Consider the following 230686-nt stretch of genomic DNA (forward strand, 5'->3'; position numbering starts at 1 on the left):
GCCTGGTGCGATAAATGTACGTGGATCGTAAGCATCAGGTTTAGCAGCAAGAACTTCGCGAACTACTTTAGCAAATGCGATTTGGTTCTCAGTGTTTACGTTGATTTTGGAAGTACCCAGGGAGATCGATTTCTTGATATCGTGCTCAGGGATACCTGTACCACCGTGCAGAACCAGTGGAAGTTTAACCGCGTTGCGGATTTCTTCCATTTCTTTGAATCCGAGGTTAGGCTCGCCATGGTAAGGACCGTGTACGGAACCAAGTGCTGGAGCCAAAGTGTCGATGCCGGTTTCTTTAACGATGCTTACGCATTCGTTCAGGTCAGCATATTGAATGCCGCCGATAACGTCATCTTCTTGTCCGCCAACTGTACCTACTTCGGCTTCTACCGAAACACCTTTAGCGTGTGCATAGTCAACGACTTTTTTAGTCATTTCAATGTTTTCGCTGATTGGGTGGTGGGAACCGTCGATCATTACGGAAGTAAATCCGGCATCAATGGCTTCCTTACATTTGTCAAAGCTAGAACCGTGATCCAGGTGAATCGCTACAGGAACGGTGATTTTCATGTCATGAACAAGACCTTCAACCATCTTTACAACAGTGTAGAATCCGCCCATGTGACGAGCTGCGCCTTCGGATACACCAAGGATAACCGGTGATTTCTCTTCTTCTGCGGCACCAAGAATCGCTTGAGTCCACTCCAGGTTGTTGATGTTGAACTGGCCTACTGCATATTTTCCTTCAAGTGCTTTGTTTAACATGTCTGTCATAGATACTAATGGCATGGTTTCAATCCTCCTAAGAATGTTGGTTGCTTATATATAAGCCGACATCACATACAGGCTTATTATAGCACATCCTGTGTTAAATACTAAATAGGGTACACAAAAAAATGTCCCGGTGGGACGATATTCATCCAGCCCATATCCCAGCGGAACTCATCCTTTTTAGATTGTCCATTTCAGGAGCATCCCAAACTGCCTATTCCAACACTAGCTGCACTGGTCTATCGACTTGCTGTTAAGATGCATGTTCACGGCTACCCGCATCTCATCAATGTCAAAAGGTTTGGTAAAGTGCATCAGTGCTCCGAGTTTCGTCGCTTCCTTAATCATATCCAGCTCTCCGTAGGCAGTCATCATAATCACCTTTATGGCCGGATTGATTTCCTTCAAATGCTTCAGGATTTCGAGTCCGTCCATTCCCGGAATCTTCATATCAAGCAGAACCAAGTCTGGGGATTCACTACGAACAATGTCCAGTGCCAATTTTCCGTTAGCTGCTTGAAAAGTGGTATACCCTTCGCTATTAAAGACTTCCATGAGAAGAATCCGGATTCCGTTCTGATCGTCGACAATTAATACTTTCTTCTTTTCCATATCATACCCTCCCAGATTTAAGGCAGATTGACTATACCGCGCTCCGCACAGCTAACGGCCCACTACAACTTAGTCTATACGAAACCTATAATTCGTGCTTTACAGCCAAAATCCTGCTAATTGGATAAAATGGGTAAATACAATCCATATAATGGTTAAACACTGACTATCCGGGAATGGTAAATTCAAAACTATAAAAATTAAATTTCTCAACAGCAGAAAAGGTATACAAACCCTTGTAACCAAAAAAAACGGCTTTGCCGTCCTTAACGAAGGACGACATCCGTTTTTGCAGAAATGAAGGAAAAAGTATAGTGCACAACCTATAACTGTCCTATATTTCAAGCGGAAACGGCTTCACCGTCCTCAAAAGGACGGTATCCGTTTCAGCGAGAAATAGAAGGATAATTTATAGCGTGAAACATATAAATTCTTATATTTTGAAGAAAGCCTCCAGATGGAGGCTTTCAAAGGCCCGTGAAGGCCGGTTTGACATATGAACTACAGCTGTTCGGAATGAGTCAGCGAAGCTTTGACAAATTCACGGAAGAGCGGCTGCGGACGGTTCGGACGGGAAGTGAATTCCGGATGGAATTGTACCGACAGGAACCAAGGATGACCCGGAAGCTCCACAATTTCCACCAGACGTCCATCAGGTGAAGTCCCGGAGATCACGAGACCCGCTTTTTCAATTTCGTCGCGGTAGGCGTTATTGAACTCATACCGATGACGGTGGCGTTCATAGACCAGTTCATCATCATAGCAGGACATAGCCAGTGAATCCGGCAAAAGCTTGCAAGGATACAGTCCAAGACGCATGGTGCCGCCCATATCTTCGATATCCTTCTGCTCAGGGAGCAGATCAATCAGCGGATGCGATGTAGTCGGATCAATCTCCGAACTGTTCGCCCCTGCCAGTCCCAACACGGAACGGCCGTATTCGATAACGGAAACCTGCATTCCCAGGCAAATCCCGAAGAACGGGATCAATTGCTCACGGGCATAACGGATTGCGGAGATTTTACCTTCAATCCCCCGGTCGCCGAAGCCGCCTGGCACCAGAATGCCGCCTACTCCGCCAAGCAGTTCGTCCACATTCTCGTCGGTCACCATCTCGGCATCCACCCAGCGGAGCTTCACTTCCGCATTGGCTGCGAAACCTGCATGCGAAAGCGACTCCACCACACTCAGATATGCATCATGCAAAGCAACGTACTTGCCGACAATAGCGATCTCCACGGTGTGTTCCAGCTTCTGGATCCGCTCCAGCATGCTTTCCCATTCACGCATATCCGGCGCAGGTGTAGTCAGCTTCAAATGATTAACCACAATCTCATCCAGACCTTCATCACGCAGGTTAAGCGGAACCTCATACAGCGTGGAAGCATCACGGCACTCAACTACTGCATTGGCGTCGATGTCACAGAACAAGGCAATTTTGGCCTTCATGTCTTCAGAAAGCGGATATTCCGTACGGCATACGATCACATTCGGCTGAATCCCAATGCTGCGCAGCTCCTTGACACTATGTTGTGTCGGCTTTGTCTTTACTTCACCCGCAGCCTTAATATAAGGAATCAAGGTTACGTGGATATACATTACATTTTCCCGGCCAATATCACCCTTAATCTGACGGATAGCTTCCAGGAACGGCAGGCTCTCAATGTCGCCCACAGTACCGCCGATTTCGGTAATAACTACATCAGAACCAGTCTCGCGGCCGGCGCGGTATACCCGTTCCTTGATTTCATTCGTGATGTGAGGAATAACCTGAACCGTGCCGCCCAAATATTCCCCGCGCCGTTCTTTGCTGATTACGGAGGAATAAATTTTACCTGTCGTCACATTGCTGTTCTTTGACAGATTGATATCAATAAACCGTTCGTAGTGTCCAAGATCGAGGTCAGTCTCCGCACCATCATCGGTGACAAATACTTCCCCGTGCTGATAAGGACTCATAGTTCCAGGGTCTACATTGATATAAGGATCAAATTTCTGGATCGTCACCTTCAGACCTCTGTTCTTGAGCAGCCTGCCCAGCGAAGCAGCGGTGATGCCCTTGCCCAGGGAAGACACAACGCCACCCGTTACAAAAATATACTTTGTCACTGTAAAACCCTCCTAAATAAAGTCCAGAAATTCAGGCGACGCTTTTGTTTATCGTAACCCTTTTTTCCATCATCAAAACGGGGAACTTAAAAGTTACTTCCACCACCCCCAAAAAACAGGGATGCAATCATCCAATCACGGAAAAACCATCTAAAAAAACAAAAAAGTGACACCCGTAGAGCCGGGGCACTTTTTATTTTAGAAAATAATATTAACGTTCATTATAAGCCCATGCAATAGTTTACTCTGACGGTCCTACCCATGTCAAGGGAGGAATTCTGCCCTAGCGTACTATTCTAAAATCCGTCGTTCTCGTCCTCGTCGGCATCTTCGCCTTCGCCGTCTTCGGAATCATCTTCATCCACTTCGTCTTCGTCAATGTCATCTTCATCAATGACAACATCCTCGTCAACTTCTTCTTCGCTGTCGTCGTCTGAATAGAGGTCGTCGCGATCTTCGTCGATAACGTCGAAGTCCTCTTCCTCAGCAGCATAGTTCTCTTCTTCTTCGGCAAAATCATCATCTTCCAAATCGTCGTCTTCATCGTTGATGATACGAACGCGTTTGGTATTACCGACAGGATCATCGGAGCGTTCCAGAGGGTACCAGCGTTTCAGCCCCCACAGGTTGGTTCCGACACAGGCAAAACGCCCGTCAATGTTAATCTCGGTATATAACTGGGCAATAGTATCTTGGCTTTCTTGCTCGGTCATACCGCGCAGCTTGGCTACTTCAACCATCAGGTCACGGTAATAAAAAGGTGTGTTGGCTGCTTTAAGCACCAGGAAAGCCAGGTCCACCATCGGTATTTCTTTAACTTTCTCAGGGTCCAGCTTTAAATTGAGTGGCGTACTCACTAAAGGACACTTCCTCTCACGCATTGTTCACATTACAAATCATGCTTAATTTATCATATCCATTAACAAACCTAAGTAAAACCTATTTGCCAGCAAATTGCAAGTCAATTGCGGTGAGAGGCCGGAAGATTCGCTTTGCGGTCCTGGTGTGGAGATTTGTTTCTGGCGTTCCGGAAGGTTTGAAGCGCTTTCGGATGTCTCAGCCACTGCTGCACGGGCACGAACAAAGCAATTCGATCTGATCATATGTACCCGGCTGTCCCAACGCCAGGAAACCTGTGCTAAGCCGTCTTTGTTGAAAAGTACGCAAAGCCGCTTTTGTACAGCAGATATGGAGAAAGTACAGCACCAAGCTTATACTTCTAATTTGCTAAAAAGGCGGAGGAAATTCCTCCGCGCATGACTGTATCCACGCCAAGGATCGGCTCCTTACGGGATGTTGCAAAGAGAGGTTTAGATCTCTTCCGTTTATTTTATGTGAAGCGCCGCCTTTTGACACGATGGGCAGCCCATTTCGCTAAAAAAGGGCAAGTTCCCATTCGGACGTCCGCCTTCTTTCATACAATATGGCAGCACGGCACCGAGGAGGGGACGGCGTATAACTTATGGACTATTACGGATTTTGGCAGATGCTGCTTGATGAGATATCGGCTGCCCCCAAAAATACTACTGAGCGGCGAATTGTTACCTTCAACGATGCCCGCCAGTATGCCGGAGCGCTGTCACAGTGGAAGGCGCTGAAGAAAAAGCGGCCCGGGCTGCGGCAGGTTCAGGTTTCCCCGCTGATTCGGGCCTTCTTTCTGCCTGCTGCGGGTGCAGAAAGACTGATGGATAAATTCTCCGATTTGCTGCGTATTGAAAATGACCTGCGGATACAGGTCCACTCCGTGTCCCCGGACAAGAGCGGAACCGCCGTCATGCCATGGGGGGTGAAGGCGATACATGCTCCCCAGGCCTGGTCCAAATCAACCGGAGTGCATGTAAAAATAGGCGTTATTGACACGGGGGCCGATTACCGCCATCCCGATTTGAAGCATTCCCTGGCCTCCGGTGTGAATCTGCTGCACCGCGGCATGCTGCCGCTCGATGATAACGGGCATGGCACTCATATTGCCGGTACACTGGCCGCAGCGGGCGGCACGCGCGGAATGATGGGCGTAGCCCCGCGCGCACTGGTGTATCCGGTCAAAGCCTTTGACCACAGCGGCTCCGCCTATGTATCGGATATTGTCCTTGGGATCGACTGGTGTGTACAGAACAAGATCGACATTATCAATATGAGCTTCGGGATGAAAACAAGAAGCAAAGCACTTCATGATGTGGTAATCAAGGCCTATCGGGCCGGGATCGCCATCATCGCTTCCTCCGGCAATGACGGCAAACGGGGCGGGGACTATCCCGCCCGCTACCCCGAGACGATCGCCGTCGGCGCCCTGGACAGAAGGCACCGCGTAGCGGCCTTCAGCAACCGCGGTCCGTACATCGATGTGTACGGACCAGGCGAAAGCGTGCCCTCCTGCTGGCTGAGGGAGGGCTACAAAGAGATGAGCGGCACCTCCATGGCGACCTCGCATGTCACCGGTGCCGCTGCACTGCTGCTCGCGCTGCGGCCGTCGCTTACGCCGCGCGAGCTGAAGCTGCTGCTGCGCCGCACGGCTTCGCCGGTGCGGCTGCGCAAGGGCCAGCGCCGCGCTTCCCTGGGCGGCGGCGCGGCCGATGCCCTGCGCCTGCTGCGGGCGGGCGCACGGGCTAAGCCCGTTGCCGCCGCCGCGAAGGCGTAGGCAACGGGCGGCAGCTGCCGCCGCGGCGCTCTGCGGCGGCGCGCAGCAGCAGGCCCCTCCGGCACGGGGGCCTGCAACCAGCCCGGACCGGGGGCCGCCCAGATTGCGGGCGGTTCCCGGTCCGGGGTTATTCAAGGCAGGACCCGGCGGCGCCGGTACTGCCTCACGCAAAAAGCTCCGCCTTCCTTTCACCGGAAGGCGGAGCTTTTAAGTTTGCTGGCGCAAGCTGCAGCTACATGCGGTCAGGCGCAGTGACACCCACAAGGCGCAGCACGTTGGCAATCGTCGTGCGCGCAGCGCCCAGCAGGGCGAGACGGGCCACGGTCTGTGCGGCATCCTCGGTGATCACGCGCTCGGCTTTGTAATAGCTGTGGAACAGCGCAGCCAGATCGTAGACATAGCGGATCAGGCGGTGCGGTGCATAACCTTCGGCAGCAATGGCAATCTCCGCCGGTAATTCGCCGATTTTGCGGAGCAGGTCATATTCATGAGCTGCCGTCAGCTTCGTATAATCGATATCGGCGTAATCCGGCAATGTGATGCCCTGCTCTTCCGCCTGGCGGAAAATGCTGCAGATCCGCGCATGCGCGTATTGGACGTAGAATACAGGATTTTCATTGGACGTGGAAATTGCCAGGTCCATATCGAAGTCCAGATGCGAATCCATGCTGCGCATCGTGAAGAAATAACGGATCGCGTCGAGGCCGACTTCTTCCATCAAGTCTTCCATCGTAACCGCTTTGCCGGTACGTTTCGACATTTTGACCTTTTCGCCGTTCTGGAACAGACTGACCATTTGGGCAATCAGCACCACAAGCTTCTCCGAATCGTTGCCAAGGGCCGACATCGCCGCCTTCATCCGCGGAATGTAGCCGTGATGGTCAGCGCCCCAGATATTGATCATTTTATCGTAGCCGCGGCTATATTTATCGCTGTGGTAAGCAATATCAGGCGTGAGATAGGTATAGGTTCCATCGTTCTTGATCAGTACGCGGTCCTTGTCGTCGCCGTATTTGGTCGTCTGCAGCCAGGTTGCCCCGTCCAGCTCATATACCTCTCCGCGGTCGCGCAGCTCATCGAGTGAACGCAGGACCTGTCCATTCTCATACAGCGAGGTTTCGCTGAACCAGATGTCGAAGTTGACGCGGAAGCGGCCGAGGTCGCGTTTGATTTTGTCCAGCTCCTTGGTCAGGCCGTAAGTGCGGAAGAAAGCGGCACGGTCCCCCGGAGTCATCGCAAGCAGGGAATCCCCCTTCTCAGCCACAAGCTCTTTGGCAAATCCCTTGATGTCTTCGCCATGATAGCCGTCCTCCGGCATTTCGGCCGGCTGACCCAGTTCCTGCAGGTAGCGGGTCTCAATCGACTTGCACAGATTGGCCACCTGGTTGCCGGCGTCGTTGATATAGTACTCACGGGTTACTTTGTAGCCGGCATAATCCAGCACGTTGCAGAGCGCGTCGCCGACAGCAGCACCGCGGGCATGCCCCAGGTGCAGGCTGCCGGTAGGATTCGCGCTGACGAATTCCACTTCAACCTTCTGCCCTTGGCCAACATCTATGCGGCCGTAGTTGTCACCCTGCTCGTGGGCAAGAGCGATTACCGGATAAAGGTAGCTCTTGGACAAAGTAAAGTTGATGAATCCCGGTCCGGCAATTTCTGCTTTTTCAATAGAAGCACGACCTGTGTCCAGGTGCTCAATAATCGCCTCAGCGATCTGGCGCGGATTGCGCTTCGCAATCTTGGTAAGCTGCATCGCGGCGTTGGTTGCCAGATCGCCATGCGCTTTGTCCTTCGGCACTTCCAGCACGATAGCGGGAAGCTCTTCTCTGGTCACCAGGCCTGCGGCAACAACTGCATCGGCGATGGCTTCTTTCACCCGTTCATTGGCAAGCTGAAGCGGATTTGAACTTTGTGTCATGATTGTGGTTCCTCCTGTATATGCAAACTGATCGCGAACTGTCCTGATAACTCCTCGTAAACGTACAGATCATATTCCCATGAAGCCGTCAGCGACCGCCCGTTCCGGACCATATCCAGCTTCCGCGTTTCTGTAGAGAGATTGAACTGTGTGTAAGGGGAACGGTAGAATCCCGGCAGGCGGCGCCCCGGCGCAAAAGACTGCTCGGACTGGATTCCGCCGTGACGGATCAGCTTCAGCTCGCTGTCTGAAATCTTTATGGTGGTGCGGACGGAAACAGCCTCGCCCTGCGGGCCCTGACTGGACTCTTCATAACGGATATATAGCTGCGGCCCTCTGGCAGTAACTTCTCCGGCTGCTTTTACAACATTTCGCTGCCCGTCCTGCAGGCTTTCCAGTGTCACAGAAACACCGTATTTGTCGGACTGTACTTCAGCCATCACGTGTTCCTCGCTTATTCTTTCTTATATTTAATCAAAGTCATATTCGCTTTCCCATTGTACACTATATCCAGTTCAAGAGAGCAATTCAATGGCTAATTCGCCATGAAGAATAATTAAAGCGGACGCAATTCAAGCTTATCCTGGGCACGCAGAACTTCCACCATGGATAGCCAGGCCTCAGGCTTATCCTCCAGCACAGCATAATAGCGGGTCAGGAAATCGGCAACCAAAGATGCATCCAGCCGGTCCTGCTCCTCATCTGCGGGCATGAAACAAAGATCCAGTCCGGTTACCGCTTCCCCGTTGCCCATCCATGAGGGATGTACATAAGGAAAATCAAGACGTTTATAGCCTAAGTGCGACAGCACCTCCCGGCGTACAAACGGATCCATTGGCTTAACGCCTCCAAACTCATGATGCCTGGCCCGGTAAGGATCGTAGATTTCTGCGAACATACCATACAGCATTTTGCCGCTATCCGCAGCAAGCTTGTTCAGGTCTTTCAGCCGGTTCCGGGCCAGAAAACGCCCGATCCCCAGACCCTCCCGGCCAATGATGGTGAAGTCGGTCATTGCCACATTCCAGTCCGGATAATAACGGTATTCCGTTGTGCCCACCACAGCTCCATCATGGACGGCGGCAAATACGCGAATCCCGGGCTCTTCAAGCGGCGCTTTCCACAAGCTGTACTCCAGCACTTCCTCCGGCGGGAACACCTCTGCCAGCAATTGATGCACTTGTCTGAACAACGGGTCCCCAATATCGGTGATTCTTATATATTCCATATTCCATTTCCTCCTCCATCCGGTTATGAATTCACTACGACTTCATACACGTGAAACAAAGGGGTTGCGCCATTCCATCAGTGCAGCGAAATTGCCCGATTCTTCATCATCCAGATAATCGGCTACGACCCCGACCGGCGTCCGCCCGCAGCGCAGCAGGAAGGTAATCACAGGATCAGTTAGTGTGCCGGCGACCACTTCGGCCAGATACTTCTCCGCCGGCATCCGGGAAGCCTGCAGATGATAGCCGGGCATTCTTCCCGCTCCCAGTAGCCGCTCCAGCTTCTGCTCCACCACAACGTGATACAGCGACTGCACCAGTTCCTTGCCGAGACCCAGCTTGCGGTATTTGGGACGTACGCATAAATCGGCGATATACAGCGTATTTCCATCCGGCTGATGCGTGGTAATATAACCGTCTGCTGTAACCTCCGACCACGTATGATGAAGCCCTTCACCCTCCGGCTCAAAATTGATTTTCAGCCCTGTCACTGAGCCAGCCAGTTCCCCGTTCACTTCCACAGCGAGCGCGCCTTCCGGAAAAAGCGTCACATGATTCAGCAGCTGCTCCCGGTTCCACCATAATTCAGCAGGATAAGGCGGCGGAAATGCTTCGGACTGAATGGTGATCAGCTCGGCAAAATCGTCTTCGGTATACTGGCGGATAACCGCAGGCACCGGGATTTTTCCGTCAAAAGCATAAAAGGTTTTGTAGTACATACCGTGCTCCACTCCTTACTTCCAATCTGTGTAGAGATCTGTCCTGCGGTCCCGCCACGTCGTTACAGAACCTTTCTCGCGCACACTGTACAGCAGCTCCAGATCCAGATCGGCGGTAATGATCATATCGTCATTAATTTCACCTTCGGCAAGCAGACCTTGCGGCGGAAAAGGAATATCATTCGGCGTAATGACCGCTGCCTGGCCGAAATTGGCGCGCATCAGGTCGACAGTGGGCAAGGAGCCTACGGTCCCCGTCAGCACCACATAGATCTGATTCTCAATCGCGCGGGCGTGGCTCGTATATCTTACCCGGTGGAATCCATGGCGGTCATCCGTACAGGATGGACAGAAAATCACGTCTGCACCTTTGGCTCTGGCCATGCGCACAATTTCCGGAAATTCAATGTCATAGCAGGTCAGCATAGCGATGGTGCCTTTGTCGGTCTGGAATACCTCCAGCCCTTCTCCCGCCCCCATATTCCAGCCTTCGACTTCCGCAGGTGTAATGTGCAGCTTGGCCTGCTCGGCAATTCTTCCGTCCGGATAAAAGAGATGCGCCACATTGTACAGCTTGCCATTTCTGCGCAGTACGTGGGTTCCGCCAATAATATGTACACCGTACTTCCGGGCATAACCAGAGAACATTTCCCGGTAGCGGCCGGTAAACTGCGGCAGGTCGTTAATTCCCAGGGCCTTACCCTGTTCATCACCTATGGACATTAGCTGCGTCGTCAAAAATTCGGGAAACAGGATGAAGTCGGCGCTATACTCCTCCGCTGTCTTTAGGTAGTGCTCGCATTGAGCGGAAAACTCCTCAAATGAAGAGATCGTATGCAGATGGTATTGCACAGCAGATACGCGAAAAGCCATATTGGAAGTCCTCCTAATGGTTATTCAAGATTGTTTGGATAAGCAACCCTTTCACACGCCGGGCGCCTTCCTTAGAAAGTACATAAAATTTTACCATACCGGCGAAAAAAACACACTTTCCCGGGGTAGTAACTAGATGTCCGCAATGCAAAAAGCGGCCCCAGAGGAGCCGCCATCCGTGCAGGACCATGCGGTCCCCTGCCGGATAATTATTCTGTTCCTTTAAAAGTCAATTTCAGCTTCCAGGTGGTACCGCCGTCTTCCGTAGCGTACAGGGAGGAACTATTGACGCCTTTCATGGCCATCCAGCCCGCTTTGCTGCCGCTAAAGGATATCATTCCGTCAACTCCAGGAATGGCCGGCTGATTTGACCACTGCTTGCCGCTGTTATAGGTCCTGCCAACGGCTACCTTCTCTCCCGCCGGAGAGAAGCCGAACAGAAAAGCGGTGCTGTTGCCGATCAGCTGCATGTTGCCCGGTTTGCCGGAAGCAGGTCCAGTCTTGAGCGGCTCGGCGCCGCTGCCCGGCGCAGGTCCGCCCCCAGCCGAATCCTCGGCAATTACTCTGCGCCAGCTGTTGCCCTTATTACCGCTGGCATACAGTGAATAAGAGGTCTGCGACATACCGCTCCCCCCGTATAGCAAGGCGTATACTTGATCACCCTTCGCATAGATTCGTCCTGATTCAGGATAGTCAAAAGCGGACTTCAGGCTAAGCTTCCAAGTGGAGCCGCCATCCGTAGTCTTCATGATCCGGTAGCCGGAACCCGGTGCAGTTACAACTGCCCAACCGTTACTGCGGCTGCTGAACTCTGCACCGCTCGTGTTGGCCGGTGTTGAGATCTTGCTCCAGCTAAGGCCGCCGTCCGCAGTGTAGTAGGTAGAAGTCCGGTTGTACCCAAAGCCGTGCATCCTGTCTGTAAAATCGATTCGCTCAAAAGTTACCGCCTTGTCCGAAAGTCTCTTCCAGGTAGAGCCTCCGTCAGAGGTTGTAATCAGATAGACCGCTGATCCATCTTGAACTGATGCCAGCGCCCAACCTTTGACGTTGTCCGGGAAATCCATTTGGCGGAAGTTCCATTGTCCCTTGTAGATCTCCTGAAAGTGACAGCCGCCATCCGACGTACCGATCATAAAGCCGTTTCCTGCCGCCCGGCCTGTATCTGCGCTCAGAAACTGGAGATCGTTAAAGCTGGGCGGTGCGCTTTGGGTGCTGCTCAGTTTCGCCTGCAGTTCCTGCAATAACCCTTGATCGCCGCTGCCGCAGGCAGGTGCCGGTGCTGCCGCTGCCTGCGCCGGTGAAGCGGATGCTCCCCAGCCGGAAACCGCCAAAAGGCCCGCCGAGAGGAGCGTTAAAGCCGTGTGGTGTATTTTATGGGTCCAATTCATGAGAACACCTCCTGTAAGATATATACCCATTTCAGTAAACACTACTCTGTTATACTCCCCCGCCGCTGCTCGATCCACCAGAGAAAATCACAAAAAGAAGACAATTTGGTCACCGTTCTTCAAACGGCCCCCTCTTGTCTCTTTTGAGGCAAAGTACAGGTCTTCTGAATATCTGATCCCATCCTTCCCCATAATGAAAATTAATGAGGAAAAAAGAATACAGCTGTCGCTTCCTATAATTTAGATATTTATAAAGAAGGAGCCTGATGCCATGCCGCGCGATTCTGATAAACCCAAGGCAAAGAAACACCGCTTCCGCGGGCTGTTCCGGCTGCTGGCCGTCATGACCGTACTGTTGCTGCTCGCTTCCGGGGCATTGATCGGCTATCTATATCAGAAAGACCTTCCTCCGATCGGAGATGATATCCGCTCCAAGCTGCTCGATTCCCGGGGCAATGTGCTGGCCACCTTCACCAACGATGGGCGCAGCCGGGACCCTGTAAAGCTGGAAGAGATTTCTCCGCTGCTCATACAGGCAACACTGGCCGTGGAGGACCGTAAGTTCTACGACCACTCCGGCTTTGATCTAAAAGGTATGGCCCGGGCTGTACTCGTCAATCTGGAGGCGGGCAAACGCACGCAGGGGGCCAGCACCTTGACCCAGCAGCTTGCGCGCAATCTTTACCTGACCCATGAGAAGACCTGGACCCGTAAGGCGAAGGAAGCTTTATATACGATGCAGCTTGAGATGAAGTTTAGTAAAGACGAAATCCTGAACATGTATTTAAATGAAATCTATTACGGACATGGAGCCTACGGCATTGAAGCGGCTGCACGAATGTATTTTGGCAAAGCTGCGGCGGATTTGGATCTGGCCGAGAGCGCCATGCTTGCCGGGATTCCCAAAGGCCCGACCTACTATTCGCCGTATACGCATATGGAGAATGCCAAGAAGCGGCAAGGCATCATTTTGTCCGCGATGGCCAATTTAGGCGATATTACCGATGCGGAAGCCCAGACGGCAGCCCGGGAAGGCTTGAAATTCAAACCTCAGGGTCAGAAGGACACCACTGTAGCCGCACCTTATTTTCGCGATTATGTGCGCAGTCTTGTCATCGACACCCTCCATATCAGCAGCGATGAGCTGGACCAGGGCGGGCTGAAAGTCTATACCACCCTTGATTCCGATATGCAGCAGGCGGCAGAGGATGCTGTCGATAAAGGAATGGACGGCAGCAGTGAGCTGGAGACCGCCCTTGTCTCCATCGACCCCCGCACCGGTTATATCAAAGCGATGGTCGGAGGCACAAATTACCGCACCAACCCGTTCAACCATGCCTTGGCCACAACGCGCCAGCCGGGATCTTCCTTTAAGCCAATTATGTATTTGACCGCACTCTCGTCCAAGACGATGACCGGACTGTCTGTCTTTAACAGCCAGCCGACGCTGTTCCATTACGACAATAACCGCAAAACCTATCAGCCCCGTAACTTTGGCGACAAATATCTTGGAGAGATCAATATGCGTCAGGCAATTGCTGCCTCTGACAACATTTATGCCGTGAATACCATTATGAAGGTAGGGGCGGATAAAGTCGCCGAAATGGCCGCTAATATGGGTATCGATAGCCCGCTGCAAAGCGTGCCCTCACTAGCGCTCGGCACCTCGCCGGTCAGTCCGCTGGAGATGGCCTCAGCCTTCGCGGTGATTGGCGGCGGAGGGGTTAAGCTGCCTGTGACGGCTATCCTCAAGATTACCGACTCCAAAGGCAATCTGCTCTATGAGGCTCCGCAGGGCCAGGGGCAAAAGGTTGTCGAGCCGGCAGCTGCCTATGTGCTGACCCGTCTGATGGAAGGTGTATTTGAGAGCGGCGGAACGGGAAATCGTGTTGCCTCCGTTATCAAACGTCCCGTGGCCGGCAAGACCGGCACCACTGATACCGACGGCTGGATGGTCGGCTTCACCCCCGAGCTGTCTACCGCAGTCTGGGTGGGCTATGATAAAGGACGTGAAATCGCCACGTCTGACGGAAGGCGGGCTGCGCCAATTTTTGCGGAGTTCACGGAAAAAGCGCTGGCAAACGTCCCGCCAAAAACTTTTCCGATTCCCGACGGCGTAGTCAGCGTGTACATTAACCCGCAATCCGGCAAGCTGGCCACAGCCGCCTGCCCCGAGAAGGAGCTGGAAACCTTCATCAGCGGTACAGAACCTACAGAATATTGTGACCAGCATGGTGCAGGCGAAGACACCGCTCCATCCGGCGGATCAAAGGACAACGCAGTGCCTGCCAAGGATGAACATTCCTTGTGGAGCGACATTAAACGCTGGTGGATGAACTGATCCTTGTTGCAGCCATTGCCCCGTCTGCGCTACGATGGGACCAATGAACGGCAGAAGCACAGGCTTTAAGCCCTGCTTCGCCAGGGAGAGGTGCCAACAATCTATGAATGCGAATAACGCTGCCAGCGGCAGGGAAGCGTTCCCTTCTTCTCCACTTCTGTCCCCGGAGATCTATGCGCATACAGCGCTTAGGGCCGCGCCGCTTCTTCTTGGCCAGCATCTGGTGCGGCGCACGGAAGACGGGGACATACGCTGCCGCATCGTGGAAACGGAAAGCTACGGAGGCGCCGAAGACAAAGGCAGCCATGCTTATGGCGGGCGCCGCACCGCCAGAACCGAAGTGATGTTCAGCTCCGGAGGCACCGCCTATGTATATCTCATATATGGTATGTACCACTGCCTCAATGTGGTTACCGCCGCGCAAGATGATCCGCATGCGGTATTGATCCGCGCGGTGGAGCCGCTCACTCCCGCCGATGCGGAGCGGATGGTATCTTACCGGGGCATAACCGTCAAGAAGCCAGCCGACCTGTCGGGCGGGCCGGGCAAGCTCTGCCGGGCGCTGCGGATCGACAAAATCCTGAATGAAATCCGCCTGGACGTACCGGGCGGGCCGCTCTGGCTGGAGCAGGGCGCAAGCCCCGAAACTCTTGATATTGTACAGGCTCCCCGCATCAATATTCCCTATGCTGAAGAATATGCGGAGCTGCCCTGGCGTTTCTATCTCAGGAACAATCCTTACGTTTCGGTAAATGATAAGCAGGCCAGCTCTTTCAGAGTTTAAAGATCTCCCTGCCTGTTTCGGTAACCCGGAATTGGGTAAAAAATAATGAACCCTAATCAGCCTCTGCTAGCGGACCTCCGCAGGCAGAGGCTTTTCATCTCTTTATTCGCCAAATTCCTATAAATGTATGCGCTTCCCCCGTTCTCTTAACTTACAATTACTGTTATAATCATAGATATCCACACAAAAATATAAAGATGCAAATGAGGGACATGAGATGAAAGATACAGGCATGATCCGGAGTTTAGACAGTCTTGGTAGAATTGTGGTTCCCGTAGAAATCCGCATGACACGTAATATTGACATTGGAGATCCTATCGAGTTTTTCATTCTGAATGAAGAGATTATTGTGCTCAGAAAGTACACCTCTACAGAATGCACTTTTTGCAGAAGTCTTGATCATGTAACTTACTTTAAAGATCAGTTTATTTGCAACAGCTGCCTCAAAGAGCTGGGGGATCCCGGGCTTGTTTCCGATGCGGCAGAGCAACCGGTAAGTCCTGTTGAAGACAACACTGCATTACTGCGTGGCGGCCGGAGAACAAAGACAGAGGAAATGAGCCAGCGTCTCGAGAAGGCCATCGCGGACCATCCGTATGCCAACCAGAAGGAGCTTGCCGAGGTTCTTGGCATCAGCCAGGCCAGAGTCAGCCAGCTAAAGCGCAAGATCAATGCAGCAGGCAGATAAATGAACACAAACATCTTGATTCATCCCTCATGAGCATTCAAAAGGCTTGGCCTTTCCCGTTTCGGGAGGGCCAAGCCTTTTAGCTTGAAACAAAGTATGTTGCGGGGGACATCTCCTATTCCGACAGTGCCGCTTTCAGCTCTTCCGGAGAGGCATTCCACCAAGCTTCATTATGAGAAATCAGCAGTGATTTAAGCGCCGCTCTCTCCACTGTACCGAGCCCCTCCAGAATAATCTTCCGCTTCAGAGCAGCATCCAGCTTGTTCACATGATCGGCAAGAATTTTCCAGCCGCGCCGTGCTTCTGTATCAATCCACATCTCGCAAGCGGTAATTCCCCCGTAGAACTGGCCCTCCGCCGTACGGTCTACAGCTACCCAGACAACCCAGACCTGTCTGCCTGCCGGCACATCCTCGCGGTTCATGGAGAACTTAATCCCCTTCTCTACCTTACTCTTGGCATGCATGGCACCGATATCGATAACTGCTTCACCGCCGTCAATAATAACGGGCGATACATTGTTCAAATCAATGGAGCCTGCGCCGAAGCCTTTATGTTTGCTCTTGGCATTCACAATATTTAAGGCAATCTGTTTCTTGCCCTCCGGTTGTATGTTATCCACAAGTGCACATCCTTTCCTTTCACTAATAATTTAATTTTAGCTAATAATGCGGCGAATGCAAACATATACATCCCGTAGATGCTTGTCACGGGAGGAATCACAGTATGAAGCCACTGTCATTAAGGTACATTATCGTCTTTGCGGCCCTGTCCGCCCTCACTCTGCTGGGAGGGGGAATAGGGGTCCTTTCAGGGTATGGTGCAGAGCACAGCTCTGCCGTTCTAACTGCTGCTGTTCAAAAAGAGGCCAAGTCCCCCGCTGCCCTGCCTAAGCCCAAAGCTGTGCAGCCCGTTCTTCCCGAGAGCACTCCCCTTCCGGTCTCGAAGGCGTTAAGCCAGCGGGTAGTGGAGTATCATATCGACGTGCAGCTGCTGCCGGACACCACCTCTCTAAGAGCCTCAGAGACGGTGACCTGGACTCACCCCGGCCTAAAACCGGTACAAGAACTCTACTTTCATCTTTATCCAAACGCATTTGCTTCTGAAGATACTACGTTTATGAAAGAATCTGGAGGCGAACTCCGGGGTGATGCCATGCCAGCGAACGGATTTGGCAGCATGACCCTGACCGATCTCCGGACTACGGAGGGAGTCTCGCTTATGCAGCGGCTGCAATACGTGCAGCCTGATGATGGCAATGTCAATGACAAGACACTCGTAAAGGTGCATCTCCCGCAGCCGGTTAACGGAGGGGAAAGCGTAACGCTTAAGGTCCAGTTTGAAGTTAAGCTGCCCAAAATATTCGCCCGCATGGGTTCCGCCGGCAATTTCGTGATGGCCGGGCAATGGTTTCCCAAACTGAGCGTCTATGAACCTGCCGGTACCCGGGGTGTACAAGAGGAAGGCTGGAATCTGCACCAATATCACGGAACATCCGAATTTTACAGCGATTTCGGTATCTACAATGTAACCATCTCCGTCCCCCCTAATTATATCGTTGGCGCAAGCGGGTTCCCGGTCAAGAGCGCCAAGCTGAAGCAGGATCAGAAGGTGTACCAATTTTATGCGGATGATGTGCATGACTTCGCCTGGGCCGCTTCCCCGGACTTTGTGGTAGCCGAGGAGGCTTTCTCTACAGACCATGTACCGGGCGTGAGAATCAAGCTTTATCTGGACCCGCTGCATAAACATCTGCAGGAGCGTTATTTCCAGGCAGCGAAGGCCGCCCTGACCAACTTCAGCAAATGGTACGGACCTTATCCTTACTCTACATTATCCATCGTCGTACCTCCCAAAGAGGGCAATGGCGCCGGCGGGATGGAATATCCCACGCTGGTTACTGCTTTTGGCGCAGCCGAGGCTTCTCCGGGGACCTCTCTGGAGCGCACGGTCATTCATGAGATCGGCCATCAATATTTCTACGGGATGTTAGCCAGCAATGAATTCGAGGAGGCCTGGCTGGACGAAAGCTTCACTTCCTACGCCGAAGACAGGCTGATGGAGCAGGAGTATGGGGTATCATCCAATCATGTCCTGCAGGCCAGCCTGGTGACATCCTCCCAGCCGCTTGACCTGGAAACTTGGAAATACACTCCTGCTGATTCCTATGCCCGAAATGTGTACATCCGCGGCAAGCTGGTGCTGAAGGATATCGAACAGCAGGTCGGAACCAAGACGATGGATACCATAATGGCGGCCTATACCCGTAAGTTCCGCTTCCGGCATCCTTCTACCGCTGACTTCCAGAAAATCGTGGAGAAGGTGACCAAAAAATCCTGGCAAGCCTACTTCGACCAATATGTATACAGCGGCGGTTCTCCGGATTTTTCGATTGATCATATTAAAATCTCTGACCCTAAAAAAGAGGGCGGCGATGACAATGCCCGTTACGAAAGCTCAGTAGCGGTCAGCAATAAAGGAAATCAGTATGGTGACGTCCCTATAAAGTTCACCTTCCTGGATGGCTATACTGTCCAGCAGTTTTGGAATGGGACAGAGAAGGAAACCACCTTTCAGCTAGCCTACAAAGCGCCTCTTTTGTCCGCAGAGATTGATCCGGAGCACTCCATTCTGCTGGAGAGTAAGCATCTCAACAATTTTAGACTGGCGGAGCTGGAGCGAAAGACGCTCTCCCGCTGGACGCTTAGTGCAACGAAGCTGCTTGAAACCCTGCTCGGAACTCTTGTCTGGTGAGGTGAAGGATTGTGAAAAGATCGATAACCCGCGGCTGGGACAGCATGAAAGAGCAATTTTATATTCTGATTCTGCTTTTTATCTATCGGCTGCTTTGGGGCTATTTCCTGTACAGATTCGTCAGGTCAGCCCTCATCCCGGTGCTGCTCCGTTACCCCGATACACACGCCGGCGGCAGCGGAATAGGCAGATTGCTGTATTATATCGAAGGACAGACTGCACTGGGCACAGACCCCGGGGTGCTGCGCTGGCTCTGGCTGCTGCTGGCCCTCTCAGCGCTACGGCTGCTATGCTCCCCCTTTATCCGTGCAGGGCTGCTGCATGAGCTGCACCAGGAGCGCAAAGGGGAGCGGGGAATGTTCTTTTTTCCCGGAATGAAGCTTTACGGGCTCCCCGTACTGTTGTTCAGTCTAGCGGAATGGCTTCTGGCTGCAGCGCCGCTGTATTGGCTTCTCCCCAAAATGTACGGGCTTCTCCTCAGCGGTATTCTCGATTATACCCTGCTGCTGCGACTGGTTCCTTATGTTCTGGCCTGGCTCCTGTACTCCTACCTGATCCGCATTCTGCTGCTGTACATGCAGTTTGGCTACACCGGAGGAACAGGCATGTTCTCTTCCTTGCTGGTTGGCCTGAGGGTAATCCTCCCTTCCACCTGTATATCTGCACTGTTCGGCGCTGGCGGAATGCTTCTGCTGCTGCTCTCCGGAGTGACCGCACTCTTCTGTCCAGGCCTGCCCGCACTGCTGTTCCGGCAATTTTCACCGCTTCCCTCAACGCTGTTCAAAATGTGGAGCATAGCGGGGCAGTATCACCTTTGGTGCAGCAAAACATTTCCACAATAATTACGCCAGTCCCTTGGCATAATAGAAGAGTCACTGCCCCAGATAAAGGGCGGGACTCTTCTTTTGGTTACAACGTGATTTAGGGTATTTGCAAAACTGTAAATCCTCTGGTACAATGATGCCTGTACCAGTAGTAACAACTTTGTAATCTTTTGAAACTAATTTGAAGTAAATGAATGTGCCTTTAAGCATTTAACCTTGTCGATACGTCACTGTTTCGGTGCATAAAACGCCAAATTCCCGGCACCGGGAAGTGGGGGAACCATATTTTGGGTGAATTGATCTCGCTTTAGAGGGGTCATAGGGGAACCTTCTACCGAATCCTTAAGCTAACCTCGCAGGCCTTGGAAGGAGTACATCTTTTGAAAAGTCATAATTTTAAGAAGAAATGCACCGCAGCAGCATTAGGGCTGGTGATGGTGTTCACGCTTGGAGCAGGGAGCGCTTTCGCCGACTCCAGAATGGATACTGTTATTACAAAAACACTGGGAACGACGTATAAAACCGGAGGCATAAGCACTGCCGGCTTTGATTGTTCTGGATTCACCAAATATGTATTTAAGAATGTTGGCCTTACCTTGCCCCGCACTTCCAAAGCACAATTCAGCGTTGGAACCGCCGTATCACGGAATAACCTCCGTTCCGGCGACCTGGTATTCTTCAATACCCTTGGCAATGGAGTCTCCCATGTCGGCATTTATGTCGGCAACGGAAAATTCGCCCAATCCTCTTCATCCCGTGGTGTAACTATCAGTTCAATGAGTCAATCCTACTGGGCCAACCGCTACGTTGGAGCCAAACGAGTAATGAGCACAACAGCTTACAAAGCTATCGCTTACGATTGACATCCCTCAGGAATTTCATCCTCCAATAAATAATTGTAACTTATAGAGATCCGGAAACTGATTATTGCCGTAATCATTTCCGGGTTTTTCCTTTTTGTCTTCCTTATTCTACCTTTTACACGTATTTGAGGCCTGTGAAACACCTTTTTACTAAAAATCCCAACAAATCTAAGATAAAGCTTACTCAGCGCGTAAAGATAAGACCTTAAAAGCAAAAATAACTCTTAAAAAGTGCAAATATTATGCATTAATATGTTTTAAGTGATTGCCAAGTGGCGAAGTCTTTGTTACAATTATCGCAGTGAGTTTTTAGTAACATTTTTGTAATTATTCAATCGGGTTTTACAAAGGTTTTGTCATGTATTGGTTAACAAGCTAATCCTAATCAACAGTCGTGCCGAGTTCCCTAACCATTAGGGAAACGGGGGAACCGATTTTGGGTGAATTGACCTCCTATTCACAGAGGGGTCATAGGGGACCTTCAACCGAACCCTTAAGCTAACCTCGTAGGCATTTGGAAGGGGTATTCACTTTTGAAGAAGAAGCTAGCAGCAGCAGTACTAAGCTTTTCCATTATGCTTACCATCGGAGCAGGAAGCGCTTTCGCGGATTCCAAAATGGATAAAGTCATCGACAAGGCCATCGGAAGTAAATACGTATCCGGCGGTGTATCGACCAACGGCTTTGATTGCTCCGGATTTACAATGTACGTTTTTGATAAGATCGGTATCAATCTGCCACACCAATCCGGTTCCCAATACCAAATGGGTACTGCCATTTCCCGGGACGATCTGAGAGCGGGAGATCTTGTATTTTATAATACAAGCGGTAAAGGTGTATCCCATGTCGGCGTTTATGTCGGTGAGGGCAAATTCGCACATGCTTCATCCTCCCGTGGTGTAACCATCAGCACGATGAGTGACAGCTACTACGTCAACCGCTACGTTGGCGCCAAACGGATCATGAGTACAGATGCTTACCAATCCGTTACTTCTGATTCCCAAGACAATGATGACGTACAATAAGTTGTCGTAAAACGGGCACTCTTCCATGATTTTTGCCGAAATCTGGAGGGGGCCTGTTTTTTTTGTCTATAAAATAACTTACCCCTCTCAATATCCGCAAAACATAAATCTCCTCAAATTTTCTCCATTTTATAAAATATTTTTACCACTTTGTCAAGTTTCCGCCTTTCAGAAAATTTCTGAGTCGAATCAGGCCAGTTATGGATATAATTAGGTATAGCTAGTGCTGTTGCTCCCCATGAAAGGAGGCCGGTGGCCTTATGATTAGCTCCCCCGTTACATTCCATGTGGTTCCCATGGAGATCAGCCATGCCGAAGACATCGCCGCATGGAATTACAAAGCGCCTTATAATATTTATGAATGGATGCCTTGGTCCCAAATGGAGGCGCTTGGCATTGAATTTGGCGATCCAGAGCTACGCAGAGACCAGTATGTTTCCGTGGTCAACGAGCAAGGCATCCTTTGCGGCTTTGCACAGTTGTTTCCGCTGGAGGGTGTCGTCAGGCTGGGTATTGGAATGCGCCCCGAACTTTGCGGACACGGTCTTGGCCACATTTTCATGGAAGCCATCGTTCAGGCCGCGCTGAAGCGTTATCCCGAGCGGGAGATTGATTTGGAAGTATTGACCTGGAACCAGCGGGCGATCCGAACATACCAAAAATGCGGCTTCACGATCACGGATACTTATGAACGCCTTACTCCAACCGGAAATAAGCCATTTTATTGCATGGTCTATGATAAACAACATAACGTTCCATTAAATTGAAAATTTTAGTGTTGAAATCGTCCACTTTTTTGACACAAATGCTATGATAACGCTTCACCATCCTATATAATGTAGGAAGCAGCTTACATGGAGGGGACGGATGAAGATGCAGAAATGGATCATGGGCGGTTTGTTTTTCGCAGCCTGTGCCTTTGCGGTAGTGCTCTTGTTCACATTGCCCGGCAAAGCAGAGGTCGCCGAAGAAAATAACCCGACGATGCCGCAAGTCACACTGGATACCGCAAGCGCCGAAGCGATTGTACAGGCAAGCTGCATTACCTGCCACGGTGATCAGCTACAGGGCGGTCTAGGCCCTAGTCTGCAGCAGGAAGGCGCCCAGCATAACGCAGAAGAAATCTACACCATTGTTACGAAAGGACGCGGCCAAATGCCGTCTTTCAAGGATAAGCTTGCTCCCGAAGAGATTGCGAATGTCGCCATGTGGCTTGCAGAGAAGAAATAAACCTGACCTTAAAAATACAGAATGCCCGTACAAAGGATATTCAGAGTATCCTTGCACGGGCATTTTTATATCCATTCCTATGATAGGTCGGTTTCTCCTGCGCCTAACGCGTTTTATCGAAAGCTTCGTTAAATTCATGCGCCTGGCGGAACTCTAGCGCGGCAAGCCCGCTCTCTTCTTTTGCGGACAAGCGCAGAATCACCGTTTTGTAATCAATTGTAATATGCGGATGATGATCGAAGGCTTCCGAGATCGCGGCCACCTCATCCACAAAGGCGATACCCTTCATATATTCATTAAACATATATTTGCGCACCATCATATTCGGCTCCAGCTTCCAGCCCTCCAGCTTACTTACCTGCTCACGCAGCTCTTCCTCCGTAAAATGCAATTTGTTTCCTCCCTTACTAAGTTAGCCGTAAAGTCCGTACAGCCCAGCTCCTCATATCCTTTAAACAAAACATCCCTCAGCTTCGGTAAAGTCCAAGGGATGCGCCAGGATGAAGGCTTTTTTTCGGTTTAATGTATTCTAAGATCCCGGCAAATAGTACTCGGCATCTTCAATTTTACCACGGGCCGCAGACAGGGGGCAAACCGGCCTCCCGTTACTCTGCTGTTCTGCTGCTCTAAACGAGTACAACCGAGGCCAAATCCTCTTCACCCAGCAAAATATTGATACGGTGCGTCTCCTTGTCATAGATAACCACACCACTGCCTACCTGAATAACAGGCTCGTTGCCCAGCGCGTAGAACAGATCCTCTGCGAGCGCTTCCCATACCTCCAGCTTGGACTCCTGCGGCAGTTCCTGCCATTCATCCGGCTCCATCTCAAAAAACACATACCCATCAGAAATACGTCCGACTGCTTCCGTCAAATCACTAAGAATCTCGCTGTAATCTCTGCCATGTTTCACACCCACGTGTATCACTCCGTTTTCTTCACAGATGAATAATAACTTACCTTATCATTATAGCCGAAAAAATGACTTCACAAAAAACGGAATGCTGACGATAAATAAGAATATACGTGATTTGGTTACGTGCAGGGTGTCCCGCCGCTGTTCAAGGATGAAATATGCGGTCTGAACGGATCACTTCTTAATTCTCATGGACGAGGTGCATAAATGGAAATTTCAACATTACTAGGCTTAGTATTTGGTCTCATCGCAGTTGTCTGGGGAATGATGCTCAAACATGCCCCGCTTACCAGCTTGGAAAATCCGGCAGCTTATGTCATTATCTTTCTTGGTACGACTGCCTCAATCTTTGTGGCCTTTCCCATGTCGGAGGTCAAGAATGTACCCAAGCTGTTCAAGATCCTCTTTATTAAGAAAAAGATGGTCAGCAAAGCTGAACTGATTACAATGTTCATGGAATGGGCTTCCATTACCCGGCGCGAAGGTCTGTTGGCGCTGGAGTCCAAGGTCGATGAGATCGAAGATAACTTCCTCCGTAACGGTATGCGGATGATTATCGACGGCAACGACCAGGAATTTGTCCGCGATGTGTTAATGGAAGATATTCATGCTACAGAAGATCGGCATAAAGCCGGAGCCCTGATCTTCTCACAAGCGGGGATGTACGCTCCTACCCTAGGGGTATTGGGTGCCGTTATCGGGCTGATTGCCGCTCTGGCGGATATGAGTGATATGGACGTTCTGGCCCACGCAATTGCCGGAGCCTTTATTGCTACATTGCTCGGTATTTTCACCGGTTATGTAATGTGGCATCCTATGTCCAACAAGCTCAAAAGAATTTCCAAGCGTGAAATTGAAATCCGGCTAATGATGGTAGAAGGTCTGCTCTCTATTCAATCCGGAGTATCGACAATCGCTATCAATCAGAAGCTTTCCGTCTTCCTAACACCTTCTGAACGCGTTAAGCTAATCGAAAAGGGAGGCGGCTCAAGTGAGCAAAAAGACTAGACATGAAGAACACGAAGAGCATGCCGATGAGTCCTGGCTATTACCCTATTCCGACCTGATGACGCTTCTGGTGGCGCTGTTCCTCGTTATGTATGCCATGAGTGCTACAGACGCCAAGAAATTTGAAGACATGGCTGACGCCTTCAGCTCTGCGCTCAGCGGTGGTGGCGGTGTTCTGGAATATCGTTCCGATGCCCCGACAAATACCCAGCTTGATCAGGGTAAGCAAGATAAAATGAACAGTGTTATTGATAAGAATACCGGCGAATCCGACATGGCCAAGCTGCGGGCGAAAGAGCAAGAGGATCTGGAGAAACTAAAAAAGCAGTTTGATCAATATATTGAAAAGAACGGGCTGACCGATTTGCTCAGCACAAAGCTGAATCAATCGCAATTGATGATTACCATCAGCGACAACGCCCTGTTTGCTTCAGGACAGGCTGACGTAAAGGATGATTCCCGCCAGCTTGCCAAATCAATCTCGAACATGCTGCAGCAATTTCCTGATTATGACGTCCTTGTACAGGGGCATACGGATAATATTCCAATTTCCAATAGCAGCTACTCATCTAACTGGGACCTCAGCGTAGACCGTGCACTGCATTTCATGAAAATCCTGCTGCTGAATCCGAATCTGAATCCCGTTAAATTCAGTCCTATCGGATACGGGGAATACCATCCAATCGCTCCCAATGACACATCTGCCGGACGGGCCAAGAACCGCCGCGTGGAAGTTTCTATTCTGCGCAAATATCAAGAAGTCACTGAACCAAAGGGCGTCACCCTCCCTAACCAATAATAGGCAGATAAAAGAGCTGTTCCAAAGATCCCGCGGGAGATCTTCTGGAACAGCTCTTTGCTTTCTTCGGCAGCACTTTTTTAATGGCTACTGCAGCTCATAGTTTAGCATTTCCCCGAGCTCTTGCTTCTCCTGAGGCGACAGCTCGCGCCACTCTCCGGTTTGCAGCGTCCCAAGGCGGATATTCATGACCCGGATGCGCTGCAGCTTTCTGACCTCATAACCAAAGGCGCTGCACATACGGCGTATTTGCCGGTTCTTGCCTTCAGTCAGGATAATGCGGAATACCCGCTCTGTCATTCTTGTCACTTCACAGGGCAGCGTTCTGCCGCCCAGGATCTTCACTCCACTCGACATCCCGGTAATGAAGGAAGGCGTGACAGGCCGGTCTACAGTGACTACGTACTCCTTCTCATGCTTGCCTTCGGCCCGCAATATCTTGTTCACGATGTCTCCATCATTGGTAAGCAGAATTAACCCCTCTGAGTCCTTGTCCAATCGGCCGATCGGAAAGATGCGCTCCTGATGCCCGACAAAGTCAACAATATTCCCTTGAATGTGGCTTTCCGTGGTCGATGTGATGCCTACCGGCTTATTAAGCGCAATATAGACGATTTGGCTTCCCGTTTCCAGCGACTTGCCATCAATCCGTACTTCATCGCCCGGAACAGCCTGGCTGCCGAGTACGGCCGGCTCACCGTTAATGGTAACCCTACCGCTTTCCACCAGTTTGTCTGCTTCACGGCGTGAACAATAGCCTGTCTCACTGATGAATTTATTAATTCTCATGATTGTCTTCACTCCGTTCTCTATTCATGCCCTGCTCTGCAGCAGGTTCACCTGGTGCGGGCAGTTTAATAATAACTTCCGTCCCGCAACCGTATTCACTACGGATTTCCAAACTGCCTTTGTGAGCCTGGATAATCCGCTGGCTGACCATCAGCCCAAGTCCTGTACCCGACTCTTTATTAGTATAGAACGGCTCACCCAGCTTGGGCAGCATATAATCGGGAATGCCGCCTCCCTCGTCAGAGATCACAATAACAACGGAGTCTTCATCCATATACTGCTCCAGCGTGATGCTTCCACCGTCCGGCATCGCTTCAATGGCATTCTTGACGATATTAATAAACACCTGCTTAAGCTGGTTCTCCTCGCAATGCACCGTTGCCGGCAGCTCTGCGAACCGTGACTCAAACTCTATGCCAAAGAGATGCGCCTGGCTGCTCAGAAGGGAAATTACATCATTTAGAATGTGCCGGACATCCTTTTGCTGAAAGTGAACTGCCTGCGGCTTGGCCAAAATCAGAAATTCACTCACAATAAGATTAATTCGCTCCAGTTCGGAGAGCATTAAGTCAATGTGCAGCGGGACCAGCACCTGCTTTTCTTGTTGAAGCTGCAGGAATCCCCTAAGTGTTGTCAGCGGATTGCGGATTTCATGGGCAACCCCGGCGGCAAGCTGTCCCACCGTAGTCAGCTTCTCTGAGCGCCTCAGCAGCTCTTCGATCCGGTTGCGCTCTGTCATGTCACGGGATACGTGGACAAAGGCCTGTGGCCGTCCCTCTTCGTCGCGAATGATCGAGGTGCTGACACTGACTTCGACCATCGAGCCGTCTCGCTTCAGCCGTACAGTCTCTACCGGAAGCAGAACAGCGCCATTCTTCAGCTCCCTCAGCCTTTCTTCTTCCTGTTTCTGCACCGTAGCCGGCACCAGATAAGGCGGCTTAACCAGGGCATCTGCGGCACTCCAGCCGTACAGATCCTCAAATGCTCTGTTCGTACTGATGATCCGTCCATCCATATCTACAGTATGAATCGCATCAGAGGTACCGTTGATCACCGATTCCAAATGTTCTTTAACCGCCCGGTTCTCTTCCAGCGTCTGCCCTAGCCGGTTCGTATGCTGGGAAAGGTGGGAGGTCATCGCATTAATCCTGTGGGCCAGCTGTCCCAGCTCATCGCGGCTGTCCACCTTTAACGGCGGCTCAAATTTGCCTTTTGCCACATCATTGACCTTGGCCAGAATATCCTGGATCGGACGGGTTACCACACCGGCAAGCACATAGCTGCACACGAAAAAAATGATAAGCAGCAACAATGAAGTAGTGATATTATTGAACAATTGGTCTTTGATGACCGAAGAAATGACCGAATAGTCCATGACTACAGAGACGACATAATCATCAGCACCCGGTTGGTTGATCGGGATGAAGCTTTTGAGCACTCTTTTGCCAAGAGCCTCCGTATCCAGCGTGACCGGCTGCCCTTTGCCGAGGGCTGCCATCATCGCCGACTTATCCTCTTCCACATTGCCATAGATATAGGTGCCGAATTTAATAGGACGGCTGCGCAGCTTCTCATTCACGCGGTCTTCACCATTAGGCATCATGCTTGCAGAGGCAAAGGTTTTGGGATTGATTCCTGTGACCTCCAGAAGTCCCGGATTGACCTCTTTGGACTGCTGAACGATCTCGTCGGGATTCATAATTTTGACGTAATCACTCACTGCTGTACTGCGGATGTAAGGATCTATGATGTAGTTAGTCGAGGCATCGTGATAATATCCCCACTTTTCAATGAACTTAGGATTGGAAGTCGAATATTCAAAAGGTCCGGACCAGAAATTCTCAAGGCTCTGCCCCTGCTGAACGGATACTTTCTGACCGGCAAACAGCTCGAGAAATGCGACGTACCAATACCCCATTCCTTTGGTAGGCAGTCCAATCTCACCAGGATCAGACGATTTGGCAACCACTATATCATCATTAGTCTTGACCAGAAGTGAAATATTAGACACACCGAGCTTATCCGCCAGGTACACCAGCTGTTCATTCTTCACATTCTTGATATCCGGGTCAAGCTCTTCAGAGGCTAAAATGGCAGCCATCCGCAGGTTCTGGGCCAGCTGATACTGCACATAGTTCGAGCTATAGCTGCTCTGTTCGACTGAAACGGCAATCTGCATGGCGGTCATCTTCATATTGTTTTCACTTTCATTACGCAGATTATCCCGGGCCGCGTAAAGATTCAGTGTAAGATTGAGCGCCAGGATCAGCAGTACCGAACCAAAAATAATAGCCGATAATTTTGTTTTTATGGACAAGCTGCTTTTTCACCTCTTATCCGCTGGTAAATCCTAGCGGAGTGTTCATGAATATCATACCTTTTGCCTATCCATTTGAAAAGACATTTCAGAGACGGGGCATATTTTGCGAAGCATTGAATTTTATAGGGAGTTTCTCTACAATGGATAAGAAAAACATAAGGTTAATCCACAGGCTATACACATATAAACAATTTATTAAATTCTGATGTGTACAATATTGTGTATAAGTCGGCGGTTATCCACAGAGTTATACACAATTTGTTCAGAACGAATATTTGTTCGTTGCACAAGGTACAGAATACGAAGGGAAGATGCACTTGAATATATTACTTAATGAACTGCCGCCCGAAGAGCGGGAGGCTCATGAATATTGGATGCGGGAGGCGATTGCGGAAGCCCGCAAAGCAGAGGCACTCGGCGAGGTACCCATCGGAGCAGTAATTGTCCGCCATGGCGAAATCATCGGGCGGGGCTACAATCTGCGTGAGACCACAATGGACTCTACGGCTCATGCTGAAATGGTGGCCATTCGTGAGGCCAGTATAGCTTTGAACTCCTGGAGGCTGCTTGATTGCCGGCTCTACGTTACCCTTGAGCCCTGCCCGATGTGTGCGGGGGCCATGGTTCAATCTAGAGTCCCTCTCACGGTATATGGCACAACAGACCCTAAAGCCGGCTGTGCAGGCACCCTCATGAATCTCCTGGAGGAACCGCGGTTCAATCACCGGACCGAAGTCATTCAAGGTATCTTGCAGGAGGAGTGTGCAGATCTGCTGACTTCCTTTTTCCGCCGCTTGCGCCAGAAGCCGTCCAAGCTATAGTTATTGCAGAAATGACCAAGGAGGATCATATGTCTCTTAAACTGTACAATACGTCTCAAGGTATCTATCTCTCCCTGCTGCAGCTCCAGGATGCAGATGAGCTGCTTCAGCTGCGCCTGCGCAACAAGGTACAGCATCAGCCGTTTGAACCACTGCGCGAGGATGATTATTTTACCCTTGAAAGCCAGAAGCAGCTCGTTAGCCAGCGTTTGGAGGATGCCCGTCAGGATAGAGCCTATATGTTTGGCATCTTCCTGCTGGACGGACAATTAATTGGGCAGGTTACCATTTCCAATGTGGTACGTGGCGTCGGACAATATGCCGATATCGGGTATTTTATTGACCATGAGGTACAAGGAAAAGGGTATACCAGCGCCGCTGTAGGCCTAATCCTGGAGTATGCCTTCCATGCTCTTGGGCTGCATCGGGTACAGGCTTGTATCCTGCTGCATAACGAAGGCTCCCGCCGTGTATTGGAGAAGAACGGGTTTCAGGCAGAAGGAATTGCCCGGCGTTTCATTAAAATCAACGGTCAGTGGCAGGACCACCGCACCTACGCTATTCTGGCCGATGATACTATCCGTTTCAGCGAGAAATAGAAGGATAATTTATAGCGTGAAGCATATAAATTCTTATTTTTGGACAAAAAAATCCCGCATGAGCGCGAACAATACGCACGCATGCGGGATTTCTATGTTGCTTAGATTAATAAGTGCCCATTCCACCGAACTGCTGTTGCAGCTCTTCCATTGTAACTACATCATCGCCCTGCGGGATGCCAATCGTGAAGGTTTGCTTCTCATTAACTTTGCTGTATTGGTTGCTTCCGGTTAATGACAGGCTGACGTTCGTTCCTTGCTCAGGATCTTTGACGATGATATCCATCAGCAGGTTCTGGTATACAGGGAAGCTATCTTTGTCGATCGCGGTATCGAGTTTGAATTGGTTGATCGTAAGATACTTGTTCAAATCAGCCAATCCTTTGTCGACCTCAGCACGGGTCTCGCTGGACTGCAGCTCTTCTTTGGCTTTGGCTAAATCAGCCTCGTCAATTTGCAGCATAGTCTTGTATTCTTCCTTACCCACAATATCAATAATCTTCGGCAGTGCATTATTCACGAGGATTGTAAGTGCTTCTTTGACATTGTCATTGGTCACCTGGAACTGAACCACTTGTTTAGCCTTGACGTCCTCCGGCAATGCTGCATCTTTAGGTTTGATTTCGGTAAAATATTTCTCTTCATCATACTCGGCCAACAGTGTGCTTACCACTTCATTGGAGAGCTTTTGCATTTTTTGCGTGTCCACTGAAGCCGGGCTCCATTCGGTGCCGCCCTGCTCTGCCAGTTCCTTCAGGTCAAGCTCTACGTACTTCCCTACAATTGTCTCCGGAAGCGGCAAGAACGGAATCGACGGTACTTTGACGTACATCTTCTCTGCGGTCATTACCATAGGGATGTTAAAGGACATCGCCATATCACCCTTCAGGTTCAGCACCATAGTCATTTCTGTCTGCATCGGATCCGCCTGGTATACCCCATTCACGGAAATATCAGCGTTCTTCAGCATACTGAGCACCATACCTGTCGTAGCATCCGTTGTACCTTCACCGGCTTCCACAGTCAGGTTGTTAATGACTAGCTTGCTCTTCATTTCATATGAAGTCAATGCAGTCGCTTTAGCGGCGGCCGATTTCAGGGCCTCTTTTGGTGCCTCTTGTTTGTTCGCGCATCCCGGCAAAATAATTGCAGCTGCAAGCAGCAATGCGGAAGCGGATAACCCCCATTTTTTGTTCATTGTTGTTCTCCTCTCCCATGTAAAAAAATTGTTTCCCCTTCCTAATGATAAACCATTTGGCAAAAAGGGGAAACAGTTCATTTCTCCTTTCTTTTCCGAAAGTGTTATCCCTGCGGATTATGATGATCTACATGGTTAGCCTGTTTGACCTTTTTGGAGCCGGAAAGCGGCTTGGGCGCTGAAGAATGGTGTTCTCCTCTAGGCTCATGATTGGTGTCTACCCCGGGAACCGGCATACTTTTAGGCTTGCTCATTTCTTATTCCCCTCCTATGGATTAGTTAAATCTTGTAGCGCTTGTGCACATTCATGAATCTGTCTTGTATACTGCTGGGCCAGTAATTGTACGGCATCGGTACGCTCATCGGTATGCCTTCCGCTCTGCTCGGCATCAATCAGATTCACAGCCACTTCACGGCTATCGACATAAGTACAGCGAAAATCAAGAGAATAATCCTGCCGCCCTGCCGCATTGAAATGAATCAGCAGACTGTTCTGGTCAGCTGCATCTCCTTGCACACTAAAGCTGTCTCCATCCTCCATCAGTGCAGGCAGACGCTCCTGCCATGCGGTAACCAGACTTTGCTGGTCCAGTTGCAATTGTCGGTTCATTGTTCTTATCAGCCTCCCTTCTTTAATACATTGCGGAGAAAAGAGGATTTTTATTCCCTCTGGAACAGGTTCCATAAATAAGAATAAAAAAAGATCACTCCTTCTAAGAGGAATGACCTTCGTATATGCAGGACTTTTATCCTTTAACCGATCTTCGGGATCGAGTCCAAATGCTCAACCAGTCTGTCCCAGGTATCCGTGATGCCCTGCAGCATACCCATATCCAGCACCTGCTGCAGTGCTTCTGCTGTCGCATATTCCGCGCGATTAATGACTTTAGTCCCATCTTCTGTTTCGACGAAGATTAGGGTAACGAGCGTCTCAGGCATATTATCTGCAATGTTACCCTCCGCATCGGAGAAATAATCTACATACACGATCTTCTCTGGTGCAACGATCTCACGATACACACCCTTGCCCCATGATTCCATACCATAGAAATCACCCTGGTTCTTGTCCTCGCACTTCATACAATAATGCCAGACGCCGCCCACGCGGAAATCCATATGACATACCGGCAGCGTCCAGCCTCTCGGCCCCCACCAATGCTTCAGATGCTCTGCTTGCGAAAACGCCTGAAATACCAGCTCCCGAGGGGCATTGAACTCACGTTCCAGAATAAGTACCTTATCCTCTACCTTGGATACCATTTCATTTGCCATTTTTAAATTCCTCCTCGATCTTCCTAGTGGGTTAAGACAGTTCTACCACAGCGTTCGCAAAGCTTAGCCATCATTCACTTATTCAATCTTGCTGCTCTTCTACTGCTTGCTTTCCTTGTACTTTCTGTAAATAGTCATCCAGCCGGTCGAACCGTTCCTCCCCAGATGTGGCGATAGCTCCTCAGCCAATCCTCCAGCTCCTGAAAAGGTTCCGGCAGCAGGCTATAGATTCGGCGGTTAGCGTCCACCCGGGCCTCCACGATGCCAGCCTCACTTAGAACACGCAAATGTTTGGATGCTTGAGGCTGGCGCAGTTGCAGCCTTTCAGCGATTTCCCCTACAGTTAGCGGGCGTTCGCGCAAAAGCTCAACAATCTGCAGGCGGTTAGGCTCTGCCAAGGCACTCATGACATTCGAATTCATAGTCATCATCCATTCTTAGCTGTGAGGGTACGTACCCTTCATTAAGTGTCTGGCTTTTGTATTCCCTTGCTCGATAAAAATATACCATTATGGGAATATTCCTGTAATGGTATATTTAAAAATTAAATTCCACAACCTTATTTTTCTCAACCTGCTGTACAAAAAAGCCGCCTTCCAAGGAAGGCGGCTTCTATCTGTAAATTCATTCAATTAAAAGGAATGGCGGAGAGGATGGGATTCGAACCCATGTGGGCTTGCACCCTAACGGTTTTCAAGACCGCCCCGTTATGACCGCTTCGGTACCTCTCCAATGCATCTAAATTTCACATGCATTAGGAATTGTACCACACTATACAAACATTAAGCAACTGTTTTATTAAGAAACTTTAGGACTAATACATTTTACATTACGCATATACGGCTGAAGGGCCTCTGGAATCTGGATGCTGCCATCTTCTTGCTGGTAGTTCTCCAGAATAGCGGCGACCGTCCGGCCGACAGCCAGTGCAGAGCCATTCAGCGTATGAACAAACTCCGGCTTGGATTTGGGTTCCTTGCGGAAACGGATATTCGCCCGGCGCGCCTGGAAGTCCTCCGTATTGGAGCAAGAGGAGATTTCACGGTACATGCCGCTCTCCGGCAGCCAAACCTCCAAATCGTAAGTCTTAGCCGATGTAAAGCCCATATCTCCGGTGCATAGGCCCAGGACACGGTATGGCAGCCCCAGAAGCTGCAGTACACGCTCCGCATCCGCTGTCATCTTCTCAAGCTCCTCATACGAGGTCTCAGGGGTGGTGAGCTTCACCAGCTCCACCTTATTGAACTGGTGCTGGCGGATAAGTCCGCGGGTATCACGTCCTGCCGACCCTGCTTCAGAACGGAAACAGGAGCTGTAAGCGACATGATATTTGGGTAGGTCTGCCGCTGTCAAAATCTCCTCACGATAGTAATTCGTCACTGGGACTTCAGCCGTAGGAATTAAGTAGTACTCGGTATCCCGCAGCTTGAACAGATCCTCTTCAAACTTCGGAAGCTGGCCTGTACCATATAAGCTATCCTTGTTGACGATATACGGCGGCAGCATCTCTTCATAATTATGCTCTCCACTGTGAAGGTCCATCATAAAGTTAATCAGGGCACGTTCAAGACGAGCTCCAAGTCCCTTATAGAAAACAAATCTGGAGCCGGTTACCTTAGCAGCAGCTTCAAAATCAATGATATCCAGCTGCTGTGCCAGCTCCCAATGTGATTTTGGAGTGAATCCGAATTCTCTTGGCTGCGACCAGCGGCGCAATTCAACATTCTCTTCCTCGGATTTGCCTACTGGTACAGATTCATGCGGAATGTTCGGGATACTCATCGTCAGTTCGTCAATCTGAGTCTCCAGAACACGCACTTCATCATCGAGTTCTTTAATGCGGTCAGAAACGGTCCGCATCTCTGCAATTAAATCATCAGCCGGCTCGCCGTTTTTCTTCTTCTTGGCAACATCACCGGAAACAATGTTCCGGCGGTTCTTCAAACCCTCTGTCTCTTGCAGCAGCTCACGGCGGCGCAGATCCAGCTGCGGAAATCCGGCGATCAAATCGAGCGATTTACCGCGTTTGTTAAGCGCATCTTCTACCTTTGCGTAATCACTGCGCAATACTTTTACATCTAGCACAAAGTTTCCCTCCTGAAAACAGCCTAAACTCTTTCAAATTGCTGTTTTGCAGCACTGAAAGAGTCAGAATGTTCTTATATGCAGTTCTATTGTTTGGCTGCCAGACTTGCCTCTACCATATCGGCAAAATACTGGTGCAGCCGGTAATCTTCTGTCAGTTCCGGATGAAAGGAGGAGACCAGCAGATTGCCTTCACGCGCAGTTACAATCTCATCATTGTAAACCGTGAGCACATCCACATTCGGACCCGTTTCATTAATAAGAGGAGCGCGGATAAAGACGGCACGCACCGGCTCATTTATCCCTTTAACCTCCAGATCACATTCAAAACTTTCCCGCTGGCGGCCAAAGGCATTCCGGGCAACGGTAATGTCCATCAGTTCGAGATGTCCGGGCTCACCGCCGGCGATTCTCTTCGCCAGTACAATCATGCCGGCACATGTTCCAAAAATAGGCTTGCCCAAGCCTGCAAAATCGCGTATCGCTTCAATGAAGCCATACTTGCGCATCAGCTTGCCTATCGTGGTGCTCTCTCCACCAGGTATAATGAGCCCCTGGACCTCAGCCAGCTGCTCTACACGCTTGATGGGCAGGCCCTCAGCCCCGGCTTTTTCTATACTGACAATATGTTCTGTTACGGCGCCTTGAAGCGCCAGCACTCCTATTTTCATCCGGACAACCTTCTCTCTATTAACGGCCGCGCTCCGACATACGTTCAGCCGGGGTCAGAGTTGCGATATCAATCCCCTTCATTGGCGTGCCAAGGTTTTTGGATACTTCAGCGATCAGTTTATAGTCAGTGAAGTGAGTAGTTGCCTCTACAATCGCCCGGGCGAATTTCTCGGGGTTGTCCGATTTGAATATACCGGAACCGACGAATACGCCATCCGCACCCAGATGCATCATCAAGGCTGCATCAGCCGGAGTAGCTACACCGCCTGCGGCAAAGTTAACAACCGGCAGCTTGCCGAGCTCGTGAACTTCAAGCAGCAGCTCGTAAGGAACACCTAAAGTCTTAGCTTCGTGAAAAAGCTCGTCTTTGGACAAGTTGGTTACCTTGCGGATCTGGCTGTTGATAACACGCATATGGCGCACGGCTTCAACAATGTTGCCCGTTCCCGGTTCACCCTTGGTGCGGATCATCGAAGCTCCTTCATTAATACGTCGCAGCGCTTCACCCAGATCTTTCGCTCCGCAGACAAAAGGAACTGTAAACTCACGTTTGTTGATATGGAATACTTCATCGGCAGGCGTGAGCACTTCGCTTTCATCCAAATAATCTACGCCCAGAGATTCAAGAACCTTCGCTTCTACATAATGACCGATACGGGCTTTGGCCATAACGGGAATGCTCACCACTTTGATAACCTCTTCTACGATTGTAGGATCAGCCATCCGGGCTACACCGCCTGCTGCGCGGATATCAGAAGGTACGCGTTCCAGAGCCATTACAGCTACTGCACCCGCAGCCTCGGCAATTTTCGCTTGCTCTGCATTCATGACGTCCATAATGACGCCGCCTTTTTGCATTTCTGCCATGCCTCTTTTAACTCGCGATGTTCCAGTTTCCATGATTCAAGCCTCCCGATTGATCTTATCTAACTTGCCACTTTACCGCAAGGCGGCTATATATACAACCTATTTACTCGGATTATCCACTGCACCAGACATTACCGCCCTAGAACAGGTTCTTAATTCCTGTAAACAAATCGCTGAAAAATTCGCCTATTGCTCTCATCAGCAGCTTGAACCAGCCAGCCTTCTCCGCTTCCTCTGCGGTAATTAGATTGACCGTCTTCTCCTGAACCTGAGACATTCCTTCAACCTTGTAGGAGTAAGTAACCTTGCCCACTTTGGAAGCATTGGTAATCGGGGCTACCAGTGTTGCTGCATCATTAACGGTAACCGTTGTGTTAATCTGTGGTGCAACCGTTCCTTTAGGCACGATAAAAGTAACTCCGGCATCGGTAACGATGGACACATCTTTGTTTTTGCCTTTTTGCACGGGCACTGTTTCATTGCCGGCAATGACGGCTTTAGGGGCCACTACCTGTTTGATTTCGAAATTATTGAAGCCAAAATCAAGTACTTTTTTGGTTTCTGTGAAACGGTGTGCTTCCGAGTTGGCGCCCATAACGACACTGATCAACCGCATACCGTCGCGAACAGCCGTACCGGTGAAACAGTTGCCGGCATTGTTGGTATGTCCGGTCTTCAGCCCGTCAAGGCCGGGATAAGCGTATGCCTTAAAGTTGGCGATATCCTTGTTCGCTTCCAGCATCCAGTTGTAGTTAACCATCGGTTTGTCATCCCGTTGACGGAACTTGTAAGACTGAATGGTTGTGAATTCTGTGAAATCAGGGTGGTCCGTGACGATATATTTGGCAAGAATCGCTGCGTCCATGGCTGACATTACGGTTTCACGATCGACTTTGGGCTGAAACTTAGCCGGCATATCGGCACGGTCAAGACCGGTAGAATTGATAAAGTAAGCCGTCTTCATTCCCATCTTCTTTGCAGTTTCATTCATTAGAGCTACAAATTCCTGCTCGGATGACGAAACAAGCTCAGCCAACGCTACGGTGGCATCATTAGCAGAACCAACGGCCATTGCTATGTATAGCTCTCTTACCGTATGTTCATCGCCTTCAGCCAAAAAAATACGCGAGCCGATCTGCTTGGAGGCATTTTCCTGAACAACTACTTTCTGATCCCAGGAAATCTGGCCATTCTTCACGGCATCTGCAACCAGATATTCGGTCATCATCTTTGTCATGCTTGCCGGAGGTAGAGGCTTATCGGCATTCAGGGACAAAAGCACCTCGCCTGTAGTGGGTTCGATCAACACTGCCGAATCCACTTCGAGCTTCAGTGATTCTATATTTGGAATCTTGACTGCAGCTTTCGCCGCAGTAGTACCGGCGGCAGTACCCTTTTCTGTCGTTGCCGGTGTCTTCACTTCATCAGCGAACACCGAATGTACTGGAGAAGCTAACATATTTAAAAGCAGACCTACTGTCGCTGTCTTAATCACAAATTGTTTACTGCTAAATTTTCGCTTGTGCTTCAATGATTACTACTCTCCTTTTGATCCTCATATCCATTGCTTGTTCTATTCTAACACAGGGGTACCTGCAAAAAAAGACAGACAGGACGAATTTAGTCCTGTCTGTCCGTAATTTATCGAAACCGCCTAATTATAGGGAATAGTTGGGAGCTTCCTTGGTGATTTGTACATCATGAGGGTGACTTTCGCGCAATCCGGCTCCTGTAATCCGGATGAAAGATGTATCATTGCGCAGTTCCTCCAGTGTCTTCGTTCCACAATACCCCATGCCAGAACGAAGCCCGCCGATCAGCTGATGAACCGTATCAGAGAGCGAACCTTTGAAAGCGACTCTACCTTCAATACCTTCTGGAACAAGCTTCTTGTCATCATCCTGGAAGTATCGGTCTTTACTGCCCTGCTTCATGGCGCTCATACTGCCCATGCCGCGGTATACCTTGAATTTACGTCCTTGATAAATCTCAGATTCGCCCGGGCTCTCTTCTGTTCCGGCGAACAGGCTTCCCATCATAACGGCAGATGCCCCCGCAGCAATCGCTTTGGTAACCTCACCGGAATATTTGATACCCCCATCAGCAATAATCGGAATGCCGTACTCACGGGCAACCGTTGCACAGTCGTAAATGGCCGTAATTTGCGGAACACCGATACCGGCAATTACGCGTGTGGTACAAATTGATCCCGGTCCAATACCCACTTTGACTACAGAAGCGCCAGCTTCAATCAATTCACGGGTTGCGTCTCCGGTTGCCACGTTACCGGCAACAATCGTAAGATCCGGGTACAGTTCACGCAATTTGCGGACAGCATCAATAATATTAATATGATGCCCGTGTGCGGAATCTACCGTAATCAGATCCACACCGGCTTTCACCAACGCCTCTGTACGTTCAAAAGTATCTTTGGAAATACCAATTGCCGCACCCACCAGCAGACGGCCGTGAGCATCTTTTGCTCCGTTCGGGAATTGAATTGCTTTTTCTATATCTTTAATCGTGATCAGACCTTTAAGAATGTTGTTCTCATCTACAAGCGGCAGTTTCTCGATCTTATGGCGTTGAAGGATACCTTCTGCTTCCTGGAGAGTAGTGCCAACCGCAGCAGTGACCAGATTCTCATGAGTCATCACTTCTTTAATTTGAATATTAAAATCATGTATGAAACGCAAATCTCTATTGGTCAGAATCCCAACCAGCTTGTTACTTTCATCAACGATAGGTACTCCGGAAATACGGTATTTCCCCATCAGGACTTCAGCGTCGGAAACCCAGTGTTCTGGCGTTAGAGAAAAGGGATTAGTAATAACACCGCTCTCGGAGCGCTTTACGCGGTCTACTTCTTCAGCCTGCTGCTCCACTGACATATTCTTATGAATAATGCCAATGCCTCCCTCACGGGCAATTGCAATCGCCATAGCTGCTTCTGTGACTGTATCCATGCCTGCACTCATCAGAGGGATATTCAGCTTCACATTTTTGCTCAGTACCGTGGCCAGATCCACTTCCTTCGGCAGTACCTCGGATTTGCGCGGCACCAACAGCACATCGTCAAACGTCAAACCTTCTTTACCAAACTTATCTTCCCACACCTGGGTCATTCCTCCTCGATTATCTTTATTCTAACCGCCCACAAACTTTATAAATGAAGAAACTCCGGTTTGAAGTCCATATCCGATAGACACCGAACTAAACAGCGAAGTTATACATATCCGTATCTTCAATTAACGTTTGAGATGCTTGTCCAAAAATATATTATTGCCATCTTAGCAAAGGGTTTTTGGCCTGTCAAGAATATTACATCATCGGAGGAGGGAATCGGAAAACGGTCACCGGGTAAGCGAATTCTTGGACGAAAGTCCGTATGCAGTGGACATTATCACCGCGGGATTCCATTTATTGTAAATTTACATACGTAGTTTCAGGGTGCTGGATTAGCCTATATATTGCTTTAACTACCACCATTTGCACTTTAACCCAACAAAAAAGCCACTGTTGAGAAACTCAACAATGGCTTTATGTGCTTGGCGGCGTCCTACTCTCCCAGGACCCTTCGGTCCAAGTACCATCGGCGCTGGAGGGCTTAACGGTCGTGTTCGGGATGGGTACGCGTGGGACCCCTCCGCTATCGCCACCAAACGGGCATTTACAGCGTAAATGCTTCAGGAACCTTAATTCCTGAAAACTGAATCCGAAACGAATCTGCGTCTTACTTGTTGGATAAGCCCTCGACCGATTAGTATTGGTCAGCTCCATGCATTGCTGCACTTCCACCTCCAACCTATCTACCTCGTCGTCTTCAAGGGGTCTTACTAATTGGGAAATCTCATCTTGAGGGGGGCTTCACGCTTAGATGCTTTCAGCGCTTATCCCGTCCGTACGTAGCTACTCAGCCATGCTCCTGGCGGAACAACTGATGCACCAGCGGTACGTCCATCCCGGTCCTCTCGTACTAAGGACAGCTCCTCTCAAATTTCCTGCGCCCACGACAGATAGGGACCGAACTGTCTCACGACGTTCTGAACCCAGCTCGCGTACCGCTTTAATGGGCGAACAGCCCAACCCTTGGGACCTACTTCAGCCCCAGGATGCGATGAGCCGACATCGAGGTGCCAAACCTCCCCGTCGATGTGGACTCTTGGGGGAGATAAGCCTGTTATCCCCAGGGTAGCTTTTATCCGTTGAGCGATGGCCCTTCCATGCGGTACCACCGGATCACTAAGTCCGACTTTCGTCCCTGCTCGACTTGTTGGTCTCGCAGTCAAGCTCCCTTATGCCTTTGCACTCTTCGAATGATTTCCAACCATTCTGAGGGAACCTTTGAACGCCTCCGTTACTCTTTAGGAGGCGACCGCCCCAGTCAAACTGCCCGCCTGACACGGTCCCCGTACCCGATTAGGGCACTAGGTTAGAACCTAGATACGATCAGGGTGGTATCCCAACGGCGCCTCCGCAGAAGCTTGCGCTCCTGCCTCTACGGCTCCCACCTATCCTGTACAGATCGTACCCAAATTCAATATCAAGCTGCAGTAAAGCTCCATGGGGTCTTTCCGTCTTGTCGCGGGTAACCTGCATCTTCACAGGTATTAAAATTTCACCGGATCTCTCGTTGAGACAGCGCCCAAGTCGTTACGCCATTCGTGCGGGTCAGAATTTACCTGACAAGGAATTTCGCTACCTTAGGACCGTTATAGTTACGGCCGCCGTTTACTGGGGCTTCGGTTCACAGCTTCGGATTGCTCCTAACCGCTCCCCTTAACCTTCCAGCACCGGGCAGGCGTCAGCCCGTATACTTCGCCTTGCGGCTTCGCACAGACCTGTGTTTTTGCTAAACAGTCGCTTGGGCCTTTTCACTGCGGCCCCCTCGGGCTATTCACCCTACCGAGGCACCCCTTCTCCCGAAGTTACGGGGTCATTTTGCCGAGTTCCTTAACGAGAGTTCTTCCGCGCGCCTTAGAATTCTCTTCTCGCCTACCTGTGTCGGTTTGCGGTACGGGCACCTTCTCCTGGCTAGAGGCTTTTCTTGGCAGTGTGAGATCATGACCTTCGCTACTATAATTTTCGCTCCCCATCACAGCCCAGCCTTAATGGTGTGCGGATTTGCCTACACACCAGCCTCACTGCTTAGACGGACATCCATCAGTCCGCGTCACTACCCTCCTGCGTCACCCCATCGCTCATAGCGGATTACGGTGGTACAGTAATTTCAAACTGTTGTCCTTCGACTACGCCTTTCGGCCTCGCCTTAGGTCCCGACTTACCCTGAGCGGACGAGCCTTCCTCAGGAAACCTTGGGCTTTCGGCGGATCAGATTCTCACTGATCTTTTCGTTACTCATACCGGCATTCTCACTTGTATGCTGTCCAGCGCTCCTTACGGTACACCTTCAACCTGCATACAACGCTCCCCTACCCCAGATGCAAAGCATCTAGCCATAGCTTCGGTGGTGTGTTTAGCCCCGTTACATTTTCGGCGCAGAGTCACTCGACCAGTGAGCTATTACGCACTCTTTCAATGGTGGCTGCTTCTAAGCCAACATCCTGGTTGTCTGTGCAACTCCACATCCTTTCCCACTTAACACACACTTGGGGACCTTAGCTGATGGTCTGGGCTGTTTCCCTTTTGACAATGGATCTTAGCACTCACTGTCTGACTCCCGGCAAGAAGTTAATGGCATTCGGAGTTTGACTGAGCTTGGTAACCCTTGCGGGCCCCGCACCCAATCAGTGCTCTACCTCCACCACTCCATTCACCGAGGCTAGCCCTAAAGCTATTTCGGGGAGAACCAGCTATCTCCGAGTTCGATTGGAATTTCTCCGCTACCCCCACCTCATCCCCGCATTTTTCAACATACGTGGGTTCGGGCCTCCAGTGCGTGTTACCGCACCTTCACCCTGGACAGGGGTAGATCACACGGTTTCGGGTCTACGTCCACATACTCAGTCGCCCTATTCAGACTCGCTTTCGCTGCGGCTCCGGCTTCTCACCTTAACCTTGCATGTTAAACGTAACTCGCCGGTTCATTCTACAAAAGGCACGCCATCACCCATAGATCGGGCTCTGACTTTTTGTAAGCACACGGTTTCAGGTTCTATTTCACTCCCCTTCCGGGGTGCTTTTCACCTTTCCCTCACGGTACTGTTTCACTATCGGTCGCCAGGTAGTATTTAGCCTTAGCAGATGGTCCTGCTGGATTCATACGGGGTTTCACGTGCCCCGCACTACTCGGGATCCGTCTCGGAGAGAACACAGTTTAGGCTACAGGGCTTTTACCTCTATCGCGGGCCTTTCCAGACCTCTTCGCCTACCATATTCCTTTGTAACTCCATGTGAGACGTCCCACAACCCCAAGGGGCAAGCCCCTTGGTTTAGGCTGTTCCGCGTTCGCTCGCCGCTACTGACGGAATCACTATTGTTTTCTCTTCCTCAGGGTACTTAGATGTTTCAGTTCCCCTGGTCTGCCTCTATCTCCCCTATGTATTCAGAGAGAAGTAACTGCGAATTACCACAGCTGGGTTTCCCCATTCGGACACCCCCGGATCAAAGCTTGCTTACAGCTCCCCGAGGCAGTTTCGTTGTTCGCCACGTCCTTCGTCGGCTCCTGGCGCCTAGGCATCCTCCGTGTGCTCTTATTAGCTTAACCAATGCGTTTTTCCAGAAGGAAAATCGCTAGCATCGCTATAATATGAACTTGTTTACACAAGTTCAGCTTAAAGGAATGTTCTAAAACGCAAATTCGTTTCGGTATCCAGTTTTCAAGGATCAAGGTGTTACTGAGAGCTTAAACTCTCAAAACTGACCAACGAGTGAGTAACAGGCCTAAACCTGAGTTTTGGAAGTAATATTTCCGATTTGAATGTCACCGTTGCAGGTGACGATTCTCCATAGAAAGGAGGTGATCCAGCCGCACCTTCCGATACGGCTACCTTGTTACGACTTCACCCCAATCATCTACCCCACCTTCGGCGGCTGGCTCCCTTGCGGGTTACCCCACCGACTTCGGGTGTTGTAAACTCTCGTGGTGTGACGGGCGGTGTGTACAAGACCCGGGAACGTATTCACCGCGGCATGCTGATCCGCGATTACTAGCAATTCCGACTTCATGCAGGCGAGTTGCAGCCTGCAATCCGAACTGAGACCGGCTTTGCTGGGATTGGCTCCACCTCGCGGCTTCGCTTCCCGTTGTACCGGCCATTGTAGTACGTGTGTAGCCCAGGTCATAAGGGGCATGATGATTTGACGTCATCCCCACCTTCCTCCGGTTTGTCACCGGCAGTCACTCTAGAGTGCCCAGCACTACCTGCTGGCAACTAAAGTCAAGGGTTGCGCTCGTTGCGGGACTTAACCCAACATCTCACGACACGAGCTGACGACAACCATGCACCACCTGTCTCCTCTGTCCCGAAGGCCGCCACTATCTCTAATGGATTCAGAGGGATGTCAAGACCTGGTAAGGTTCTTCGCGTTGCTTCGAATTAAACCACATACTCCACTGCTTGTGCGGGTCCCCGTCAATTCCTTTGAGTTTCAGTCTTGCGACCGTACTCCCCAGGCGGAGTGCTTACTGTGTTAACTTCGGCACCAAGGGTATCGAAACCCCTAACACCTAGCACTCATCGTTTACGGCGTGGACTACCAGGGTATCTAATCCTGTTTGCTCCCCACGCTTTCGCGCCTCAGCGTCAGTTACAGCCCAGAAAGTCGCCTTCGCCACTGGTGTTCCTCCACATATCTACGCATTTCACCGCTACACGTGGAATTCCACTTTCCTCTTCTGTACTCAAGCCACCCAGTTTCCAGTGCGACCTCAGGTTGAGCCCAAGGTTTAAACACCAGACTTAAATAGCCGCCTGCGCGCGCTTTACGCCCAATAATTCCGGACAACGCTTGCCCCCTACGTATTACCGCGGCTGCTGGCACGTAGTTAGCCGGGGCTTTCTTCTCAGGTACCGTCACTCCGGTAGCAGTTACTCTACCGGACGTTCTTCCCTGGCAACAGAGCTTTACGATCCGAAAACCTTCATCACTCACGCGGCGTTGCTCCGTCAGGCTTTCGCCCATTGCGGAAGATTCCCTACTGCTGCCTCCCGTAGGAGTCTGGGCCGTGTCTCAGTCCCAGTGTGGCCGTTCACCCTCTCAGGTCGGCTACGCATCGTCGCCTTGGTGGGCCGTTACCCCACCAACTAGCTAATGCGCCGCAGGCCCATCTCCTTGTAGCAGATTGCTCCGCCTTTCATCCTTCGTCCATGTGAACAAAGGAATTATCCGGTATTAGCTACCGTTTCCGGTAGTTATCCCAGTCAAAGAGGTAGGTTGCCTACGTGTTACTCACCCGTCCGCCGCTAAGTTAATCCAGAGCAAGCTCCTTCATAACTCCGCTCGACTTGCATGTATTAGGCACGCCGCCAGCGTTCGTCCTGAGCCAGGATCAAACTCTCCAAATTGGTATTTAGAAAGAGCGATTGCTCATTTTGAAACATCTGACGAGAATTTTCATTCTCACGATGAAATTTCTAAAGCGTATAAATACGCTGTGAAACTCATCAGTTTTGGATCTCACTTGCGTGATTTCCCACTCACTCGTTGTTCAGTTTTCAAAGATCAAGCTCGTTGTCAGTGTCGATTATCTCGTCACCAGCAACTCTTATAATATATCACATCCAACCGATCAATGCAAGCTCTTTTTTTAACTTCTTTTTCGAGCCCGGCGTTGATGTTTCGCGGCCAGAAATAGAATATATCATGTATGGTTCTGTATTGCAAGCATTATTTTAAATTAGGTTGGATACACCGCTTCCCGCATACCCCGTAATCCATTACACCACTTCTAAGCCATCATTCTAAACCCACAGTGCCCAAGGAACTGCTGTACAATACAGCGCCCCTTGGCTCTGTGAAATAGAACAATTGAAATTATTCAGTCTTGTTGCGCATATGCGGGAACAGCAGAACATCACGAATTGAGGCAGCATTGGTCAGCAGCATGATCAGACGGTCTACACCGATTCCCAGTCCGCCTGTAGGAGGCATACCATATTCCAGAGCACGGATGAAGTCATCGTCCATCTCATGGGCTTCATCATTGCCCTGCTCCTTCTCCTGAATCTGCGCTTCAAAGCGCTGACGCTGGTCAATCGGGTCGTTCAGCTCACTAAAGGCATTCGCGTGCTCGCGTGCGACGATAAACAGCTCAAAGCGGTCGGTAAACCGCGGGTCTTGATCGTTCTTTTTGGCCAGCGGCGAGATTTCAACCGGATGACCCATTACAAATGTAGGCTGAATCAATGTTTCCTCAACAAACTGCTCAAAGAAGGCATTCAGGATATGGCCGAAGGTCATATGCTTTTCAACCGGTACACGGTGCTCCTTGGCCAAACGCTGTGCTTCTTCATCCGTCATCTGAACGCCAAAGTCGACACCCGTCACTTCTTTGACGGCATCAACCATGGTCACACGGCGCCATCCTGGCGAGAGGTCTACTTCCTGGCCTTGATAGTTGATCTTCTGGCTGCCAAGAACCTCCTGGGCGATATGGGCGATCATGCTCTCGGTCAAATGCATAATGTCCTTGTAGTCGGCATAAGCCTCATACAGCTCGATCATGGTGAACTCCGGATTATGACGCGTCGAAATGCCCTCATTGCGGTATACACGGCCGATTTCATAAACTTTTTCCAGTCCGCCGACAATCAGACGTTTCAGATGCAGTTCAATCGCAATCCGCATATACAGCTGCATATCCAGCGTATTGTGGTATGTGATGAACGGACGTGCAGCGGCTCCGCCGGCAATCGCATGAAGTGTTGGGGTTTCAACCTCAAGGTAGCCAAGGGAATCCAGGTAACGGCGCATCGACTGGATGATCCGTGAACGGGCAATAAAGGTCTGCTGTACTTCAGGGTTAATGATCAGATCTACATAACGCTGGCGGTAGCGCAGCTCAACATCCTTCAGGCCATGGTACTTCTCAGGCAGCGGCAGCAGAGATTTGGACAAAACCTCAAGATTGGACACTTTAATAGAGGTTTCGCCAGTCTTGGTTTTGAACACGATACCGCGCACTCCGATAATATCGCCCAAATCGAGAACATTAAAGGCTGCGTATTGTGCCTCAGGGATGCTGTCCTGGCGCACATAAATTTGGATTTTTCCGCTAAGATCCTGGATGTGGGCAAAACTTGCCTTACCCATGACACGTTTAGCCATAATCCGACCGGCAATGCTGACTTCCAGAGCCAGCTCGTCCAATTCCTCTTTTGTTTGTCCGTCATACTTAGCCAGAAGGTCCCCGGCACCTGCTGTGCGGTCATATTTTTTGCCAAACGGGTCAATTCCCAGTGCCCGCAGCTCGTCCAATTTAGCACGGCGAATCTGCAACAGCTCACTAAGCTCTTTTTCCGTGGTTTCCACGGTATTCATTTCCTCAGTCATGTTCCTCATCCTCTCTAATGCCTCATGTCATATACACAAGAAGAAACGGCTCCACCCTCATAATTGAGGGCAGTCCGTTCCAGTACAAAATATAAGCTATATGTGTTCAGCCATATTTTTCGGGCGGTATCTCTTCTTTATTTAGAAAAAAGCTTCCCTAAGGAAGCTTTCCGGGCCCTGTTCCTTCTTCTGCCAGTGCAGTGCAGTTCTCTGTGCGAGGGCAGCATGTCTATTCACAGGCGCAAAGCGCCTGTAGATTACTTCATTCGGATATCAAGAATTTTATATTGAATGACTCCTGCAGGTACACTAACATCTACAACAGTGCCGATTTTCTTACCGATAATAGCTCTGCCTACCGGGCTTTCATTGGAGATTTTATTGTTAAGCGGATCGGATTCGGCTGTACCAACGATTGTGTATTCCATCACATCGCCATATTCCATATCTTCAACGCTTACAGTAACCCCGATACTTACCACATCGGTAACGATCTCATCGCTATTGATGATGCGCGCGTTGCGGAGCATTTTTTCCAAAGTGATAATACGCCCTTCGATAAAGGCCTGTTCATTCTTCGCGTCCTCATATTCGGAGTTCTCGCTGATATCTCCGTAGCCAATCGCCACTTTAATCCGTTCGGCCACTTCGCGGCGTTTCACGGATTTGAGGGTCTCCAGTTCTTCTTCCAGACGCTTAAGTCCGTCCGGCGTAAGGATGACTTCTTTATCGCTCATCTCAACCGATTCTCCTGTCGTATACATTTATTGAAAACACCATACTATATGCGAATCCAGAGGGATAAGAACCCTCCATGCTGCATTGCCCTTGCTGTAACGGCGATTTTATACTGTGAAATTATATTGGAACCGCTACAAAATGTCAATGACGCCCCATATAATGTTCCGGTGTTATCTCTTAAAGCCAGTGGAGACGGTGATCAAACTGCCGAGAGAGACGGATTACGGTCCTCTTGTTCTTCTTCATCTTTAAGCTGTACGACAAAATCATTCAAGATCCGCACCATTTCATCGCGTTTGGTTTCTTCCATGATGACATCCTTTACGCGGGCAGCAGCCTTAAGACCTTTCAAATACCAGGCTAGATGCTTACGCATTTCACGAACCGCTACCGCCTCGCCTTTAAGGGCAACCAAACGGTCCATATGAAGAATCGCTACTTTAATCTTCTCTTCCGCTCCGGGTTCAGGCGTCAGCTCACCTGTGCTCAAATATTGAATGGTCCGGTAAAGCATCCATGGATTGCCCAGCGCGCCGCGTCCAATCATAACCCCGTCGCAGCCGGTCTGATCCAGCATCGCCCGGGCATCCTCAGGTGTGTTAACGTCGCCGTTGCCGATGACAGGAATCGAAACAGCCTCTTTAGCCATTTTAATATACTTCCAGTCGGCATGGCCGGTGTAGAGCTGCTCACGGGTACGTCCATGCACACTGACAGCCTGGCCTCCGGCACGTTCCACTGCGCGGGCATTCTCTTCTACAAAGATATGCTCGCTGTCCCAGCCGATCCGCATTTTTACGGTAACCGGCTTGTCAACGGCTTCTACAACCGCCGAGACCATCTCGTAGATTTTGTCCGGATTCAGCAGCCAGCGGGCCCCGGCATCACATTTTGTTACTTTCGGTACGGGACACCCCATATTAATGTCGATAATATCGGCATTGGTCTCCTTATCCACAACTTTGGCCGCCTCAACGAGCGACTTACGGTCTCCGCCAAAAATCTGCAGGCTAAGCGGCTTCTCCCGTTCATCCACGAACAGCATCTCACGTGTACGCGAATTGCCGTGCAGAATAGCTTTGTCACTGACCATTTCCGCACATACCAAGCCGGTGCCGAATTCTTTTGCAATCAGGCGGAACGCCGGATTACATACACCGGCCATAGGGGCCAGAACGACCTGGTTCTTCATCTCAATGCCGCCAATTTTCAGCACATTTCTTCACTTCCTTTAATTTTATTTTTAATGAATGGACGTCTTCCTAAGTAGAGGGATTGGCCAGCTCCTCGACTGAAACCTCAAGAACATCCGCAATTTTATTTAAAATTTTATCTTCCAAATGCCGGTTTCCCCTCTCGACTGCGCCTAGCACAGCCAGTGAAATTCCGACAGAATCCGCCAACTCTTGCTGGGTGTATCCTTTCAGCTTTCGGAATGCTCTGACCCGCGTTCCCATACGTTTGATGTCCACAAGCGCATTCCTTCCTTTCCGTCTATATCCTGCAGCGCTGCTGTAATGATCCCCCGGAGTCCGGAAGAATCCTCATCCGGCAGTACGATGTCACTGAGCGGAACCAGCACAAACGCCCGTTCCAGCATCCGGGGATGCGGAAGCGTTAAATCTGCCGTATCATAGCTCTGTCCTTCTACCCACAATAAATCAAGATCCACTGTTCTCGGGCCATAACGGATATCACGAACCCGGCCTAGCTGTGCTTCAATGTCGAGCATCACATGAAGCAAGTTCTCCGGCGCAAGCGTGGTGCGGAGGGCGGCTGCCATGTTCAAAAACTGCGGCTGGTCGAGATAGCCGACAGGCTCTGTCTCATATACATTGGAGCAGCGTACAACTTCGATCCCGTCATAATGATCCAGCCTGTTCAAAGCTTCCTTCAAGGTGCCTTCGCGGTCACCCAAATTGGCCCCTAAAGCAATATAAGCCTCTGATACCTCAGAGGTGGAGTGTATAGTCATGGGCCCTGTCTCACTTTCTCGTTCTATGCAGTTCTACAGTCACTCCCTGAAAATGAATGTCGAACGGCGGATGCGGCTTGGTTACTTTGACCGTTACTGCATTGATAATAGTATAAGTGTCCAGTACTGAGGATGCAATATGTTCCGCCAAAGCTTCAATCAGCTTAAAGGACTTTGTTTCGACAATTTTTTTGACGAGCACATGCACTTCGGCGTAATTTACAGTTTGGTCCAGATCATCCTGAAGGCCAGCCCCCCGCAGATCAAGCTCCAGCTCAAGGTCAATATAGTAACGTTGTCCAAGCTTGCGTTCCTCTTCAAACACACCATGATATCCATAATACTCCATGCGGTGCAGCTTCATTTTATCCATCCTGATACCTGCTTTCTAATACAAAATAGTTCGTTCAGCAATAGCCATCTATTCATGCACCCGCGGAGAGGCGGCATAGAGCATCGCATCACACATAAGTACGGTACGTTTCATCGTGGCCACATCATGCACCCGCACAATCTGGCAGCCTTGAACAATGCCGAATGCAACGGTAGCGGCGGTTCCCTCCATCACATCATCAGACGGGAGGTCCAGCACGGTACGGATGAATTTTTTGCGGGAAGTGGCAAGCAGCATGGGATAACCCAGCATCGCCAGTTCATCCAGTACCATCATCGCCTGCAAATTCTCCGCATAATCCTTGGCAAAGCCAATGCCTGGATCAAGGATGATATTATGCGGCTTCACCCCGGCTTCGAGCGCCAGGTTGATGCTGCCATTGAGGTCAGCCGCCATATCCGTGGCCAAATTCTGATAATTCCGGTCGTGGCGGTTGTGCATCAAAATAATCGGGCAGTCCGCCTCAGCCGCCACAGCCGCCATATCGGGATCGGCTTTGCACCCCCAAATATCGTTGATGATATGCGCTCCTGCCCCAATCGCCTGACGTGCCACCTCCGCCTTATAGGTATCTATGGATAATATCAACTGAGGTGCAGCGCGGTGGATACTCTCAATAACAGGCAGTACACGGGCCAGCTCCTCTTCCTGGCTTACCGGTTGATGGCCGGGACGGGTTGACTCTCCGCCTATGTCGATAATATCGGCACCTTCAGCAGCCATTTGCAGCGCATGCTCTACCGCTTGATCCGGTTCATTCCATAGTCCGCCATCGGAGAAGGAATCCGGGGTTACATTTAAAATGCCCATAATTAACGTTCGGTCACCAAGGATCAGCTCGCTGTTGTTCCAGCGGTAGGTCCGCTTATAGATTACGGGTCTCATACCGGCTCTCCCGTCCTTTCCCTGTATAAAGTAATCAATTGCGCCGTGTGTGCCCCGCAGCGCCCTGTGCCTACAGTCAGCGCCTCATCACCGTGCCACAGTGTGGTAACCGGGACAATCTCCTGCACCGAATTGGTGAGAAACACCTCATCGGCAGCCTGAAGCTGTTCCCAGCGGTACAATCCCTCTTCCACGCGGAGTCCGGCGGCAGGAGCCAGCTTCAGGACCATTTCCCGGGTAATTCCCGGAAGGATGCCTGTGGCCAGGTCAGGCGTGTGCAGCACCTTATTGCTGATGAAAAAAATATTGCTCACAATTCCCTCAGCAATGTTCCCTTCTGCAGTCAGCATAAGCCCTTCCGTGCCGCCAGCCGCAGAGGCATATCCGGCAAGCTCCCGCTTGGCCAGTATATTATTCATATAGTGGAGTGACTTCAGCCGCACTGGTCCTTCGGGGGTATTACGCCGCAGCTGCAGCAGTTGCAGCCCTTTGCCTTCACTGTAGAGAGCGGCTGGATGGCGCGGCAATTCTTTGATATAGAGCAAATGATTCGGGCGGCTATAGTCACCAGCCGGAAGACCAAGAATGTCTTCCCCGGCTGTAACTGTGTACCGTATATAGGCATCCTTCAGTTCGTTTTTGTCCATCACCCGTGTGATCCAGTCCTGCAAGGACGCTTCATCCGGTTCAAACGGAATGCCTAGCTGCCTGCAGCCATCAGCCAGTCTGTCCAAATGACGGCGCAGCAGGAAGGGGATGCCGTTGTAGGTGCGAAAGGTTTCAAACAAGCCCATACCGTATAAAAAACCGTGATCCAAGGTGGAGACCACGGCGTCTTTAGCCTCAACTACGCTATTGTTGAGCCCTATATATTTCATGCCGTTTCCCCGGCTCTCCGTTTCAGGAAGTTACGAAGCATGATGTGCCCATGATCCGTAATGATCGATTCAGGGTGGAACTGCACGCCTTCAATCGGGTACTCTTTATGGCGCAGCGCCATAATCTCGCCTTCCGCAGTCTCGGCTGTAATCTCCAGGCAATCCGGCAGACTCTCACGCTCTACAATCAGGGAATGATAGCGGGTTGCGGTAAAGGGAGATGCCAGTCCTTCAAATACGGATGTGCCGTGATGGTGAATCGGCGATGTTTTGCCATGCATCAGACGCTCCGCACGGATAACATTGCCGCCAAAAGCCTGTCCGATAGCCTGATGTCCGAGACAGACTCCAAAGATCGGTATGATCCCCTTGAAATGCTGCAGCACTTCCAGACTGATGCCGGCTTCGTTCGGCGTACAAGGTCCGGGAGAGATCAAAATATGGTCCGGAGCCAGCGCCTCTATCTCCTGAATGCTGATTTCATCGTTGCGGAATACTTTCACTTCTTCCCCCAGCTCACCCAGGTATTGCACCAGATTGTACGTAAAGGAATCATAATTATCGATGACCAAGATCATTGTATTGCTCCCCCTTCGGCGCCGCCGGTCGTCCGCAATTCCTGCTGATGCTCACTGCAGAGAACCGCCTTCACGACCGCTTTGGCTTTATTATGGCATTCCCGGTATTCGCGGTACGGATCGGAATCAATCACAATGCCCGCGCCCGTCTGAATATACCCGACTCCGTCCTTCACTGCCAGTGTTCTTATAATAATATTTAATTCCATATTGCCGTTATAGTCAATCCAGCCCAGTGATCCAGTATATGGACCACGCCGTACCGGCTCCAGCTCCTCGATGATTTCCATTGTCCGCACCTTGGGAGCGCCGGTAATGGTACCGCCGGGGAACAAGGCGGCCATGACATCATAAGCATCCTTGCCGGGGGCGATGCTGCCCTCGACCTGCGAGACGAGATGCATGACATGCGAGTATCGCTCCACGGTCAGCAGCTCCGGCACGCTGACCGATCCATAGGCCGCGACCCGGCCGATGTCGTTTCTCTCCAGATCGACAAGCATAATATGCTCGGCGATCTCCTTCTCGCTCCCGCGCAGCTCCGCCTCCATGGCGGCATCCTCCGCGGGAGTCAGGCCCCTGCGCCGGGTACCGGCAATGGGGCGGGCGCTGACCTTGTCCCCGTGCAGCTTGACCAGCAGCTCCGGCGAAGCGCTGGAGAGCGCGAAGCCGGGCGAGCGCAGCAGCCCCATGTACGGGGACGGGTTGAGCTTGCGCAGCCATTCATACACATCCTCCGGCGAGGAATTCAGCTGCGCCTCCTGGCGCAGCGACAGGTTGACCTGGAATACATCCCCCTGGCGGATGTATTCCTGAACGTCAAGCACAGCCTGCTGGAATTGCCCGGGCGAGAAAGCAGAGGTCATGCCTGGCCATTCACCGGACAGGTCGGTGCTTGATTCAACAGCAGCGATAATTCCACCTTCCTCTTCGCGGTCTTCCTCCAGGCCGGGAGCAGAGCAGATCCCATGCCACTGTTCCACCATGCCTTCCGCCCGGACGGTTGCGTCTTGATACAGTGACTTCAGAGCGCCCAGCTCAGACGAGCTGGCCGCAGCAACCGGCACGTGCACGATGGAATAGAGCGTGTTCTCAAGATGATCATAGATCCACAGCTCTTCCAGCCGCATGAAGAGATAGTCCGGAAATCCGGGGTCATCCTGGGCAAGCACAGGGAGCTGCTCCAGAGAGCGGACTACATCATAGCTGAGGAACCCCGCACAGCCTCCACGGAACGGGGGCAGGCCGGCAACCTGCAGTTTGGGCGAGGTGAAGCCGCTCATCCAGTTTTGCAGCACTTTCAGCGGCTCTCCCTGCAGCTCCACAGCTTGCGGCACAGGTTCATTCGTTCCCGCTGCCTCCGGGGACAAGCTGAGCACCTCGGCATCCCCGCCTTTTCCTCTTAGTACTGAAACGGGCTGCAACCCCAAGTATGTGTATCGTCCGCCTTTGCCGCTCTCCAGCACCACTGAATAGGGGGAGGCCAGCTGCCAGGCCTTCATCCAGGAAGAGGGCAAGCCCTCCTTTTCCTGCGTTGATTTTATGATTAAAGGGAGGAGGCTCCAGTCCTCTTGTGCCCACTGCTCCCAATCCTGCCAAGCCGTTATGATTTCCAAAGCCATCCTCCTAAAAGTTTTGTGAAGCCTGCGCTTCTTGAAATTGCTTCGTAACAAAACTTGCTTCGTAAGCATTCGCTTAAGTTTTGTGAAGCCTGCGCTTCTTAGCATTAAGCAATCTAAAGTTTATTGCCTGTCAGTATACTGTACTTCGTGCTGCTTTGAAAAGCCTGAACCATGGATTTTCTGAAAAAACCCGTTTCAACTGACTCCAGCCTCATCTGCTGTGGAAGCACAGGAAAGATTATATCTTTCATCATGCACAAAAAAGAGCCTTCGTTATCCCTGTCTTAGCGGATGCGAGGACTCTTAGTCATTTGCTTTGTCAGCAATTATGCTTCGAAGTTATACAGCGGTGTGCTCAAGTAGCGTTCGCCGTTACTTGGGATGATCACAACTACTTTTTTGCCTGCGCCCAGTTCCTTAGCTACTTTAAGAGCCGCGAATACAGCTGCACCGGAAGAAATACCGGACAACACGCCTTCCTCTTTAGCCACGCGACGGGCAGTTTCAAATGCTTCATCGTTCTCTACGTGAATGATCTCATCGTAAATGTCCTGGTTGAGGATTTCAGGAATGAAATTTGCGCCAATCCCCTGAATTTTGTGAGGTCCCGGTTTGCCGCCGGCCAGAATTGGCGAAGCAGCTGGTTCTACCGCATAAATCTTCACATCAGGATATTGACCCTTCAACACTTCACCTGCCCCGGAGATAGTTCCCCCTGTACCCACACCAGCGATGAAAGCATCCAGCGGTCCACCAATGGATTCAATGGCTTCCACGATTTCCGGGCCGGTTGTTTCAAGGTGGATTTTCAAGTTGGCTTTGTTCTTGAATTGTTCAGCCAGGAAGAAGCTTGGGTTCTCGCTTAAGATCTGCTCCGCTTTCTTAACCGCACCGTTCATACCTTCCGATCCTGGAGTCAGCACCAGCTCTGCGCCGTAAGCACGCAGCAGATTGCGGCGCTCAAGGCTCATCGTTTCCGGCATAACAATAATAGCCTTATAACCTTTGGCTGCAGCTACAAGCGCAAGGCCAATACCTGTATTGCCGCTGGTTGCTTCTACAATCGTGCCGCCTGGTTTCAGAAGACCTTCCTTCTCAGCCTCTTCTACAATACTGAGGGCAATGCGGTCTTTAACGCTGGAGCCCGGGTTTTGGTATTCCAGCTTCAAATAAATTTCCGCTGATCCTTCAGGAACAATACGATTGAGACGAACGAGCGGTGTGCCTCCGATCAAATCTGTTACACTGTTGACGACTTTAGCCATGAGTAAAAACCTCCTTGGAATGATAAATGATATATATGGGTGCATAACTTGTGACATACATAAGTCTTCAGCTTGTAATTCCGGGTGTGCACCAGGAGATTCAACACCGCAGCGCCAAGTTATAGCGCTGTTCCGCAGCCAATATGATCTGCCGCCATCTATTTCCGACTAAAACAGTAGGTTTTCCATTTAATTTCATATTATCAATCTTGCAGGCTGTTGTCAATATATATCGCTGTATCATATTTAGCGCGCAAATCACTCTCCACCTGCTGTAATGGAGCCGCCTGCTCCAGTGCCAGCTCCCGGCGAACCTGCTCACGGATTTCCGTCTGATCCTGGCTTTTGGGATCAACCATTTTCTCCAGCCGGATAATGGCATAATCATCGCCCGTCTGCAGGGGACCTGCGATATCCCCTTCGTCCAGCTGCGCTGCCGTCTTCAGCAGATCCTCCGGCCAAAAGGGATCCTCCTCCTCCACCGTTCCGATGCTGCCGCCGCGCCCCCTGCTTTCCTCATCTATGGATAATTCCTTGGCAAGTGCAGCAAAGTCCTCTCCTTGCTCCAGCCGGTCCATTACACGCTCAGCTTCGCTGTAGGTGGCCACTTTAATTATTGAGAGCTGCATTTCTTTCCTCGGTGTGAACCGCTCGGAATTCTCCGCTAAATATTTGTCAATTTCCGCATCAGTAATTGTAATGCCTGCAGTTGCGACTGCCTGAAGAGTCAGACGATACACCGCTTCTTCACGTACTTCCTGACGGGAAAGCCCCAGCTCCGACTGCATCTGGGTATAGTATTGCTCTTCCGAACCGTAACCGGTCATGCTGCGCTTCAATTCCTGCTCAATCTCCTCATCTGTCACAGCAACACCAAGAGCCTTGGCCTCTTTGTCGACTACAATATGATTAAGCATGCCCAGCAGCACATCATTACCGTACTTTTTTTTGAGTTCATCCACCCAGGCTTGATCCGTTACCGGTTGGCCTCCCGCAGAGGCGATGTCCGAGGACTCGCCGTCCGCCGGCTCTCCTTTAAGAATGGACATCGCCCGCAAACTCCAGAATAAAAGACCTCCGAGCATCAAAGTCGCGACAGCCAGTAGAATAACGGCATTGCGCAGCGCGCGCTCCTGTCTTGTCATCATCCTCAGCCCTACGATTTCGCTTGATCCAGGATAACCTGCAATTCATCCTTATTAAAAACATAGGCTTCGTTGCAAAAATGGCAGACAACCTCAGCCTGATCATCTTCTTCAATCAAACGTTCCAGCTCTTTCTCACCCAAGCTGACCAGTGTCTGCTCCACCCGTTCACGCGAGCATTGGCAGACAAAATTGATATCCAGCTCATCCATAATCACTGCATCCGGTAAAAGATAACGGAGCATCTCTTCGGGTTCCAGCCCCTCCTCCAGTAAAGCGGTTACTGAAGGCAGCGACCCTACCGCCCGCTCAATCTCAGTGATCTCTTCATCCGTAAGCCCTGGAAGCAGTTGTACAATAAATCCTCCGGCTACGCGCACGGAGTTATCGGTTTCAACCAGCACACCAAGACCCACCGCAGCCGGTGTTTGTTCGGAAACTGCAAAATAATACGTGAAATCATCGCCGAGCTCACCGGAAATAATCGGCACACTTCCCCGGTAGGGCTCCTTCATGCCTAAATCCTTACTGATATCAATAAACCCTTCCGTACCCACGGCGCCTGCGACATCCAGCTTGCCAAGACTATTGCTCGGCAGATGAACATGCGGGTTGGTCACATAACCGCGTACCTCTCCAAAAGCATTTGATTCTGCAGTAATCTGTCCGATCGGTCCATTGCCTTTGACCATCACGGCGAGTTTCTCCTGACCTTTGAGCATTGCGCCCATCATGGCTGCAGCGGTAACTGTACGGCCCAATGCGGCTGTAGCCGTTGGATACGTATCATGTCTGCGCCGCAATTCATCAACCAGCGCTGTCGTGCGCACAGCAAAAGCTCTGACTCTGCCATCCAGCGCCGTTCCCCGGACCAGCCGGTCCTTTTTGTTATCCATCGGGTGCATACTCCTCCTATCTCTTGCCCTTTTAAGGCTTCTTTATTTTATTTGTTGCGGTCATAAATAATACGCAGACCTTCCAGCGTCAGCATTGGATTCACTTCATCAATACAATCCGTTTCACCGGCAATGAGCGGGGCAAGTCCACCCGTAGCGATGACCTTCAGCACCGGCGCATTCATTTCCAGCTTAATGCGCCTTACAATCCCTTCAACCTGCCCGGCATAGCCGAAAATAATCCCTGCCTGCATAGCGTGGACCGTGTTCCGTCCGATTACCTTCTTCGGCTTCTCCAGCTCAATCCGCGGCAGTTTGGAAGCCCGCTGATATAAAGCCTCCGTAGAAATGCCGAGTCCCGGCACAATCGCCCCGCCAAGATAATTGGCACCTGCGTCAATGCAATCGAAGGTAGTCGCAGTTCCGAAATCAACAACAACGAGCGGACATTTATATTGCTCAATGGCAGCAACCGCATTAACAATCCGGTCAGCGCCTACCTCACGCGGATTCTCATAGCGCAGGTTAAGCCCAGTCTTGATTCCTGGACCTACCAGCAGCGGATCCTTGCCAATATATTTCACACACATCTCCACGATGACCTGAACAAGCGGCGGCACTACCGAGGAGATAATAACCCCTTCGATGTCCTTCACCGAAAGTCCCGACATGCTGAATAGATTATGGATCAGAACTCCATACTCATCCACAGTGGACTGGCGTGCAGTATTAAGCCTGAAGTGGTGCAGCAGCTCACGCTGCCGGTACACACCGAGAACAATATTGGTATTGCCGATATCGACGGCGAGCATCATGACAGCGGGCCCTCCTTCTTCGCATTCAGATCCAGACTGATGTCCAGACTGGAGAAAGAATAGGTGAGACGGCCCACTGAAATTACATCAACGCCGGACTCCGCGATAAGGCGAACCGTTTCCAAAGATACATTACCCGATGCTTCAGTCTTGACATGAGGCGATTTCGCCTTAATTCTTCTCACAGCTTCCTTCATCAGTTCAGGAGACATATTATCAAGCATGATGATATCGGCTCCGGCAATAAGTGCTTCCTCCACCTGCTCAAGGTTTTCCGTCTCTACTTCAATCGTCATTGTATGCGGAATATTAGCCCGTGCACGTCCTACAGCCTGACGGATTCCGCCAGCGCCTTTGATATGATTATCCTTAATCATTACCGCATCATATAATCCGAATCGGTGATTCGCTCCACCACCGACCCGTACAGCGTATTTCTCCAGCATCCGGTGACCGGGTGTTGTCTTGCGCGTATCCACCAGACGCGTTGGCAAGCCCTGCAGCTCCTGAACAAAGGAGGCAGTACGTGAAGCCACGCCGGACAACCGCTGCATCAAATTAAGTGCCAGCCGTTCCCCGGTGAGGATCGCATGCGTGCTGCCTTCAACTTCTGCGATGACCGTTCCCTTGGACACACTCTGGCCTTCTTGCACCAGTCCCGTGAACACAAGCGACGGATCTACAATCTCAAACACAAGCTCCGCTACAGGGATTCCGCAGATAATGCCGTCCTCTTTGGCATGAATAATACCCTTGGACTCATGGCCTGCAGGTATCGTCGTACGGGTCGTTATATCCCCGGAGCCCACATCCTCCTGCAGCCAGCCTTTAATTGCCTGTACCAGCTCTTCATTATATCCATTAAACATCATCACTTAATTCCTCCACTATTCCCAGTTCGCGAATCTGTAGCAGATGTTTCTGCCACTCTGCATCATTCCGCAGCGGATAGTCTTCACGGTAATGTGCTCCGCGGCTCTCCTCCCGTGCCAAAGCCGATTCCGTAATCAGCAGGCAGCAGGTCAGCATATTGGCGAACTCGTACTCCTCACGTTTGGTCAGCGCCGAAGCAAAAATCGGCAGCTGCCGTTTCAATTCCTCCAGTCCCTTGGACAACATCTCCTCATTCCGCCGCAATCCGGCGTAACGGACCATTACCTTCTGCAGCTTAAGCCGCCGCTCCACAATAGCTTGTGTAGGAGACTCAACACGGCCTTGCTGACTGACTGCCGAAATCGTCTCCCGCCGGAGCGGAGGAAGCTGGCGAATGCGTTCAATAATCCGCCGCCCGAACACAATGGCCTCGGACAAAGAATTGCTCGCCAAGCGGTTGGCTCCATGCACCCCGGTGGAAGACACCTCACCGCAGGCGAATAAACGGGAGATATTGCTCTCTCCGTTGAGATCGGTCTTAATGCCCCCCATCATATAATGCGCAGCAGGAGCCACGGGAATCCAGTCCGTTGTAATATCCAGTCCGTAGCCCATACATGTCTCATATATCGTGGGAAAACGATGTTTGACCATATCGGCCGATTCATGCGTAATATCCAAATAGACAAAGGTCGACTTGGTCAGCTCCATCTCACTGACAATGGCCCGGGCCACGATATCGCGGGGTGCCAGTTCCAGCAGCTCGTGATAACGTTCCATGAACCGCTCTCCATTGATATTACGCAGCACGGCTCCCTCGCCGCGTACCGCTTCCGAGATCAGAAACCTCGGGGCTCCCGGATAACTAAGCGCCGTCGGATGGAATTGGATAAATTCCATGTCGCGCACATGGGCTCCGGCCCGGTAAGCGATGGCTACGCCGTCTCCGGTCGCAACTTCCGGATTAGTAGTATAGCGGTACAATTGTCCCGCCCCCCCGGAGCATAGAATCGTTGCATCGGCCTGCAGGAACAATCTGCCTCCGCCCGGCCGCTGTACCAGCGCCCCAAGGCATTCGCCGCCTTCGGTAACGAGATCAATGACATAATGATCATCCCATACCTCTATATTGTCATGTTCAGTAACCTGTTCAGAGAGTGCACGCACAATTTCAAAGCCCGTAGCATCCCCGTTGGCATGCAGAATCCGGCGGTGGCTGTGAGCTCCTTCTTGAGTCAAAGCCAATATGCCATCTTCCTTGTCAAATACGGTGCCGAGCCGGATCAGCTCATGCACCCCGCCCGGTCCTTCATTCACCAATACATCAACAGCAGCCGAAGAGCAGAGCCCTGCACCAGCCATTAGTGTATCCTGCCGGTGATATGCCGGAGAGTCATCTTCGGCTATTACCGCGGCAATTCCTCCCTGAGCATATCTAGTATTGCTCTCCATCAGCGATTTCTTAGTAATCATAATGACATGCCGGTCTTCACTCGCTTTAATAGCCGTGAACAATCCGGCGATACCTGAACCGATAACAATGCAATCCGTCTTTACTGTAGGAAGCTCGCGAAGGTCGAAATCAACCAAATACTGTGGAATCATGACCGCTTTTCACCTGTTTCAACGAAAGAGTAGCGCATGCTACCGGACTTGTAGCATGCGCTCTAGGGAAGTTCTGGCTTTGTCGGCGACAGCGGGCGGTACGTAAATCTGCGGCTTCATCGTCTCCAGGCATTTGACCAGTTTCTTTAAATTATTGACTTTCATATTAGGGCATACAAGAAATTTTGTTGCAAAATGGAATTCCTTATCCGGACTATCCAAGCGGAGCTGGTATCCGGTACCGTCTTCTGTCCCAACAATGAACTGCCGGCGGTCCGATTTCCGGCAATATTCAAGAATCGAGGTGGTGCTGCCTACATAATCGCCCATGGCAACCACTTCAGGACGGCATTCCGGATGCACCACAAACTCGGCTTCCGGATATTTTGCTTTCATTTCCACTACATCTTTAACGGTAAGCATATCATGAGTGTTGCAATAGCCTTCCCAGATAATCAGCTTCTTGCCCGTCTGATCCTGGACATATTGGCCCAGATTCTTATCCGGCACCCAGATAATTTCTTCCGCATCGAGTGATTCGATGACCTTCACAGCGTTGGCAGAGGTACAACAAATATCAGTCTCTGCTTTAATTTCAGCCGACGAGTTGATATAAGTCACCACTTTAGCATTCGGATGCTGTGCTTTCAGCTTGCGCAAGCCATCCACATTGACCATATCAGCCATCGGACAACCGGCGCGTTCATCAGGAATAAGCACAGTTTTGTTAGGCGCCAGAATCTTAGCGCTTTCCCCCATGAAATGAACACCGCAGAAGACAATCACTTCCGCGTCCGTCTCCGCTGCTTTTTGAGCGAGTAAAAAAGAGTCGCCCCGAAAATCGGCAACCTCCTGAATTTCATCACGCTGATAATAATGAGCCAAAATGATTGCATTCCGTTCTTTTTTCAGCTGTTCGAGACGCACACGAAGTTCGCGATTTTGTTCCTGCTTGCGCTCAAGCGCCAGAGCTTCCACGGTTAGTTCTCCCCCTTATTTCTTCACGGCGTAAGCCGGCTCTACATTCGAATAGATTATATGTTCCTTGCGGATCTGCACAGCCACTCAGCTCTGCTATAGATAGTTATCCATTAATTAATATTTAATCACTAATGTACACAAGGTTCCACCCTCTGTCAATGTAACCGGGAGTCAATCAAGCTGTACGGTATGAAGCCTAAAGGCGAAAAAAATCCGGAGAACTTTAAGGTTCTCCGGACGAGCTTGCGTAGCTTCATTCAGTTAAGCGGCTCTTTATACGAGGCCTCCGCCGCCGTCTTTATTGCCGTCGTTAGAATCATTTCCATCCCCGGACTCCGGATTATTCGGAATATCCTTGGTCAGATCAGGAATTGTGGAAGAGGTGTCGTCCTTGCCTTGAATGCGGACACGCACATCACCGATAGAATCAATAACTGGTTCGCCGGCTTCGTGTGTCACACCCGGAGTCTCTTCCGGTTTACCGTCTTCAGTCAGATAGCCTTGCTCGATCAATTCTCTAATCTGATCCAGTTCCAGCGTTTCTTTCTCAAGCAAGGTGTTAGCAATGAGGTGCATTTCCTTAGAGTGCTTGGTAAGCAGCTCCCGGCAGCGTTCATAGCTGCTGCGGATAAAGTTCTGCATCTCCTGGTCGATTTCATAAGCGATGGAATCACTGTAGTTCTGCTCATGCCCGATATCGCGGCCCAGGAAGACCTGGCCTTGGGATGTACCGAACTGCATAGGTCCCAGCTTATCACTCATACCGTATTCCATAATCATGCTGCGGACAATACGCGTAGCCTGTTGGAAGTCGCTGTATGCGCCTGTGCCAATTTCACCGATGAACATCTCTTCGGCAACACGTCCACCGAGGAGTCCGGTTACTTTATCAAGCAATTCCTGCTTCGTAACAAGCATGCGATCTTCTTTAGGAAGCATAATGACGTATCCGCCTGCGCGCCCGCGCGGGATGATCGTAACTTTGTGAACCATGTCTGCATGTTCCAGGAAGTAACCGACAATCGTATGACCGGCTTCGTGGTAAGCTACAATACGCTTCTCACGGTCGCTGATCACGCGGCTGCGCTTCTCGGTACCTACAATTACACGGTCAATCGCTTCATCAACCTCACGCATGGTAATATCCTTGCGGTTGCGGCGTGCAGCGAGCAGAGCCGCTTCATTCAGCAGGTTCTCCAGATCGGCACCGGTAAATCCGGTAGTGCGTTTGGCGATAACATCAAGTCTTACGTCTTTCGTAAGCGGCTTGTTGCGGGAGTGAACTTTAAGTACAGCTTCACGGCCTTTAACATCTGGGCGGTCAACCGTAATTTGACGGTCGAAACGTCCCGGACGAAGCAATGCCGGGTCAAGTATATCTGCACGGTTGGTAGCTGCGACAATAATAATACCTTCGTTGCCGCCGAAACCGTCCATTTCTACAAGCAATTGGTTAAGTGTCTGTTCGCGTTCATCATGTCCGCCACCAAGTCCGGCGCCGCGCTGACGACCCACTGCATCGATCTCATCAATAAAGATGATACATGGTGCATTCTTCTTGGCATTTTCGAACAAGTCACGTACACGGGAAGCACCGACACCTACGAACATTTCCACAAAGTCGGAACCGGAAATACTGAAGAACGGAACTCCTGCTTCACCGGCAACTGCACGGGCCAGCAAGGTTTTACCGGTCCCTGGAGGACCTACAAGGAGAACCCCTTTAGGAATACGTGCGCCTACAGCTGCGAATTTACGCGGATCCTTGAGGAATTCCACAACTTCCACCAGCTCTTGCTTCTCTTCATCAGCGCCTGCAACATCCTCAAAGCTGATTTTCTTCTTCTCTTCATTATATAACCGGGCCTTGCTCTTGCCGAAATTCATTACTTTGCCGCCGCCACCCTGTGCCTGATTGAACAGGAAGAAGAACAGGATGAACATAATAACCAGCGGAATGATGGAAGAAAGGAATGTCAGCCAAATGCTGTCACCTTCCATTTTTTTGGTAACCAGCTCTACACCGTTGACTTCGCTGGCTCCAATAAGCTCATCAAGGGCCTTGTCTGTAGGAGGAACAAATGTGGAGAAATTTTTCGATTTGGCATCTGACGGCTGCTCTCTATATTCACCAGTAACGGCAAAAGCATTGCCTTCAAACTGAACCGTCATACTCTTCACATTATTGTCTTTCAATTCCTGCCTTAATTCATCGTATCTAGGGAAATCGGCGGATTCATTTCCATTGCTCACAAACTGGACAATGCCCACCACGACTAAAAATAAAATCAAATAAAAACCAGAATTCCGGATGAACCGATTCATCCCCTACCTCCTCTCACAACGCTCAAGTTATTGTACCATAGCCTGCCCAGAGTCCTCAAATGCTCAGAGGTCCGGAAATCTGATCCGTGGATCTAAGGCTGTCGATTAGCTCATTTGGAATAAATTTCAGGCTTAAGTACACCGACGTAAGGGAGGTTCCGATACAGTTCGGCATAGTCGAGTCCATAGCCGACTACGAAAGCGTCAGGAATCACAAAGCCAGTATAGGCAGCTTCGAGATTAACGGTGCGTCCTGTCGGTTTATCAAACAGGGTAACCACAGAAATGGAAGCAGCATTGCGTCCTTGAAGCATTTCAATTAAATAACTGAGTGTAAGACCGCTGTCGATGATGTCTTCGACGATCAGAACATCGCGTCCTTCAACTGACGCATCCAAATCTTTGATGATTTTGACCACACCGGAAGATTTGGTGGATGCCCCATAGCTGGATACAGCCATGAAATCCATCTCAACAGGTACTGTAATGACTTTAACCAAATCTGCCATAAAGATAAACGCGCCTTTCAGCACACAAATTACCAATGGCGTACGTCCTGCATATTCTGCGCTCAGCTGGGCGCCGAGCTCCCTGATTCTTTGTTGGATTTCTTCTTCGCTGATCAAGATTTCTTGAATATCGTTCTGCAACTTGCGAACCTCCTAAGTTATACTATGAAAGACTTACTTCGACCATTACGCTTCTTCGTGCTGCTCCATGTCCTCCAGAGACAAGAGAAGAACCGAGGCCGTGTGCCGCCCTACTGCGGCATGCATCGAGCGCCTTACGCCCGGAATCCAGACGATATTGCCCAAACCATCACAAACGAGGGGAATCTCAGAGCGTTCGGAAGAAGGTATTTTATCATCAATGTAAATATCTTTTACCTTTTTGCTTCCGTTTAATCCCATAACCCTTATGGTATCTCCAGGCAATCGGGAACGAATGGTCAGCGGCAGGACCAGCTCATCGCTGTCAAACCAAGCCGACATCTTCCCATAGTCCTCCCCCTGTACTAAAAAAGTTTCTTTCTCCAGCACCGTCATCGTCATTACTTTTCCTATTTCCGTCAGCAAAAGCCGGGAATGAGGTAAAGACAGCCGATATGTATAACTTACCTTCCGCTGCGGAGGCTTGGACGAGAACAAAATTGTATCATATTGCCGCACACAGATCAGACCTCCACCCAAATCCAAACTCCATACGGTGGGGTGTTCCTGCAGCGTCCCCCGGCGTACAGCCTCGATCTTGGAAAAATCCAGGGTCGATGAATCCGCCGACAGATAATTTAATATTAGTTTAATCAAACGCCGTTGTAAAGCGGAGGGTATGGCCGCGAACAAAGCTCTCTTAAAGGTGTATTTTCCATGCTTCATCAAAACCAGCTCATCGAAGCATTTTGCTGCGTTCGCCTCCATAAATTCATCTTCGGCTCCGACAATTTCGGACAATTGCAGAAGCGACTGTTTGACTTTCGGGTTGTACTTTTCCAGTGAAGGTAGCACCTCCAGCCGGATGACATTCCGCTTATATTTGGTCAGCAGATTGCTGGCATCTTCGGCGTAGGGAAACCCTTCATCCCGGCATAACCCGACAAGAGCCGTTTTGTTAATACGCAGGAAGGGGCGGATGAGTTCCACCTTTTTTTCAGTCCTCTTCCAGCGCATTCCGGCCAGACCGGAAGGTCCGCTGCCCCGCAACAGTCGCATAAGCACCGTCTCCGCCTGATCATCGGCATGATGTGCCAGTGCAACGGAGCGTGCGCCATAGCGGTGCGCGGTCTCGATCAGAAACTGATAGCGTTTCTCGCGTGCCGTCCCCTCGGGGCCAAGCCCGCTGCCTTTGGCGAGGGAAGGGATATCAAATTCGGCCAGCTCAAAAGGCACCCCCAGCTCCCCGGCCATTTTCCGGACGAACTCCGCCTCCTCAACCGACTCGGCTCTGAACCCGTGGTTCACGTGGGCGCATACCAGGTTTAGCGGTATCCGGTTCACGGATATTTCATGCAGAATACGCAAAAGAGCCACAGAGTCCGGCCCTCCGGAAACTGCGACTACTATGGTGTCATGGGGCGCCCACAGCCCGTGCTCGTCTGCAGACTCCAATACGGATTCCACAAGCTCATTCATTTGCTCCATACGGTGCTCCCTTTCTTGCCCTATCATTTACACAATCTTTGACCGGCATGACCAGCATTCCGGTATATGTATGAGATCAAAAACGCAATACCCAATAAATCGTAAAAGCCAGCACAAATAACGATAACCCAAACGCACTTTTTAGCCAGCGCGGGGTCGCCATGGCATCCTTCGGCTGTTTGCGCGTTCCGTATATATGAATCTTCCAGATCTCAGCAGCCTGCGCGGAACCGGGAAATCCGCCTTTTAGTGCAAGACACAGCCAAGAGGAGAGCTTCCTGTCGGGCAAACTTTTGGCCAGCTTAATCAGTTCATCGACGCTTCTTGTCTGCGGGAGCTGCTGGGCAGCGGCTTTCAGCCCGTCTTCATTAAGTAAACGAAGGCAGAGAACGGCAAAAGCAAACAGATCATAATTCTCGTCGCCGGTACGGCTGCCTGCATTCCAGAATCCGCGGTCATGCCATTCGGTAAATTGCTTCACACTGCGTCCCATGGGACTTGCGCCGCCATAGTCGATCAGTTCGGCTTCGCCGTAATCGGATACCATTACATTCTCGGGCTTGAGATCACCAAACACAAAACCGCATTCATGCAGCGTCTGCAGCTTCTCTAACAGCTTCAGTCCCACCAGACCCAGCCAGGAGATCCCGTTTTTGGCCAAAAAATGGTGCAGCTGTTTACCTTCAACGTAGCGCATCACATAAAAAGGGGTATGCTCTCCATCTTTGAAATCATCGGACTCCAGCAGGTAGGAGGACAGCGCGGATTCGCGGCGGGCGCGAAACTCACTTCGCTTCCGGCAGGATTGCAGCGAGGTCAGTACGTTGATTTCCGACTGCAGCTCAAGCGTATCGTTTCCGATCTTGAGCGCATACCGCTCCCGTCTGCCTTCTCTTTGCACGAGATATACGGTTCCATTGGCCCCTCTTCCCAGCATCCGTTCAATGACATAACGGTTTCCCCGCCATTTGCCGCTAATAACGGTGCCGACAGGGTAGGGCGGATTAGACGACATACCCACCAATCATCCCTTCTCTTTCATCGTGATCCCTGCCCGGAAGGCGGTCACGGTGTTCATCCAGTGTATCACAACGGTAATGTTCGAGCACCTTGAAAATAGCCGGTCCTGTAGGCGTGGCTCCCCTCATTTTCAGCTTGGAGAACAGCGAGCGGACCTCCGACACATTGCTCGTCCAGTCCATATCCAGCATGGCCTCCTCACTGCTCGAGCGCCCGGGAAAATGGAACACGGAAATCTCACTGCTTCCTTCTCGCGCTTCCAGGCTGAGGGCCAAATCACGGATGGCATCCTCTACGGCACCCAGTTTAGGCTTCATACTTGCGCTTGCGTCAATCAGCAGTGCGATGCGCAGCGGCGAGGTTTCTGTCAGCTCATCTACGACGGTAACGACCTGCGAACGTTTCAATGGCGGTAGCTCTTCCAGCGAGCCTTCGCCGAGTATTTTTTTTACCTCTTTATTAACCGCCTGCTGAATGGTCTGAACCACAGTTTTGCGGGTCATCATCTGGATGGTCTGCGCCAGCTGCGGCGTTCCGACAATCCGGCTCAGTCCGCCCCCTGCTTTGGCAATATCAGAAATCTCCCGGCTTCCCAGCTCGCCAATGGTTCCGTAATCGACCACGCCAACTACGTTAACGGTGATTCCCTCCTGCCGGGCATGCGCCGCAGCCATCACCGGACTCTCCCCCACATTGGAACATCCGTCCGTAATGAGCAGAATTTGCTTCATGACCGTTCACTCCCCTTTGCCTTGTTATCTGTTTCTAGCATATCCAAGGTTGAGAGATTTCAAACGCCGCTTAGCGGAGATATTCAGATAAAAACAATAGTGAACTCGGGGAACTGCGAGGAACTTTTGGGCTTCCGATCGCTGTTGTCCCCGGATTTATTGAATTGGCCACATGGTGCAAATCCGGGGACAAAGGCGAACGCTGACGCTTCTCCAGCTCCAAAATTCCTCTCCGTCCCATAGATTCACGTTATGTTTGAAACCTGAAAAAGAACGCCGCCGAGCCAGCGGCTTTTGAAACGGGGCGGCGCAAAGGGCGGCGGGGTAGATGAGGCCCCGCCGAATTAGGATACTCCATTGCTTCCATATATAGCTCACGAAAGAATAACGTGAGTTAGATGATAGATTACCTTACTAGCTGACCGTCCGCGGCCGCTCCATCCGGCCGATACCTGGCATATGCAGGCTGGACCACTCCGGATGATAATGATCAACCCGGCTGATGACAATGGTCATGTCATCATGGATTTCATTGCCTTGATAACGGATAACCTTTTCCAGCAGACTGTCGGCCATATCCTGAGGATCATCTCCCTCCAGCTCCTGGATTAACCGCTTCATCCATATTTCTTTATTAACGGCATATCCGGGCGCATCATAAATACCATCGGTCATCATAATGAGAATATCGCCCGGACGCAGCTGCATGCTGATCAGATCCACCTCAATGTCTTTTATGATTCCGATCGGAAGATTACTCGAAGTAATCGGGATGACTTCGCTGCCCCGGCGGATAAAGGAGGGCGCAGACGCGATTTTCATAAAAGTGGTGTGCGCCGAATACTGGTCGATCAGTGCCATATCTACCGTCGCATAAAACTCATCCGGAGAACGCAGCAGCAGAATGGAATTGACGGACTTTACCGCCAGCTTCTCGTCCATGCCGGACTGCAGCAGCTTCTCCAGCATGGACAACGCGGCACTGCTCTCCATTCGGGCCCGCTCTCCGTTACCCATCCCGTCGCTGATGGACACAGCAAATGTGCCATTTCCAAGCTCTACGGTACTGAAGCTATCACCGGAGAACATATCGCCTCCTTTGGCCGCCCCTGCCACCCCGGTATTCACCTCATAAGCTTTGGCAGATCCAAAGGTGACCATCGACAGTCCCTCGCGGGGATGCACCGCGGTTTCACTTACAACTGCAATATTCTCCTCCAGAATATCGGATAACAGCGGCGCAACCATCTTGCGGCACTCATCAAAGCCGCGGGTATAAGCATGAACCACTTCTATTTCCACCCGGCCGGGATCGAGGCTTAAAATCTCAATCGAATGAATGGACAACCCCAGTTTTTCCAGCGCCTCACGGATCTGGGCCTCCTGCCGGTACATTGCCTGGCCTTCACGTTTGATCTCCTTCGCCAGGTCCTCCATCACCTGTGAGACGCCCGAAAGCTGCTCGGCAACAAATTGGCGGCTGTCGTATATTTGTCTTTTCCAGCGCATATCATGCTGGTATAGCTCATATTGGCCCTTCATTACTTCCAGTACCTCCCCTGTCTTGCCGCAGATCCGGCTCCACTCGGGCGGTAGCTGGGCTGCGGTGACATCCGGGCATTCTTCTACGGTCGTCATCATATCTGTCATATACCTGTACGTCTGATAAAACTTCGTGTCCCAGCAGTGCGAACGCCGGATACAGCCGGCGCAGGCGCCCTCAGTTACAGTACTCATGAAGTCTTCCATTTCACGTTCACTTTTACCGGCTTCTCCAGCCCGGGGAATCTGCCCAAAGCTGCTCGACAGCTGCTGGAACACCTGCGAGAACTGGGTTACCCGGTCTGCTGTAATATCTCTCACTCTTCGGGCATATTCATGCTGTGACCGGCTGTGATCCGGTGTGCCCGGCACATATTTGGCGATGGCAGAAATAATCCCCTTTGGTGTTAGAAGAAACAACAGCACTGCAGCGCAAGTCTCCCAAGTTGAGGTCATCACATCACCCGGGCCCAGAAAGTAGACTGAAAGTATAGTCGAGCCCAGCAGCATTCCGATCGAGACTGCCCCTTTGCGCCCGGACTGCATCATCCCGGCCAGCATTCCGGAGAAAGCCAGGAGACTCATCTGATAAATGGCTCCGATATCAGCTAGGCTGAGGATCAGCCCAGTGACTACCCCGACGGCAGCACCGAGCGGAGCTCCCCCGGCGAGAGCAAACAACAGAATAAGAAAGCGTGACAGAATATGTTCCAGCGACAAGCCGTTTATGGTCCAGCCCACAAGGCCGGTCATGACGGAAGCCAGCAGAATAATCAAGCACAGAACTTCTTCATTCCGCAGCGCCCGGCTCCTTTGCTTGTAAGTAAACAAAGGAAGCGCCTGCAAAAATACCAGTGTAAGCACAAAACCAAGCAGCGCATCGAGTGTCGCCATCATCAGCGGGTACCAGGTAAGGGAGGGACCCATGATAATCCGGAACAGTCCGACCATAAATGAGGATACAAATACCATCAGCGGCGCGTAGGATAGATCAATCCGCTGGAAGCTCTCAAAACCTTTGTACAGCAGGTAAAAGATAATTAGCTCTGCGGCAATCACTATAGCTCCGGGGAACGGGGTGAACAGACTGCCGAGGATCGTGGCTGCAGCCACCGGAAGTATGGAGTCTTTACGCATAAACACAATGACAGCAAAGTAAGCTACAGCAAAGGGTGACAGCTCGTCCAAAATCATTGCCCGGCCCAGCATAAAGCCCATTAAGCTCAACAACAGCATCCATTTCTTCACTGTTAAAAACTGAAGCAGCGGTTGATTCATTCCCCAGCTCTTTACACGCATGCCCCAGGCTTCCTTCTGCTCCTTGTCTTTGCTTCCCGCTTTTGTCCACTCCGGCAAATTGACCACATTGCTTTTATTCATTCCTCTGCACCACCCGTTTAAGAATTTATGGTTCTCATTATATAGCGGGGGTCTTAAGAAAGTTTGTCAGAAACAGAGAGCGAACTGTAAAAAATTTCCGACAAAAAAGCCTGTCCCGACAAAGCACCCGCGAAGCCTCTCTATCCCATGCGGGGCATTGGATTGATAGACTCGATCAGCGGATTGCCGCAAGACTGTGCAGAGGCCAGCAGCAGATTTTCGTCAGCGATTGCTCTGGTGTTATGTGAGAATGAGATAGATGCTGTCGGCAATTTGCCGGGCACCGACAAAAAAACCGCAAGGGCGAAAGCCCCTGCGGTTATTTATGATGTGCAAGTAGATTATACGCGTTTGGCTCCACGGCCTCCGCGCTTTCCTTCTGTGTTCTTCTTGATCGAAGATATCCGTTCTTCGCTGTCTTTCAGGAAGCGTGACATTTTATCCTCGAATGAAGGTTTACCGGCTGCAGGCTTGAATGGACGCCCTCCCCGTTCACGATTGAAACCACCACCGCCGCCGCCTCCACCACTGCCGCCACCGCCGCCGAAACGGTCTCCACCGCTTGGACGTTCTGGTCTTGGAGCTCTAGGGGGACGTACTTCCGATGCCGGCTTATCTACAGCCTGCTTGATGGAAAGCCCGATCTTGCCGTCCTTGTCAACGTTGATCACCTTGACAGTTACTACATCACCAATCTTTAAATGATCGTTAACATCCTTGACGTAGTTATCGGCGATTTCCGAAATGTGAACGAGACCTGTGACACCTCCTGACAGATCCACAAATGCTCCGAAATGCGTGATGCCTGTCACCTTGCCTTCTAACTTGGTGCCCACTTCAATTGCCATAGAATAAAATGATCCTCCCTTAAAAATATACAGACGAATATAAAGTCCATCCAGTCTGCGGTGATTTGATTATACAGTAAAGAGCAAAGCAAGGCAACACAGCGAAAGCCTCTTTTGGCCTGCTTTATTGCCCTGATTGCTCGGGACGAATAGGCTGTTCCCCTAACGGATACATATTGTACCATTTACGCGCCAATTGGCCGATATACTCGTCATCGTTAAGTCGCGACACTTCGTATTTCAGTTGATTGAGAGAAGCCGTAACTCCCTCGCTGCTCGCCTGCTTCTTAGCCAGTTGTTCACTCTTGTCCGCAATTGCCGCACTCTGGGCAAAGAAAATATAACCGGCCCAGCCAAAAAACACTGTAACCATGACCGCCCATATGAATCTTCTTCTCTTCGCGCCTGCAGCCAAACCTTTGTTATTGCTACTCTTCTCTTCTGCAGAAAATCTGTTCATGCAGCCTACCCCCAGTTCAATCTCAGCGTTTCCACCATGCGGTCAACCACTCAGACAATCTCACCATCCAGGCACTGTGATAGAGCCGGGACAAAGGCGGAGAGATCCATCTTACTGGAAGTACCCAAATTGGCTTCGTTAGACGCAGCAGCAGCTTCAGGATAAATAACAGGATCCGGCCCAAGAGCAGCAGCGTCCCCCTCAGGAGGCGCCAAAGCCAGCGAAGCGGCATGCCTATTATAATTTCTACAGCTCTCCATAGCAGCCTGCACGTATACTGAATCGACTGAATTAACATTACCACAAAATGCCGCACCGTAACACTGAAGAGTAAAAAATAAATCCATACGCCTAGAAAGAGGCCCAGAAAGACATAAAACCTCAATTGTCCCTGATTTCCGGCATAAAGCATCCGGAAGACGAGGAGTGCCGCCCACAGCCAATACAGCAGATCCAGCAGCGCATTCAGCCATTTGGGAAAGCTTAATTTCAGCGACAGCACCCGGTAGCTGTCATAGGCCAGTCCCATGGCTGTGCCGGCCAGCATCATGTAAAGCAGGGTGATCCACTGAATCGCGGGATTCATTTAAACAGTTTGCCGAGGATGCCTTTGTTTTTACTCTGCGCTCCGGGATCAAGGTAAATCAGGGAATGGACGTTGCCCTCCAGAGACAAAAGCCCATTCTCCAGACTTAGATTCTTGATATGTAAATGATTTCCGCGAATGGTGAGATGGCCAAGTTCCGTGCGGAGCAGAAACTCCTCGCTGTCGAAGCTCTCCACATTCTGCACGCCTGTTAGCTCCAATTGCTTGCGACTGCGCATGTGCAGATCGTGCTGTTTATTGACTTTGACTGGCTCGATCATAGCATGTACCCCTCCTTCTTGTTTCTAATCTATGGTGGGAGGAGAGGTTATAGAACAGAGGCTTTTAGAATTTCAAATGACCGATAGAGCTCATGCACGAAGCCAACGGAGTTCTATTTTATTAAAAACTAAGAGGGTGTTCCAGCCATTTCTGGCTTCAGGAACACCCTCTTGTTTGTGATCTGCTTATCCTTACAGCGCTTTTACCAGTCGAGACCGCTGCTTTTGGCAACAGGCTCTTCACGGAGCAGCGTATACATGCCGGCGGCCTCGTCCTTGCGGGTCGTTTCCACCAGTTTCTCCACTTTGACCGTTACTAGCTTTTGACCGAATTGCACTGTAATCTCGTCGCCGATCTTTACCGTACTGCTCGGTTTCGATTCCTTCCCGTTAATCAGCACCCGGCCCTGTTCGGACACATCTTTGGCCACAGTGCGGCGCTTAATCAAACGGGATACCTTCAGGAATTTGTCCAGGCGCATTAGTTGACGGCTTCTTTAAGCTTGTTGCCAGCCTTGAAGGCCGGTACAGTGGATTCAGGAATTTCAATAGGTGTGCCCGATTGCGGGTTGCGGCCGGTGCGGCCGGAACGTTTGCGGGTTTCGAAAGTACCGAAGCCGATCAATTGGACCTTATCGCCTTTGGACAGAGCATCTGTAATTTCGCCCAGCACGCCGTTCAATACGGTTTCTACATCTTTCTTTGCCAATCCGCTTTTTTCGGAAATGTTGTTTACCAAATCTGTCTTGTTCATAATTTGAAGTTCCTCCTAGGATACAAAAAAATAAATGAAACGCGATAAGCTGCTAAGATATGCCGCGAATCGTCATTTCGTCTTTAAGATATTCTGGATGCCGCCCGAAATTCCTGCCGCAAACACTCGATTTTAAAAAAATTAAGAGAGCAGTCCAGGCTCAGGCACTATTACATTATAAACCTCTCACCGCATTCCAAACCAGAGAGTTAAGCCCCATTCACATCATTGCCTGTTCTTACGGCCCCTATACTGCAAAAGGCGGAGAAAGCATCCTCTAATATATTAGAGGATGGTCAGAATCTATTGTTTTCGCTCCTTGACCTTAGCCTCCTGCCACAACGCTTCCATCTCTGCTAGACTGCTGTCCAATAGACGGGTATTTCGGCTTAGCAGCTGCTGCTCAATATATTGGAATCTAGACACAAACTTGCGGTTGGTGCGGGTCAACGCCTCTTCCGGATCCGCTCCGATGAAGCGTGCGGCATTGGTCGCGGCGAACAGCAGATCCCCCAGCTCCAGCATTTGCTCCTCCGCCGGTGCGCCGGATTCGATAGCCTCCTGAAGCTCATCAATCTCTTCGCGGATTTTAGCCAGCACATCGCCAACGTTGTCCCAATCGAATCCTACTTTGGAGGCCTTTTTCTGCAGTTTGTAGGCCTTCATCAGCGCAGGCAAATCACGGGGAACACCGCTCAGCGCGGATTCTGCTTCCGGTGTTACGCCTTTAAGCCGTTTTTCCTCGGCCTTCATGCCCTCCCAGTTCTGGAGCGCTTCCTCGGCATCTGCAGCATTCTTGTCGCCGAAGACATGCGGATGGCGGAAGATCAGCTTGTCATTCAATCCTTCAATGACATCATAGACATTAAAGGTGCCCTGCTCCTCCTCCATCTGGGAATGAAGCATGATCTGCAGCAGCAGGTCGCCCAGCTCTTCCTTCATATGGTCCGGATCATCCTCATCGATCGTTTCCAGAACCTCATAGGTTTCCTCAATCAGATTTTTGCGCAGTGATTCATGCGTCTGCTCCCGGTCCCATGGGCACCCTTCCGGACTGCGCAACGTATCGACTATTTCATGCAAGCGGGCAAATGTGCGTTTTCGTGCACTTTCCGCGCGGTTTGCCGGAACATAAATCAGCGAGAGATTGCCGTACCCTTCCAGACGGTCCAGCTCATACAGCGGTACCCGGAGAATACGTTCTTCCTTATCCACTCCAAGAGCATGCCCTACGATTACCTCATACTCCGGCGGATAACAATCCATCAGACAGAGCTTGGTTTCGGAAGCCGTGAAGCTGTCGTAGACCTGGCCGATCAGCGTATGCAGTTCCGGCTGAAGCTGGGAACTGCGGATACCGGAAGCATCCAGAAGCTGAAACCCTTCAATCGGGTCGAAGCCAAGCCGTACAAATGCCTCATCGAGAAAGCTCTCCCCGCCGAGAATGTGCAGTTCTACTCCCGTGCCCGGGCAGCGCTCCCGCAGCAGGGATACCGCCGATTCTGCAACCATGGGATGCCCCGGGACAGCATAGACAATTTCCGTACCCTGCGGTGCGGAACGCGCTTCCTCGATTAATTTCGCCGTAATGGCTTCATACACTTCAGGAAACGAGGACAGCGATTCATACAGCCCGTCAAAGGACTGGGAAGCTATTTCAAGCTCTGTTAAAGCCGCCATCACCGGATGCTCTGCGGTCCGGACATAAACGGCGGATGCGGATTGCAGCTTCTTGATAATGCCCAGGGTCAGCCGGTCGGGATTGCCGGAACCGAGGCCAACCACGGTTAATGTTGCGCTCATACCTGTCTCCACTCCTTCTGCACTGCCTTGCCGCTGTGGCTAAAGCAGCTTTGTATGTACTGCAATATAGTAATCTCATGCTTAAGAGATAACGGTTGGAACACCTAGCTGCGCCTTAAGGGAACAGGCGCAGCTTCTTCAGCTTGTCCGCAAGCCGCGGGCCAAAGCCCGGAAGCTGGCGCAGCTCGCTTTCGCTGAGCAGCCGCAGGGCAACAGCGCCGGCGGCGAAGACGGCGCAGCCTGCCAGCACGCCGAGCAGGCTCTGCGCCAGGGCTGCGGTTCGTCCGCCGCCGAAGCCGGCGGCTGCGGCCGCACTGCCAACGCCGAGGCTTACGGCTGCGGCGGCCAGGCCAAGGCCCGCGAGCAGCAGCGCGGGCTTCACCAGGGCATCTGCGAAGCGCAGCCGCAGATGGCCCATACGGTGCAGCAGCAGCACATTTAGCGCTGCTGCGAAAAGATGCGCGGCCACGCTGGCGATGGCTGCGCCGGTAATGCCCTGCTGCGGAATCAGCAGCAGGTTAAGGGCCGCCTTGAGCACCGCGGCGGCCAAGAGATGTATCGCCGGCGCGCGCACGGCGCCCAGGCCCTGCAGCAGCGCGGCGGAGATGATGCTGACCGTACCGCCAGCGGCGGTTAAGGCCAGCCAGGTCATCGTGCCGCTGCCGGCAGCATCACCGTACAGAGCCACATTGATTGGCTCTGCAAGGACGGCCAGGCCAACCGAAGCGGCCAGGCCCAGCAGCCAGAACCAGCGCAGCGACAGGCTGCAGCGGGTCTGGATCAGCCCAAAATCTCCGCGGTGCTTGGCCTCCGCGAGTGCCGGGATGAAGACCACTGATAACGAAGTGGCCAGCATCGTTACCATCTGAACAAGCGGCAGGCCGCGATTGTAGATGCCGAACTGCGCCATCGCCGCCGCTTCGCTGACAGTTGACGACAGCAAACGGGGGACGGTAAATACATCGACCAGCCCGATAAGCGGTATAGCCAGCGTTCCGAGCATGACTGGAATGCCATAGCCCAGCAGCTTGCGGGCCTTGGCTCCTGTCTGCTCCCGGACAGTGTCCGCAGCAGAACTCCGGGTCCAGGCGGTTTCGGAGGCAGCTGATATCGCCAGCTCAGCCGACTGCTGCGCTACGCTCACACGGCGGCGGTAATTCTGCCAATACAGCAGCATGACAATCAGACCGGCCGCTCCGCCGCCAGCCGATCCAATCAGCGCACCCGCCGCGATGGTGGCCGCGTCTGCTCCCTTCCCGGTCAGATACAGCAGCAGTGCGATCATGACAGCTACCCGCACCGACTGCTCGACAACCTGCGACACCGCGGTAGGGACCATATTATGCAGTCCCTGAAAATAACCGCGCAATGCGGCCATAAGCGGAACAACAGCAAGCCCTAATGCGCTGCAGCGCAGCGCGGGAATCACATGGGAGTTGCCGACCCACCCGGCGATAACCGGAGCCCCAAGATAGGCAAGGGCCCCAATCACAAGGCCGCTGATGACTGTAATGGCCGCTGACAGCAGCAGAACCCTCCGGCCTTCGCTTTCATCTCTGTCGGCCGAGGACTCAGCCACGAATCTGGCGATTGCAGACGGCAGACCCAGCATCGCTATCGTTATAAGCATCGTGTACAGGGGATTAACCGTGTTGTATATGCCAAACACGGCGTCTCCACCCAGATTTTGCAGCGGAATTTTCTGCAGCGTACCAATCAGTTTGGAGAGAATGGCTGCTGCGCTGAGAATAAATGCGCCTTGCAGTAATTTAGAGCCTTGTGTACCAGATTTCATAAAAGTACCTGCTTCTACAGCGATAACTGCCATAATGGGATGAATTTCTATATTATAACGCATGGAGGCGCGTAAGTAGAAACGGTTTTGCTTGCATTTACACGTACGGCTGCATTTTTCTGCAATCCGCATCTTCTTATCTTTTCCAAAATGGAACGCTAAAACCCCGCCCTCCCTTTGTATCATACCAAAAGGAAAGCGGGGTCCATAGTATCAAAGCTGTTACTGCTCCATCTGCTTGCCCAGAAAAGCGGCTGCCGTTTCGGCCATTTTGATTTCCATTTGCGCCATTTTTACCGAATCATCCTTGTTCAGAAGCACTACACAACCGATGGGGTCCCCGCCGGAGATGATGGGAGCGGCTACATAGCTCGATATTAATTCTGCATGATCTTTACCGATGTCATAGCTGCCTGCATTCGTTTCGAGCACGGTCTTGCGGCTGTCCATTACCTTCTCCAGGAGCACACCCACCTGTTTCTCGAGATAATCCTTTTTGGAACCTCCGGCAAGGGCGATAAAAGTGTCCCTGTCAGTAATCATTGTAATATGCCCTGTGCCTTCATAAAGCGACTCTGCATATTCCTTGGCGAAATCACCCAGCTCACCAATCGGGGAATACTTCTTCAGTATGACTTCACCGTCGCGATCGACGAAAATTTCCAACGGATCCCCTTCACGAATACGTAGTGTGCGTCTGATCTCTTTAGGGATAACAACTCGACCGAGGTCATCAATACGGCGTACAATTCCAGTAGCTTTCATTTCACATGTTGCCCCGCTTTCTTAAGAAGTATGGTCCAACTACTGTCCATTATGGGAATGGATAATCCCAGTGATTTATCGTAATATCTGACCATAGTATTCATCTCTTCCCAGTTCCTTATACATCCTCTGGAAGGTATAACATTAAATATCCTTAATCCGCAGACTTCCAGCGCACCCCTCCCCGTTATGCGCTATTTTTAACATAATTATACATTATAATTTACAAAATAAAGCCATCCCGCGCTTTGAAGCGTCAGGATGGCTTGTCCGTGCAAATGGTTTATTTGGCTTCTTTTGTAGCCGCTGGTGAGGCACTTGGAGCTTCTGTAGCTTTAGTTCCGCTGTTTGTTTCGGACTCAGCGGCAGCAGCGGAGCTTTTCGGCAGATTGATTTTAATTTCCAGGTCTTTCAGATTATTTTCGAGGTAGGACTCCAGGCTTTGCGAAGCCAGCGAGCTTTTGATTGCTTCCTTCTGTTCATCGGTCAGCTTCTCAAAGGTTGCTTCTGTGCGGCTCTCCACCTTAATGATGTAATAACCCACTTTTGTTAGCACTGGATCACTGATTGTATTCAACGGCAGTGTCTGGGCTGCTGCCTTGAACTCCTCCAAATAATTGCCCAGCAATACTTCTTTCAGCTGGCCGCCAGCTTCCTTGGACGCGGTATCGTCGGTATATTGCTTGGCGATTTCCGCAAAGTCCGCTCCACCGTCAAGCTTAGCCTTTACCTCCTTAGCCAGCTTAAGTGCGTCTTCCTCGGTACGCTCCTTTTTGTTGGCGTCAGTCAGTCCGATCAACACCTGACGCAGAGTAGCTACAGTGAAATCGCCTTTGATTAGTTCAAATTCCTTCTTTACTTGGTCATCGGTTACTTTGAGCAGCATATCCTGATAAACCGTAAGCACACGCACCATATAAGTCCGCACATCGTCTTCCTTTAGACTCTGCTCCTTCAGTAAGCTATCATAGGTGTCACCCAAACGGCTCTTAAGATCAGCTAATTGCACATCGGCTTCCTTCTCGGCCTGCTTCTTAGCCTCATCTGTTGCCTTGCCGGCCAGATGCTCAAAGGCCACTTCCTGGTTCAGAATGGATTCCTTGAAGGTATCAATCTCCAGGTACTGGGCCTGCTGCGGGGAGAGGAATTTCATGACACGGGTGTCTAAATCGAATTCCTTCTCAGTAATGGTTCCCCCTTTGTAGGTAGCGTACGCTGTGCTGCTATCATCAGCTGCATTATTATTTTTATTATTGTTGTTGCTGCTGCAAGCAGAAAGCATAGAGAAGGAAAGAGCCGCTGCCAGTGAGACCAGCAGCACTTTCCAGGATTTTTTTTTATTTAACGACATCATGTAGTTCTCCCTTCAATTTTAGAGACTGTTTAGCCGCAGCCAGAAACTGCTCCAACAGATCAAGCAGCGCCTTATCATCAAGATCCTTCGACTTGATGCGGATACTGGCTTTAGCATCCCTATCAAATTGTACACGTCTTTCGAAGCTATTTCCAACTTTGGCAAGCTTGGCCGTATCAAAGGCCCCGGTGCTGCCTTCATGGAAGTTCAACGAAACATCGTCGCCACGACGGATCATCGATTCCAATCCATAGAGCTTTCCATATACCTTGAGCCGGGCTACGGACAGCAGATTGACTACGGCCTCCGGCAATTCTCCGAAGCGGTCAAGCAGCTCATCCTCCAGTTCCACAGCGTCCTCAAAAGTGGAAACCGCCGCAACCTTCTTGTAAATCTCGATCTTCTGGATGCTGTCGTAAATATACTCAGATGGAAGATACGCGTCAATTGACAAATCAATGACCGTATTGCCCTGCTTCAGCGAAGTATCCTCTTCTCCCAGTACAGTAACCTTACGCTTGCGGATTTCTTCCGCCAGCATTTGCGAATACAGATCGAAACCAACGGAAGCGATAAACCCGTGCTGCTCCGCACCAAGCAGATTGCCCGCTCCGCGAATGGAAAGGTCGCGCATGGCAATTTTGAAGCCGGAGCCAAGCTCCGTAAATTCCTTGATAGACTGCAGCCGCTTCTCCGCGACCTCAGTCAGCACCTTGTCCCGCTGGTACGTGAAATAGGCATAGGCAATCCGGTTGGAACGTCCTACACGTCCACGCAGCTGATAGAGCTGCGATAGCCCCATTTTGTCGGCATCATGGACAATAAGCGTATTGACGTTCGGAATATCTACCCCAGTTTCAATGATACTTGTACTCACCAGCACATCGTATTCTCCGTCAAGGAAATCGAGTATGGTCTTCTCCAGCTCCGACTCCGACATTTGGCCGTGGCCAATGCCGACCCTTGCTTCCGGAACGAGCATGGAGATTTGTGCGGCCATTTCCTGAATGCCCTGAACGCGGTTGTAGAGATAATAGACCTGTCCTCCACGGGCCAGCTCACGTTCCACCGCTTCCCGGGTAAGCGTCTGACTATGTTCAACCACATACGTCTGTACGGGAAAGCGGTTCTCCGGTGGTGTCTCAATGACTGACAAATCCCGCACGCCAAGCATCGACATATGCAAGGTCCGTGGAATAGGTGTTGCAGTCAAGGTGAGCACATCGACATTGGTCTTGAGCTTCTTGAGTTTTTCTTTATGGGTTACACCAAAGCGCTGCTCTTCATCAACAATTAAAAGACCGAGATCCTTAAAGACCATATCCTGCGACAACAGCCTGTGTGTGCCGATTACTACGTCTATTGTTCCCTGCCGGACACCCTTAATGGTCTCATTCTGCTCTTTGCGGCTGCGGAAGCGGCTCAGCACCTGAATGTTCAGCGGATAATTGGCAAACCGCTCACGGAAGGTTTCATAATGCTGCTGCGCGAGGATTGTGGTCGGCACCAGCACGGCAACCTGCTTGCCTTCAATCGCTGATTTGAAAGCTGCCCGGATCGCCACTTCCGTCTTGCCATAGCCTACGTCTCCGCATAGCAGCCGGTCCATCGGACGGTTCTGCTCCATATCCTTCTTGATCTCCTCGATAGCGCGCAGCTGATCGCGGGTTTCGTCATACGGGAACATTTCCTCGAATTCACGCTGCTCCTGCGTATCCTTCTCAAAACCATAACCCAGAGCACTTTGGCGCTCAGCGTACAGCTTAATCAGATCATCTGCGATATCCTGAACAGAAGAACGCACTTTATTGGTGACTCGCGTCCACTCGTTTCCGCCAAGCTTGTATACCTTCGGTTCTTTATCTTCCGATCCGACATATTTCTGAATCAGGTCTATCTGGTCAATCGGTACGGACAGCTTATCGCCACCGGCATATAGAATATGCATATAATCCCGGTGAATTCCGCTGACCTCAAGCGTGCCAATCCCCATATATTTGCCGATACCGTGATTCTGGTGTACCACGTAATCGCCGATTTTGAGCTCGGTATAGCTCTTGATCCGTTCTGCATTGTCAATTCCTTTGGAAACCTTTCGCGCCTTGCGCTGCTTCTGGGAGAACATCTCTCCTTCTGTGATCACAGCAAGATGAATGGAAGGCAGCTCAAAACCGGAGCCCAGATTCCCGTGGACAATAGTAGGCTCTTCGATGCCATAATCGTACAGCACCCGGCGGACCCGCTCCATCCGCTCCTCGCTGCTCGCCAGCATCACAACCTGCACACCCGACTTATGCCAGCGCTCCATCTCCGATTTCAGCACATTCATCTGGCCGTGGAAATCCTGCATGCCGCGGCTGATAAATCCAAGGATGTTCTGCGGCTGGATATGTGGAACCTGGCGCAGAAAAATCGACATGAACAGGCTCTGGAATGGGCGGCGGTACATGATAGCTTCATTGTCTACGGAAAGATGAAGATCAGGCAGGTTTTTGCCGTTCTGCAGCAAATGCAGGTTCCATTCCGACTCGTCCCGCTCCAGCTGTTTCGCCGTTTCCAGCAGTCTGGCCGGCTCATCCATAATAAGGAGGGTGTCCTGTGCCATATAATCATATAAATGGCAGCGTTCAGGATATAAGAGACTGATATATTTATAGACTTCAGGGAAATAGGTTCCCTGCCGCAACATCTCCAGCTCCCGGCCCATTTCCTCACGTAAACGCAGCTTTGCCTGCCGGTCGGTCATTTTCTCCAGCTGGCGTTCCAGCATCGCTGCCGCTTCAGAGGCTGCCGAATCCTGGCGGGACTGGTCTGCGATGATCTCCTTAGCCGGTGTGATCTTCACACTGCGCACCTTGTCGATGGATCGCTGGTCTGCAGGATCAAAGGTTCGAATCGAATCGATCTCATCATCAAACAGCTCTACCCGGTAAGCCAGCGATGAGGTCATTGGATAGAAATCGACAATACCTCCCCGCACACTAAGCTCACCACGGTTCTCTACCCGTTCAACCCGTTCATAACCCATCATAATCATAGACATCAGAAAATCATCCAGAGAGAGGGTTCCATCCTGTGAAACGGTTAATTGTGCCTCTGCCATCACATGCGGCGACGGAAGCAGACGCCGGACGCCAGAATAAGGCACAACCACAACGCCACGGAAGCCCTGGGCACATTTGGTCAGGACATCTATCCGCTGAGCAAGCGTCTCAGGGCTGGAGACAGCCGCTTCAGCGGCAACCAGCTCATTGGCAGGGTAAAGCAGCACGCGATCCGGAGAAAGCGCTTCCTGCAAATCCTCAGCCATCTTCTGGGCCGAGAACATATTATGGGTGACTATAAGCAGCGGCCGTTCGGTTTCTTCATGCAGCGCCGCCAGCATAATTTGTCTGGCCGAACCGGACAAACCTGATATTAGCTGCTCCTTCATCCCTGCGGCAACACCGCGGGTGACGGACTGAAAATCAGGATCTTTGGAAAAAGCTTCTATAAGACCTTGTAACAACAAAGGACACCTCTCTTACTGAACAGGCTGACGGCAGCCTAAGCTGCCGCACCTATTATGATTAGAATCGAAAACAAGCCTCAGCGATAAGGCCAAGGCTTGCGGATGACGATAGAGACAGGCGCTTCCACCTTACTGAAGCGGACTGGCCAGCAGGCTGAGCTCAGGGTTGTTCTCCAAGGCCTGCTTGCAGTAATCGCAAGTAACCTTTACCGTGATCTCACCTTCTGAATCATACGCTATGATATCTCTGCGCTCCGCAGGGGTCAAAGAATGCAGACCAAGCTGCGCTTCTGTGATATTACTTCTATTGATGCTTCCCAGAAATGTCCGGCAGTGCCTGCATACGTAGTGTATTGCCATCTATATGCCTCCTGAAGGTAGTATATACCCTTCAGTATGCCCCGCTCCCGTCGTATTTAGCCTTAAGATGCGGGCGGGAGCGGGCCGTTAGCCATTGAATTTGGCCATGGTCTGTTCAAAGGTATGCTGCAGGCTGAACTCCAGGGCATCACAGGTATCTAGGATCATGGTCTTCAGCCTGTCTCCGTCTTTCTTGGGAAAGGCAGAAAGCACATAATCTACAATAGCAAAGCCCGGTTCAGGACGGGAGATCCCCATCCGCACACGGTTGAAGCTTTGCGTGCCTGTATGCTGTATGATCGACTTGATTCCGTTATGGCCTCCGGCACTTCCCTGATAACGCAGCCGGATTTTGCCGATTTCCGTATCAAGATCATCATAGACAACGATCATATCCTCTAAATTCACTTTATAATATTCCATATATGCACGAACCGCTTCTCCGGACAGGTTCATAAAGGTCATGGGTTTGATCAGAACTGTCTTGACTCCCCCGATGACACCCTCACCGATTACGGACTTGCACTTATTCTGGTTAAAGGTGATTCCGTTTCTGGCCGCTAGCTCGTCAAGCGCCATAAAACCGACGTTATGCCTGGTTTTGGCGTACTGCGGTCCCGGATTTCCGAGTCCAACAATCCATTTCATGATGGCCTATCCTTTCCATCCGGTTCTCTTAAGCAGAAGAGTTCCGTTTTTGGTACAATGAATTTTATTAGGCTTACTTCTAGAGCAGCCGAGGGCCACTTTACTCCAAAGACAGGTGATGAACGATGCCACATCAGGGCGACATCTTAACGCTTCAACGCCATTTCCAGTACCACATCCAATATGCTGTGCCTGTCGAAATTTATAGAGACAATGTGCACGTAGCCATCGGTGTAGTTACAGCAGCGGATGAAGGCTTTGTTGAGCTGCAGGGTACTCTGTACAACCGCAGCCTGTTCACCTTTATCTCCCGGCCAGGGTATTGATGCCCCAGCAAAGCTGGGGGTCATCACGCCGACAAGGGTTACATCTTCCGTTACGGAGGTGTAACCCTTTTTGAATACAGTCGGGAAAGGCAGTCATATCTCTACAAGAGCACTACCCGAATACTATTCGATTTCGAACAATTTGCTGATGGACAGCTCCTCATGAACACGAATAATCGCCTCACCCATAAGTGGAGCCACGGACAACACTTTGAGCTTCGAGGTCGGATTGCTGCTGCGGATTGGAATGGTATCCGTCACGATAATTTCCTTAATTGGTGAATTTTCCAGACGTTCATGCGCAGGTCCGGACAATACCGGGTGGGTACAGCAAGCATAAACTTCCTTCACGCCGCCTTCCATCAAGGCATTGGCTCCCAGTACAATCGTTCCGGCCGTGTCGATAATATCATCGATCAGAATCGCTGTTTTACCTTCGATGTTACCGATAATATTCATGACTTCGCTGACATTGGGTTCCGGACGGCGTTTGTCGATGATCGCCAGAGGTGCGTTAAGGAAATCGGCAAGCTTTCTAGCCCGCACAACACCGCCATGGTCCGGGGAGACCACAACCGGATTCTGGATCTGCTTCGAACGGAAATACTGGGCAAGAATCGGAACACCCAGCAGATGATCCACCGGAATATCAAAAAAGCCTTGAATTTGCATCGCATGAAGGTCCATCGTGATAACACGGTGAGCTCCTGCTTTTTCGATCAGGTTCGCTACCAGCTTGGCCGTAATTGGATCACGGGAACGCGCCTTGCGGTCTTGACGAGCGTATCCGTAATAAGGAATAACCACATTGATGCTTTTCGCGGAAGCGCGTTTGAGCGCGTCTACCATAACCAGAAGCTCCATCAAATTGTCGTTAACCGGACCACAAGTCGACTGTACGATATAGACATGGCAGCCCCGGACACTCTCAGACAGCTTGACCTGAATCTCCCCGTCGCTGAAGCTTGTGGTATGTGATTCACCCATCGGAATTCCGATATAATCGGCAATTTGACTGGCCAGCTTAGGATTGGAGTTACAGGTGAAAATCTTTAATTTGGAATCGCAATAAGTCATAAAATATAAACCCTCCGTGACGGAATTTAGCTTCCAAGCAGCGCCGGTAAAGAGATCTCAGCTCGATCCGGCGCTTTGGCAGTGGCCCTTACGATTGACTCGACTGGTCTTTCTTTGCTTTGGCCCGGGAGCGGATCTTCTCGGCATACCCCGGCTTGTTCTCCTGTCTTACTCTGGCAATGGCCAAATCATTCTCCGAAACAGATCTTGTGATTGTCGATCCAGCAACAACAAAAGCTCCTTTGCCTACGGTGACCGGTGCAATCAGATTCACATTGCTGCCGATGAAGGCATCATCTTCAATTGTCGTCTTGGATTTATTAAATCCGTCATAATTGGCAGTAATTGCACCACAGCCAACATTTACATTCTTACCTACAGAGGCATCGCCGACATAGCTCAAATGCGATACTTTGGAGCCGTCACCGATCACTGCATTCTTAATTTCCACGAAATCACCGATTTTGACTTCCTCACCGAGTACAGTGCCCGGACGCAAATAGGCAAAAGGCCCAACGGTAGTCCGTGCGCCGACTTGTGCCTGATTCAGTACGGAATGCTTCACCTCAGCGCCGTCCATAATCACGCAGTCTTCGATTTCACTGGAAGGCCCGATCACGCAATCTTCACCAATGACGGTTTTGCCTTTCAGCTGGGTACCCGGATATAGCACAGTATCTGATCCAATGATGACATCGGCTCCTATATAGGTGGAAGCCGGATCAATGATGGTTACACCGTTCAGCATATGCTGGCGGTTGATGCGCTGGCGCATATAACCTTCCGCTTCGGATAAAGCCAAACGGTCGTTAACGCCGATAGACTCCGCAGCGTCATGAGCCTGATATCCCAGAACGATATCACCCTGTGCCCGGAGTATGCCGATTACATCGGTTAAATAATATTCCTGCTGGTTATTGCTGTTGGTGACCTTCTCCAGCGCCGCGAACAGCTTGGCATTATCAAAACAGTAGGTACCTGTATTAATCTCGCCTACAGCTGCTTCCTCAGCGGTGCAATCCTTCTGCTCCACAATCTTCAGTACACCGCCGTCTTCCCCGCGGATAACCCGTCCATAGCCTGCAGGCTGATCCATCACAGCAGTCAGTACAGTTGCTGCCGCATGCTGCCCTTCGTGCAGTGCCATAAGCCCTTCCAGCGTTTCCGCCATGACCAGCGGTGTATCGCCGCAAATCACGATGGTTGTGCCTTCCTCGCCGCCGATAAGATCCTTAGCCTGTTTGACGGCATGCCCGGTACCCAGTTGGGTTTCCTGCAGCACATATTCCGCATCCTGGCCTATATGGGCTTTTACTTGCTCTGCGCCATGTCCGACAATAACGACGGTACGCTGGCTTCCGGTCGCTTTAACTGTATCAAGTACGTGCCCTACCATCGGTTTGCCACAGACGGGGTGCAGCACTTTATATAATTTAGATTTCATGCGCTTGCCTTGACCTGCGGCAAGTACAACAGCCATTCTTTTCAAGAATGCCAACCTCCCACTTCTTGAGCTCACTACTGAATATATCTCATATCGGGAAAAAAGAAAAGAGAACCATGTAAGCATGGTTCCCTTTTCTTCGAACCCCAATTAAAAACGGCTTGACCTTACGCCGCCCTGGGAGGGCAGCTGGACATCAGAGTCAGCTTAAGGCTTAAGCTCCCTCTTCGATGACCTCTTCTTCTTCCGTAGCGGCGCGATCGTACTCGGCCAGAACCGCAGATTGAATCTTCTCGCGTGTTCCCGAAGAAATCGGGTGTGCGATATCGCGGAATTCGCCGTCCGGTGTACGCTTGCTGGGCATAGCAACGAACATCCCGTTATTACCGTCGATGACTCGAATGTCATGAACAACAAACTCGTTGTCGATTGTAATGGATGCGATTGCTTTCATTCTCCCCTCAGAGTTGACGCGGCGGAGTCTGACATCCGTAATTTGCATGTGTGTGTTCACCACCTTTTTCCATCAGAGACTTGGTGTATAATTCCACACAGCAAAGCGAATTCCTTCTTTTTGATTCCAAAAAATGCCTGATAATGAAGATTATTTTTGCGCAACCATTGATTTCGACACCATTCGTGGGGTTTTCTAATAATCCCTTACGATTTCGACATTTTACTGTTCTTTAGCGCAAAGTGACTGTCCAGCTCAGGAGGAAAAATAATTACCCGGATACGCTGAAATCCGCCGCACCTTGGAATCCACCTCATTCAGCTTCACCAGAGATACATAGTCATGCAGCAGACGCTCTTCAGTCTCCACCGCACCTGATTCCACGAGTACACCTACACCGGCCACTTCGGCATTGAACTCGCCAAGCAGATCGACCATACCGCGTACGGTACCCCCGGCTTTCATGAAATCATCCACGATCAGCACCCGCGACTTCTCACGCAGCGCCCTTCTCGACAGCGACATCGTATGTATGCTCTTGTGCGAGCCCGATACATAGTTAATGCTAACCGCAGAGCCCTCAGTCACCTGATGGTCACGGCGCACCAGCACCACCGGCAGCCCGAGCTGTGCAGCTGTAGCATAAGCCAGCGGAATGCCTTTGGTTTCCACGGTCATCACTACATCAATCTCTACCCCGTAGAAAGCCGTTGCAATGATCTTTCCGGCCTGTTCCATCAGAGAAGGCAGCCCCAGCAGGTCAGACATATATAAATAACCGCCGGGCAGAATCCGGTCACTCTGCTCCAGCTGTCCGCACAAACGGTTAACGAAGGCCAGCGCCATCTCTGTTGGCATTCTAGGAATATAACGCACCCCGCCTGCCGCACCGGCCAGTGTCTGCAGCTCACCCATGCCTTCGCCTTCAAATACTTCTTTTATAATAGCCAAATCTTCGCTGATGGATGACTTTGCCGCGCCATACCGCTCTGCAAATGTTGACAGCGACAGCAGGTCATGCGGTTTCTCAAGCAAAAATTGGGTCATGTCTACCAAACGTTGGCTTCTTTTAAGTTTTTTCACGGAATGCTCCTCGCCAAAACCGAATATTATTATAAAATAATATCACTTTTGTACGGATTTACACAAGAAGAAACGGCTGCTCTGCCTTTGACAGGGCTAGCCGTTTCTCTGGAAGCTCTTCAGCTCAGCGAACGTACCGCGTAAACTTCCTTACAGAATCCGCGCAGTCCATTGTAAATTCTGGCTACCTTGGACTGTTTGGATACCAGACCGAAGACGGTAGGTCCGCTGCCGGACATCAGCACTCCATCTGCACCCAGCTTCATCATGGCTTCCTTCAGCTGCTGCACCTCGGGATGGAGCTTTAGCGTCACATCCTCCAGCACGTTGCCTAGCCCCGCACAGACTGCGTTGAAGTCGCCCGCTGCAATGGCCTCCTGCATCCGCGTTGCCGACGGATGCACCGCAATGTCATTCGCTCGTACGCGTCCGTACACCTCAGCCGTCGATACATTAATCGGCGGCTTCGCCAAGACGACCCAGCACTGCGGCGGATTCTCGATCGGAGTCAGCCGCTCGCCTCTGCCCGTTGCCAGGGCAGTGCCTCCTGTGACGCAGAACGGCACGTCCGAGCCCAGCTCGGCGCCCAGTTCCTGCAGCTCCTGCGCCGGGATACCGAGGCGCCAGAGCCTGTTCAGGCCGCGCAGCGTAGCTGCGGCATCGCTGCTGCCGCCGGCAAGGCCGGCAGCGACCGGAATTCTTTTGTCCAGATGGATATGTACACCGCTCTTCACGTTATAACGGTCTTTAATAAGCCTCGCCGCCTGAAAGGCAAGGTTCTTCTCGTCGAGCGGAATATATCCCGCCTGGCTTGATATAATAATCGAGTCTCTCTTCATCTCTGATAGCTCCAAACGGTCCGCCAGATCCACCATGGTCATAATCATTTCCACTTCGTGAAATCCGTCAGGCCGCTTGTGGAGCACATCCAGCATCAAATTGATCTTGGCCGGCGCTTTCTCATACATTTTCAAGGCGTTCACCCACCTTCAGCTTTTCCCGTAAAAACAACTTAACATATTATATGAGAAACTTGTAACGAAGTCCATTATCAAAAGTTTGGACAGGCCGAAAAGGGGACCGCCGCAAGGACGGCTCCCCTTTTTTATGACCGTTTTTCCGCACAAAAGCGGTTAAGACTTCCGGGCAGCCTGCTCGGCAAGCTGAATGGCCCTTTTCACCATATTCCCTGCATCCTGGGCCCGGATTCCACCCCAGCCGTCCCGCTCTACCGTTTCGTAGAATCCAAGCTCCTTGGCCAATTCCGTCTTCAGTTCCTCCGACATCATGCCTCGTTTTCTGCGGCTCATTAGCGGAATTCCTCCTTAGGGTAGTAGATGATAAGCTTATTGCTCCTTTAGTATGCTGTACCGGGGCAATGATCATTCAACCCGCGAAGAAACCGTCCACACCGTTGTTATATTCAAAAAACAAAAAACAGCCCCCATAGGAGACTGTCCGTAACACTTAAGCCTTAATATACATAATCCGCATTTGCCCATCGTCTTCGCAAACTGTGATCTCCACAGACTCCGTAAGAATATCGGCATAGCTATAGGAGACACGCTTGAAGGTTTGCTGCTCCTGATCCAGTTTGACAATAAATACAGAAGGGTACGTTTCTTCCAGGACACCGGTGCGTTCAACGGTCTTACGACGTCCACCGTTTGCACGCAACGTGATCTTATGACCGACGTGAGCTTCGAGACTGCGTTTAATTTCCAACAGCGCGTTATTAGCCATTACCTGACGACCACCTCTTTCCTTGTCCATTATACAACTTTTCACAAACATTGTCAAAGCAAATAAATAATTATAGATGATGCCAAAATAGTTGTCAACGGAATTTTTTTGGAACGAAAGAGTGCCGACCGAGGCGCCTTGTTATCGGTAATAATATACCGGAGGCTGTCACCCGCTTGTCCGGCTTCCACAACAAAAAAAGGAAAAGAAAAGCGTTATGCTTATCCTTTCCTTTTTTTATTCCTGCCATTCTGGAAATTTATTGCGTACGGCCTTTCCGGGGCCACGATACTATATCGCCGACGGGGTAACTTTCAGCGCGGAAAGATTCTGCAGGCGAGGCATTCCGATCCGGAAGCTGCCGCGTGTCTCTATCCCGCCCATTCCCTGGTTGCCGCTGATGGTATGATTCAATACATCGCCTAGACTCACTGTGTCACGGATCGAGGTAAAAGAGGCTTTGGCCGCTATATAGACCGGATCCAGCGCATGAATCAGGATTCTCCCCGGCGAACTGGCAAAATTGGCCCCTGCCCCCAGCAGTGCCTCAAAATGCGACTGGCAGGCTCCCGCCACAATGGTCAGGGCATCAAAATTCCGTTCATACTCCCTTGCAACCCCAATAGCTGCCACGAAGTTCTGCGAATTTTTGTAGCTGCTGAGACTGTAGAGATCATAAGTATGCGGCTGTTTCAGCACCCCGTCGTGGCCAGTAATAACTACGATATCCGGACGCACACGGGGCAGAAGCCGGTATAACGTCTCCGCCATTTTGGACTCATGAACATGATGTCCTTCCGCGGGAATCCGCAGCTGTTCATACAAGCTAAGACTTTTGTTCAAATAAAGCGCATCGCCGTCCAAATGCAGCACTTTGCCCGGCACCTCGAAATAAGCCGCCTCCTTGGGGGATTGCGGCCAGCCTCCCGCAACAGTCTCTCCGCTGCGCTGGCTCTGTTCCTGACGGTCCTTACGCAACCTTGTCAATGATTCCTTCGCTTTGATCTGTGCCTGCTGTCCCCGTTCTGTAATACGGGTAGGCGGCACTTGAACCAAGTCGTCCAGGGGAGCATCCGCCAACAGGCGGAATTCTGTGCCTTTGATTACGGCTCCACTCTGCACGATGTTCTCCACCCGGAAAGTTACATCTCCACCATAAGATTTGCGAACGACCAAGTCTCCTAAATTCATGACAACACCACCTCTACCCCCATCGTATGGGCAAAGGTCATGGTTGGTTCTTAAACAGCCGCATTTTCACAAGATAAAGCGCGATGTTTCACGCTGCATACTCTAGGCGATTCCTGCCGCCAGCAGCACAGCGCTAAGCCGGGCGTACTCCGCAATACTCAGCGTCTCCCCGCGGCGGGTTGGCTCTATGCCAGCCTCAGCCAGCAGCGCCTCCAGGCGCTCACGGCCTTCTCCCGGGAAGAAGCGGGCCTTGAGATTGTTTGCAATTGTCTTGCGCCGCTGGGTGAAGGAAGCCTGGACCACCTCAAAGAAATGCTTCTCATCAGCCACATCAACCGGCGGACGTTCTCTGACCTTCAGCCGGATTACAGCAGATTCCACATTTGGCTGCGGGATGAAGACCGTACGCGGCACAATACAGACCAGCTCAGGCTCACTGTAGTATTGCACGGCTATGCTGAGGCTTCCATATTCTTTGCCGCCCGGAGAGGCCGCCATACGCTCAGCAACCTCCTTCTGGATCATTACCACGATATTATCCAGCGGAAGTTTCTCCTCCAGCAGTTTCATCAGTATAGGGGTTGTCACATAATACGGCAGGTTGGCAACCACACTTACTTTGTCGACGGTTGCAAAATCCTCTGTGAAGAGTTCCTGCAGGTTTACCTTCAGCACATCATCATTGCGGATTTTGACATGCGGGTACGGAGACAATACATCCCGGAGAATCGGAATTAGTCTGCGGTCGATCTCTACAGCAGTCACCGCACCCGCAGCCATGGCCAGCCGTTCAGTAAGCGCCCCGATACCCGGACCAATCTCCAGGGCGCCCGAAGAGTCGGTTAATTCTGCTGCGTCCACTATTTTATCAAGGATATTCTGGTCGATCAGAAAGTTCTGTCCCAGACTTTTTTTGAACGAAAAACCGTAGCGCTGAATAATTTCTTTGGTCCGTACTGGCGATGAGATCTTGTTATTGCCACTCATGAAGTAATGCCTCCCTGATCAATTTGTGCGAGAGCTCCGGAGAATTCTTCCCGCGTGATGCCAAACATAGCCAGCCGCTTGTATAGCTGTTTGCCGTTGCAATACCCGATGCCAAGCACGTTGCCCAGCGCCATCCTGCGCTCAGCCGCTCGCGGATGCACCAGCATGCCCGCCGCCATAAGATCCTCCAGCCCAATTAGGGCAGGGGCCCCTTCAAAGGAGGTATGTACATGCTGCAGCGCATGACGGATCGCTTCCGGTGATGCATTCTCAACACCGATATCCCCTTTGCGTGTAGCATCCTTCTCCGGGATGAATGCATGCTTGCAGCCTGGCACCTTGGAGGAGACAATCTTGCGGATGCGTTCGCCGGCATGATCGGGATCCGTAAGGATGATCACGCCTCTGCGTTCCATTGCCAGGGCTATCTTGGCGATAACCTTGCGGTCTACCGCTGAACCGCCAGTCTCTATCGTATCGGCCTCCACCGCCCGCTTGACGGCAACCGTATCACTCTTGCCTTCCACCACAATTAATTCCTTAATCATACACGTTGCTCCTTCCTGTAAAACACAAAAAGAAGAGGATTCGCTCCCCTTCTTTTTGGCTAAAGAATGTATAAGTGATGAGCGGCAGCCCGTTCTGTCAGTGCTACCCTCACTATAGCTTATAAACCGTTAATTTGCAAAAACAGACCTCGTTAATTCAGCTCCGGCTTCACTGGACCGATCACATAAATGGTCCGGGACTTGCGGCCGAAATTACGGGCATGGCTCAGTGAATCGTAATAAACATCCAACTTGTTGCCTTTGATGGCACCGCCGGTATCCTCTGCTCGGCGAAACCCTAATCCCTCAATGTACACCCACCAGCCGATAGGAATTACATTCGGGTCCACAGCTATTGTCCGGCCTTCTGTTACGCGTGTGCCAGAAGCCGTGCGGGTCCCAATGCCTGGCTCTTCCGAAGAATAGGCTGTCATCGACACATTTTTGATCATCTTCTTGTATTGGAAATCTACGCCTGCCTTGTGCACGACGTTACTGCTTTTTGCGGAAACTTTGGTTGTTTTGGATGCTGTACTTTTTTTGGAAGTTGTCACAGCAGCTACAACGGGCTTTGGCAGGGGCTTCGTACCAACATAAACAATTTTATGTTTGGTAACCGTCTGTACTTCCTTGCCAATCATGCGCATAGAGACCAGTTCTCCATCTTGGTAGACCTTCTCGATATGCTGGACCATGACGCCTGGTGCGCCTAACTGTGCCACTTTTACGGTTCCCTTGTTCAGGGAAGGATCTGAGGTCTTAATGACCTGGAATGGCAAATTTTGCTTCCGCTCTACAATCTGCTTGTTGATGCGGACAATTTTAATTCCCATGCCGGCCGATACTGTGGTGTCAAGCGAAGGATATATCTTGTCATTGCTTTTCAGGCTTAAACCCAGTTTGCTAATGGCGTCACCGATAGTGTCTTCGGTGGTGTACAGCGTTTTTGTTGCTCCATCCGCAGTGAGACTAAACTTCTGCGCACGATTGATCACGACACGGTCGCCGTCCTGTATCTCATCACTAAGGCCAATAGATAATTCATCATGCGGCTGCAGCGAAATTTGTTCCTTAGCCAGCACATCACTGAGCAGCGCTTCGCGCGTTTCCAGCGTCTGTGCTTTCCCGTCTATTACTAAAAATATCTCTTTCTTGCTCTGACCGTGTACGTACAGCAGAATGAGCAGCGCGATAACGATTGATACCGCACCTGCAAGCGAAAGTAAGCGAGGATTCACTTGCTTCCACCGTAATGCGAAAGACCTGCTGGATGATTGCGAATCATGGGATACTTCTGGTTGGAATACGCCCACTCTCTCCATCCTCCTTACATAGCCCCGTCGTCAAGTTGTATATCAAGGTGACTGTATGATTGCTGACGAAACTAGGTTTGAGATTGCAACAGGATACGCCCGCATTGCTTCAGCGTTTCCTGCTCATGGATCGCCTGCCCGGCATAATTACTCCAGATACCTGTTATACAACAGTATGCTGGGAACATTCGCATTATTCAAAACAAAAAAAGCCCAAAAAAGAGTTCACAGAGGACTCTTTCGTGGCTTCTCCGGATGTCAGAATACGCGGGAATGTTTATGCACGAGGTTTCCTCTCTTACTTGCGCTTACGGGGTTAGCTGTCGGGTTCGGGCATAAGAGAGACGCCCTATCTTAGGTCACCCGCTCACGGCGGTTGCCCTCAAATTCACCCCAAAGACCACGTGAAGAAATCAAATAAATTCTGCGGCATTTCTGTGTTGTACTCTATGTACGGACATGCGGCAGGCATTATTGGTTCCCCCGTTCTCCATACGGAGACTCAGCGAGACGATCCATGATTCAGTGACTGTCACAGTAACAACAGCTCACTGCACTGAAAAGATGATATCCTGTTTTGATGCATGTTGTAAAGGACGATTCAACCACGTTTACGCAAAAAAATGATTAAAATATTGTAATATTCAGCCGTTTTTAAATTAAAAAAGTTTAATATATCGGCTATACTTCATTTTTCACCGCTTTTACTCCCGATTTCAGACAATCCCAAATCGTTCCAGTGCGTTCGCATACGTAATTTCCGCCAATTTCTGTAAATCAATCCCTTTTATTTCCGCGGCAGCCTCTGCTACTAATCTCACATGTGCGCTCTCATTTCGCTTGCCCCGGAAAGGGTGCGGTGTCAAATAAGGCGAGTCCGTTTCAATCAGCAGCCGGTCCAGCGGAGTCTGGGCCAGCACCTCTTTTGGCACTCTGGCATTCTTGAATGTAATCGGTCCGCCGAAGGACAGGTGAAAGCCTAAATCCAGGCACATTTTGGCTATTTCCCAGCTGCCGGAGAAGGAGTGCATCACCCCGCCTATTTCATCAGCCTTCTCTTCACGGAGAATCCGCACCACATCCTCATGAGCATCACGGTTATGAATACAAATCGGCATTTTCAGCTCACGGGCTAGTCCGATTTGTTTGCGGAACACTTCATGCTGTACCTCTTTGGGAGAGGTATCCCAATAGTAATCCAACCCAATTTCTCCGATGGCGACTACTTTTTTATGACTGCACAGTGAGGCGATCCACTCGAGATCCCCGTCCCTCATATCAATGGCATCCTGCGGATGCCAGCCGACGGCTGCATAAATATAATCATAGGTTTCAGCAAGCTTCATGGTTGTTGGGATTGTTTCCCTGTTAAAGCCAATATTAATCATTTTGGTAACTCCTGCCTCGAGCGCATTGGCGATTACCTTTTCGCGGTCCTCGTCGAATTGTGGAGCATCCAGATGGGTGTGCGTGTCGAACAATTGCATGTTACATCCTCTTTTCTGTCATAATTTCTATGATGAATTCCAAGTATTTTTGGATTACTTTGCAAAGATTTCTGCGATTGAAGAAGGCAGCATTGGAAGGGCTTTCTGCAGCTTATCCTGTGGAAAATACAGGTGATACCGGCCGCGGTGAATTCCGCTGATGGAGCGTACGATATCTGAAACTTCAGAGATCTCCCTCAGTTTGTCATGGCGGTCAAGCAGCAGGATTTGCTTGCTGTCAAAGCCTTGTCCCGGACGAAACACATCATAGGGCAAATCTGTCGGAAAATCAATTTCCAGATCATAATCGGCATCTAGCCCTGCCACGGCAAAGCTGCGGCGTATTTCGTCAATCGTCTCGGAATCAAGGTTCTCCATCTCTACATATTTATACAGTTTACGATGAATAAACCGGCTGCACAAGTCGCTTAACAACTCATCCTTCTCCAAAGTCCACTGCATGAAGGCGGTCTGTATCATAGCTTCGTCCAGCAGCAGATATTGCTCCACCGTAACCTCTCCGCGGAACAAATCACCTAAAGGATCAATCATGAACCGGAATTCATAACCGCTCTGGTACAGCTCTTTGGCTCTGCGGAAAATTTGCCGCAAAATGATTTCGGAACTGCGTGTGACCGGGTGAAAATATACCTGCCAGTACATTTGATAGCGCGACATTAAGTAATCCTCGATAGCGTGCATCCCTGACTCCTTAACCACTACTCTTCCATGGTACGGGCGCAGCATTCTTAGGATCCTGTCAATATCGATCGTCCCATAGTTTACTCCCGTGTAGTATGCATCGCGGAGCAGATAATCCATGCGGTCAGCATCCAGAGGGCCGGAAACCAAGTTGACTACAATTTCATGCTCATATGTTTTGGAGATTACCGAAGCTACCTTGCCGGGAAAATCCTCTGCCACATCCCGCAGAATCGCGGTGATCTCCGTGTCCTCCAGAATGATCCGGCAGGTCCAGTCTTCATGGTTCATTTCAAAGGCTTCTTCTATAGAATGGGAGAACGGGCCATGCCCCAAATCATGCAGCAGCGCTGCACATAGAGTGAGCAGGCTCTCCTCCGGCATCCAATCCTTATACCCGCTTCGCTCGAACTGCGAAATGATACGGCGTGTAATTTCGTAGACACCAAGAGAATGTGAAAATCGGCTATGCTCTGCACCATGAAAGGTTAGATAGGAGGTGCCAAGCTGACGGATGCGCCGCAGACGCTGAAATTCCTTAGTATTGATCAATCGCCAGATAATTGTGTCCTGCACGTGAATATAGTTATGAACCGGATCTTTGAAAACCTTCTCTTCTGTCAGCGGTTGCTTCATGTGTTCAACTCCTTCGAATAATATAATTAGAAATAAGAGGTAATAGGTAGTATAATAATGAATAATGTCGCACTTTGTCGAACTATGTCATTTTAACGTTTTACAAATCGACAATTTAATTTTATCTGCATTTGTATAAATTTATGTGTAATGTAGGCGATATAAAAGTTTTATTAAAAAATTCCTTAAAATTAGCCTCAAAAAAGGTTGACTGTTTTGGGAATGGTTGGTATTATAAATATCATAAAACGGTGAACAATGTCGAATAATGACGCTTTTGAACATTGAGAGGAGCAACGATTGTAATGATGAAATCAACAGGAATTGTAAGAAAAGTAGATGAGCTTGGACGGGTTGTTATTCCGATCGAATTGCGCCGTACACTGGGCATTGGAGAAAAAGATGCGCTCGAAATTTACGTGGACGGTGAGCGGATCATGCTTAAAAAATACGAGCCAGCTTGCATTTTCTGCGGCAATGCTGAGAATGTAACCTATTTCAAAGGAAAAATTGTTTGTCATGAATGCATTTCTGCTATCCCTACCCCTGTGACAAACTAGAACAAATAGGTTATAATAGGAACTAATCAAATTGTTAATTCTAACCTTTTTATATCTCCTTGGCCTCCCGTTGATGCGGGAGGTATTTTTTATGCTTTTTTACCCTCCCAAACCCTCCCTACAGGGAGGGCCCCAAGGGCCCCGGCCCTCTGGACACCCGGAAGCTTGTCTAAACTCGGCGGCTGCGCGGAAGAGAGTAACGGTAGCGGCAGACCGGCCCTCTTTCGGGCAAGCCCTCAGGGCCTTGCCATGCGAGGGATTTCGCCATAGGCCGTTCGCCTATGGCGGCTGCGCGAAGGCGCTCCCATGCAACGTTTGGGCGATAAAGCCGCTCTCCCTACGGGAATCGCTATACGGTGGCACGGGCCAGTGACTTTAGCGCTTGCTGGTTGCTGGCTGGTGAGCTGCTTTTTCTGCTTTTGCCCGCTCTCCCTGCGGGAATCGCTTTACGAAGATAAATGCCCTTTACTCCCTGTCCAACAATGCATTGTAAATATCGCGTTTGGCCAAGCCACGGTCTGCGGCGGCTTTTTTCATAGCTTCCTTCCGTGCCATTCCTGCGTTTTCATAGTGAGCGACATGCAGCTCAATGCTGAGCTCACGCCACCAGGAGGATTCAGCAATCTCAGCCTCTTCTTTGCTTTCCCCTTCAACCACGATTACATATTCGCCAAGCGGCGGATGTTCGGCCAGCCAAGCAGAACATTCCTCAATCGTTCCGCGCAGAAACTCCTCATAACGTTTTGTCAGTTCACGGGCCAGTACTACCCGGCGGTTGCCGAATGCCTCCTGCAGATGAACCAAGGTTTTGGCTACCCGGTGCGGCGATTCATAGAACAGCAAAGTCCCCTGCACAGAACGAACAGCGGATAATACACTACGGATATCTTTACGCTCCCTGGGCAGGAACCCGACAAAGGTAAAATTTGTGGTCGGCAAGCCGGAGGCGATCAAAGCTGACAAAGCCGCGTTAGCTCCGGGGATCGGAATGACCGGAATATGGTGGCTGACGGCCAGTGCTACAAGATCTGCTCCAGGGTCGGAAATTGCCGGCAGACCGGCGTCGCTGACAAGCGCCAAATTTTTACCTTCTATTATATAGCGGATCAGTTCCGGTCCACTGGCAGCCTTATTATGCTCATGATAGCTGAACAGCATGGAAGGCGTAATTTCAAAATGGCTCAGTAACTTACGCGTCTGTCTTGTATCCTCGGCGGCAATAATATCACATTCTTTTAAAGTGCGGACCGCACGGTAAGTTATATCCTCCAGATTGCCGATTGGCGTAGCGACCAGATAAAGACAACCGCATCCTGGCGGTTTAATTCCATCATTGTTATTTTGAAAGCTGCTTTGGCATGTTATAGTCATCATTTACCCTCTTTGTTTCCATAATAAATATCCATAATTTCCGGACAGTATTGATTGTCCTCATTATATACGATCAGCGGCGGTTGTAAACGCACCTCAGGCTTTCCATCGCGTGCAGCTTCAATCAATACCATATTGGCTTCCAAATGCGCTCTTGGATGCACGAAACGAATCAGCTTCGGCTCCAGTCTGTTTTGTCTCATCAGGCTGATAATATCCACCAGACGCTGTGGCTTGTGTACCATACTTACCTTGCCTCCGGTGCGGACCAGTCTTACACATGCCTGAATCACCTCTTCCAGCGTGCAGCCAAGCTCATGGCGGGCCATCGCTTGATGTGTATTCAGCTTGAGATCGCTTCCGTTAAGCGGCATGTACGGCGGATTAACGGTAATCGCATCGTATACACCGTATCCAGCCTCATTATGCAGTTCACGCAAATCCCCTTCATGTATCTTAATCCGCTCCTGCAGGCCGTTTAAGGCTACACTACGGCGGGCCATATCCGCCAAACGGGGCTGAATTTCAATACCTTCTATAGAAGCTTTGGTTCGTGTAGTGAGCAGTATCGGAATAACTCCATTGCCAGTACAAAGATCAAGTACTCTGCCGCGTGGCGGTATACCTGCAAACCGGGCCAGCAGTACGGCATCCATCGAGAAGCTGAACACTTCATCACTCTGAATAATCCGCAGATCATGAGTCAATAAATCATCCACCCGCTCCGTTGGCAGTAAAGGAACAGGTATTTCGTTAGAAAAATTCGTCATTGTAATCTCCTAAAAGTTTTGTTGAGCATACACTTCAATGAAATCCTGCGAAACAAAACTCGCTTCGGAAGCATACGCTTAGTTTTGCCTGAACCTATGCCCGCTTTCATCAGTCTGCGCCCTTAAATTCAAAAAAAACCGTAGGCGTAAATCTCCTACGGCTGGATATCCTCATTTATTAAGAAAAGAAAGACAGAACAGACAATCACCTTCTGTGCGCAAATGGCCGAAATAGACATTGCAGATGTGAAAGCCTTCATGATACAGCCGGGCCAGATTGTCATAACCTTCCCCAACTACCTCTTCTGTTCCCTCTCTGGCGGTCAAAAGAGCTTCCGCCTCCGCAGTATCAACGGCAGGGTCCAAAGGTGCGTCCCTCTTCAATATTTTGCGGAGCTGTTCATTCTCCAGACTAAGCCTTTGATTGGTTTCCATCAGTTCCTTAACCGTCTGTTTCCAATCTTCGAGACTTGCGCGCATGCTTTCCATCTGCGCTTCCATCTCCTGCATGTGTGCAAATATATTTATCTTCTCCAAGTTTCCACCCCGAAAGTAACCTTATATGGTTTACTTGACGACAACATCATCCATTGGAAGTTCCTTAACTTTGCCCACTTCAAACAGCTGTACATGAACCGTGCGGGTTCCGGCATTAATTCCTACCACCTTGCCGTCACCGAGTGAGGTTACGACAATCTTGCCTACCGCCGGCATTTCTTCCTTCGTGCTTTCGTAATTATCATGCTCAAACTTCAGGCAACACATCAGCCGTCCGCACAGACCCGAGATCTTTGTCGGATTAAGCGAAAGGTTCTGATCCTTAGCCATCTTGATCGATACCGGCTCGAAATCTCCAAGCCAGGAAGAGCAGCACAACACTCGTCCGCAAGGCCCCAGACCACCCAGCATCTTAGCCTCATCACGCACACCAATCTGCCGCAGCTCGATCCGGGTACGGAAAATACTTGCCAGGTCCTTGACCAATTCGCGGAAATCGACGCGGCCCTCGGCAGTGAAATAAAAAATAATCTTATTGCGGTCAAACGTGAATTCCACATCCACAAGCTTCATTTTGAGGGCATGATCGCGAATTTTATTTAAACAGGTGGTAAAAGCGTCCTTGGCTGCACCTTTGTTCTCTTCAACCACACGTGCGTCGGTTTCTCCGGCAATACGCATGACCTTCTTGAGAGGCAATACAACATCCGCTTCCTGCACCTCTTTTTTGCCAACGACAACTCTACCGTATTCGACCCCTCTTGCCGTCTCAACAATAACGCATTGATCGCGTTCAATCGGGAAATCAAGCGGATCAAAATAATATATTTTACCCGCTTTTTTGAAGCGGACACCTACTACGCTGTACAAAAATTAACCCCCTTGTTTGCCGGTAAAGGAACCCTTAAGCAAGTCCGCTCTCTGGTGATCCATGCTTGTCCTTCCTTATCCGTTAAACCCATACTTCCAGGCTGAAGCGACATATAGAGGATATATCATAACTAACCCTTTAACTTTCCAGTCGGATTAAGAACTGTTCCAGACACAGTTGGGCATTGGCATTGGACCGGAGCCTCCGCTTGCTCTCCGCCGCGAATTCCATATAAGCCACCCATTGTTCCGTACTCCGCTGACGGGCATGTCTGGAAATAAAGTCTAACTGATCTATGAAAACGATGCTTTCGTGTCTTCGGTACAGGAAGTAAAGCATATCTTTAAACCAAAGGTGGAACATGCTGAAAAGAATATCCAAATGTTCACCGAGCCCGGCCTTGAACAGCTTCTGCCCTACGGTTGCTACCGCAGTGCTGCCTTTGCCCAAAGACTCCTTAGCTAATTGTAACACTAGATTTCTCATTTCTGCAAACCAATTCTGTGCCAAAAGTTCCCTGCAGCCATCAAGACCTGAAGTCAGCGACACTGCACACCGGGCTAGCGGCACGGGAACCCCCTCGCCGGATAACGCCTGGAGCATAATATCCGGATGCAGCGGACTAAACGGAATACGCTGAGTCCTTGACTGGATCGTTGGAAGCAGGGAACTGCTATTGTCGGAGATTAAAATGCCTACTGCCGGAGCAGGTGGCTCCTCCAAAAATTTGAGCAGACTGTTGGCGGCTTGCACCGTCATTTTATCCGCTCCTTCTATAATATAAACCTTCGGGTTAATTCCTTCCGAGCGGTAAGAAAAAACACGCTGCAGCTCACGGATCTGATCGATCTTAAGGCTTGCCCCTTCGGGCTTCAGCAGGGTTAAATCCGGATGGTTGCCATGCTCAACCTTGCGGCATTCCAGGCATTCCCCACAGGCATCGTCCTTGAGCGCGGTGCAAAATATGGCTTGTGCGAACATCAGCGCTGTCTTCATTTGTCCGCTCCCGGAAGGTCCGGTGAACAGATAGGCATGACTGACCGCTTCTTTGCGCAATGCATTTTGCAGCAGGCGTTTGGCATCCTCCTGGCCTAATATATCATGAAAAGGCATAAATTCCTCCAACTCTTTTAAAAAGCAAGATTAATCAGCATTCCGCGGATCTCTCCAACCCGTCCCAGCAGATCAATACGGCCATGCTCACTTTCCAGCAAGTCATCCGCCAAGTTCAGCAGCGCGGCATCGATCTCCTCCAGCAGTTTATACCTTTTACTCCTGCCGCGACGGTCCCAGCCCTTCGTATCCTTCAGAATGACTCCGCGGCGCGCAGTCTCCTCCAGAAACTTTTTGATCATATTGCGGTAAATCGCCAGCTCGCGGACCGTCATGGATTTGGATAGCCGATCGCCCTGCTGCTGGATATCTTTAATCTGGCGGTTAAGCTCATCTATCGTTTTCTGTTCACCCTGCTGATGGAATACATCAGTGAATGATTTTTGCTGAATGGGCCTTCTACCTTCTTCGTTAGTCGGCAGCTCGCTTTTTAGGGGCCTGTAGCCCGGATTGATTTTCAAAGGTATCTACCGTCCTTATCATGGGATTGCACCGGTATTATGCTCAATAATGCTCAAAACGATCAACAGGAAGCACGAATACTGTTGCTCCGCCTACCTGTACCTCTACAGGAAGTGGTAAATATGAATCCGTCGTACCGCTCATAGGAGTTACCGGAGTAACAAGCTGCTCACGCACTTTGCAGCTATTGCGGATAACACTAAGTACAGCATCTACCTGAGTATCGTCTACACCAATCATAAATGTGGTATTCCCTGCACGCAGAAATCCGCCTGTACTGGCCAGCTTGGTTGCACGGAAGTTTGCCTTGACCAGCTCACTGGACAACCGGTTACTGTCTTTATCCTGGATAATTGCGATGATTAAGTTCATCTTCGTTCCCTCCTAAAAGTTTTGTAGGCGATACATTGGAGTGTTACCTCTCCAAAGGTGATGTGAAAAGTTCACACCTAAGTAGTATTAGACAAAGCGCCTTAAAAATCCTTTAAAATGCGCTCCTTCAGCGTACGAACGATATCCTGTTCAACCATATGAATCGGACGATTGGCATCAAGGACAACAATCCGCTGAGGATCTGATGCAATAACGAGCTGATACCCTTCACGAACCTTTTGGTGAAAAGCCAGATTTTCCAAATCAAGGCGGTTCACTTCCCGTTCCTGATTGGCAGCAATCCGTGACAGCCCCACCTCCGGGTCCACATCCAGATAGAAGGTTAGATCCGGCATCCGGCTGCCAATGGCAAAGCGGTTAATGCTCCAGACCTCTTCAATGCCAAGTCCTCTCGCATAACCCTGATACACGAGACTGCTGTCTACAAACCGGTCACAGAGTACGGTAATCCCGTCCTTGAGTGCAGGCTCAACTACTTCAGCCAAATGCTGGCTTCTTGCCGCTGCATACAACAGCGCTTCCGTCCGGGCATCCATAGCAGTATGGGCGGGATCCAGAATAATGGATCGGATCTTCTCGGCGATTTCAATCCCCCCGGGTTCACGCGTAATCCTGTAGGGCATGGAGTGATTCTGCAAATATGCCGCCACCCGGCCCAGTACCGTTGTTTTTCCCGAGCCATCGCCTCCCTCCAAAGTAATGAAGAAACCTTCTCGTGCCACTTATACTTCTCCGCCCTTCTGAATGTTGTATACCTTGATATGCTGTAAGACCGGATCAGCGCAGGCCTGAAATTTGGCTCCGCCTTTACTGAGACCACTCAGCCGGTTGCATATGGCTTCGGTTATTGTCTCGCCCGGATAGAGCAGTGGAATGCCCGGCGGATAAGGAATAACCATCTCTGCCGCCACTCTTCCTATACTATATTCCAAGCGGATACTTTCTGTTTCACTTTCAAGCACCGGCCGTAAAGAGAACGGAACCGGAGCTGAAATCAGAGACGTGGTGAAATTGTTCCACGTGGAATTATTGCTGTGAGGAGATTTCCTTCCCTCTGCCTGGCTGTCAGCCAAGGCTGCTGCGGGTGCTTGCTCCGCAGCAGCCTTGGACACCGCGGATGCCTGCGGCACCGGGCATGGCCTGTCCGCATCAATCTCCTGCAGCGCGCTCAGCAGCGCTGCGGCATCTTCAGCCTTCGAGCCGAGGCTGAAGGCCAGCACTACGTGCCGGGCATCGCTCATCTCCGGAACGATGCCCTTCTCCTCGAGCCTGCGCTGCAGCTCGAAGCCCCCCAGGACCCCGGCGGCGTCATAAATGACGGCCTTAAAAGGGTCCTGCATGCTGTACGCCGCCCCGCTATGCGGCGGCGTTCCCGTGCCGGCGGCTGCACCTGCCCCGCCGGAAGGCTGCAGCGGCACCGCTGGCTGCAGCAGCCCATAACGCGGCAGCTGCGCCAGGCCGCGCCGCAGGACGTCTACGGCGGCGAGCCCCGCCGTGAAGGCAGCGGCGCGCTGGCTGTGCACCAGCCGCCGGGCCAGATCGAGCGAAGCCATCACGGGGTAGGATGGGCTGGAGCTCTGCACCATCGCGAGCCGCTGCCTAAGCAGGGTGCGGTCAAGCCGCGGGCCCTGCACATGCAACATGGCGCCCATGGTGAGCGCCGGCAGCATCTTGTGCGTGGACTGCACTACGCCGTCCGCGCCGCACATTAGCGCCCCGGCCGGCAGCGCGGGGTGCTGTCCGTAATGCGCCCCGTGCGCTTCGTCAACCAACAGCGGAACGCTGCTGTCGTGACAGATCTGCGCGAGGGACGCCAGGTCGCTGCCCATGCCGTAGTAATTCGGCATGGTGACCAGCACAGCTGCGGCTTCCGGATAGGCTGCCAAGGCAGCCTGCACCGTCTCAGCCGCAGGAGCGACCGCAAGGCCGCTGTCCGTATCCAGCAGCGGCTCCAGAAAAACTGCCTGAACACCCGCCAGCATTAGTCCATGAATGACCGATTTATGCACATTTCGCTGCAGAATCATGATCATTCCCGGCTGGGGGCATACCGTCAGGATGAGGGCAAGATTACCGGCAGTGCTGCCGCCAACGAGAAAAAAACTCTCTTCCGCCCCAAAACAATCCGCTGCCAGCTCCTGTGCTTCCTTAATCACCCCTTCAGGATGATGAAGATCATCTGTTCCGGAAATCTCTGTGACATCGTATTTCATGATCTCATCCAGATATCCTGCGCCCCCGAATCCGCTATAAGCCTCACCATTCTTATGGCCCGGCACATGATAAGATATATTACCCTTTACTCTATATTGTTCCAACATTTCGTATACAGGTGCCCTGCCAGGCTGTAAATTGTTCATGATCTATTCCTTCCCTGGGGGTTACCTTCTATTTTAACGCAAATATGTGCAAACGCCTATTATTCTGCACAAAAGCCTCTTCACGACAACAAAACGGCTCCTCCCGCCCTTTAAGACGGGGAAGCCGTTATATTGAAGCCTTCTTATGCAGCCAACGCGACACATAACCACCGCCTGCTCTTTTTACCCCATCTTCATTCCATACCTGTGTTCTGCTCAAGCGTTCTTCTGTAATCCAATCTTCTTCATCCGTCCAATAAAAAAACGGTATTTGGCATCTTCTGCCTCTGTATGCACCATTTCACTCTCACAATCCTCACAAATGAAATGCGAGACAATCACAATACCTTCCTCTTTCACTTGTCCGCAAATGATGCAGGGCTGTCCGGGTTGCTGTTCCATTACCATCCCACCTTGACTCTTTTAAGAACAGTATGTTACACCTTCTATCATTTTAAACCTTTTCATAGTTTTTTCCTATCCTTCAAGGCTTATAATATATATATTCCGTCATTTATCTAAAGGTGAACCTGATGCTGAAGTTTAATAAATTGCTGCCATTCGCCGATATTAGTAACATGAGAACTAAGTGAGGAGGTCAAACCTTTCTTTATGGAATCTAACACCAAAGGCGCAGCCACATTCTATCAATACAAGCTTATTAAAAAGATTAATCTCACGCCTGTTAAGCTGCGGATATATATTGCGCTCCCCCTCTTTTTCGTAGTGCTGGAAACAGTGTTCCTTTCCTGGTGGAGTATCCTGTTCATGATTATTGCCGCACCTGTTGTGATATGGATTCAATATGTAATCTCGCGGTCAGTTCTGGTCATTACCGGGCATCCCATCGCCAAGCGGTGGAAATTATCCTTTCGCCTGCCATGGCTTGGTTATATGCCTGATCAATACATCAGCTATGGCATCTTCCGTAAAGTACAGATGCATAACTTCTGGATCGGCCTGTGCATCGCCGCACTGTTTATTGTATGGTCTCCGCCGGCATTTACAGTATCCTTGATCATCTGTCATCTATGGGTGCTCTTCCCCCGTCTTTATACGCTGCTGAGACTAAATCGTGAAGAGAAAAATGGTATGCTTAAGTTCACATCCACTGATGTTTCCTATTACTCTCAGTAATCAACAAGCCACATACATACAGCGATGAAATGCTCACCCTACAATAAATAACCGCCGTCTATTAGGACGGCGGTTATTTATTTACACTCCAGCTCTTTAACTATGTTTTCTTCTCCTTCGGAATCATCACAATGAAATAGTCATCATGGATCGTTAGGTGAACTGTGAGTCCATCCTTCTCAAAGACTCGGGAGCTTCCTGAATCATCATCCTGTTGTTCTTCCCATCCCCAAGCCTTGATAGCTTCCAAATAAGGCTCTGCAACGCCTTCCTTTTCTTTAAGTCCGGGCAATGAATAACGAACATAATCCATAGCGACATTGGTAGTGGTCCGATCAGGAGAGCTAGCATCCTTAGGTACCGGAAAGCTTTTTTCGTTAAGTGCACCCTCAAAGGCATCCCAGGCAGGCTCTTTCGTACCGCAACCAACCAGCATTACACAAACTATAGAAACAATAAATAATATCCACAAGGGCCGGGTTCGCTTCATACCTTAAATCCTCCTTACCTCTACCATGCATCTAAAGACGCAAGAAAATTCAAATTTAGAATTTATCAGTAGTTCATTCGTATTAAGGTTCTTCTTAATATTTGCACATTTCTATTATACTTTGATCTGCTGTGGCGTCGGTAACAAAAATGTCACTCCATTGTAAGCGTTTTATAAATTCATGCTCCTCTATACCTATCCCTTGCAATCTAAATAACAAAAAAGCCACTGTTGAGAAACTCAACAATGGCTTTGTGTGCTTGGCGGCGTCCTACTCTCCCAGGACCCTTCGGTCCAAGTACCATCGGCGCTGGAGGGCTTAACGGTCGTGTTCGGGATGGGTACGCGTGGAACCCCTCCGCTATCGCCACCAAACGGGCATTTACAGCGTAAATGCTTCAGGAACCTTAATTCCTGAAAACTGAATCCGAAACGAATCTGCGTCTTACTGTTGGATAAGCCCTCGACCGATTAGTATTGGTCAGCTCCATGCATTGCTGCACTTCCACCTCCAACCTATCTACCTCGTCGTCTTCAAGGGGTCTTACTAATTGGGAAATCTCATCTTGAGGGGGGCTTCACGCTTAGATGCTTTCAGCGCTTATCCCGTCCGTACGTAGCTACTCAGCCATGCTCCTGGCGGAACAACTGATGCACCAGCGGTACGTCCATCCCGGTCCTCTCGTACTAAGGACAGCTCCTCTCAAATTTCCTGCGCCCACGACAGATAGGGACCGAACTGTCTCACGACGTTCTGAACCCAGCTCGCGTACCGCTTTAATGGGCGAACAGCCCAACCCTTGGGACCTACTTCAGCCCCAGGATGCGATGAGCCGACATCGAGGTGCCAAACCTCCCCGTCGATGTGGACTCTTGGGGGAGATAAGCCTGTTATCCCCAGGGTAGCTTTTATCCGTTGAGCGATGGCCCTTCCATGCGGTACCACCGGATCACTAAGTCCGACTTTCGTCCCTGCTCGACTTGTTGGTCTCGCAGTCAAGCTCCCTTATGCCTTTGCACTCTTCGAATGATTTCCAACCATTCTGAGGGAACCTTTGAACGCCTCCGTTACTCTTTAGGAGGCGACCGCCCCAGTCAAACTGCCCGCCTGACACGGTCCCCGTACCCGATTAGGGCACTAGGTTAGAACCTAGATACGATCAGGGTGGTATCCCAACGGCGCCTCCGCAGAAGCTTGCGCTCCTGCCTCTACGGCTCCCACCTATCCTGTACAGATCGTACCCAAATTCAATATCAAGCTGCAGTAAAGCTCCATGGGGTCTTTCCGTCTTGTCGCGGGTAACCTGCATCTTCACAGGTATTAAAATTTCACCGGATCTCTCGTTGAGACAGCGCCCAAGTCGTTACGCCATTCGTGCGGGTCAGAATTTACCTGACAAGGAATTTCGCTACCTTAGGACCGTTATAGTTACGGCCGCCGTTTACTGGGGCTTCGGTTCACAGCTTCGGATTGCTCCTAACCGCTCCCCTTAACCTTCCAGCACCGGGCAGGCGTCAGCCCGTATACTTCGCCTTGCGGCTTCGCACAGACCTGTGTTTTTGCTAAACAGTCGCTTGGGCCTTTTCACTGCGGCCCCCTCGGGCTATTCACCCTACCGAGGCACCCCTTCTCCCGAAGTTACGGGGTCATTTTGCCGAGTTCCTTAACGAGAGTTCTTCCGCGCGCCTTAGAATTCTCTTCTCGCCTACCTGTGTCGGTTTGCGGTACGGGCACCTTCTCCTGACTAGAGGCTTTTCTTGGCAGTGTGAGATCATGACCTTCGCTACTATAATTTTCGCTCCCCATCACAGCCCAGCCTTAATGGTGTGCGGATTTGCCTACACACCAGCCTCACTGCTTAGACGGACATCCATCAGTCCGCGTCACTACCCTCCTGCGTCACCCCATCGCTCATAGCGGATTACGGTGGTACAGTAATTTCAAACTGTTGTCCTTCGACTACGCCTTTCGGCCTCGCCTTAGGTCCCGACTTACCCTGAGCGGACGAGCCTTCCTCAGGAAACCTTGGGCTTTCGGCGGATCAGATTCTCACTGATCTTTTCGTTACTCATACCGGCATTCTCACTTGTATGCTGTCCAGCGCTCCTTACGGTACACCTTCAACCTGCATACAACGCTCCCCTACCCCAGATACATAGTATCTAGCCATAGCTTCGGTGGTGTGTTTAGCCCCGTTACATTTTCGGCGCAGAGTCACTCGACCAGTGAGCTATTACGCACTCTTTCAATGGTGGCTGCTTCTAAGCCAACATCCTGGTTGTCTGTGCAACTCCACATCCTTTCCCACTTAACACACACTTGGGGACCTTAGCTGATGGTCTGGGCTGTTTCCCTTTTGACAATGGATCTTAGCACTCACTGTCTGACTCCCGGCAAGAAGTTAATGGCATTCGGAGTTTGACTGAGCTTGGTAACCCTTGCGGGCCCCGCACCCAATCAGTGCTCTACCTCCACCACTCCATTCACCGAGGCTAGCCCTAAAGCTATTTCGGGGAGAACCAGCTATCTCCGAGTTCGATTGGAATTTCTCCGCTACCCCCACCTCATCCCCGCATTTTTCAACATACGTGGGTTCGGGCCTCCAGTGCGTGTTACCGCACCTTCACCCTGGACAGGGGTAGATCACACGGTTTCGGGTCTACGTCCACATACTCAGTCGCCCTATTCAGACTCGCTTTCGCTGCGGCTCCGGCTTCTCACCTTAACCTTGCATGTTAAACGTAACTCGCCGGTTCATTCTACAAAAGGCACGCCATCACCCATTAATAGGGCTCTGACTTTTTGTAAGCACACGGTTTCAGGTTCTATTTCACTCCCCTTCCGGGGTGCTTTTCACCTTTCCCTCACGGTACTGTTTCACTATCGGTCGCCAGGTAGTATTTAGCCTTAGCAGATGGTCCTGCTGGATTCATACGGGGTTTCACGTGCCCCGCACTACTCGGGATCCGTCTCGGAGAGAACACAGTTTAGGCTACAGGGCTTTTACCTCTATCGCGGGCCTTTCCAGACCTCTTCGCCTACCATATTCCTTTGTAACTCCATGTGAGACGTCCCACAACCCCAAGGGGCAAGCCCCTTGGTTTAGGCTGTTCCGCGTTCGCTCGCCGCTACTGACGGAATCACTATTGTTTTCTCTTCCTCAGGGTACTTAGATGTTTCAGTTCCCCTGGTCTGCCTCTATCTCCCCTATGTATTCAGAGAGAAGTAACTGCGAATTACCACAGCTGGGTTTCCCCATTCGGACACCCCCGGATCAAAGCTTGCTTACAGCTCCCCGAGGCAGTTTCGTTGTTCGCCACGTCCTTCGTCGGCTCCTGGCGCCTAGGCATCCTCCGTGTGCTCTTATTAGCTTAACCAATCGCTCTGGTATTGGCTTATTCGCTCATCTTGTTTTAAACAGCGCTTCCAGATCACTCTGTCCGCTAGTCTGTTTAAAGCCAAAAGTCGCTCACAATCCAAAACCTTCGCTTAGTATCACTATTAATTAAAACTTGTTCACACAAGCTTCAGCTAAAAGATGTTCTAAAACGCAAATTCGTTTCGGTATCCAGTTTTCAAGGATCAAGGTGTTACTTGAGAGCTTAAACTCTCAAAACTGACCAACGAGTGAGTAACAGGCCTAAACCTGAGTTTTGGAAGTAATACTTCCGATTTGAATGTTTCCATTGCAGGAAACGATTCTCCATAGAAAGGAGGTGATCCAGCCGCACCTTCCGATACGGCTACCTTGTTACGACTTCACCCCAATCATCTACCCCACCTTCGGCGGCTGGCTCCCTTGCGGGTTACCCCACCGACTTCGGGTGTTGTAAACTCTCGTGGTGTGACGGGCGGTGTGTACAAGACCCGGGAACGTATTCACCGCGGCATGCTGATCCGCGATTACTAGCAATTCCGACTTCATGCAGGCGAGTTGCAGCCTGCAATCCGAACTGAGACCGGCTTTGCTGGGATTGGCTCCACCTCGCGGCTTCGCTTCCCGTTGTACCGGCCATTGTAGTACGTGTGTAGCCCAGGTCATAAGGGGCATGATGATTTGACGTCATCCCCACCTTCCTCCGGTTTGTCACCGGCAGTCACTCTAGAGTGCCCAGCCTTACCTGCTGGCAACTAAAGTCAAGGGTTGCGCTCGTTGCGGGACTTAACCCAACATCTCACGACACGAGCTGACGACAACCATGCACCACCTGTCTCCTCTGTCCCGAAGGCCGCCACTATCTCTAATGGATTCAGAGGGATGTCAAGACCTGGTAAGGTTCTTCGCGTTGCTTCGAATTAAACCACATACTCCACTGCTTGTGCGGGTCCCCGTCAATTCCTTTGAGTTTCAGTCTTGCGACCGTACTCCCCAGGCGGAGTGCTTACTGTGTTAACTTCGGCACCAAGGGTATCGAAACCCCTAACACCTAGCACTCATCGTTTACGGCGTGGACTACCAGGGTATCTAATCCTGTTTGCTCCCCACGCTTTCGCGCCTCAGCGTCAGTTACAGCCCAGAAAGTCGCCTTCGCCACTGGTGTTCCTCCACATATCTACGCATTTCACCGCTACACGTGGAATTCCACTTTCCTCTTCTGTACTCAAGCCACCCAGTTTCCAGTGCGACCTCAGGTTGAGCCCAAGGTTTAAACACCAGACTTAAATAGCCGCCTGCGCGCGCTTTACGCCCAATAATTCCGGACAACGCTTGCCCCCTACGTATTACCGCGGCTGCTGGCACGTAGTTAGCCGGGGCTTTCTTCTCAGGTACCGTCACTCCGGTAGCAGTTACTCTACCGGACGTTCTTCCCTGGCAACAGAGCTTTACGATCCGAAAACCTTCATCACTCACGCGGCGTTGCTCCGTCAGGCTTTCGCCCATTGCGGAAGATTCCCTACTGCTGCCTCCCGTAGGAGTCTGGGCCGTGTCTCAGTCCCAGTGTGGCCGTTCACCCTCTCAGGTCGGCTACGCATCGTCGCCTTGGTGGGCCGTTACCCCACCAACTAGCTAATGCGCCGCAGGCCCATCTCCTTGTAGCAGATTGCTCCGCCTTTCATCCTTCGTCCATGTGAACAAAGGAATTATCCGGTATTAGCTACCGTTTCCGGTAGTTATCCCAGTCAAAGAGGTAGGTTGCCTACGTGTTACTCACCCGTCCGCCGCTAAGTTAATCCGGAGCAAGCTCCTTCATAACTCCGCTCGACTTGCATGTATTAGGCACGCCGCCAGCGTTCGTCCTGAGCCAGGATCAAACTCTCCAAATTGGTATTTAGAAAGAGCGATTGCTCAATTTGAAACATCTGACGAGAATTTACATTCTCTAATTTTGGATCTCACTTGCGTGATTTCCATACTCACTCGTTGTTCAGTTTTCAAAGATCAAGCTCGTTGTCAGTGTCGATTATCTCGTCACCAGCAACTCTTATAATATATCACACCCAGTCGATCAATGCAAGCTCTTTTTTTCAACTTCTTTTTCGAGCCCGGCGTTGATGTTTCGCGGCCAGAAATAGAATATATCATGTATGGTTCTACATTGCAAGCATTATTTATAAAATTCTTTCTAGAGTAAACAGCTTGTACCGCCCCCTACTGCAAAAGCACCAGCATAAAGGGCGATAACAAAGCTTTCATTGGACTCATCCCTTGGGTTAGGCAATGATCTCCTGAATGTATAGCTCACGTTCCATCATCAGGTTGACGATTTTTCCCTCCACCTGCACCATAGGGCGGGTAGGATTGCTGCGGTCTGTAAAGATAATCTCTCCATGACGCCCGTCGCTTAATCGTATTCTTGTGCCATTATAGAGATCTGTTGTTTTCTGAATAAAGGTTTGAACGATAACCGGATCCAGCTTACCGAAGCTTTCGGTCTGTAGCTGCTCCAATACCAGATAAGGCGACTGAGCCTTTCTGTAAGCCTTCTCCAGGGTCATGGCGTGAAAGATATCAGCCACAGCAACGATCTTGGCGTAGACATGAATCTGGCTGCCCTCCAGATGGAGCGGATAACCAGTACCGTCTATTTTTTCGTGATGCTGAAGTGCCGCAAGTCTAACCCCTTCGTTAATAGCTGTAACATTTCTCAGCAGCTGGTATCCATAAGTGGTATGTCTGCGGACTTCTTCTAATTCCGCTCCATTCAGCGGGGTCGGCTTGTGCAGCAGTGCCCCATCTACTTTAACGTTACCGATATCATGCAGCAAACCGGCAAATGCAGCCTGCATCCAATCTTTCTGCGGATATCCGCACCACTGGGCGATTTTATAACAGGTTAATGCCGACAGCACTGCATTGTGATAGTTATAATCTTCATCATGCAGAATCCGTGGAGCAAACTTCAAGACATGATAATCTTTTAAATTGCCGATCAATGCTTCCAACTGACTGCGTAATTCAAAAATGGGTATCGAGGCAGCAGCAACAGAACGGTAGCTCTGCTTAATCAAAATCAGCATCTTCTCATATTCATCATGTAAAGAGGAATTGCTTTTGGCCAGCACTGACTCATTAATGAGTGTTCCTGCCTTGACTGGCAACGTCTTCGCGGCTGCTTTAACATTTTCAGCAGGTACGGCCTCTCCCTGGTTGCCTTCAATCTCCACCTGTTGAATTAAAAAAGCCTGCAGAATCTCAACGTCGCGTGGCAGTATTATTTTTCCCTTGGGAAATAATACTCCTCCTAAAGGGGTAACTACATCTTTAATAACTTTTGAACCTGGTTTAACTTCTGCTACGGATATATTTGGCATCCACTCAGCCCCTCTACTTCATGACACTTGCGCTCAGGAATGCTGCTCTATATAGAGACTGAACATTACCGGCTAACTGGTGTGCCGCCAGGCAGCACCGGAGTATTTGATTCTCTAATTATAGTATGGATAGTTGCAAGCGGCTAGATAGTGTATCGGCAATCCATAAAAATTATATTAGAAAGCAAAAAAAGAGCACAGGCTTCTTATAAGAAACCTGTGCTCTCTTTATAGGGTGCTATTCGAGAATATCCTCGTCATTGCCGGCGTCCATTTCAGGCTCAGCGGCTTCAGTAGTTTCAGCAGTTTCATCTATTGCTGTAACCTGGCCCTCTTCGCCGTCCTCGAGCTCGGACAATTCGTCTTCCTCATTCTTATCGGCTCTGCAAAGGGTAGCTACTGCATCATCCTCACGGATATTAATCAGCTTAACGCCCTGCGCATAACGGCCCATGGTAGAGATCCCATCCATACTCGTACGAATCAAGGTCCCGCTCGTTGTAATGATCATCAGGTCTTCGTCTTTCTTAACAACCTTCAAGCCAACAACCGGTCCATTCTTATCCGTAAGATTAATGGTCTTGATCCCCTTACCGCCACGGGTTTGTGAACGATAGTCGCTGGCAGGTGTACGCTTGCCGTAACCCTTAGTCGTTACGATCAACACCTCAAGCTCCTTGTCCACGCAGTCCATTCCGATCACATGGTCATTGTCGTCCAAGTTAATCCCTTTGACCCCTGTTGCACTGCGGCCCATAGAACGTACATCGTTCTCGGAGAAGGTAATCGACATGCCGCGGGCAGTACCGATAATCAGATTCTGCTCTCCGTCTGTCAGCTTAACTTCGATCAAGGAGTCTTCCTCACGAAGATTAATGGCAATCAATCCGCCTTTGCGGATGTTGTTATAATCTTCAAGCGGCGTTTTCTTCACGATCCCTTCGCGGGTAGCAAAGAACAGGTATTTGTCGCTATCCGCTTCCTCTACCTGGATAACTGCACTGATCTTCTCACCCTGTTCAATTTGAATCAGGTTGATAATCGGCGTCCCCCGTGCAGTACGTCCGAGCTCAGGAATCTCATACGCCTTGATCCGGTAAACTTTGCCCTTATCGGTAAAGAACATGAGGTAATTATGGGAATTACTCACGAAGAGATGCTCCACGAAATCCTCATCCTTGGTATCCATCCCGATCACACCGCGGCCTCCACGCTTCTGGCTGCGATACGTGCTCACCGGCAGACGTTTGATATAACCGGTATGCGTAATCGTAATGACAACCTCTTCACGCGGGATCAGATCCTCGTCAAGAATGCTTTCTTCGCCGACCGTGATTTCAGTGCGGCGGTCATCCGAAAATTTATCACGGATTTCCTGAAGCTCGTTGCTGATGATATCCAGCACGAGATGCTCATTGGCCAGAATTTCCTTATACTCGGCAATCTTGACTAGCAATTCATTATACTCGTTCTCAATTTTTTCCCGTTCCAATCCGGTCAGGCGCTGCATCCGCATATCGAGAATTGCTTGAGCCTGCTCAATACTGAGGCTGAATGTTTCCATCAAGCCTTCACGGGCGATATCCGTCGTACGAGAAGCCCTGATCAGCGCAATAACCTCATCCAGATGATCCAGTGCAACACGCAGACCTTCCAGAATATGCGCCCGTGCCTCAGCCTTCTTCAGATCAAAGATCGTCCGCCGGCGGATAACTTCGATTTGATGCTGTAAGTAGTGATACAGCACGTCGCGAAGATTCAGGATCTTCGGCTCGTTGCCTACAATAGCCAGCATATTGATACCGAATGTAGATTGCATGGCAGTATGTTTGTACAAGTTATTGAGTACGACACTTGGATTGACATCACGCCGCATCTCAATTACAACGCGCATACCGTTACGGTCGGACTCATCACGAAGATCGGTTATTCCCTCGATCCGTTTCTCACGTACCAATTCTGCAATCTTTTCAACCAATCTCGCTTTGTTGACCTGATAAGGCAGTTCATGCACAATGATCCGCGCTTTACCATTGTTCTCCTCAATGGTTGCTTTAGCACGCATCGTAACCGATCCGCGTCCTGTGCGGTAAGCTTGGCGAATACCTTCACGGCCCAAAATATAGCCCGCTGTAGGGAAATCCGGCCCTTGAATATATTCCATAAGCTCCATAGGTGTGATCTCTGGATTCTTGATCATCGCCTGTACGCCATCAATGACTTCACCCAGATTATGCGGAGGAATGTTGGTAGCCATCCCTACAGCGATCCCGGATACCCCGTTAACGAGCAGGTTAGGATAACGCGCAGGCAAAACTACAGGTTCATTCTCTTCACCATCATAGTTAGGTGCGAAATCAACTGTTTCCTTGTTGAGATCGCGAAGCATCTCTCCGGCGATTTTGGACAGGCGTGCCTCGGTATACCGCATTGCTGCCGCCATATCTCCGTCAATGGAACCGAAGTTCCCATGACCGTCTACGAGCATGTAGCGCATGGAGAAATCCTGCGCCATCCGTACCATCGTCTCATAAACAGCGGAGTCCCCGTGAGGATGATACTTACCGATAACCTCACCGACGATTCTCGCTGACTTCTTGTGAGGTTTATCCGGAGACATTCCAAGTTCCGACATCGCAAACAAAATGCGTCGGTGAACAGGCTTGAGTCCGTCCCGCACATCTGGCAAAGCCCGGCTTACAATGATGCTCATTGCGTAATCCATAAAGGATTCGCGCATTTCCTCACCAATGTCCCGATCTTTGATTTGCGGGTTATTTTGTTCAGCCATGAGTTGCTGGACCTCCTTCAGTTAAAAACCGCTACCCTTTATTATATTACTTTCACAAAAGCAGCACAATTAAACACTATAGATTTATATCTTCTATATTCATTTCTTTTGGCACAGTCAGGGGTAAATGCCCTTTCCGCCAATGTCTTCGTTACATAGACTGTAAAGACAAGAAGATTGGTTATATGGCCCTGGTTTTGTCCAAAATGACATAACCCCATATCCTTATATTATAACATTGTTTAGTTAGCTTGTCCTAAAATTTCAGCTTTCCAGATTCATCATTCAGATCAACCCACAAAACTTTAAGTTTATGCTTTCGAAGCAAGTTTTGTACGAGGAGAATTCAATGCTGTTACGCTCACAAAACTTTTAAGGAGGAAGATAATGAGGATTCAACGGGTCTCCAGCAAATGGGCAAAAACTAAAGTTATCCTGCAAAACCGCCTACTGGCAATCTTCATCCCGGAAACACGAAAGTACAGTTTGGCCGCTCTTAACGAATTGCTCGGAACCTACGGGACGGTATATATAAAACCTGACCGCGGGACTTATGGGAATGGTGTGATGCGAGCCGAGCAGCGTACGGTGAATTTAAGTCCCAGCGGACAGCAGCCGGTCAACAGAGATTACGGTACTGGAAGCAGTGAAGCCGCGGTTGAACAAAAAATAATGTATATCTTGCGCCATGGTTTGGAGGCAGAAGCATTCTCCACAACGGAGGAGCTGCATAATGCTTTGAAGCCGAAGATTAAAGGACGCTCCTACTTAATCCAACAGGGAATTGATTTGCTCCGGCATGCTGACCGCCCGTTTGATTTGCGGGTACTGACGCAAAAAAGACCGGATGGAGGGTGGGAAACAACCGGAATGCTGGGCAGAGTGGCCGCTCCGCAAAAGATTGTGACCAATTATCATAACGGGGGAAGTGTCTTTACCGTCAATGCGTTGTTTAAAGAACATATGGGTCCGGCAGAGATGGCATCCACGCTTCAGTCGTTAAAATCCCTGGGTGTAAAAATCGCCATGCAGCTTGAAACAGCCTACCCTGGTCTTAAAGAGATCGGGCTTGATATTGCCCTGGATCAGCATCATGATGTATGGCTGCTTGAAGTGAACACCCTTCCCTCCATTATTGCCTTTAAATTAATTCACGACAAATCTATTTATCGCAAAATTCATCGTTATGCTGTGGCGTATGGACGGTTAAAGAGAAGAAAAACAGCAGTCTCCCGCCGGTAACCCCTCTCCTGAGCAAAAGACTACCCTAACCGAAAGAACCTCCGGCTTCTATTCGCCAAGGAATAGGAAACTGGAGGTTCTTTGCTAGGAACATATGCTAGGTCTGTATGAGGACCGGTGTGCGCATATGATTAAATATCAAGGTTCCGAACCGATTTTGCATGCTCTTGAATGAATTCATATCTTGGCTGCACATTATCTCCCATAAGTGTATCAAAGATACTGTCAGCTAATATTGCATCATCAATCGTTACCTGCAGCATCATGCGACTCTCAGGATCCATGGTGGTATCCCAAAGCTGGGTGGCGTTCATTTCTCCCAGACCTTTGTAGCGCTGAACATTTACCTTAACATTCTCACCAAAGGTAGCAATGATCTCATCGCGTTCTCTCTCACTTTGAGCATAGCGGATGACTTTGTTGCGCTCAATTTTGAACAGCGGCGGCTGGGCGATATAAATATAGCCAGCTTCGATAATCTTCCGCATGTAGCGGTAGAAGAAGGTCAACAGCAGAGTCCGGATATGGGCTCCGTCGACGTCCGCATCAGTCATAATAACAACCTTGTGATAACGCGCCTTGGACAGATCAAAGTCCTCGCTGATCCCGGTTCCCAGAGCAGTAATAATCGCCCGGATTTCGGCATTGGATAGGATACGGTCAAGCCGTGCTTTCTCTACGTTCAGGATTTTACCGCGCAGCGGCAGAATCGCCTGGAAGTGACGGTCCCGGCCCTGCTTGGCTGATCCACCGGCAGAGTCACCTTCGACGATATACAGCTCACTGATCGAAGCATCCTTGGATGAGCAGTCTGCCAGCTTACCCGGCAAGGCACTGACTTCAAGAGCGCTCTTGCGGCGGGTCAGTTCACGGGCTTTGCGGGCAGCCTCACGGGCACGTGAAGCCTGCAGTGACTTCTCCAGCACCCGCCGGGAAACCGCAGGGTTCTCTTCCAGGAATTCCTGCAGCTTCTCACCGAACAAGGATTCTACAATCCCGCGGACTTCACTGTTGCCGAGCTTGGTCTTCGTTTGCCCTTCGAATTGCGGCTCAGGAATTTTCACGGAAATAATCGCCGTCAATCCTTCACGAACGTCATCTCCGGTCAGGTTGTTGCTGCTGTCCTTGATCACGCCGGTTTTGCGGGCATAATCATTGATGATCCGTGTCAATGCACTCTTAAAGCCGGATTCATGCGTTCCGCCTTCATGCGTATTGATATTGTTGGCAAAAGAGTAAATGTTCTCTGTGTACGAATCGTTATATTGCAGAGCTACTTCAACCGCAATCATATCCCGTGAGCCTTCCACGTAGATCGGATCCTCATGAAGTGCCTCTTTTTTCTCGTTCAAATATTTCACATATTCCACGATACCGCCATCGTATTTGAAGGTATTGGAAACGCCAGTCCGTTCATCCAGCAATGAAAGCTCGATTCCCTTGTTAAGGAACGCCAGCTCGCGGATACGGGTAAGAAGCGTGTTGTATTCGAAGACTGTCGTTTCGGTGAAAATCTCCGAATCCGGATGAAAGGTTGTAGTGGTACCCGTCTCGTCGGAATCTCCGATAATCTTGATATCATATTGCGGTGCACCGCGTCTGTATTCCTGCTGGTAGACGTGGCCGTCACGTTTGACGGTTACAACTACCTTCTCGGATAATGCGTTCACAACCGATATCCCTACACCGTGAAGACCGCCCGAAACCTTATATCCGCCACCGCCGAATTTACCACCTGCATGCAGGACAGTCATTACAACCTCAAGCGTCGATTTCTTCAGCTTCACGTTCTCACCGACAGGGATACCCCGTCCGTTATCAATAACGGTCACACTGTTATCCTCATGAATAATCACTTGAATCCGGTCGCAAAAACCTGCCAGCGCCTCATCGATACTATTATCGACGACCTCCCAAACCAAATGATGCAGACCTTTAGCGCTAGTGGAGCCAATGTACATGCCGGGACGTTTCCGAACAGCTTCCAGCCCTTCCAGTACCTGAATCTGGCTCTCATCATATGTCGGTTGATTCATTGACATGCCTTCACCTACTTCTTTCTGATTATCTCTTGTAACCTGAAAAGCTTATATTTCCAACAAGATTTTGGCTCTTTTTTTTAGAGTGGAGGAGGAAATAGGGGAGTAGTACACAGTATTTTTGGTCACGACAATGGACTTCGCTTCCTCTTCACCGATTCGTTCCAGTTTTTTATCCTGCTGGGAATGAACAATGAACTGCTTCGACACCTTCGAGGATTTCTCAATCGATATATCAAATATAGCAATCAGCTCTGAGGATCGAATAATCTTTTCTCCGCCCAAATGAATATACATTCTCTTCCTCCGCTCTTTATAACTCCACTTTTCCATCATGAACATGGTATAGGCTTGCGCCTTTTAATTTATCGGCACTTAAACTTTCCACACCGGTGGCAGTGATGAAGGTTTGTACCTTGCTTTGAAAGGTTTCTATAAGCTGAGTCTGGCGGTAAGGGTCAAGCTCGGACAAAACATCATCAAGAAGCAGCACAGGATACTCCCCGATTTCTTCATGGATCAGCTCGATTTCCGCCAGCTTGAGCGATAAAGCTGCCGTGCGCTGCTGCCCCTGAGAACCGTAGACCTGAGCTTCTCTTCCGTTGATAAAAAAGGACAGGTCATCCCGATGGGGACCCGTCAGCGTCATGCCGCGCCTAATTTCCTGATCTCTTGTTTGTGATAACTTTAACATAAATTTGTCTAATAAGACAGCTTCATCTTCCTCGTCACGCTCGCCGAAAGAGGGGACGTACAGCAATTTCAGCTCTTCCCCGCCGTTCGTAATGCCCCGGTGAATGCTTTCTGCCCAGATTTGCAGCTTCTTTATGAATTGTTTCCTTTTTTTGACGATTTTAACACCATGCTCTATAAGTTGGGCATCCCATATTTCCAACAGCTCCTTGCCTGCTGCTTCTTTGCCCCATAGCTGCTTCAGCAGATTGCCTCTTTGCAGGAGCACCTTCTGGTATTGCTGCAGATGGAAAAGATAACTTGGCTGTACCTGGCCAATCTCCATATCAAGAAACCGGCGCCGTATTCCAGGTGTCCCTTTGACGATCTCCAAATCTTCCGGAGCGAACATCACCACGTTGAGCGATCCGACGAATTCACTGAGCCGGCGCTGTTCCAGCCCGTTGATTCTGGCTTTTTTGCCTTGGGCGGACAAGGTCAGCTCCAGCTTCAAGTCGCCATATTTACGTTCCACCTCGGCAACAATTTGCGCGGATCCTCCGGGAGCATCGAAAGAAATGAGTTCCCGGTCCTTCGAGGTACGGTGGCTCTTGGTCATCGCCAGGACGAACAGAGCCTCCATGAGGTTTGTTTTGCCCTGGGCATTCTGACCGAGAATCAGGTTCACATCGCCCAGGCTCTCCAGACGCAGCAGCCCGTAGTTACGGTAATGCTGCAGACCGATATTTTTAACAAACACGAACCTCTGCCTCCTTGGGTGAACTACTCTTTTATTCCGCCGCCTTCAATCTCGAATGCGCCGTTGTCCTGAACCTCTATTCTATCACCCGGATAAAGCTTTCTGCCACGTCGTTCTTCTTTTTCTCCGTTAACCTTCACGTAACCTTCCTGCAGCAGCGCCTTCGCCATACCGCCTGTGGATACGCAATCCGAAAGCTTTAAGAACTGATCCAGCTTAATATATCCACTGTGGATAAGTATTTTTTTCATGTTTTTTATCCTTCCCACCACTTATCCACAGGTCCGTGAACAGCGGCGTTTAATTTGTTGTTCGGTACGGCAGAATGACATACAAACTGCGGCTGTCATCCAGCGGTTTAAGAATAATCGGACTCATCATACCGGTGAAGGCGATGACGAGCTGCTCGCTTTCGACAACTTTCAGGACATCGAGCATATATTTGGAGTTGAAGGAGATTTTGAGCGGTTCGCCTTTGAAATCAAGCACTTCAAGTTCTTCACGGACCTTTCCCAGCTCTGACGAGCTGGAAGAGATCTCAACATCGCCGTTCTCCAGTGTCTGCATACGCACAATGTTTGTTTTTTCTTCACGGGACAGCAAATAAGCGCGGTCAATCGATTCGCTGAGTTTTTTTGTATCCAAAGTTAGTTCTGTTTTGTAGTTGGTCGGAATAATTCTAGAAGTATCCGGATAAATTCCATCCAGAATCCGCGAATAGAACAGCACTTTGTCGATTTTGAAGAGCACCTGATTATCGGCCACGACAATATCCACCAGCATATTCTGGTCCGGTATGATTTTGCTTAGCTCATTCAGCGTTTTGCCCGCAATGACAATGTTGGCGAATTGGACACTCTCGGTCCCTTCCAGATGTGCAGCTCTTGTGGCCAGACGGTGGCGGTCGGTAGCTGTAAATTTAAATTCGTTCTCACTCAGATTCCACAGAATCCCTGTCAGAATCGGCGTTGTCTCTTGGGTGGAGATGGAGAAAGCGGTTTGTTTAATCATATTTTTCAGCAAATCACCTGGAATTGAGATCGTTTCGTTCTCCTCGATGCTCGGCAGCACTGGGAATTCCTCGGGGTCAAGACCTACGATCTGAATTTCCGTGGAGCCGGAAGAGATATAGGTTTGAAAGCCCTCTTTGACTTCCATGTGGATTTCTTTGGAGGGAAGCTTCTTGATGATCTCGACGAAAAACTTGGCTGGAAGCACAACGCTGCCTGGCTGTTCCACTTTTACGATGGTATGGCTATCATTCTCTGCAGGTATGAAGGACTGGATGGAAATGTCCGTATCACTTGCAGTCAGGGTAACGCCTTGGTGGCTTACCTCCAGCTTAATGCCGGTCAGAATGGGGATCGTGGTTCTGCTGGAGATTGCCTTGGATACGTGCCCGATTGATTCGTTGAGTTCATTTTTAAGAATGCTGATTTTCATGATTTCACTCCTAGCTGAAAAATTGGGAAATAGGTGTACGTAATTCCTCTTCGAAACCTGCTCTTAGAAGATGAATTATTATAGTTATTTAATAGTATTAGTAGTAGGGGCGCCGTTTATGTGGATAACCCCGGAAACAGCATAAAATTAAGCCTATCCACATGTGTATAGATTGTGCATAGGCTCTTTGTTCCTCTTAGGAAGGATTTTTAATTTTCTCCGCAAGATTATTTACCACTTTGTACAACTCCTGGTCTACCTTTAATTGCTGCGTAATCTTCTCATGGGCATGTATAACTGTCGTATGGTCACGTCCCCCGAAAGCTTCTCCGATTTTGGGAAGCGAATAATCCGTTAATTCACGGGAGAGATACATAGCGATTTGACGTGGAAAAGCTACGGCTTTGGTGCGTTTGCGCGCCTTGAAATCTTCCATGCGCAAATTGTAATATTCGCCGACCTTTTGCTGAATATCATTCATGGTGATCATCTTCGGCCGGCTGGAAGGGATGATATCCTTCAGTGCTTCGGCTGCCAGATGAGTGGTTACGTCCTGGTTGGTAAGCGATGAATAGGCAACAACCCGGATCAAAGCGCCCTCAAGCTCGCGAATGTTCGTATCGATCTGGTTGGCGATGTACATCATGGCCTCATTGGGGATATCCAGGTTCTCCGCCTTGGCTTTTTTGCGCAAAATGGCAATCCGCGTCTCCAGATCAGGCGGTTGAATATCGGTAATGAGTCCCCATTCAAAACGGGAACGAAGCCGTTCTTCCAGAGTGGGAATTTCCTTTGGGGGACGGTCGCTGGAGATAATAATTTGCTTGCGTTCTTCATGAAGAGCGTTAAACGTATGGAAAAATTCCTCCTGCGTTGACTCTTTGCCGGCCAGGAATTGAATATCGTCAATCAGCAGAATGTCAACGTTGCGGTATTTGTTACGGAAGCTTTCACCGCGGTTGTCACGGATGGAGTTGATGAATTCATTCGTGAATTTCTCGGACGAGATGTAGATAACCTTATTGTTAGGGTTATGTTCCAGGACGTAGTGTCCGATGGCATGCATTAGATGAGTCTTCCCGAGACCCACCCCACCGTACAAAAACAAGGGGTTATACGCTTTGGCAGGCGCTTCCGCTACAGCCAGAGAGGCTGCATGCGCAAACCGGTTGCCGGAGCCGATAACGAACGTATCGAAAGTGTATTTGGGATTAAGCAAATGAGTCTGCGCTTCTTCACGCGATACTGCGGGAGAAGGCGTCATCTGCTGGATTACAGGCTCTATGGGCTTGTTCTCCTCAATCACAAATTTGACGTCAACCTGTTGTCCGGTAACTTCATAAACCGTAGCTCCTACCAATTTGGTGTAACGACTTTCCAGCCATTCTACGGCAAACGTTGTAGGTGCCGAGATGATAATGGCGTGCTGGCTAAGAGTTAATGCCTTCGTAGCCTTAAACCATGTATCGAAGCTCGGTTTGCTTAATTTGGTTTGAATAATCGATAATATTTGCTGCCATAATTCGGAAGTATGGCTGTCCACAGACTGTCACTCCTTTAAATCTTCCAAATGTGGCATCAGCCATGAAGTGGAAATGTCGAAGAAAATGGGTTAGTGCTGAATCTTATCCCCAATATGCAATATCAAGAGACAAAAAAATATGGATAAATTTGAATTGTTCACAACTTTATCCACAGCTTGTTGATAATATATAGAACAAACAAATCTATTCACATTCAAAAGTAATACCATCATAGCAAATGCCCCCTTACTTTTCAATGAGCGACACCATTTTATCCACAAATTCAAGCACTTGTGTATAATTTTTAAGAACAACACTACATATTGTTGATAATTTGTTTACCGTTCGACAGTTTCCGTCATGACTTCGATTTTTTATACACAGGTTGTGCGCATGTGTGATTAGTCGACTTCATTTTTTGCGCACAGGTGGATAACTGTAAAACGCTGTGGATTAAATTTTTGGATCGGTGGATTGTGGATAAGCGGATTTAGATGAGGGGGAGTAAGGTTGGAGAGACAAGGTTGACTTTTTCGCACATTATGTGTTTAAATATATAAAGGTGTTTTCTGTGAGGATATGTCTTCAAATTATAATGACAATACTTGTAGATACTGTCCCTACTCAAAAGAGCGGCTTAGTCCGTTTCTGCTAATATGACAGTAATTAAGTTCCTGTAAGGGAGGTGCAATACATGAGACCGACGTTCAAACCGAATGTGAGCAAACGCAAGAAGGTGCATGGTTTCCGCAAAAGAATGAGCACGAAAAACGGCCGCAAAGTGCTGGCAGCCCGCCGCTTGAAAGGCAGAAAAGTTTTGAGTGCGTAAGTTAGGCCACTTAAGGACCACTGCGGTGGTCCTTTTTTAAATATAAGGGGGCTGGACAGGTGGATCATCTGATTCGCTTCCTTATATAGCCTGAGAAACGGATATCGCCCTTTATAATGGAGGAGGTTCCGTTTTTCACGAGTGCATGAATATTTGTTAAGCTCTGCAGAGGATGTTGGCTACACTTTGCGGGGCTTTTTAATGTATGCGGATGTAAATGAAGGAATAAGCCATATGTCCGGACTCAACCGTTTATGGCGGCAGCCGGATGACTATACTAATTAGAAGAAAAATTCCGGAGCTCATCGTGTCCGGTCTTTGAATAGGAGATTCCCGTGCACAAAAGATTACGATTACGAAACCGTGCCGACTTCAGTCGCGTATATCGCCATGGGAAGTCATTTGCGAATCATCAATTTGTAGTGTATTGGTTCAGCAGAAAAGAGGTGGAGCGGTTCCGGTTGGGTGTGTCGGTTAGCAAAAAGGTCGGAAACGCCGTTGTCCGTAACCGGATGAGACGACTGGTGAAGGAAATTATCCGTCATCATGAACCGGAAATTGCCGGCGGGCTGGACATGGTCTTCATCGTTCGTAAAGGAGCACTTTCCATGGATTACGCCGAGCTGGAGAAAAGTGCGCTTCATGTGCTGCGCAAAGCCAAGCTGCTCAAGGCTTCACGCAAGTAAGGGGCTTGTTTATTTGTATTCATAATTATGGTATGATTTACGGTGCAATGGAATGTTTATGAGAGGGGTTTTGAAGTGTCTCTATTGAAGACTAGACGAGGAAAACAATTTCTTCTCCTCGGCCTAATGGTACTGATGATTGCTGTTCTGTCAGGGTGCGCTCCATCATCAGCGGTTACGCACACTACGGAGGATTTGAAGAACGGAAGCTTTTGGCAAAGTAATGTCGTTTATTATTTCGCCATAGCGCTCGATACTTTCGCAAAATGGTTTGATGGACAGTATGGACTAGCCGTACTTGTAATGGTTTTGATCGTCCGCACGTTAATTTTGCCGCTTACCATGAAGCAGGTAAGGAGCTCGCGTGCGATGCAGGCCATTCAACCGGAACTCCAAAAGATCCAGAAAAAATATAAAGATCAGCCTGAAAAAGTACAGCAAGAAACGATGCGCCTGTTCCAGGAGAATAAGGTGAATCCGATTTCCGGCTGTCTGCCGCTGATTGTGCAAATGCCGATTTTTATCGCTCTATACAACTCGATCTATTACAACCCTGCTCTGCGGGAGCATTCGTTCTTGTGGCTCCAGCTCGGTAAACCCGATCATCTGTTCATCCTGCCGTTGCTGGCTGCCGCTACTACATTCCTGCAGACCAGAATGATGACCAAGATGAATCCGGTTCAACAGCAGGGCCCTATGCAGTTCATGATGATGGTATATCCGGTTCTGATTTTCATCATGTCCTACAATTTCCCTTCAGCACTTCCACTGTACTGGTTCTACAGTAACCTTTACACCATTATTCAGAACTACTTCTTATACCGCAACAACGATAAGACCAAATTGGCTGTTGCAGGTGCCGGCAGCAGCAGTGAAGTTAACCTTGTGAAGAGCAAGAATCCTGCTTCCGCTACGAAAAGCAATGGAAGCAAAGGATCGAAGGGGGCCAAAAAGTCAAAATGAGCAAAATCGTCGCAACAGGGAAAACCATTGAAGAAGCTGTAGAACGGGGACTTAACCAGCTTGGAGTTCAAAAGGACCGGGTCACGGTCAACGTACTTGAACAGCCGTCAAGAGGATTCCTTGGATTGATCGGTGCGAAGGATGCCAAGGTTGAATTAACCTTAATTGCCGAGGCCGCACCGGCATCAGCGGCGAGTGCTCCGTCAATGCCTCAGCAGTCATCTAGAGAGAGCAAACAGGAGGCTGTCGGCGGCGTGCCGCGCCAAGATTCCGGACAACCGGTGGAGGAAGCATACCAAGAAGCCGTTCATTTCATCGTGGATGTCGCCAAGAGTATGGGGCTTGAGGTAGAAGTGGAAATCGTTCATACAAAGGAATCGACCATTCTGCAAATTTCCGGTCCGGATCTGGGGCTGCTGATCGGCAGAAGAGGACAAACTCTCGATGCTTTGCAGTATTTGGCTAATATTGTGGCCAACCGTTATTCTGACAGTTTCATCCGGCTGGTGCTGGATGCGGAGAATTTCCGCGAACGCCGCAAAAAGACATTGGAAGAACTGGCTGACCGGCTTGCGGGACGGGTAGTTCGAACCCGTAAAGAGGTCGTGCTGGAGCCGATGTCACCGCAGGAACGGAAGATTATACATGCCAGGCTGCAGGATCACCGGCAGGTCAACACCCTTAGTAAGGGCGAAGAACCGAATCGCCGTGTCGTTATAACATTGAAGTAGAGACTAATATTGCCGCAATGACTCCTTGACCAATGTAAGGGGTCATTGCTTTTTTTAAAATAGAAGAAAGTATAGATTATATCGAGGTGAATAACAGCATGCTTAGTGACACCATTGCTGCCGTATCGACGGCATTAGGCGAAGGGGGAATTGCGATCATCCGGGTGAGCGGCCCACAGGCCATCTCCCAGGTCGCACCCTTATTCCGCAGCCGGGTTCCGCTGACCGAAGCGGAATCACATACCGTTCATTACGGCCATATTATAAGTCCGGCTGACGGAGAACGAATGGAAGAAGTGCTGGTAACTGTGATGAAGGGACCGCGTTCTTTTACAACAGAGGATGTAGTGGAGATCAGTGCCCATGGCGGGGTGATTTCGGTCAGAAGAGTGATGGATCTGCTGTTACAGCAGGATATCCGATTGGCTGAGCCGGGTGAATTCACCAAGCGTGCTTTTTTGGGCGGACGAATTGACCTTTCCCAGGCAGAAGCGGTGATTGATTTGATCCGTTCCAAGTCGGACCGGGCTTTTTCCGTTGCGCTGAAGCAGGTTAGCGGTTCTTTGTCCCAGCGTATTCACTCCCTGCGCCATACCCTTATCGAGACGCTGGCGCATATTGAAGTGAATATTGATTATCCCGAACATGATGTGGAATCCTTAACCGCCGAGTTTATTAAAGACAAGAGCAGTGAAGTAATGGACGGCATTAATAAGCTGCTCAAGACTGCTAATGAAGGTAAAATTTTGCGTGAAGGCATTACGACAGCTATTGTGGGCCGTCCCAATGTCGGTAAATCATCCCTGCTGAACGCACTGGCCCGCGATAACAAAGCGATTGTAACGGATATTCCAGGAACAACGCGTGATGTTATAGAGGAATTTGTAACGATTAATAATATACCGTTGAAGCTGCTGGATACAGCAGGTATTCGTGAAACCATGGATGTGGTGGAAAAAATCGGGGTAGAGCGTTCCAAAGCAGCTTTTAGTGATGCTGACCTGATTCTGCTGGTGCTGAATGCAAATGAAGAGCTGCATGAAGATGAGCTGGAACTTATGGAACAAATCCACGGTAGACAAGCCTTGGTCATCATGAATAAAATGGACTTACCAGCACGCCTGGATAAAGCCAAGCTGCACGAATATTTTAGCGAGGACAGCATTGTCCCAATGTCGGTACTGGAAGAGGAAGGCCTGGATAAACTGGAAGAAGCTATTTCGGAGCTCTTTTTTGGCGGCAAGCTGGAATCGGGCGATTTGACCTATGTAAGTAATGTACGCCATATCGCACTGCTCAAAAAAGCGCATAGGTCGCTTCAGGATGCGTACGAGGCTGCGGAGATGCATATTCCAATTGATATGATCCAGATCGATGTAAGGTTGGCTTGGGAGCAGCTTGGAGAAATTATCGGGGATACTGCTGCTGATTCTCTGCTGGATCAAATTTTCTCGCAATTCTGTTTAGGCAAATAACATGCTTCTTGCGAATGATTCATTACTGAGTTATTGCAGATCATGTTCATCATATTACTGCGATTGAAACGCAGCCTTTGGGGAGGAACAAGACATGAGTTATGAAGGAGGCAGCTATGACGTTGTTGTCATAGGCGCCGGACATGCCGGTTGCGAGGCTGCTCTGGCGGCTGCACGCATGGGCTGCAATACGTTGATGATTACGATAAACCTGGATATGGTGGCGTTCATGCCCTGCAATCCGTCCATTGGCGGACCAGCCAAGGGCCATGTAGTGCGCGAAATTGATGCCCTCGGCGGTGAAATGGGCCGCAACATTGATAAGACATACATTCAATTGCGTATGCTTAATACAGGTAAAGGACCCGCAGTCCATGCCTTGCGCGCGCAAGCGGATAAATTCCTGTATCAGCATGCGATGAAGGAAACGATGGAGAAAACCCCTAACCTAACGTTGCGCCAGGGCATGGTGGAGGAGCTTATCGTTGAAGACGGCCGCTGTGTGGGTGTAATTACGAAGACAGGTACGGCGTACCGCAGCAAGACGGTTATTCTGACGACTGGAACTTATTTGCGGGGCAAAGTGATAATGGGTGAGCTGACATATGAGAGCGGGCCGAATAATCAGCAGCCTTCAGTACGGTTGTCCGAAAATTTGCGTGAGCTTGGTTTTGATCTGGTGCGCTTTAAGACGGGGACACCGCCACGTGTGCATAAGGATACGATTGATTTTTCCAAAACGGAAATTCAGCCGGGTGACGACAAACCCAAGTTCTTCTCATTTGAAACGAAGTCGTCGCAGAATGAGCAGCTTCCTTGCTGGCTCACCTATACCTCTGAAGTGACTCATCAGATCATTAATGACAATCTTCACCGGGCGCCGATGTTTACTGGAATTATTGAAGGAACAGGACCCCGTTATTGCCCTTCTATAGAAGATAAAGTTGTCCGTTTCAGCGATAAATCCAAACACCAGATATTCCTTGAACCGGAAGGGAAAAACACATCGGAATACTATGTACAAGGACTTTCCACCAGTCTTCCTGAAGATGTTCAGCTGGCGGTTCTCCGTTCGATTCCAGGGATGGAAAAGGTCGAAATGATGCGTAATGGTTATGCGATTGAATATGATGCCATGGTTCCTACACAGTTATGGCCTTCACTGGAAACCAAACGTTTGCCTGGGCTGTTCACTGCCGGTCAAATCAATGGAACCTCCGGCTATGAAGAGGCAGCAGGGCAGGGGGTTATGGCAGGTATTAATGCAGCGCGGAAAGTTCAGGATAAAGAACCGGTTGTACTTGATCGGTCACAAGGTTATATTGGCGTACTGATTGATGATCTGGTGACCAAAGGAACTAATGAACCATATCGTCTGCTTACCTCGCGTGCGGAATACCGTCTGCTGCTTCGCCATGATAATGCTGACCTGCGTCTGACGCCTATCGGACATGATATTGGTCTGATCCCAGAGCAGCGGTATGCGGCTTTTCTGGATAAAAAAGAGCGTGTTGAACGTGAAATCGTCCGGCTCCAGGAAACTAAGGTGAAACCAGTGGAGGTCAATGATGCGCTTGCGGGTTATGAGTCTGCCCCAATCGTAGATGGAAGCAACATGCTTACCCTGATGCGCCGCCCTGAGCTTACGTATAGTTTCGTGGACCAGGTTTCTCCTTCTCCTGAAGCACTGGACGAAGAGATGAAGGAGCAGGTTGAAATACAGATTAAATATGCCGGATATATCGAGAAACAGCTGCAGCATGTGGAAAAACTGCAAAAGATGGAGAAGAAGAAGATTCCTGAGAGTATCAACTATAATGAAATTCATGGATTGGCAATGGAAGCGCGGCAGAAGCTGACTAAGATTGCTCCAATCTCAATCGGGCAGGCTTCGCGGATAGCTGGGGTAACACCAGCGGATATTTCGATTCTTCTTGTACATTTGGAGCATTTCAATCGTGTGACGGCAGCGAAAGGATAATCTATGGATAATACTGTAGCACAGTTTACGGCTCTACTTCAGGAACAGGGAATCAAGCTGAACCCGGAGCAGCTTAAGCAATTTGAGCTTTATTATCAGGAACTGGTTTCCTGGAATGAAAAAATGAATCTCACCGGAATTACTGAACGGGATCAAGTATATACCAAACACTTTTATGATTCCCTTTCACTTGCTTTCTATTTAAAGATGGATGATGCGAAAAGCTTGGCTGATATCGGATCAGGAGCCGGCTTCCCAGGGATTCCGCTTAAGATTTGTTTCCCGCATTTGAAGCTGACAATTGTTGATTCACTAAGCAAACGAATTTCCTTTCTCCAACATGTATGCGATACACTGGAATTACAAAATGTTCAATTGATTCATGGCCGGGCAGAGGATGTCTCCCGACAATTTGTTCATCGCGATGCCTATGATATAGTTACGGCCCGGGCGGTTGCCCGTTTATCCCTGTTGAATGAATTCTGTCTTCCTTTTACGAAAAAAGAGGGTGTGTTTGCAGCAATGAAGGGCAGTGATCCTGCTGAGGAACTAAAGGAGGCGAAGTTTAGTTTCAAGGAGCTTCGCGCTGAATTGCAAAAGGTTGAATCCTTCAGTTTACCCGTAGAGGAATCTGCCAGACATATCGTTATTATTCGCAAGACAGGAGCCACACCAGCAAAATATCCGCGTAAAGCGGGAATACCGGCCAAGTCTCCTTTGATCTGATTGTTTCACGTGAAACATCGTGTAAGAGAATAAATGTTGTAAAGATCAAGTCCTTATTCCTTAGGGCTTGATCTTTTTTTATGTTTCTTCATAGCTTTATTCGTGGCATACATTGCAGGAAAAATAGGTCCATATGGAGAATAGGATTATGAGCGAAAAAGTGATAGAATAATATAGTAAGACTTTTAGGAAGGGTTGCACTCCCGATTTTGCAGAATTTTCATCTGGAAAGAGATTTTTGCGCCGGGAACCGCCACCGAAAGAACTGCAATATCTTTTGGAATGAAATCAATAGAAGCTTTCTTTTTGCTGTACGATACGATAAGTTTTTCGCTAGGCAGGGTCAAGGCGATCGTACTATAACGAAATTAGGTGGTAATGAACGGAATGAAAGAACAATTCACCAAGCTTTTTGGATTTACCGAGCGGAGCAGCGGAGAAGAGATCAAACAAATCCCGGTTCATGAGGTCATCAGCAGTCCTTATCAGCCACGGACTATTTTTGATGACGACAAGATAGACGAGCTCTGTCAGACTATCAAAACTCACGGTGTGATCCAGCCTATTGTCGTGCGGATGCGCGATTCCCAGTATGAGATTATCGCAGGTGAACGTCGCTGGCGGGCTGTGAAAAAGCTTGGTCTGGAGACAATTCCGGCTATTGTTCGTGAGTTCAATGACTCACAGGCAGCATCTATTGCCTTAATCGAGAATTTGCAGCGTGAAGGTTTGACCTCAATTGAAGAAGCTGTCGCTTATCAGAAATTGATTGATCTTCACCAATTGACTCAAGAAAGCTTGGCCCAGCGTCTCGGTAAAAGCCAGTCAACAATCGCGAATAAAATCCGCTTGCTGCAATTACCTGAACAGGTTAAAACTGCACTTATGGAGCGCCAAATTACAGAACGGCATGCCCGTTCCTTATTATCTCTAGACAGTGTGGAAATGCAGTTGAAGGTGCTTGCGGAGATTATTTCTAAGGGCTTAAATGTTAAGCAGACAGAGGCAAGGATTGCATTTTATAAAGCTGTGAATCAAACCAAAAAATCCAAACGGGTTTCCTATACAAAGGATGTCCGGCTCGCTCTAAATACAATTCGTCAATCCATAGATATGGTATCAGGTTCTGGAATGGAGATTAAAACCTCGGAAAATGACCGCGGTGACCATTACGAGATCGTGATTCAAATCCCAAAAAGATAATTCGTTTTAAAAGCTGAAGGCGGCCCTGAGGTGATTGGCCGCCTTTTCTGTGACTTGGACCGGAGTATATCACATAAGACAGAAATGAAATGATATTTGTCTATTTGTCTATATTTCTCGCAAAAAGTGATGCCGTATTCAATTTACGATTACGCCGTAAAACAACTCACGACCTACAAGATGATTCTTCCTAACAATTCGAGGTGAAATAAGTGTCCAAGATTATTGCCATAGCAAATCAAAAAGGTGGAGTCGGTAAAACGACAACCTCTGTGAACCTTGGTGCCGGTATGGCTACTTTAGGGAAAAGAGTGCTTCTTGTCGATATTGATCCGCAAGGCAACACTACAAGCGGCGTTGGCGTCAACAAAGCGGATGTAGCAAATTGCATTTATGATATCCTTATTAATGAAGTGAATCCTCAGGAAACGATATTGGAAACACAAATTGAGGGGCTTCATATTATCCCGGCAACGATTCAATTGGCGGGTGCGGAGATTGAATTGGTATCTACAATTTCCAGAGAACTGAAGCTGAAGAAGGCGCTTAATGCGGTGAAGAGCAATTATGATTATATTATCATTGATTGTCCTCCATCATTGGGCATCCTTACCATTAATTCGCTGACGGCTGCGGATTCAGTGATTATTCCTATCCAGTGTGAATATTATGCCCTTGAAGGATTAAGCCAGCTGCTTAACACTGTACGGCTCGTGCAAAAGAACCTCAACCCCCATTTAAAGATTGAAGGGGTATTGTTAACCATGCTTGATGCCCGGACTAATCTGGGGATCCAAGTCATTGAAGAAGTGAAAAAGTACTTCCAGGAAAAGGTTTACAAAACGATCATTCCACGTAATGTACGATTGAGTGAAGCGCCTTCCCATGGGCAATCCATTATTACTTATGATACCCGTTCCAAAGGAGCGGAAGTGTACTTAGAGTTGGCAAAGGAAGTGATCTCTTATGAGTAAGCGTTTAGGGAAAGGTCTCGATGCGTTAATTCCATCCTTGTCTATTAATGAAGACGATAAGGTCGTGGAGATACCTTTAGGACAATTGCGCGCTAACCCTTATCAGCCCCGTAAGGACTTTAATGAGGAAGCCATACAGGAGTTGGCTGAATCCATAAGACAACATGGTGTAATCCAACCGATTATTGTTCGCGCTGTGCTAAAAGGTTATGAAATCATCGCTGGTGAACGCAGATTCCGAGCTTCACAATATTGTGGAAAAGCAACCATTCCTGCTGTTGTGCGAAGTCTTAGCGACCAGCAAGTTATGGAAATTGCCCTGATTGAAAATTTGCAGCGGGAGAATTTAAACGCGATGGAAATCGCAGTTGCTTATCAAGGGCTAATGGATCAATTTTCGCTTACCCAAGAGGAGCTTTCCCTGAAGGTAGGTAAATCAAGATCGCATATCGCTAATTTTTTACGACTGTTGACATTGCCGGAAGAAGTGAAGGAATATGTTTCACGTGGAACAATTTCCATGGGACATGCTCGGGCAATCGTTGCCTTGAAAGATCCGGAGACGGTGAAACAGTTAGCGGATCAATGTGTGGAACAGCAGTGGAATGTCAGACAGTTAGAAGAGGTCGTAAAGAACCTGGACCGTAAACCTGCCAATGGCATAAAAGCAAAAGTTGTTAAACGTGATCCATACATTGATAATGTTGAGGAAGGATTGCGCGAGCGATTCAAAACAACAGTGAAGATTAAACAAGGTAAAGAAAAAGGGAAAATTGAAATCAATTATTACAGTGCCCAAGACCTGGAAAGACTACTGGAACTATTGGGAAACTGATTTGGATATCTGTGCCCGAAAACATATCCTGAGATATCCTTTAGCGGATATGGAGGGGTGTGTTTTTTAAATGAAAAAAAGTGAGGGCGGAGAGATGGAAGAATTGGTTTATTTAGATCATGCGGCAACTTCATGGCCTAAGCCCCCTGAGGTGGCTGCCGCGATGCTGGATGCCCTGCAACACTCCGGCGCGAATGCCGGCCGTGGCAATCACTCACTGGCCATTGGGACAGGCAGGGTGCTGGTGAGAGCACGAAGCATGCTTGCTGAACTTTTTTCTATCTCCAACGCTCAGGATATTGCCTTTACCCACAATACAACAATGGGGCTAAATATGGCCATTAAGGGTACACTTCAACGGGGGGATCATGTCATCTCAACGATGACGGAACATAATTCCGTTCGTAGGCCGCTGGAGTATTTGCGCCGGACTTTAGAAGTGGAAATAGATTATTTGCGCGTCGATTCTAAAGGTCAAGTTGATTTGTTGGAACTTCAAAAATCATTAAGACGAAATACTAAAATGGTGATCTGCAATCATAGTTCCAATCTGCTGGGCAGTATTCTACCAATCGGAGAAATTGGCGACATCGCAAAGTCTCACGGGGCGGTGTTTCTGGTGGATGCTGCGCAAAGTGCCGGGACGCTGGGAATAGATGTAGCCCAAATGAATATTGATTTGCTTGCATTTCCTGGTCATAAAGGGCTGCTTGGACCGCAGGGGACAGGAGGGCTATATATTGCTCCAAACCTTGATTTAGAGCCTTTGATGCATGGAGGGACAGGCAGCCAGTCTGAAATCAGTGAGCAGCCTACTGTTCGGCCTGACCGGTATGAAGCGGGGACACAGAACGCTGTGGGGATAGCCGGGCTGCTTGCAGGCTTGAAAAAGATAAAGTCTTTAGGCCCGGCGAATATTCACGGGCAGGAATGGTTGCTGACACAGAAACTAATGGAAGGCTTGTCCGGCATTCCTGGTATGAGGTTGCTTGGGCCTGGAATTGGTGTTTCGCGCAGCGGAATTGTTTCGTTTACAATAGAAGGGCAGGAGTCGGCAGAGATTGCACATCGGCTGGACCGGGAGTATAACATTGCTGTGCGTGCCGGTATGCACTGTACTCCGTTAGCCCATAAAGCGGCGGAGACACTAGAGAGCGGTGCTGTACGGGCAAGTGTAGGAGTCAGCTCCACAGAACATGATATAAACAGAATGCTGGTCGCCATGGAGGAACTATATGGCTTTGCCCGCAGCAGATAAATACGAAGGATGGTCCATATATGTCAGAATTAAATCAGTTAATAAATGAGCAATTATCTTGGTTTGTTATTGCGTTCACCGTTGTGGTTATAATAATGGCTATAGTGTTGATTCTTCAGGGTAGCAAGCTTGGCAAGATGCGGCGCAGATATGAAACGATGATGAGCGGTAGTGGTGTGGAAGATCTGGAAAGCTTGTTAATTGATCTTAAGAATCAAGGCGATATGCTGGAAGAGGAGCAGAAGGAGCACAAGGCTTTGATTGAAGCTGCTCAGGCTAAAATGCGCGGCATGAAGTCAAAAATGGCCATGAAGCGATATAATGCCTTCGGTGAGCGCGGAAATGACCTGAGCTTTTCGCTGGCAATAGTGGATGATAATCGCAGCGGAATTGTGCTCACCAGTCTTCATAATCGTGAGAACTCTTATATCTATTCCAAACCGCTTGAAGCGGGAGAATCCCAATATCCTTTGTCTCCGGAAGAGAAGGAAGTTATTGCTCTCGCGTTGCAGCAGATTTAGCATGGAGATTCCACTGTTTCAAGGCAGAATAGAGGCTGACAGCAATAATATCAGATAACCGCATTACAAGGCTCAATCTTGTGTTTTGTAATACGAAGTACTCCATAAATCCGCCTACATTAACGATGCCAGTCAGATGGATATCGCCAACAGGGGGGAGTTGCTTGTTAACGCCGGCTCCGGGCTTTAAAGGTCCATCCACGACCTGAATACAGCCGACACTCGTAGAATGTCCCAGGCAGGCATCAATACCAATGATAAAAGGGTTATTATACTTCTCTCGGATGAGGGTAAGTGTTTCTTCCAGATTAACGGCATGCACAGGCTCGTCCAGTGTTCCATACAGGTGGAACAGAGGGCTGTGAAACCGCGCCAGGGCTGTTCCAACCAGCGGCCCAAGTGAATCTCCGGTTGAACGGTCTGTGCCTATACAGACGATTACAATTGGTGTATCGGGCCGGGTGCGGGAAAAATGAAAAAGCAGACGGTGGGTAATAGCAGAATAGATATCGGGATCGGCATGTGATATTTTTAAACAGGATGGTTCTTGCAGTGGTGCAGCTTTAGAAGAAGAATTCATATAATCTTCCTTTCTGAGGGGACTCTACGAAAATATCAGCAGGCTTGTCTTTCAGTTGAAAGGTTGCTGATGATCCTAGTATATGGATGAAAGAGATTTTTTATACTACAGGGGCAAGAGATAGGACGTTTAACCCAGAGGGAGGCGTGGAGATGGAGGAAGAGCTGCTGATTGCTTTTGATTCTACGCAGCAGGCGCTGCGCGCCGAAATGCTGCTGGAATACGCGGAAATCGAAATTGATATCTTCCCGACTCCCAAAGAAATTACAGCAGGCTGTGCAATGTCTATTCAGTTCTTTCGGGGAGCAATCGGTGAAGTCCGGAAGATTATAGCGGAGCAGGACGTTGAAATCCGCGGGATTTATGGCAAGGACAATGAAGGAAGAGGTTATACACTTATCACGGAAGGGGAGGGAGTAGATGAATAAGTGGATGTTGAATGCAGAGAAACCTACAGATCCATTGAAAGCTGCATATACTCTTAGTGATAAGGTGTGGGAGTTTTTCACCAACACGGAAATGTGGGCCAATGTACTGTTTTCTGGCTTGCGGATTCTTATCATCTTCATTCTGACCCGGGTCATTATAAAAGTGGTATCCAAGATCATTGACCGTTCAATGGAACAGGAAACCCGTGGCAGAATACTGGTGAACAGCCGCCGGTTCTCAACCGTTGGGGGACTGCTGAAGAATGTGGTTACGTTTATCTGTAATTTTGTAATGATCATGATAATTCTCGCTGAATTTAATTTTAATTTGGGCCCGCTGCTGGCAGGAGCCGGGGTAGTGGGGCTTGCTGTTGGTTTTGGAGCCCAGAGTTTGGTCAAAGATGTAATTACCGGATTCTTCATCATTTTTGAGGATCAGTTCGCGGTAGGTGATGTAATCCAGACCGGTACTTATAAAGGGACTGTAGAGATGATCGGTCTCAGAACGACAAGACTGCTGAGCACTACCGGTGAGGTTCATATCATCCCGAATGGTACCATTATCAATGTGACCAACTATTCCCTTGCCAACGCTTTAGCGGTGGTGGATGTTCCGGTGAAAATAGAGCGGGGGCTTGAAGGCACTCTTTCATTGATTGGTGAAGCGCTTGTGGGAATCGAGGAACGTAATTCAAATGTACTCGCGTACCCGAATATACTGGGTATTCAGTCCATGAGCACTTCAGAATATGTGATTCGTGTAGCGGCGAACTGTCTCCCTAACGCCAGAGAATCGGCAGAACGGCAGATCCAGAGCGATATCAAACAGGCGCTGGAGAAGCAGACTAGTCTGGAGGCGGCTAAGGCCGAGCAGGAAGCGCGTGAACTGGCGGAGCGCGAGGCTCGGGCAGCGGAAGCCGAGGCGCTTGAAACGGCACGCAGAGGCCGGGAAACCGAGGGGAATAACCCGAGAAGGCAAGTCGCTGCGGCTCAGGAAAGAGAAGGCGAAGAGGGGGAAGAGTGATGGAACGTAAGGTTTTCCAGTTGGGTGATGTTGTGCAGATGAAGAAGCCGCATCCTTGCGGGACTAATGAAATGGAGATTATCCGCATGGGTATGGACATCCGCATTAAGTGCATCGGCTGCCAGCATAGTGTCCTGATTCCCCGTGCAAAGTTCGAGAAGAACATGAAAAAGGTTCTGCGTGCAGCGGAAAGCGGACTTGAATAATTAAGCTTGCAAAGCAAGCTGCATCATGATACAATAATTCTTGCTGCGGAGAGGTACCCAAGAGGCCCAAGGGGGCTGACTCGAAATCAGTTAGGCGTGTCACAGCGTGCGTGGGTTCGAATCCCACCCTCTCCGCCACTACAGCACTTTATAATCGTTAATCCAACCTTCGCTGATCGGCGGAGGTTTTTTTATTTGTACTTAATCACCACAAAAAGAGGAACCCTTTCGGGTCCCTCTCCAGAGGCAGTACATCAATGATGTTCGGAATTTCTCTGTGTAAAGCCGCTAAAGTGATTGGGTTGTGCTGAGACTGTGCTTTTTTTAGGAGACCAGCCCTTACTCTTCCCGGGTTACAATAGTTGCTGAATCAGAATCCCAGTGATTGTGTTCGTCTACGACGTCCAACGGAACCACACCTCTCTTTTGTACTGCCTGAGTTTATTATGGGACAGGATCGACTCTTTTATACATGGTGCTCAAAAATTAATGGACCCGCGCTTTTTCGACCTTTTTCCATTTGCGGTTTTTGTTGGTGGTTTCGGGGAAGGTATCACCCTTTTCCATTTCAATCCGTTTCGGATTACTGATCTGTGTGTGGAAGCTGCGTGCTTCGCCTACTTCCATGTAGACACCGGGGTTAGGTGCTTTGTCGCCTTTTTCATATTCCGTCTGTTCGCCCATGATATCCCTCCTTCTCTAGAGTGGTGAATACAGTTATATTGTGCGCACTCGTGGGGTTGTTCATGTAGCTAAAAAGTACCTGGAAATGGCATTGATTAATATTGCTTGCACTCGTCAGAACTATTTGGTATATTAATATGGTGCGAGTCTATGTTTGTGCTCGTTCCTTGCTCCTGACGTGATCAGGGGCCGCAGACCATAAGGAGGTGAAAATTATGCGCAAATATGAAGTCATGTACATTATTCGTCCTGACATTGAACAAGAAGCCGTTCAAGCAGCAGTCGAAAAATTCCAAGGCATCATCTCCAACGGCGGAGAAATTACAAAGCACGATGTGCAAGGTAAACGCCGTCTTGCGTATGAGATCAAGAAATTCCGTGATGGCGTTTATGTTTTGGTTAACTTCAATGCAGAACCTGCAGTAGTTACCGAATTGGAACGTCTCATGAAGATTTCCGACGAAGTAATTCGTTATCTCATTACGAACGACGTTGCCTAAGATATTGACAAGCTTTGTAATTGATCGCGTTAAAGGAGGGGATTGAATTGTTGAACCGTATCATTCTGATCGGTCGGTTGACCCGTGACCCGGAACTTCGTTATACTCCCGCTGGTGTTGCCGTAACGCAGTTTACACTTGCTGTAGACCGCAACTTTACGGGCCAGAACGGTGAACGCGAGGCGGACTTCATCCCGGTAGTAACCTGGAGACAGCTGGCTGAGACCTGTGCCAATTACTTGCGCAAAGGACGACTGGCAGCCGTGGAAGGACGCATCCAAGTACGGAATTACGAGAATAACGAAGGTAAACGTGTATACGTAACCGAAGTCATTGCCGATAATGTCCGTTTCCTGGAATCTTCGCAGAACCGTGAAGGCGGAAATACACCAAGTGGTGCAGGTACTCCTGAAGAACCAGCCTATGGCGGTGGCGGCGGTAACAGTGGACGCGGAAATAGCAATAATTTCCCGCGTAACAACAACAATAATCAAGATCCTTTTTCGGGCGATGGAAAACCGATCGATATATCGGACGATGATTTGCCATTTTAATAAGGAAGGACTGAACTGAACATGGCTTTCAAACAAAGAGAAGGCGGAGACAACGACAAAAGACCGGCACGTCGTGGTGGACGCAACAAGCGCAAAAAAGTGTGCTACTTCACTGTGAACAAAATTACTCACATTGATTATAAAGACACTGAGCTTCTTAAGAAGTTCATCAGCGAACGCGGAAAGATTTTGCCGCGTCGTGTAACAGGTACAAGTGCAAAATACCAACGCGCTCTGACCATTGCTGTAAAACGCTCGCGTCAAATCGCGCTGCTGCCTTACACAACGGAATAGGACGTTTTATACAAAGCAGCCGGGCAACCGGCTGCTTTTTTGTTTGCTCCTAAACGACACCCTCCCGCATTAACCGGCCTCAGCTAAATAGAAGAAGACGGATAAAACCAAATGATAGCAGGACGGCTGTAGTCAAAGTACGCCCGCTTGGTCATAAATACTTAATTGTATATAATGAGTAAGAAATGACGGAAGCTAAACAGCCGTAAAATTTAATTCTTGGAGGCATGATGATGGTCAGTGCAAGCCCCTATGTAGTCATTGAGAATGTACAGGAATCGGTAGAATATTATCAGAGCGTGTTTGGCGGGGAAATTAAGATTTTGAATGAACATAAAGGCAAATGGCTGCATGCAGAGCTGCATCTGGGCCAGAGTCTGATCCATTTCTCCGATGATTACGGGAAAGGGGCCAAGACGGAGAATGTCAGCATTATTATGGGGTTGGACAGTGAGGAACAGCTGCGTGGGATTTATGACAAACTGATTGCTGATGGCGGTCAAGTCCTGGTTGAGCTGCAAAAGACTTTCTTCGGCGCTCTTCATGGACAAGTTGCAGATAGTAAGAATAGAATTAGTTGGGTATTGAACTGTTTTGTTGCCAATTGACGGATGTCACAGAATGTAGTAAATTACAGTTATCCTAAACTAAAGGGGAAATTTTGATGTTGGTGAGCGTTCTTAACTAAGCAATTTCATATTACCTGAACAATTAGCTGCGCCAGGTATCGGATTAGGCGATACGTGTGCCCTGTTTGAGTCTGTCCCGCGACATGCTCTGGTTGTTGAAGGTGAATGATTTAGTTAAGAACACACGAAGCGTCACGATGGCCTCTTTACGGCTGTTGTTCTCTTTGTAATTAACCGTGCTCTTGCAGCACGGTTTTTTCTGTTTTCAGAGACAACACCATATAAATGAGGGCAAGGACTGCCGTAGTGGCAGTCTTTGCCCTTTTTTGCGTTAGGAACAATCACGCCTGATACATTCAGGTCGACAATAGAGGAGGAGAAACATTGAATCTGCAAAGTTTGAATACCCTTGAATACGAAGAGATCAAACAGGATTTGGCACGGCATGCAGTATCCTATGAAGGAAGAAGATATGTAAATGAGCTGGCACCGATGACTTACCTGCCGGCAATCCACCGGGCGATGGATGAAACGGATGAAGCCTATGAGCTGCTGGGAAGAGGGGCAAGTGTTCCGCTGCCTTCTCTGGAGGGAATTGAGTCGATCATGTCACTGCTGGGTACCGGATATATGTATAACGAGCAGGATCTCATGTCGGTATGCACCTTTCTGAACAGCTGCAGCCAGCTGCGCAAGTATATGGCCTCCAAGGAGCAAAGTGCGCCGCGGATCGCCGCCTACGGGGCCTCTTTACAGGAATTGAGGCATGTCAGAGAGGAAATTGATCGCTGTATCCGATTCGGGGTCATAGAAGACCAGGCGAGTAAAGGGCTGGAGAGAGTGCGCAAGCGTCTGGCAGTAGCTAAAGAGCGGCTGAACAGGAAGCTGGAGAGCATTATGTCCAAGCACCAGTCTATCCTCCAGGAGAATCTGGTCAGCATGCGCGGAGGGCGTTATGTCATTCCTGTAAAACGCGAATATCACAAACAGGTGAAAGGCTCAGTGCTGGATCAATCGACCAGCGGGCAGACCGTCTTCGTCGAGCCTTATGATATAGCCGCCCTACAGGGAGAGCTGGAGCTGCTGGCTGCTGACGAGGCACGGGAAGAGGGAATGATTCTAAGCATGCTCAGCGGCATGGTGGAACAGGAGCAGGAAGCCTTGAGGGTCAATATTGATGTTACGGGCACGTATGATTTCATCTTTGCCAAAGCTAAGTATGCCCGCACACTTGGGGCGAGGACAGTGGCCTTGAATGACCGTGGTTACCTGAGGATGAACGGCGGCAGGCATCCTAAGCTGAAGGATATGGTGCCGGTCAGCCTGGAGTTTGGCAAGGGCTATAAATCTTTGATTGTAACAGGCCCCAATACTGGCGGGAAAACAGTTGTGCTCAAAACGCTGGGCATACTGACCTTAATGGTGCATTCCGGAATGCTGGTTCCTGTGGAGGAGGATTGTGACTTTGCTGTATTCACTGATGTAATCAGCGTTATCGGAGACGGGCAGAGCCTGACGCAGTCGCTGAGCACCTTTTCTGCCCAGATGAAGAGCATTGAGGGAATGCTGCAGGATGCCGGCAAAGGGGTGCTGCTGCTGATTGATGAGCTGGCGGCAGGGACAGATCCCGGTGAAGGTTTTGCTCTCTCGATAGCCATTCTTGAGGAACTGAACCGCAAAGGGGCGAATATCATTGTCACTACCCATTTTAATGAGCTAAAAGTGTTTGCTGCTTCAACCCCGGGATTCCAGAATGCGCGGATGGAGTTCGATAAAGAGACACTCCGGCCGCTCTACAAGCTGACCATTGGCGAGGCGGGTGAAAGCTACGCGCTGCAAATCGCCGAGAAGCTGGGTATCCCGGGCAATGTTATTCAGCGCTCGCAGCAGCTTGTAGCCCAGCAGCGGGAACAACAGGGCGGGAGAGTGGTCTGGAGCAGCCCTAATGCCGGGCACACAGGGCACAAGACTGACGGAGTGAGAGTGTCCGTTGAATCGAATGAAGAGGACAAAGAGCGGACACAAGAAGGCGGAGAACAGATTGACTCTGCGGAGGAAGCAAACAGCAAGAAGCAGGCCATAAGTTTTGAGGTAGGCGATGCGGTGTATGTCAGCTCCCTTGGGAGAACGGGGATTGTGTATGAGAAGCGAAATGACTTGGGAATGGTTGGGATCATGATTCAAAAGCAAAAAATGCAAATAAATCACAAACGCCTGAAACCCTACCTCTCCAAAGCGGAGCTGTACCCTGACGATTATGATTTTGATATTATTTTCGAGAGCAAGGATACCCGTAAAAAGCGCAAGCTGATGCGAAAAAGACATGTTGAAGGTGTGACGATCATCCATACGGATGAGGAACAATAGGCATAAATTCTGAACGGGGGTCTGCCCCGAAAAGGCAGGCCTTTTTGTGTCCGCCGCACAAAGGTTACAAATATGGTCTTTTCTTTACGGAGAATATTGTATATCCTCTATAATGTGGTTTATCAAAACCGTGTTTTAAAAATTTTACGCATTATATGATATATATAGCTTAAATTGGAATGACATCTAAATTTTAATAATAAATTCAGTAAAATAAACATTAGAAAACGCTTCCATATAGGGTTAGAGGAACAGAAGAAAGGAAGGAATACATGCATAAACGTAAACTTGGCGGAATGCTGATGCTCATGGCTTTTCTACTTTCAGCATGCAGCGGTTTAGGCTTAAGCAATAATTCAAATACAATATCCTTCAGCAAAACGGCTGATGAAGCAAAGGCAGGGGGTACCGTTACCTATGGCTACACCTCTCCGTTCCAGGGATTGTTTGAACCCGCTTTTTTTGAAGGAGATGATGATTCCAATGTTCTTGATTTCATTACGGAGGCTATGTTTACCGTCGAGGATGACCTGACAACCGTACCGAATATTGCTTCCTGGCAGGAATCCGAAGATCATACCGTGTTCACATTCAGCATTAAACCCGGTGTCCGCTGGCATAACGGCGATGAGCTGACGGTGGAAGACTGGAAATTTGCACTTGAGACAATTGCCAGCCCCGACTACACAGGTTCAAGGTATTACAGCGTGGAAATGATTAAGGGAGTAGAAGATTATCATAGCGGAAAAGCGAAGGAAATCTCCGGAATCAAAGTCATTGATCCTTACCGGCTGAGAATTACGGTGAATGCCGCACGCGTGAATACAATTGACAATTTGTGGCCTTATCCGATGAACAAGAAATATTATAGCGGAGTGGCTGTTAAAGATATGCCGGAAAGTGATCAGGTGCGGAAAAACCCAATTGGCATTGGCCCTTTCGAGGTAACTCAAATTCAGCCGGGGCAGCTTGTGGAAATGAAGCGATTTGACCATTATCACCGGGGAAAGGCGTTGCTTGACGCTGTTGTATATAAGGTAGTGGATCCTGAGAGCCTTTCTCCCCAGTTCGAGGAAGGCATGATCGATATTGGAACGGTTCCGCGGGATAACTTTGCAGCCATAAAGGACTTGGATAATATTGAAGTTCTGCAGTCACCGGAGCTGTCCTACGAATACATAGGCTTCAAATTTGGACATTGGGATGATGAAACACAGCAAAATGTCATGGATAACCCCAAGTTTGCAGACAAGCGCTTGCGCAAAGCTATGTATTACGCACTGGACCGTCAAGGTATTATCAATAAATTCTCCAATGGGCTGGGAACGCTGATTGAAACTCCGGTCCCCAGTACAAGCTGGGCCAAAATTGCCGATACAGAAATTAATACCTATCCCTATCACCCTGAACTTGCCAAGTCATTGCTTGATGAAGCGGGATATGTGGATGTGGATGGCGACGGCTTGCGCGAGGACCCCAAGGGAGCTAAATTCATCATTCACTATGATGCCATGAACGGCAGCAAGACCTCAGCGCCGCGCACGCAGGCGATTCTGCAGAATTGGCGGGAGGTCGGCCTAGATGTACAGCTAAACGGCGGAAGTCTGAAAGAGCTGAATACGTTCTACGAAGCGGTAGAGAATGATGATCCTTCGGTCGAGCTGTTTAACGGGGTATGGGGACTAGCCAGTGACCCGGATCCGTCAGGCTTGTGGCGCTCATCGGATCTGTGGAATTATTCTCGCTGGTATTCAACCCGCAGCGAAGAACTGATCCGTGAGGGTGTGGGCACCAAGTCGTATGACAAGGAGCATCGCAAGCAGGTGTATTATGAGTGGCAGAAGCTGATTAACGAAGAGGTTCCGATGATCTTTTTTGCCGAACGGGCCAATATTACTGCTGTTAATCATCGACTGCAGGGCGTAAGAGTGAATGCTATAAGCAATATTGTGGAGCCGCAGAAGTGGTGGATTAAGGATATCGATTAGACATTTGAGACCGCAAAAACCGCATCCCAAGAGATCGTGGGGGTTGCGGTCTTTTTGTATTAAAGCCTAAGCTGTCAGCAGGTTTTTAAATATTTATTTGTCAAGCTGCATAACAAAATAGAGTTTTGCTCGTCATATACTTTATGGATTACAAGTAGCTGCAGCACAAATGATGTCGGTATTTGTTGTTTCTTTTTATGCGTCAAGTGATTACAATAGAAATATTGTTTCTGTGTCAAAGTTGTTTTCCAGGTTTATTCAACAATTAGAATGACCCTAATTCCTGAAAGGGGGAACACTAAGACTGAATAGGGCAGAGAGCATGTTCAACAACAAAAGAAACACAGTCATGACTGTCTGGTAAGCAGCAGGCAAGCATTATAAATAGATCTTCAAGCAATCCTGTGTATATTCCACCATAAAGAAGGAATCTAATGATGAAGAAGAAAAAAATGAAAAAAAGGTATATTGCCCTTATAGCACTTGTAGTCGTCCTTGCGGGAGGTTTTTTGTTTCAAAAACAGCTGGCTGTATTGGCTTTTGATCTTTTCCTGTCAGACCGGGTCGAAAAAACATTGGCGGAAGAATCTTATCAGCCGCTGAACGACAACAAAGTCAAACCGGAGCCGGTTGTTTATAAAAGCGACCCGTTCTCTCTTATGCTTCTGGGTACAGACCAGCGTGACAATGAAACGGCGCGTTCCGATACGATGATCTATGCGGTCATTCGTCCAGAGGATTACAAGATGCTGCTCATTTCCATACCGCGTGATACGTACACCGAAATCATCGGGCATAATGACAACAAGAAAGACAAAATCACACATGCGTACGCATTTGGCGGCCAGCAAATGGCAAAGGATACGCTGGAGGCGCTGCTGGGGCACGATATTCAATATTATGCCACAATTAATTTCCAAGGCCTCAAGGATGCGGTGAATGCCATTGGAGGCGTACCGCTGCCAATTAAGAAGGATATCGTAAACAAAGGCAAGGATCATGAGAAATTTACGATTGAGGGCGGCAAACCGAACTACGATGGTGAAGAGGCGCTTAATTACACCCGTTACCGGGAGGACAGTGATTTTAACCGGACCAAACGGCAGCAGGTCTTTATTGATGTGGTTGCGAATAAAATGTTATCAATCAGTCAAATCGGCAAGATCCCTGAGCTGCTGGACATTATGGGTGAAAATTTCAAGACCGATATCGAGCCGTCCACCATTATTAGCCTGGCCAAGAAATTCATGAGCGGCAAAGACATGGATATCTCCAGCTTTACCGTGATGGGTGAAGGGGAGCGTATCAACGGATTGTATTACGATATCATTGATGAAGAAGACTTGAAGGAAGCGAAGGCCTTGATCGACAATTGGATGAGTGCCAGCACACCGGTTGATCAGCTGATTGAGCCGGGCAAAGCGGAGAACGCACTGGAGCCTAAGGCTACAGCTCAAGCACAATAGAACGGTCAGGACGAATATCATATCCTTAAAAAAGCAGCAGCCATGTGCAAGGTTAGTGGCTGCTGCTTACTGTCTTCATGGTATAATGAGATGGAACTTATTGCTCGCTGAGGCGTATAACTACAATGGCCCTATAACAAGGGGAAGGTAAGTGTTAATTCCTTCGGAACTCTTTGAGGAGGATCAAGAGATGAATATTGCGTTTTTTTTACTTCCGAAGCTGGAGGTCGCGTGCGTGACACTGGATTCAACGCTGCGGCAGACTCTGGAACGGATGGAATTTCACCGCTATACTGCTGTACCGATCCTGAACCGGAACGGGGAATATGCCGGAACTGTAACAGAAGGCGATTTGCTCTGGTACATGAAGGACTCGGGCGGGGCGGTTACGTTTGAAAATGCTTCAAAATATTTGCTTAAAGATGTGCCGCTGCGGATGAACAATCTGCCGGTATCGATCGACGCCGATATGGAGGATTTGATTAATCTGGCCAAGGTGCAGAACTTTGTGCCGGTGGTCGACGATATGAACCGATTTATCGGTATTGTCCGCCGGAGTCAAATTATTGAATATTGTGAGAAGGTTGTTTCGCGGCAATCGCAGGAATCGTTATAATTTTATTGATGCATCAGATGCAAATGCAGCAAGGCCTGTATTTCCGGCAACAAACGGAATGCGGGCCTTTTTTGAAGAGGGATGGCCCGTAGAAGCGGTGTTAACGGGCCTATTGTCTGAAGACAAGCAGGGCCCTTTCCGGGGGGGCTGACGTCCCGTGTGGCTGGGAAATATTTATGCTATAATGGAGAATAATGCTTTTTGCCGGAGGTTAAGAGACATGCCCAATGTGCCGAAGGATTTGGATGTGGCCAAACGCGCCAAGGTAATTGAGTGGTTAAAAACCGAAGTAATTGATCAAGTCTCAAGGCTGTTCAAGGCATTGTGGGAAGGCAGCACCGCCCGTGTGGGCGACAGTCTGGCCAGCCTGATTATGAGCTCATATATTCTGGGGCGCAGACTGGGTATTCCCTATCGAGAGCTGGATGATTTATTAATCGAAAAGCTTAGAAAGCACAGGCAGGAAGGGCATCAGCTTGAAGAATGGTACCAGGATATATCTGCGTTAGAAGAACATATGCGTAAGAGGTGAATACTGTTGAAATTTCGCTGGACATCTGTGGCATGGAGCATCGTCTACTTGCTGCTGCTGCTATCCTTATCAACCCCGCTGCTCATTATCACTACCCTTTTCTTGATTATTCCGGCTGTAGTGCTATTCACTACTCTGAGTACTAAACAGTTTATTGTGCATCTGCTGCCAGTACTGCTGATTGTAGGCCTGATTACACCTGTTTACGTAGTGTTAGCGCTCTATTTCTTAATCCCGGCAATAGTTATGGGACGATGGTATAAGAAACGCGCTTCGGCGCTGTCCACCATCCTTGCGGGAACCGTTACGATTTTAGGCGAGTTTCTGCTGCTGCTGGTGATCGGTACGGCGCTGTTCAATTTTGATCTCTCCAGTTATGTCAATGATATGATGCAGATGGTTACGTCCCCGCTCTCTGATCTGGGCACGGGCAATCCGCTGATGACCGAGTTCAATCTTACATCTGAGGATGTAAATACAATCAGTCATATGACCATACAGGTTATTCCTATGACGCTGATCCTGAGCTCATTTATGATGGCTGTAATCACCCACTCCATTGTCCGCCCCATCCTTAACAGCATGGAATATGCGGTTCCTAAGCTGAAGCCTGCGCGTGAATGGAGACTTTCAAGATCATTTATCTGGTACTATCTGTTGGGAGTCGTAATTAACCTGCTGTTTGGCAATTCAGACAACAGCTTTATGCTGATGATCTCGGCCAATCTGCTGCCATTGCTGCAAATTGTATTTAAAATCCAGACTATCGGATTCCTGTTCTTCGTGGTCTACGAGCGTAAATGGAGCAAGATTGTGGCGATACTGCTGGCACTGCCGGTTATTTGGCTGCCGGGATTATGGATTATCGGTATTATCGATATGGCGTTCCCACTGCGAGAGCTAGTGAAGAAATCGAAACGATAGGGTGAGAGCTCATGCCTAAATTTCTGCAAAGACGCTGGCACGGCTATCATACCGTATGGGCGTTCCTGCTGCTGCTGGTCCTTATTATAGTCGTCAGTATCTATAACTGGGCTCTGGGGATTGCCAGCCTGTTCCTGGCCGGCACTTTATGTTTCTCCATGCTGCAAGCGGAGATCTCATTCCGGCGCAACCTGGTGGAATATATCAACGGGCTTTCTTTCCGCATCAAGCGGGTGGAAGGTGAAGCGGTCAGCATGCTTCCGCTCGGCATTATCCTGTATAGCGAAGACCGCACGGTGGAGTGGAACAACCGCAATGCCGGGGATATCTTCTCCCGGAAGTCCCTGGTAGGCGAAGCGCTGCAGGAGCTGCTGCCTGAGGTGATGTCCTCTCTGACGGGAAATGTGCCGGTCAAGCGGGACCCGGCCAAAGAGGGCGTGCTCAAGGACATCAGACAGGAAATTTCAGTGGATGACCGGTATTATCAGGTTGTGGCTATACCCAGCGAGCGTCTGCTCTATTTGTATGACATTACCGAGCTTGTGGTTCTGCGGGAAAGGTATGAAGAAGAGAAGCTGGCCATTGGTATTGTGATGATGGACAATCTGGATGAAGCAGCCCAAGGCATGGATGATCAGCAGCGCACTTCGCTGATCGCCAAGGTAGCCAGTGAGATTACGGAGTGGAGCAAGCAGTTTGAAGTATACTTGCGGCGGTTGTCCTCAGAGCGCTACTTGATGCTGCTGAATCACCGTAGCCTTCAGGCGCTGGAAGAGAGCCGGTTCGTTGTACTCGACGAAGTGCGCGAAATGACGGCCGACCTCAAGGTGCCGATGACGCTGAGCATAGGCCTTGCCTATGGTTCAGAGTCCGCCAGTGAGCTCGGAGCGCTGGCGCAATCCAGTCTGGACATGGCGCTGGGCCGCGGCGGGGATCAGGCAGCCGTTAAGGCGGGCCAGAGGCTCTCCTTCTATGGAGGCAAGAGCAACGCGGCGGAGAAGCGCACGAGAGTCCGGGCGCGGGTCATTGCGCATGCGCTGCGTGACCTGATGCAGGAGAGCGACAGAGTGCTGATTATGGGTCACCGGGTCCCCGATATCGATGCCGTAGGGGCTGCTATTGGGCTGCTTAAGGCGGCACAGATGTACAATGTGGAAGCAAACATCGTGATGGAGACGCCTAATCCGTCCATCACTAGGATGATGGAGCAGATCCGCCGCGATGATGAGCTGTACAAAACCTTTGTTACTACAGAGCAGGCACTCCAGATGATGACTGAACATACGCTGCTGATTGTCGTGGATACGCACAAGGCTTCCATGACGATGGAGCCGCGTCTCGTGCAGTACGCCAGCCGCATTGTTGTTGTCGACCATCATCGCCGGGGTGAGGAGTTCATTAATGATGCGGTGCTGGTCTATCTGGAGCCCTATGCCTCCTCTACCTGCGAGCTGGTAACAGAGCTGCTGCAGTACATTCATGACAAGATTAAGCTCAGCCCGCTGGAGGCTACCATGCTGCTCGCGGGGATTACAGTCGACACGAAGCATTTTGCGTTGCATACCGGCTCGCGAACCTTTGAAGCGGCAGGGTTTCTGCGGCGGATCGGCGCGGACACGATCCTTATCCAGCGTATGCTGAAAGAGGATTTGCAGGAGTACATTTCCAAAGCGGAAATTATCAAACATGCCCGGATGGTGTATGATCATATTGCACTCGTTGTAACCTCACCGGGAATGAAAATTCCACAGCTCTTAATTGCCCAGACAGCGGACACGCTGCTTGGAATGACGAATGTGGTGGCTTCATTCGTGATCAGTGAGCGGCCTGACGGCCTCATCGGCATCAGTGCCCGGTCACTCGGACGAATGAATGTGCAGGTGGTAATGGAGAAGCTCGGCGGCGGAGGACATTTGTCCAACGCAGCGGTGCAGCTCGAGGGAACATGCAAGCAAGCAGAAGCCAGACTAATGGAAGTTCTGGCTGAAATTGAAGCGAAAGAGGGGCTATTCGAATGAAGGTCATTTTTATAAAGGATGTTAAAGGTCAAGGCAAGAAGGGGCAAGTGAAAGAGGTATCGGAAGGCTATGCAGCGAACTTCCTGCTGCCGCGCGGCTTGGTCCGCCCGGCCACAGACGGCAATGTGAAAACTCTGGAGAATCAGGCAGCAGCCGAGCAGCGCCGCAAGGACCAGGAGAAAGAGGAAGCCCAGCAGCTGGGTAAGAAGCTGGACGAGCTGACGCTGACCCTGAAAGCAAAATCGGGTGAAGGCGGCCGTCTCTTCGGCGCTATTACAAGCAAGCAGATCGCCGAAACTTTGGTGGAAACACAAGGGATCGTAATCGACAAGCGCAAAATTGAGCTGAGTGATCCCATTCGCCATGTAGGTACGTTTCAGGTAAGTGTGAAGCTGCATACTGAAGTAAAGGCTAACCTTACGGTTCAGGTAACGGAGGAGTAAGATGGGTGGAGATCTCTTTTTCGATCGGATTCCCCCGCAGAACCTGGAGGCAGAGCAGGCTGTAATCGGTGCTGTTCTGCTGCAGGATGAAGCGCTGGTTACCGCGATGGAGCGGGTGAATACCGAAGACTTCTACGATAAACCGCATCAAATGATTTTTGAGGCGATGGTGCAGCTCGGAGAAGAGAGCCAGCCGATTGATCTGGTTACGCTGACGTCCAGACTGCAGGACAAGGGACAGCTTGAGGATATCGGCGGTGTCAGCTATTTGGCTAAGCTGGCCCATGCAGTGCCGACTGCGGCCAACGTGGAATATTATGCGCAGATTATTGAAGAGAAGGCGATGCTGCGGCGGCTGATCCGTACAGCGACGCAGATCGTGAGTGAAGGGTACACCGGCGGTGAGGATGTAGCCGATATGCTGAGCGATGCTGAGCGGCGGATTCTGGAGATCTCCAACCGCCGGAGCGGCAGCGGCTTTATCGCCATCCGCGATGTGCTCATGCAGGTCTTCGACCGTGTGGAGCTGCTTCATCAGAATAAGGGGGGCACCTCCGGGATTCCAACCGGCTTTGCCGACCTTGATCATATGACCAACGGTTTCCAGCGTAATGACCTGATTATTGTGGCGGCCCGTCCATCCGTAGGGAAGACGGCATTCGCACTGAATATTGCCCAGAATGTAGCGGTCCGTGCCAAAGAGACCGTAGCCATCTTCAGTCTGGAAATGTCGGCGCCGCAGCTGGTACAGCGTATGATCTGCGCGGAAGCCAACCTCGATGCCAACATTATGCGTACCGGTGATTTCAAAAGTGATGATGATTGGTCGAAGCTTACGATGGGGATTCAGTCCTTATCTGAAGCAGAAATCTATATTGATGATACTCCCGGGATCACGGTTACAGATATCCGGGCGAAATGCCGCAGGCTCAAGAAGGAAAAAGGCCTCGGCATGATCGTCATCGACTACTTGCAGCTGATTCAGGGCCGCGGCAAGGGCGGGGAGAACCGCCAGCAGGAAGTCTCCGAGATTTCCCGTACCCTGAAGCAGATTGCCCGTGAGCTTGATGTTCCGGTTATTGCCCTTTCCCAGCTCAGCCGGGGTGTGGAGCAGCGGCAGGATAAGCGCCCGATGATGAGTGACCTTCGGGAATCCGGTTCCATCGAGCAGGATGCCGATATCGTAGCCTTCCTGTATCGTGATGACTACTATAACCAGGATACCGAAAAGAAAAATATCATTGAAATTATTATTGCCAAACAGCGTAACGGCCCTGTCGGCACTGTAGAGCTTGTGTTCCTGAAAAATTTCAACAAGTTCGTCAACTACGAGCGGGCACACTCTGAACCTTTTGCAGGGTAGATCATTTATTCACAATTCCCGAACGATTGCACATTTCCTTGTGTGATCGTTCGTTTTTATTTGACTTTAAAAAGTACCACTGTTACACTGGTTATTGTGCTTTAGCGGGTTAAAACTGCTTTGGCGTCCGGAGGGCTGCGTACATAAGAACGCTGTACAGAGCCCATATTATGAAAAATAATGGTGCTAGCTTGCACCTACGGAGGAATGAATATGTCAACGGTAGTCGTCGTGGGAACACAATGGGGAGACGAAGGCAAAGGGAAGATCACGGATTTTCTGGCAGAGAGCGCAGATGTGGTCGCCCGGTATCAGGGGGGTAACAATGCCGGTCACACGATTCTGATTGACGGAAAGAAATTCAAGCTGAGCTTGATTCCATCAGGTGTATTTTATAAAGAAAAGACTTGTGTAATCGGTAACGGAATGGTTATTAATCCGGAAGCCCTGATCCAAGAAATTAATTATATTCATGAGAACGGATTTGACACCAAAAATCTGGTGATCAGTGATCGTGCCCATGTCATTATGCCATATCATATGCTGCTTGATGCCTTGGAAGAAGACCGTAAAGGCCCGAACAAAATCGGTACTACACGCAAGGGAATTGGCCCGGCGTATATGGATAAAGCGGCACGCAACGGAATCCGGATCGCCGATCTGATGGATGCCGAGGAATTTGAGCTGAGACTGCGCCAATTAATGGAGGAAAAGAATCAGGTCATTACCCAGGTATATGGAGCGGAAGCTTTGAACGTGGAAGAAATTCTGGTCAAATATCTGGAGTATGCAGAAGTGCTTCGCGGTTATGTGACTGATACTTCAGTGGTTCTGAATGATGCTATAGATGCTGATTCCAGAGTACTGTTTGAAGGTGCACAAGGTGTAATGCTGGATATCGATCAAGGGACTTATCCGTTTGTTACATCGTCGAACCCTTCGGCTGGCGGTGTGTGTATCGGTTCTGGCGTGGGCCCTTCGAAGATCAAGCAGGTTATCGGGGTTGCCAAGGCCTACACTACCCGTGTTGGCGATGGTCCGTTCCCTACCGAGCTGAACGATGCTACGGGTGATTACATCCGTGAAACAGGCCATGAATATGGTACTGTAACCGGACGTGCACGCCGTGTGGGCTGGTTCGACAGTGTGGTTGTCCGTCATGCCCGCCGGGTCAGCGGAATTACCGGTCTGTCGCTCAACTCGCTGGATGTGCTTAGCGGCCTTGAGACGGTAAAGATTTGCACCGGCTATAAATTCCGCGGCGAGGTGATTACTCACTATCCGGCCAGCCTCAAAATGCTGGCTGAATGCGAAGCCGTCTATGAGGAGCTTCCAGGCTGGAGCGAAGACATCACCGCAGCGAAGACACTGGAGGATCTGCCGGCTAATACACGCAGATATGTGGAGCGGGTATCGGAGCTTACAGGCATTCCGATTGCCATCTTCTCCGTGGGACGCAACCGTGAGCAGACCAATCAGGTTCTGCCTATCTATATCTAAGTGATTCCTGTGAGTAAAGGGGCCCTATGTGGGGCTCTTTTTTTGTGCGCCTCACAGTCGCACCATCTAGGTGGTTCAAATCCACCCGGTAACTTTACCCTTTAAAGTGCCGTAGCCGAAGTAGACATCCGGCAACCAGAGTTGTCGGATGGGCAGGGTGTCTCTCGCGAGGGGGAATCCGAAGGGCCTGCAGGCAAAGTCCAGCCCGGAATGCAGTGAACCAGAGGTGGCGGCGATGCTGGGTGACCCGCCAAGAAAACGGGGAAACCTATACGGAATCGTATAGCTTACAGGAAAACAAACAAAGGGATATGACCTGTAAGTCTCATCGACGTGATTAGGGTCAGGATGGATGGAACAGAAGATGCAGATAACTGAGGGAAGTCTCGTAGTCTCCTTGGCGCAAACGCGGACAAGGTAGGGGAGGTATAACCGAAAGGGAAAGCCAAGCCGAAGGGCTACGAGATGGCGGATCGTTCCGTAGTAGTGAGTAAGTCCGGGCCAATGAAAGCTGGTAACAGACTGGAGGAGAAAACCCGGATGAGTATGCGCCTGGAATTTTTTTTTTCTGGAAGACAAACGCCAGAAAAAAAAGTGGTGTCGCATAACCTGCTCTTACTTCAAAAGAGGAGAGACAGAGGCCAAGGGAACGTGCTTCGTCAAAGACTGTGAGTGTTCGTGAGTGGAGATCGTAAGCGCCTAAACCAACGAGCGTTTGACCAAGAGGGTGCGTCCCGCCGAGAGCGAAAGAGCGCTTGGGGATACAGGCAAACGGGCGACCTGAGTACATCTCTAGGCAGCAGGAGCGATTGATTTTTTTTTCTAACACGCAGTTGCTCGGATGGAACAAGCAAGGAATCGATCCTCTGTAGCGGAAACAAGACCAGCTTGGTGAGTAGCGGTAAAGGTGGTGAAACACCAATGAAACCCAAAAGACGTTACTATTCCTTAATCGATAAAGTGTACCAAATGAACAATCTGTACGAAGCTTGGCTATCGGTGAAGAAGAATCAGGGAAAAGGTGGAATCGATGGCGTTAGCATCGGGATGTACGAGAAGAAGGTGAGCACGAATCTAAGGGAACTCCAAAGGTTATTGCAGCAAGGGCGTTACTTCCCCGATCCGGTGAGACGGCATTACATCGAGAAAGAAAATGGGAAGTTAAGGCCGCTAGGCATTCCCACGATCCGAGATCGCGTATGTCAGCAAGCCGTACGTCAAATTATCGAGCCCATCTTTGAACAGGATTTTTATTACTATAGTTTTGGCTTCCGGGCAGGATACTCGGCGCATCAAGCCATACGAACAATTCAGCGGGCCAAACGTACCGGATATGAACACGTAGTAGACCTGGATATTGTATCTTTCTTCGATGAAATCCCCCACGAAGGACTCATGGAGAAGGTACGAGAGAGAATCACTGACGGAAAAGTGCTGACGCTCATTCGCGGATGGCTAACGGTGGGAATCATGGAAGATGATCAGTTCCATGAAACGGAAATCGGGTCTCCACAGGGCGGAGTGATCTCGCCACTGCTGGCAAACATCTATCTGAACACGTTTGACTGGGGAATGAAGGAGCAGGGATTTGCCGTAGTCAGATATGCGGACGATGCAGTGATCCTATGCAAGACAAAGGAGCAGGCAAAAGAGGCGTATCTGGCAGCAAAGAAGATACTGGAAGAAGAGCTGCGACTGCGGATGCACCCGGAGAAAACAAAAGTAGTCGATTTCGAAGAAGGATTTCGTTTTCTGGGATTCGACTTCTGGAAAGAGTATGTGACCTTGCCGGACGCGAAAGTAAAGAAATATAAGGATAAAATCCGAAACGCTACCCGTAGGCAGCAAGGAAACAACCTGAACGAAATGCTCAAGAAGTTAAACGAAATCACCCGAGGGTTTGGGAATTATTTCGGTATAGGGAATGTGAAGAAAAAGTTTCAACGTCTGGATGAATGGACGCGAATGAGGGTGCGAGCCTTTATGCGCCAAAAGAAATCTACGGTGTCAAACCGTCTGATTCCAAACAAAGTACTGGAATCGGCGGGGATGGTATTTCTAACAAGTTTACTCACTACACGTTCCTAATTCAGGAGTGAAATAGGCAATTCGGCGACGGATGAAGGAAACTCACTCCTGAAGATGGGGAACTGACGAAGGAAAGCCGTGTGCGGGAAATCCGCATGCACGGTTTGACGGGGATTGCGCCTTGCAAGTTCAAGAAACACGTATCGCCTGAAATGGTGATCAGGACAAAGCCTAGCCAGCAGTCCTGTACCGAGTCTTGCGTGGTGCATGGTAACATGTACGGCGAAGCGTAGACAGGGAGACAGTAGGCCGGAATCAAGTGAAGAGGATAATTAGCCCCGAAATCAAACGTGGTTGAAGCAGCCGATCCTATTTCTCTGTGGAGAAGGCAGAACCGGCATCATCGATAGGGCAAGAGGGTGACCGGGGCTTCCGGGGTTCGTACCTACAGCATGCTGTCCAAGGGTTTCTTGGGAACAAGGGAGATCCGGCAGTTCCAATTTTTTTTTTTTTTGGTAGAGCCGAACAAGCCTACAAAGCAAGGGAGGCTCAAAGACTTGCCGGAAGTCTTACTGACGGATAGTACTCCGAGGCAGGGAGAGCCTGCTACATGGGGAAGCGGTCAGCAGAAATGGAATCTTTCTAAGGCAACATGGGCTCCATACAACGGGAGGACACAGGCCTTCATACAACGGAAGGAAGAACCTAGCCATGACAACAGGATTGGAAAGAATAGCAGCAAAAGCACGAGAAGATACGAAACTTCAGTTCACTTCGCTTACCCACCACATCTCTAAAGAACGGCTACAAGACTGTCTGCAGCATATTCCCAGACGAACGGCTCCCGGTGTGGATGGGGTTACCCGAGACGAGGCTGTGAAAAGCTTCGAGGTGTGGGCAGAAGAAATGCTCACGTCCATACACCGGAAAGGCTACCAACCGCCAGCCGTAAGAAGAGTCTGGATACCGAAGCCTGGAAAGAAGGAGAAACGTCCGTTAGGTGTCCCGGCCGTGGCAGACCGAGCTTTACAACGGTGCACAGCAGAGATACTAACCGCTATCTATGAGCAAGATTTTCTAAATTGTTCATTTGGAGGCAGACCGGGCAGAGGGCAGCACAACGCGTTAGCAACACTGAATGAGATCATAGCCGGAGAAAAGGTGGGTTGGGTATTCGAAGCCGATTTAAAGAATTTCTTCGGCAGCCTGGATCATGAGTGGATGATGAAATTTGTGGAACATCGCATGGGTGATCCGCGAATCCTCCGGCTGATCCAGCGCTGGCTCAAAGTTGGCGTATTGGAAGACGGGAAAGTCCACGCCAGTGAAGAAGGTACGCCGCAGGGCGGCTCCATTAGTGTGCTTTTAAGCAATGTGTACCTGCACTATGTGCTGGACTTATGGTTTGAGAAGGCAGTTAAGCCGCGGCTTAGAGGCGAAGCCTATCTAATTCGGTATATCGACGACTTTATCGTATGTTTTCAATACCGAAGCGACGCCATCCGTTTTCAGGAAGCGCTGGTAAATCGGCTTCATAAGTTCAAGCTGGAGTTGGAACCGAGCAAAACCAGATTAATCGAGTTTGGGAGATTTGCGAGCAAACATAGCCAAAGAAAAGGGAAGAAGAAGCCGGATACGCTCTACTTTCTAGGGTTTACGCATTACTGTACGCGAAACCGGCAAGGGAATTTCATGGTGGGCAGAAAGACAGAGAAGAAGCGACTGAAGCGAAGTATGGGAAACGTGCAGGAAACCATGAGAAGAATGCAGCATGAACCGCTGGAGGTACAGGCAAAGAAGATTAACCAAATGTTGCAAGGACATTACGCTTACTATGGAATGGCAGGCAACATGAGGTGTCTGAGTAAAGTGTACGCCACAGCCGTCACCTATTGGCGGAAGGTACTCAGTAGACGAAGCCGGAAGAGCTACGTGACTTGGAAGGAATACCAGCGACTACGTTCATTGTTTCCACTGATGCGACCGAAAATCTTCATCCCATATCAACGGTTGAAGACATACGCGATGCTGTAAAACCAGTTCTGAAGAGCCCGGTGCGGGAAATCCGCACGCCGGGTTCTGTGGGGGTTCGGGTCACCAGTTGGGTGGCCCTTCTACCCGGAGTCCGAGGGAGTAATCCCTCGTCTTACCCTACTGCGCTTCAACAATTATGTAATATTTTGGTTTCCCGGAGCCGGTTCTAGTCAATACTGGGAGGATGAAAGCAATAACGCACTGATCCTCCGGAGATTGAATATGAACAGGGCGCAAGGGAGTGATGAAGATGAAGATAGTAAGACGTGCACTTGGAGTCTGCCTGATTGTCGTACTGGCCAGCGCACTTTCGGTTCTGACCACGGCATTCGTCGTCAATACTTATATACAGTCGGTGTTGGCCAGTTTTGATATAAAGCTGGAGGGGCCGTCACCGGGAATCGGCGGTTTTATCAAGAGCCTCACGGGAATGGGAGCCACGGATAACGCCAAAAATGTAGCTGAGGATGTTAAAGATGCCCCCGATGCAAAGAAAGACAGTAAAAGTGAAACGGTGGACACACCAGAACAAAAAAAGGAGAAGTCCGTGGAGGAAAAGGTACCTGAGGATGCTTTGGCTGTAATGGGAGAGGCTTCCGGAGAGGAAGAACAAAGTGACAGTGCACTGGACCAGCAGCTGGTGATGACACCGGAAGCGATGGGTGAGCTCAAGGACAGTTTGCCCATGGATGAGAAATCCAATATTTTCAATATCCTGATGACCAAGCTTCCGCAGGAGGAGATGCAGAAAATCTCAACGGCGATGGAGGATGGGTTGACGGAGAATGAAGTGAAGGAACTGCAGCAAGTCATTGCCAAGTATGTGAATCCTGATGAATATGACACATTAATGAAAATGCTTACACCAAATTCAACTGAGGGTACTACAAACTAAAAATTGTCATTTTTTGGACACGTTCTTGATGTTAAAATGTCAAAATCATGGAAGAAACCCGCGATTATCGCGGGTTTTGTCTTTGGGGTAAAGTTGAAATTTTTCTGCCGTCTATGGTACAGTAAAAAAGGACTATAAGGGGTTAATTTTTTGTAACCTTTTTAAATATAAGAAAAGTACGAATTTTACCTCATACTTTATGCTTATATTTTGGACGGAAACGAAATGCAGGTACACTAACGCACATAGCAAATAGATGCAGCAGCATATATAAAAGGGGTCGAATAACAAGGTTGGCCGCTTCTAAGCGGACTGAAAGGGAGAGTTTCATGAAAGGATTTAAGTTCATGCGCGGGATGGGGAAACTGCGGGACAAAGCAGAGACATCCGCAGAATTCAGCGCAGAAAGTCAAAAGGGCAGTTCTGCCTCTAGCGAAACTAACGTCTTTTATCAAGAAACCAAACCTCGGAGATTCCGGCGGTCCTGGATAGCAGCTTCTGCCGGTCTGGTGCTTCTGGCGACCTTTTTAATCGGGGCAGAGAAGAAATATGTGACCGCGAACACGGTAACCTATTATAAGGTGCTGGTTAAGGGTGAGGAAATTGGAAAGATCAGCGAGGAAACGGAGCTGGATCGGCTGTTCGAAGAGAAGCAGCAGGAATATCAGCTCAAGTATCCCGATTCAGTGATGGTGCTGCAGACAAGCGGCATTACGACAGAGGCGGAAAAAGCGTATAAACCGGAGATAGACAGTGCGGCTACGCTGGACAAGCTGGATGGCATGCTTAAAGCTTATGCAGTGGGTGTGCAGCTGACGGTGGATGGCAAAGCTGTGGGGATTGTCAAGGATCAGGAGACAGCGAATGCCGTCCTGCAGGGCGTGAAAGAACACTACGTTCCGGCTGCCGCGGTTTCAACGGGCGCCCAGCTCAAGAGGACAGCAGCTACGCGTTCTGCGAAGGCGGCTGCACCGGCAAATGCAGACAAGGTAGAATCGGTTGCCATTCAGGAGGACGTTGCCGTTGTTCCTGTCAAGGCGGACCCCACCCAGGTGCTGAGCGTCGAGGAAGCGGTTGAGGTGCTCACCGAAGGGAAAGAGGAGCCGCTTGTTTATGCGGTTCAGGAAGGCGACACCGTTTCTGGGATTGCCAAACGTTTTGAGATTACGCAGGCTGATATTTTCCGCAACAATCCGTCGGTGAAAGAGCTGACCCTGCAAATTGGAGACGAGCTGCAATTGACCGTACCACAGCCAGAGCTTACTGTAGTAACCGTAGAGCAGGTATCGGAGCAGCTTGTCACTGAACCGGAAGTGATTGTCCGCAAGAGCGATGAGCTGGCAGCAGGTAAGAGCAAGGTGGTCCGGGCAGGACAGACCGGCCTGAAACAGATGCAGTACCGGGTGACCAAGGAAAATGGTCTCGTAGTGAAGGAAGAATGGATGGGCCAGACGGTTCTGAAGGCTTCCTTGCCTGAGGTGGTCTATCGCGGCACGAAGGTAGTCGGCGAAGGAACGGGCATGTTCGCCTGGCCGGTCAGCGGGGCAAGCCTTTCCAGCAGCTTTGGCCAGCGCTGGGGACGAAGCCATAAAGGAGTCGATCTCGTATCCGGCAACCGGACCATAACAGCTGCGGATGCCGGGACGGTTACTTTTGCAGGTGTACAGAGCGGCTACGGCAATGTGGTCATTGTGGATCACAAAAACGGATATGTCACCTACTACGGCCATCTGAGAAGCATCTCAGTATCTGTCGGCCAGCGGCTGGAGCAGGGAGCCAGCATTGGTGTTATGGGCAACACGGGGCGTTCAACCGGTACCCACCTGCATTTTGAGATCCGCAAGAACGGCACAGCGGTCAATCCGCTTAGATATTTGAAATAATCCATAGGTTATAATCAGCCGTCCGAGTTTTCGGGCGGCTTTATCTTTTAAAGCTAAAAATATATTGATGAACTGGATGAAAGTACATTTCTATCCCCACTTCGTAGGATGTGACGCCAGTGCAGGTATGTTAAAATAAGAGAATGAGTGATTAGTACGCTTAGAAAGGTGAAGCTGAGCATATGCAGATGGGAACGATTCTGGTAGTAGACGATGAACAGCCTATTGCTGATATATTAAAGTTTAATCTCGAAAAAGAGGGCTATGAGGTAATCTGTGCCTTTGACGGCAACAGCGCTGTGGAGCTGGCTCTGTCCAGACGGCCCGATCTGATGCTGCTTGATCTGATGCTTCCCGGCAAGGATGGCATGGATGTCTGCCGCGAAGTGCGCTCAGCGCATTTGGACATCCCGATCATTATGCTGACAGCCAAAGACGGTGAGATCGACAAAGTGCTGGGTCTGGAATTGGGTGCGGATGATTATGTAACCAAGCCTTTCAGCACGCGCGAGCTGCTGGCCAGAGTCAAAGCTCAAATGCGGCGCCAGCATAAGCCATCGCCGTCCGAAATGCTTAGTGAAAGAGCGGAGAGCAAACAGGGTGTCAATCATTTCGGCCTGTTCGTTGATACCGACATGTACATGGTTTATAAAGACGGAGAGCCGCTCGATTTAACACATCGTGAGTATGAGCTGCTCTATTATATGATTCGCCACGCCGGCAAAGTAATGACCCGGGAGCATCTGCTTCAGGCGGTATGGGGCTTCGAATACTTCGGGGATGTGCGGACCGTGGATGTCACGATCCGCCGCCTGAGAGAAAAAATTGAGGAGAATCCCAGCAAGCCGGAATATATCTTCACCCGGCGCGGACTCGGTTATTTGATGCATAGCCCCAAAAGCGGGGGGTTGTGATGAAAGGGCGGTCCTTTTTCCGGACGATTCAGGCCAAGCTTATCATTATTTACGTGCTGCTGATTCTGATCGCGATGCAGCTGATCGGTGTATATTTTGTCAGCTCGATGAAGAATTCACTGACTGATAACTTCACCAAAGATTTAAAGGCACGGGCAGAAATGTTGTCGATCCTTACGGCAGATAAACTAGGCAGCGAAGCCGGAACAGCCGGTGAAGAGACTGCGGTGGAGAGTCTGCGCGGAATGGTCAATAATCTGTATATCAGCGGAGCTGAAATTCAGGTACTGGATGCGAGCGGTAAAATTATTACGACATCTGTCCCTTCGCAAAATGATTATGTCGGGCAGCGGAACACACAAACTGTGGTCAGCCGTGCCCTGCAAGGCATCAGCGATAATGAGGAATATATCATTGCCGATGATAATGTGCGCAAGAAGGTGGTCGCCAAGCCGGTTCTCTCCGGCGACAAAGTGGTAGGGGCGATTTATATTGCTGCCGATATGAAAGATTTATACGCCACGATGAGCCGGATTAATAGCGTGTTCCTCTCCGGTCTGCTGCTGGCGCTCGCCCTGACGGCCGTTCTGTGTGTCATTCTCGCCCATACGATCACGCATCCTATCAAGGAGATGACCCGGCATGCCACAGCGGTTGCTGAGGGCCGGTTCAACCGTAAGATGCCTGTATTCGGCAACGATGAAATTGGGCAGCTCAGTCAGGCGTTCAACTACATGACAGGAAGGCTCCGCGAAGCGCTGTCGCAGAATGAAGAGGAGAAGGAGAAGCTTGCTTCCATCCTGACCAATATGAGTGACGGCGTGGTTGCTACTGATGAAAGCGGCGTGGTGATTCTGATGAATACCCGGGCAGCAGATATGCTGGGAGCGGAAGGCCCGCTTCCGGAAGGGGCACCGCTCGATGAGCTGCTCGGTCTCGATCATGAGCAGTCGGGGTCGCTTGCGCAAGGCAACGCCCAATCAGCAATGCTTCATCTCTCGCCAATGGGCGGAGGCGATCCCAATATCGTCCGGGTGACCTTCACCCCGATTCACCGCCGTGAAGGCGGAGGAATCGCCGGAACCATTGCGGTGCTGCAGGATGTTACCGAGCAGGAGAATTTGGAGGAATCGCGGCGGGAGTTCGTGGCGAATGTCTCGCATGAGCTGCGGACTCCACTGACGACGATCAAGAGCTATGTTGAAGCGCTTGATGATGGTGCGCTCGATGATCCGCAGCTTGCTGCGCGGTTTGTCGGAGTCATCCGCAATGAGACAGAACGGATGATCCGGCTTGTTACGGATCTGCTGCATCTCTCGCGGCTGGATTCGAGGGAATCGAGCCTGCGCATTCAGCAGACGGATATCTCCGAGATGCTGGAGGATGTGGCCGACCGCTTCTCCTTCCAGATTCGCCAAAAACGAATTCATATCAGTACAAGAGTGCGCAAGGAAGTCGCCACGGCCTGGCTGGACCGCGATCAAATTGATCAGGTGCTGGGCAATTTGGTCTCCAATGCGCTGAAATATACGCCGGAAGGCGGAACCATTCAATTGGAGGCACTAAAAACCGAAGATGGAATGCTGGCTGTTTCTGTACGTGATTCCGGGATTGGGATTCCCAAGAAGGATATCGAACGGATTTTTGAACGTTTTTACCGGGTTGATAAAGCCCGCTCGCGCAATATGGGCGGCACCGGACTCGGGCTGTCCATTGCCCGGGAAATTGTCAAAGCGCATGGCGGGTCAATTTCCCTGCAGTCAGAGCTTAATGAAGGCTCGCTGGTAACCTTCACACTGCCTCTGATAGAGCAAAGGGGGAGTGTACTGTGAAGGAAACAATCAAGTCATGGATTCTTGCCCTGCTCGTTTGCGGAAGTCTTGTAGAGAGCTATTATCTGATCTACCGGCTGCCGGGGAGCGACTCCGCGGTGATGTCGGAGAAGCTATATGTGAAGACAGATAATATGGGGCCCGAAGAGAAAGTTGAGAATCTGCTCTACCCTGATAAAATGATCATTCATATGGGGGAGGACAAGCATACGCTGTTTTATCCCGGCTCCACCTTCTATGACCTGATCATGAACCGGCTGAAAGGACGCGGGTTTGAGAGCTTTCAGCGGCGCTCGGTGCAGGATTTCGATTGGGACAAGATCCGCAGTGAGAATTCGGGCATTGAGCTGTCCTTCGGTGCCGGCATTCCGGTAACCTTGCTGCAGCGGGTAATGCAGCTTGCTCCCGATTCGCTGTTCCAGGGAGAAAGCATTGACCGGATCTGGATTTACAATGTTAAAAATGATTCCAAGGCACATGCCGTCTTTTTCAGCACCAGAGGTGATATCGTATATGAAGCGGCTAAGGCTGATTTGACCGTTCAGGACGTGCAGCAGCATGTGGATTTCGGTATGAATTGGACGCCATATACCGTAGTGAATGGCGATTATTATGTGCCGGAAGAAAAAATATCGCTGGTTGAGGTGGAAATTCCCTCCGGCATGTACACCATTGAACAAATGCAGAACAATCTATTCTTTGATGCCGGTAGCACCAGATATATTCCAGAGAAGGATGGCTCAAAGATTTATACAGACAGCAAACGCAGCCTGCAGGTTGATCAGGAACAGAACTGGATGAGCTATAGCGATCCGGCTGCACTTCCTGCGGGTGAGAGTACACCTGCGAAGGATGCCCTGGAAGCGGTGGATTTTGTCAACAAGCATGGTGGATGGAACGGTACATACCGTCTGGCATCAACGGAGGAAGGCAACCAGGAGCGGACCGTTTCCTTCCAGCAGTACTACGGTTCTTATCCGATTATGAGCAAGCCGAAGCTGCAGTATGGCGTTATTAACCTGGAGCTGCAGCAGGGCACAGTATCCTCCTATGAGCGATCGCTGATGTATACAGAAGAGGGAAAAGCCGTTAAACAGGTTGTGGAGCTTCCCGGTGGCGATGAGCTGCGGGCTAAGCTGGCCCAATTCAGTGAAGCTTCGCCTGTGAAGGATTTGACCCCGGCCTATGTTGCTTCAGTAAACGGGGAGAAGCTGAAGCTCCTGCCGGTATGGCGGGTAACGCTCCGTGACGGTACTTTCCTTACACTGAACTAGAGTAATAGACACGCGGGAATTCACTCGACGAGGCAGAATCAACGAAGCTAATGCTCACAAAAAAAGTGGATGCTTCCGAAGCTAGTTTGTTCGAGGTAGATTCAATGAAGTGAATGCTCACAAACGAAGCGGATGCTTCCGAAGCTAGTTTTGTTCGAAGCAGAATCACGAAGTGAATGCTCACAAAACTTTAAGGAGGAGCGGTATGGACTGGGGAAGAGCCAAAAATGTGCTGATTTACGCCTTTCTGGTATTGAATCTGCTGCTTTGTTATCAGCTCTGGATGGACTTGCGCGATCAGGCCAGTGCCAATCTGGATTTCACTTCCCTGTCCGCAGAAACGCAGGCGGTGATGGAACAGAAGGGGATTCGTGTGTTGTGTCCCATTCCGGCTGCCACTCCGCAGCTGCCCGACATCACTTACCGCTACTCCGGGGAGGAGCAGAATGAGGAGCCGGTTGAACTGAAGGTGCCTATAGACAGCAAGCTGATTTATTCATCATTTGCCGAACTGAGCAGCTCACTGGCAGGCCAGATCACAGACATCGCCAATTATCGCTTTGATTCGCAGGAGAGCGAGGTCGGCAAATTTGTACTTCATCCACTGGTCGACCATAAATGGTCTTTGTTCAGAGTGCGGCTTGAGCTGATCAACAGCGATCAAAAAATTGTGGCTTACCGTTGGCCGAAGATTGAAATCGGAGCTACAAGCAGTGACGAAGATATCCAGAAGGTGCTTCCGGCCTCACAGGCACTCAGCAGCCTGATTGAGAAATATTTTCCGGCGGATTCGGTAGTTAAAGAGATTGAGCTTGGCTATTATGGGGAATTGTTCAACTCTGAAAGCCAGGTGGCTTCGCCAATGTGGCGCTTTATGCTGGAGAACGGCAACGCCTATTACGTCGATGCCATCAGTGCGGACATCATCAGTCCGAAGACAACAGAGTAGAAGGAGCAGGAGAGAGATATGGGGATTTCATTTACGGTACTGTCCAGCGGTTCTACCGGCAACGTAACAGTGGTGCGAAACGGGGAAACGGCGCTTATGATCGACGCGGGCCTCAGCGCCAAACGGATCGACGAGCTGCTCGCGATGCGTGAGATGACAGGCAAGGAGATAGACGGAATACTGGTTACGCATGAGCACTCGGACCATATCAAGGGACTTGGAGCCATGGCCCGCAAATACGATCTTCCGATCTACGCCAACTCCAATACCTGGGGGGCGATTGAGAAGGGGATCGGCACTATTGCCGAGCATAACCGGATTATTATGGAGACCGGACAGCACAGGGATTTCGGCAGTCTGCGGGTAGAGTCATTTGCAATCTCCCATGATGCGGCTGAACCGGTAGGGTACAATTTTTATGATGGCAAGGAGAAGCTTTGTGTTGCTACGGATCTTGGGTATGTCAGTGATAAAGTGCGGATGGCGATTGCCGATTCGGATGTGCTGGTACTGGAGGCCAACCACGATATAGAGATGCTGAGAATGGGGCGTTATCCGTGGAATACGAAACGGCGAATTCTGGGCGATTTAGGCCATCTTTCCAATGAGGCGGCGGGAGCGGCACTAAGCGAGATTCTTACCGGACGGACCAAACGGACCTATCTGGCTCACTTAAGCCGGGATCACAATATGATGGATTTGGCCAAAATGTCGGTGCGCGGGGCAATGGAAGACCGGGGCTGCTTCTTCAGAGACAGTGAGTTCAGATTGTGCGATACCTATTATGACCAGCCTACGCCGTGGGATAAGGTGAGCCAGTCATAAGCTGGTCTACCTCCGTAATTTTACGTTCCAATTCTTGGCGTGAGAAAAGCCCTTTATCAATCAGCAGCTCGATCAGGGCGCTTTGAACCAGGATCAGATGATAGTGTTCATCCTTCAGGTCACCGAGTTTGCCGATAAATTGCACCAGATCCATACTTGTTGAAAAAGATTCCATATTTATTCCTCCTTTTGAGCTAAACGAAAGCTGATCTGTAAAAAATTTGTAGGGATTTTGCGTCAGAAAAAACGTGGGTGCCAGCCCCGCCTGTGATACAATCATAAAGAGCAGAATTAAGCCTGAGTTTAAATAGTACTTCTATTATTGTAGTCTTTTAAGTTGGAAAATATTCCGGATTGAAGCTTATCCTTTTTTAATATGTTGCAAGAATAGGAGACCCCTTGCGCTTATAACACACACATTTGTGGTGAATGAATGAAGTGAAACCTTTTAGAGCTTTCAGGAGTCTAAGAGATAAAGCGGAAAGCTCGGGCGTGGTTGCTTGGCGTTCAGGTCATGGATGCAGTGGCAATAGAGGGGAGAGGATGTAACGGTGGGACTGTTTGATGATGATTTTTATTCAACCAAGGTACCGCGGCGCGAAGGCAGAGAGCAGGAACCCTCTAAGGTCTTAACGAGCCGGAATTGGTCTGCCCGCAAATCACGGCGGAGTCTGGCAACTTGGCAGGTGTCTGTCATTAGCTCAGTGATCAGTGCGGTGGTTGCAGTGCTTCTGTTCAGTCTGGCTACAGGCCAGTTGACACAGGAGAAGGCGGAGCAGCCGAAAGTGATTGAGAAGGTGACTGCAAGCAGCGGTGACCCGTTTGAGCGGATTGTTCAGGCTGCGGCTCTTGTCCGACCGGCCGTTGTGAGCATAATTAATCATAAAGAAGATAACAAGGAACTTAACATTCTCGACGAGTCGGCACTTGGCTCGGGAGTGATCTATAAGAAGGATGATAACAAGGCCTTTATTATTACCAATAATCATGTGATTGAGGACTTCGGCAAGCTGGAAGTCGTTATGGTGAATGGTGAGACACGCAAGGCGACACTTGTGGGTACGGATAAAGTAAGTGATATCGCAGTGCTCTCCATTGATGCCAAAGGTATTACCACAGTTGCCCAGATTGGTGATTCCTCCAAACTGCGGTTTGGGGAGACAGTCATTGCTATCGGCAATCCGCTGGGACTTGGCGATAGCTTGACCTCGGGGATTGTCAGCTACACAGAACGGACCATTCCCGTATCACTGAACCAGGACGGTGTCTATGACTGGGAACAGGAAGTCATTCAGACGGATGCTGCAATTAACGAGGGCAACAGCGGAGGCGCACTGGTCGATCTGGACGGCAAGGTGATTGGTATTAATACAATGAAGATTTCCGATACAGGCGTGGAGGGACTTGGCTTTGCCATCCCGGCGAATCATGTTATGGAAACGGCGGGTGAGCTTGAGGCAAACGGGAAGATTGCCCGCTCTTATCTGGGAGTGTATTCCGTGGATCTGAATAACCCTTATGTGCCGCTCGCGGAAGACCAGCGCAAGGAGCTTAATCTGCCAACCACCGTTAAAGACGGAGTAGTTGTGCTGGATGCGGTAGGGCCGGCCAAGGATGCAGGACTGCAGTTCAATGATGTGATTACCAAGTTTGACAATGAACCAATCACATCGACCCTTTCGCTGCGCAAGTATCTGTATGATCACACCAAAATCGGAGATGATCTGAAGATTACTTATTACCGCAACGGAGAGGTAAAGCAGGTGACGGTGAAACTTCTTGAAAAACAAAAGGAATAAAAGCGGCATCAGCCGTATATAATAATGTGGCAGTCAAGATAAGCGAGACGGCCCAGCCGTCCTTATTATAAAATTAAGGACGGCATCCGTTTCGAAGTCAAATCATCTGGGTATATTACTTAATATGGATGCAAATCCCCCTTTTTATAAAGACTGGTAGCCCTTACATTGGGAACAGCACCTTATAAGGGGAAATACGGATATATTCGGATGTTGGCTTGCCTTTGTAACTCCGGTGTGGTAACATGAGATTAATCATACATTTGATACCTAATTCTCGTATTGAAAAGGGCTGTCAATGCTAATACAACCTTTTTCAATGTGTGAATTTTTTCTTTGTTTGAAGATAAAAAGAACATATTAATTTAAATTTGTGGAGGTAACACACATGCAAACAGGTACAGTTAAATGGTTCAACGCAGAAAAAGGATTCGGTTTCATCGAAGTTGAAGGCGGAAGCGACGTATTCGTTCACTTCAGCGCAATCACTGGCGACGGCTTCAAAACTTTGGACGAAGGCCAACGCGTTGAATTCAACGTTGTTCAAGGCAACCGCGGACCACAAGCCGAAAACGTTGTAAAACTGTAATAATAGAAGCACCGTCCCCGCTTTTGCAAGTTGGGACGGTCTTTTTTTATAAGATCAACTGCTATATCATCATGAAACTAACAACATGATCTTGAAGTAGAGCAACTGCAAATGAAGGATTTGTAAGCATCTTAGAAAGAGTATAATTGGATGCTTTTTTACTTGTTTCTCAACTTGTAACATAAAGGAAGGGAGGAACGGCAATGAACTACCGGAAGAAGCCTTTAGAGGAAGTACCGGAAGAAAATACCGCAATTTGGGCCTGTACCAATGATGGATGCAACGGATGGATGAGGGATAATTTCGCATTTGAACATGCGCCTTCTTGCCGTCTCTGTCATGCCCCAATGGTTCGCAGCATGAAGATGCTGCCGCAATTGCTTAATTCTAATGGCGATCTCAAATCGCTGAAGAAGGGTATTTCGATTACCTAACCAATGCCTTTATGAGTCAAGCTTTCTATAGAACGACGAACAAATCCAAGACGGTAAAACCGTCTTATTTTTTTTGCTTTCTGAACGTAATATTGTGATATTTGTCACAAATTTATTGTTTTTTAGCCCGAATCCGGGTGTATAATGTGATAATTATCACACTTTAGCCCTTGAATTTTTGACAGAATAGACATAACGAATGGGGAGAAGAAAGGGGAAGAAACATGGATACAGTTATGCTGTCGCGTATACAATTTGCGTCGACGACGATCTTTCATTACTTCTTTGTACCGGTATCTATTGGACTTGCACTCTTGATCGCGATCATGGAGACGATGTATGTCCGAAAAGGCAACGATGAGTACAAAAGAATGGCGCAGTTTTGGGGAAAGCTTTTTCTCATTAACTTCGCAGTAGGGGTAGTAACAGGGATATTGCAGGAATTCCAGTTCGGAATGAACTGGTCCGATTATTCCCGCTTTGTCGGGGATGTATTTGGGGCTCCACTTGCGATTGAAGCGCTGCTGGCGTTTTTCCTGGAGTCTACTTTTATCGGCTTATGGATTTTTGGCTGGGACAAAGTCTCCAAGAAGATTCATTTACTGTCCATCTGGATGGTAGCGCTGGGAACGATGTTATCGGCATTCTGGATTCTCGCAGCCAATTCTTTTATGCAGCACCCTGTTGGTTTTGCGATGAATAATGGCCGGGCCGAAATGAATGACTTTCTGGCTTTGATTACAAACGGACAATTGCTGGTGGAATTCCCGCATACGGTGCTCGCGGCTTACGCTACAGGGGCATTTCTGGTAACGGGTATCAGTGCCTATAAAATGCTCAAGAAGCAGGATGTGCCTTTCTTTAGAAAATCGTTCGAAATTGCGGCGATTGTCGGCATTGTCTCCTCCATGGGGGTAGCCGTTGCAGGTCATGCCCAAGCGCAGTATCTGGTAGAGACGCAGCCGATGAAGATGGCAGCTACGGAAGCCCTTTGGGAGGACAGTGGTGACCCTGCGGCTTGGACAGCCAGTGCTTTTATTGATCCTGACAATAAATCAAACTCCGGGGAAATCAAGATTCCTTATATGCTGAGTTTCTTGTCCTACAGTAAGTTCTCCGGTGAAGTTAAAGGGATGAACACGCTGCAGGCGGAATATGAACAAAAGTACGGCCCGGGGGATTATATCCCGCCTGTGCGTACGACGTTCTGGAGCTTCCGGATCATGGTGGTCGCAGGCACGCTGATGATTGTGCTCGGTATGTATGCGATGTATCTGATGTGGCGCAAAAAGATGGAACGTCCGAACACCTGGTTTATGCGGTTCATGTTCTGGGGGCTGCTGCTTCCGCCAATTGCCAATACTGCAGGCTGGATCATGACAGAGATCGGACGTCAGCCTTGGACGGTATTCGGATTAATGACGACAGAAGACAGTGTGTCTCCTAATATATCGGCTGGACAGGTGCTGTTCTCGGTGATCTCCTTTACGGCGATCTACGCTATTCTGGGAGCGGTACTGATCGGATTGTTCATCAAAGTTATCAAAAAAGGCCCTTATGCCATGGATAACGATCACGGTGAGTCGCATGATCCATATAATAAGGAGGGATCGCATGCTTTCTCTTAATGAATTGTGGTTTGTGCTGATTGCGGTATTATTTATCGGATTTTTCTTCCTGGAAGGCTTCGACTTCGGCGTAGGAATGGAAACGCAGTTCCTGGCCAAGAATGATACGGAACGCCGGGTGCTGATCAATTCAATCGGACCGTTCTGGGATGCGAATGAGGTATGGCTGTTGACGGGTGCGGGCGCGATGTTCGCTGCTTTCCCCAACTGGTACGCAACGCTGTTCAGCGGATTCTATATTCCGTTTGTCTTTGCCCTGCTGGCGCTGATTGCCCGCGGTGTCGCCTTTGAATTCAGAGGCAAACGCGATTCACTGGCCTGGAAAAGAACCTGGGACGCCTGCATCTTCTTCGGCAGCTTCCTTCCGCCGTTCCTGCTGGCAGTAGTGTTCGCGAGCTTCATTAAAGGGTTGCCGATTGACGGTGACATGCAGATGTATGCCGGATTCTTCGACATCGTGAATGTGTATACCGTAGTCGCAGGGATTACTGTAGTGCTGCTTTGCCTGGTGCATGGTTTGATGTTCACGACGCTCCGTACGGTTGGCGATCTGCAGGTTCGTGCGCGCAAGCTGGCGCAGAAGCTATTGTACCCGCTGGCTGCGCTGCTGGTTGCTTTTGTAATTATGACTTACTATATGACAGATGTGTTTGAACAACGTGGTGCCCTGCTGCTGGTATTAGTGATTCTAGGCATTGCCGCCTTCGTTCTGTCCGGCTATTTCATGACCAAGAAGAAAGACAGCTGGGCGTTCGGGATGACCGGAGCGGTTATGGCTTTGTCGGTGCTGTCGATATTTGTGGGCCTGTTCCCACGGGTTATGATCAGCTCTATTGATGAGGCGTTTAATCTGACGATCACCAATGCGGCTTCGGGCCAGTATTCACTGAAGGTGATGTCGATTGTGGCGCTGACGCTGCTGCCGTTCGTGCTCGGTTATCAGATCTGGAGTTATTTCATCTTCCACAAACGGGTTCACGAGAAGGAGCATCTTGAATACTAATGGATAAAAATTTGCTTGGGTACAAAGGAGTTAAGCCGGTCTTTCTGATCGTAGGCTTCCTTACCCTGGTGCAAAGCCTGTCCATTCTTCTGCTGGCCAAGTCGCTGGCAGAAGTAGTCTCTGCGCTGTTTGCGGGAGAACCGCTGAAGGAACAAGGGGCGACAATGCTCTTGTTCCTTCTTGCGTTTCTTGTACGCCATGCCTGCGCCATGCTGATGAGCCGCGTCTCTTACCGCTTCGCGGAGAACACTGGCAGCAGCATGCGGAGACAAATGATGGACAAGCTGTTCCAGCTGGGACCGAGGCTGGCGGGCGACCGGGGCACGGGAAATCTGGTTACGCTTGTGCTTGAAGGAGTAACGAAGTTCCGCACCTATATAGAGCTTATTATTCCGCGGATGGTAGGGATGGCGGTAACACCGGTCTTGCTTCTGGTATACATCTATACTCTGGATACGTCGAGTGGTGTTATTCTGACCCTGACGATGCCGATTATTATCGTCTTTATGATTCTGATCGGAATGACCGCCCGCAAGCAAATGGACCGCCAGCTGAAATCTTACCGGACGCTGTCCAATCATTTTGTCGATTCGCTGCGCGGGCTGGAGACGCTGAAGTTTCTCGGGCGCAGCCGCAGTCATAGTGACAGTATTGCCGAGGTCAGTGACCGCTACCGTTCGGCTACAATGCGTACGCTGCGTGTAGCTTTTCTGTCTTCCTTCGCGATGGACTTCTTCACGATGTTATCCGTGGCCTCAGTAGCGGTAAGCCTGGGCCTGCGGCTGGTCAATGAGCAGATGACCCTGGTTACCGGGTTAACCATTCTGATCCTGGCGCCGGAATATTTCCTGCCGGTCCGGCTGGTCGGAGCGGATTTCCATGCTACGCTGGATGGCAAGGAAGCTGGTGAAGCGATGAAGGACATTATCGACCGGGATACGGTAACAGCGGAGGTATTGGAGGCTGGGAGAACGGAAACCTCTACAGCCGCGCCGTCTTCTGCCGCTGTATTTACTTGGCGGCAGGATAGTGTGCTAAAGCTGGAGCAGGTTGGCGTTAAATATGAAGCAGACGGGATTGCCTCGCTGGAGGGCGTTAACCTGGAGTTCAAGGGTTCTGCGAAGATTGGAATTATCGGAGAGAGTGGCGCAGGTAAATCCACATTAGTCGATATCCTGGGCGGCTTTCTGCATCCTACCTCAGGGAGCATAAGCATTAACGGGAATCGTGTCAGTGCGCTTACCGATGAGGAGTGGCGCAAGCAGACCTCATATATTCCGCAGCGGCCGTATATTTTCAGCGGCACGCTGGCGGATAATGTACGTTTCTATTATCCGGAAGCTTCTACGGAAGCTGTTGCTTCGGTGATGGCCGCCGCAGGATTATCCAAGCTGGTGGAGTCGCTGCCAAGCGGGCTGGATGAAATGATCGGCGGAGGCGGCCGCTCGCTCAGCGGCGGTCAGGAACAGCGCGTCGCGCTGGCCCGTGCACTGCTGAGCAGCCGTCCGGTCATGCTGCTCGACGAGCCGACCGCCCATCTCGACATTGAGACGGAATACGAGCTGAAGCAAACGATGCTGCCGCTATTTGCAGGGAAACTTGTGTTTCTCGCCACCCACCGCCTGCACTGGATGATTGATATGGATCTGATTGTCGTGATGCAGCAGGGACAGGTGGCCGAGGTTGGCACTCATCCGGAGCTAGTTGCCCGGCGCGGTGCTTATTATGAGCTTATTCAAAGTCAATTGGAGGGAATCCATTGAAACGTGAAGGATGGTTTGCTCCCTATGTCTCCCCTTATTTCTGGCGGTTTCTGCTGATTATCGTGCTGGGTGCGTTGACGATTTTCTCAGCTTCGTCCCTGATGTACACCTCGGGATTTCTGATCTCAAAGGCGTCCATACCGCCAGAAAATATACTGATGATCTATGTGCCGATTGTCGGCGTGCGCACGTTCGGGACGAGCCGGGCGGTCATCCACTATGCGGAACGCCTGGTCTCGCATGATACGATCCTGCGGATTCTCTCGAAGATGCGGATCCGGCTGTACAATATCCTGGAGCCGCAGGCGCTGTTTCTATCTTCGCGGTTTCGTACCGGGGATATTCTCGGCATGCTGGCCGACGATATTGAATATTTGCAGAATGTGTATCTGCGCACTGTATTCCCAAGCATTATTGCCCTCCTGATTTACGCGGCGGCGGTGATTTCCATCGGCACGTTTGATGTGGCTTTTGCCCTGCTGATGGGACTCTATATGCTGGTGCTGGTAGTTGTGCTGCCGCTGATTTCCCTGCTGCTGACGCAAAAACGCCAGCGGCAGGTGAAGCAGGAGCGCAACCGCCTCTACCAGAAGCTGACGGATGCTGTGCTGGGGATGGGCGACTGGGTGATCAGCGGACGGCAGGGGCAATTCGTGGAAACCTACGAGGCCGATGAGAGAGCTGTCGCCCGCACCGACGGAGCGCTGCGTCGCTGGGCGCGCCTGCGCATGTTCATCGGGCAGGCGGTTGTTGGCATCGGCGTGCTGTCGATGCTGTACTGGGCCGCCGGCCAATTCGCGGACGGGGCCATTGCCGGAACGCTGATTGCAGCGTTTGTACTGGTGGTGTTTCCGGTAGCAGATGCTTTCCTGCCGGTCTCGGAAGCGGTGGAGAAGATCCCGCAATACCGCAATTCGCTGGAGCGCCTGTCCGGGGTGGAAGCCGCGGAAGGAAATATGGCGGGGGCAGCACCGGATTCGGGGAAGGCTGACACTGCCCGCCATGTGGATGCTGCGGTCAAGGCGATCAAGGAAACAGGGCAGGCGCCTATCCGGCTGGAGAATGCCGGTTACCGCTATGCTGCGGGAGATGACTGGTCGATCCGCAATCTGACGCTCGATATTCCGCAAGGCCGGAAGGTTGCTGTTATCGGGCGCAGCGGGGCAGGGAAATCAACACTGCTGAAGGTGATTCAAGGCGTCATTACGCCTTCCGTCGGTTCGGCCACGATTAAGGGCATTGAAGCTTCCGCTTATGGCGAGAGAATTCCGCAGCTTATTGCCGTGCTGAACCAGAGCCCGCACTTGTTCGACACTACCGTAGCCAATAATATCCGGCTTGGTAATCCCGATGCGTCTGATGAGGACATTAAGCAGGCCGCCAAGCTGGCCAAGCTGGATACACTGATCTCATCGCTGCCGGAAGGCTATAACACAGCGGTGCGCGAGGCGGGCCAGCGCTTCTCCGGCGGGGAACGCCAGCGGATTGCCCTGGCGCGGATTCTGCTGCAGAATACACCGGTAGTTGTGCTCGACGAGCCAACCGTCGGGCTTGACCCGCGTACAGAGCGGGACCTGCTGGCTACTATGTTCGAGGCCATGGAGGGCAAGACGCTGATCTGGGTCACCCACCATCTTGTCGGTGCAGAGCAGATGGATGAAGTAATCTTTATGGAGAACGGGTTCGTGGAAATGCGCGGCACCCATGCCGAGCTGATGGACAAGGAACCGCGCTACCGCAAGCTGTATGAGCTGGACCGGCCAAGCGGGTTCGTGAACACGGCACCAGGAGAATAGAGATGTATACGAAAAGGCTCTTTCCACCCGATTGGGGGAAAGAGCCTTTTTTAAAAACATAAGAATTTATATGCTTCACGCTATTGGCGATTCTCGCTTCCTACAGCCGGGGCAGCTACTCCGCCTGAGGCACTTCCGCTTCCTCTCCAAACCGCTCCTTCACCCATTCTGTAAACATCACGAAGTCTTTCTCCACCTGGGTGGCATAACCGTAAGCCCATTGGGAAATATAGCGGGCAAAAGCATCAGGGTCGGGGCCCATCGCTTTGGCAATTTCCTTCTCGCTGTGGTAGGAGAGGATTCCTTGGTCCACATCTGCGTCGGCTCTGGCATGCATTTTGGCCGTTAGGCTGCCCATGACTTCAACAACCTGGAGCATATCGTCTACAGTTGCGATGTCTTTGAGCTTCAGGCTTTTTTTATACGGGGAGCGTTCGCGGACATAAAAATCCCGGCCATCCATCGTCAGAAAGCCCAGATAGGGATCAGCTTTGTGATGCATCGCCTGCTGTGTGGCCGCCACACGTTTCCCTTGATGTCCGAAGGTGCTCCAGAAAGATTCCGAATAAGGCATGAAATAAGCCGGGACTGGCACACGAACCTCTTTTACTTCCAAAATGGTATCGTCGGTATCTTCTTGACTGCTTCCGCCTTCGATCAATATATAGTAACGGTCCAGCCCGATGGATGCAGTGCCCGAGCCATGTTTGACAGCAATGTCCTTCATCCGGTAATGATCGTCGTTCCAGCTGCGGGCAACAATGGTCTGCATATAGAAGCTCCAGGCCTTCTCCAGCAACGCTTGCTCCGCTACCTCAGGGACAGCCAGTTCGGAGTTCTCCAGAAATACTCTGCCGCTCTGCATTTGGGACGTGACCTTTTCCAGAAAATGACCCTGGCGGCGTTTCTCCAGCTTGCGGAGCAGCTTCTTCACCGGCCCTTTGGCCCCGTTCTCATTCATTACGAAGTTGCCGGGGTTGTCCTTGCCTTGGCTGAACCGGCGGATCCCTCTGGAATAGGCCTGCACAAAACTCTCGATCACGTTAAGCTGCTCTGCCTCCCCGTACCCCAGCTGCCGCCCGACAAGCGCAATACTGCCTGCCATACGCAATATATCGTACAGATAGGAGCCGACATAACCCTCATCGAAATCATTGACGTCATATACGATAGAGCCATCTTCGCTGCGGAAAGCCCCGAAATTCTCGAAATGCAGGTCCCCTTGAATCCAGGTCGGGCGCTCCGCCGAAGTGTGGTAGGGAAAGTATTGTCTTGTGGCGTCAAAATAGAACAGATAAGAGCTGCCCCGGTAGAATGAAAAAGGGCTAAGCGACATCTTCAGGTACTTTTCTGCCCGCTTCGCGGGAGTCAGGCCCATAATGGTGCCGTCGAATTCATCAAAAATGGAGATTAGCAGATCTTTACGGAGTTTCGTACGGGTACGAATGACACCCTCAGTTATGGATTCATTGATCATGATAGGTACTCCTTTGCGGGAATAAATAGAATTAAACTTATCATAACGCATTAACCCTGATATTTCCTGATGATCTTAGTGAAGAGCGGCCATCTCCCTTTTCGTGAACCGCTGTTAGTGTGTTATGTCCAGTTATTTACCGCATATTTCACCATGAAGAAGCGTGATATACTTGAATGAATTTCTTGTAAAACATCGGAAGAGGTGGAAGCATGTGAGTTGCAACCGCAGGATAGAGAGTTCAGAAATTTCATTCAACTATACGCAGCCCGCTATATGTATTTATGGCTGGTTGCCGGGATACGTATAGCTTCAGCTGCGTTTATGATAAGGAGATAAATGCAAATGGACTTAACATGGGACCTGGAGAGCCTGTACCCCTCATTCCAGTCAGATCAATTTCAAGAGGACCTTAAACTTGCGGAGACCCTTGCCAGCGGCCTCAAGGCATGGGCGGCTCTTCATTTAAAGGATAACGATAATGCGGCCAAACAAACGGAAGAGTCCCTGGAGCGTTACAACGCGTTCAAAAGAGTATATCTCTGCCTGTTCAGTTATGCGGAGCTGGTCTTCAGCAGTGACAGCGGCAATGCAGAAGCAGTGAATAGCATGGATGAACTGGAGGATACCGCAGCCGGTGCCGGCGAAGCGTTGGTAAGCTTCAGCAAATGGCTGGCCCAAGTGAGCGCGGAGGATCTGGAGAACATCATACAATCTAGCGATTATCTTGCCGGACATGCCTTTTATCTGCGCCAGCTTCAGCGGCAGTCACAGTATTTGCTCAGTGAAGAGGCTGAGACGGTCATTGCCCGGATGCAGAATACCGGTGCCAAGGCTTGGGAAAGACTGTATATGAGAACCTTGTCTACATTGCGCGCGGATGTGGAAATGGAAGGTGCGATTCGTAGTCTGTCTCTATCGGAACTGCGAAATCTGGTCTATGACAATGATCCACGGGTTAGAAAAGCAGCGTATGAAGCTGAGGCCGGCGCTTGCCGGAGCGTGGCGGAACAGAGTGCGGCCTGCCTCAATGCCGTGTGCGGAGAAGCGGCAGCAGTCTATGAGCTGAGAGGGTATGCCTCGCCGCTGCATAAGGTGCTGGCAGCTTCGCGCATGGATCAAGAGACGCTTGAAGTCATGCTTCAGGCTATAGAGGAAAGCCTGCCGGTCTTCGGGCAGTACTATCTCCAAAAAGCAAAGCTCCTGGGCCACACGGGCCCGCTGCCATTCTATGATATCTTTGCTCCGGTTGGCGGGGAGTCCTCTGCCAGAATCACCTATCCGCAGGCACAGGAGCTTATCGTAGCCGGGTTCAGCACGTTCAGTGCAGAACTGGGAGAGTTTGCCCGCAAAGTATTCGACCGCCGCTGGATTGATGCTGAGCCAAGATCGGGGAAGGGGAATTTCGGCATGTGCGTCGATATTTTCCCGATCGGAGAGAGCCGGATTATGACGAGTTTTACCGGAAGTTATATGGATGTCAGTGTGCTGGCGCATGAGATTGGGCATACGTATCACAGCAGCTGCCTCGCCGGGGAGACGATGGTCAATACCGATTATCCGATACCGGTTGCCGAGACGGCATCGATCTTTTGCGAGAGTCTGATTAATCAGAAGCTGCTTCAGTCCGCCCCGGAGGGGGAAGTCTTAGCTATCCTGGAACGAAGCCTCTCCGATGCCGGTTATTACATCGTTGATTTCTACGCCCGCTACCTGTTCGAAAGCCGGCTGTATAATAGAAGGAAATCAGGAGCGTTAACTGTTGAGGAGCTTAACAGTCTGATGCTGGAGGCAATGACTGCCGCTTATGGCGACAGTGTCGCTCCGGAATCAATTCATCCTTACCAGTGGATCAGCAAAGCCGGATATTATATGACAGGCAACGAGTTTCTGAATTTCCCTTATTCGTTCGGGCTGCTGTTCTCCAAAGGACTATATGCACAGTATAAGAAGCGGGGCGGGGATTTTGTGAACCAGTATCAATCCTTCCTGGCAGCCAGCAGCAGAACTACCATTGCGGATGCCGCAGAACTGATGGACATTGATGTGCATTCGCTGGAGTTCTGGCGGGATGCGCTGGCTCTCATTGCAGAGGATATCCTGCAGTTTGGGACAGGTAGTTCCTTTTTGCCGGGAAGTGTGGTAGAACAATAGAAGGAGTATACGCCGCAGCGGCACAGAAAGGGATGCTTGATTGAATGTACGTAGTGTGTAAGGAACATGTGGAGCTGGCCATCGACAAGTTTGTGGACGAGTACGAGGATGCACCGGATATTGTGGATCTGAAGGAAACCGAGTTCTCGGACTGGGACCCGCCGGCGAAATGTGCGGAATGCGAGAAAAATGCGGAGTATTTGGTGGTCTAGGGACCTTCAATAAGTAATCAGGCAAGAGTAGAAAGCACCGGGCTGCTGTAGTTACAAGCGGTCCGGTGCTTTTTTGTGGAAATATAGGGAATTAAGCATCTGCCAGTTGTCCGGTCCGGCTGCTACGGCGGTACATAAAGGCTGAAAGCATAGCAATTCCTGCGGCCAGTGAAAGTCCCCAGTAGATGTTGGAGTAAGCGGACGAAAGCGATAATCCGCGCTGCCACTCCAGGGCGCTGGCTGCCAGAGCTACGCTGAATGCCCCGCTGAAGAATTGAAGCAGCTGAAACAATCCCATACCGGAGCCGATCTGGGCAGAAGGGAGAATTCGCGAGATTTCATTAGATACACTGCTGGACAACGCCGTAAAGGACAGGCTCATGATCATATAGGTCAACATGACCGCAATCCAGGAGTGCGCGGCGAGCAAAGCAAACAGGACGGTGGCGGTTAGCACAAGGAGCGGCGCATATCGCAGAATGCCCCCATTGCCATATCGGTCAATAATCCGTCCTACCCCCCGGGAGACGATAATCGCCAGCAGTGACCCCGGAAAGATAACCAGCCCGGCGTGGCTTGCACTGAAGCCGAAGCGGTGGGTCAGAATCTGCGGCAGCAGAAACAAGGTGGCAAAGCTGCATAAATAAGAAGCGATTCCGACCAGTGACAGGACCAGATAAGAGCGGTCACGGAACAGTGCAGGCATTACGAACGGATCGGGAGTGCTGCCAATGCGGCGGATGAACAGGGCAAGGGAGGCCACTCCGGCGATCAGCGCAATCCAGTATCCGCCGGTCAGAAACAGCAGAAGGCCGGTCGTTCCAATGCCGAGAAACAGTCCGCCGAGCGCGTCGAATGAACCGCGGCGGGGCACTTCTCTGGGCAACAGCACCAGAAACAGCGGCACCAGAAGCAGGATGGCGGCCGTAACGGCGAACAGCCAGTGCCAGCCGAGATATTCGACGATACTTCCGCCGGCCACCGGACCGAGACCCAGGCCAAGCGAAACCGCAGACATGATGGTCGCCATTGCTTTGCCGCGGCGGGCCAGCGGGACATAGCGGGTGAACAGCACGAGTGACAGGGACATCACTGCGCCTGCACCGGAGGCCTGCGCAATACGTACAATCAGCAGAAATACGAAATTCGAACTGAAGAAGCCGGCAATCGCCGCCAGGCCAAGCGTCAGCAGACCTATTGTAAGCAGCCTGCGAATCGGCAGGAAGTCGGAGAGCCGGCTGAATGTGATGGAGGCAATGGAGAACATGATCGAATACCCGGTTACGATCCAGGAAGCAGATGCAGCCGTGATGCCGAATGTTTCAGTCACATCGGGCAATGCCAGGTTGAACATGGCGGTATTCATTATAACGAGTACAATGGCGACACTGAACAGAACGGTCAGCAGCCCTTCCCGTGGAAGAGTGGCTTCCACCGAAGGGGCTGAGCTGTCCACTGCAGGTGGATATGTAGAGCTTGAGCTCATGTGAGGGCCACTCCTTTATTGTTTGATAGTTCGATTACTTACGAACAATTGAAATATAGCATGCAGTAAGGTAAAATGCAATTAGGGATTTTAAAATATTTTGCACCCATCTGTACCACAAAGGGGATATTTATCTATGAAGATACTGTATCATCCGGACCGTAAAGACATTCAGCTTGCTTCCGTATTGTATGCGCTCAGCGATCCTCTTCGATTATATGTTGTTTCGGAAATCCGCAAGCATGGTGAACAGGCCTGCAACAGCTTCAATGTTCCTATCGCCAAATCGACCATGTCGCATCATGCCCGCACGCTGCGTGAGGCGGGAGTCGTCCACACCCGTGCCCAGGGAACACAGCGCCTGCTGTCGCTGCGCTCCGATGACCTGGAAGAGCGGTTCCCCGGCCTCCTGGATTCCATATTGGAGGCCTATGAATCGGCTGGTGAGTCAAAGCTGCTGTTTATGGAGAAGACGGAAGAGCACTAGACGGCAAGCTTTCGGATTCTTTTGCACAACAAATGAAAAAGAGGACGTCATAGCACGTCCTTTTGCGGTTTCTATAGAAGGAAAAAGAACCCTGCCATCAGCAGGGTCCAGTTCGTACTATGCAGATTAAGGTTGCTTGCCTCAGGCGTATCCTGAGCCGTTATCGGTTTGCAGCGGCCTTGCCGGTTACAGTCTGGCCCTTCAGCGGATTTAAATTGTCCTTCCACCGGATATGGAGGGACCGGGAGCCGAACAGGTCGGCTCCGTCCGATACCTGGTAATGCAGATGCGGCTCGCTGGAGTTGCCGGAATTGCCAAGCTTCCCGATGATATCGCCCGTTTTGACTGAATCGCCTTTTTTTACGGTGACCGAACCTTGCTTGAGATGGGCCAAAAAGCTGTATTCCCCGCCATGGTCAATCACGACCAGATTGCCTGGGGGTTCTTTTTCATTCATCACGCCCACAGGGGTATTATCGGGGATATCATTTATGACTTCGGTGACGATTCCGTCAGCAGGGGCGGTGACATTCTTTCCAAAAGCATGGTAGCTCTCATTGCGCAGCGGATCTCCTTCGTATGAAAGTCCATTCACCTCCTGCACGAAATCATAGGCGTAGCGCTGGCTTTCGTACTCATAATGATAATTGTTCAGCACGTTGTTGCCGCCCCAGAATACAAACCAATCCCCTTGGAACGGCAGCGTCATGGCAGTCCGGGTCAATGCCTTATCTGTCTCGGGATAGGTGGTCAGCTCCGTGATGTTCAGGCCGTGAATGACGCCCGCTTCATCAAAAACAGCAATAATCCCCTTGTCGCCATCATCGCTTGTCCATATCCGGTGTTCGGCGCCGTTCAGCCTCATCATAGTGGAAGGCTCAAAGGCAGTGACCCCTTGAATAAACGCCGAACCCATCTCCTTGACCTCATCTTCACTGATTTGCTGCTTGAATTCAGGGCTGAACCGCTCATAAATCCCGCTGAAATTGCTGCTTAACAGGGCCCCGGCCAAATTCTCCGGCTGTACGGGCTGTTGTCCGCTTTCGCTGATTTCAGGGGATGCGGAAGGTGTAACTTGTGCTACCTCCTCTGTGGGGCTGGCAGATGCTGATGCCTCCGGACTGTTATTCATCGAATTCTCTCCTCCACAGGCTGATAATAAGACGGCCAAGACCGTCGTACCGGCCATCATTTTGCTGATGCTTCGCATATGTTGTTCCTCCCGGCAGTGCTGTTGTCCTATCGTCTCTTTATTGTAGCTAGTCAGTATTTCCGCCAGTATAACACTGCATTAACGGTTGCTTAACTTTGAACAACGGTTTTGGCAGACGAATTAAGCTATTGTTAAGGTTGTGCGGCCAGCCTGGCGGAGCCAATCATGTTATGATAGTTGCGATTACTAGATCGAAAGGGGAACTGGCATGAACCATGCTGCCATTCTGCTCGTTGATGACGAGGCGTCCATTGTTGAGCTGATTAAGACGGTACTTTATAAAGAAGGATTCACGGATATAGATTCGGCGGGTACGGGTGAAGCTGCTATTCTAGCCTGCCAGAGCAAGGTGTATGACCTGATTGTGCTGGATGTGATGCTGCCGGGGCGCAGCGGGATTGATATCTGCCCTTTCCTGCGGCAGACGACGAATGCGCCGGTGCTGTTTTTGTCTGCGCGTATTTCGGATTTTGACAAGCTTACCGGCTTTGCGGTCGGCGGCGATGATTATATCACGAAACCGTTCAATCCGCTGGAGCTGGTGGCCCGGATCCGTTCGCAGCTTCGCCGTTATCTGGGTGACGCGGGCGGGCCGGAGCCTGTTCAAAATAAAGAGGGGCAACACGGACAGCCTCCCCAGGGAAATGCCAGGCAGGAGCGGCAGCCGGTTCAGCAGAACATTAGCTATGATTTCGGAAGATTCCAGGTGGATGAGACGGCGGGCGAGCTGAGAGTGGAGGGCGAAGTGGTCACCTGTCCGGCGCTGGTGTTTCAATTGCTGTTATTTTTCTGCAAGCATCCGAACCGGCTGTTCACCAAAAGCGAGCTGTACGAGCGGGTATGGGGTGAGGCCGCGCTTAGCGACGACAATACAGTTATGGTACATATTCACCGGATCCGCGAACGGATTGAAATGGAGCCTGCCAATCCCGTGTATCTGGTCAATGTTAGAGGACTGGGGTATAAGCTGGTACAGCGCAGCGGGAAGGAAAAGGGACAGGCATGAAGATGAAAAGGCGTCTGACCCTCCGGTTCGTGCTGCATTCGGCCATCGCCGGATTGGTTGTGCTGCTTATTGCGGCAATCACCGTTATGTGGGTGCTGCTGCGGCTTTCGGAGATCAATCTCACCGATAATTTTGTTTCTGTGGGTTTGGAAAGGCTGGTTGAGTCCTCCGAGTTCGGAGCGGACGGCATTATCTTCGACCCGAAGCTGCTGGAGCAGGTCAAGCAAAATAAAGGCTGGCTGCAAAGCCTGGATGAGAACGGAAAAGTAGAGAAGTCCTATAACACACCTTCTGATGTTCCGGCGCAGTATAATCCGGGAGAGCTGGCCGCCTATTGGCAGCAACAGCAGGATTTCCCGTATGACGTCTACCTCTGGATTCAAGAGAAACACGGCAGAATATACACGCTTCTCTATGGGGTGCCTGAGGTGCTTAAGCCGCTATTGCAAGCGGTCAGCGAAGAACCTTCCTCCTATGCGGAGGGGAAGCTGCTGCTTTCAGCTAAGACAGAAAGCCGGATCCAGGCGCTTGGCGGTTATGTGCAGCTGCTTAATCCGGAGGGCAGTGAGGTGGCGGCGTTTAACCGGCCGGACTCTGCTCCGGCCAAATATACTGTACAAGAGCTTGCCTTGCGCTCGAAGTATGAGGGAAGATACGGATACCGTATGGCGTTTGACTATAATGAAGATACCGGCCAGACCTGGGTGGTAAGCTTGCCCAATGATGCGGCGAAGTCATCGGCCAAGGCCCCCCTGATCTCCGCAGAAATGCGTATTGTACTGACTGGAATTGCCGGGATGCTGGGGGCGACGCTGCTGATCTTTGCGCAGCTGTCCTTCTTGAACGCGCGCCGCTTCGGCGCTCCGATGTTCCATATGCTGGCCTGGCTCGATATGCTCGGGCAGGGCTCTTATGACGAACCGGTGGACCGCAAAGGCCGTCCGCGCAGCCGGCTGAAGTCAGGCAAGTGGAAGCGGCGTTATTCTATCTTTGCCGATGTCATGCTGTCATTGGACCAGCTGACTGAGATTCTGCGGCATGACGAGGACCGGCGGCAGCGGACAGAGACCCTGCGGGAAGAATGGATTACCGGCATTACCCATGATTTGAAAACCCCGCTCTCCTCCATTAAAGGCTACGCCCATTTGCTCGCCGAGGATACTTATGACTGGTCCTCTGAAGAAGTCCGCAAGTTCTCTGCAATCATGCTGGAGAAGTCGGCGCATATGGATACGCTGATCAGCGATTTGGCCATTACCTACCGGTTGAGATCGGGTATTCATGTCCCGCAGACCGAGGCCGTGGAGATGAGAGCCTGGCTTGGCAATGCGCTGGAACAGGCCGCGGCCAACCCGGAGTATGGAGAGGGGCGGATCATTTATCAATCCCCTGACACAGAAATTACCGCCAGGATCTATCGGCCTTGGATGGAGAGGGTCGTCGGCAATTTAACGGCCAATGCGCTGCTGCATAATTCTTCGGGTACGCAGCTTACCGTAACGCTGAGCGCGATGGATACCGGCAGGCTGGTTATTATTTTCCGCGACAATGGCCAGGGGATGGATGAGCAGACGGCAGCGAATTTATTCGAGCGGTATTACCGCGGGGGAGATACGGCTTCCACAACCAACGGTTCCGGTCTCGGCATGGCGATCTCCAAAGGACTGGTTGAAGCGATGGGTGGACAGATTACCGTGAGTTCCGCCCCCGGCAAAGGAACGGAAATCCGGCTTATTTGGGATGGTCTGTTGGCCACTATTTCCGGCTAACGTTTCCGCCAATGGTTCCAAGCTTAATTTCACCATTCCCGGTCTGAGAGATCACGGCATCGCCCGTAATATGATCCATATCCAGTGAACCGTCTCCGACAGCAACCTCGGCCGAACCTTCTACTTGGGTTACCACAACATGTCCATTGATATTATCGATATCAACATCGGTACCAATATTGCGCACGGTGATATCGCCGTCCCGGCTGGAGAGTGTTACCGGACCTTTGGTGTCGATAACCTCCAGATCTCCGTTCACGTTGTCCACCTCCAGCGGAGCCGAGAGATCAGCAACCTTAAGTTTGCCGTCTCTATGCGAGTCCAGCTCCACAGCGAGTTCACGCGGAAGTGTAATCTCCAGATCCACGGCCCCGGAACCCATAGCCAGCATCTGGCCGCCAAAGGAAGCATCCAAATAAGCAGTAGCCTCTTCTGCCCGCAGCTTCAGCTTCAATTTATCCATACTTATGCCTTTGGCGGTGACCACGGCGGTGACTTCAATCGTATCCGTGTCTGCACCGTTTACTTCAATTTCTCCGTTGCGGTTATCTATAACCAGCTTCGTCAACTTGTCAGCCTCCAGTTCAAGCTTCTGAGTTGACGATGTTTCTTCGCCCTTGCTACAAGCGGTTACTAGCAGCAGGCAACCTACGATTAATAATCTCCATGTCCAGCGCATTGGAATTCCCCTTTTCTAAATTTAATATGGAAGAGCATTGTGTACCGTTATGAGACATCGCGTTTGACGAACAGGGTGTGCGAAAGAAGATGCATGACTGCCAGATGAAGTCCTATAAAAGCCAGAGAGAAGCCGAGCGTCATGCCTTTCACTGCCGGATCCCCCAAGAAATAACCGCTAAGGTCGGAATGGGAGAAAATAAAGAAACGGGTCCACGTCCAGCCGTTCATAGCGATGGAAATAACAAATCCGGCCACGGAGACGAACAAGGGAATGACGATAGCAAAGATAGGACTGCGAAAACCAGCAGATATCATAAAAGCCAGTGTAACTGAAATCAACAGAAACGGCAGATGGAACAAGTAACTGCCAAGAATTGAAAGCAGTATGGGCGTTTGGTGCACTGTATGATCCCGCACATACATATAGCTGTCTCCAAGACCGCCCCAGCCGAACATGATTCCCCCGAACAGCAGGGAGAGCAGAAGGCCGAGCAGCGTCAACCCCAGTCCGAACAGGATCGCGGCAATATATTTGGCGGTATACACCTCTGTCCGGCTGGCCGAGCGGGTCAGCAGCAGCTTGATCGTGCCGGACACAAATTCGGCAGCTGCAATCTCTCCGGCAATAATGATTGAGATCAGCGAGACGGCAAAAACAATGTTTCCTGAAAGATCCCCCGCAAAGCTCCAGGCATTCGTCTCAGGCGGCAAATTATGCTGCAGGGAGTACTCGTTCAGCAAAATGTTTTTCTCCGCCTGCCGTATTTCAATCTGCAACGCATCCGGTTCGGCAGCTTCCTCTGCCAGCCGGTGATTCTCCTGCTCAAGCTGCGACCTCCAGTCTGCCGCAGCGGTACCCCCATCTCCAGCACGCACATTGATGATCTGAAGGATGACGAAGACTGCAACGAGAGCAATGAGCACCCAGGTGCGTTTTCTTTTGTAAATCTTCATATTCTCATTTCGGATATAGTTGATCAGCTTCAATGTCCTTGCCCTCCAGTAATCTCAAGGTATTTGTCTTCAAGCGTCCGCTTCACCGTGTTCACCCCGTATACGTTGATGCCTGAATCCAGCAGCTTTTGGCTGATTTCGGGAATGCGGTTCTTGGGTAGGCGTACACGAAGCTGGTTGTGGCCGGCAGTAATTTCCGCGCCTGACAGGAACGCTTGCAGTACTTGCATCGCCAGCTCCGGCCGGTCAACCTCGAACTGGACGAGAGCGTCATCCTCCTGAACCAGCTCCGACAAACGATGCACTCCGATCAGCTTGCCTTGCTGGAGCACGGCAACGCGGTCGCACATCATCTCCATTTCGGACATCAGATGGCTGGAGATCAGAATGCCGACATTCTCCTGGCGGGCCAGATTCTTCAGATGCTCCCGCAGCTCGTGGATGCCCGCCGGATCAAGGCCATTGGTCGGTTCATCCAACAGCAGCAGAGAGGGCTTATGCATCAGCGCTACAGCCAGGCCGAGACGTTGCCGCATCCCCAGCGAGTAGGTACTGACTTTTGCAGAAATGCTCAGCTCCAGTCCTACAAGCTGGATAATCTCCTTCAGCCGGTCCTCGGTGACGCCCGGACTCATTCTTGAGAAGAGGATCAGATTGTCATATCCGGATAAATATTTGTACAGATCGGGCTGTTCCACGATAACGCCAACCTTGCCCATAGCTGCAGAGAATTGCTGCCGGGTGTCGATTCCGTCAATAATGACCTGTCCTTCCGATTTGGAGACGAGTCCCACGATCATGCGGATTGTCGTTGTTTTTCCAGCTCCGTTGGGGCCCAGCAGGCCCATGATTTCTCCTTTTTCCATTTCCAGTGATACATGGTCTACAAGAGTTTTGCGGCCAATGACCTTGGTCAGATCCCGTATTTGAAGCAGCGGCAAAGCTACCCCTCCCTTTTCCAAAAGATTGTAGTAGGATATAATTCTGCATATCGCTTAGCTGAATCCCGCTGCCCATAACCTACCAAGCGGACTGTCATATTGAACAGTTACTGCGTGTCATATGCTGGATGTGACAACAGATCAAGCTGAATTGGAGATGCTGATTGATGCAAAAAAATAAAGCCCGGCGGGCGTGGCAAAATCTAACCGTTCTGCTCTTACGCCTGTTATGGAGCATAGCGGTCGTTATATTGATGTATCTGGATAAGCCGGATTTCCCGCTCTGGCTAGTGCTGCCAGCGGTATTGCTGGGCGGCTTAATTCCTTCATGGGTTGGACGGGATTTCAAGACGCGGTATATTCTTCTGGAATTTATATTCGCAGGCGGGGTCGCGTTCGCGCTGGCGTACTATTTTGGCTTAACGCGATTATTCCTGCCTGCTGTAATGATGCTTGCCTTCCATACCCGGGACAAGGCGCACTTATATACGCTTCCAATCACCTTATTGCTGTACAGCTTAAGCGCCGGACCCGCCATAGGGGAAGGACTGTCGCACCCGCTGATCTGGAAGAGCCTCTCGGATGGGTTGTTCGTCTACGCAGCCGGATATGGATTGCAGATGGGAGCGAAGTCAATCAACGCGATCCGGCAAAAGCTGACGCTAGTCAACGAGCAATATACCATTCTGGAGCAGTATTCCTCTCAGATTGAACGCATGACCCTGCTGGAGGAACGTTACCGGATGGCCGGGGAAGTGCATGATACGATTGGACACAGCTATACTTCGATGATTCTGGGTCTGGAAACGCTGAGGCCGCATGTAGCCACGCAGGAAGGAGAGCATAAGCTTCAGGGTGTTCTGGAGCTAGCCCGCAAAGGGCTGGAAGATGTGAGGCGGCAGGTCCATCAGATGGACCCGCTGGAGGAGCCGGTGACCTTGGACCGGGCTTTGATGCAGATTGCCGGGCAGTTCGAATCCAATACGGGGGTCGCATTGTCGTTCCGCACGATGGGCGAGCCTTATGCGGTGATTAAGCAGGCCAAACATACGTTATGCCGTTCGCTGCAGGAGGCACTGACCAATGCCAGCAGGCATGGGCAGGCGAGTGCCATCCGGGTGGTCCTGCAATATGATCCGGCCCAGCTCATGCTGCAGATTCAGGATAACGGCAAGGGAACTGCACAGCTTCGCTACGGCTTCGGCCTCACCGGTATGAAGGAGCGTCTTGCGGCATTACAGGGCAAGCTATACATTGATTCCCAGGAAAATGACGGCACGCTAGTAACCTGTATGATTCCGAATCAGACGCAGGAAGGGGAGCGGCGGATTGATATCCTGCTGGCTGACGATCAGCCGCTGGTCCGCGAGAGTCTGAGGCTGCTGCTTGGAGAGGAGAAGGATTTCCGGATCCGTACTGCCGCGAGTGGCAAGCAGGCGCTGGAGCAATGCGCCGCCGAGCAGCCGGATATTGTCCTGATGGATATTCACATGCCGGAAATGGACGGCCTGGAGGCTACCCGGCAGCTTAAGGAGAAGTGGCCGGAGATCCGGGTCATTATCATTACAACCTTCGAGGAGATTACCTATGCGGCGGAAGCGCTGCGGCTTGGCGCTGAGGGCTATCTGCTAAAGGCGCTCCATCCGAAGGAATTGGCGGCGACGATCCGCCTGGTCTACGGAGGCGGGACGATGATCTCGCAGGAGGTGGCCCAGCAGCTGTTCCAGGATCAGCAGTTGGAAGCTTCGCTGAATCCGTATGACCTGACCGAGCGGGAGCTGGAGGTTCTGCAAGAATTAACGGAAGGGCTGCGCAATAAGCAGATTGCCCAAAAGCTGCATCTGTCAGAGGGAACCGTCCGAAACTATATTTCGGCGATTTATTTGAAGCTTCAGGTGGGCGACCGCGACGAGGCCGTAGAGAAGAGCAGGAAAGAGCAGCTGGTGCAGCCTCGGGCATAGAATTGATTTAAGATTGATAGCTGGCGGATGCCTTGCTAATCATACAACGAAGAATACAGCAGCCGGCCCGGAGGCCGGCATATGGAGGATATTATGTTAATTCAAATTATAGGCGTGGGCAAATTGAAGGAGAAATACCTGATCGACGGTATCGCAGAGTATGCCAAGCGGCTGACGCCGTACCTCAAGCTCCAGCTTATCGAAGTAGCCGATGAGAAAGCACCCGACAACCTAAGCGCCGCAGAGGTTGTTCAGGTTAAGGCACGCGAGGGCGAACGCATCCTCGCGCACATCAAGAGCGAGGCGCATGTTATTGCGCTCGCGATCGACGGCAAGCTCTGGAGCTCCGAGGAGCTTGCCGCAGAGATCGACCGGCTCGGCACCTACGGGACGAGCCATGTCGCCTTCGTCATCGGAGGCAGCCACGGGCTGTCCGATGAAGTCCTGCGCCGCGCCCAGCAGCGCATGAGCTTCGGCCGCATGACGCTGCCCCACCAGCTCATGCGGCTGGTGCTGGTGGAGCAGGTGTATCGGGTGGTGAAGATAAACCGGGGGGAACCGTATCATAAGTAGGGCGAACTATTGAAGAATTCAGATGTTAGAGCCTAAATGGAGGATTTAAATATCAAGTAGCATTGAGATAAAGAACTGCTGACCTGAACCGAAGAATATATTTCCTTAAGGGTTGCTGCTGGTCTAAGCCCAAAAGATTTGGCAGGCTCGACAATAGCCCTTCAAAACAGCCTCTTTATTGTTACTTTGAGGGAAGCTGATAAGCTAGTTGGAATGGGTAGAATTATTGGAGATGGCGGCTGTTTTTTTTCATATTGTTGATATTGCAGTCGATCCGATCCATTAAGGAAAAGGGCTTGGTAAACGGATTATGTCCGAGCTAATAAAATATTTGGACGAGAAGGCTCCGAAGGGTTCCTATGTTAGTTTAATCGCCGATATACCAGCAGATAATCTATATAAGAAATACGGGTTTGAATACACATATCCAAAATCAGTTGGTATGTAAAAGGTATTGAGTTAATGAGAAACTCAAGCCGACACAGGAGCAAATTAGCCGATGGTATCTCAAAGGCCAGCATGACGCTACCGACGCGCCTCCTATCGTCCAGCCTGATTAACACAAGCAAGCCGAGATGAACGGTTTTAGGTTTGTCTCCTGTGCATGGATCTGTCTTTGGATCTCGTAACCATTTAATGGTATTATCACATGCGCTGGAATATCAATCCACTCTTGTAAACAATTCCATTTTATTTAAAGGACTGAGCTATTAGAGGAGAATACAATGAGGAAAAAAACAGCTAAAAATAATATAACGCTTCCCGATAGATTAAATCATTTAGAACCGAATGAGTATCCGCTCAAGGAAGCTTATGCATATGAAAAAATAATTAAAAGCCTCCGAGAATTTGGTCTTAACGAAAGCGGTTGGACAAATGCAACTCCTTCAGCCGTTCTTCGGCCAGTATCGTAAGAAGAGTGAGCGAAGCAACTAGCAGCCATTATATGGAAATATTCTCAAGCATGGTCAACCTTCATAATTTGCCCGAAATTTTGAGAGGTCTCAGAAATGATGGGCTTCATTTTGGTGAACTTGGATATGACTATTTATCAGATAAGATTTACAAAGAACTAACTACTCTTCCTGAAATGGCGTTAAGCTAACTGGGAACGTTGGTTAAATAATTAGGGAGCAGATCGCCGTGGCAGGCAGCAGCTCCCTTTTTCGTTGAAGTAACTGGAGTTTAATTCTATTACGCATAATATTAGTTTGACTGAATGTGTACTGGTGATGTCCTGCAATAATCTATCTTGAAATTAGCTGATCTGCAGCTCTACGCAGGGTTTCTGCTCATGGAGACGTTATCATCATCCGTTCTAACAATGCCCAAATCTGTTCTGCCATAACTGAAGCTGGATATGGAATCGAATTGGTAATCCACCATTCGAAAGAGCTTATTATAGCTGACGCTAGAAATTGTACTGTTATTTCTTTATTAAAATCTGGCCCGAAAGAGATTAAATCAAATTGTTTACTGAGACTTTGTTGGGCAATAAGAAGTAAGCGATTCCTAAAGACAGGTATTCCTCTATTTTTCAGCATAGTTGAATACAAATTGGAGTTCTGTTCTAAATATTCAAAAACTCGAAGCAATGTGGATTTCGAAGTGAATTTATCTGTGACCTCATCGGGAGCACACTTTTCTAATAATTGATTAATTTGTTCTTCTAAATATTGATCAAGCAGGTCATATTTATCTAGAAAATGTAAATATACCGTTCCACGATTTACATTTGCTAAATCAGCAATTTTATTTATTGTGATATTTTCAATGTCCATTTCCGACAATAGCTCTATAAAAGCATCCATGATAGCCTTTTTGGATTTTTGAATACGTCTGTCCATTTATTTCTCCTTCGGAGTCAGAATATTAAACATTCCTTAGGTGTTTGTTGATTATTCAACAATTATAATCGTTTTAGCGATTGAACATTCCTTTGATTTTTTATATTGTGATTTTATCAAACAAACGTTGAATTTTCAACGAGTGTTAAATAATCTAATTGGAGGAAAATACTATGAAAGCTATTGCTCTAACCGGTTTTGGTATCCCTGAATCTTTTGAAGAGTGTCAAATTTCAATTCCTGAGTTAACAGATACACAAGTTCTTGTGGAGGTGTATGCCTCATCTATAAACCCTGGCGATAATCATTTACGTTCCGGCGATCTAATGCAGAGTGCAGTAGGAGATCAATTTAAAATTCATTTCCCTCATTTTCTTGGGGGTGATGTTGCAGGAATTGTAAGGGGGGTTGGAAAGGAGGTACACCATCTTAAACTTGGTGATCGTGTTATGGGTATGGTTCGTGGCGGCTCATATATGGATTATGTGGCAGTAGAAGAGAATACCTTGACGACAATACCGGAAAATGTATCCTTTGAAGAAGCCAGTGCCGCACCCACAATAGCCTTGACGGCCTGGCAAGCACTTTTTAAGCACGGCAACCTTCAGGCAGGTCAACGTATTTTTATCAATGGTGGTGCAGGTGGTGTAGGACATGTAGCCATTCAGTTGGCAAAACAGCACGGTGCTTATGTAATTACAACTGCAAGAGAGCATAATCGCGAATTTGTCATGGGTTTAGGTGCTGATGAGTTTATTGACTTTACAAAAATTGACTTCACTAAAAGTATATCAGAGCCTGTAGATATTGTTCTTGATACAGCTATGTTGGAAAAAAAACAATTAGAAACAGGACTGCCAGGAGAGTTTGGAGATAATAGCTATGCTATTTTGAAGGATGCTGGAAAGTATATTTCAATCATATCATTCGGTATTGGAATATCTCCAAGAGTTCGTAACATTGAACCGATCTTTTTCCAAGCAAATCCTAATCGGTTCGACCTGAACGAAATTTCCATTAAAATGCAAGAAGAAAAGCTCAAGATTCATGTAGATCAAATATATCCATTTACTGCTAATGGTTTGTTCGATGCCTACCGTAAAAGTGAACAACAACCCAAACGAGGAAAAATTGTGATTTTAAAGGGAGAATAATTTCTTTATTGAATTTACATAAGATAGCAGAATCGCTTGAAGTTAATTTAGTTCAGCTATTTGCATATCAGAATGAAGAGTTTATGGTTACTTCAGCTGAGAGCGATATTCAGGATATTGTAAGTATGCTTCGTGACGCTAATGACGAGAAGATACGCGTGGCGAAAAATGTACTTAAAGAATTATTATGAGATACGTCCTTCAGAGCAAATGAGGTCATTGAAAGTAAACGCACAAGCCACTGGCTTGTGCGTTTTGCTGTAGCTTAAGTAATAGTTCTTATTTTATGATTAATGGCAATAGTCTGAAATTTGATTTTCTAATAATCTTATTAATTTACTAAGGAGCAGCCAAGACATTATTTATCGGATTTATAGTAGTTATTATCGTATTATCCATCTTAACCGGAATGATGCAGGGGACTAAGAAGATTAAGATGTCTTATAAAGACTTGTACCAACATAGAAAGTAATCCTTTTATTGAGCAATGTTTTTAAAAATGTAGAGATATCCGAATTACTTGCTTAAAAACATGTCGAGATAAAGATTTTTGCTTGATATGACCATCAGTAACGACCTAACATATGAGCTGATATACTTAGTCTATAAAGAGATGAACATGGAGTGATTAGGGGATGATGAATTTATATGGAGCGGAGCATCACTTGATGGTGGTGTCAGACGCTATTGATGCGGAAGAACACCGGCATTCCTTTTTACAGGTGACGATCTCATTAACAGGAGAATTTGATATTGATGTAGCGGGGCAAAGCTTGAGTTGTCCAGGAATCATTATCAATTCGAACGTCGTTCATCGCTTAAAAGAGGCGGGACACCCGTTGATGCTTCTTCTGATAGATAGCACCTCTGAGATGGCTGCAAGCTTTAGGCGGTATCTGGAGGGGCAGCAGTATTATGTGTTTCCGCAAGGAATGATGAAGAGCATTCGCGAATTTGTGCAAAAAGAGTATGCTGGCGTTAAGGACCCGGACAGCTATCGTTCTTTTCTGGGACAACTCATGATGCTATTGGGCGTAGAACAGGTGAATACAGCTATTGTTGATCCGAGAATAAGAGAGTTTATTCAGCTCATAAAAGATTGCACGAACTCCGAACACTCCGTAAGTCAATACGCCCGGCAATTTGGTTTATCCAACAGCAGAATGTCGCACCTCTTTAAAGAAAATACAGGCATTTCGCTTAGCGGGTACATGGTGCTGCACAAGCTGCAGAAGGCAACCTATTTAATTTTTGAGGGGCTCAGCATTACGGATGCGGCTATGGCAGCAGGATTTGACAGTCCGTCACATTTAGCCGCCACCAGCAAGCAGTTGCTGGGAATGACGGCGAAGGGTATTCGCAAAGATAGCGTCTTTTTAAAAGTTTCTTGCCTGTATTAACCTTACAATGGGTGCAGGAGGTGTGTTCCATGAGTGCATACTTGAAGGAAACCGAATTACTAAACTATTCTCACCCATTGATCCAGCAAATTGTTCACAGCCGCCAGTGGGATTCGATGTCCAGGAGGGAACAAATTCTTGGCATATATAACTACGTGCGTGACGAAATCCGGTTCGGCTATAACCGGGCAGATGATATTCCGGCAGCGGAAGTATTACAGGATGGCTACGGTCAGTGTAATACAAAGGGTGTGCTTTTTATGGCGTTGCTAAGGGCTGTGGGAGTGCCATGCCGTATGCATGGATTTGCCATTGATAAGAAGCTGCAAAAGGGGGCAATGAAAGGGTGGTATTACCAACTGTCTCCCCAGGAGATCATTCATAGCTGGGTTGAAGTGCTATATGAAGGCAAGTGGTTGAATATCGAAGGATTTATACTGGATATTCCCTATTTGACCAAGCTTCAGCAAAAATTTGAACAGTGTACGGGTTCATTTTGCGGTTATGGCGTTGCAACCGATAATTTTCAAAAGCCGGATATACATTGGAACGAAAATGATACCTACGTGCAAAAAGAAGGAATCGTTCAGGATTTCGGGATTTATGACAGCCCTGATGCCTTCTTCACGGGTCATCCGCAAGGGCTCAGTCCATTCAAGAAAATAATCTATAGCAGGGTGGTTCGGCATCTTATGAACCGGAACGTCGATCACATAAGGCAGGGGTAGCTAACTGATTCTAGATGTGAATAAAGAATTATTATGAGGCAAGCCTCTCAGGGCAAATAAGGTCGTTAGAATCAAAAGCACATTTATTCCAGCTAAACTGTTAAATGCAGCAAGAAGAGATATTGTACTGGGCTTATATGACTTAAAGCTTAACAGCCAGAAGAAAAGAACCAAGGTTTTGAAAGCAAAAGAAAAAATAAGCTTTGCTCCTGTAAAGCCATACCTTACGGCCTCTGTAACGACTAAGGAACAGTACGATGCTTGCGTGAGCTGTGGAATTAAGGAAATCTATTTTGAAAACGTTGTGAGAAGAAATCAGAATGATTATAAGGAACAAGAAGGGCAGCTGCTAATCGGAGGATATGGCGGTATTTATCACTACAGAGAAACAAATCCGTTTGTTACCGACTATTCTCTAAATGTTATTAATGCTACCAGCTGCTATGAATTATATAAATTAGGTGCAAAACGAGTCACTTTATCTTATGAATTAAATAAGGGCCAAATTGAAGATTTAATGACGAAGAGCTATGAGTTAAAAGATGAGCACGGAACGTTCCCTATCATTTCCCATAATGATTGTACAACGACTCTCCTTAATGGGAAGACGCTTAATCTTTTAGATGAGCTACCAAACATCAAAGGAATCGAGGCGCTCAGATTAAACTTCACAGTTGAATCTAAAGAGCAAGTTGTGAAAGTCATTAATATGGCGTCAGGTAAATTAAATGGCTCAATGAATAATGCTGTCTTTAATCAGGAAACAGACACAAGAGGACATTTTAATAAAGAGATTGTGTAGTCGTGGAATTCATTAAATGTCCAAAATCTTGGGAAATACTACAAGTAAATCTGGGACAGATGCAATTCAATCCAATCATAAGGATGACCTTCAGATGAAAATATTATTAGTTGAAGATGATAAGACGATCGCGTCGGGACTGGAATATTCGCTGCAGCAAGAGGGTTATTGGACCGTTCTCTGCCATGATGCCGCTTCAGCCCGAAAGGTGCTCGCCGAAGACATCGATCAGTTCACTTTGTGCCTGTTCGATTTACAGCTTCCAGACGGAACTGGTTATGAATTATGCAAGATGGTGAAGGAACGACGGGATATTCCGGTCATTTTCTTAACGGTGATTGATGATGAGGTCAATGTCGTGATGGGACTCGATATGGGAGCCGATGATTACATTACCAAACCTTTTCGGGTTCGCGAGCTTCTCTCCAGGATCAAATCCGTCTTGCGGAGATACCAGAAGCTGTCCCACGCCGGAGCGGTCATCGACATTGACAATGTGCGCATCCATACGCTGGAAGGCAAAGTATATAAAAACGGTGCCGAAATTTCGCTAACCGCCTTGGAATACCGCTTATTGCTGATCTTTGGCAACCACGTTGGACAGGTCCTCACCAGGAATCAGCTCTTGGAGCAAATCTGGGACGTGGCCGGCGACTTCGTGAATGACAACACGTTAACGGTCTATATCAAAAGGCTAAGGGGAAAGCTGGAGGATAATCCAGAGCAGCCGGCTCTGATCAAAACGGTACGCGGTTTAGGCTATAAGGTTGGTGATTAGATGCTGCGCAATCGGGAAAATCAAATATTATTACTCGTCATGGGCTCGATCAGCTTATCGGCGATCGTCATTGCTGCTTTCATTTCGTCCGTCGCCGCAGCCCTGGTTATTATTGTATCCGTGCTGCTTACCGGCACAGCTTTATTATTCACAAAACGGAGATATTACGAGCTAGAGAAGCTGTCCGTCTATTTGCGGGAGATTAGCAGCGGCCAGGCCTCCCTTGACCCTCGCGATAATCAAGAAGGTGAGCTTAGCATCTTAAAGAATGATATTTACAAGGTTACACGCATGCTCTCCGAGCATCGTTCGCTATTGCAGCGGGATAAGCTTCAACTGACCGATGCCATCTCCGATATTTCACATCAGCTCAAAACACCGATCACCTCTATGACAGTCATGGCAGATCTGTTAAGCGCCCCTGATCTGCCTCCACTCAAAAGAACGGAGTTCACCCATCATATTCGCATTCAGCTTGAACGGATCGATTGGCTTGTTTCATCCTTATTAAAGCTAGCGAAAATGGAAGCGGGAACTATCCCGTTCAAAAAAGATCGAATACACATGGAAACCCTAATCCAAAAGGCACTGGAGCCGGTGATGATTCCGATGGATATTAAGGGACAGACCGTTTCCATCACAGGGGATGACAACGTCTCTTTTGCCGGCGATTTCCATTGGACTGCTGAAGCGGTTATCAATATTTTGAAAAATGGAGTGGAGCATACACCTGAGGGCGGTGCGATTACCATCACATTTTCCGACAACGTGCTATTTACGGAAATCGTTATTGCTGACAACGGAAAGGGCATTCCGAAAGAGGATTTGCCTTATATTTTCAAACGTTTTTATAAAGGAAAAAATGCTAATGAAGGAAGCATCGGTATAGGGCTTGCGATGGCTCACAGCATCATTGCAAGCCAGAACGGCGTGATTGATGTAACGAGCGACAGCGGGACTGGTACAGAGTTTCGGATCAAATTTTATAAGCATGTGATTTAACAGCACTCCGTAAGTGACTGAACTGTCACCTCCAACGTCACTGTAAAGTCATTTTGGACAGATAAAATGATATTCATCAGATGAACGATGGAGGTACAACCATGCAAGTGAAGCAGCAGCGCAAGATTACTTTTATTATCACGATAGGCTACACCCTGATTATTCTTTATTTTATGCTTTTTGCTTTCGGCAGAGCGGATAAGGTAGATCAAATCAGTCAGTACACCTTTATTTTTTTGCCGGACGGTTTTTTTAGGGTGCCGGGTCTTTCCGATCTTCTACATCCGACACTGATGGACTTGGTGGGTATTGGAAACTTTGCAGCCTTCATACCTTTTGGCATACTGTTTCCGTTGTTATACCGCACCAGCTTTGTTCGCTTCATGACAGGGTTTATCCTGTCCATTCTTGTGGTGGAGACCATCCAGGCACTAACATTCCTCGGCAGCTTTGACACGAACGACGTCATACAGAACTCATTGGGCGCTGCTATTGGATTCGGGGCGTACAAGATTGGCTTCCGTACAAAAAACTACTGGAGAAATATCGCTGCTACGGGAATTGCCAGTGCTGTCTTAATGCTCGGCGTGTGGGGGGTCTTCGGAGTAGTTGATCAAGTGTTCACCAAAGAGGTGGGCCCTTTTGTAGCGATAAACGAATGGAAAGATAGTAACGGAAATCGATTAACGGGAACCAAACAGGACAGTCTTAAGATTGGCGGTCAAGACGTGACACCCCAATATAATGTGTATGGCATCGAAGGTAAAAAGAAGGAAACATATACGTATTCGCTAGGCAATAAGGGAGAGTTGTATCTTAGCTTGAATTATGGAATTCCTGATCATAAGGATTTTCAGGGCAGCATTAAGGTTACGGTTGACGGGCATGAGCTCCTGTCTGTATCTGCAGAAGATCAGCTCCATGAGCCGGATATGAGGATCCTTTATCTCACCCGGGCTAATGAGCTTAAGATAACCATTGAGGGGAATGAAACCCTTTGGGATGTTGGATATAGAGAGATGGTATATACCTGGAATTGAGCATCTAGGGAAGGGGGGATGACAATGGAGATTTTAACAATTGAAAATTTGTCCAAAATATACGGCACAGGCGAATCGGCGGTGAAGGCGCTTGATGATGTTTCCTTTTCGGTCCAAAAAGGTGAATTCGTCGCAATTATCGGACCTTCCGGATCGGGAAAATCGACACTCCTTCATATGCTGGGCGGTGTGGATCGACCGACTGGCGGGAAAGTGTATGTTCAGGATACGGATATGTATACCTTGGACGAAACGCAGCTGGCCATCTTTAGACGCAGGCAAATCGGGCTGATCTACCAGTTTTTCAATCTGATTCCCGTCCTGACGGTGGAAGAGAATATTACGCTGCCGCTCTTGCTGGATCAACAAAAGGTAGATCAAAAGCAATTGGCTGATCTTGTGAATACGTTGAATTTGCAGCATCGATTAAACCATCTGCCGAATCAGCTATCCGGCGGACAGCAGCAGCGTGTCTCGATTGGCAGGGCGATCATCGGCAATCCTGCGATCATGCTGGCCGACGAACCCACCGGGAATCTGGACAGCAGGAATAGCAGCGAGATCGTCGATTTATTGAAAATGCTGAATAAGACCTATCATCAGACACTGATCGTAATCACGCATGACGAACGGGTCGCCCTGCAAGCCGACAGAATCATTTCAATCGAAGATGGGAGGATTGCCAAAGACGAGGTGATAAGGCGATGAATATTGTCAATACATTAACCATCCGGCATCTGAAGCAGAACAAGAGACGAACACTTGTGACTATTCTTGGCGTAATTATTTCGGTATCCATGATGACCGCTGTCATTACGCTTGTTTTTTCCTTTGCGGATTTAATGATCAGACAAACTATCACAGATACAGGGGAGTGGCATATTCAGTATCAAGATATAACCAAGGAACAGCTTGCGGCGATACAGGGCGATGATGCAACCAAAACGGTTGCAATCACAAGAGACCTTGGGTATGCCCCATTAGAAGGGGGACAAAATTCCAATAAGCCGTACTTGTTCATTAAGGAATATGATGTGCAAGGGTTCACACAATTTCAGATTGAAATAAGCAAGGGGCGTCTTCCGCACACGGACAAGGAGGTTGTGATCTCCGAGTCTGTTGCAACAAATGGCAAAGTGAAGTACGAAATCGGCGACCGTCTAACGCTTCGCGTCGGCGACCGATTCGAACAAGGGGGCGATCATCCCCTGGATCAGACGGAACCGCTGCGCAGGGAAGACGGCACATTGACCGAGACATTACAGCATAGCATAATTAGGGATTATACGGTGGTAGGCTTCATTAAACGTCCGGTGTCGGAAACGGCTTGGGCCCCGGGTTATACGATCATTAGCTATGTCGATGATCATATCATCGGGGGGGACGATCGGGTCGATGCGTCGGTGGTCTTGCAGCAGGTCAATCCGTTCTTGTTCGCACATGCGGAGAAGCTGGCTGAGAAAAACCAAATTGACACTGTCCAATATAATAACGATTTGCTTCGTTATTATGGCTTGTCCAGCAGCGGAGCCTCATCCAGCATGATGTTCTCATTATCGGCAATCATTATGGGGGCCATTATAATTGGCTCGGTTGGGCTCATCTATAACGCTTTTGCGATATCCGTCTCGGAACGTTCCCGCCATTTAGGGATGCTCGCGAGCGTGGGGGCGACGAAAAGGCAGAAGCGAAATTCCGTATTTTTTGAAGGTATCGTCATTGGTTTGATCAGCATTCCCATTGGCATCTTATGCGGTCTTGCCGGAATCGGAATCACCTTTTCGTTCATGAACACAATGATTGAAGGGGCATTATGGACTAGTGAAAAGCTGAGGCTTATCGTCACGCCGTTATTGCTCTTGATTACTTGTCTTGTTTCGATGCTGACGATTTTCGTTTCGGCGTATCTCCCGGCGGTTAAAGCATCCAGGGTATCTCCCATGGACGCGATTCGCCAAACCACTGACGTAAAGCTTACGGCCAAAGCAGTGAAGACGTCGAAGATCATTCGTAAGCTCTTCGGAATCGAAGCAGAAATCGGGCTGAAAAACTTAAAAAGGAACAAACGAAGACATCATGTTATTCTTTTTTCGCTTGTCATCAGCATCGTTTTGTTTTTGACGATATCGTTTTTCACGACTGGCCTGACACAATCTCTGGCATTGTCGCTGGAAGGCATCAATTACGATATTGAAGTGTCGTCCAGTAATGGAAAAAGACTAGATGACCGGTTGATGCAATCGCTTGTATCTCTGGATGGCGTCACGGAATACAACGTGAGTCATGAGTTAGTCGGGAACGCTTGGGTCGATGCAGCAAGCATCGCCGACGAGTTGCAAGAGAAGGTTAAGCAGGATAAGAGTATGCTGCAAGACGGGAAATACCCTTACGAAATTAAACTCTATGCACTGAATGATTCGAGCCTGCAAGCCTATGCCAGAGCGGTTGGCGCAGATTACGAACAGCTTACGGATCTGGATCATCCCGCCGCAATCGTGATGGATACGATTCATTACAAAGATATAGATACGGGGAAATATATTCAGACGAAGTCCATATATGCGAATATCGGTCAACATATCGAGCTAACGAGTTTTATTAATGAGAGCGGGGAAGAAACGAAGGCAAATAAAGTGATATTTGCCGCATTGACGGATAAGGCACCGATGGGGATGAGCCCGGTAGGCGTAGGCGGGTTAAATATGATCGTGTCGGAACGCGTCATGAATCGGCTGGCAGACGGCGAGGAGCTGGCTAACGCTTCGATGTACCTCCATTTGAAAAGCACGGAACCGGTGAAAACGCAGCAGGAAATTGAAGCGATGAATGAGACCAATCTGAATGTCTACAATGTATATCAATCCAGAATAAGCGAAGAACAACAGATTCTGCTGATGAACGTCTTTTCTTACGGTTTTATCGTATTAATCTCTGCGATTTCCGTTGCGAACATCTTTAATACGATCTCAACAGGGCTGGCTCTTCGCAAACGGGAATTTGCGATGCTGAAATCCGTAGGCGCGACGCCAAAGGGGTTTGCAAAAATGCTGAACTATGAGAGTGTTTTTTATGGGGTCAAGTCGCTCTTGTATGGGCTTCCTGTCAGTTTCGCCGTGATGGTTCTAATCTATAAAGCATTTGCGAACAAATTCAGCTATGGGTTCACCCTGCCCTGGATGAGCATTCTGTCTGTCATTGTGTGTGTATTTGTCATTGTCAGCTCTGCGGTTGTTTATTCCGGAGCTAAAGTAAAAAAGGAGAATATTATTGATGCATTAAAGCAAGAGAATATATGATTCACTTACTTCACCCAGAGGAGGAGACGTTACCCGACGTCACACACAATCATGCGAGTCAATCGATTGCTCTCCATGCTGCTGATCATCTCCGGTAAAGGTACGGTAACGGGCAAGGAGCTTGCCGAGCATTTCGAGGTATCCTTGCGGACGATCTACCGGGATATCGAAAAAATAGGAGAAGCCGGCATACCGGTTGCATCGTCCAGCGGCAAGGGCGGAGGATACTATATTATGGACAGCTATAATATAACCAGCCTCTTTTTAAACCAGGATGAAGCTCATACGTTTGTAGCTGTAATGAAGAATTTACACGGCTTGTTTGGCAGGAACGAAGCTTTTAATGACATCATGCTAAAGGTTGAGCATACCTATAAGCAGGAGCAAGGTAAGCACAAACTGACTCTGGATATGTCCCATTTCAGCATGGAGCAGGAAATTAAAGAGTACATGGGGATCATAAGCAAGGCCATCACGGATAACAGGCTGCTGGTGTTCGACTATATCAACAGGGATATGGAATACCTGGAGCGAACGGTAGAGCCAAGCTGGATTGACTTTCGCCACGGCCATTGGTACGTGATAGGTTTTTGCCGGGTCAGAGAGGACTACCGCAGATTCAAGCTCGTGCGGATCAAGCAACTGAAGCAGGGACCGCCTTTTGCAAAAAGAGAGCTGCCCGATGACCGAATCGCCGAGGTCATTGAGCACAGCTATTCGCAGCGGGACATACAGGTTGTGCTCAGATTCACTTCGCGAATTGGCGCGCAGCTTACTGAGTACTTTCAGAAAGAGAAAATTAGCCGGGGTGAAGATGGCTTCTATCTCGTTAGGGATACTTTTCCTCATGAGGAGGGCCTGCTGAAATTCATTCTAAGCTTCGGCAAGGAGTGCGAGCTGCTGGAGCCTCGTGAATTACGGGCGGAGCTTCAGCAATATATGCAAAATATGCTTCTATCCTACAATGACTGACGCCCTGGTGTCAGTCATTGTGTTCTATAGTGGGGATATCGGCGGAAAGAATACATACCGCCCGCTATAACTAGGCTAGGAGTGAACCGACTAAATGAAAGCCAGCATTTTGGACGATGATTTCAATGAATGGGGTACGGAGGACACACGAACAGAACTGATACGGAAGCTGCAAAGATTGGAGGAGGCACGTTATATCCTGCGTGAGGGAGAAAGGTTACAAGACTTTACCTGTCTGATGCTGCGGCATATTGGCGATCCGGAGCCTGTGCTCCGTGAGCATATCTATTCGATTTTTTACATATGGCTGAAGCGCGATAATAAGTTCTCCTGTGAGGAAATGCGGAAACTTTTGGCTGTTCTAATGGATGACCGGCATTTGTTCTATCGGATTGGAAGCGAGGGTGACCAAAGTGTGCTTACCAGGGCGTTCTCGGTTCTGCCTGTCGCTCTTATTGTGCAGCGGGACAGGAACAATCCATTCTTGACTCCGGATGAGTTCCAGCATCTAAAGCATTCGCTGCTTCGCTACTACCAGGAGGAGAAGGACCTGCGCGGTTATCTGGCAGTCGAAGGCTGGGCTCATGCTGCGGCTCATGGGGCAGATGCCCTGGAGGAGCTGATCCGCTGTCGGGAAAGCGATAATGTGTTGCAGCGCGAGGTGCTGGAGGCGGTTAAAGGGATGCTGCATAACGGTGTGCGGATTTTTGACGAGGAGGAAGACGAGCGCATGGCCAGCATTGTGGACACGATGATTAGCGAAGCACTGCTTCCGCAGCAGGAGATTGCCGACTGGATTCATTGCTTGTCGAAGTGTACGGAATGGCCGGATACGCGCACGCAGAGAATCGCCAGAGTAAACGGGAAAAATTTCGTACGCAGCCTGTATTTCAGAACAAGGGTCCGGAATGACGGAAATAATCTTATTCTTAACGGCGCCATGCTGACGGCTGAAGCTAAATTAAACCGTTTTAATGAGGCTAATTAAGAAGTGCGCTAGAAATAATACATATGGAGGTAATTAAGTTTGAGTACCCACTACTATTTCAGTTGGTTTAATGAATTTTTTCCAGAGAAGCTGGTCCATTGTTTGCAGGAGGATATACAAGACAGACAATCGCTTGTTATGATTAGCGCTGACCCGTCTGGTTATACAGATGAGCCAATTAACTTTGATGATATCTCTGAATGGACATGGCTGAATCAGGCTAATATTATTTTTGATGAATATCATTTCATTGATTACCGCATGCAGAAGGAAGATGCCCGGCGATTCATTCAGAACGCTTCCGTCATTTTTTTATGCGGCGGGTATCCTGGTTTGCAGAAGGATTTCTTGGCGGATTATGAATTAGCGGACATTATTAAGAACAGCAATGCCATTATACTGGGTGCCAGCGCCGGTGCGCTAAACATGTCTGCTCAATGGTTAAGCTTGAATGACACGGACCATGAAGTTGAAACAGGTACTATTTATGAAGGTATGGGCTTTGATCAATTTGCCTATGAATCTCATTCTAAACGGGGCTACGACACGTTTGTTCAAGGCTACCTGTTCCCCTTGTCTGAAGAGATTGATGTCTATGCGGCAGAACAGGAGAGCGCTATACGGGTAAAGGACGGCAAAATCGAAACAATGGGTCCTATATATTTAATTTCCCGCTCAAAGATTCAGAAATTGGTTGAGACGCTCAATACTTGTATAACAACATTCCTAGCAATCTACCGGCTGACACAGTGCAAGCCGCGATGATGCTGAATAGAGTCGCTTAGCAAGCAAAACATAGAAGGACAATAAGGGCACCCTAAGAGGGTGCTTCTTGATTTCGCGCTATTAAAAATACATAGAAAAAACAACAAATGATTTCGCGTTAGAGATGATACGGTGAACCATATCACAAGTAACGGCGAAAAAATTGTGAATTGGTTGGATATGGGAAAAATACAACCTTTGAAATCAAAGTCTAGCAACTGAAGTGCCTCAGCTTGATCTGGAGCCCCTGGCGAATCTAGAAAAACATGTGAGATGGGCAATGTATCGACACCTGACCATATTCACACACCACCTTACCCAACACTTTAACAAGCCACACAAAGGAGAATGTCCATCGTAGGTGTTCTCTTTTTCATTACGCATGATATTCTATTGCCTCTCTTGCTACTTGCTGTGCATAGGCTTTACCCGAGCCGATAGATTGGTAATACGCCGCGCGTCAAAGTATCAATAAGCTCGATCACTACATCATGCTGTCCAACGCCAACGGTGACGGCTTCCTTAATCGATTCTTTGAAAGCTGCTCCGTTATCACTATGGCTCAACCGCTTCTGTATTCGCTTTACAGTCTGACTCACATACATCTATTCCATCTTATCTTCACCACCGTTTTTGAAATTGTATTGGTCTATTGGCATGCTCAATCAATTCATGGCCTCCATCTGCCAGTATGCTTCACCTAGGCCAATTGAATCATAGTAAGCCTGCGTCACATCCTCCATGCGCTGGGTCACAGCATCATGCTGCTCCATCGGGATAAACTCAAGGATAGCTATGGTGATGCAGCTCCATGTTACGGAGAACGTATCACAAGTAACTACAAATTTTATTTAATTTATGGGTCATAAGGAGGAAAAAATGACTGAATTACTAGCTCCAGCAGGAAATATGGAGGCTTTAAAAGCTGCAATTTCTAATGGTTGTGATGCAATATACTTAGGAATGCAAAAATTTGGTGCACGTGCATACTCATCTAATTTTGATTTAGAATCGTTAAAAGAGGCTGTTACGTATGCACACCTGAGGGACGTTAAACTCTATGTTACAATGAATACCATCGTTTTTGAAAACGAAGTTGAAGAGATGAAAGAGCAGATCCACGAATTAAATAAAATCGGTGTTGATGGCATTATCGTACAGGACCTGACTGCTTTCGATTATATCGTCAAAAACTTTCTTGATATGGAAGCACATTGTTCAACTCAAATGGGAATAGACGATTTAGACGGAACTTTATTATTTAAAGAACTTGGTGCTAAAAGAGTTGTTCTGTCCCGTGAGGTTGAGATTGAAAAAGTAAAAGAGATCAAAAGAATAGCTGAGATACCTTTAGAAATTTTCGTTCACGGTGCTTTATGTGTATCTTACTCGGGAAACTGTCTAATGTCAGGATTAATCGGCTATCGATGCGCAAATCGCGGAAGATGTGTGGGTTCATGCCGTAAGGAGTATGAACTAATGGATAAGACAACAGATACGTCTTTAGGGAAAAATTATATTCTATCTACTAAGGACTTAAACACAATCGATTATATCCATGATTTAAAAGAAATCGATTCTTTAAAAATAGAAGGTCGAATGAAAGTGCCTACGTATGTTGCTAATGTTGTATCCAAATATCGCATGGCCTTAGATCATAAAATAACCGAAGAAGATAAAGAAAATCTGAAAAAAACATTCAATAGAACATTTACTAAAGGGTATTTGTTTCACGAAGATAGGAGAAATATTACAAACATCTTAAGACCTAATAACTTTGGTTATGAAATTGGAACAATCAGCAAGATTATTAAAGATACGTATGAAATAACACTTACACGTCCTTTAAATCAGAACGATACCATTCGAATAAGTCACAACAATGAAGATGTTAATTTAACGGTTGCCAAACTGTACGATAAAGAGGGCGAATTAATCAACAAAGCAGATGATGTCTGCTATATCAAAATCAAAGAAAAGATGTCTAAGGGAGATTTAGTATATAAAACGAAGGATTATTTCTATAACAAAGAATTAGAATCATCACTGGAAAAAGAATTTAAGCGGTTTAACCTCGATATTAGAGTATATGCATGTCCAGATGCAAAGCTTTTCATAGATGCGGAGGGCTTAGGCTTTAATTATTCATATGAAAGCGAGGAAATACTAGGCGAAGCCATTAATAATCCAACAACGAAAGACCAAGTAATCAAGCAATTTTCAAGATTAAATGATACGATATTCGAACTTAATCATGTGGATTTTGAGGAATGCAATGCATTTATTCCAGCTAAACTGTTAAATGCAGCAAGAAGAGATATTGTACTGGGCTTATATGACTTAAAGCTTAACAGCCAAAAGAAAAGAACCAAGGCTTTAAAAGCAAAAGAAAAAATAAGCTTTGCCCCTGAAAAACCATACCTTACGGCCGCTGTAACGACTAAGGAGCAGTACGATGCTTGCGTGAGCTGTGGAATTAAGGAAATCTATTTTAAAAACGTTGTTAGAAGAAATCAGATTGATTATAAGGAAAAAGAAGGGCAGCTACTCATCGGAGGATATGGTGGAATTTATCACTACCGAGAAACTAATCCGTTTGTTACGGACTATTCTCTAAATGTTGTTAATGCTACTAGTTGCTATGAATTATATAAATTAGGTGCAAAACGAGTCACTTTATCCTATGAATTGAATAAGAGCCAAATTGAAGATTTAATGAATGCTTATTATGAAGAAAATGACGGCTATCCTGCACTGGAAATGATTGTATATGGTAAGGTTCCTTTGATGTTTACAAAATATTGTCCGATGAAAAAAATGAATCAATGCAGAATTTGCAAAACGAAGAGCTATGAGTTAAAAGATGAGCACGGAACGTTCCCTATAATTTCCCACAATGATTGTACAACGACTCTTCTTAATGGGAAGACGCTTAATCTTTTGGATGAGCTACAAAACATCAAAGGGATCGAGGCGCTCAGATTAAACTTCACAGTTGAATCCAAAGAGCAGGTTGTGAAAGTCATTAATATGGCGTCAGGTAAATTAAATGGCTCAATGAATAATGCTGTCTTTAATCAGGAAACAGACACAAGAGGACATTTTAATAAAGAGATTGTGTAGGTAGCCAAAGGGATGGTTCTGGCGATATGATGGCGGGAGCGAAACCAACAGCGGCAGCGGTCAGATTATGGCGTACATAAATGCCCGGACGGCAGACTCTGCGATTGGGGTAGGTAGTGAGCAGTATCTGAGAATTGGTCAAGGAGATCATCGCTCCATCAATACACGTTTACTTGGGGTGAGACCGCCATTGAACCAAAATCAAAAAATAACGGTGAAGGGATAGCCTCCCTTACGCCGTTATTTTTCTAGTTGAAATTTTCTTCTCGCTGAAGAGCTGCCTTCAACTCAAGATAGAATAAGCAACCCCTCTGCGGTGTTACGATTATGACTTTTCTTAATCCGTATAGTAGCCTAAGACAAGGTCAACTACGTCCTGGATATCTTGTTTAGTAGACATAGGCGTTCCAAAAGGATTGTTTTTGGCCTCCTGATAGGCCGATTCAAGGGCAGATAAGACCTCACTTAAGTTCGAAGCTGTCACTCCGGTTATACCAGCTAGAGCGAATACTTCTTCGTTAGGAGTAGATCCTTCACTGAAAGGATTCAAATAATCATAGATTGCAGCTAAGATAATTGCCTGATTAGTCTCGTCAACAATCGCTTGAATTTGAGACAATGTTCTTGGAAGTGGTGTTAATCCGGTTTCCAATGCGTATTCGTAGGAGGAAAGGTCCTCTAATGTGACGCCCGTAATACCTGCATTGGCAAAAGTCGTCACATCAACATTCGTCCATGAACCCGAAGCCGATGCAGCATTGATCAAATCCAGTGCCGCTTGCTTCGTAATACCGTCAATAACCGCATTGACGATGGCTTGAATTTCTGAAACCGTCCACGGAGAGCTTCCATCAGAGTCAAGTGCATCTTGAACAGCTGATACATTGGATGTCGTTACGCCTGTAATACCGGCTTCAGCAAAAGTCGTCACATCAACATTGATCCATGTCCCAACAGATGCATTAATCATATCTAGTGCGACATTGGATGGCGCCGGTGTTGGTGTTGGTGTTGGTGTTGGTGTCGGTGTCGGCGTCGGTGTTGGTGTCGGTGTTGGTGTCGGTGTTGGTGTCGGCGTCGGCGTTGGTGTCGGTGTCGGTGTTGGTGTTGGTGTTGGTGTTGGTGTTGGTGTTGGTGTTGGTGTTGGTGTCGGCGTCGGTGTTGGCGATGGTGTCGGCGTCGGTGTTGGTGTTGGTGTTGGTGTTGGTGTTGGTGTCGGTGTCGGTGTTGGTGTCGGTGTCGGTGTTGGTGTTGGTGTTGGTGTCGGCGTCGGCGTCGGTGTTGGTGTTGGTGTCGGCGTCGGCTCCGGCGTTGGTGTCGGCGTTGGTGTCGGTGTCGGCGTCGGCGTCGGTGTTGGTGTTGGTGTTGGCGATGGTGTTGGTGCTGGTGCTGGTGCTGGTGTCGGTGTTGGTGTTGGTGTTGGTGTCGGTGTTGGTGTCGGTGTCGGCGCTATATATTGTGATTTCGCTTCGTAGGCACCGGTAAGCAGCAAATCGCGCGTAGCATTTGCTTTGCCGCCAAACGTACCATCAGCGCCATTGGATAACAATTTAAGCTCCAATGCCTCGGACACATAACCCTGCGCCCATTTGGATACGGTTGTATCGGTACCAGTTTTCGCTTTTGCTTCCGCGTCCTTGCCTAGCACTCGAACCAAGAACGTAGCCAACTGCTCTTTGGTCACTTTGCCAGCCGGATTGTATGTACCTTCGCCATAGCCGTCCGTTACGCCAGCAGTTTTAAGTGCTTCAATGTAGGGCAGCGCATAACCATTGGCGGCATCATTCGCCTTGACGTCACTGAAACTGGACATCTTCAGATCTTTATTGACTTCAATACCCGTAATCAATGCCGCAACCTTTGCGAACTGGGCGCGGTTCATCTCCTCTTTGAGCCCAAACGTCGTATCACTGACGCCATCGAAAATCCCAGCGCTAATCATTGCATCAAACTTTGCCTTCGTCGCCGCATCCAAATCCTTTAGATCAGTGAAGTCTGCCGAAGTCTTCGCCTCAGCATAAACCGTACTGCCAGACGCGCACATTAATAAAACCAGAAATGAAACAAGCCATTTTTTTCTCATAAATCCTTCTCCTCCTTAGACTCTACCGTCTGGGTTAATCGTAAATGCCCCTTCAGACTCATACTTTTCTTGTAACAAGATAATTATCGGCAGAATATCCCCTTATTTTTATATAAAATTTGTTGGGAATTGCGGGTGTACGCTCCCTATATCCGCTGGTTCACCACACTTCCAACACACTGTACACAACAAAAAAACCTGCCAAGCGACTCTCGCACAAGCAGGTTTCCGTAAATAAACAATTGCTTGTATTATCGCAGTATCTTTTTCCGGAAAACAGCAAAATTCCCTCGATTGATTAGGATGAGGAGGTACCAATATTTGTTTTGCCATTATTTTAGGAGTAGGATTATTAAGAACTCGTCATTTATATATAGCTTTTAATGCATTTGGTCCTAAGGAAAACGGAGGTATTGGAAATGGATATCAGGGATAAGGTCGAAAAGTTAAGACAGCTAATGAGAACAAATCAAATGGATGCTTATATCATTCCCAGCTTTGATGCACATCAGAGTGAATATGTAGCAGAGCATTGGAAATGTAGAGAGTGGATATCAGGATTTACAGGGTCTGCAGGTACAGTAGTTATTACCTTAGAGGATGCTGGGTTATGGACAGATGGTAGATACTATATTCAAGCAGAAAAGCAGCTTAAGGGCTCAGGAATCAGATTATTTCGAATGGTGGATCCAGGGGTACCCTTTTATTCGGAATGGTTAGCAGATGTTCTTAATGAAGGAAGCGTTGTGGGCTTTGATGGAAATGTTTTTTCAATTACTATGGTTAAAAGGATGGAAAAAGATCTAAAAGCAAAAAGAATCGGATTAAAAATGAATCAAGATTTAATTGGTGATCTGTGGGAAGATCGACCGGAGATTCCTAAAGGATCAATGTTTACTCATGACGTAAAATATGCAGGCAAATCACGTGTGGAAAAATTAAATGAAGTAAGAAAAGAAATGAAAAATATAGGAGCAAATTATTATATTTTAACCTCCTTAGATGACATTGCATGGCTTTTGAATATAAGAGGGGCCGATGTGCCTAACAATCCAGTTGTAATTAGTAATGTAATCGTAGCAGAACATAAATGTTATTTATTTATTGATTCCTGCAAGATTCCCCCTTTGGTTCAATTAGAACTGGAGGCTGAAGGAATCGAGTTAAAAGCGTATGATGAAATACATATGTTCTTGGGAAATCTTTCGAGCGGAGATACCATTATTTTAGATGCGAATAAAACAAATAGCAGATTATATAACGCCATTAACAGTAATACAAATAAAATTGAAAGTCCGGACATCACAACTAATTTAAAAGCTATAAAAAATGAAGTTGAGATAAAAAATGTGAAATGGTGTGAAATCAAAGACGGTTTAGCCATGGTGAAATTTATAAAATGGTTAAAAAACGTTGTAGATAAAATAGAAATTACAGAGATTACTGCAGAAGAAAGATTAGAAGATTTCAGAAGGGCACAGGAAGGATATGTTGGGCCTAGCTTTGATACGATAGCAGGTTATAGAGAACATGCTGCGTTGATGCATTATAAAGCCAATAAAGAAACGCAATTTACACTTAAGAATGAAGGCCTTTTTCTAGTTGATTCAGGCGGACAGTATTATGATGGAACAACAGATATTACACGAACGATTGTTTTAGGAAAACTTACCGATGAGCAAAAAAGAGATTTTACTTTGGTGTTAAAAGGGTTTATTGCATTAAGCTCAGTGAAATATTTATATGGGGCTACAGGTTCTAACTTAGATGTTTTAGCAAGACAACCAATATGGCAATATGGTCTAGACTATAAGTGCGGGACAGGCCATGGGGTAGGTTTTTTCTTGAATGTTCATGAGGGACCACAAAGCATAAGGAATAATACTAATAATGTTATATTAGAAAAAGGCATGATCATTACGAATGAACCGGGGATATACCTTGAAGGTAAGTATGGAATTAGAACTGAAAATATGATGTTAGTAGTTGACGACGAGAAAACAGAGTTTGGTCAATTTATGAAGTTTGAAACCATTACGTGTTGTCCAATTGATCTAGCTGGTATCAATACAGATATGTTAACAGAGAGTGAAAAGCAATGGTTAAACAATTATCATCAAGAGGTCTATACGAAGCTGGCTCCTTATTTAAATGATGAAGAGAGCGCATGGCTGAGGGAAGAAACTAGGGAAATATAAATGCCCTGCTTTGTTTTGATGATTCTCAATTCTACAATTGACCATTCTTCGGGGAAAGATTCAATTTGTAACAGATCATTTCAATCATGGGTATAACGGCGGAAAAAAGGGAGTGTGCGGACACTCCCTTTGAGCTAACATTGTCTGTTATCAAATAATATGCAAAATATAGAAACCACATAGACCACTTAATTTGCCGTCTTATTGACAAAATCAATCTCATTTCTGATCCCTTTATGGGCGTCATTCCACAGGCCATTTGTCAGGCGAATGCGCAGCAGGCATGTGTTAGGGTCTTCGTCGTTATTGGCTTCGTTATACCACTCGGCGAATATTATGCGCAGCTTTGTCATCATCTCCGCGTTTTTCTCGTCACATACCCAGCCCAGGTTTTCACCGATACCATCGGCCGTAAAGTTTTCGACGATGATACAAACGGCGACTTCGGGGTTTTGGGCGATCTGCTGCATCTTGCCTGAGGTCGCGTAAGTGACGGTGTAGAACGCACCGTCCTCATAATAGGCGTCCACAATGCGGGCGGCGGGACGGCTTTTGCCATTGGCCCCCGGTTCCAGCGCGATGGTGGACAGAGAGATCAGGCCGTCCTTGTTACCCACTTGTTCTTCCAGCAGCTTCATGGCTTCGTCGTACTTGCTCATTATATTACCTCCTAAAGTGTCGTAAGGCATACATTATTAAGCCTATCATTGTAAAATCTTAGTGCATGTGAAGAATAATACGATAAAATATTAAATCGCTATCATAGTCCTCTGTCGACTTAGGTATGGTTCAACTGATAGAGTCTTAAAATAGTACACTTAGCTGTAGTATAAGGTACTCGAGCAGGTGCCCTTCGATTTCGTTCTATAGATGTTACGGTGAACCGTATCATAAGTAGTGGTAAAGCAGCGGCAAGAAATTTCTATTGAAGGGGTCGGGAGATTAACTTGGCTAAAAGCATTCGATACAGTTGAAATTGAAAGTTCATTTTCTGATTTTGTTGAACTTAAGGGTCGAGCGTTTTCCTTTACTATTGAAGATGGTGTTACACAAGTAGAAGATATACACCGAAGATATCGGGAAATAAAGTTTTTTGATAGAATGATTATAGGGGAACGGTGTTTTTTCGGTAACCATACACCTTATATCTTTTGTCCAAATAGGTGTTGACACTCCACTTTGGTTTTTGCTTGCACGTTCTGAATGCTTATGCCGTGGTAACTCTATTTTATAATGAGGTGTTTAATGAATAATCACAATGTAGTAGAAATTGAAACCAAAGAAGATGAAGTTAATGCACTTGAAACGATAACAACACCAGATATTGCTTCTCGAAAAGATATGGAGATGAAATCAACTATTAAAGACAATAAAAATGGAAGGAGACTTATGTCTATAGAAAAAGTTAATATTTTAACAACATGTATATTTTCATTATTGTTGGTTATCGTGGGTATTGCACAGTATTCTACATACAACAGACAAGCTGATATAGCTGCAAATGCAAATAAATTATCCCAATATCAATATAGATTTGAATTTTATGAAAAATTGGAAAATATACAAAAAACTACTGCTATAATAAAGAAAGAGCCGCAACTAGATTTAGAAGAATTTTCTGAGTTGAATTTTGAAATATTATCTCTACTTAGAGAGTCAGAACTGCTTTTTAACAAAGATATATCTCAGAATATAAAAAAAATTTTAACGGAACATATGGACTTTTTAGTAAAGCTAAGCAATGAAGGAATGTATCATGATGACTATACAAAGGAAATGTTTAAATTGAATACGGACTATGGGGATTTTTTAAATAGCGTTAGTTTTAAAAAGTATTTAGATATCAATATAATAGAATGATATGACTATCAGCTAAAACATATATAATTAAAATTTACTGTTGTAAAAAACAACATTGACTAAGATCAATAAACACATTAAATAATAAAGCAATTCTGTGTGTCTAAGATTCAGTTTAGTATCTTGAAAATAGATGAATGCTTTATGTAATAATGAACTGCATTCCCCAAGTTGGCTGAGGACGCGATGCGGCTTGTTCGGTCTGCTATGGGGTTATAAGGGGCGAGAATATAAGGAGTTAAGATAAAGTGTACAATACTAAATAAAATAAGAGTGGTACGTAGGCCAGCAATGCCTCACGTCCCGCTCTTATTTGCTGACTTAGTCTTTATTTTGAATATTCTCATATTCACTCTCTATTATCTTAAAAAAGTCAGAGGGCCGTATATGGAGGGGCGGCCCGAAGCAGCAAATTCATTAGTACTTTCATATAGAACTGACGAGCGAGATCAAAGAAGGGCCATCCCGTGAAGGATGGCCTTAAAACATGCCGCTTCAACCATCTCGGAGAACCTTATCATAAGTAGGGCAAGTTTTCTCAAAAGATTGAACTTAATATAATAGATAATCGAGTTCATCCTTCTTATAAAATCAAATAAATCGTATAATATTCTTAGCATTAATTTTCCATGAAGGGGAAAGATAAATAAAACTGATATAACTTTTGCTGCAAATTAAAAGGCGCAATCTATAAAACAGGCAGAAACTAAAAAGACGCCTTTAGCCAAAATCGTTGATTTAGCATCAATTCGGAGAAAAGAGAGGATTCAAGCGAGGAACATGTGCTTAGGATCTATTACCGGCTCGCAATGCTTGAATATAGGAAATGACTGGGGGGTAAAGATTTGGATCTTGATATTTTTATTGAACAAGCGGAATATATTGCATCAAGTGAATTTCAAAAGTGGAGCGTTGAACATCCGGAGGAAGAGGATATCATTAGAAAACTATCTCATGGTGGAGCTAAACTTTTAGTGGGTCCGAGAGGATCGGGGAAAACTACTTTGATGTTAAAGACATACTACAAATTGTCAGCTAACGGAAATGTGAGTAATCCCAAATCCTCCTTTCCTGTTTACGTTAACTTTAAATCATCACTAAAAATTGAGCCTTTATATAAGCTAAATGCAAATGCTGTATATTGGTTTAATCAATGGATGTTATTTAAGGTTTACCTTGGTTTATACCAATCATTAGAAGATTTTAAAATCGATAGCTTAGGGATGTTAAAATATACAAAGAGTAATGTTGAAAAAATCATTAGTAATATTGAGTTTAGACATGTGGAATTAGTCCAAGATGAAGTGCTTATTACTGTTGAACAAATAGAAGAAGAGATATCCAAGATATTACAAGCTCTAAATAAATCACACTGTGTACTCTTGCTGGACGATGCAGCTCATGCTTTTTCAGCTGAGCAACAAAGAGACTTCTTCGAATTTTTTAGAACAATTAAAAGTAGGATAGTATCTCCAAAAGCTGCTGTTTATCCAGGTGTTACAGTATACTCACCAACCTTCCATATAGGTCACGATGCAGAGGAGATTGATGTTTGGATAAAGCCAGATTCTATAGGATATATTGAATTTATGTTAGGATTATTAGAAAGAAGACTTCCCGAGAATGTTTTCAATGAGTTTTATAAGAAACGGGATCTATTAGAAGTCGTTTGTTATGCTTCATTTGGTATGCCGAGGGCACTGCTTAATATGATTAGAAATTTCTATAAAATTGCTGAAGAAGATGACGATGATTTTACTTATTCTTTTAACAGGAAGGCTGTTAATAGTGCAATTAGCAACAATTTGAAGCAAACATTGGGAGTCTACTCATCTCTAAGGGTTAAACTTCCAACTTATGCTGAATTTATTACAAAAGGTGAGCAATTATTTGTAAAAATGACAGAGCTAATTAAAGACTATAATAAGGATAAAGAAGCAACTTCTCAAAGCGTATCAATAGCAATAAGCAAGTCTTATCCAGTAGAGTTCGGGAAAGTACTAGGGTTTTATCAGTATGCAGGTTTGGTGATGCCTAAAGGAGAAGTAAGTAAAGGACGTGAAGAAGGAGTCTATGAACTTTTTACCATCCATTACGCATCGTTAATTGATAGAAATGCATTTATCGGTAAAAAAAATATAAAAGTTCAGGACTTAGCTCTGTCATTAAGTAAAAGAAGCTCACACTTATTTAAAAAAGTAACACCTCAAGTTCTGCTTGGAACTGAGAAAGTAGGGGATATGTTCCCTCTCTCACTCCCACCATGTCATAACTGTAAAGCCCCTAGGACAGATGAGAATGCAAAATTTTGTCCTAATTGTGGAACTATGTTAAAAAGTGTTTCTATATTTGAAGCTCTAATCTCAAATGATATTGATAAGTTACCTTTAACAACACGGCGGGTAGAGAATATAAAGCTCAATTCAAATATAAGAACTATCAAAGATATATTAATGGATACTGATAATAGTGAGTTGCGTAAAGTACCACGAATTGGACCGGGTTGGACAAAAAAAATATATTCCTACGCAGAGGAATTCATAGTATGAATAGTACTGAGTGGTATAACTCCATTAACCAAGTAACCGGTACACAGAAGATTGAAAATATATTTAATTATATTGTCGAAGAAACATATCCCTTCCCATCGCCCATTGATAGCTATTACTTTTCTCTAAGAGAATTACTTAGGGTTGGGTCTAGGGAAGTACTTGATAAGAACAAGACCCTGGGTCCATTGCTCTTAGTGGGAATAATCTCAGCCACAGAAAATTATTTTAGAGATATATTAGCTAATATCATTAGGATATGTCCATCTGCTCAGGAATCTGCATCTAAGCAAAATATAAACTTAGGCTCAGTAGTTTGGCATGGTACTAGCAATTTCGAAAGAAGTGCTTTTGAGAATACATCCTTTGCTGGTGTTGATGGAATCACAACTGCGTGTAAAAATTTCATAAAGTTTGAATTGAAAAATAATAGCTTAATTTCAGGAATACTTGAGGATTTTGGTCACATTTGTGAGATGCGTCATGGAATTGTACACTCAAATTCTATTCTTTCGGGAAAAAACGCAATAAAACTAGGGGTTCCAAGGAAATTAGGGTCTGTTAAGCTTAAAGTTAGTTATAAAGAATTTCAAGAGTGCGCATCCATCTGTACAGTGCTAGTCGCTAGTTTTAACATAGAGCTTTTTAAGGAGATGGCTAAGAGATGGGCAATTGATTGGAGAAGAAAAATAAGCGTTGATGAATCAAATGAGAAGGAACTTTTTAAGCAGATTTGGGACTTGTTTCTATCTAATATTGATGCCAATGAGAGTAATGTGGCGGTAAAACTAACTATGGAAGAATGTATTGAATCAATAAAAACCCAATTCCAAATATGAACGTTCCTTTCGATAGGAGGATTAATTAGCTTAGTTAATGAGATGATAATTCACAGTGTTAATAAATTATTTCAGTAAGTATTGTAAAGAGGGGAACCTGTGCCCCTCTTTACATCTCTTTTTAAAAGTTGCTTACTCTGAATATGTTTCAGTTCAGAGATAAATCAAAGTATATCTTTATTACTGCTGCTCACCATTTTTAAATATCCCCATAGCAGCAATCACTTCCCGCACCACCCGAGTGATTGCTGCTATTTCTTCTGCACTCTTATTGCTAATCAAAGTCATATGCTCATCGAGCGCCTTTCGGTGCTCGGTCTCATCATCGAAACGAAAAACTTCAATGGCGGGAACTTGAAACGCTGCAATGATTTTTTCCAGCGTCTCTAAAGAAATGTTTCGATCTCCCCGCTCGACACCGCCTATGTAACTGTAGTGAAGCGATGCTGCTTCAGCCAGTTGTTCTTGAGTCCATCCTTTTGCTTTTCTAAGCTCACGTATGCGATTGCCGACGTTTTCTGGTAAATTCATAGGATCACCTCTACATTAAGGTTAGAAGAGGGGAGTCAACCGTTACAGACTACTATAATCAAAAAGAAAATTAATTAAAAAGTACTTATGAGTACTTTTTATATTGACCCTCTGAATCCTGAAATATACAATGAAGGTATAAATGGATAAAAAAGGAGGGTTTTCGCATGCATCTCTCTATCCTCAAAGCCTTTAACCCGGATATTCTTGTTGAAATGCTGAAAACCGCGTATTCGTTTGAAGAATGGAATAAGTTGCTTTATACGGCGGATATCCTGCATAACTATGCTCAGCGTATTTATGAAGAGGGGCAGTATTGCAAGGCGATGGGGCTGACTAGAACCCTAATTAAGATGCAGCATCCGATTGTTTATTATTTTGGGTTTAGTCAGCAGATGCGGGGAATTGCATATCAACAGCTAGGGGATTACGAGCAGGCCAAAGATAGCATTTACAGATACGCAGAACTTGGCTGGTTGGAGGATTTGGGGAAAGAAGGCCTAGAGATCGCTCGTGAATTTCGGTTTTTAGCAAAAGTGAATTTATACGCCGTAGAGATTCTGTCAGGAAAAACAGAACTCCTGAACGACTATGTGCGCTTTGTTCAGACCTATCCGAAGGGAATTCCGGATGGACTGGTTGTAATTATGCAAACTGCGCTGTGTTATGATTTAAATGTGGACGAGCAACTGCGTCTCTTAACTGATGAAATAACAGGAATCAAGTCTGAACAGGATGGAGACGTGCAGTCGAAGTACAGAAGATTTTGTTATCTCAGGGGTTTATATAATAGGAGGACGGCGAAAAATTTTGTTACGGAAAGTTGTAGAGTGTTGTAGAGATTCGGAATAGTTCGACAGAGGGTGTCCCAAAAGGCACTCACGAGGGTGCCCTTTTTGATTTCGCAGAATGGATGTTACGGTGAACCGTATCATTAGCCTAGCAATTGCGCAATGCCGTTCTCCTTTTCCACAAGGGTTTGTGAAATTGCTTTGCATCCTTGATAAGTTCAGCTTATATAGCCTACTTTTTTTGGAGAAAAATTATTGTCTACTGTATTGATTTGGAGTATAGTATATTCCCATGTTGGAAGGGAGAGGTTACTATGAAAAATAGGATTGAATCATTTAGAGGCTCCGAGCATTTTCGGCTGAATTATATCGCTGATAGTGTAATTGCAGCGATTGCAGTTCCGGGTACCGGTTCTTTGGGGAATGCAGCAATCATTGATCTAGGCGATATAACTCTTGTCGTGGATACATTCTCGACAATACAGGCTGCAGAGGATTTGAAAGCTGCTGCAGAGTACCTCACGGGAAACCCTGTATCCTATGTAATCAACACGCATTGGCACAGTGATCATACCTCTGGAAATCAAGTGTTTTTACCTGCGGCTAATATTATTTCAACATCAACTACTCGTGAGATTATGAATACTTTTGCCAGAGACAGGTTAGCCCAATATCGGGAAAACACGGTGCAGATGTATCAGGCTATCAAAGAATTTGAAGAGCAAATACAACAAGAGACGGATGAAAAGTTAAAAAGGGAAATGGCATGGGAAAGTGCTAGTGACCGTGAGTTTATGAAGATGCTACCCAATCTAGTACATTCGCTGCCGACAATAACTTTTGATCAGCAGATGACCATACATGGCAGTAATCGTAGCATTCAACTCATTACCTTTGGTGGGGGACACACGCAAAGTGATGCAATCGTGTACATTCCGGAAGACAAAATTGTCGTAATAGGGGATCTGGTGCTCTCAAAACATCACCCGGTTTTGGCGTATGCAAATCCTCAGGAATGGCTGAATATTTTGGAGCAGGTCGAACTGCTGGATGTAGAAACTATCGTACCGGGACATGGCGAAGTATGCTCTTTGCAAGAACTTCACGAAGTGAAGGGATATATAACCGATATAATGGCAATTGTGGCAGAAGCCGTTCAAAGTAAGAAAAGCATTGATGAGATTGAAGTGCCGGAATTGTATCATAACTGGTACTTTACTACATACTTTAAGACGAATTTGAGTAAGGTGTATGACATGATCACTAAATTAGAGGGTTAACGAAGAATATTCTTTATTGGAAGTGGTTTGATCGTTATTTTAAAATGATATCGCAATATAACGACAAGAGCGGAACACAGGTCAACAGCCTTATGTCCCGCTCTTATTTACATTCACTCGTTCTCTCGCGCTTTCTCATACTCCACCTCAACCATTTTGAAAAAGTCGGATGGCTGGATTTTTAGCCCTTTGCAAAGGTCAAAAATTTTTTTGACGGAAGGTTCGTTTCTGCCAACCTCAATCATGGAAATATAGGATCGGTCGACATTGCATTCATGCGCTAGATCTTCTTGGCTTAAGCCTTGTTTGATACGTATCGCTTTCACCGTTTTACCGATAATTTGCTTAATGATATTGGACGGATCGCTCAAGGAAATTTACCCCTTTTAAGTCCATTATCAATCTGATATAATGGCCACAACAGATAAAGTATTCAACAAAAAGTAAAATATATACAATTTATATAACAATCAACCCGGATGTCATTGTGGAGATGTTAGAGATGGCTTGCCGCCTGGAGAAGTGGAACAAGGTGAAAGAGACGGCGGAGATTTTGTACGAATGCGTGCAGTGCTTGTACCAGGAGCAGCAGTACCGGAAGGCTAAGTCCTTGCCACTGTTGACATTCGAGCTGGAGCATCCAATGGTCTATTACTACGGCTTCAGTCATTTGATGAGGGGAATGGCTTGCCAGGAGAAGGGACAGTATGAGGAATCGCGTGCGTACATTGATAAGTATGCCGAACTGGGATGGCTGGAGGATCTGGGTGAGGATGGGCTGGAGGTTGTAGAGGAGTTCCGATCCCTGGCCCAAGCGAATGGGCATGCGCTGGAGCTGCTGTCTGGCCATGTGGAGGTGCTGGCTGCCTATACCGATTTTTTGCGGGAGAATCCCGAAGAAGTGTTACCGGGGCTGGATACAATTCTGCGGGCCGCGCTGCGGCATGGACTGAATGTGGATGAGCTGCTGGAGACATTTTCGGACCAGACGGCTGAATTCGGTACATATGAGGATGAGGGCAATCTCGCGCACTATTACAGCTTCAGCCATCACCTGGCGTTGTATCTGAAGCGGGCGAGAAGAACGGAGGAGGCACTGGAGCAGGTACTGCAAGCCGTAAGGCTAGCCCATAGGTCGGGGAACGACAGTTATTTTACAAGAAGTCTGGCGCTCTTCGAATCGCTGCGGGATTGGGCGACGGCAGAGCAGGTGCGGGAGGTTCAGAGGAAGATTAAGGAACGATGACCTAAGGGGCGTGTTTGCCCTGAATCAACTGCGGGAGTCAGTATGCGTACTTGTCGAAGTCATGCCGCCGGATGAGATCAATACCGAAATCGCCCTGCGTTTGAATCGGGTGGAATCTCCGGGGAGTTAATTGAAGCGTTGAGCCGGGATTAAGATTACTATCACCAAGAGAATAGAAGAGAAGTAAGGAGAGGGACTATGTACACAATAGGTCAGATCGCTAACATCATGGGAATTTCCAAGGATAAGTTAAGATATTATGAAGAAAAAGAGATTTTGACACCAATACAAAATGATGAAAATAATTATAGACAATATGATTTTAAAGATATAGATACTGTATTGGCAATAGAGTTCTATAGATCATTGGATTTGGAATTTAAGGCTATTCAGAAGCTATGCAAAGAAAGTGATATAAAAGATATGCAAGGTATTTTGGATGAAAAACACAATGAAATAATTCAAAATATAGCCAGATTAAATACTATAGCCCATAGAATTGAAAAGGCTAAAAAGGATTGCAACGATATTGAAAAACACTTAAATAATTATTCGATTAGGCCCATGGCACCTATAAAAATATTGGGGGAAATATCAGATTTCAGAGCTTATAAGGAATTTGAAGTTATACATAATAACAGAGATCAATTAGCTGAGGAACCAATTTTCAAGAGTTTAAAACGGTATATCATTTTTAATGAAGAGGGAATACAATCCAATACAATGCTGGTTACGAAAGATATAGAGGCTGATAATGCTGTAGGGGAAAAGGATATTTTAGACTATGAAAAATGTATATATACGATTGTTGAAGATGGAGTACAGTATGAAGACGTGATGGAGGATAACTTTATAAAGGGTGAGAAGTGGATGGATGCCAATAATTATAAACATAAAGGCATAGTAATTATAGGGATGTTATTAGTAGGCTACCACGAAGGAATATTAAAGTCATATTTAGAAGTTTATATCCCCATTGAATAAGGTTGTTTAAGTAATTTATTGACCTTGGGATGGCCCCATAGTTTAAGTTATAGAAGAATTAAATTATGGGGGGAACAGGATATGAATAATGAAAATGAGATCAGAAGCATATGGAAGCTTATAATACTTCACTTATTTCCAGGAATAGCGTTAAGTCTATTTTATATATTTTTATTAAAAGCGGGCAGTTTAACAGAATATCCTAAAATTGTTACGCTAGGCATAGCCGGTTTTTTCTCAGTATTTCCTATAGAACTGGGATATTTATTTTATGTCGCCAAAAAGGAAACGGGGAATTTCAATATCTTTAAGGTACTGGGCCTAAAAAGTAAGATGAAGGTTGAAGAATATGTAGTCTACACTCTTCTATTGCTTACAGTGGCAGGAATACTTATGAAGGCATTACAGCCATTTTCAAATTACATATTAAATACAGTATTTCATTGGCTTCCAAGTGAGTACAATTATGTCCAGGACATGAGCCTATTCAGTAAAAATTTTATCATAATCGCAATAATAGTAAGCTTTTTCTTTATTACACTTATACTACCCATAACGGAGGAACTCTATTTTCGAGGATTTCTACTGGCGCGTATGAAATGGATGGGCAAGTATAGTGTACTGGTCAATCTCGTATTATTTGCAGTTTATCATTTCTGGTCTCCTTGGCTTATAGTCTCAAGAATTGTGGCATTTTCACCATTATTTTATTTGGTATACAAAAAAGATTCTTTGAAATTGGGAATATTCGTACATTGCTTGGCTAACTTTACAGATGTAATAGCTTTAGTGATGTTATTGTGAACCGTACTGTAATCCCGTTAAAAAAGGATTATCACTATTCGGGGATCAGGGATGTGTGGCGCTGGCTTAGCTCTCATGTCGTTCTGCGTCTTGAACCAATTGACTTTGAAAAAACCTCATGATACATTGTGTATACACGGAATACACAATTTGTTGAGGAGGTATGGTATGCTGGCATTAGATATTAGAAATTTAAATAAAAGATATCCTCACTTTCAGATCAAAGATGTATCATTTCAATTGGAGAAGGGTTATATTATGGGTTTTATCGGGGTCAATGGCGCGGGAAAAACGACCACGATAAAATCAATCTTGAACATGGTTCAAGCCGATAGTGGCGAGATCAGCATTTTTGGCAAGAACATCGCTGAACATGAAATCGAATTGAAGCAGGAAATTGGATGCGCATTCGGTGATATCGATTTCTATACACGCAGCAAGATAAAAACGCTAACCAATATTACAAAGAAGTTCTATAAGAATTGGAATGATGAAACTTACTACAACTATCTAAAAAGATTCAAATTGGATGAAAATAAAAAAATAGCGGAACTGTCTACAGGAATGAAAGTAAAGTACAGCTTGACCCTTGCTTTATCGCATGGCGCAAAGCTGCTTATCCTTGATGAACCGACCAGTGGACTCGATCCTGTCTCAAGAGACGATCTTCTAGATATCTTTCAGGAGCTTATCATTGGCGGCGAGATCAGTATTCTTTTCTCTACCCATATTACATCCGACTTGGAAAGATGTGCGGATTATATAACCTTCATTGAACACGGGCAAATCGTCGCCAGTTCCGAGAAAAACGAGTTTAAGGAGTCCTATCGTTTAATCAGCGGCAGCGAGGCCCAATTGAGCGAAGTAAAGGAATATTTGATTTCCTACAAAATCAACTCGTTCGGCTTTACCGGATTGATTCATGCCAATGATTTCGATCCATCCTCCAACCTAAGGGCAACCACGCCCAGCCTCGATGAAATCATGATCTACTTCGCGAAAAAGGAGGATGTATATGTATAATTTGGTGATGAAGGATTTGAAATTAGGAGTAAATCCCTGGTTCTTCGTATTACCCTTAATTCTGGGTGGCCTAATGCTTATTCCCGGTTGGGTCTACTTTCTTGTCCCGCTATATTTCTGCTTCATAACTGTACCGAACATGTTTGGCGGATTTAAAAGTCAGAACGATTTGATGTTTAGTACGATGATGCCAGTGGCCAAAACAGATATCGTGAAGTCCAGGATAGCCGTTGTTGTCATTCTTGAACTAATGCATCTTCTTGTTGCGATGATCTTCAGTATATTTACGTTTCTCTTATACCCTCATCTGACTTACATTTTCTATGCACCACACATGGGTTTTTGGGGATTATGCTTTATCATGCTTGCGATCTTCAACATCATATTTATATCCATGTACTACAAGACGGCGTATAAGTATGGCGCGGCAACGACCGCATCCACTACGGCCGCTATACTTTTTGCCGGAGTGGCCCAATGGGCCGGAATCCAAAGTCCTTGGATGAACGACATTTTCTATGGCTCCGGGACGGATAATAAAGCGCTGCAGCTATCCATTCTGATCGCGGGCCTCGTAATTTTTATTTCATTCACCCTGATTGCCTATCGGATTGCGGTAAAGAGATTCCTAAGAGTGGAGATATTATGAACGTAACGATTTCGAGCACATCCGAGAAACCGATTTATCAGCAGCTTTACGAACAGATCAGCGCACAAATTCTGAAAGGTGAGCTGGAAAGCGGCTATTGTTTACCGCCCATTCGTCAGGCAGCCCTGGAACTTCATGTTAGTGTTATCACCGTAAAGAAAGCGTGGGAAGAACTTGAGCGAAGCGGTTTGATCAATACGGTAACAGGTAAAGGATGTTTTGTAGCCGAATTCTCGCCCGATGAGATGCTGCGGATACGCAACGAAATGATCCTGAAGCAAATGGACAGCGACACATCATATTACAAGTCCTTTGGCCTCACCCTTGATGAAGTGATTGGGCTGCTGAACAAGATTTATTAACAGTACAGAAAAATGAAATAAGGTATCATGAAAAAGCTCGCAGGAGCCTGTATTTATGCTGCAGATTAATGATTTACCTTGAAGGGACTTTTACAGGTCCTGGGTGGGTCTTTGGTATGGTCGAAACAAGCGGCCGACTGAGACTATGCGACGATTTTTTTCCGAAATGCGTTTGGGATGTTGTCATGGCGGGGGTGGCCGGGTAATAGACATGATTAGAACTTTCAAATTTGGCTGAATTTGGAGTAGGAGCCAAGGAAACGGAGGGGAAGATCATGGCGACACAGATGGTATCAGGCATCAGCCCGGTACAGGCCATTACAGCTTACGGTGGCACACAAAGCGATGTCAGTTCCCTGGAGAAGCAGCGGAACCGGTTGCTGATGGAACTGGACAAGGTGAATGCAGCGCAGGGCGGAGAGATGCAGACTCCTTATCGCCGGGAGCAGCTGCAGCGGCAAATTCGACTGATGGAGGCCCAACTGGTGCAGAAAAGTGGGAGTAGCACCCCGGTCGATTTTGTACTGGCTCCTCCGCTTCAAGACCATCTCCCGCTCTGGCGGACTGAAGGAAAGGGAGACCTCAAGGGCGTCGGTCTGACCGATCCCCGGACGGCGACGGTCAACTCAGAGGGCCATTTCAACGCGTTGATTTAGACAAAAAAGCGAAGGTGCGAAAAGCGTCCGGTGATGAACCGGCTTCTCGCACCTTCTTTTTTTTAAGAGGCCGCAGAACTCCAAGGTTGGCTGATCTGGCTGTTATATAACTTCTACTGTACCAAACTATCCAATTCCGGCTGCAATTTGTTCCGCAGAACATACAGCATGACGGCACCGACAAGGAATGCGGCGGCATCCGCAATGACAATCGACCAGACCACCCCGTGGAAGCCGTTCATTTGATTGGCGATATAAAGCACAGGAATCAGCGTAACTCCTTGAATAATTGACATAATAAACGCGGCCGTTCCTTGCGCTGTTGCCTGGAAGACCCCGGTAAACAGAGTGGTCATTCCTGTAATGAACAAGGATAAGAACGTCACATGCAGAATGTAGCTGCCCATTTCAATTAATTGCGGGTCATTTGTAAAAAGACCAATTAAATGGTCGGAAACTAAATAGACGATGATGCCGAATACGGCTGCTAACCCCACAATCACTTTGATCGTAAATCCAATGGTATTCTTCATGCGCAATTTATCCGCTGTAAAAGAGAAGGCAATGAGCGGCACGACTCCCTCGCATAAGCCCATCAGAATAAACTCAGGAAATTGCAATAAACGTGATGAAATTCCGTAAGCCGCTACGGCCGAATCTCCGTATTCGACAAGAAAATGGTTGAAGATAAGCGACATTGCCCCCAAAAAGATGCTCATAATAAAGACGGGAACCCCGATTTTGAATACATTGCCCAGAATGTCTTTGGTAGCCTTGAACCATTTTACGGAGACAGTTAAGAATTGGCTTTTATATCCCATATGGAAGGCGTAGTATACACTCGCAACCAAATTAGAAATGACCGTAGCTGACGCAACGCCGATCACGTCCCAGTGGAACACAAAGATGACGAGCGCATCGAGAATGATATTTACAACAACACTGAGAATCATACCGATCATTGACGTGATGGCTGCACCCTCCGAGCGCACGATATTCTCCAGCGTGAAAAATAACACGACGAACGGTGAACCGATAAGCATAACCGTGACATAGTCCTTCGTGAATCCGAAGGAGTCAGGCGTTGCCCCCAGGCCATGAACGATGGGATCGATCAACGGGAGACCCGCGGCCATCACGAGAAGACCGAGAACTAAGCTGCTGTAAAAAGCGAATGAAGACACATGCTTTACGTCATCATACTTTTTCTCTCCTAACATACGGGAGATGTAGGTACCGCTGCCCATGCCAATCAAGTTGCCCAGCGCCATAATGATTGCGAATAGCGGCAAGGTTAGCGCGAGTGCGGTTAACATAGCAGTATTATGGAGTGTACCAAGGAAATAGGCATTCAAGATGGAGTATATGACATTCATTGATGTGCCTAGCATCATCGGTACAGCGAAGTGAGCTACGGCCTTTGCGACCGGTGCTTTCTCAAAATAATAAAGGTTTTCTGCATCCATGTTGGATCACCACTTTCTTTATTTTATCCAATCTAACGGCGTTAGATTGAACCTTACAGTGTTAGATGATATCATGAAGCTATAAACCTGTAAAGCATAAACTTACACTGTTAGATAAAGGGCGGATAACGATGAAAAAGCAGCAGCCTCAAATTTCGGAGGACAGGATTCTGGAAGCCTCGTGGGAGCTTCTTGGAGAGGAGGACATCGAGAAATTCAGCATGAGACGATTGGCCGACAGGCTGGGGATTCAGGCTCCCTCCCTGTACTGGTACTTCAAGAGCAAACAGAATCTTTACCAGCGCCTGGCCAATCAGGTATCGAAGGTGATTCTGGAGGAGTTCCACTCCGAGGGGGATTGGAAGGAGCAACTGACAGGGCTTGCGGTAACAGTACGGAGCGTGCTCAGCCGATATCCCTGCTCTACGCAGCTCATGATGATGACGCTGCCCCACGAACCAGACATCATCCGGTTCACCAACCGTATGCTGCTCTGCGTGGAATCGACGCCGCTTGCGCAAGCGCAGAAAATGCAAGTGATTACTACGCTTGTGAACTATGTCTACTACTTCGTCCTAGACGATTATCAGCATGAGCGCAATGTCTCCGCTATCCTTAAGGAGGACCCGGGAGCAGCTCCGGGTGAGGAGATGATTCGCCTTCTGGATTCCATGAGCGAGACGGATGCAGGACTGTTCCGCAGGATGTTTACGAACGGGCTATTCGAGCTAATGGGGACCGACGGGGCGTTTGAGTTCGGCCTGAAGCTGATTCTGCTTGGGATTGAGCAAGTGATAAAGGAGCAGGAGAAGTAGAATGTCATCTGGAGAGTTTGACATGCTCAAGGAGTTGCGTTCTGAACTAATCGGTTATTGTTATCGGATGACGGGGTCCATTTTTGAAGCGGAAGACGCGGTACAGGATACCATGCTCTGCGCTTGGCAGAACTGGGACCAGTACGATTGAATTATGCCTACCAGCAAGAGGTTGCAGTCTTCTATGAACAGGATGCGGGGCAGGCATTTACCGTTATGGAGCAGTGGCTCTTATCGAAAGGGAGCGAAGCGATTTCAGAAAATAACAGATGATCTGGGCCTCTATAAGAATATTAAGCGGAGGATCTTCGCAAAGTAACCGTAGGCAGATTCTCGCCTTTGCTCGCGAAGCTGTGCAGCCCTGTGCCTGAGGTGGACCAGCTTGAGCAGAAGATCCGTAAAGTCTGTACCCGAATCGTTGAAGAGAGGGGATCCTCGTTATTTCCTTTGAATAAAGAAAATAATCTCAATATACAACTCTGTCATTTCTTTAGGGGTTTTATCTAAACCATTTCGAATCCATTGTTCAATTAATCCTAAAAAAGCAGAGGTTATAAAGGATAAAAAGTATTCCATTGGGACCTTTAAATTTGCATAGAAGCTTTCATGCTTTTCTAAATTAAAACGTACCTTTTCTGAAAAGGCATCATTAAATCGAATGTGAAAACCCGCTCTACCATGATTGCTTAAAAATATCTTTAAAATTGGCTCATTGATTTCGATAAAACTGAACAATGAATCAGCTAATTGTTTTTGTTCTATATCGAACGTACGAGTAGGCAAATAGCGAGATTGTAATTCATCAATATGATTTCCTATATCTGAAAATAACTGCTCTTCCATTTGATCCAGTAAATCGAATTTATCTAAATAATGCAAATAAAATGTCCCGCGATTGATTTGTGCTATTTTCGTAATGTCCCCTATCGTAGTCGATTCAAATTTCTTTTTTTCTAAAACTTGGAGAAATGATTTTTGAATAAGATATTTTGTTTTTTGTTTCTTCTCTTTATATATACTCATTAAAAATCACCTTCTTCTTTAAATACAACAATTTCCCTACTTCTGTTTATTGCTTATGCTATTCCCAGATTATAAGATAATCACATGCTGAAAATCAACGTATTGAAAAATGAGAAGGATAAAATTTATTGAAATTATTTATAGAAAAATTAGCATGGGCCGCTCCCGTTACTGTTATTTTAATCATCGCTTTATTTGGTAAACTTACTCGTTCAAGGAGATCCAAAAGCAACAAACCTACCATGTGCGTGATTCTTGGTTTCTAACAATTTCACAATTTCTGCAAACGATGACAAATAGTACTTCATGTTACCTCGAGAGAGACTAGATGGGAGTGAGGCATAATGAGAGGGAAGAAGTTCATGATGACGATCAGGAACAAAGTAATTCTAACGGTCGTCGTTACTGTAATCACCAGCCTTGTGATCGGAGGCGCTGGGATTTACAATTTGAAGCGGGTGCAATCCTCGCTTGAGGAGAGCCTCAGTGTCAGAGCGGAAGTCATCGATATCATTCGTACAGCGGACGTCGACCTATATCAGATGCTGTTGGCAGAACGTTCGCTGTATAGTTATGAACCAGGGTCGGAACAATTTTTAGAGCAACTGGAGGATTATGGAAAACAGAAGGAGTCGGCGAAGAAGAGACTTAATAAGTATAAGTCAATCGGAACTATTTTTGATAATGAGGAAAAGTTGATTCAAGACCACGAAGCAGCGGTTGTAGCGTATGAATCGGTCTCCAAGAGAGTGATTGACGGATTATCGTCAAAGGATTCAACTGTCCGTGAAAGGGCGAATCTTCTTTCGTATCAGGAGGGCAGCGAAAAGTTTGACCAGATGGAAGACACGTTGGATGACATAGGCGATCTGTACTACGATGATAATCAAATCATGTTGGAAAGCACACAAAAACAATACAGCTTCCTGCGATTGATCACTATCCTCTTAACATTGGCAGGCTTGATCGCTTCATCGTTGCTTGGTTATTTGATCATCCGATCCATCCATCA

Annotated in this window: 213 protein-coding genes, 2 tRNA genes, 6 rRNA genes, 2 pseudogenes and 3 riboswitches (2 of these 226 cut by a window edge); of the genes and pseudogenes, 105 read left to right on the forward strand and 118 right to left on the reverse strand. The window is 48.7% G+C overall.

The features are described 5' to 3' along the window. The 4 genes from fba to rpoE all read right to left on the reverse strand — a co-directional run. Positions 1-789, reverse strand: partial view of a class II fructose-1,6-bisphosphate aldolase gene (fba, locus tag NYE29_RS09440; RefSeq protein WP_038584566.1) — the 5' portion only. It extends 66 nt beyond the left edge of the window; the window shows 789 of its 855 coding nt (coding positions 1-789); it begins with the start codon at positions 787-789; its stop codon lies off the left edge, out of view. Between the two features lie 207 nt (positions 790-996). Beyond that, a complete protein-coding gene (locus tag NYE29_RS09445; protein WP_038584563.1) occupies positions 997-1383 on the reverse strand; it encodes a response regulator in 387 nt (128 codons plus the stop codon). A 501-nt stretch (positions 1384-1884) separates the two neighbouring features. Continuing rightward, positions 1885-3492: a CTP synthase gene (locus NYE29_RS09450; protein WP_340895621.1), complete on the reverse strand. Its 1608-nt coding sequence runs from the start codon at positions 3490-3492 to the stop codon at positions 1885-1887. A gap of 296 nt (positions 3493-3788) precedes the next feature. Beyond that, positions 3789-4349, reverse strand: a complete 561-nt coding sequence (gene rpoE / locus NYE29_RS09455) for a DNA-directed RNA polymerase subunit delta (RefSeq protein WP_340895624.1) — start codon at positions 4347-4349, stop codon at positions 3789-3791. A 605-nt stretch (positions 4350-4954) separates the two neighbouring features. Here rpoE and NYE29_RS09460 point away from each other — a divergent pair. After that, entirely contained in the window at positions 4955-6130 is a 1176-nt protein-coding gene (locus tag NYE29_RS09460) for a S8 family peptidase (RefSeq protein WP_340895625.1), read from the forward strand. A 232-nt stretch (positions 6131-6362) separates the two neighbouring features. On the opposite strand, the gene argS is transcribed toward NYE29_RS09460, so the two are convergent. From argS to NYE29_RS09490, 6 genes are all read right to left on the reverse strand, one after another. After that, positions 6363-8048, reverse strand: coding sequence for an arginine--tRNA ligase (argS, locus tag NYE29_RS09465; RefSeq protein ID WP_076114094.1), 1686 nt, complete (start codon positions 8046-8048; stop codon positions 6363-6365). Beyond that, positions 8045-8488, reverse strand: coding sequence for a DUF1934 domain-containing protein (locus NYE29_RS09470; protein ID WP_076114093.1), 444 nt, complete (start codon positions 8486-8488; stop codon positions 8045-8047). Before NYE29_RS09470 ends, argS begins: the two co-directional genes overlap by 4 nt. A 116-nt stretch (positions 8489-8604) precedes the next feature. Further along, positions 8605-9276, reverse strand: coding sequence for a GNAT family acetyltransferase (locus tag NYE29_RS09475; protein ID WP_076114092.1), 672 nt, complete (start codon positions 9274-9276; stop codon positions 8605-8607). Between the two features lie 42 nt (positions 9277-9318). Beyond that, positions 9319-9996 carry a GNAT family N-acetyltransferase gene (locus tag NYE29_RS09480; protein WP_076114091.1) on the reverse strand — a complete coding sequence of 226 codons (678 nt, stop codon included), beginning with the start codon at positions 9994-9996 and terminating at the stop codon, positions 9319-9321. A 15-nt stretch (positions 9997-10011) separates the two neighbouring features. Further along, positions 10012-10869, reverse strand: coding sequence for a carbon-nitrogen hydrolase family protein (locus tag NYE29_RS09485; protein ID WP_076114090.1), 858 nt, complete (start codon positions 10867-10869; stop codon positions 10012-10014). Positions 10870-11078: 209 nt separating this feature from the next. Further along, on the reverse strand, positions 11079-12257 hold the full coding sequence (locus NYE29_RS09490) for a hypothetical protein (protein WP_340895629.1): 1179 nt from the start codon (positions 12255-12257) through the stop codon (positions 11079-11081). A 271-nt stretch (positions 12258-12528) separates the two neighbouring features. On the opposite strand from NYE29_RS09490, the gene NYE29_RS09495 reads away from it, so the two are divergent. From NYE29_RS09495 to NYE29_RS09505, 3 genes are all read left to right on the forward strand, one after another. Beyond that, positions 12529-14598 carry a transglycosylase domain-containing protein gene (locus NYE29_RS09495; protein ID WP_340895631.1) on the forward strand — a complete coding sequence of 690 codons (2070 nt, stop codon included), beginning with the start codon at positions 12529-12531 and terminating at the stop codon, positions 14596-14598. A 103-nt stretch (positions 14599-14701) separates the two neighbouring features. Beyond that, on the forward strand, positions 14702-15382 hold the full coding sequence (locus NYE29_RS09500; protein ID WP_083675927.1) for a DNA-3-methyladenine glycosylase: 681 nt from the start codon (positions 14702-14704) through the stop codon (positions 15380-15382). A gap of 217 nt (positions 15383-15599) precedes the next feature. Beyond that, positions 15600-16070, forward strand: coding sequence for an AbrB/MazE/SpoVT family DNA-binding domain-containing protein (locus tag NYE29_RS09505; protein WP_038584528.1), 471 nt, complete (start codon positions 15600-15602; stop codon positions 16068-16070). 115 nt (positions 16071-16185) lie between these two features. On the opposite strand, the gene NYE29_RS09510 is transcribed toward NYE29_RS09505, so the two are convergent. Beyond that, on the reverse strand, positions 16186-16692 hold the full coding sequence (locus NYE29_RS09510; protein WP_340895636.1) for a YwhD family protein: 507 nt from the start codon (positions 16690-16692) through the stop codon (positions 16186-16188). Between the two features lie 104 nt (positions 16693-16796). Here NYE29_RS09510 and NYE29_RS09515 point away from each other — a divergent pair, with 104 nt between their 5' ends. The 6 genes from NYE29_RS09515 to NYE29_RS09540 all read left to right on the forward strand — a co-directional run bounded on the left by NYE29_RS09515 (position 16797) and on the right by NYE29_RS09540 (position 22766). Continuing rightward, complete coding sequence (locus NYE29_RS09515; protein WP_340895638.1) at positions 16797-18824, forward strand: M1 family metallopeptidase; 2028 nt, start codon at positions 16797-16799, stop codon at positions 18822-18824. An 11-nt stretch (positions 18825-18835) separates the two neighbouring features. Beyond that, complete coding sequence (locus tag NYE29_RS09520; protein WP_340895640.1) at positions 18836-19666, forward strand: hypothetical protein; 831 nt, start codon at positions 18836-18838, stop codon at positions 19664-19666. A 220-nt stretch (positions 19667-19886) separates the two neighbouring features. After that, positions 19887-20025: riboswitch (cyclic di-AMP (ydaO/yuaA leader) on the forward strand. Between the two features lie 57 nt (positions 20026-20082). Then, positions 20083-20511: a C40 family peptidase gene (locus tag NYE29_RS09525; protein ID WP_052092407.1), complete on the forward strand. Its 429-nt coding sequence runs from the start codon at positions 20083-20085 to the stop codon at positions 20509-20511. Between the two features lie 385 nt (positions 20512-20896). Continuing rightward, positions 20897-21039: riboswitch (cyclic di-AMP (ydaO/yuaA leader) on the forward strand. A gap of 5 nt (positions 21040-21044) precedes the next feature. Continuing rightward, on the forward strand, positions 21045-21536 hold the full coding sequence (locus NYE29_RS09530) for a C40 family peptidase (protein ID WP_076114083.1): 492 nt from the start codon (positions 21045-21047) through the stop codon (positions 21534-21536). A gap of 260 nt (positions 21537-21796) precedes the next feature. Continuing rightward, the gene (locus tag NYE29_RS09535; protein WP_076114082.1) at positions 21797-22303 is read left to right on the forward strand and encodes a GNAT family N-acetyltransferase; all 507 of its coding nucleotides are present in this window, start codon (positions 21797-21799) and stop codon (positions 22301-22303) included. Positions 22304-22409: 106 nt separating this feature from the next. Further along, entirely contained in the window at positions 22410-22766 is a 357-nt protein-coding gene (locus tag NYE29_RS09540) for a c-type cytochrome (protein ID WP_076114096.1), read from the forward strand. A gap of 103 nt (positions 22767-22869) precedes the next feature. Here NYE29_RS09540 and NYE29_RS09545 read toward each other — a convergent pair whose 3' ends face one another. Both NYE29_RS09545 and NYE29_RS09550 read right to left on the reverse strand, forming a co-directional pair. Continuing rightward, positions 22870-23157: a 4a-hydroxytetrahydrobiopterin dehydratase gene (locus NYE29_RS09545; RefSeq protein ID WP_038584508.1), complete on the reverse strand. Its 288-nt coding sequence runs from the start codon at positions 23155-23157 to the stop codon at positions 22870-22872. Between the two features lie 235 nt (positions 23158-23392). Next, positions 23393-23686: a hypothetical protein gene (locus NYE29_RS09550; protein WP_038584505.1), complete on the reverse strand. Its 294-nt coding sequence runs from the start codon at positions 23684-23686 to the stop codon at positions 23393-23395. A gap of 204 nt (positions 23687-23890) precedes the next feature. On the opposite strand from NYE29_RS09550, the gene motA reads away from it, so the two are divergent. Both motA and motB read left to right on the forward strand, forming a co-directional pair. Beyond that, complete coding sequence (gene motA, locus NYE29_RS09555; protein WP_076114081.1) at positions 23891-24691, forward strand: flagellar motor stator protein MotA; 801 nt, start codon at positions 23891-23893, stop codon at positions 24689-24691. Beyond that, positions 24675-25490 (forward strand): flagellar motor protein MotB, encoded by an 816-nt coding sequence (motB, locus tag NYE29_RS09560; RefSeq protein WP_076114080.1) that lies wholly within the window; start codon positions 24675-24677, stop codon positions 25488-25490. Before motA ends, motB begins: the two co-directional genes overlap by 17 nt. An 87-nt stretch (positions 25491-25577) precedes the next feature. On the opposite strand, the gene rluF is transcribed toward motB, so the two are convergent. Further along, complete coding sequence (gene rluF / locus NYE29_RS09565) at positions 25578-26279, reverse strand: 23S rRNA pseudouridine(2604) synthase RluF (RefSeq protein ID WP_076114079.1); 702 nt, start codon at positions 26277-26279, stop codon at positions 25578-25580. Further along, positions 26269-28596, reverse strand: a complete 2328-nt coding sequence (locus NYE29_RS09570; RefSeq protein WP_076114078.1) for an ATP-binding protein — start codon at positions 28594-28596, stop codon at positions 26269-26271. The genes rluF and NYE29_RS09570 overlap by 11 nt, the downstream gene beginning before the upstream one ends. A 320-nt stretch (positions 28597-28916) precedes the next feature. On the opposite strand from NYE29_RS09570, the gene tadA reads away from it, so the two are divergent. Together tadA and NYE29_RS09580 are read left to right on the forward strand one after the other, a co-directional pair. Further along, positions 28917-29420, forward strand: a complete 504-nt coding sequence (tadA, locus tag NYE29_RS09575; RefSeq protein ID WP_256718266.1) for a tRNA adenosine(34) deaminase TadA — start codon at positions 28917-28919, stop codon at positions 29418-29420. A gap of 29 nt (positions 29421-29449) precedes the next feature. Then, positions 29450-30019 (forward strand): GNAT family N-acetyltransferase, encoded by a 570-nt coding sequence (locus tag NYE29_RS09580; protein ID WP_076114077.1) that lies wholly within the window; start codon positions 29450-29452, stop codon positions 30017-30019. Between the two features lie 106 nt (positions 30020-30125). Here the strand turns inward: NYE29_RS09580 and NYE29_RS09585 are convergent, their stop codons facing one another. The 51 genes and pseudogenes from NYE29_RS09585 to pth all read right to left on the reverse strand — a co-directional run bounded on the left by NYE29_RS09585 (position 30126) and on the right by pth (position 83522). Then, a complete protein-coding gene (locus NYE29_RS09585) occupies positions 30126-31217 on the reverse strand; it encodes a hypothetical protein (protein WP_076114076.1) in 1092 nt (363 codons plus the stop codon). Positions 31218-31321: 104 nt separating this feature from the next. Then, positions 31322-31471 carry a small acid-soluble spore protein P gene (locus NYE29_RS09590; RefSeq protein WP_038584486.1) on the reverse strand — a complete coding sequence of 50 codons (150 nt, stop codon included), beginning with the start codon at positions 31469-31471 and terminating at the stop codon, positions 31322-31324. Positions 31472-31485: 14 nt separating this feature from the next. Further along, positions 31486-31827, reverse strand: a complete 342-nt coding sequence (locus NYE29_RS09595; RefSeq protein WP_076114075.1) for a hypothetical protein — start codon at positions 31825-31827, stop codon at positions 31486-31488. 143 nt (positions 31828-31970) lie between these two features. Beyond that, complete coding sequence (locus NYE29_RS09600; protein WP_076114074.1) at positions 31971-32489, reverse strand: SRPBCC domain-containing protein; 519 nt, start codon at positions 32487-32489, stop codon at positions 31971-31973. A gap of 82 nt (positions 32490-32571) precedes the next feature. Next, positions 32572-32911 (reverse strand): annotated as a pseudogene (locus tag NYE29_RS09605) (ArsR/SmtB family transcription factor). A 220-nt stretch (positions 32912-33131) separates the two neighbouring features. Beyond that, positions 33132-33220: transfer RNA gene (locus NYE29_RS09610), tRNA-Ser, on the reverse strand. A gap of 67 nt (positions 33221-33287) precedes the next feature. Continuing rightward, complete coding sequence (gene serS, locus NYE29_RS09615) at positions 33288-34574, reverse strand: serine--tRNA ligase (protein ID WP_340895648.1); 1287 nt, start codon at positions 34572-34574, stop codon at positions 33288-33290. 86 nt (positions 34575-34660) lie between these two features. Then, positions 34661-35245 (reverse strand): pyridoxal 5'-phosphate synthase glutaminase subunit PdxT, encoded by a 585-nt coding sequence (gene pdxT / locus NYE29_RS09620; RefSeq protein WP_038584475.1) that lies wholly within the window; start codon positions 35243-35245, stop codon positions 34661-34663. A 19-nt stretch (positions 35246-35264) separates the two neighbouring features. After that, a complete protein-coding gene (gene pdxS, locus NYE29_RS09625; protein ID WP_218642550.1) occupies positions 35265-36149 on the reverse strand; it encodes a pyridoxal 5'-phosphate synthase lyase subunit PdxS in 885 nt (294 codons plus the stop codon). 103 nt (positions 36150-36252) lie between these two features. After that, positions 36253-37644 carry a D-alanyl-D-alanine carboxypeptidase family protein gene (locus tag NYE29_RS09630; protein ID WP_076114072.1) on the reverse strand — a complete coding sequence of 464 codons (1392 nt, stop codon included), beginning with the start codon at positions 37642-37644 and terminating at the stop codon, positions 36253-36255. A gap of 127 nt (positions 37645-37771) precedes the next feature. Beyond that, positions 37772-39229 (reverse strand): IMP dehydrogenase, encoded by a 1458-nt coding sequence (guaB, locus tag NYE29_RS09635; RefSeq protein ID WP_038584466.1) that lies wholly within the window; start codon positions 39227-39229, stop codon positions 37772-37774. Between the two features lie 430 nt (positions 39230-39659). Further along, positions 39660-39776: ribosomal RNA gene (gene rrf, locus NYE29_RS09640) — 5S ribosomal RNA — on the reverse strand. 77 nt (positions 39777-39853) lie between these two features. Beyond that, positions 39854-42780 (reverse strand): 23S ribosomal RNA (locus NYE29_RS09645). A gap of 245 nt (positions 42781-43025) precedes the next feature. Beyond that, positions 43026-44581: ribosomal RNA gene (locus tag NYE29_RS09650) — 16S ribosomal RNA — on the reverse strand. Together the 16S, 23S and 5S rRNA genes form the textbook arrangement of a ribosomal RNA operon. Before the next feature lie 469 nt (positions 44582-45050). Further along, the gene (gene lysS, locus NYE29_RS09655; RefSeq protein ID WP_156130789.1) at positions 45051-46568 is read right to left on the reverse strand and encodes a lysine--tRNA ligase; all 1518 of its coding nucleotides are present in this window, start codon (positions 46566-46568) and stop codon (positions 45051-45053) included. Between the two features lie 257 nt (positions 46569-46825). Further along, positions 46826-47305 carry a transcription elongation factor GreA gene (greA, locus tag NYE29_RS09660; protein WP_038584463.1) on the reverse strand — a complete coding sequence of 160 codons (480 nt, stop codon included), beginning with the start codon at positions 47303-47305 and terminating at the stop codon, positions 46826-46828. A gap of 203 nt (positions 47306-47508) precedes the next feature. After that, positions 47509-48525 carry a tRNA dihydrouridine synthase DusB gene (gene dusB / locus NYE29_RS09665; RefSeq protein WP_038584461.1) on the reverse strand — a complete coding sequence of 339 codons (1017 nt, stop codon included), beginning with the start codon at positions 48523-48525 and terminating at the stop codon, positions 47509-47511. A gap of 46 nt (positions 48526-48571) precedes the next feature. Beyond that, on the reverse strand, positions 48572-48781 hold the full coding sequence (locus tag NYE29_RS09670; protein WP_038584458.1) for a helix-turn-helix domain-containing protein: 210 nt from the start codon (positions 48779-48781) through the stop codon (positions 48572-48574). Further along, the gene (folK, locus tag NYE29_RS09675) at positions 48733-49284 is read right to left on the reverse strand and encodes a 2-amino-4-hydroxy-6-hydroxymethyldihydropteridine diphosphokinase (RefSeq protein ID WP_076113652.1); all 552 of its coding nucleotides are present in this window, start codon (positions 49282-49284) and stop codon (positions 48733-48735) included. The genes NYE29_RS09670 and folK overlap by 49 nt, the downstream gene beginning before the upstream one ends. Before the next feature lie 10 nt (positions 49285-49294). Further along, the gene (gene folB / locus NYE29_RS09680) at positions 49295-49657 is read right to left on the reverse strand and encodes a dihydroneopterin aldolase (protein ID WP_340895655.1); all 363 of its coding nucleotides are present in this window, start codon (positions 49655-49657) and stop codon (positions 49295-49297) included. Positions 49658-49705: 48 nt separating this feature from the next. Next, complete coding sequence (gene folP / locus NYE29_RS09685) at positions 49706-50563, reverse strand: dihydropteroate synthase (RefSeq protein WP_340895657.1); 858 nt, start codon at positions 50561-50563, stop codon at positions 49706-49708. Next, positions 50560-51441 carry an aminotransferase class IV gene (locus NYE29_RS09690; RefSeq protein WP_340895659.1) on the reverse strand — a complete coding sequence of 294 codons (882 nt, stop codon included), beginning with the start codon at positions 51439-51441 and terminating at the stop codon, positions 50560-50562. Before NYE29_RS09690 ends, folP begins: the two co-directional genes overlap by 4 nt. Then, positions 51438-52019 (reverse strand): aminodeoxychorismate/anthranilate synthase component II, encoded by a 582-nt coding sequence (pabA, locus tag NYE29_RS09695; RefSeq protein ID WP_340895662.1) that lies wholly within the window; start codon positions 52017-52019, stop codon positions 51438-51440. Before pabA ends, NYE29_RS09690 begins: the two co-directional genes overlap by 4 nt. After that, positions 52016-53635, reverse strand: a complete 1620-nt coding sequence (locus NYE29_RS09700; RefSeq protein ID WP_340895664.1) for an anthranilate synthase component I family protein — start codon at positions 53633-53635, stop codon at positions 52016-52018. Before NYE29_RS09700 ends, pabA begins: the two co-directional genes overlap by 4 nt. A 332-nt stretch (positions 53636-53967) precedes the next feature. Further along, entirely contained in the window at positions 53968-54906 is a 939-nt protein-coding gene (cysK, locus tag NYE29_RS09705; RefSeq protein WP_038584437.1) for a cysteine synthase A, read from the reverse strand. A gap of 203 nt (positions 54907-55109) precedes the next feature. Then, positions 55110-56054 (reverse strand): peptidyl-prolyl cis-trans isomerase, encoded by a 945-nt coding sequence (locus NYE29_RS09710; protein ID WP_340895667.1) that lies wholly within the window; start codon positions 56052-56054, stop codon positions 55110-55112. A gap of 8 nt (positions 56055-56062) precedes the next feature. Beyond that, a complete protein-coding gene (gene hslO, locus NYE29_RS09715) occupies positions 56063-56947 on the reverse strand; it encodes an Hsp33 family molecular chaperone HslO (RefSeq protein WP_076113644.1) in 885 nt (294 codons plus the stop codon). 47 nt (positions 56948-56994) lie between these two features. Further along, positions 56995-57762: a type III pantothenate kinase gene (locus tag NYE29_RS09720; protein WP_038584431.1), complete on the reverse strand. Its 768-nt coding sequence runs from the start codon at positions 57760-57762 to the stop codon at positions 56995-56997. Further along, entirely contained in the window at positions 57759-58634 is an 876-nt protein-coding gene (nadC, locus tag NYE29_RS09725; protein WP_340895671.1) for a carboxylating nicotinate-nucleotide diphosphorylase, read from the reverse strand. The genes NYE29_RS09720 and nadC overlap by 4 nt, the downstream gene beginning before the upstream one ends. Continuing rightward, positions 58624-60240, reverse strand: coding sequence for an L-aspartate oxidase (gene nadB, locus NYE29_RS09730; protein ID WP_340895674.1), 1617 nt, complete (start codon positions 60238-60240; stop codon positions 58624-58626). The genes nadC and nadB overlap by 11 nt, the downstream gene beginning before the upstream one ends. A gap of 39 nt (positions 60241-60279) precedes the next feature. Beyond that, entirely contained in the window at positions 60280-61218 is a 939-nt protein-coding gene (gene nadA, locus NYE29_RS09735; protein WP_038584425.1) for a quinolinate synthase NadA, read from the reverse strand. 276 nt (positions 61219-61494) lie between these two features. Further along, positions 61495-63546, reverse strand: a complete 2052-nt coding sequence (gene ftsH / locus NYE29_RS09740; RefSeq protein WP_076113641.1) for an ATP-dependent zinc metalloprotease FtsH — start codon at positions 63544-63546, stop codon at positions 61495-61497. 110 nt (positions 63547-63656) lie between these two features. Continuing rightward, on the reverse strand, positions 63657-64196 hold the full coding sequence (gene hpt / locus NYE29_RS09745; RefSeq protein ID WP_038584418.1) for a hypoxanthine phosphoribosyltransferase: 540 nt from the start codon (positions 64194-64196) through the stop codon (positions 63657-63659). Between the two features lie 45 nt (positions 64197-64241). Next, positions 64242-65684 (reverse strand): tRNA lysidine(34) synthetase TilS, encoded by a 1443-nt coding sequence (gene tilS / locus NYE29_RS09750; RefSeq protein ID WP_076113640.1) that lies wholly within the window; start codon positions 65682-65684, stop codon positions 64242-64244. 76 nt (positions 65685-65760) lie between these two features. Continuing rightward, positions 65761-66699, reverse strand: a complete 939-nt coding sequence (locus tag NYE29_RS09755) for a serine/threonine protein kinase (RefSeq protein ID WP_038584413.1) — start codon at positions 66697-66699, stop codon at positions 65761-65763. Further along, positions 66689-67435, reverse strand: a complete 747-nt coding sequence (locus NYE29_RS09760; protein WP_038584410.1) for a hypothetical protein — start codon at positions 67433-67435, stop codon at positions 66689-66691. The genes NYE29_RS09755 and NYE29_RS09760 overlap by 11 nt, the downstream gene beginning before the upstream one ends. Before the next feature lie 414 nt (positions 67436-67849). Next, positions 67850-70357, reverse strand: a complete 2508-nt coding sequence (gene spoIIE, locus NYE29_RS09765; protein WP_076113639.1) for a stage II sporulation protein E — start codon at positions 70355-70357, stop codon at positions 67850-67852. Between the two features lie 140 nt (positions 70358-70497). After that, positions 70498-70641 carry a hypothetical protein gene (locus NYE29_RS09770; RefSeq protein WP_340895681.1) on the reverse strand — a complete coding sequence of 48 codons (144 nt, stop codon included), beginning with the start codon at positions 70639-70641 and terminating at the stop codon, positions 70498-70500. Between the two features lie 57 nt (positions 70642-70698). Further along, entirely contained in the window at positions 70699-71205 is a 507-nt protein-coding gene (locus NYE29_RS09775; protein ID WP_340895684.1) for a S1 domain-containing RNA-binding protein, read from the reverse strand. A 124-nt stretch (positions 71206-71329) separates the two neighbouring features. Then, positions 71330-71665, reverse strand: a complete 336-nt coding sequence (locus tag NYE29_RS09780) for an FtsB family cell division protein (protein ID WP_076113637.1) — start codon at positions 71663-71665, stop codon at positions 71330-71332. A gap of 22 nt (positions 71666-71687) precedes the next feature. Beyond that, a complete protein-coding gene (gene yabQ, locus NYE29_RS09785; protein WP_076113636.1) occupies positions 71688-72251 on the reverse strand; it encodes a spore cortex biosynthesis protein YabQ in 564 nt (187 codons plus the stop codon). Continuing rightward, entirely contained in the window at positions 72248-72532 is a 285-nt protein-coding gene (yabP, locus tag NYE29_RS09790; RefSeq protein ID WP_076113635.1) for a sporulation protein YabP, read from the reverse strand. Before yabP ends, yabQ begins: the two co-directional genes overlap by 4 nt. Positions 72533-72735: 203 nt before the next feature. Then, positions 72736-73014, reverse strand: coding sequence for an RNA-binding S4 domain-containing protein (locus NYE29_RS09795; protein WP_038584395.1), 279 nt, complete (start codon positions 73012-73014; stop codon positions 72736-72738). Then, complete coding sequence (locus NYE29_RS09800) at positions 73014-73286, reverse strand: HU family DNA-binding protein (protein WP_038584392.1); 273 nt, start codon at positions 73284-73286, stop codon at positions 73014-73016. The genes NYE29_RS09795 and NYE29_RS09800 overlap by 1 nt, the downstream gene beginning before the upstream one ends. 303 nt (positions 73287-73589) lie before the next feature. Next, positions 73590-75089, reverse strand: a complete 1500-nt coding sequence (gene mazG, locus NYE29_RS09805; protein ID WP_340895691.1) for a nucleoside triphosphate pyrophosphohydrolase — start codon at positions 75087-75089, stop codon at positions 73590-73592. A gap of 115 nt (positions 75090-75204) precedes the next feature. Continuing rightward, positions 75205-76884, reverse strand: coding sequence for a putative polysaccharide biosynthesis protein (locus tag NYE29_RS09810; protein ID WP_340895694.1), 1680 nt, complete (start codon positions 76882-76884; stop codon positions 75205-75207). Positions 76885-77106: 222 nt separating this feature from the next. Continuing rightward, a complete protein-coding gene (gene spoVT / locus NYE29_RS09815) occupies positions 77107-77649 on the reverse strand; it encodes a stage V sporulation protein T (protein ID WP_038584386.1) in 543 nt (180 codons plus the stop codon). Positions 77650-77932: 283 nt separating this feature from the next. Continuing rightward, positions 77933-79000 (reverse strand): peptidylprolyl isomerase, encoded by a 1068-nt coding sequence (locus NYE29_RS09820; RefSeq protein ID WP_340895695.1) that lies wholly within the window; start codon positions 78998-79000, stop codon positions 77933-77935. Then, the gene (gene mfd / locus NYE29_RS09825) at positions 78987-82511 is read right to left on the reverse strand and encodes a transcription-repair coupling factor (RefSeq protein ID WP_076113653.1); all 3525 of its coding nucleotides are present in this window, start codon (positions 82509-82511) and stop codon (positions 78987-78989) included. Before mfd ends, NYE29_RS09820 begins: the two co-directional genes overlap by 14 nt. A 132-nt stretch (positions 82512-82643) precedes the next feature. Next, the gene (locus tag NYE29_RS09830; protein WP_038584380.1) at positions 82644-82874 is read right to left on the reverse strand and encodes an anti-sigma-F factor Fin family protein; all 231 of its coding nucleotides are present in this window, start codon (positions 82872-82874) and stop codon (positions 82644-82646) included. Between the two features lie 87 nt (positions 82875-82961). Then, positions 82962-83522: an aminoacyl-tRNA hydrolase gene (pth, locus tag NYE29_RS09835; protein ID WP_076113632.1), complete on the reverse strand. Its 561-nt coding sequence runs from the start codon at positions 83520-83522 to the stop codon at positions 82962-82964. Between the two features lie 125 nt (positions 83523-83647). Between pth and NYE29_RS09840 the strand changes: the two genes are divergently transcribed. Continuing rightward, entirely contained in the window at positions 83648-83848 is a 201-nt protein-coding gene (locus NYE29_RS09840) for a hypothetical protein (protein ID WP_038584374.1), read from the forward strand. A 123-nt stretch (positions 83849-83971) separates the two neighbouring features. On the opposite strand, the gene NYE29_RS09845 is transcribed toward NYE29_RS09840, so the two are convergent. The 13 genes from NYE29_RS09845 to NYE29_RS09905 form a co-directional block, all read right to left on the reverse strand. Then, a complete protein-coding gene (locus NYE29_RS09845; RefSeq protein WP_019914487.1) occupies positions 83972-84925 on the reverse strand; it encodes a ribose-phosphate diphosphokinase in 954 nt (317 codons plus the stop codon). Positions 84926-85013: 88 nt separating this feature from the next. Continuing rightward, the gene (glmU, locus tag NYE29_RS09850; protein ID WP_340895698.1) at positions 85014-86414 is read right to left on the reverse strand and encodes a bifunctional UDP-N-acetylglucosamine diphosphorylase/glucosamine-1-phosphate N-acetyltransferase GlmU; all 1401 of its coding nucleotides are present in this window, start codon (positions 86412-86414) and stop codon (positions 85014-85016) included. 169 nt (positions 86415-86583) lie between these two features. After that, positions 86584-86871, reverse strand: a complete 288-nt coding sequence (gene spoVG, locus NYE29_RS09855; RefSeq protein WP_020425826.1) for a septation regulator SpoVG — start codon at positions 86869-86871, stop codon at positions 86584-86586. A 207-nt stretch (positions 86872-87078) separates the two neighbouring features. Next, complete coding sequence (gene purR, locus NYE29_RS09860; RefSeq protein WP_076113630.1) at positions 87079-87906, reverse strand: pur operon repressor; 828 nt, start codon at positions 87904-87906, stop codon at positions 87079-87081. A gap of 119 nt (positions 87907-88025) precedes the next feature. Continuing rightward, positions 88026-88880, reverse strand: coding sequence for a 4-(cytidine 5'-diphospho)-2-C-methyl-D-erythritol kinase (gene ispE, locus NYE29_RS09865; RefSeq protein ID WP_340895699.1), 855 nt, complete (start codon positions 88878-88880; stop codon positions 88026-88028). A gap of 159 nt (positions 88881-89039) precedes the next feature. Further along, entirely contained in the window at positions 89040-89216 is a 177-nt protein-coding gene (locus NYE29_RS09870; protein WP_019914492.1) for a small, acid-soluble spore protein, alpha/beta type, read from the reverse strand. Positions 89217-89373: 157 nt separating this feature from the next. Continuing rightward, the gene (gene veg / locus NYE29_RS09875; protein WP_019914493.1) at positions 89374-89649 is read right to left on the reverse strand and encodes a biofilm formation stimulator Veg; all 276 of its coding nucleotides are present in this window, start codon (positions 89647-89649) and stop codon (positions 89374-89376) included. 291 nt (positions 89650-89940) lie between these two features. After that, positions 89941-90840 (reverse strand): sporulation peptidase YabG, encoded by a 900-nt coding sequence (gene yabG, locus NYE29_RS09880; RefSeq protein WP_038584361.1) that lies wholly within the window; start codon positions 90838-90840, stop codon positions 89941-89943. A gap of 102 nt (positions 90841-90942) precedes the next feature. Further along, positions 90943-91827 (reverse strand): 16S rRNA (adenine(1518)-N(6)/adenine(1519)-N(6))-dimethyltransferase RsmA, encoded by an 885-nt coding sequence (gene rsmA / locus NYE29_RS09885; RefSeq protein WP_076113628.1) that lies wholly within the window; start codon positions 91825-91827, stop codon positions 90943-90945. Next, complete coding sequence (gene rnmV, locus NYE29_RS09890; RefSeq protein WP_076113627.1) at positions 91824-92375, reverse strand: ribonuclease M5; 552 nt, start codon at positions 92373-92375, stop codon at positions 91824-91826. Before rnmV ends, rsmA begins: the two co-directional genes overlap by 4 nt. Before the next feature lie 152 nt (positions 92376-92527). Then, positions 92528-93688: a 3D domain-containing protein gene (locus NYE29_RS09895; RefSeq protein ID WP_076113626.1), complete on the reverse strand. Its 1161-nt coding sequence runs from the start codon at positions 93686-93688 to the stop codon at positions 92528-92530. A gap of 290 nt (positions 93689-93978) precedes the next feature. Continuing rightward, positions 93979-94206: riboswitch (cyclic di-AMP (ydaO/yuaA leader) on the reverse strand. 198 nt (positions 94207-94404) lie between these two features. Then, entirely contained in the window at positions 94405-95175 is a 771-nt protein-coding gene (locus NYE29_RS09900) for a TatD family hydrolase (protein ID WP_076113625.1), read from the reverse strand. A gap of 54 nt (positions 95176-95229) precedes the next feature. Further along, on the reverse strand, positions 95230-96513 hold the full coding sequence (locus NYE29_RS09905) for an HD domain-containing protein (protein ID WP_076113624.1): 1284 nt from the start codon (positions 96511-96513) through the stop codon (positions 95230-95232). 305 nt (positions 96514-96818) lie between these two features. On the opposite strand from NYE29_RS09905, the gene NYE29_RS09910 reads away from it, so the two are divergent. Then, positions 96819-97073 (forward strand): AbrB/MazE/SpoVT family DNA-binding domain-containing protein, encoded by a 255-nt coding sequence (locus NYE29_RS09910; protein ID WP_019914502.1) that lies wholly within the window; start codon positions 96819-96821, stop codon positions 97071-97073. A 465-nt stretch (positions 97074-97538) separates the two neighbouring features. Here the strand turns inward: NYE29_RS09910 and rsmI are convergent, their stop codons facing one another. The 10 genes from rsmI to NYE29_RS09960 form a co-directional block, all read right to left on the reverse strand. Continuing rightward, on the reverse strand, positions 97539-98444 hold the full coding sequence (gene rsmI / locus NYE29_RS09915) for a 16S rRNA (cytidine(1402)-2'-O)-methyltransferase (protein ID WP_340895709.1): 906 nt from the start codon (positions 98442-98444) through the stop codon (positions 97539-97541). Further along, positions 98444-99214: a tRNA1(Val) (adenine(37)-N6)-methyltransferase gene (locus NYE29_RS09920; protein WP_340895711.1), complete on the reverse strand. Its 771-nt coding sequence runs from the start codon at positions 99212-99214 to the stop codon at positions 98444-98446. The genes rsmI and NYE29_RS09920 overlap by 1 nt, the downstream gene beginning before the upstream one ends. Before the next feature lie 171 nt (positions 99215-99385). Then, on the reverse strand, positions 99386-99751 hold the full coding sequence (locus tag NYE29_RS09925) for an initiation-control protein YabA (RefSeq protein ID WP_340895714.1): 366 nt from the start codon (positions 99749-99751) through the stop codon (positions 99386-99388). A gap of 30 nt (positions 99752-99781) precedes the next feature. Next, positions 99782-100582 carry a PSP1 domain-containing protein gene (locus NYE29_RS09930; protein WP_340895716.1) on the reverse strand — a complete coding sequence of 267 codons (801 nt, stop codon included), beginning with the start codon at positions 100580-100582 and terminating at the stop codon, positions 99782-99784. Between the two features lie 139 nt (positions 100583-100721). Continuing rightward, positions 100722-101696 carry a DNA polymerase III subunit delta' gene (gene holB, locus NYE29_RS09935; RefSeq protein ID WP_038584334.1) on the reverse strand — a complete coding sequence of 325 codons (975 nt, stop codon included), beginning with the start codon at positions 101694-101696 and terminating at the stop codon, positions 100722-100724. A 17-nt stretch (positions 101697-101713) separates the two neighbouring features. Beyond that, positions 101714-102157, reverse strand: coding sequence for a YaaR family protein (locus NYE29_RS09940; protein ID WP_038584331.1), 444 nt, complete (start codon positions 102155-102157; stop codon positions 101714-101716). A gap of 43 nt (positions 102158-102200) precedes the next feature. Next, on the reverse strand, positions 102201-102530 hold the full coding sequence (locus tag NYE29_RS09945) for a cyclic-di-AMP receptor (protein ID WP_038584327.1): 330 nt from the start codon (positions 102528-102530) through the stop codon (positions 102201-102203). Between the two features lie 101 nt (positions 102531-102631). After that, positions 102632-103273, reverse strand: a complete 642-nt coding sequence (tmk, locus tag NYE29_RS09950; protein WP_038584324.1) for a dTMP kinase — start codon at positions 103271-103273, stop codon at positions 102632-102634. After that, positions 103274-104911, reverse strand: a complete 1638-nt coding sequence (locus tag NYE29_RS09955) for an aminotransferase class I/II-fold pyridoxal phosphate-dependent enzyme (protein ID WP_340895726.1) — start codon at positions 104909-104911, stop codon at positions 103274-103276. Positions 104912-105127: 216 nt separating this feature from the next. Continuing rightward, complete coding sequence (locus NYE29_RS09960; protein ID WP_038584317.1) at positions 105128-105313, reverse strand: sigma factor G inhibitor Gin; 186 nt, start codon at positions 105311-105313, stop codon at positions 105128-105130. Between the two features lie 210 nt (positions 105314-105523). On the opposite strand from NYE29_RS09960, the gene NYE29_RS09965 reads away from it, so the two are divergent. Beyond that, complete coding sequence (locus NYE29_RS09965; protein WP_340895730.1) at positions 105524-106048, forward strand: hypothetical protein; 525 nt, start codon at positions 105524-105526, stop codon at positions 106046-106048. 100 nt (positions 106049-106148) lie between these two features. Here the strand turns inward: NYE29_RS09965 and NYE29_RS09970 are convergent, their stop codons facing one another. The 6 genes from NYE29_RS09970 to gyrA form a co-directional block, all read right to left on the reverse strand. Further along, positions 106149-106538, reverse strand: coding sequence for a hypothetical protein (locus tag NYE29_RS09970; protein WP_340895732.1), 390 nt, complete (start codon positions 106536-106538; stop codon positions 106149-106151). 258 nt (positions 106539-106796) lie between these two features. Beyond that, positions 106797-106913, reverse strand: a 5S ribosomal RNA gene (gene rrf, locus NYE29_RS09975). Between the two features lie 76 nt (positions 106914-106989). Continuing rightward, positions 106990-109916 (reverse strand): 23S ribosomal RNA (locus NYE29_RS09980). Between the two features lie 332 nt (positions 109917-110248). Continuing rightward, positions 110249-111804, reverse strand: a 16S ribosomal RNA gene (locus NYE29_RS09985). 387 nt (positions 111805-112191) lie between these two features. Beyond that, the gene (locus tag NYE29_RS09990) at positions 112192-113292 is read right to left on the reverse strand and encodes an HD-GYP domain-containing protein (RefSeq protein ID WP_038584306.1); all 1101 of its coding nucleotides are present in this window, start codon (positions 113290-113292) and stop codon (positions 112192-112194) included. Positions 113293-113530: 238 nt separating this feature from the next. Beyond that, the gene (gene gyrA / locus NYE29_RS09995; RefSeq protein ID WP_038584303.1) at positions 113531-116083 is read right to left on the reverse strand and encodes a DNA gyrase subunit A; all 2553 of its coding nucleotides are present in this window, start codon (positions 116081-116083) and stop codon (positions 113531-113533) included. A 387-nt stretch (positions 116084-116470) separates the two neighbouring features. Here gyrA and NYE29_RS10000 point away from each other — a divergent pair, with 387 nt between their 5' ends. After that, a complete protein-coding gene (locus NYE29_RS10000; RefSeq protein ID WP_038584301.1) occupies positions 116471-117325 on the forward strand; it encodes a YheC/YheD family protein in 855 nt (284 codons plus the stop codon). 131 nt (positions 117326-117456) lie between these two features. Here the strand turns inward: NYE29_RS10000 and gyrB are convergent, their stop codons facing one another. From gyrB to dnaA, 6 genes are all read right to left on the reverse strand, one after another. Then, positions 117457-119367, reverse strand: a complete 1911-nt coding sequence (gene gyrB / locus NYE29_RS10005; protein ID WP_038584297.1) for a DNA topoisomerase (ATP-hydrolyzing) subunit B — start codon at positions 119365-119367, stop codon at positions 117457-117459. A 45-nt stretch (positions 119368-119412) separates the two neighbouring features. Continuing rightward, the gene (gene remB / locus NYE29_RS10010; RefSeq protein ID WP_076114400.1) at positions 119413-119661 is read right to left on the reverse strand and encodes an extracellular matrix regulator RemB; all 249 of its coding nucleotides are present in this window, start codon (positions 119659-119661) and stop codon (positions 119413-119415) included. Between the two features lie 16 nt (positions 119662-119677). After that, positions 119678-120796, reverse strand: a complete 1119-nt coding sequence (gene recF, locus NYE29_RS10015; protein WP_038584292.1) for a DNA replication/repair protein RecF — start codon at positions 120794-120796, stop codon at positions 119678-119680. Positions 120797-120819: 23 nt separating this feature from the next. Continuing rightward, complete coding sequence (gene yaaA / locus NYE29_RS10020) at positions 120820-121047, reverse strand: S4 domain-containing protein YaaA (protein ID WP_340895739.1); 228 nt, start codon at positions 121045-121047, stop codon at positions 120820-120822. Between the two features lie 49 nt (positions 121048-121096). After that, positions 121097-122239 carry a DNA polymerase III subunit beta gene (dnaN, locus tag NYE29_RS10025; RefSeq protein ID WP_076114399.1) on the reverse strand — a complete coding sequence of 381 codons (1143 nt, stop codon included), beginning with the start codon at positions 122237-122239 and terminating at the stop codon, positions 121097-121099. Between the two features lie 196 nt (positions 122240-122435). Next, complete coding sequence (gene dnaA / locus NYE29_RS10030) at positions 122436-123782, reverse strand: chromosomal replication initiator protein DnaA (RefSeq protein WP_076114398.1); 1347 nt, start codon at positions 123780-123782, stop codon at positions 122436-122438. 674 nt (positions 123783-124456) lie between these two features. Here dnaA and rpmH point away from each other — a divergent pair. The 12 genes from rpmH to NYE29_RS10090 all read left to right on the forward strand — a co-directional run bounded on the left by rpmH (position 124457) and on the right by NYE29_RS10090 (position 135944). Next, a complete protein-coding gene (gene rpmH, locus NYE29_RS10035) occupies positions 124457-124591 on the forward strand; it encodes a 50S ribosomal protein L34 (RefSeq protein WP_019914530.1) in 135 nt (44 codons plus the stop codon). A 335-nt stretch (positions 124592-124926) separates the two neighbouring features. After that, positions 124927-125277 (forward strand): ribonuclease P protein component, encoded by a 351-nt coding sequence (gene rnpA, locus NYE29_RS10040; protein WP_038598273.1) that lies wholly within the window; start codon positions 124927-124929, stop codon positions 125275-125277. A gap of 75 nt (positions 125278-125352) precedes the next feature. Continuing rightward, a complete protein-coding gene (locus NYE29_RS10045) occupies positions 125353-126240 on the forward strand; it encodes a YidC/Oxa1 family membrane protein insertase (RefSeq protein WP_340895743.1) in 888 nt (295 codons plus the stop codon). Continuing rightward, positions 126237-126971, forward strand: a complete 735-nt coding sequence (gene jag / locus NYE29_RS10050; protein ID WP_038598268.1) for an RNA-binding cell elongation regulator Jag/EloR — start codon at positions 126237-126239, stop codon at positions 126969-126971. The genes NYE29_RS10045 and jag overlap by 4 nt, the downstream gene beginning before the upstream one ends. A gap of 98 nt (positions 126972-127069) precedes the next feature. Beyond that, complete coding sequence (gene mnmE, locus NYE29_RS10055) at positions 127070-128446, forward strand: tRNA uridine-5-carboxymethylaminomethyl(34) synthesis GTPase MnmE (RefSeq protein ID WP_340899676.1); 1377 nt, start codon at positions 127070-127072, stop codon at positions 128444-128446. Positions 128447-128540: 94 nt separating this feature from the next. Continuing rightward, a complete protein-coding gene (gene mnmG, locus NYE29_RS10060) occupies positions 128541-130427 on the forward strand; it encodes a tRNA uridine-5-carboxymethylaminomethyl(34) synthesis enzyme MnmG (RefSeq protein ID WP_340895745.1) in 1887 nt (628 codons plus the stop codon). Between the two features lie 3 nt (positions 130428-130430). Continuing rightward, positions 130431-131153, forward strand: a complete 723-nt coding sequence (gene rsmG, locus NYE29_RS10065; protein ID WP_340895747.1) for a 16S rRNA (guanine(527)-N(7))-methyltransferase RsmG — start codon at positions 130431-130433, stop codon at positions 131151-131153. A gap of 387 nt (positions 131154-131540) precedes the next feature. Beyond that, positions 131541-132356 carry a nucleoid occlusion protein gene (gene noc, locus NYE29_RS10070; RefSeq protein WP_340899678.1) on the forward strand — a complete coding sequence of 272 codons (816 nt, stop codon included), beginning with the start codon at positions 131541-131543 and terminating at the stop codon, positions 132354-132356. Between the two features lie 212 nt (positions 132357-132568). Further along, positions 132569-133330, forward strand: a complete 762-nt coding sequence (locus NYE29_RS10075) for a ParA family protein (protein WP_038598260.1) — start codon at positions 132569-132571, stop codon at positions 133328-133330. Beyond that, positions 133323-134165 carry a ParB/RepB/Spo0J family partition protein gene (locus NYE29_RS10080; protein WP_340895750.1) on the forward strand — a complete coding sequence of 281 codons (843 nt, stop codon included), beginning with the start codon at positions 133323-133325 and terminating at the stop codon, positions 134163-134165. Before NYE29_RS10075 ends, NYE29_RS10080 begins: the two co-directional genes overlap by 8 nt. A gap of 94 nt (positions 134166-134259) precedes the next feature. After that, a complete protein-coding gene (locus NYE29_RS10085; RefSeq protein WP_340899679.1) occupies positions 134260-135423 on the forward strand; it encodes an aminotransferase class V-fold PLP-dependent enzyme in 1164 nt (387 codons plus the stop codon). A gap of 20 nt (positions 135424-135443) precedes the next feature. Beyond that, positions 135444-135944 carry a DUF4446 family protein gene (locus NYE29_RS10090; RefSeq protein ID WP_038598258.1) on the forward strand — a complete coding sequence of 167 codons (501 nt, stop codon included), beginning with the start codon at positions 135444-135446 and terminating at the stop codon, positions 135942-135944. On the opposite strand, the gene yyaC is transcribed toward NYE29_RS10090, so the two are convergent. Beyond that, entirely contained in the window at positions 135916-136524 is a 609-nt protein-coding gene (yyaC, locus tag NYE29_RS10095; RefSeq protein ID WP_340895751.1) for a spore protease YyaC, read from the reverse strand. The genes NYE29_RS10090 and yyaC overlap by 29 nt on opposite strands. Before the next feature lie 152 nt (positions 136525-136676). Here yyaC and NYE29_RS10100 point away from each other — a divergent pair, with 152 nt between their 5' ends. The 4 genes from NYE29_RS10100 (at position 136677) to NYE29_RS10115 (ending at position 138320) form a co-directional block, all read left to right on the forward strand. Then, complete coding sequence (locus NYE29_RS10100) at positions 136677-136952, forward strand: DUF3343 domain-containing protein (protein WP_340895752.1); 276 nt, start codon at positions 136677-136679, stop codon at positions 136950-136952. Beyond that, a complete protein-coding gene (locus NYE29_RS10105; protein WP_445322160.1) occupies positions 136945-137976 on the forward strand; it encodes a mechanosensitive ion channel family protein in 1032 nt (343 codons plus the stop codon). Before NYE29_RS10100 ends, NYE29_RS10105 begins: the two co-directional genes overlap by 8 nt. Beyond that, positions 137976-138182, forward strand: coding sequence for a DUF951 domain-containing protein (locus NYE29_RS10110; protein ID WP_038598254.1), 207 nt, complete (start codon positions 137976-137978; stop codon positions 138180-138182). The genes NYE29_RS10105 and NYE29_RS10110 overlap by 1 nt, the downstream gene beginning before the upstream one ends. Before the next feature lie 47 nt (positions 138183-138229). Further along, a tRNA-Ser gene (locus NYE29_RS10115) sits at positions 138230-138320 on the forward strand. A 348-nt stretch (positions 138321-138668) separates the two neighbouring features. On the opposite strand, the gene NYE29_RS10120 is transcribed toward NYE29_RS10115, so the two are convergent. Continuing rightward, positions 138669-138866: a YjzC family protein gene (locus NYE29_RS10120; protein ID WP_038598253.1), complete on the reverse strand. Its 198-nt coding sequence runs from the start codon at positions 138864-138866 to the stop codon at positions 138669-138671. 215 nt (positions 138867-139081) lie between these two features. On the opposite strand from NYE29_RS10120, the gene rpsF reads away from it, so the two are divergent. The 24 genes from rpsF to NYE29_RS10240 all read left to right on the forward strand — a co-directional run bounded on the left by rpsF (position 139082) and on the right by NYE29_RS10240 (position 166694). Beyond that, positions 139082-139366, forward strand: coding sequence for a 30S ribosomal protein S6 (gene rpsF / locus NYE29_RS10125; protein ID WP_038598251.1), 285 nt, complete (start codon positions 139082-139084; stop codon positions 139364-139366). A 47-nt stretch (positions 139367-139413) separates the two neighbouring features. Then, positions 139414-139920 (forward strand): single-stranded DNA-binding protein, encoded by a 507-nt coding sequence (gene ssb / locus NYE29_RS10130; RefSeq protein WP_340895756.1) that lies wholly within the window; start codon positions 139414-139416, stop codon positions 139918-139920. A 21-nt stretch (positions 139921-139941) separates the two neighbouring features. Continuing rightward, complete coding sequence (rpsR, locus tag NYE29_RS10135) at positions 139942-140214, forward strand: 30S ribosomal protein S18 (protein ID WP_019914552.1); 273 nt, start codon at positions 139942-139944, stop codon at positions 140212-140214. 233 nt (positions 140215-140447) lie between these two features. Next, entirely contained in the window at positions 140448-140822 is a 375-nt protein-coding gene (locus NYE29_RS10140) for a VOC family protein (RefSeq protein ID WP_340895758.1), read from the forward strand. Positions 140823-141227: 405 nt separating this feature from the next. Then, positions 141228-143210, forward strand: coding sequence for an endonuclease MutS2 (locus tag NYE29_RS10145; protein WP_076111706.1), 1983 nt, complete (start codon positions 141228-141230; stop codon positions 143208-143210). A gap of 272 nt (positions 143211-143482) precedes the next feature. Further along, entirely contained in the window at positions 143483-145198 is a 1716-nt protein-coding gene (opp4A, locus tag NYE29_RS10150; RefSeq protein ID WP_076111708.1) for an oligopeptide ABC transporter substrate-binding protein, read from the forward strand. A 437-nt stretch (positions 145199-145635) separates the two neighbouring features. After that, positions 145636-146664 (forward strand): LCP family protein, encoded by a 1029-nt coding sequence (locus NYE29_RS10155; RefSeq protein ID WP_076111856.1) that lies wholly within the window; start codon positions 145636-145638, stop codon positions 146662-146664. Positions 146665-146854: 190 nt separating this feature from the next. Next, positions 146855-147280 carry a CBS domain-containing protein gene (locus NYE29_RS10160; RefSeq protein ID WP_076111710.1) on the forward strand — a complete coding sequence of 142 codons (426 nt, stop codon included), beginning with the start codon at positions 146855-146857 and terminating at the stop codon, positions 147278-147280. Positions 147281-147500: 220 nt separating this feature from the next. After that, a complete protein-coding gene (locus tag NYE29_RS10165) occupies positions 147501-147812 on the forward strand; it encodes a MazG-like family protein (RefSeq protein ID WP_036706324.1) in 312 nt (103 codons plus the stop codon). A gap of 6 nt (positions 147813-147818) precedes the next feature. Continuing rightward, positions 147819-148736 (forward strand): DUF2232 domain-containing protein, encoded by a 918-nt coding sequence (locus NYE29_RS10170; protein WP_038598241.1) that lies wholly within the window; start codon positions 147819-147821, stop codon positions 148734-148736. Between the two features lie 11 nt (positions 148737-148747). Then, entirely contained in the window at positions 148748-150754 is a 2007-nt protein-coding gene (locus tag NYE29_RS10175) for a DHH family phosphoesterase (RefSeq protein WP_076111712.1), read from the forward strand. Beyond that, entirely contained in the window at positions 150751-151197 is a 447-nt protein-coding gene (gene rplI, locus NYE29_RS10180) for a 50S ribosomal protein L9 (protein ID WP_038598236.1), read from the forward strand. Before NYE29_RS10175 ends, rplI begins: the two co-directional genes overlap by 4 nt. A gap of 1 nt (position 151198) precedes the next feature. Then, the gene (dnaB, locus tag NYE29_RS10185) at positions 151199-152560 is read left to right on the forward strand and encodes a replicative DNA helicase (protein ID WP_038598234.1); all 1362 of its coding nucleotides are present in this window, start codon (positions 151199-151201) and stop codon (positions 152558-152560) included. A 213-nt stretch (positions 152561-152773) separates the two neighbouring features. Beyond that, the gene (locus NYE29_RS10190) at positions 152774-154060 is read left to right on the forward strand and encodes an adenylosuccinate synthase (protein ID WP_340895770.1); all 1287 of its coding nucleotides are present in this window, start codon (positions 152774-152776) and stop codon (positions 154058-154060) included. A gap of 148 nt (positions 154061-154208) precedes the next feature. Continuing rightward, on the forward strand, positions 154209-154346 hold the full coding sequence (locus tag NYE29_RS10195) for a hypothetical protein (RefSeq protein WP_340894631.1): 138 nt from the start codon (positions 154209-154211) through the stop codon (positions 154344-154346). Between the two features lie 635 nt (positions 154347-154981). Then, a complete protein-coding gene (gene ltrA, locus NYE29_RS10200; protein ID WP_340895772.1) occupies positions 154982-156148 on the forward strand; it encodes a group II intron reverse transcriptase/maturase in 1167 nt (388 codons plus the stop codon). A 651-nt stretch (positions 156149-156799) separates the two neighbouring features. Next, positions 156800-158122 carry a group II intron reverse transcriptase/maturase gene (gene ltrA / locus NYE29_RS10205; protein ID WP_076108941.1) on the forward strand — a complete coding sequence of 441 codons (1323 nt, stop codon included), beginning with the start codon at positions 156800-156802 and terminating at the stop codon, positions 158120-158122. Positions 158123-158372: 250 nt separating this feature from the next. Continuing rightward, a complete protein-coding gene (locus NYE29_RS10210) occupies positions 158373-159017 on the forward strand; it encodes a hypothetical protein (RefSeq protein WP_340895774.1) in 645 nt (214 codons plus the stop codon). 329 nt (positions 159018-159346) lie between these two features. Next, positions 159347-160900: a M23 family metallopeptidase gene (locus NYE29_RS10215; RefSeq protein WP_340895775.1), complete on the forward strand. Its 1554-nt coding sequence runs from the start codon at positions 159347-159349 to the stop codon at positions 160898-160900. Positions 160901-161082: 182 nt separating this feature from the next. Then, positions 161083-161814, forward strand: coding sequence for a response regulator YycF (gene yycF / locus NYE29_RS10220; protein ID WP_038598226.1), 732 nt, complete (start codon positions 161083-161085; stop codon positions 161812-161814). 74 nt (positions 161815-161888) lie between these two features. Next, complete coding sequence (walK, locus tag NYE29_RS10225) at positions 161889-163646, forward strand: cell wall metabolism sensor histidine kinase WalK (RefSeq protein ID WP_445322203.1); 1758 nt, start codon at positions 161889-161891, stop codon at positions 163644-163646. Next, positions 163643-164920, forward strand: coding sequence for a YycH family regulatory protein (locus NYE29_RS10230; protein ID WP_340895782.1), 1278 nt, complete (start codon positions 163643-163645; stop codon positions 164918-164920). Before walK ends, NYE29_RS10230 begins: the two co-directional genes overlap by 4 nt. A 205-nt stretch (positions 164921-165125) precedes the next feature. Further along, positions 165126-165869: a two-component system regulatory protein YycI gene (yycI, locus tag NYE29_RS10235; protein ID WP_076111722.1), complete on the forward strand. Its 744-nt coding sequence runs from the start codon at positions 165126-165128 to the stop codon at positions 165867-165869. Between the two features lie 18 nt (positions 165870-165887). Next, entirely contained in the window at positions 165888-166694 is an 807-nt protein-coding gene (locus NYE29_RS10240; RefSeq protein WP_340895787.1) for an MBL fold metallo-hydrolase, read from the forward strand. Here NYE29_RS10240 and NYE29_RS10245 read toward each other — a convergent pair. Next, positions 166663-166869, reverse strand: coding sequence for a hypothetical protein (locus NYE29_RS10245; protein WP_076111723.1), 207 nt, complete (start codon positions 166867-166869; stop codon positions 166663-166665). The two genes, NYE29_RS10240 and NYE29_RS10245, sit on opposite strands and share 32 nt — an antisense overlap. Before the next feature lie 376 nt (positions 166870-167245). On the opposite strand from NYE29_RS10245, the gene NYE29_RS10250 reads away from it, so the two are divergent. The 7 genes from NYE29_RS10250 (at position 167246) to cydC (ending at position 175706) form a co-directional block, all read left to right on the forward strand. Continuing rightward, positions 167246-168493, forward strand: a complete 1248-nt coding sequence (locus NYE29_RS10250) for a S1C family serine protease (RefSeq protein WP_076111725.1) — start codon at positions 167246-167248, stop codon at positions 168491-168493. A gap of 388 nt (positions 168494-168881) precedes the next feature. After that, positions 168882-169082, forward strand: a complete 201-nt coding sequence (locus NYE29_RS10255; protein WP_019914582.1) for a cold-shock protein — start codon at positions 168882-168884, stop codon at positions 169080-169082. A gap of 203 nt (positions 169083-169285) precedes the next feature. Continuing rightward, positions 169286-169516: a cold-shock protein gene (locus NYE29_RS10260; protein WP_038598212.1), complete on the forward strand. Its 231-nt coding sequence runs from the start codon at positions 169286-169288 to the stop codon at positions 169514-169516. A 224-nt stretch (positions 169517-169740) separates the two neighbouring features. After that, positions 169741-171144 (forward strand): cytochrome ubiquinol oxidase subunit I, encoded by a 1404-nt coding sequence (locus NYE29_RS10265; protein ID WP_076111727.1) that lies wholly within the window; start codon positions 169741-169743, stop codon positions 171142-171144. Next, on the forward strand, positions 171131-172147 hold the full coding sequence (cydB, locus tag NYE29_RS10270; RefSeq protein ID WP_340895792.1) for a cytochrome d ubiquinol oxidase subunit II: 1017 nt from the start codon (positions 171131-171133) through the stop codon (positions 172145-172147). The genes NYE29_RS10265 and cydB overlap by 14 nt, the downstream gene beginning before the upstream one ends. Beyond that, positions 172147-173910 (forward strand): thiol reductant ABC exporter subunit CydD, encoded by a 1764-nt coding sequence (gene cydD / locus NYE29_RS10275; RefSeq protein WP_340895795.1) that lies wholly within the window; start codon positions 172147-172149, stop codon positions 173908-173910. Before cydB ends, cydD begins: the two co-directional genes overlap by 1 nt. Further along, on the forward strand, positions 173907-175706 hold the full coding sequence (cydC, locus tag NYE29_RS10280) for a thiol reductant ABC exporter subunit CydC (RefSeq protein WP_340895798.1): 1800 nt from the start codon (positions 173907-173909) through the stop codon (positions 175704-175706). The genes cydD and cydC overlap by 4 nt, the downstream gene beginning before the upstream one ends. 115 nt (positions 175707-175821) lie before the next feature. Here cydC and NYE29_RS10285 read toward each other — a convergent pair whose 3' ends face one another. After that, the gene (locus NYE29_RS10285) at positions 175822-177183 is read right to left on the reverse strand and encodes a DUF2252 domain-containing protein (RefSeq protein ID WP_340895799.1); all 1362 of its coding nucleotides are present in this window, start codon (positions 177181-177183) and stop codon (positions 175822-175824) included. A 345-nt stretch (positions 177184-177528) separates the two neighbouring features. Here NYE29_RS10285 and NYE29_RS10290 point away from each other — a divergent pair, with 345 nt between their 5' ends. Further along, positions 177529-179337, forward strand: a complete 1809-nt coding sequence (locus tag NYE29_RS10290) for a M3 family oligoendopeptidase (protein WP_340895802.1) — start codon at positions 177529-177531, stop codon at positions 179335-179337. Positions 179338-179381: 44 nt separating this feature from the next. Continuing rightward, a complete protein-coding gene (locus NYE29_RS10295) occupies positions 179382-179549 on the forward strand; it encodes a CxxH/CxxC protein (RefSeq protein WP_063829780.1) in 168 nt (55 codons plus the stop codon). A 91-nt stretch (positions 179550-179640) separates the two neighbouring features. Here the strand turns inward: NYE29_RS10295 and NYE29_RS10300 are convergent, their stop codons facing one another. Then, positions 179641-181035 (reverse strand): MFS transporter, encoded by a 1395-nt coding sequence (locus NYE29_RS10300; RefSeq protein ID WP_340895804.1) that lies wholly within the window; start codon positions 181033-181035, stop codon positions 179641-179643. A gap of 136 nt (positions 181036-181171) precedes the next feature. Between NYE29_RS10300 and NYE29_RS10305 the strand changes: the two genes are divergently transcribed. Then, the gene (locus NYE29_RS10305; protein WP_038598198.1) at positions 181172-181522 is read left to right on the forward strand and encodes an ArsR/SmtB family transcription factor; all 351 of its coding nucleotides are present in this window, start codon (positions 181172-181174) and stop codon (positions 181520-181522) included. Between the two features lie 160 nt (positions 181523-181682). Here the strand turns inward: NYE29_RS10305 and NYE29_RS10310 are convergent, their stop codons facing one another. Beyond that, entirely contained in the window at positions 181683-182732 is a 1050-nt protein-coding gene (locus tag NYE29_RS10310) for a peptidoglycan DD-metalloendopeptidase family protein (protein ID WP_340895809.1), read from the reverse strand. A 211-nt stretch (positions 182733-182943) separates the two neighbouring features. On the opposite strand from NYE29_RS10310, the gene NYE29_RS10315 reads away from it, so the two are divergent. Then, on the forward strand, positions 182944-183741 hold the full coding sequence (locus tag NYE29_RS10315) for a response regulator transcription factor (RefSeq protein WP_076111738.1): 798 nt from the start codon (positions 182944-182946) through the stop codon (positions 183739-183741). Beyond that, positions 183738-185510, forward strand: a complete 1773-nt coding sequence (locus NYE29_RS10320; protein WP_340895810.1) for a sensor histidine kinase — start codon at positions 183738-183740, stop codon at positions 185508-185510. The genes NYE29_RS10315 and NYE29_RS10320 overlap by 4 nt, the downstream gene beginning before the upstream one ends. On the opposite strand, the gene NYE29_RS10325 is transcribed toward NYE29_RS10320, so the two are convergent. From NYE29_RS10325 to NYE29_RS10335, 3 genes are read right to left on the reverse strand one after another with little or no spacing between them, the layout of a single operon-like run. Continuing rightward, entirely contained in the window at positions 185497-186189 is a 693-nt protein-coding gene (locus tag NYE29_RS10325) for a DUF4097 family beta strand repeat-containing protein (protein WP_340895812.1), read from the reverse strand. The two genes, NYE29_RS10320 and NYE29_RS10325, sit on opposite strands and share 14 nt — an antisense overlap. Positions 186190-186236: 47 nt before the next feature. Beyond that, on the reverse strand, positions 186237-187178 hold the full coding sequence (locus tag NYE29_RS10330; protein ID WP_340895813.1) for an ABC transporter permease: 942 nt from the start codon (positions 187176-187178) through the stop codon (positions 186237-186239). Further along, entirely contained in the window at positions 187175-188086 is a 912-nt protein-coding gene (locus tag NYE29_RS10335; RefSeq protein ID WP_340895816.1) for an ABC transporter ATP-binding protein, read from the reverse strand. Before NYE29_RS10335 ends, NYE29_RS10330 begins: the two co-directional genes overlap by 4 nt. Positions 188087-188253: 167 nt before the next feature. Here NYE29_RS10335 and NYE29_RS10340 point away from each other — a divergent pair, with 167 nt between their 5' ends. The 4 genes and pseudogenes from NYE29_RS10340 to NYE29_RS10355 all read left to right on the forward strand — a co-directional run bounded on the left by NYE29_RS10340 (position 188254) and on the right by NYE29_RS10355 (position 191534). Continuing rightward, positions 188254-190047 carry a hybrid sensor histidine kinase/response regulator transcription factor gene (locus NYE29_RS10340; RefSeq protein WP_340895818.1) on the forward strand — a complete coding sequence of 598 codons (1794 nt, stop codon included), beginning with the start codon at positions 188254-188256 and terminating at the stop codon, positions 190045-190047. Between the two features lie 93 nt (positions 190048-190140). Further along, the gene (rlmH, locus tag NYE29_RS10345; protein ID WP_340899682.1) at positions 190141-190620 is read left to right on the forward strand and encodes a 23S rRNA (pseudouridine(1915)-N(3))-methyltransferase RlmH; all 480 of its coding nucleotides are present in this window, start codon (positions 190141-190143) and stop codon (positions 190618-190620) included. Positions 190621-190719: 99 nt separating this feature from the next. Then, a pseudogene (locus tag NYE29_RS10350) lies at positions 190720-191068 on the forward strand (GNAT family N-acetyltransferase). Positions 191069-191345: 277 nt separating this feature from the next. Continuing rightward, positions 191346-191534, forward strand: coding sequence for a hypothetical protein (locus tag NYE29_RS10355; RefSeq protein ID WP_076111746.1), 189 nt, complete (start codon positions 191346-191348; stop codon positions 191532-191534). Positions 191535-191912: 378 nt separating this feature from the next. On the opposite strand, the gene NYE29_RS10360 is transcribed toward NYE29_RS10355, so the two are convergent. Continuing rightward, positions 191913-192467, reverse strand: coding sequence for a TetR/AcrR family transcriptional regulator (locus NYE29_RS10360; RefSeq protein WP_076111747.1), 555 nt, complete (start codon positions 192465-192467; stop codon positions 191913-191915). 173 nt (positions 192468-192640) lie between these two features. On the opposite strand from NYE29_RS10360, the gene NYE29_RS10365 reads away from it, so the two are divergent. The 13 genes from NYE29_RS10365 (at position 192641) to NYE29_RS10425 (ending at position 205392) form a co-directional block, all read left to right on the forward strand. Then, complete coding sequence (locus NYE29_RS10365) at positions 192641-193621, forward strand: NADP-dependent oxidoreductase (protein ID WP_340895823.1); 981 nt, start codon at positions 192641-192643, stop codon at positions 193619-193621. Between the two features lie 8 nt (positions 193622-193629). Next, the gene (locus tag NYE29_RS10370; RefSeq protein WP_340895825.1) at positions 193630-193812 is read left to right on the forward strand and encodes a hypothetical protein; all 183 of its coding nucleotides are present in this window, start codon (positions 193630-193632) and stop codon (positions 193810-193812) included. A gap of 444 nt (positions 193813-194256) precedes the next feature. Further along, positions 194257-195021, forward strand: a complete 765-nt coding sequence (locus tag NYE29_RS10375) for a helix-turn-helix domain-containing protein (RefSeq protein WP_038598174.1) — start codon at positions 194257-194259, stop codon at positions 195019-195021. Between the two features lie 29 nt (positions 195022-195050). After that, positions 195051-195749: a transglutaminase-like domain-containing protein gene (locus NYE29_RS10380; protein ID WP_340895828.1), complete on the forward strand. Its 699-nt coding sequence runs from the start codon at positions 195051-195053 to the stop codon at positions 195747-195749. A 178-nt stretch (positions 195750-195927) separates the two neighbouring features. Continuing rightward, positions 195928-196551 (forward strand): hypothetical protein, encoded by a 624-nt coding sequence (locus tag NYE29_RS10385; protein WP_340895831.1) that lies wholly within the window; start codon positions 195928-195930, stop codon positions 196549-196551. A 94-nt stretch (positions 196552-196645) separates the two neighbouring features. Then, positions 196646-197329, forward strand: coding sequence for a response regulator transcription factor (locus NYE29_RS10390; RefSeq protein WP_340895832.1), 684 nt, complete (start codon positions 196646-196648; stop codon positions 197327-197329). Next, positions 197330-198331 carry a sensor histidine kinase gene (locus NYE29_RS10395; protein ID WP_340895835.1) on the forward strand — a complete coding sequence of 334 codons (1002 nt, stop codon included), beginning with the start codon at positions 197330-197332 and terminating at the stop codon, positions 198329-198331. A 101-nt stretch (positions 198332-198432) separates the two neighbouring features. Beyond that, positions 198433-199371, forward strand: a complete 939-nt coding sequence (locus tag NYE29_RS10400) for a VanZ family protein (protein WP_340895836.1) — start codon at positions 198433-198435, stop codon at positions 199369-199371. Between the two features lie 24 nt (positions 199372-199395). After that, on the forward strand, positions 199396-200079 hold the full coding sequence (locus NYE29_RS10405) for an ABC transporter ATP-binding protein (RefSeq protein ID WP_340895839.1): 684 nt from the start codon (positions 199396-199398) through the stop codon (positions 200077-200079). After that, positions 200076-202667, forward strand: a complete 2592-nt coding sequence (locus tag NYE29_RS10410; RefSeq protein ID WP_340895841.1) for an FtsX-like permease family protein — start codon at positions 200076-200078, stop codon at positions 202665-202667. Before NYE29_RS10405 ends, NYE29_RS10410 begins: the two co-directional genes overlap by 4 nt. 51 nt (positions 202668-202718) lie before the next feature. Continuing rightward, positions 202719-203639 (forward strand): helix-turn-helix transcriptional regulator, encoded by a 921-nt coding sequence (locus NYE29_RS10415; protein WP_074087053.1) that lies wholly within the window; start codon positions 202719-202721, stop codon positions 203637-203639. Between the two features lie 94 nt (positions 203640-203733). Then, the gene (locus tag NYE29_RS10420) at positions 203734-204627 is read left to right on the forward strand and encodes a DUF2785 domain-containing protein (protein ID WP_076111760.1); all 894 of its coding nucleotides are present in this window, start codon (positions 203734-203736) and stop codon (positions 204625-204627) included. 39 nt (positions 204628-204666) lie between these two features. Then, positions 204667-205392: a cyanophycinase gene (locus tag NYE29_RS10425; protein WP_076111762.1), complete on the forward strand. Its 726-nt coding sequence runs from the start codon at positions 204667-204669 to the stop codon at positions 205390-205392. A 425-nt stretch (positions 205393-205817) separates the two neighbouring features. Here NYE29_RS10425 and NYE29_RS10430 read toward each other — a convergent pair whose 3' ends face one another. After that, on the reverse strand, positions 205818-205991 hold the full coding sequence (locus tag NYE29_RS10430) for a hypothetical protein (RefSeq protein WP_340895849.1): 174 nt from the start codon (positions 205989-205991) through the stop codon (positions 205818-205820). Positions 205992-206271: 280 nt separating this feature from the next. Here NYE29_RS10430 and NYE29_RS10435 point away from each other — a divergent pair, with 280 nt between their 5' ends. After that, positions 206272-208515: a U32 family peptidase gene (locus NYE29_RS10435; protein ID WP_340895852.1), complete on the forward strand. Its 2244-nt coding sequence runs from the start codon at positions 206272-206274 to the stop codon at positions 208513-208515. 337 nt (positions 208516-208852) lie between these two features. Here the strand turns inward: NYE29_RS10435 and NYE29_RS10440 are convergent, their stop codons facing one another. Beyond that, the gene (locus tag NYE29_RS10440) at positions 208853-210598 is read right to left on the reverse strand and encodes an S-layer homology domain-containing protein (RefSeq protein WP_340895854.1); all 1746 of its coding nucleotides are present in this window, start codon (positions 210596-210598) and stop codon (positions 208853-208855) included. A gap of 419 nt (positions 210599-211017) precedes the next feature. On the opposite strand from NYE29_RS10440, the gene NYE29_RS10445 reads away from it, so the two are divergent. After that, positions 211018-212796: an aminopeptidase P family protein gene (locus NYE29_RS10445; protein WP_340895857.1), complete on the forward strand. Its 1779-nt coding sequence runs from the start codon at positions 211018-211020 to the stop codon at positions 212794-212796. A 188-nt stretch (positions 212797-212984) separates the two neighbouring features. Here the strand turns inward: NYE29_RS10445 and NYE29_RS10450 are convergent, their stop codons facing one another. Then, positions 212985-213455 (reverse strand): pyridoxamine 5'-phosphate oxidase family protein, encoded by a 471-nt coding sequence (locus tag NYE29_RS10450; RefSeq protein ID WP_340895858.1) that lies wholly within the window; start codon positions 213453-213455, stop codon positions 212985-212987. A 586-nt stretch (positions 213456-214041) separates the two neighbouring features. On the opposite strand from NYE29_RS10450, the gene NYE29_RS10455 reads away from it, so the two are divergent. The 3 genes from NYE29_RS10455 to NYE29_RS10465 all read left to right on the forward strand — a co-directional run bounded on the left by NYE29_RS10455 (position 214042) and on the right by NYE29_RS10465 (position 218044). Continuing rightward, on the forward strand, positions 214042-214656 hold the full coding sequence (locus NYE29_RS10455) for a hypothetical protein (protein ID WP_340895861.1): 615 nt from the start codon (positions 214042-214044) through the stop codon (positions 214654-214656). Positions 214657-215501: 845 nt separating this feature from the next. Then, entirely contained in the window at positions 215502-217205 is a 1704-nt protein-coding gene (locus tag NYE29_RS10460; RefSeq protein ID WP_340895862.1) for a hypothetical protein, read from the forward strand. Beyond that, on the forward strand, positions 217202-218044 hold the full coding sequence (locus NYE29_RS10465; RefSeq protein WP_340895864.1) for a hypothetical protein: 843 nt from the start codon (positions 217202-217204) through the stop codon (positions 218042-218044). The genes NYE29_RS10460 and NYE29_RS10465 overlap by 4 nt, the downstream gene beginning before the upstream one ends. 180 nt (positions 218045-218224) lie before the next feature. Here NYE29_RS10465 and NYE29_RS10470 read toward each other — a convergent pair whose 3' ends face one another. Then, positions 218225-218575, reverse strand: a complete 351-nt coding sequence (locus NYE29_RS10470; protein ID WP_340895866.1) for a helix-turn-helix domain-containing protein — start codon at positions 218573-218575, stop codon at positions 218225-218227. A gap of 167 nt (positions 218576-218742) precedes the next feature. Between NYE29_RS10470 and NYE29_RS10475 the strand changes: the two genes are divergently transcribed. Then, positions 218743-219414, forward strand: coding sequence for a DNA-binding protein (locus NYE29_RS10475; protein ID WP_340895868.1), 672 nt, complete (start codon positions 218743-218745; stop codon positions 219412-219414). Between the two features lie 266 nt (positions 219415-219680). Continuing rightward, complete coding sequence (locus tag NYE29_RS10480; protein WP_038598153.1) at positions 219681-220646, forward strand: MBL fold metallo-hydrolase; 966 nt, start codon at positions 219681-219683, stop codon at positions 220644-220646. A gap of 113 nt (positions 220647-220759) precedes the next feature. Here NYE29_RS10480 and NYE29_RS10485 read toward each other — a convergent pair whose 3' ends face one another. Further along, on the reverse strand, positions 220760-221017 hold the full coding sequence (locus NYE29_RS10485; protein ID WP_340895871.1) for a helix-turn-helix domain-containing protein: 258 nt from the start codon (positions 221015-221017) through the stop codon (positions 220760-220762). 131 nt (positions 221018-221148) lie between these two features. Between NYE29_RS10485 and NYE29_RS10490 the strand changes: the two genes are divergently transcribed. From NYE29_RS10490 to NYE29_RS10525, 8 genes are all read left to right on the forward strand, one after another. Beyond that, on the forward strand, positions 221149-221892 hold the full coding sequence (locus tag NYE29_RS10490; RefSeq protein WP_340895873.1) for a DNA-binding protein: 744 nt from the start codon (positions 221149-221151) through the stop codon (positions 221890-221892). 10 nt (positions 221893-221902) lie between these two features. Beyond that, positions 221903-222022 (forward strand): DUF4303 domain-containing protein, encoded by a 120-nt coding sequence (locus tag NYE29_RS10495; RefSeq protein WP_340895875.1) that lies wholly within the window; start codon positions 221903-221905, stop codon positions 222020-222022. Between the two features lie 68 nt (positions 222023-222090). Continuing rightward, a complete protein-coding gene (locus tag NYE29_RS10500; protein WP_340895876.1) occupies positions 222091-222876 on the forward strand; it encodes a MerR family transcriptional regulator in 786 nt (261 codons plus the stop codon). Between the two features lie 81 nt (positions 222877-222957). Further along, positions 222958-223680 carry a CPBP family intramembrane glutamic endopeptidase gene (locus tag NYE29_RS10505; protein WP_340895877.1) on the forward strand — a complete coding sequence of 241 codons (723 nt, stop codon included), beginning with the start codon at positions 222958-222960 and terminating at the stop codon, positions 223678-223680. A 168-nt stretch (positions 223681-223848) separates the two neighbouring features. Next, on the forward strand, positions 223849-224703 hold the full coding sequence (locus NYE29_RS10510; RefSeq protein WP_038598143.1) for an ABC transporter ATP-binding protein: 855 nt from the start codon (positions 223849-223851) through the stop codon (positions 224701-224703). Beyond that, positions 224696-225352: an ABC-2 transporter permease gene (locus NYE29_RS10515; protein WP_340895878.1), complete on the forward strand. Its 657-nt coding sequence runs from the start codon at positions 224696-224698 to the stop codon at positions 225350-225352. The genes NYE29_RS10510 and NYE29_RS10515 overlap by 8 nt, the downstream gene beginning before the upstream one ends. Further along, the gene (locus NYE29_RS10520; RefSeq protein ID WP_038598139.1) at positions 225349-225714 is read left to right on the forward strand and encodes a GntR family transcriptional regulator; all 366 of its coding nucleotides are present in this window, start codon (positions 225349-225351) and stop codon (positions 225712-225714) included. The genes NYE29_RS10515 and NYE29_RS10520 overlap by 4 nt, the downstream gene beginning before the upstream one ends. Positions 225715-225989: 275 nt before the next feature. Next, complete coding sequence (locus NYE29_RS10525; protein WP_076111781.1) at positions 225990-226370, forward strand: hypothetical protein; 381 nt, start codon at positions 225990-225992, stop codon at positions 226368-226370. 113 nt (positions 226371-226483) lie between these two features. On the opposite strand, the gene NYE29_RS10530 is transcribed toward NYE29_RS10525, so the two are convergent. Continuing rightward, positions 226484-227836, reverse strand: coding sequence for an MATE family efflux transporter (locus NYE29_RS10530; protein ID WP_076111783.1), 1353 nt, complete (start codon positions 227834-227836; stop codon positions 226484-226486). Between the two features lie 131 nt (positions 227837-227967). Here NYE29_RS10530 and NYE29_RS10535 point away from each other — a divergent pair, with 131 nt between their 5' ends. Then, positions 227968-228651, forward strand: a complete 684-nt coding sequence (locus NYE29_RS10535; protein ID WP_340895881.1) for a TetR/AcrR family transcriptional regulator — start codon at positions 227968-227970, stop codon at positions 228649-228651. A gap of 1 nt (position 228652) precedes the next feature. After that, positions 228653-228802, forward strand: a complete 150-nt coding sequence (locus NYE29_RS10540; RefSeq protein ID WP_218642527.1) for a sigma factor — start codon at positions 228653-228655, stop codon at positions 228800-228802. A gap of 287 nt (positions 228803-229089) precedes the next feature. Here the strand turns inward: NYE29_RS10540 and NYE29_RS10545 are convergent, their stop codons facing one another. Beyond that, a complete protein-coding gene (locus NYE29_RS10545; protein WP_076111787.1) occupies positions 229090-229674 on the reverse strand; it encodes a TetR/AcrR family transcriptional regulator in 585 nt (194 codons plus the stop codon). 344 nt (positions 229675-230018) lie between these two features. Here NYE29_RS10545 and NYE29_RS10550 point away from each other — a divergent pair, with 344 nt between their 5' ends. Then, on the forward strand, positions 230019-230686 hold the 5' end (the start) of the coding sequence (locus tag NYE29_RS10550; RefSeq protein ID WP_256718153.1) for a methyl-accepting chemotaxis protein. Its footprint extends 1072 nt past the window's final position; the window shows 668 of its 1740 coding nt (coding positions 1-668); the start codon lies at positions 230019-230021; its stop codon lies off the right edge, out of view.

It is taken from the genome of Paenibacillus sp. FSL M7-1046 (assembly GCF_038007405.1).
Taxonomy (GTDB): Bacteria; Bacillota; Bacilli; order Paenibacillales; family Paenibacillaceae; genus Paenibacillus_AQ.

What these genes read in the sequence shown, in the direction of transcription:
- spoVG (WP_020425826.1), bottom strand. Translation starts at nt 86,871, where the DNA reads ATGCAAATTACGGATGTCAGACTCCGCCGCGTCAACTCTGAGGGGAGA.
- NYE29_RS09760 (WP_038584410.1), bottom strand. Translation starts at nt 67,435, where the DNA reads ATGAAGCAAATTCTGCTCATTACGGACGGATGTTCCAATGTGGGGGAG.
- NYE29_RS09965 (WP_340895730.1), top strand. Translation starts at nt 105,524, where the DNA reads ATGGAATCTAACACCAAAGGCGCAGCCACATTCTATCAATACAAGCTT.
- NYE29_RS10300 (WP_340895804.1), bottom strand. Translation starts at nt 181,035, where the DNA reads ATGAGCTCAAGCTCTACATATCCACCTGCAGTGGACAGCTCAGCCCCT.
- NYE29_RS09990 (WP_038584306.1), bottom strand. Translation starts at nt 113,292, where the DNA reads ATGCCAAATATATCCGTAGCAGAAGTTAAACCAGGTTCAAAAGTTATT.
- NYE29_RS10160 (WP_076111710.1), top strand. Translation starts at nt 146,855, where the DNA reads ATGAATATTGCGTTTTTTTTACTTCCGAAGCTGGAGGTCGCGTGCGTG.
- NYE29_RS10315 (WP_076111738.1), top strand. Translation starts at nt 182,944, where the DNA reads ATGAACCATGCTGCCATTCTGCTCGTTGATGACGAGGCGTCCATTGTT.
- NYE29_RS10210 (WP_340895774.1), top strand. Translation starts at nt 158,373, where the DNA reads ATGAAGATAGTAAGACGTGCACTTGGAGTCTGCCTGATTGTCGTACTG.
- folP (WP_340895657.1), bottom strand. Translation starts at nt 50,563, where the DNA reads ATGAGACCCGTAATCTATAAGCGGACCTACCGCTGGAACAACAGCGAG.
- folB (WP_340895655.1), bottom strand. Translation starts at nt 49,657, where the DNA reads ATGGATAAAATGAAGCTGCACCGCATGGAGTATTATGGATATCATGGT.
- noc (WP_340899678.1), top strand. Translation starts at nt 131,541, where the DNA reads ATGAAAGAACAATTCACCAAGCTTTTTGGATTTACCGAGCGGAGCAGC.
- ltrA (WP_340895772.1), top strand. Translation starts at nt 154,982, where the DNA reads ATGAAACCCAAAAGACGTTACTATTCCTTAATCGATAAAGTGTACCAA.
- NYE29_RS10265 (WP_076111727.1), top strand. Translation starts at nt 169,741, where the DNA reads ATGGATACAGTTATGCTGTCGCGTATACAATTTGCGTCGACGACGATC.
- NYE29_RS10175 (WP_076111712.1), top strand. Translation starts at nt 148,748, where the DNA reads ATGCCTAAATTTCTGCAAAGACGCTGGCACGGCTATCATACCGTATGG.
- NYE29_RS10535 (WP_340895881.1), top strand. Translation starts at nt 227,968, where the DNA reads ATGAAAAAGCAGCAGCCTCAAATTTCGGAGGACAGGATTCTGGAAGCC.
- NYE29_RS09795 (WP_038584395.1), bottom strand. Translation starts at nt 73,014, where the DNA reads ATGCGCCTGGACAAATTCCTGAAGGTATCCCGTTTGATTAAGCGCCGC.
- ftsH (WP_076113641.1), bottom strand. Translation starts at nt 63,546, where the DNA reads ATGAATCGGTTCATCCGGAATTCTGGTTTTTATTTGATTTTATTTTTA.
- NYE29_RS10400 (WP_340895836.1), top strand. Translation starts at nt 198,433, where the DNA reads ATGCAAGTGAAGCAGCAGCGCAAGATTACTTTTATTATCACGATAGGC.
- walK (WP_445322203.1), top strand. Translation starts at nt 161,889, where the DNA reads ATGCAGCTGATCGGTGTATATTTTGTCAGCTCGATGAAGAATTCACTG.
- NYE29_RS10440 (WP_340895854.1), bottom strand. Translation starts at nt 210,598, where the DNA reads ATGAGAAAAAAATGGCTTGTTTCATTTCTGGTTTTATTAATGTGCGCG.
- NYE29_RS09590 (WP_038584486.1), bottom strand. Translation starts at nt 31,471, where the DNA reads ATGAGCAAGCCTAAAAGTATGCCGGTTCCCGGGGTAGACACCAATCAT.
- NYE29_RS10490 (WP_340895873.1), top strand. Translation starts at nt 221,149, where the DNA reads ATGGCTTGCCGCCTGGAGAAGTGGAACAAGGTGAAAGAGACGGCGGAG.
- NYE29_RS10085 (WP_340899679.1), top strand. Translation starts at nt 134,260, where the DNA reads ATGGAAGAATTGGTTTATTTAGATCATGCGGCAACTTCATGGCCTAAG.
- NYE29_RS10305 (WP_038598198.1), top strand. Translation starts at nt 181,172, where the DNA reads ATGAAGATACTGTATCATCCGGACCGTAAAGACATTCAGCTTGCTTCC.
- NYE29_RS09900 (WP_076113625.1), bottom strand. Translation starts at nt 95,175, where the DNA reads ATGCAATTGTTCGACACGCACACCCATCTGGATGCTCCACAATTCGAC.
- NYE29_RS09515 (WP_340895638.1), top strand. Translation starts at nt 16,797, where the DNA reads ATGAAGCCACTGTCATTAAGGTACATTATCGTCTTTGCGGCCCTGTCC.
- ltrA (WP_076108941.1), top strand. Translation starts at nt 156,800, where the DNA reads ATGACAACAGGATTGGAAAGAATAGCAGCAAAAGCACGAGAAGATACG.
- NYE29_RS10530 (WP_076111783.1), bottom strand. Translation starts at nt 227,836, where the DNA reads ATGGATGCAGAAAACCTTTATTATTTTGAGAAAGCACCGGTCGCAAAG.
- rpsR (WP_019914552.1), top strand. Translation starts at nt 139,942, where the DNA reads ATGGCTTTCAAACAAAGAGAAGGCGGAGACAACGACAAAAGACCGGCA.
- cydB (WP_340895792.1), top strand. Translation starts at nt 171,131, where the DNA reads ATGCTTTCTCTTAATGAATTGTGGTTTGTGCTGATTGCGGTATTATTT.
- NYE29_RS10505 (WP_340895877.1), top strand. Translation starts at nt 222,958, where the DNA reads ATGAATAATGAAAATGAGATCAGAAGCATATGGAAGCTTATAATACTT.
- yabQ (WP_076113636.1), bottom strand. Translation starts at nt 72,251, where the DNA reads ATGAATCCCGCGATTCAGTGGATCACCCTGCTTTACATGATGCTGGCC.
- NYE29_RS10325 (WP_340895812.1), bottom strand. Translation starts at nt 186,189, where the DNA reads ATGCGCTGGACATGGAGATTATTAATCGTAGGTTGCCTGCTGCTAGTA.
- cysK (WP_038584437.1), bottom strand. Translation starts at nt 54,906, where the DNA reads ATGGCTAAAGTCGTCAACAGTGTAACAGATTTGATCGGAGGCACACCG.
- mnmE (WP_340899676.1), top strand. Translation starts at nt 127,070, where the DNA reads ATGCTTAGTGACACCATTGCTGCCGTATCGACGGCATTAGGCGAAGGG.
- yabP (WP_076113635.1), bottom strand. Translation starts at nt 72,532, where the DNA reads ATGATCGAGCCAGTCAAAGTCAATAAACAGCACGATCTGCACATGCGC.
- mnmG (WP_340895745.1), top strand. Translation starts at nt 128,541, where the DNA reads ATGAGTTATGAAGGAGGCAGCTATGACGTTGTTGTCATAGGCGCCGGA.
- NYE29_RS10155 (WP_076111856.1), top strand. Translation starts at nt 145,636, where the DNA reads ATGAAGAAGAAAAAAATGAAAAAAAGGTATATTGCCCTTATAGCACTT.
- lysS (WP_156130789.1), bottom strand. Translation starts at nt 46,568, where the DNA reads ATGACTGAGGAAATGAATACCGTGGAAACCACGGAAAAAGAGCTTAGT.
- jag (WP_038598268.1), top strand. Translation starts at nt 126,237, where the DNA reads ATGAGCAAAATCGTCGCAACAGGGAAAACCATTGAAGAAGCTGTAGAA.
- yycF (WP_038598226.1), top strand. Translation starts at nt 161,083, where the DNA reads ATGCAGATGGGAACGATTCTGGTAGTAGACGATGAACAGCCTATTGCT.
- NYE29_RS10515 (WP_340895878.1), top strand. Translation starts at nt 224,696, where the DNA reads ATGTATAATTTGGTGATGAAGGATTTGAAATTAGGAGTAAATCCCTGG.
- rpsF (WP_038598251.1), top strand. Translation starts at nt 139,082, where the DNA reads ATGCGCAAATATGAAGTCATGTACATTATTCGTCCTGACATTGAACAA.
- NYE29_RS10360 (WP_076111747.1), bottom strand. Translation starts at nt 192,467, where the DNA reads ATGGACAGACGTATTCAAAAATCCAAAAAGGCTATCATGGATGCTTTT.
- rpmH (WP_019914530.1), top strand. Translation starts at nt 124,457, where the DNA reads ATGAGACCGACGTTCAAACCGAATGTGAGCAAACGCAAGAAGGTGCAT.
- NYE29_RS09870 (WP_019914492.1), bottom strand. Translation starts at nt 89,216, where the DNA reads ATGAGCCGCAGAAAACGAGGCATGATGTCGGAGGAACTGAAGACGGAA.
- NYE29_RS10380 (WP_340895828.1), top strand. Translation starts at nt 195,051, where the DNA reads ATGAGTGCATACTTGAAGGAAACCGAATTACTAAACTATTCTCACCCA.
- NYE29_RS10520 (WP_038598139.1), top strand. Translation starts at nt 225,349, where the DNA reads ATGAACGTAACGATTTCGAGCACATCCGAGAAACCGATTTATCAGCAG.
- NYE29_RS09970 (WP_340895732.1), bottom strand. Translation starts at nt 106,538, where the DNA reads ATGAAGCGAACCCGGCCCTTGTGGATATTATTTATTGTTTCTATAGTT.
- NYE29_RS10510 (WP_038598143.1), top strand. Translation starts at nt 223,849, where the DNA reads ATGCTGGCATTAGATATTAGAAATTTAAATAAAAGATATCCTCACTTT.
- NYE29_RS09470 (WP_076114093.1), bottom strand. Translation starts at nt 8,488, where the DNA reads ATGGCTGAAGTACAGTCCGACAAATACGGTGTTTCTGTGACACTGGAA.
- NYE29_RS10365 (WP_340895823.1), top strand. Translation starts at nt 192,641, where the DNA reads ATGAAAGCTATTGCTCTAACCGGTTTTGGTATCCCTGAATCTTTTGAA.
- NYE29_RS10410 (WP_340895841.1), top strand. Translation starts at nt 200,076, where the DNA reads ATGAATATTGTCAATACATTAACCATCCGGCATCTGAAGCAGAACAAG.
- rplI (WP_038598236.1), top strand. Translation starts at nt 150,751, where the DNA reads ATGAAGGTCATTTTTATAAAGGATGTTAAAGGTCAAGGCAAGAAGGGG.
- NYE29_RS10390 (WP_340895832.1), top strand. Translation starts at nt 196,646, where the DNA reads ATGAAAATATTATTAGTTGAAGATGATAAGACGATCGCGTCGGGACTG.
- veg (WP_019914493.1), bottom strand. Translation starts at nt 89,649, where the DNA reads ATGGCTAATAACGCGCTGTTGGAAATTAAACGCAGTCTCGAAGCTCAC.
- NYE29_RS10540 (WP_218642527.1), top strand. Translation starts at nt 228,653, where the DNA reads ATGTCATCTGGAGAGTTTGACATGCTCAAGGAGTTGCGTTCTGAACTA.
- NYE29_RS10100 (WP_340895752.1), top strand. Translation starts at nt 136,677, where the DNA reads ATGGAGGAAGAGCTGCTGATTGCTTTTGATTCTACGCAGCAGGCGCTG.
- NYE29_RS10480 (WP_038598153.1), top strand. Translation starts at nt 219,681, where the DNA reads ATGAAAAATAGGATTGAATCATTTAGAGGCTCCGAGCATTTTCGGCTG.
- NYE29_RS10310 (WP_340895809.1), bottom strand. Translation starts at nt 182,732, where the DNA reads ATGCGAAGCATCAGCAAAATGATGGCCGGTACGACGGTCTTGGCCGTC.
- NYE29_RS09540 (WP_076114096.1), top strand. Translation starts at nt 22,410, where the DNA reads ATGCAGAAATGGATCATGGGCGGTTTGTTTTTCGCAGCCTGTGCCTTT.
- NYE29_RS10355 (WP_076111746.1), top strand. Translation starts at nt 191,346, where the DNA reads ATGAGGAAAAAAACAGCTAAAAATAATATAACGCTTCCCGATAGATTA.
- NYE29_RS10290 (WP_340895802.1), top strand. Translation starts at nt 177,529, where the DNA reads ATGGACTTAACATGGGACCTGGAGAGCCTGTACCCCTCATTCCAGTCA.
- NYE29_RS09720 (WP_038584431.1), bottom strand. Translation starts at nt 57,762, where the DNA reads ATGATGCTCGCCGTCGATATCGGCAATACCAATATTGTTCTCGGTGTG.
- NYE29_RS10285 (WP_340895799.1), bottom strand. Translation starts at nt 177,183, where the DNA reads ATGATCAATGAATCCATAACTGAGGGTGTCATTCGTACCCGTACGAAA.
- NYE29_RS10165 (WP_036706324.1), top strand. Translation starts at nt 147,501, where the DNA reads ATGCCCAATGTGCCGAAGGATTTGGATGTGGCCAAACGCGCCAAGGTA.
- NYE29_RS10420 (WP_076111760.1), top strand. Translation starts at nt 203,734, where the DNA reads ATGAAAGCCAGCATTTTGGACGATGATTTCAATGAATGGGGTACGGAG.
- NYE29_RS10260 (WP_038598212.1), top strand. Translation starts at nt 169,286, where the DNA reads ATGAACTACCGGAAGAAGCCTTTAGAGGAAGTACCGGAAGAAAATACC.
- NYE29_RS10090 (WP_038598258.1), top strand. Translation starts at nt 135,444, where the DNA reads ATGTCAGAATTAAATCAGTTAATAAATGAGCAATTATCTTGGTTTGTT.
- NYE29_RS09955 (WP_340895726.1), bottom strand. Translation starts at nt 104,911, where the DNA reads ATGAACAATTTACAGCCTGGCAGGGCACCTGTATACGAAATGTTGGAA.
- NYE29_RS10525 (WP_076111781.1), top strand. Translation starts at nt 225,990, where the DNA reads ATGGCGACACAGATGGTATCAGGCATCAGCCCGGTACAGGCCATTACA.
- yycI (WP_076111722.1), top strand. Translation starts at nt 165,126, where the DNA reads ATGGACTGGGGAAGAGCCAAAAATGTGCTGATTTACGCCTTTCTGGTA.
- pth (WP_076113632.1), bottom strand. Translation starts at nt 83,522, where the DNA reads ATGAAATGGATTGTTGGACTCGGAAATCCGGGACCGCAGTACGCCAAA.
- holB (WP_038584334.1), bottom strand. Translation starts at nt 101,696, where the DNA reads ATGCCTTTTCATGATATATTAGGCCAGGAGGATGCCAAACGCCTGCTG.
- NYE29_RS10500 (WP_340895876.1), top strand. Translation starts at nt 222,091, where the DNA reads ATGTACACAATAGGTCAGATCGCTAACATCATGGGAATTTCCAAGGAT.
- NYE29_RS09580 (WP_076114077.1), top strand. Translation starts at nt 29,450, where the DNA reads ATGTCTCTTAAACTGTACAATACGTCTCAAGGTATCTATCTCTCCCTG.
- yabG (WP_038584361.1), bottom strand. Translation starts at nt 90,840, where the DNA reads ATGAATTTAGGAGACTTGGTCGTTCGCAAATCTTATGGTGGAGATGTA.
- dnaN (WP_076114399.1), bottom strand. Translation starts at nt 122,239, where the DNA reads ATGAAAATCAGCATTCTTAAAAATGAACTCAACGAATCAATCGGGCAC.
- greA (WP_038584463.1), bottom strand. Translation starts at nt 47,305, where the DNA reads ATGAGCGATAAAGAAGTCATCCTTACGCCGGACGGACTTAAGCGTCTG.
- nadB (WP_340895674.1), bottom strand. Translation starts at nt 60,240, where the DNA reads ATGATTCCACAGTATTTGGTTGATTTCGACCTTCGCGAGCTTCCTACA.
- NYE29_RS10465 (WP_340895864.1), top strand. Translation starts at nt 217,202, where the DNA reads ATGAATAGTACTGAGTGGTATAACTCCATTAACCAAGTAACCGGTACA.
- NYE29_RS10475 (WP_340895868.1), top strand. Translation starts at nt 218,743, where the DNA reads ATGCATCTCTCTATCCTCAAAGCCTTTAACCCGGATATTCTTGTTGAA.
- NYE29_RS10435 (WP_340895852.1), top strand. Translation starts at nt 206,272, where the DNA reads ATGACTGAATTACTAGCTCCAGCAGGAAATATGGAGGCTTTAAAAGCT.
- NYE29_RS10415 (WP_074087053.1), top strand. Translation starts at nt 202,719, where the DNA reads ATGCGAGTCAATCGATTGCTCTCCATGCTGCTGATCATCTCCGGTAAA.
- NYE29_RS10195 (WP_340894631.1), top strand. Translation starts at nt 154,209, where the DNA reads ATGGGCAGGGTGTCTCTCGCGAGGGGGAATCCGAAGGGCCTGCAGGCA.
- gyrA (WP_038584303.1), bottom strand. Translation starts at nt 116,083, where the DNA reads ATGGCTGAACAAAATAACCCGCAAATCAAAGATCGGGACATTGGTGAG.
- NYE29_RS09595 (WP_076114075.1), bottom strand. Translation starts at nt 31,827, where the DNA reads ATGAACCGACAATTGCAACTGGACCAGCAAAGTCTGGTTACCGCATGG.
- motA (WP_076114081.1), top strand. Translation starts at nt 23,891, where the DNA reads ATGGAAATTTCAACATTACTAGGCTTAGTATTTGGTCTCATCGCAGTT.
- NYE29_RS10140 (WP_340895758.1), top strand. Translation starts at nt 140,448, where the DNA reads ATGGTCAGTGCAAGCCCCTATGTAGTCATTGAGAATGTACAGGAATCG.
- NYE29_RS09945 (WP_038584327.1), bottom strand. Translation starts at nt 102,530, where the DNA reads ATGAACTTAATCATCGCAATTATCCAGGATAAAGACAGTAACCGGTTG.
- NYE29_RS09690 (WP_340895659.1), bottom strand. Translation starts at nt 51,441, where the DNA reads ATGAAATATATAGGGCTCAACAATAGCGTAGTTGAGGCTAAAGACGCC.
- NYE29_RS09495 (WP_340895631.1), top strand. Translation starts at nt 12,529, where the DNA reads ATGCCGCGCGATTCTGATAAACCCAAGGCAAAGAAACACCGCTTCCGC.
- NYE29_RS10405 (WP_340895839.1), top strand. Translation starts at nt 199,396, where the DNA reads ATGGAGATTTTAACAATTGAAAATTTGTCCAAAATATACGGCACAGGC.
- rlmH (WP_340899682.1), top strand. Translation starts at nt 190,141, where the DNA reads ATGTTAATTCAAATTATAGGCGTGGGCAAATTGAAGGAGAAATACCTG.
- NYE29_RS10340 (WP_340895818.1), top strand. Translation starts at nt 188,254, where the DNA reads ATGCAAAAAAATAAAGCCCGGCGGGCGTGGCAAAATCTAACCGTTCTG.
- NYE29_RS10545 (WP_076111787.1), bottom strand. Translation starts at nt 229,674, where the DNA reads ATGAGTATATATAAAGAGAAGAAACAAAAAACAAAATATCTTATTCAA.
- NYE29_RS09755 (WP_038584413.1), bottom strand. Translation starts at nt 66,699, where the DNA reads ATGTCGTCTAATCCGCCCTACCCTGTCGGCACCGTTATTAGCGGCAAA.
- NYE29_RS10000 (WP_038584301.1), top strand. Translation starts at nt 116,471, where the DNA reads ATGAGGATTCAACGGGTCTCCAGCAAATGGGCAAAAACTAAAGTTATC.
- NYE29_RS09800 (WP_038584392.1), bottom strand. Translation starts at nt 73,286, where the DNA reads ATGAACAAGACAGATTTGGTAAACAACATTTCCGAAAAAAGCGGATTG.
- nadC (WP_340895671.1), bottom strand. Translation starts at nt 58,634, where the DNA reads ATGATGTTTAATGGATATAATGAAGAGCTGGTACAGGCAATTAAAGGC.
- NYE29_RS10395 (WP_340895835.1), top strand. Translation starts at nt 197,330, where the DNA reads ATGCTGCGCAATCGGGAAAATCAAATATTATTACTCGTCATGGGCTCG.
- NYE29_RS10470 (WP_340895866.1), bottom strand. Translation starts at nt 218,575, where the DNA reads ATGAATTTACCAGAAAACGTCGGCAATCGCATACGTGAGCTTAGAAAA.
- dnaB (WP_038598234.1), top strand. Translation starts at nt 151,199, where the DNA reads ATGGGTGGAGATCTCTTTTTCGATCGGATTCCCCCGCAGAACCTGGAG.
- gyrB (WP_038584297.1), bottom strand. Translation starts at nt 119,367, where the DNA reads ATGTCAATGAATCAACCGACATATGATGAGAGCCAGATTCAGGTACTG.
- NYE29_RS09710 (WP_340895667.1), bottom strand. Translation starts at nt 56,054, where the DNA reads ATGATGACAAGACAGGAGCGCGCGCTGCGCAATGCCGTTATTCTACTG.
- NYE29_RS10450 (WP_340895858.1), bottom strand. Translation starts at nt 213,455, where the DNA reads ATGAGCAAGTACGACGAAGCCATGAAGCTGCTGGAAGAACAAGTGGGT.
- NYE29_RS09505 (WP_038584528.1), top strand. Translation starts at nt 15,600, where the DNA reads ATGAAAGATACAGGCATGATCCGGAGTTTAGACAGTCTTGGTAGAATT.
- NYE29_RS09600 (WP_076114074.1), bottom strand. Translation starts at nt 32,489, where the DNA reads ATGGCAAATGAAATGGTATCCAAGGTAGAGGATAAGGTACTTATTCTG.
- mazG (WP_340895691.1), bottom strand. Translation starts at nt 75,089, where the DNA reads ATGAGCGCAACATTAACCGTGGTTGGCCTCGGTTCCGGCAATCCCGAC.
- NYE29_RS09490 (WP_340895629.1), bottom strand. Translation starts at nt 12,257, where the DNA reads ATGAATTGGACCCATAAAATACACCACACGGCTTTAACGCTCCTCTCG.
- remB (WP_076114400.1), bottom strand. Translation starts at nt 119,661, where the DNA reads ATGTATATTCATTTGGGCGGAGAAAAGATTATTCGATCCTCAGAGCTG.
- NYE29_RS10105 (WP_445322160.1), top strand. Translation starts at nt 136,945, where the DNA reads ATGAATAAGTGGATGTTGAATGCAGAGAAACCTACAGATCCATTGAAA.
- tilS (WP_076113640.1), bottom strand. Translation starts at nt 65,684, where the DNA reads ATGGAGCAAATGAATGAGCTTGTGGAATCCGTATTGGAGTCTGCAGAC.
- NYE29_RS09525 (WP_052092407.1), top strand. Translation starts at nt 20,083, where the DNA reads ATGGTGTTCACGCTTGGAGCAGGGAGCGCTTTCGCCGACTCCAGAATG.
- NYE29_RS09840 (WP_038584374.1), top strand. Translation starts at nt 83,648, where the DNA reads ATGCCACATCAGGGCGACATCTTAACGCTTCAACGCCATTTCCAGTAC.
- NYE29_RS09920 (WP_340895711.1), bottom strand. Translation starts at nt 99,214, where the DNA reads ATGACGAATTTTTCTAACGAAATACCTGTTCCTTTACTGCCAACGGAG.
- NYE29_RS09830 (WP_038584380.1), bottom strand. Translation starts at nt 82,874, where the DNA reads ATGGCAATACACTACGTATGCAGGCACTGCCGGACATTTCTGGGAAGC.
- NYE29_RS09820 (WP_340895695.1), bottom strand. Translation starts at nt 79,000, where the DNA reads ATGTCGTTAAATAAAAAAAAATCCTGGAAAGTGCTGCTGGTCTCACTG.
- NYE29_RS09485 (WP_076114090.1), bottom strand. Translation starts at nt 10,869, where the DNA reads ATGGCTTTTCGCGTATCTGCTGTGCAATACCATCTGCATACGATCTCT.
- NYE29_RS09460 (WP_340895625.1), top strand. Translation starts at nt 4,955, where the DNA reads ATGGACTATTACGGATTTTGGCAGATGCTGCTTGATGAGATATCGGCT.
- NYE29_RS10295 (WP_063829780.1), top strand. Translation starts at nt 179,382, where the DNA reads ATGTACGTAGTGTGTAAGGAACATGTGGAGCTGGCCATCGACAAGTTT.
- NYE29_RS09585 (WP_076114076.1), bottom strand. Translation starts at nt 31,217, where the DNA reads ATGAACAAAAAATGGGGGTTATCCGCTTCCGCATTGCTGCTTGCAGCT.
- cydD (WP_340895795.1), top strand. Translation starts at nt 172,147, where the DNA reads ATGGATAAAAATTTGCTTGGGTACAAAGGAGTTAAGCCGGTCTTTCTG.
- NYE29_RS10190 (WP_340895770.1), top strand. Translation starts at nt 152,774, where the DNA reads ATGTCAACGGTAGTCGTCGTGGGAACACAATGGGGAGACGAAGGCAAA.
- NYE29_RS09780 (WP_076113637.1), bottom strand. Translation starts at nt 71,665, where the DNA reads ATGAACAGATTTTCTGCAGAAGAGAAGAGTAGCAATAACAAAGGTTTG.
- rsmI (WP_340895709.1), bottom strand. Translation starts at nt 98,444, where the DNA reads ATGACTATAACATGCCAAAGCAGCTTTCAAAATAACAATGATGGAATT.
- pdxT (WP_038584475.1), bottom strand. Translation starts at nt 35,245, where the DNA reads ATGAAAATAGGAGTGCTGGCGCTTCAAGGCGCCGTAACAGAACATATT.
- yyaC (WP_340895751.1), bottom strand. Translation starts at nt 136,524, where the DNA reads ATGAATTCTTCTTCTAAAGCTGCACCACTGCAAGAACCATCCTGTTTA.
- NYE29_RS10240 (WP_340895787.1), top strand. Translation starts at nt 165,888, where the DNA reads ATGGGGATTTCATTTACGGTACTGTCCAGCGGTTCTACCGGCAACGTA.
- NYE29_RS10080 (WP_340895750.1), top strand. Translation starts at nt 133,323, where the DNA reads ATGAGTAAGCGTTTAGGGAAAGGTCTCGATGCGTTAATTCCATCCTTG.
- NYE29_RS10455 (WP_340895861.1), top strand. Translation starts at nt 214,042, where the DNA reads ATGAATAATCACAATGTAGTAGAAATTGAAACCAAAGAAGATGAAGTT.
- NYE29_RS09775 (WP_340895684.1), bottom strand. Translation starts at nt 71,205, where the DNA reads ATGGCAATTGAAGTGGGCACCAAGTTAGAAGGCAAGGTGACAGGCATC.
- opp4A (WP_076111708.1), top strand. Translation starts at nt 143,483, where the DNA reads ATGCATAAACGTAAACTTGGCGGAATGCTGATGCTCATGGCTTTTCTA.
- NYE29_RS10120 (WP_038598253.1), bottom strand. Translation starts at nt 138,866, where the DNA reads ATGGGCGAACAGACGGAATATGAAAAAGGCGACAAAGCACCTAACCCC.
- rluF (WP_076114079.1), bottom strand. Translation starts at nt 26,279, where the DNA reads ATGAGAATTAATAAATTCATCAGTGAGACAGGCTATTGTTCACGCCGT.
- NYE29_RS09810 (WP_340895694.1), bottom strand. Translation starts at nt 76,884, where the DNA reads ATGAAATCTGGTACACAAGGCTCTAAATTACTGCAAGGCGCATTTATT.
- NYE29_RS09905 (WP_076113624.1), bottom strand. Translation starts at nt 96,513, where the DNA reads ATGAAGCAACCGCTGACAGAAGAGAAGGTTTTCAAAGATCCGGTTCAT.
- NYE29_RS10255 (WP_019914582.1), top strand. Translation starts at nt 168,882, where the DNA reads ATGCAAACAGGTACAGTTAAATGGTTCAACGCAGAAAAAGGATTCGGT.
- NYE29_RS10445 (WP_340895857.1), top strand. Translation starts at nt 211,018, where the DNA reads ATGGATATCAGGGATAAGGTCGAAAAGTTAAGACAGCTAATGAGAACA.
- rsmA (WP_076113628.1), bottom strand. Translation starts at nt 91,827, where the DNA reads ATGAGTGGCAATAACAAGATCTCATCGCCAGTACGGACCAAAGAAATT.
- rnmV (WP_076113627.1), bottom strand. Translation starts at nt 92,375, where the DNA reads ATGATTAAGGAATTAATTGTGGTGGAAGGCAAGAGTGATACGGTTGCC.
- NYE29_RS10375 (WP_038598174.1), top strand. Translation starts at nt 194,257, where the DNA reads ATGATGAATTTATATGGAGCGGAGCATCACTTGATGGTGGTGTCAGAC.
- spoVT (WP_038584386.1), bottom strand. Translation starts at nt 77,649, where the DNA reads ATGAAAGCTACTGGAATTGTACGCCGTATTGATGACCTCGGTCGAGTT.
- NYE29_RS09960 (WP_038584317.1), bottom strand. Translation starts at nt 105,313, where the DNA reads ATGGAACAGCAACCCGGACAGCCCTGCATCATTTGCGGACAAGTGAAA.
- NYE29_RS09500 (WP_083675927.1), top strand. Translation starts at nt 14,702, where the DNA reads ATGAATGCGAATAACGCTGCCAGCGGCAGGGAAGCGTTCCCTTCTTCT.
- NYE29_RS09845 (WP_019914487.1), bottom strand. Translation starts at nt 84,925, where the DNA reads ATGACTTATTGCGATTCCAAATTAAAGATTTTCACCTGTAACTCCAAT.
- NYE29_RS10320 (WP_340895810.1), top strand. Translation starts at nt 183,738, where the DNA reads ATGAAGATGAAAAGGCGTCTGACCCTCCGGTTCGTGCTGCATTCGGCC.
- NYE29_RS09475 (WP_076114092.1), bottom strand. Translation starts at nt 9,276, where the DNA reads ATGGAATATATAAGAATCACCGATATTGGGGACCCGTTGTTCAGACAA.
- folK (WP_076113652.1), bottom strand. Translation starts at nt 49,284, where the DNA reads ATGACTATACACTCCACCTCTGAGGTATCAGAGGCTTATATTGCTTTA.
- pabA (WP_340895662.1), bottom strand. Translation starts at nt 52,019, where the DNA reads ATGATCTTGGTCATCGATAATTATGATTCCTTTACGTACAATCTGGTG.
- yaaA (WP_340895739.1), bottom strand. Translation starts at nt 121,047, where the DNA reads ATGAAAAAAATACTTATCCACAGTGGATATATTAAGCTGGATCAGTTC.
- rsmG (WP_340895747.1), top strand. Translation starts at nt 130,431, where the DNA reads ATGGATAATACTGTAGCACAGTTTACGGCTCTACTTCAGGAACAGGGA.
- NYE29_RS10110 (WP_038598254.1), top strand. Translation starts at nt 137,976, where the DNA reads ATGGAACGTAAGGTTTTCCAGTTGGGTGATGTTGTGCAGATGAAGAAG.
- NYE29_RS10215 (WP_340895775.1), top strand. Translation starts at nt 159,347, where the DNA reads ATGAAAGGATTTAAGTTCATGCGCGGGATGGGGAAACTGCGGGACAAA.
- NYE29_RS10245 (WP_076111723.1), bottom strand. Translation starts at nt 166,869, where the DNA reads ATGGAATCTTTTTCAACAAGTATGGATCTGGTGCAATTTATCGGCAAA.
- NYE29_RS09535 (WP_076114082.1), top strand. Translation starts at nt 21,797, where the DNA reads ATGATTAGCTCCCCCGTTACATTCCATGTGGTTCCCATGGAGATCAGC.
- NYE29_RS09445 (WP_038584563.1), bottom strand. Translation starts at nt 1,383, where the DNA reads ATGGAAAAGAAGAAAGTATTAATTGTCGACGATCAGAACGGAATCCGG.
- NYE29_RS09910 (WP_019914502.1), top strand. Translation starts at nt 96,819, where the DNA reads ATGATGAAATCAACAGGAATTGTAAGAAAAGTAGATGAGCTTGGACGG.
- hslO (WP_076113644.1), bottom strand. Translation starts at nt 56,947, where the DNA reads ATGGATAACAAAAAGGACCGGCTGGTCCGGGGAACGGCGCTGGATGGC.
- NYE29_RS09480 (WP_076114091.1), bottom strand. Translation starts at nt 9,996, where the DNA reads ATGTACTACAAAACCTTTTATGCTTTTGACGGAAAAATCCCGGTGCCT.
- spoIIE (WP_076113639.1), bottom strand. Translation starts at nt 70,357, where the DNA reads ATGAATAAAAGCAATGTGGTCAATTTGCCGGAGTGGACAAAAGCGGGA.
- argS (WP_076114094.1), bottom strand. Translation starts at nt 8,048, where the DNA reads ATGACACAAAGTTCAAATCCGCTTCAGCTTGCCAATGAACGGGTGAAA.